At 61.3% G+C, this 227,003-nt stretch carries 220 protein-coding genes, 1 tRNA gene, 1 other RNA gene, 1 pseudogene and 2 riboswitches (1 of these 225 running past the window's edge); of the genes and pseudogenes, 102 read left to right on the top strand and 121 right to left on the bottom strand.

Features of this window, described 5'->3' with window-relative positions; genetic code table 11:
• Positions 1–102, bottom strand: partial view of a 16S rRNA (uracil(1498)-N(3))-methyltransferase gene (locus FGE21_RS03345; protein ID WP_139661635.1) — the start only. The gene continues 630 nt to the left of window position 1, outside the view; 102 of the gene's 732 nt are visible here — the first part of the coding sequence; its start codon is at positions 100–102; its stop codon lies off the left edge, out of view.
• Between the two features lie 12 nt (positions 103–114).
• Here FGE21_RS03345 and ubiA point away from each other — a divergent pair, with 12 nt between their 5' ends.
• The 3 genes from ubiA (at position 115) to FGE21_RS03330 (ending at position 3,464) form a co-directional block, all read left to right on the top strand.
• On the top strand, positions 115–1,077 hold the full coding sequence (gene ubiA / locus FGE21_RS03340; protein ID WP_139661633.1) for a 4-hydroxybenzoate octaprenyltransferase: 963 nt from the start codon (positions 115–117) through the stop codon (positions 1,075–1,077).
• An 81-nt stretch (positions 1,078–1,158) separates the two neighbouring features.
• Positions 1,159–3,144, top strand: a complete 1,986-nt coding sequence (locus tag FGE21_RS03335; protein ID WP_139661631.1) for an OmpA family protein — start codon at positions 1,159–1,161, stop codon at positions 3,142–3,144.
• Positions 3,144–3,464 (top strand): hypothetical protein, encoded by a 321-nt coding sequence (locus FGE21_RS03330; RefSeq protein ID WP_139661629.1) that lies wholly within the window; start codon positions 3,144–3,146, stop codon positions 3,462–3,464. Before FGE21_RS03335 ends, FGE21_RS03330 begins: the two co-directional genes overlap by 1 nt.
• Before the next feature lie 417 nt (positions 3,465–3,881).
• On the opposite strand, the gene FGE21_RS03325 is transcribed toward FGE21_RS03330, so the two are convergent.
• From FGE21_RS03325 to hemE, 11 genes are all read right to left on the bottom strand, one after another.
• The gene (locus FGE21_RS03325) at positions 3,882–4,328 is read right to left on the bottom strand and encodes a molybdenum cofactor biosynthesis protein MoaE (RefSeq protein WP_139661627.1); all 447 of its coding nucleotides are present in this window, start codon (positions 4,326–4,328) and stop codon (positions 3,882–3,884) included.
• Positions 4,329–4,331: 3 nt separating this feature from the next.
• Positions 4,332–4,577 (bottom strand): molybdopterin converting factor subunit 1, encoded by a 246-nt coding sequence (gene moaD, locus FGE21_RS03320; protein WP_139661625.1) that lies wholly within the window; start codon positions 4,575–4,577, stop codon positions 4,332–4,334.
• Positions 4,577–5,248: a CDP-diacylglycerol--glycerol-3-phosphate 3-phosphatidyltransferase gene (gene pgsA, locus FGE21_RS03315; RefSeq protein WP_139661624.1), complete on the bottom strand. Its 672-nt coding sequence runs from the start codon at positions 5,246–5,248 to the stop codon at positions 4,577–4,579. The genes moaD and pgsA overlap by 1 nt, the downstream gene beginning before the upstream one ends.
• A gap of 300 nt (positions 5,249–5,548) precedes the next feature.
• The gene (uvrC, locus tag FGE21_RS03310; protein ID WP_255731326.1) at positions 5,549–7,438 is read right to left on the bottom strand and encodes an excinuclease ABC subunit UvrC; all 1,890 of its coding nucleotides are present in this window, start codon (positions 7,436–7,438) and stop codon (positions 5,549–5,551) included.
• A gap of 333 nt (positions 7,439–7,771) precedes the next feature.
• Positions 7,772–8,548: an SDR family oxidoreductase gene (locus FGE21_RS03305; protein ID WP_139661620.1), complete on the bottom strand. Its 777-nt coding sequence runs from the start codon at positions 8,546–8,548 to the stop codon at positions 7,772–7,774.
• A gap of 39 nt (positions 8,549–8,587) precedes the next feature.
• On the bottom strand, positions 8,588–9,532 hold the full coding sequence (locus FGE21_RS03300; RefSeq protein WP_139661619.1) for a calcium/sodium antiporter: 945 nt from the start codon (positions 9,530–9,532) through the stop codon (positions 8,588–8,590).
• Between the two features lie 171 nt (positions 9,533–9,703).
• Positions 9,704–10,501, bottom strand: coding sequence for a S49 family peptidase (locus FGE21_RS03295; RefSeq protein WP_139661617.1), 798 nt, complete (start codon positions 10,499–10,501; stop codon positions 9,704–9,706).
• A 401-nt stretch (positions 10,502–10,902) separates the two neighbouring features.
• Complete coding sequence (locus tag FGE21_RS03290; protein ID WP_139661615.1) at positions 10,903–11,664, bottom strand: ABC transporter permease; 762 nt, start codon at positions 11,662–11,664, stop codon at positions 10,903–10,905.
• Positions 11,661–12,590, bottom strand: a complete 930-nt coding sequence (locus FGE21_RS03285; protein ID WP_139661614.1) for an ABC transporter ATP-binding protein — start codon at positions 12,588–12,590, stop codon at positions 11,661–11,663. The genes FGE21_RS03290 and FGE21_RS03285 overlap by 4 nt, the downstream gene beginning before the upstream one ends.
• Before the next feature lie 147 nt (positions 12,591–12,737).
• Positions 12,738–13,277, bottom strand: coding sequence for a CoxG family protein (locus FGE21_RS03280; protein WP_139661612.1), 540 nt, complete (start codon positions 13,275–13,277; stop codon positions 12,738–12,740).
• A 320-nt stretch (positions 13,278–13,597) separates the two neighbouring features.
• Positions 13,598–14,641 (bottom strand): uroporphyrinogen decarboxylase, encoded by a 1,044-nt coding sequence (gene hemE, locus FGE21_RS03275; RefSeq protein ID WP_139661610.1) that lies wholly within the window; start codon positions 14,639–14,641, stop codon positions 13,598–13,600.
• Positions 14,642–14,762: 121 nt separating this feature from the next.
• Between hemE and hemC the strand changes: the two genes are divergently transcribed.
• A complete protein-coding gene (hemC, locus tag FGE21_RS03270; RefSeq protein WP_139661609.1) occupies positions 14,763–15,719 on the top strand; it encodes a hydroxymethylbilane synthase in 957 nt (318 codons plus the stop codon).
• A gap of 259 nt (positions 15,720–15,978) precedes the next feature.
• On the opposite strand, the gene FGE21_RS03265 is transcribed toward hemC, so the two are convergent.
• The 5 genes from FGE21_RS03265 to clpS form a co-directional block, all read right to left on the bottom strand.
• Positions 15,979–16,884 (bottom strand): GH25 family lysozyme, encoded by a 906-nt coding sequence (locus FGE21_RS03265; protein WP_139661607.1) that lies wholly within the window; start codon positions 16,882–16,884, stop codon positions 15,979–15,981.
• A 251-nt stretch (positions 16,885–17,135) separates the two neighbouring features.
• Entirely contained in the window at positions 17,136–18,038 is a 903-nt protein-coding gene (gene hemF / locus FGE21_RS03260; protein WP_139661605.1) for an oxygen-dependent coproporphyrinogen oxidase, read from the bottom strand.
• A 61-nt stretch (positions 18,039–18,099) separates the two neighbouring features.
• Positions 18,100–18,903, bottom strand: a complete 804-nt coding sequence (locus FGE21_RS03255; RefSeq protein ID WP_139661604.1) for an SDR family NAD(P)-dependent oxidoreductase — start codon at positions 18,901–18,903, stop codon at positions 18,100–18,102.
• A gap of 180 nt (positions 18,904–19,083) precedes the next feature.
• Positions 19,084–20,070 carry a class I SAM-dependent methyltransferase gene (locus tag FGE21_RS03250; protein WP_139661602.1) on the bottom strand — a complete coding sequence of 329 codons (987 nt, stop codon included), beginning with the start codon at positions 20,068–20,070 and terminating at the stop codon, positions 19,084–19,086.
• Between the two features lie 39 nt (positions 20,071–20,109).
• Positions 20,110–20,451 (bottom strand): ATP-dependent Clp protease adapter ClpS, encoded by a 342-nt coding sequence (gene clpS / locus FGE21_RS03245; protein ID WP_176695351.1) that lies wholly within the window; start codon positions 20,449–20,451, stop codon positions 20,110–20,112.
• A gap of 90 nt (positions 20,452–20,541) precedes the next feature.
• Here clpS and FGE21_RS03240 point away from each other — a divergent pair, with 90 nt between their 5' ends.
• On the top strand, positions 20,542–21,255 hold the full coding sequence (locus tag FGE21_RS03240) for an HAD family hydrolase (protein WP_139661600.1): 714 nt from the start codon (positions 20,542–20,544) through the stop codon (positions 21,253–21,255).
• A gap of 419 nt (positions 21,256–21,674) precedes the next feature.
• A complete protein-coding gene (locus FGE21_RS03235) occupies positions 21,675–23,330 on the top strand; it encodes a serine hydrolase (RefSeq protein WP_370285444.1) in 1,656 nt (551 codons plus the stop codon).
• 283 nt (positions 23,331–23,613) lie between these two features.
• Here FGE21_RS03235 and ccoS read toward each other — a convergent pair whose 3' ends face one another.
• From ccoS to ccoN, 9 genes are all read right to left on the bottom strand, one after another.
• Complete coding sequence (gene ccoS, locus FGE21_RS03230) at positions 23,614–23,772, bottom strand: cbb3-type cytochrome oxidase assembly protein CcoS (protein WP_139662055.1); 159 nt, start codon at positions 23,770–23,772, stop codon at positions 23,614–23,616.
• A gap of 23 nt (positions 23,773–23,795) precedes the next feature.
• Positions 23,796–25,979 (bottom strand): heavy metal translocating P-type ATPase, encoded by a 2,184-nt coding sequence (locus FGE21_RS03225; RefSeq protein WP_139661597.1) that lies wholly within the window; start codon positions 25,977–25,979, stop codon positions 23,796–23,798.
• Positions 25,980–26,013: 34 nt separating this feature from the next.
• Positions 26,014–26,496, bottom strand: a complete 483-nt coding sequence (locus FGE21_RS03220; protein WP_139661595.1) for a FixH family protein — start codon at positions 26,494–26,496, stop codon at positions 26,014–26,016.
• 3 nt (positions 26,497–26,499) lie between these two features.
• The gene (gene ccoG / locus FGE21_RS03215) at positions 26,500–27,930 is read right to left on the bottom strand and encodes a cytochrome c oxidase accessory protein CcoG (protein ID WP_139661594.1); all 1,431 of its coding nucleotides are present in this window, start codon (positions 27,928–27,930) and stop codon (positions 26,500–26,502) included.
• Positions 27,931–28,078: 148 nt separating this feature from the next.
• Positions 28,079–28,963 carry a LysR family transcriptional regulator gene (locus tag FGE21_RS03210; RefSeq protein WP_139661592.1) on the bottom strand — a complete coding sequence of 295 codons (885 nt, stop codon included), beginning with the start codon at positions 28,961–28,963 and terminating at the stop codon, positions 28,079–28,081.
• 567 nt (positions 28,964–29,530) lie between these two features.
• Positions 29,531–30,415: a cytochrome-c oxidase, cbb3-type subunit III gene (gene ccoP / locus FGE21_RS03200; RefSeq protein ID WP_139662054.1), complete on the bottom strand. Its 885-nt coding sequence runs from the start codon at positions 30,413–30,415 to the stop codon at positions 29,531–29,533.
• Positions 30,416–30,426: 11 nt separating this feature from the next.
• Positions 30,427–30,624, bottom strand: a complete 198-nt coding sequence (locus tag FGE21_RS03195) for a cbb3-type cytochrome c oxidase subunit 3 (RefSeq protein ID WP_139661588.1) — start codon at positions 30,622–30,624, stop codon at positions 30,427–30,429.
• Positions 30,625–30,639: 15 nt separating this feature from the next.
• Positions 30,640–31,368, bottom strand: a complete 729-nt coding sequence (ccoO, locus tag FGE21_RS03190) for a cytochrome-c oxidase, cbb3-type subunit II (protein ID WP_139661587.1) — start codon at positions 31,366–31,368, stop codon at positions 30,640–30,642.
• Between the two features lie 14 nt (positions 31,369–31,382).
• Positions 31,383–32,987, bottom strand: coding sequence for a cytochrome-c oxidase, cbb3-type subunit I (gene ccoN / locus FGE21_RS03185; protein WP_139661585.1), 1,605 nt, complete (start codon positions 32,985–32,987; stop codon positions 31,383–31,385).
• A gap of 210 nt (positions 32,988–33,197) precedes the next feature.
• Here ccoN and FGE21_RS03180 point away from each other — a divergent pair, with 210 nt between their 5' ends.
• Complete coding sequence (locus FGE21_RS03180; protein ID WP_139661584.1) at positions 33,198–34,037, top strand: universal stress protein; 840 nt, start codon at positions 33,198–33,200, stop codon at positions 34,035–34,037.
• A gap of 214 nt (positions 34,038–34,251) precedes the next feature.
• Here FGE21_RS03180 and fnrL read toward each other — a convergent pair whose 3' ends face one another.
• Positions 34,252–34,995: a transcriptional regulator FnrL gene (gene fnrL / locus FGE21_RS03175; protein ID WP_139661582.1), complete on the bottom strand. Its 744-nt coding sequence runs from the start codon at positions 34,993–34,995 to the stop codon at positions 34,252–34,254.
• A 60-nt stretch (positions 34,996–35,055) separates the two neighbouring features.
• Between fnrL and hemN the strand changes: the two genes are divergently transcribed.
• Entirely contained in the window at positions 35,056–36,411 is a 1,356-nt protein-coding gene (hemN, locus tag FGE21_RS03170) for an oxygen-independent coproporphyrinogen III oxidase (RefSeq protein ID WP_139661581.1), read from the top strand.
• A gap of 327 nt (positions 36,412–36,738) precedes the next feature.
• Here the strand turns inward: hemN and FGE21_RS03165 are convergent, their stop codons facing one another.
• The 5 genes from FGE21_RS03165 to FGE21_RS03145 all read right to left on the bottom strand — a co-directional run bounded on the left by FGE21_RS03165 (position 36,739) and on the right by FGE21_RS03145 (position 43,333).
• A complete protein-coding gene (locus FGE21_RS03165) occupies positions 36,739–38,325 on the bottom strand; it encodes an ABC transporter ATP-binding protein (RefSeq protein WP_139661579.1) in 1,587 nt (528 codons plus the stop codon).
• On the bottom strand, positions 38,322–39,428 hold the full coding sequence (locus tag FGE21_RS03160; protein ID WP_139661577.1) for an ABC transporter permease: 1,107 nt from the start codon (positions 39,426–39,428) through the stop codon (positions 38,322–38,324). The genes FGE21_RS03165 and FGE21_RS03160 overlap by 4 nt, the downstream gene beginning before the upstream one ends.
• A gap of 3 nt (positions 39,429–39,431) precedes the next feature.
• Positions 39,432–40,520 carry a microcin C ABC transporter permease YejB gene (locus FGE21_RS03155; protein ID WP_139661575.1) on the bottom strand — a complete coding sequence of 363 codons (1,089 nt, stop codon included), beginning with the start codon at positions 40,518–40,520 and terminating at the stop codon, positions 39,432–39,434.
• A gap of 7 nt (positions 40,521–40,527) precedes the next feature.
• Complete coding sequence (locus FGE21_RS03150) at positions 40,528–42,477, bottom strand: extracellular solute-binding protein (protein ID WP_139661574.1); 1,950 nt, start codon at positions 42,475–42,477, stop codon at positions 40,528–40,530.
• A 355-nt stretch (positions 42,478–42,832) separates the two neighbouring features.
• Positions 42,833–43,333: a cytochrome c family protein gene (locus FGE21_RS03145; protein WP_139661572.1), complete on the bottom strand. Its 501-nt coding sequence runs from the start codon at positions 43,331–43,333 to the stop codon at positions 42,833–42,835.
• A 120-nt stretch (positions 43,334–43,453) separates the two neighbouring features.
• On the opposite strand from FGE21_RS03145, the gene FGE21_RS03140 reads away from it, so the two are divergent.
• Positions 43,454–44,284 carry a prephenate dehydratase gene (locus FGE21_RS03140; protein ID WP_139661570.1) on the top strand — a complete coding sequence of 277 codons (831 nt, stop codon included), beginning with the start codon at positions 43,454–43,456 and terminating at the stop codon, positions 44,282–44,284.
• 198 nt (positions 44,285–44,482) lie between these two features.
• Here FGE21_RS03140 and FGE21_RS03135 read toward each other — a convergent pair whose 3' ends face one another.
• Positions 44,483–44,950, bottom strand: coding sequence for an SRPBCC family protein (locus FGE21_RS03135; protein ID WP_139661569.1), 468 nt, complete (start codon positions 44,948–44,950; stop codon positions 44,483–44,485).
• A 73-nt stretch (positions 44,951–45,023) separates the two neighbouring features.
• The gene (gene nudC, locus FGE21_RS03130; RefSeq protein WP_139661567.1) at positions 45,024–46,016 is read right to left on the bottom strand and encodes an NAD(+) diphosphatase; all 993 of its coding nucleotides are present in this window, start codon (positions 46,014–46,016) and stop codon (positions 45,024–45,026) included.
• Positions 46,017–46,401: 385 nt separating this feature from the next.
• Here nudC and FGE21_RS03125 point away from each other — a divergent pair, with 385 nt between their 5' ends.
• The 3 genes from FGE21_RS03125 (at position 46,402) to FGE21_RS20290 (ending at position 49,707) form a co-directional block, all read left to right on the top strand.
• Positions 46,402–48,300 carry a 5'-nucleotidase C-terminal domain-containing protein gene (locus FGE21_RS03125; protein WP_139661565.1) on the top strand — a complete coding sequence of 633 codons (1,899 nt, stop codon included), beginning with the start codon at positions 46,402–46,404 and terminating at the stop codon, positions 48,298–48,300.
• Positions 48,301–48,455: 155 nt separating this feature from the next.
• Positions 48,456–48,554: signal recognition particle sRNA small type (gene ffs, locus FGE21_RS03120), an RNA gene on the top strand.
• Positions 48,555–48,776: 222 nt separating this feature from the next.
• A riboswitch (cobalamin riboswitch) is annotated at positions 48,777–49,018 on the top strand.
• Between the two features lie 128 nt (positions 49,019–49,146).
• Positions 49,147–49,707, top strand: a complete 561-nt coding sequence (locus FGE21_RS20290) for a hypothetical protein (protein ID WP_255731316.1) — start codon at positions 49,147–49,149, stop codon at positions 49,705–49,707.
• A 70-nt stretch (positions 49,708–49,777) separates the two neighbouring features.
• Here the strand turns inward: FGE21_RS20290 and FGE21_RS03110 are convergent, their stop codons facing one another.
• Positions 49,778–50,365, bottom strand: a complete 588-nt coding sequence (locus FGE21_RS03110; RefSeq protein WP_139661564.1) for a protein-tyrosine phosphatase family protein — start codon at positions 50,363–50,365, stop codon at positions 49,778–49,780.
• Between the two features lie 246 nt (positions 50,366–50,611).
• Between FGE21_RS03110 and FGE21_RS03105 the strand changes: the two genes are divergently transcribed.
• The 3 genes from FGE21_RS03105 (at position 50,612) to recR (ending at position 53,919) form a co-directional block, all read left to right on the top strand.
• Entirely contained in the window at positions 50,612–52,492 is a 1,881-nt protein-coding gene (locus FGE21_RS03105) for a DNA polymerase III subunit gamma/tau (RefSeq protein ID WP_139661562.1), read from the top strand.
• Positions 52,493–52,686: 194 nt separating this feature from the next.
• A complete protein-coding gene (locus tag FGE21_RS03100) occupies positions 52,687–53,031 on the top strand; it encodes a YbaB/EbfC family nucleoid-associated protein (RefSeq protein WP_139661560.1) in 345 nt (114 codons plus the stop codon).
• Positions 53,032–53,319: 288 nt separating this feature from the next.
• Positions 53,320–53,919: a recombination mediator RecR gene (recR, locus tag FGE21_RS03095; RefSeq protein ID WP_139661558.1), complete on the top strand. Its 600-nt coding sequence runs from the start codon at positions 53,320–53,322 to the stop codon at positions 53,917–53,919.
• Between the two features lie 364 nt (positions 53,920–54,283).
• Here the strand turns inward: recR and ltaE are convergent, their stop codons facing one another.
• Positions 54,284–55,339 (bottom strand): low-specificity L-threonine aldolase, encoded by a 1,056-nt coding sequence (gene ltaE / locus FGE21_RS03090; RefSeq protein ID WP_139661556.1) that lies wholly within the window; start codon positions 55,337–55,339, stop codon positions 54,284–54,286.
• A gap of 248 nt (positions 55,340–55,587) precedes the next feature.
• Here ltaE and FGE21_RS03085 point away from each other — a divergent pair, with 248 nt between their 5' ends.
• From FGE21_RS03085 to FGE21_RS03065, 5 genes are all read left to right on the top strand, one after another.
• Positions 55,588–56,610, top strand: a complete 1,023-nt coding sequence (locus FGE21_RS03085) for an SDR family NAD(P)-dependent oxidoreductase (protein WP_139661554.1) — start codon at positions 55,588–55,590, stop codon at positions 56,608–56,610.
• Positions 56,611–56,819: 209 nt separating this feature from the next.
• On the top strand, positions 56,820–58,256 hold the full coding sequence (locus FGE21_RS03080; protein ID WP_139661553.1) for a mannose-1-phosphate guanylyltransferase/mannose-6-phosphate isomerase: 1,437 nt from the start codon (positions 56,820–56,822) through the stop codon (positions 58,254–58,256).
• 2 nt (positions 58,257–58,258) lie between these two features.
• Positions 58,259–59,047 carry a nucleotide sugar dehydrogenase gene (locus FGE21_RS03075; protein ID WP_139661551.1) on the top strand — a complete coding sequence of 263 codons (789 nt, stop codon included), beginning with the start codon at positions 58,259–58,261 and terminating at the stop codon, positions 59,045–59,047.
• A 334-nt stretch (positions 59,048–59,381) separates the two neighbouring features.
• Positions 59,382–60,779, top strand: coding sequence for an aspartate aminotransferase family protein (locus FGE21_RS03070; RefSeq protein WP_139661550.1), 1,398 nt, complete (start codon positions 59,382–59,384; stop codon positions 60,777–60,779).
• Between the two features lie 227 nt (positions 60,780–61,006).
• Positions 61,007–61,591, top strand: a complete 585-nt coding sequence (locus tag FGE21_RS03065) for a GNAT family N-acetyltransferase (protein WP_139661548.1) — start codon at positions 61,007–61,009, stop codon at positions 61,589–61,591.
• Positions 61,592–61,766: 175 nt separating this feature from the next.
• Here FGE21_RS03065 and FGE21_RS03060 read toward each other — a convergent pair whose 3' ends face one another.
• Both FGE21_RS03060 and FGE21_RS03055 read right to left on the bottom strand, forming a co-directional pair.
• The gene (locus tag FGE21_RS03060) at positions 61,767–62,813 is read right to left on the bottom strand and encodes a permease (RefSeq protein WP_139661546.1); all 1,047 of its coding nucleotides are present in this window, start codon (positions 62,811–62,813) and stop codon (positions 61,767–61,769) included.
• Positions 62,806–63,129 carry a helix-turn-helix transcriptional regulator gene (locus tag FGE21_RS03055; protein ID WP_139661545.1) on the bottom strand — a complete coding sequence of 108 codons (324 nt, stop codon included), beginning with the start codon at positions 63,127–63,129 and terminating at the stop codon, positions 62,806–62,808. Before FGE21_RS03055 ends, FGE21_RS03060 begins: the two co-directional genes overlap by 8 nt.
• 191 nt (positions 63,130–63,320) lie before the next feature.
• Here FGE21_RS03055 and FGE21_RS03050 point away from each other — a divergent pair, with 191 nt between their 5' ends.
• The 8 genes from FGE21_RS03050 to FGE21_RS03015 all read left to right on the top strand — a co-directional run bounded on the left by FGE21_RS03050 (position 63,321) and on the right by FGE21_RS03015 (position 74,657).
• The gene (locus tag FGE21_RS03050; protein WP_139661543.1) at positions 63,321–64,787 is read left to right on the top strand and encodes a PLP-dependent aminotransferase family protein; all 1,467 of its coding nucleotides are present in this window, start codon (positions 63,321–63,323) and stop codon (positions 64,785–64,787) included.
• A gap of 309 nt (positions 64,788–65,096) precedes the next feature.
• Positions 65,097–66,875, top strand: a complete 1,779-nt coding sequence (xsc, locus tag FGE21_RS03045) for a sulfoacetaldehyde acetyltransferase (RefSeq protein WP_139661542.1) — start codon at positions 65,097–65,099, stop codon at positions 66,873–66,875.
• Positions 66,872–67,648, top strand: a complete 777-nt coding sequence (locus tag FGE21_RS03040) for a sulfite exporter TauE/SafE family protein (protein WP_255731312.1) — start codon at positions 66,872–66,874, stop codon at positions 67,646–67,648. Before xsc ends, FGE21_RS03040 begins: the two co-directional genes overlap by 4 nt.
• A complete protein-coding gene (locus tag FGE21_RS03035; RefSeq protein ID WP_255731311.1) occupies positions 67,645–68,805 on the top strand; it encodes an acetate/propionate family kinase in 1,161 nt (386 codons plus the stop codon). The genes FGE21_RS03040 and FGE21_RS03035 overlap by 4 nt, the downstream gene beginning before the upstream one ends.
• Before the next feature lie 181 nt (positions 68,806–68,986).
• Complete coding sequence (locus tag FGE21_RS03030) at positions 68,987–70,060, top strand: YeiH family protein (protein ID WP_255731310.1); 1,074 nt, start codon at positions 68,987–68,989, stop codon at positions 70,058–70,060.
• A gap of 25 nt (positions 70,061–70,085) precedes the next feature.
• Complete coding sequence (locus FGE21_RS03025; RefSeq protein ID WP_139661538.1) at positions 70,086–72,908, top strand: molybdopterin oxidoreductase family protein; 2,823 nt, start codon at positions 70,086–70,088, stop codon at positions 72,906–72,908.
• A gap of 82 nt (positions 72,909–72,990) precedes the next feature.
• Positions 72,991–73,767 carry a 4Fe-4S dicluster domain-containing protein gene (locus FGE21_RS03020; RefSeq protein WP_139661536.1) on the top strand — a complete coding sequence of 259 codons (777 nt, stop codon included), beginning with the start codon at positions 72,991–72,993 and terminating at the stop codon, positions 73,765–73,767.
• Positions 73,767–74,657 (top strand): DmsC/YnfH family molybdoenzyme membrane anchor subunit, encoded by an 891-nt coding sequence (locus FGE21_RS03015; protein WP_139661535.1) that lies wholly within the window; start codon positions 73,767–73,769, stop codon positions 74,655–74,657. The genes FGE21_RS03020 and FGE21_RS03015 overlap by 1 nt, the downstream gene beginning before the upstream one ends.
• Positions 74,658–74,808: 151 nt before the next feature.
• On the opposite strand, the gene dapA is transcribed toward FGE21_RS03015, so the two are convergent.
• Entirely contained in the window at positions 74,809–75,681 is an 873-nt protein-coding gene (gene dapA / locus FGE21_RS03010; protein WP_139661533.1) for a 4-hydroxy-tetrahydrodipicolinate synthase, read from the bottom strand.
• Between the two features lie 138 nt (positions 75,682–75,819).
• Here dapA and FGE21_RS03005 point away from each other — a divergent pair, with 138 nt between their 5' ends.
• A complete protein-coding gene (locus FGE21_RS03005; RefSeq protein WP_139661531.1) occupies positions 75,820–77,796 on the top strand; it encodes a lytic transglycosylase domain-containing protein in 1,977 nt (658 codons plus the stop codon).
• On the opposite strand, the gene FGE21_RS03000 is transcribed toward FGE21_RS03005, so the two are convergent.
• Complete coding sequence (locus FGE21_RS03000) at positions 77,752–78,627, bottom strand: DMT family transporter (RefSeq protein ID WP_255731309.1); 876 nt, start codon at positions 78,625–78,627, stop codon at positions 77,752–77,754. The genes FGE21_RS03005 and FGE21_RS03000 overlap by 45 nt on opposite strands.
• Positions 78,628–78,642: 15 nt before the next feature.
• Positions 78,643–79,311 carry a tRNA (5-methylaminomethyl-2-thiouridine)(34)-methyltransferase MnmD gene (mnmD, locus tag FGE21_RS02995; protein WP_139661528.1) on the bottom strand — a complete coding sequence of 223 codons (669 nt, stop codon included), beginning with the start codon at positions 79,309–79,311 and terminating at the stop codon, positions 78,643–78,645.
• 59 nt (positions 79,312–79,370) lie between these two features.
• On the opposite strand from mnmD, the gene FGE21_RS02990 reads away from it, so the two are divergent.
• Positions 79,371–80,411 carry an FAD-binding oxidoreductase gene (locus tag FGE21_RS02990; RefSeq protein ID WP_139661527.1) on the top strand — a complete coding sequence of 347 codons (1,041 nt, stop codon included), beginning with the start codon at positions 79,371–79,373 and terminating at the stop codon, positions 80,409–80,411.
• 202 nt (positions 80,412–80,613) lie between these two features.
• Here FGE21_RS02990 and FGE21_RS02985 read toward each other — a convergent pair whose 3' ends face one another.
• The 3 genes and pseudogenes from FGE21_RS02985 to FGE21_RS02975 form a co-directional block, all read right to left on the bottom strand.
• Positions 80,614–81,279 (bottom strand): OmpA family protein, encoded by a 666-nt coding sequence (locus FGE21_RS02985; protein WP_139661525.1) that lies wholly within the window; start codon positions 81,277–81,279, stop codon positions 80,614–80,616.
• 210 nt (positions 81,280–81,489) lie between these two features.
• Positions 81,490–82,152 (bottom strand): annotated as a pseudogene (locus FGE21_RS02980) (helix-turn-helix transcriptional regulator); the annotation flags it as partial.
• 364 nt (positions 82,153–82,516) lie between these two features.
• Positions 82,517–83,368 carry a bifunctional helix-turn-helix domain-containing protein/methylated-DNA--[protein]-cysteine S-methyltransferase gene (locus FGE21_RS02975; protein WP_139661522.1) on the bottom strand — a complete coding sequence of 284 codons (852 nt, stop codon included), beginning with the start codon at positions 83,366–83,368 and terminating at the stop codon, positions 82,517–82,519.
• A gap of 297 nt (positions 83,369–83,665) precedes the next feature.
• On the opposite strand from FGE21_RS02975, the gene nth reads away from it, so the two are divergent.
• Both nth and FGE21_RS02965 read left to right on the top strand, forming a co-directional pair.
• Complete coding sequence (gene nth / locus FGE21_RS02970; protein WP_139661521.1) at positions 83,666–84,310, top strand: endonuclease III; 645 nt, start codon at positions 83,666–83,668, stop codon at positions 84,308–84,310.
• Positions 84,307–85,305, top strand: coding sequence for an adenosine kinase (locus FGE21_RS02965; RefSeq protein WP_139661519.1), 999 nt, complete (start codon positions 84,307–84,309; stop codon positions 85,303–85,305). The genes nth and FGE21_RS02965 overlap by 4 nt, the downstream gene beginning before the upstream one ends.
• A 91-nt stretch (positions 85,306–85,396) precedes the next feature.
• Here the strand turns inward: FGE21_RS02965 and FGE21_RS02960 are convergent, their stop codons facing one another.
• Together FGE21_RS02960 and FGE21_RS02955 are read right to left on the bottom strand one after the other, a co-directional pair.
• The gene (locus tag FGE21_RS02960; protein WP_255731308.1) at positions 85,397–85,906 is read right to left on the bottom strand and encodes a hypothetical protein; all 510 of its coding nucleotides are present in this window, start codon (positions 85,904–85,906) and stop codon (positions 85,397–85,399) included.
• A gap of 16 nt (positions 85,907–85,922) precedes the next feature.
• Positions 85,923–86,405, bottom strand: a complete 483-nt coding sequence (locus FGE21_RS02955) for an RNA pyrophosphohydrolase (RefSeq protein WP_139662047.1) — start codon at positions 86,403–86,405, stop codon at positions 85,923–85,925.
• Positions 86,406–86,572: 167 nt separating this feature from the next.
• Between FGE21_RS02955 and FGE21_RS02950 the strand changes: the two genes are divergently transcribed.
• Both FGE21_RS02950 and FGE21_RS02945 read left to right on the top strand, forming a co-directional pair.
• On the top strand, positions 86,573–88,600 hold the full coding sequence (locus FGE21_RS02950; RefSeq protein WP_139661518.1) for an NADPH-dependent 2,4-dienoyl-CoA reductase: 2,028 nt from the start codon (positions 86,573–86,575) through the stop codon (positions 88,598–88,600).
• A 174-nt stretch (positions 88,601–88,774) separates the two neighbouring features.
• A complete protein-coding gene (locus FGE21_RS02945) occupies positions 88,775–89,335 on the top strand; it encodes a type 1 glutamine amidotransferase domain-containing protein (protein ID WP_139661516.1) in 561 nt (186 codons plus the stop codon).
• A gap of 285 nt (positions 89,336–89,620) precedes the next feature.
• Here FGE21_RS02945 and FGE21_RS02940 read toward each other — a convergent pair whose 3' ends face one another.
• Both FGE21_RS02940 and FGE21_RS02935 read right to left on the bottom strand, forming a co-directional pair.
• Positions 89,621–89,968: an antibiotic biosynthesis monooxygenase gene (locus FGE21_RS02940; RefSeq protein WP_139661514.1), complete on the bottom strand. Its 348-nt coding sequence runs from the start codon at positions 89,966–89,968 to the stop codon at positions 89,621–89,623.
• The gene (locus FGE21_RS02935) at positions 89,965–90,315 is read right to left on the bottom strand and encodes an NIPSNAP family protein (RefSeq protein WP_139661512.1); all 351 of its coding nucleotides are present in this window, start codon (positions 90,313–90,315) and stop codon (positions 89,965–89,967) included. Before FGE21_RS02935 ends, FGE21_RS02940 begins: the two co-directional genes overlap by 4 nt.
• A gap of 15 nt (positions 90,316–90,330) precedes the next feature.
• Between FGE21_RS02935 and FGE21_RS20000 the strand changes: the two genes are divergently transcribed.
• Both FGE21_RS20000 and FGE21_RS02930 read left to right on the top strand, forming a co-directional pair.
• A complete protein-coding gene (locus FGE21_RS20000) occupies positions 90,331–90,474 on the top strand; it encodes a hypothetical protein (protein ID WP_176695350.1) in 144 nt (47 codons plus the stop codon).
• Between the two features lie 63 nt (positions 90,475–90,537).
• On the top strand, positions 90,538–91,443 hold the full coding sequence (locus FGE21_RS02930; RefSeq protein ID WP_139661510.1) for a LysR family transcriptional regulator: 906 nt from the start codon (positions 90,538–90,540) through the stop codon (positions 91,441–91,443).
• Between the two features lie 111 nt (positions 91,444–91,554).
• On the opposite strand, the gene FGE21_RS02925 is transcribed toward FGE21_RS02930, so the two are convergent.
• Genes FGE21_RS02925 through FGE21_RS02910 form a run of 4 tightly spaced genes read right to left on the bottom strand, consistent with a single transcriptional unit; the run spans position 91,555 to position 94,678 of the window.
• Positions 91,555–92,613 (bottom strand): OmpA family protein, encoded by a 1,059-nt coding sequence (locus tag FGE21_RS02925; protein WP_139661508.1) that lies wholly within the window; start codon positions 92,611–92,613, stop codon positions 91,555–91,557.
• Complete coding sequence (locus FGE21_RS02920) at positions 92,610–93,182, bottom strand: peroxidase-related enzyme (RefSeq protein WP_139661506.1); 573 nt, start codon at positions 93,180–93,182, stop codon at positions 92,610–92,612. The genes FGE21_RS02925 and FGE21_RS02920 overlap by 4 nt, the downstream gene beginning before the upstream one ends.
• A 33-nt stretch (positions 93,183–93,215) precedes the next feature.
• Complete coding sequence (locus FGE21_RS02915) at positions 93,216–93,938, bottom strand: GNAT family N-acetyltransferase (RefSeq protein ID WP_139662046.1); 723 nt, start codon at positions 93,936–93,938, stop codon at positions 93,216–93,218.
• 17 nt (positions 93,939–93,955) lie between these two features.
• Positions 93,956–94,678 (bottom strand): molybdopterin-binding protein, encoded by a 723-nt coding sequence (locus FGE21_RS02910; protein ID WP_139661504.1) that lies wholly within the window; start codon positions 94,676–94,678, stop codon positions 93,956–93,958.
• 153 nt (positions 94,679–94,831) lie between these two features.
• Here FGE21_RS02910 and sfsA point away from each other — a divergent pair, with 153 nt between their 5' ends.
• Together sfsA and map are read left to right on the top strand one after the other, a co-directional pair.
• Positions 94,832–95,533 (top strand): DNA/RNA nuclease SfsA, encoded by a 702-nt coding sequence (gene sfsA / locus FGE21_RS02905; protein ID WP_139662044.1) that lies wholly within the window; start codon positions 94,832–94,834, stop codon positions 95,531–95,533.
• 89 nt (positions 95,534–95,622) lie between these two features.
• Positions 95,623–96,441 (top strand): type I methionyl aminopeptidase, encoded by an 819-nt coding sequence (gene map / locus FGE21_RS02900; protein WP_139661502.1) that lies wholly within the window; start codon positions 95,623–95,625, stop codon positions 96,439–96,441.
• A 93-nt stretch (positions 96,442–96,534) separates the two neighbouring features.
• Here map and FGE21_RS02895 read toward each other — a convergent pair whose 3' ends face one another.
• From FGE21_RS02895 to FGE21_RS02885, 3 genes are all read right to left on the bottom strand, one after another.
• Entirely contained in the window at positions 96,535–97,200 is a 666-nt protein-coding gene (locus FGE21_RS02895) for an HAD family phosphatase (RefSeq protein ID WP_139661501.1), read from the bottom strand.
• 62 nt (positions 97,201–97,262) lie between these two features.
• A complete protein-coding gene (gene rsmD, locus FGE21_RS02890) occupies positions 97,263–97,844 on the bottom strand; it encodes a 16S rRNA (guanine(966)-N(2))-methyltransferase RsmD (RefSeq protein ID WP_139661499.1) in 582 nt (193 codons plus the stop codon).
• Positions 97,841–99,052, bottom strand: coding sequence for an NAD(P)/FAD-dependent oxidoreductase (locus tag FGE21_RS02885; protein ID WP_139661497.1), 1,212 nt, complete (start codon positions 99,050–99,052; stop codon positions 97,841–97,843). Before FGE21_RS02885 ends, rsmD begins: the two co-directional genes overlap by 4 nt.
• A 124-nt stretch (positions 99,053–99,176) precedes the next feature.
• Between FGE21_RS02885 and FGE21_RS02880 the strand changes: the two genes are divergently transcribed.
• Both FGE21_RS02880 and FGE21_RS02875 read left to right on the top strand, forming a co-directional pair.
• On the top strand, positions 99,177–99,662 hold the full coding sequence (locus tag FGE21_RS02880; RefSeq protein WP_139661496.1) for a peroxiredoxin: 486 nt from the start codon (positions 99,177–99,179) through the stop codon (positions 99,660–99,662).
• Between the two features lie 52 nt (positions 99,663–99,714).
• A complete protein-coding gene (locus tag FGE21_RS02875) occupies positions 99,715–100,584 on the top strand; it encodes a CHAD domain-containing protein (protein ID WP_139661494.1) in 870 nt (289 codons plus the stop codon).
• A 125-nt stretch (positions 100,585–100,709) separates the two neighbouring features.
• Here the strand turns inward: FGE21_RS02875 and FGE21_RS02870 are convergent, their stop codons facing one another.
• From FGE21_RS02870 to FGE21_RS02845, 6 genes are all read right to left on the bottom strand, one after another.
• The gene (locus FGE21_RS02870; protein WP_139661492.1) at positions 100,710–101,003 is read right to left on the bottom strand and encodes a 4a-hydroxytetrahydrobiopterin dehydratase; all 294 of its coding nucleotides are present in this window, start codon (positions 101,001–101,003) and stop codon (positions 100,710–100,712) included.
• The gene (locus FGE21_RS02865) at positions 101,000–102,187 is read right to left on the bottom strand and encodes a GNAT family N-acetyltransferase (RefSeq protein ID WP_139661490.1); all 1,188 of its coding nucleotides are present in this window, start codon (positions 102,185–102,187) and stop codon (positions 101,000–101,002) included. Before FGE21_RS02865 ends, FGE21_RS02870 begins: the two co-directional genes overlap by 4 nt.
• A gap of 50 nt (positions 102,188–102,237) precedes the next feature.
• On the bottom strand, positions 102,238–103,017 hold the full coding sequence (locus tag FGE21_RS02860; protein ID WP_139661488.1) for a glycerophosphodiester phosphodiesterase family protein: 780 nt from the start codon (positions 103,015–103,017) through the stop codon (positions 102,238–102,240).
• Between the two features lie 6 nt (positions 103,018–103,023).
• Positions 103,024–103,485: a RidA family protein gene (locus FGE21_RS02855; protein WP_139661487.1), complete on the bottom strand. Its 462-nt coding sequence runs from the start codon at positions 103,483–103,485 to the stop codon at positions 103,024–103,026.
• Between the two features lie 110 nt (positions 103,486–103,595).
• A complete protein-coding gene (locus FGE21_RS02850) occupies positions 103,596–104,864 on the bottom strand; it encodes an HlyD family type I secretion periplasmic adaptor subunit (protein ID WP_370285442.1) in 1,269 nt (422 codons plus the stop codon).
• Between the two features lie 53 nt (positions 104,865–104,917).
• The gene (locus FGE21_RS02845) at positions 104,918–106,735 is read right to left on the bottom strand and encodes a type I secretion system permease/ATPase (protein WP_139661483.1); all 1,818 of its coding nucleotides are present in this window, start codon (positions 106,733–106,735) and stop codon (positions 104,918–104,920) included.
• Positions 106,736–106,933: 198 nt separating this feature from the next.
• On the opposite strand from FGE21_RS02845, the gene FGE21_RS02840 reads away from it, so the two are divergent.
• A complete protein-coding gene (locus FGE21_RS02840) occupies positions 106,934–107,695 on the top strand; it encodes a VacJ family lipoprotein (protein ID WP_139662042.1) in 762 nt (253 codons plus the stop codon).
• 2 nt (positions 107,696–107,697) lie between these two features.
• A complete protein-coding gene (locus FGE21_RS02835) occupies positions 107,698–108,288 on the top strand; it encodes a phospholipid-binding protein MlaC (RefSeq protein WP_139661481.1) in 591 nt (196 codons plus the stop codon).
• Between the two features lie 130 nt (positions 108,289–108,418).
• On the opposite strand, the gene smpB is transcribed toward FGE21_RS02835, so the two are convergent.
• From smpB to FGE21_RS02820, 3 genes are all read right to left on the bottom strand, one after another.
• Positions 108,419–108,895, bottom strand: coding sequence for an SsrA-binding protein SmpB (smpB, locus tag FGE21_RS02830; RefSeq protein ID WP_139661480.1), 477 nt, complete (start codon positions 108,893–108,895; stop codon positions 108,419–108,421).
• 95 nt (positions 108,896–108,990) lie between these two features.
• The gene (locus FGE21_RS02825) at positions 108,991–109,851 is read right to left on the bottom strand and encodes a DMT family transporter (protein WP_139661478.1); all 861 of its coding nucleotides are present in this window, start codon (positions 109,849–109,851) and stop codon (positions 108,991–108,993) included.
• Positions 109,852–109,866: 15 nt separating this feature from the next.
• Entirely contained in the window at positions 109,867–110,415 is a 549-nt protein-coding gene (locus FGE21_RS02820) for a helix-turn-helix domain-containing protein (protein WP_139661476.1), read from the bottom strand.
• A gap of 151 nt (positions 110,416–110,566) precedes the next feature.
• Between FGE21_RS02820 and FGE21_RS02815 the strand changes: the two genes are divergently transcribed.
• Both FGE21_RS02815 and ilvD read left to right on the top strand, forming a co-directional pair.
• Complete coding sequence (locus FGE21_RS02815) at positions 110,567–111,730, top strand: benzoate/H(+) symporter BenE family transporter (RefSeq protein ID WP_139661474.1); 1,164 nt, start codon at positions 110,567–110,569, stop codon at positions 111,728–111,730.
• Between the two features lie 124 nt (positions 111,731–111,854).
• The gene (gene ilvD, locus FGE21_RS02810; RefSeq protein WP_139661472.1) at positions 111,855–113,699 is read left to right on the top strand and encodes a dihydroxy-acid dehydratase; all 1,845 of its coding nucleotides are present in this window, start codon (positions 111,855–111,857) and stop codon (positions 113,697–113,699) included.
• 190 nt (positions 113,700–113,889) lie between these two features.
• On the opposite strand, the gene FGE21_RS02805 is transcribed toward ilvD, so the two are convergent.
• Complete coding sequence (locus FGE21_RS02805; RefSeq protein ID WP_139661471.1) at positions 113,890–114,708, bottom strand: sulfotransferase family protein; 819 nt, start codon at positions 114,706–114,708, stop codon at positions 113,890–113,892.
• A 137-nt stretch (positions 114,709–114,845) separates the two neighbouring features.
• Between FGE21_RS02805 and FGE21_RS02800 the strand changes: the two genes are divergently transcribed.
• The gene (locus tag FGE21_RS02800) at positions 114,846–116,423 is read left to right on the top strand and encodes a DUF5928 domain-containing protein (protein WP_139661469.1); all 1,578 of its coding nucleotides are present in this window, start codon (positions 114,846–114,848) and stop codon (positions 116,421–116,423) included.
• Positions 116,424–116,488: 65 nt separating this feature from the next.
• Here the strand turns inward: FGE21_RS02800 and FGE21_RS02795 are convergent, their stop codons facing one another.
• From FGE21_RS02795 to FGE21_RS02785, 3 genes are all read right to left on the bottom strand, one after another.
• The gene (locus FGE21_RS02795; protein WP_139662041.1) at positions 116,489–117,130 is read right to left on the bottom strand and encodes a DUF1523 family protein; all 642 of its coding nucleotides are present in this window, start codon (positions 117,128–117,130) and stop codon (positions 116,489–116,491) included.
• A gap of 166 nt (positions 117,131–117,296) precedes the next feature.
• Positions 117,297–118,505 (bottom strand): aminopeptidase P family protein, encoded by a 1,209-nt coding sequence (locus tag FGE21_RS02790; protein WP_139661468.1) that lies wholly within the window; start codon positions 118,503–118,505, stop codon positions 117,297–117,299.
• A 184-nt stretch (positions 118,506–118,689) separates the two neighbouring features.
• Positions 118,690–119,475, bottom strand: a complete 786-nt coding sequence (locus tag FGE21_RS02785; protein WP_139661466.1) for an alpha/beta hydrolase — start codon at positions 119,473–119,475, stop codon at positions 118,690–118,692.
• 103 nt (positions 119,476–119,578) lie between these two features.
• On the opposite strand from FGE21_RS02785, the gene FGE21_RS02780 reads away from it, so the two are divergent.
• From FGE21_RS02780 to FGE21_RS02770, 3 genes are all read left to right on the top strand, one after another.
• Positions 119,579–121,051 (top strand): NAD-dependent succinate-semialdehyde dehydrogenase, encoded by a 1,473-nt coding sequence (locus tag FGE21_RS02780; RefSeq protein WP_139661465.1) that lies wholly within the window; start codon positions 119,579–119,581, stop codon positions 121,049–121,051.
• A gap of 142 nt (positions 121,052–121,193) precedes the next feature.
• Complete coding sequence (locus FGE21_RS02775) at positions 121,194–123,365, top strand: esterase-like activity of phytase family protein (protein WP_139661463.1); 2,172 nt, start codon at positions 121,194–121,196, stop codon at positions 123,363–123,365.
• Between the two features lie 343 nt (positions 123,366–123,708).
• A riboswitch (FMN riboswitch) is annotated at positions 123,709–123,844 on the top strand.
• 91 nt (positions 123,845–123,935) lie between these two features.
• Positions 123,936–124,829 carry a DMT family transporter gene (locus FGE21_RS02770; RefSeq protein ID WP_139661462.1) on the top strand — a complete coding sequence of 298 codons (894 nt, stop codon included), beginning with the start codon at positions 123,936–123,938 and terminating at the stop codon, positions 124,827–124,829.
• On the opposite strand, the gene FGE21_RS02765 is transcribed toward FGE21_RS02770, so the two are convergent.
• From FGE21_RS02765 to FGE21_RS02740, 6 genes are all read right to left on the bottom strand, one after another.
• On the bottom strand, positions 124,809–125,420 hold the full coding sequence (locus FGE21_RS02765; RefSeq protein ID WP_139661460.1) for a TetR/AcrR family transcriptional regulator: 612 nt from the start codon (positions 125,418–125,420) through the stop codon (positions 124,809–124,811). The genes FGE21_RS02770 and FGE21_RS02765 overlap by 21 nt on opposite strands.
• Before the next feature lie 147 nt (positions 125,421–125,567).
• The gene (locus FGE21_RS02760) at positions 125,568–126,035 is read right to left on the bottom strand and encodes an Hsp20 family protein (RefSeq protein ID WP_139661459.1); all 468 of its coding nucleotides are present in this window, start codon (positions 126,033–126,035) and stop codon (positions 125,568–125,570) included.
• Positions 126,036–126,178: 143 nt separating this feature from the next.
• Complete coding sequence (locus FGE21_RS02755) at positions 126,179–126,985, bottom strand: serine protease (protein ID WP_255731302.1); 807 nt, start codon at positions 126,983–126,985, stop codon at positions 126,179–126,181.
• 122 nt (positions 126,986–127,107) lie between these two features.
• Complete coding sequence (gene glcF, locus FGE21_RS02750) at positions 127,108–128,427, bottom strand: glycolate oxidase subunit GlcF (protein WP_139661457.1); 1,320 nt, start codon at positions 128,425–128,427, stop codon at positions 127,108–127,110.
• Positions 128,428–128,431: 4 nt separating this feature from the next.
• Positions 128,432–129,526 (bottom strand): FAD-binding protein, encoded by a 1,095-nt coding sequence (locus FGE21_RS02745; protein ID WP_139662038.1) that lies wholly within the window; start codon positions 129,524–129,526, stop codon positions 128,432–128,434.
• 50 nt (positions 129,527–129,576) lie between these two features.
• Positions 129,577–131,025, bottom strand: coding sequence for an FAD-linked oxidase C-terminal domain-containing protein (locus FGE21_RS02740; RefSeq protein ID WP_139661455.1), 1,449 nt, complete (start codon positions 131,023–131,025; stop codon positions 129,577–129,579).
• Between the two features lie 81 nt (positions 131,026–131,106).
• Here FGE21_RS02740 and FGE21_RS02735 point away from each other — a divergent pair, with 81 nt between their 5' ends.
• A complete protein-coding gene (locus tag FGE21_RS02735) occupies positions 131,107–131,829 on the top strand; it encodes a DUF599 domain-containing protein (protein ID WP_139661454.1) in 723 nt (240 codons plus the stop codon).
• Positions 131,830–131,978: 149 nt separating this feature from the next.
• Here the strand turns inward: FGE21_RS02735 and rlmH are convergent, their stop codons facing one another.
• The 3 genes from rlmH to FGE21_RS02720 all read right to left on the bottom strand — a co-directional run bounded on the left by rlmH (position 131,979) and on the right by FGE21_RS02720 (position 134,431).
• On the bottom strand, positions 131,979–132,449 hold the full coding sequence (gene rlmH, locus FGE21_RS02730) for a 23S rRNA (pseudouridine(1915)-N(3))-methyltransferase RlmH (protein ID WP_139661452.1): 471 nt from the start codon (positions 132,447–132,449) through the stop codon (positions 131,979–131,981).
• A gap of 109 nt (positions 132,450–132,558) precedes the next feature.
• Positions 132,559–132,921 (bottom strand): ribosome silencing factor, encoded by a 363-nt coding sequence (gene rsfS / locus FGE21_RS02725; RefSeq protein WP_139661450.1) that lies wholly within the window; start codon positions 132,919–132,921, stop codon positions 132,559–132,561.
• Positions 132,922–133,051: 130 nt separating this feature from the next.
• A complete protein-coding gene (locus FGE21_RS02720) occupies positions 133,052–134,431 on the bottom strand; it encodes a mechanosensitive ion channel family protein (RefSeq protein WP_139661449.1) in 1,380 nt (459 codons plus the stop codon).
• A 282-nt stretch (positions 134,432–134,713) separates the two neighbouring features.
• Here FGE21_RS02720 and leuC point away from each other — a divergent pair, with 282 nt between their 5' ends.
• The 11 genes from leuC to FGE21_RS02660 all read left to right on the top strand — a co-directional run bounded on the left by leuC (position 134,714) and on the right by FGE21_RS02660 (position 144,913).
• Positions 134,714–136,120 (top strand): 3-isopropylmalate dehydratase large subunit, encoded by a 1,407-nt coding sequence (gene leuC / locus FGE21_RS02710; protein WP_139661447.1) that lies wholly within the window; start codon positions 134,714–134,716, stop codon positions 136,118–136,120.
• Between the two features lie 12 nt (positions 136,121–136,132).
• Positions 136,133–136,738, top strand: coding sequence for a 3-isopropylmalate dehydratase small subunit (gene leuD / locus FGE21_RS02705; RefSeq protein WP_139661445.1), 606 nt, complete (start codon positions 136,133–136,135; stop codon positions 136,736–136,738).
• 393 nt (positions 136,739–137,131) lie between these two features.
• A complete protein-coding gene (locus FGE21_RS02700; RefSeq protein ID WP_139661443.1) occupies positions 137,132–137,962 on the top strand; it encodes a hypothetical protein in 831 nt (276 codons plus the stop codon).
• On the top strand, positions 137,959–138,996 hold the full coding sequence (locus FGE21_RS02695) for an endonuclease/exonuclease/phosphatase family protein (RefSeq protein ID WP_139661442.1): 1,038 nt from the start codon (positions 137,959–137,961) through the stop codon (positions 138,994–138,996). The genes FGE21_RS02700 and FGE21_RS02695 overlap by 4 nt, the downstream gene beginning before the upstream one ends.
• 94 nt (positions 138,997–139,090) lie before the next feature.
• The gene (gene leuB / locus FGE21_RS02690; RefSeq protein ID WP_139661440.1) at positions 139,091–140,194 is read left to right on the top strand and encodes a 3-isopropylmalate dehydrogenase; all 1,104 of its coding nucleotides are present in this window, start codon (positions 139,091–139,093) and stop codon (positions 140,192–140,194) included.
• Between the two features lie 184 nt (positions 140,195–140,378).
• Positions 140,379–141,335 carry a DMT family transporter gene (locus FGE21_RS02685; RefSeq protein WP_139661439.1) on the top strand — a complete coding sequence of 319 codons (957 nt, stop codon included), beginning with the start codon at positions 140,379–140,381 and terminating at the stop codon, positions 141,333–141,335.
• A gap of 44 nt (positions 141,336–141,379) precedes the next feature.
• A tRNA-Pro gene (locus FGE21_RS02680) sits at positions 141,380–141,456 on the top strand.
• 213 nt (positions 141,457–141,669) lie between these two features.
• Complete coding sequence (locus FGE21_RS02675; protein WP_255731289.1) at positions 141,670–142,377, top strand: ABC transporter permease; 708 nt, start codon at positions 141,670–141,672, stop codon at positions 142,375–142,377.
• Positions 142,370–143,128 (top strand): ATP-binding cassette domain-containing protein, encoded by a 759-nt coding sequence (locus FGE21_RS02670; RefSeq protein WP_139661435.1) that lies wholly within the window; start codon positions 142,370–142,372, stop codon positions 143,126–143,128. The genes FGE21_RS02675 and FGE21_RS02670 overlap by 8 nt, the downstream gene beginning before the upstream one ends.
• A 24-nt stretch (positions 143,129–143,152) precedes the next feature.
• A complete protein-coding gene (locus FGE21_RS02665; RefSeq protein WP_139661433.1) occupies positions 143,153–143,974 on the top strand; it encodes a substrate-binding domain-containing protein in 822 nt (273 codons plus the stop codon).
• A gap of 48 nt (positions 143,975–144,022) precedes the next feature.
• Entirely contained in the window at positions 144,023–144,913 is an 891-nt protein-coding gene (locus FGE21_RS02660; protein ID WP_139661432.1) for a helix-turn-helix transcriptional regulator, read from the top strand.
• A gap of 52 nt (positions 144,914–144,965) precedes the next feature.
• Here FGE21_RS02660 and FGE21_RS02655 read toward each other — a convergent pair whose 3' ends face one another.
• From FGE21_RS02655 to FGE21_RS02640, 4 genes are all read right to left on the bottom strand, one after another.
• Entirely contained in the window at positions 144,966–145,778 is an 813-nt protein-coding gene (locus FGE21_RS02655; RefSeq protein ID WP_139661430.1) for an ABC transporter permease, read from the bottom strand.
• Positions 145,771–146,538, bottom strand: coding sequence for an ABC transporter ATP-binding protein (locus tag FGE21_RS02650; protein ID WP_139661429.1), 768 nt, complete (start codon positions 146,536–146,538; stop codon positions 145,771–145,773). Before FGE21_RS02650 ends, FGE21_RS02655 begins: the two co-directional genes overlap by 8 nt.
• Before the next feature lie 65 nt (positions 146,539–146,603).
• On the bottom strand, positions 146,604–147,620 hold the full coding sequence (locus FGE21_RS02645; protein WP_139661427.1) for an ABC transporter substrate-binding protein: 1,017 nt from the start codon (positions 147,618–147,620) through the stop codon (positions 146,604–146,606).
• Positions 147,621–147,653: 33 nt separating this feature from the next.
• Positions 147,654–148,319, bottom strand: a complete 666-nt coding sequence (locus FGE21_RS02640; protein WP_139661425.1) for an FCD domain-containing protein — start codon at positions 148,317–148,319, stop codon at positions 147,654–147,656.
• Positions 148,320–148,592: 273 nt separating this feature from the next.
• Here FGE21_RS02640 and FGE21_RS02635 point away from each other — a divergent pair, with 273 nt between their 5' ends.
• The 11 genes from FGE21_RS02635 to FGE21_RS02585 all read left to right on the top strand — a co-directional run bounded on the left by FGE21_RS02635 (position 148,593) and on the right by FGE21_RS02585 (position 158,813).
• Positions 148,593–150,692: a TonB-dependent siderophore receptor gene (locus FGE21_RS02635; RefSeq protein WP_139661424.1), complete on the top strand. Its 2,100-nt coding sequence runs from the start codon at positions 148,593–148,595 to the stop codon at positions 150,690–150,692.
• Between the two features lie 77 nt (positions 150,693–150,769).
• Positions 150,770–151,774: an ABC transporter substrate-binding protein gene (locus FGE21_RS02630; protein ID WP_139661423.1), complete on the top strand. Its 1,005-nt coding sequence runs from the start codon at positions 150,770–150,772 to the stop codon at positions 151,772–151,774.
• A complete protein-coding gene (locus tag FGE21_RS02625; protein WP_139661421.1) occupies positions 151,764–152,792 on the top strand; it encodes an iron ABC transporter permease in 1,029 nt (342 codons plus the stop codon). Before FGE21_RS02630 ends, FGE21_RS02625 begins: the two co-directional genes overlap by 11 nt.
• Complete coding sequence (locus FGE21_RS02620) at positions 152,789–153,823, top strand: iron chelate uptake ABC transporter family permease subunit (RefSeq protein ID WP_139661420.1); 1,035 nt, start codon at positions 152,789–152,791, stop codon at positions 153,821–153,823. Before FGE21_RS02625 ends, FGE21_RS02620 begins: the two co-directional genes overlap by 4 nt.
• Positions 153,824–153,825: 2 nt before the next feature.
• Positions 153,826–154,608: an ABC transporter ATP-binding protein gene (locus FGE21_RS02615; protein WP_139661418.1), complete on the top strand. Its 783-nt coding sequence runs from the start codon at positions 153,826–153,828 to the stop codon at positions 154,606–154,608.
• Between the two features lie 22 nt (positions 154,609–154,630).
• Positions 154,631–155,704: a siderophore-interacting protein gene (locus FGE21_RS02610; protein WP_139661416.1), complete on the top strand. Its 1,074-nt coding sequence runs from the start codon at positions 154,631–154,633 to the stop codon at positions 155,702–155,704.
• A gap of 177 nt (positions 155,705–155,881) precedes the next feature.
• Positions 155,882–156,847: a MotA/TolQ/ExbB proton channel family protein gene (locus tag FGE21_RS02605; RefSeq protein ID WP_139661414.1), complete on the top strand. Its 966-nt coding sequence runs from the start codon at positions 155,882–155,884 to the stop codon at positions 156,845–156,847.
• Positions 156,848–156,853: 6 nt separating this feature from the next.
• Complete coding sequence (locus tag FGE21_RS02600) at positions 156,854–157,231, top strand: biopolymer transporter ExbD (protein WP_139661413.1); 378 nt, start codon at positions 156,854–156,856, stop codon at positions 157,229–157,231.
• Between the two features lie 6 nt (positions 157,232–157,237).
• Entirely contained in the window at positions 157,238–157,621 is a 384-nt protein-coding gene (locus FGE21_RS02595; protein WP_139661411.1) for a biopolymer transporter ExbD, read from the top strand.
• Entirely contained in the window at positions 157,618–158,421 is an 804-nt protein-coding gene (locus FGE21_RS02590) for an energy transducer TonB (RefSeq protein ID WP_139661410.1), read from the top strand. The genes FGE21_RS02595 and FGE21_RS02590 overlap by 4 nt, the downstream gene beginning before the upstream one ends.
• 230 nt (positions 158,422–158,651) lie before the next feature.
• A complete protein-coding gene (locus FGE21_RS02585; protein ID WP_139661408.1) occupies positions 158,652–158,813 on the top strand; it encodes a DUF1328 domain-containing protein in 162 nt (53 codons plus the stop codon).
• A 398-nt stretch (positions 158,814–159,211) separates the two neighbouring features.
• On the opposite strand, the gene FGE21_RS02580 is transcribed toward FGE21_RS02585, so the two are convergent.
• Positions 159,212–160,033, bottom strand: a complete 822-nt coding sequence (locus FGE21_RS02580) for a response regulator (RefSeq protein WP_139661406.1) — start codon at positions 160,031–160,033, stop codon at positions 159,212–159,214.
• On the opposite strand from FGE21_RS02580, the gene FGE21_RS20580 reads away from it, so the two are divergent.
• From FGE21_RS20580 to FGE21_RS02565, 3 genes are read left to right on the top strand one after another with little or no spacing between them, the layout of a single operon-like run.
• Positions 159,987–160,334, top strand: a complete 348-nt coding sequence (locus FGE21_RS20580) for a NepR family anti-sigma factor (protein WP_370285384.1) — start codon at positions 159,987–159,989, stop codon at positions 160,332–160,334. The genes FGE21_RS02580 and FGE21_RS20580 overlap by 47 nt on opposite strands.
• Positions 160,331–160,888, top strand: coding sequence for an RNA polymerase sigma factor (locus FGE21_RS02570; protein ID WP_139661404.1), 558 nt, complete (start codon positions 160,331–160,333; stop codon positions 160,886–160,888). Before FGE21_RS20580 ends, FGE21_RS02570 begins: the two co-directional genes overlap by 4 nt.
• A 41-nt stretch (positions 160,889–160,929) precedes the next feature.
• Positions 160,930–162,747, top strand: a complete 1,818-nt coding sequence (locus FGE21_RS02565; protein ID WP_139661403.1) for a sensor histidine kinase — start codon at positions 160,930–160,932, stop codon at positions 162,745–162,747.
• Between the two features lie 263 nt (positions 162,748–163,010).
• On the opposite strand, the gene FGE21_RS02560 is transcribed toward FGE21_RS02565, so the two are convergent.
• Positions 163,011–163,598 carry an exopolysaccharide biosynthesis protein gene (locus tag FGE21_RS02560; RefSeq protein ID WP_139661401.1) on the bottom strand — a complete coding sequence of 196 codons (588 nt, stop codon included), beginning with the start codon at positions 163,596–163,598 and terminating at the stop codon, positions 163,011–163,013.
• A 200-nt stretch (positions 163,599–163,798) separates the two neighbouring features.
• Between FGE21_RS02560 and FGE21_RS02555 the strand changes: the two genes are divergently transcribed.
• Positions 163,799–164,296 carry a hypothetical protein gene (locus tag FGE21_RS02555; RefSeq protein ID WP_139661400.1) on the top strand — a complete coding sequence of 166 codons (498 nt, stop codon included), beginning with the start codon at positions 163,799–163,801 and terminating at the stop codon, positions 164,294–164,296.
• 2 nt (positions 164,297–164,298) lie between these two features.
• Positions 164,299–164,436, top strand: a complete 138-nt coding sequence (locus tag FGE21_RS02550) for an entericidin (protein WP_139661398.1) — start codon at positions 164,299–164,301, stop codon at positions 164,434–164,436.
• A gap of 68 nt (positions 164,437–164,504) precedes the next feature.
• Here the strand turns inward: FGE21_RS02550 and FGE21_RS02545 are convergent, their stop codons facing one another.
• From FGE21_RS02545 to FGE21_RS02520, 6 genes are all read right to left on the bottom strand, one after another.
• Entirely contained in the window at positions 164,505–165,542 is a 1,038-nt protein-coding gene (locus FGE21_RS02545) for an AbrB family transcriptional regulator (RefSeq protein WP_139661397.1), read from the bottom strand.
• Entirely contained in the window at positions 165,529–166,296 is a 768-nt protein-coding gene (locus tag FGE21_RS02540) for a citryl-CoA lyase (RefSeq protein ID WP_139661395.1), read from the bottom strand. Before FGE21_RS02540 ends, FGE21_RS02545 begins: the two co-directional genes overlap by 14 nt.
• Positions 166,293–167,480: a CaiB/BaiF CoA-transferase family protein gene (locus FGE21_RS02535; protein WP_139661394.1), complete on the bottom strand. Its 1,188-nt coding sequence runs from the start codon at positions 167,478–167,480 to the stop codon at positions 166,293–166,295. Before FGE21_RS02535 ends, FGE21_RS02540 begins: the two co-directional genes overlap by 4 nt.
• Positions 167,470–168,990, bottom strand: a complete 1,521-nt coding sequence (locus FGE21_RS02530; RefSeq protein WP_139661392.1) for a tripartite tricarboxylate transporter permease — start codon at positions 168,988–168,990, stop codon at positions 167,470–167,472. The genes FGE21_RS02535 and FGE21_RS02530 overlap by 11 nt, the downstream gene beginning before the upstream one ends.
• Positions 168,991–169,002: 12 nt before the next feature.
• Positions 169,003–169,488 (bottom strand): tripartite tricarboxylate transporter TctB family protein, encoded by a 486-nt coding sequence (locus FGE21_RS02525; protein WP_139661390.1) that lies wholly within the window; start codon positions 169,486–169,488, stop codon positions 169,003–169,005.
• 81 nt (positions 169,489–169,569) lie between these two features.
• Positions 169,570–170,556 carry a tripartite tricarboxylate transporter substrate binding protein gene (locus FGE21_RS02520; protein ID WP_139661389.1) on the bottom strand — a complete coding sequence of 329 codons (987 nt, stop codon included), beginning with the start codon at positions 170,554–170,556 and terminating at the stop codon, positions 169,570–169,572.
• Positions 170,557–170,658: 102 nt separating this feature from the next.
• On the opposite strand from FGE21_RS02520, the gene FGE21_RS02515 reads away from it, so the two are divergent.
• Genes FGE21_RS02515 through FGE21_RS02505 form a run of 3 tightly spaced genes read left to right on the top strand, consistent with a single transcriptional unit; the run spans position 170,659 to position 173,707 of the window.
• Positions 170,659–171,324 carry a response regulator transcription factor gene (locus FGE21_RS02515; RefSeq protein WP_139661387.1) on the top strand — a complete coding sequence of 222 codons (666 nt, stop codon included), beginning with the start codon at positions 170,659–170,661 and terminating at the stop codon, positions 171,322–171,324.
• On the top strand, positions 171,321–172,706 hold the full coding sequence (locus FGE21_RS02510; RefSeq protein WP_139661386.1) for a sensor histidine kinase: 1,386 nt from the start codon (positions 171,321–171,323) through the stop codon (positions 172,704–172,706). Before FGE21_RS02515 ends, FGE21_RS02510 begins: the two co-directional genes overlap by 4 nt.
• A complete protein-coding gene (locus FGE21_RS02505; protein ID WP_139661384.1) occupies positions 172,676–173,707 on the top strand; it encodes an ABC transporter substrate-binding protein in 1,032 nt (343 codons plus the stop codon). The genes FGE21_RS02510 and FGE21_RS02505 overlap by 31 nt, the downstream gene beginning before the upstream one ends.
• A 41-nt stretch (positions 173,708–173,748) precedes the next feature.
• Here the strand turns inward: FGE21_RS02505 and FGE21_RS02500 are convergent, their stop codons facing one another.
• The 5 genes from FGE21_RS02500 to FGE21_RS02480 form a co-directional block, all read right to left on the bottom strand.
• Entirely contained in the window at positions 173,749–174,489 is a 741-nt protein-coding gene (locus FGE21_RS02500; protein ID WP_139661382.1) for a proteasome-type protease, read from the bottom strand.
• A 34-nt stretch (positions 174,490–174,523) separates the two neighbouring features.
• Positions 174,524–175,342, bottom strand: a complete 819-nt coding sequence (locus FGE21_RS02495; protein WP_139661380.1) for a transglutaminase family protein — start codon at positions 175,340–175,342, stop codon at positions 174,524–174,526.
• Positions 175,335–176,276, bottom strand: a complete 942-nt coding sequence (locus FGE21_RS02490; RefSeq protein WP_139661379.1) for an alpha-E domain-containing protein — start codon at positions 176,274–176,276, stop codon at positions 175,335–175,337. Before FGE21_RS02490 ends, FGE21_RS02495 begins: the two co-directional genes overlap by 8 nt.
• Positions 176,277–176,280: 4 nt before the next feature.
• Positions 176,281–177,708: a circularly permuted type 2 ATP-grasp protein gene (locus tag FGE21_RS02485; protein WP_255731262.1), complete on the bottom strand. Its 1,428-nt coding sequence runs from the start codon at positions 177,706–177,708 to the stop codon at positions 176,281–176,283.
• A gap of 260 nt (positions 177,709–177,968) precedes the next feature.
• On the bottom strand, positions 177,969–178,814 hold the full coding sequence (locus FGE21_RS02480; protein ID WP_139661377.1) for a flagellin: 846 nt from the start codon (positions 178,812–178,814) through the stop codon (positions 177,969–177,971).
• Between the two features lie 576 nt (positions 178,815–179,390).
• Between FGE21_RS02480 and FGE21_RS02475 the strand changes: the two genes are divergently transcribed.
• Complete coding sequence (locus FGE21_RS02475; protein WP_255731260.1) at positions 179,391–180,386, top strand: cytochrome-c peroxidase; 996 nt, start codon at positions 179,391–179,393, stop codon at positions 180,384–180,386.
• A gap of 9 nt (positions 180,387–180,395) precedes the next feature.
• Positions 180,396–182,498, top strand: coding sequence for a bifunctional diguanylate cyclase/phosphodiesterase (locus FGE21_RS02470; RefSeq protein WP_139661375.1), 2,103 nt, complete (start codon positions 180,396–180,398; stop codon positions 182,496–182,498).
• 197 nt (positions 182,499–182,695) lie between these two features.
• On the opposite strand, the gene FGE21_RS02465 is transcribed toward FGE21_RS02470, so the two are convergent.
• On the bottom strand, positions 182,696–184,741 hold the full coding sequence (locus tag FGE21_RS02465) for an NADH:flavin oxidoreductase (protein ID WP_139661373.1): 2,046 nt from the start codon (positions 184,739–184,741) through the stop codon (positions 182,696–182,698).
• Between the two features lie 92 nt (positions 184,742–184,833).
• On the opposite strand from FGE21_RS02465, the gene FGE21_RS02460 reads away from it, so the two are divergent.
• Complete coding sequence (locus FGE21_RS02460) at positions 184,834–185,460, top strand: TetR/AcrR family transcriptional regulator (protein WP_139661371.1); 627 nt, start codon at positions 184,834–184,836, stop codon at positions 185,458–185,460.
• Here FGE21_RS02460 and FGE21_RS02455 read toward each other — a convergent pair.
• The 7 genes from FGE21_RS02455 to FGE21_RS02425 all read right to left on the bottom strand — a co-directional run bounded on the left by FGE21_RS02455 (position 185,457) and on the right by FGE21_RS02425 (position 193,134).
• Positions 185,457–186,248, bottom strand: coding sequence for a pyrroline-5-carboxylate reductase (locus FGE21_RS02455; RefSeq protein ID WP_139661370.1), 792 nt, complete (start codon positions 186,246–186,248; stop codon positions 185,457–185,459). The genes FGE21_RS02460 and FGE21_RS02455 overlap by 4 nt on opposite strands.
• 202 nt (positions 186,249–186,450) lie before the next feature.
• On the bottom strand, positions 186,451–188,703 hold the full coding sequence (locus FGE21_RS02450) for a xanthine dehydrogenase family protein molybdopterin-binding subunit (RefSeq protein ID WP_139661368.1): 2,253 nt from the start codon (positions 188,701–188,703) through the stop codon (positions 186,451–186,453).
• Positions 188,700–189,164, bottom strand: a complete 465-nt coding sequence (locus FGE21_RS02445) for a (2Fe-2S)-binding protein (protein ID WP_139661367.1) — start codon at positions 189,162–189,164, stop codon at positions 188,700–188,702. The genes FGE21_RS02450 and FGE21_RS02445 overlap by 4 nt, the downstream gene beginning before the upstream one ends.
• A 152-nt stretch (positions 189,165–189,316) precedes the next feature.
• Positions 189,317–190,465, bottom strand: a complete 1,149-nt coding sequence (nagA, locus tag FGE21_RS02440; RefSeq protein WP_139661365.1) for an N-acetylglucosamine-6-phosphate deacetylase — start codon at positions 190,463–190,465, stop codon at positions 189,317–189,319.
• Positions 190,462–191,490, bottom strand: coding sequence for an SIS domain-containing protein (locus FGE21_RS02435; protein ID WP_139661364.1), 1,029 nt, complete (start codon positions 191,488–191,490; stop codon positions 190,462–190,464). The genes nagA and FGE21_RS02435 overlap by 4 nt, the downstream gene beginning before the upstream one ends.
• 13 nt (positions 191,491–191,503) lie before the next feature.
• Positions 191,504–192,259, bottom strand: coding sequence for a GntR family transcriptional regulator (locus FGE21_RS02430; protein WP_139661362.1), 756 nt, complete (start codon positions 192,257–192,259; stop codon positions 191,504–191,506).
• Positions 192,256–193,134 carry a BadF/BadG/BcrA/BcrD ATPase family protein gene (locus FGE21_RS02425; protein ID WP_139661360.1) on the bottom strand — a complete coding sequence of 293 codons (879 nt, stop codon included), beginning with the start codon at positions 193,132–193,134 and terminating at the stop codon, positions 192,256–192,258. Before FGE21_RS02425 ends, FGE21_RS02430 begins: the two co-directional genes overlap by 4 nt.
• A 180-nt stretch (positions 193,135–193,314) precedes the next feature.
• Between FGE21_RS02425 and FGE21_RS02420 the strand changes: the two genes are divergently transcribed.
• From FGE21_RS02420 to FGE21_RS02380, 9 genes are all read left to right on the top strand, one after another.
• Positions 193,315–194,205, top strand: coding sequence for an N-acetylmuramic acid 6-phosphate etherase (locus FGE21_RS02420; RefSeq protein ID WP_139661359.1), 891 nt, complete (start codon positions 193,315–193,317; stop codon positions 194,203–194,205).
• A gap of 33 nt (positions 194,206–194,238) precedes the next feature.
• A complete protein-coding gene (locus FGE21_RS02415) occupies positions 194,239–195,492 on the top strand; it encodes an ABC transporter substrate-binding protein (RefSeq protein WP_139661357.1) in 1,254 nt (417 codons plus the stop codon).
• Between the two features lie 83 nt (positions 195,493–195,575).
• On the top strand, positions 195,576–196,490 hold the full coding sequence (locus FGE21_RS02410) for a carbohydrate ABC transporter permease (RefSeq protein WP_139661355.1): 915 nt from the start codon (positions 195,576–195,578) through the stop codon (positions 196,488–196,490).
• 12 nt (positions 196,491–196,502) lie between these two features.
• A complete protein-coding gene (locus tag FGE21_RS02405) occupies positions 196,503–197,342 on the top strand; it encodes a carbohydrate ABC transporter permease (protein ID WP_139661354.1) in 840 nt (279 codons plus the stop codon).
• Positions 197,339–198,373 carry a Gfo/Idh/MocA family protein gene (locus FGE21_RS02400; RefSeq protein WP_139661352.1) on the top strand — a complete coding sequence of 345 codons (1,035 nt, stop codon included), beginning with the start codon at positions 197,339–197,341 and terminating at the stop codon, positions 198,371–198,373. The genes FGE21_RS02405 and FGE21_RS02400 overlap by 4 nt, the downstream gene beginning before the upstream one ends.
• Positions 198,370–199,365: an ABC transporter ATP-binding protein gene (locus FGE21_RS02395; protein WP_139661350.1), complete on the top strand. Its 996-nt coding sequence runs from the start codon at positions 198,370–198,372 to the stop codon at positions 199,363–199,365. Before FGE21_RS02400 ends, FGE21_RS02395 begins: the two co-directional genes overlap by 4 nt.
• A 237-nt stretch (positions 199,366–199,602) precedes the next feature.
• Positions 199,603–200,232, top strand: a complete 630-nt coding sequence (betI, locus tag FGE21_RS02390; protein WP_139661348.1) for a transcriptional regulator BetI — start codon at positions 199,603–199,605, stop codon at positions 200,230–200,232.
• A 181-nt stretch (positions 200,233–200,413) separates the two neighbouring features.
• The gene (locus tag FGE21_RS02385; RefSeq protein WP_139661347.1) at positions 200,414–201,136 is read left to right on the top strand and encodes an ABC transporter ATP-binding protein; all 723 of its coding nucleotides are present in this window, start codon (positions 200,414–200,416) and stop codon (positions 201,134–201,136) included.
• Entirely contained in the window at positions 201,133–201,927 is a 795-nt protein-coding gene (locus FGE21_RS02380; protein WP_139661345.1) for an ABC transporter permease, read from the top strand. The genes FGE21_RS02385 and FGE21_RS02380 overlap by 4 nt, the downstream gene beginning before the upstream one ends.
• A gap of 20 nt (positions 201,928–201,947) precedes the next feature.
• On the opposite strand, the gene FGE21_RS02375 is transcribed toward FGE21_RS02380, so the two are convergent.
• Positions 201,948–202,151, bottom strand: coding sequence for a hypothetical protein (locus FGE21_RS02375; protein WP_139661344.1), 204 nt, complete (start codon positions 202,149–202,151; stop codon positions 201,948–201,950).
• Positions 202,152–202,523: 372 nt separating this feature from the next.
• On the opposite strand from FGE21_RS02375, the gene FGE21_RS02370 reads away from it, so the two are divergent.
• From FGE21_RS02370 to FGE21_RS02330, 9 genes are all read left to right on the top strand, one after another.
• Positions 202,524–204,155 (top strand): HAMP domain-containing sensor histidine kinase, encoded by a 1,632-nt coding sequence (locus tag FGE21_RS02370; protein ID WP_139661342.1) that lies wholly within the window; start codon positions 202,524–202,526, stop codon positions 204,153–204,155.
• Positions 204,134–204,832 (top strand): response regulator transcription factor, encoded by a 699-nt coding sequence (locus FGE21_RS02365; RefSeq protein WP_139661340.1) that lies wholly within the window; start codon positions 204,134–204,136, stop codon positions 204,830–204,832. The genes FGE21_RS02370 and FGE21_RS02365 overlap by 22 nt, the downstream gene beginning before the upstream one ends.
• Positions 204,833–205,138: 306 nt before the next feature.
• Positions 205,139–206,113 (top strand): MoxR family ATPase, encoded by a 975-nt coding sequence (locus FGE21_RS02360; protein ID WP_139661338.1) that lies wholly within the window; start codon positions 205,139–205,141, stop codon positions 206,111–206,113.
• A complete protein-coding gene (locus FGE21_RS02355) occupies positions 206,110–207,069 on the top strand; it encodes a DUF58 domain-containing protein (protein ID WP_139661337.1) in 960 nt (319 codons plus the stop codon). The genes FGE21_RS02360 and FGE21_RS02355 overlap by 4 nt, the downstream gene beginning before the upstream one ends.
• Complete coding sequence (locus tag FGE21_RS02350) at positions 207,062–207,439, top strand: hypothetical protein (RefSeq protein WP_139661335.1); 378 nt, start codon at positions 207,062–207,064, stop codon at positions 207,437–207,439. Before FGE21_RS02355 ends, FGE21_RS02350 begins: the two co-directional genes overlap by 8 nt.
• Entirely contained in the window at positions 207,432–208,400 is a 969-nt protein-coding gene (locus FGE21_RS02345; RefSeq protein ID WP_139661334.1) for a VWA domain-containing protein, read from the top strand. The genes FGE21_RS02350 and FGE21_RS02345 overlap by 8 nt, the downstream gene beginning before the upstream one ends.
• Entirely contained in the window at positions 208,400–209,299 is a 900-nt protein-coding gene (locus FGE21_RS02340) for a VWA domain-containing protein (RefSeq protein ID WP_139661332.1), read from the top strand. The genes FGE21_RS02345 and FGE21_RS02340 overlap by 1 nt, the downstream gene beginning before the upstream one ends.
• Positions 209,296–209,970 carry a tetratricopeptide repeat protein gene (locus tag FGE21_RS02335; protein WP_139661330.1) on the top strand — a complete coding sequence of 225 codons (675 nt, stop codon included), beginning with the start codon at positions 209,296–209,298 and terminating at the stop codon, positions 209,968–209,970. The genes FGE21_RS02340 and FGE21_RS02335 overlap by 4 nt, the downstream gene beginning before the upstream one ends.
• Positions 209,967–211,163: a hypothetical protein gene (locus tag FGE21_RS02330; protein WP_255731256.1), complete on the top strand. Its 1,197-nt coding sequence runs from the start codon at positions 209,967–209,969 to the stop codon at positions 211,161–211,163. The genes FGE21_RS02335 and FGE21_RS02330 overlap by 4 nt, the downstream gene beginning before the upstream one ends.
• 130 nt (positions 211,164–211,293) lie before the next feature.
• Here the strand turns inward: FGE21_RS02330 and pqqE are convergent, their stop codons facing one another.
• From pqqE to FGE21_RS02270, 12 genes are all read right to left on the bottom strand, one after another.
• Positions 211,294–212,397 (bottom strand): pyrroloquinoline quinone biosynthesis protein PqqE, encoded by a 1,104-nt coding sequence (pqqE, locus tag FGE21_RS02325; RefSeq protein ID WP_139661329.1) that lies wholly within the window; start codon positions 212,395–212,397, stop codon positions 211,294–211,296.
• Positions 212,394–212,669 (bottom strand): pyrroloquinoline quinone biosynthesis peptide chaperone PqqD, encoded by a 276-nt coding sequence (gene pqqD, locus FGE21_RS02320; RefSeq protein ID WP_139661326.1) that lies wholly within the window; start codon positions 212,667–212,669, stop codon positions 212,394–212,396. Before pqqD ends, pqqE begins: the two co-directional genes overlap by 4 nt.
• Positions 212,669–213,421, bottom strand: coding sequence for a pyrroloquinoline-quinone synthase PqqC (gene pqqC, locus FGE21_RS02315; RefSeq protein WP_139661324.1), 753 nt, complete (start codon positions 213,419–213,421; stop codon positions 212,669–212,671). Before pqqC ends, pqqD begins: the two co-directional genes overlap by 1 nt.
• A complete protein-coding gene (gene pqqB, locus FGE21_RS02310; protein ID WP_139661323.1) occupies positions 213,418–214,314 on the bottom strand; it encodes a pyrroloquinoline quinone biosynthesis protein PqqB in 897 nt (298 codons plus the stop codon). The genes pqqC and pqqB overlap by 4 nt, the downstream gene beginning before the upstream one ends.
• Positions 214,315–214,361: 47 nt before the next feature.
• A complete protein-coding gene (pqqA, locus tag FGE21_RS02305) occupies positions 214,362–214,457 on the bottom strand; it encodes a pyrroloquinoline quinone precursor peptide PqqA (protein WP_139661321.1) in 96 nt (31 codons plus the stop codon).
• A gap of 264 nt (positions 214,458–214,721) precedes the next feature.
• The gene (locus tag FGE21_RS02300; protein ID WP_139661319.1) at positions 214,722–215,315 is read right to left on the bottom strand and encodes an ABC transporter ATP-binding protein; all 594 of its coding nucleotides are present in this window, start codon (positions 215,313–215,315) and stop codon (positions 214,722–214,724) included.
• A complete protein-coding gene (locus tag FGE21_RS02295; RefSeq protein ID WP_139662028.1) occupies positions 215,312–216,061 on the bottom strand; it encodes an ABC transporter permease in 750 nt (249 codons plus the stop codon). The genes FGE21_RS02300 and FGE21_RS02295 overlap by 4 nt, the downstream gene beginning before the upstream one ends.
• A gap of 18 nt (positions 216,062–216,079) precedes the next feature.
• On the bottom strand, positions 216,080–217,039 hold the full coding sequence (locus tag FGE21_RS02290) for an ABC transporter substrate-binding protein (RefSeq protein WP_255731253.1): 960 nt from the start codon (positions 217,037–217,039) through the stop codon (positions 216,080–216,082).
• A 28-nt stretch (positions 217,040–217,067) separates the two neighbouring features.
• Positions 217,068–217,316 (bottom strand): PepSY domain-containing protein, encoded by a 249-nt coding sequence (locus FGE21_RS02285; RefSeq protein WP_139661316.1) that lies wholly within the window; start codon positions 217,314–217,316, stop codon positions 217,068–217,070.
• A 24-nt stretch (positions 217,317–217,340) separates the two neighbouring features.
• Positions 217,341–217,787, bottom strand: a complete 447-nt coding sequence (locus tag FGE21_RS02280; RefSeq protein ID WP_176695349.1) for a hypothetical protein — start codon at positions 217,785–217,787, stop codon at positions 217,341–217,343.
• A 3-nt stretch (positions 217,788–217,790) separates the two neighbouring features.
• Complete coding sequence (locus FGE21_RS02275) at positions 217,791–218,792, bottom strand: YVTN family beta-propeller repeat protein (RefSeq protein ID WP_139661314.1); 1,002 nt, start codon at positions 218,790–218,792, stop codon at positions 217,791–217,793.
• A 10-nt stretch (positions 218,793–218,802) separates the two neighbouring features.
• Complete coding sequence (locus tag FGE21_RS02270; RefSeq protein ID WP_370285376.1) at positions 218,803–219,990, bottom strand: ABC transporter substrate-binding protein; 1,188 nt, start codon at positions 219,988–219,990, stop codon at positions 218,803–218,805.
• 254 nt (positions 219,991–220,244) lie between these two features.
• Between FGE21_RS02270 and FGE21_RS02265 the strand changes: the two genes are divergently transcribed.
• Both FGE21_RS02265 and FGE21_RS02260 read left to right on the top strand, forming a co-directional pair.
• The gene (locus FGE21_RS02265) at positions 220,245–220,790 is read left to right on the top strand and encodes an SRPBCC family protein (protein WP_139661311.1); all 546 of its coding nucleotides are present in this window, start codon (positions 220,245–220,247) and stop codon (positions 220,788–220,790) included.
• Positions 220,791–220,792: 2 nt separating this feature from the next.
• The gene (locus FGE21_RS02260) at positions 220,793–221,719 is read left to right on the top strand and encodes a YncE family protein (RefSeq protein ID WP_139661309.1); all 927 of its coding nucleotides are present in this window, start codon (positions 220,793–220,795) and stop codon (positions 221,717–221,719) included.
• Positions 221,720–221,722: 3 nt separating this feature from the next.
• On the opposite strand, the gene FGE21_RS02255 is transcribed toward FGE21_RS02260, so the two are convergent.
• The 6 genes from FGE21_RS02255 to fghA form a co-directional block, all read right to left on the bottom strand.
• Positions 221,723–222,283: a PQQ-dependent catabolism-associated CXXCW motif protein gene (locus FGE21_RS02255; RefSeq protein WP_139661308.1), complete on the bottom strand. Its 561-nt coding sequence runs from the start codon at positions 222,281–222,283 to the stop codon at positions 221,723–221,725.
• On the bottom strand, positions 222,280–223,080 hold the full coding sequence (locus FGE21_RS02250) for a substrate-binding domain-containing protein (RefSeq protein ID WP_218062768.1): 801 nt from the start codon (positions 223,078–223,080) through the stop codon (positions 222,280–222,282). The genes FGE21_RS02255 and FGE21_RS02250 overlap by 4 nt, the downstream gene beginning before the upstream one ends.
• A gap of 52 nt (positions 223,081–223,132) precedes the next feature.
• Entirely contained in the window at positions 223,133–223,663 is a 531-nt protein-coding gene (locus FGE21_RS02245; protein WP_139661304.1) for a c-type cytochrome, methanol metabolism-related, read from the bottom strand.
• 75 nt (positions 223,664–223,738) lie between these two features.
• A complete protein-coding gene (locus tag FGE21_RS02240) occupies positions 223,739–225,541 on the bottom strand; it encodes a methanol/ethanol family PQQ-dependent dehydrogenase (protein WP_139661303.1) in 1,803 nt (600 codons plus the stop codon).
• A 120-nt stretch (positions 225,542–225,661) separates the two neighbouring features.
• Positions 225,662–226,054: a cytochrome c family protein gene (locus FGE21_RS02235; protein WP_139661301.1), complete on the bottom strand. Its 393-nt coding sequence runs from the start codon at positions 226,052–226,054 to the stop codon at positions 225,662–225,664.
• 102 nt (positions 226,055–226,156) lie between these two features.
• Positions 226,157–226,993, bottom strand: coding sequence for an S-formylglutathione hydrolase (gene fghA, locus FGE21_RS02230; RefSeq protein ID WP_218062767.1), 837 nt, complete (start codon positions 226,991–226,993; stop codon positions 226,157–226,159).
• Between the last annotated feature and the right edge of the window lie 10 nt (positions 226,994–227,003).

The following is a 227,003-nucleotide window of genomic DNA, read 5'->3' as shown; positions in this document are numbered from 1 at the left end:
CCGCATCACCCCGAACAGGTAATGCGCCTGATCCCGGTCCAGAGGAACCGATTGCCCTGCCCCCAAGGGGTGATCTACATACAGTCTGACTTTAGCACTCATGGGGTCCTACATATGCAAGGCCAGTCGCCAACACCAGACGGACGTGTCGCAGATGCTGTGAAAGGCAATTGGGTGGACACCCATGCGCCCGAGGCCCTGCGCCCCTACATGCGTCTGAGCCGGGCGGACCGCCCGATCGGCACCTGGCTCTTGCTGCTGCCGTGCTGGTGGGGACTGGCGCTGGCAATGCTGGCCGACCAGAGCCCGCGCTGGGGCGATCTGTGGATCTTCACAGGCTGCGCCCTCGGAGCCTGGCTGATGCGGGGGGCGGGCTGTACCTGGAACGACATCACCGATCGCCACATCGATGGCAGCGTCGAGCGTACCCGCTCGCGCCCGATCCCCTCCGGCCAGGCAACGGTGCGGGGTGCTGCCCTATGGATGGGGCTGCAGGCACTGCTGGCCTTCGGGATCTTGCTGACCTTCAATCAGGCCGCGATTGCGATGGGCATCCTATCGCTGTTTCCGGTCGCAATCTATCCCTTTGCCAAGCGGTTCACCTGGTGGCCGCAGGTGTTCCTCGGGCTGGCCTTCAACTGGGGCGCGATGCTGGCCTGGGTTGCGCACAGCGGGCGTCTGGACTGGCCTGCGGTGGCGCTCTACAGCGCCGGCATGGCGTGGACGCTGTTTTATGACACCATCTATGCCCATCAGGACGCCGAAGATGACGCTCTGATCGGAGTGAAATCCACCGCGCGCCTGTTCGGGGACCGCTCGCCGGTCTGGCTGCGGCGGTTCATCGTGGCCACCGTCAGCCTGATGGCGCTGGCCATCATCCTCGCGGTGCAGCCCGCAGGCTCGGTCCTGGCGCTGGCCTTGTCGCTGGTCGCGCCCTGGGCGATGGGGTGGCATATGACCTGGCAGCTGCGCTCCTTTGACCCCAACAACAGCGAACGGCTGCTGGCGCTGTTTCATCTCAATCGAGACACCGGCTTGATTCCGCTCATTTTCCTTGTGCTGGCCCTGTTTGCATGATCGCGCAGCCCGACGTGATTGATCCATCGCCCCTGCCCTTGTAAGACAGAGGCCAATCGAACTGCCGGAACTTACTGCCACATGCGTCTTTCCTCGCTTATGATCCCCCCCCTGACCTTTGCCGCAGCGGCAGGTCTCAGTCTGGTGGTGGCGGGGTTTGCAGCGACGGCCCTGGAAGACAACACCGAGATCGTCGTGCGGCGGACGCTGGACAGCGCCGGGTTCACCTGGGCCGAAGTGGTGGCAGACGGCCTGCGGGTCGAACTCTCGGGCGAGGCCCCGGACGAGGCCAGACGCTTTGCCGCGATTTCCCGTATCGGCGCGGTGGTGGATGCGTCGCGGATCATCGATCAGATGGAAATCAGCCCGTCAGAAGGCATCGCGCCGCCGCGTTTTTCGACAGAGATTCTGCGCAACGATGCCGGGATTTCGATCATTGGCCTCATTCCGACCGCAAGCAACCACGCGGCATTGATGCGCAGGCTGAGCGAGATAAAACGCAACCCGCAGGTCACCGACTTTATCGAAACAGCCGACTACCCGCTGCCCCGTGGCTGGACCGATGCCATGGCCTATGCGCTCAAGGCGCTGGCCCTGCTGCCGCGTACCAAGATTTCAGTAGAAGCGGGCGCCGTCAGCATCACCGCGATTTCCGACAGTGCCGAGGCCAAGGAAAAACTCGAAAACGACCTGACCCGCATGGCCCCGCCTTCGGTTCATGTGACGCTCGATATCGCCGCACCACGGCCGGTGATCTCGCCCTTCACGCTGCGCTATGTCCTGGATGAAGAGGGCGGCCATTTCGATGCCTGCTCGGCCGAGAGCGACGAGAGCCGCACCCGCATCCTGACGGCCGCGCGGCTGGCTGCCCTGCGTTCTGAAAGCGAATGCACCATCGGCCTGGGCGTGCCATCCGCCAATTGGTCGCGCGCGGTCGAGGTCGGTCTGGCGGCATTGACGGAACTGGGGGCGGGTTCGATCACCTATTCCAACGGCGATGTGACGCTGGTCGCCGCCGAGGGGACCGCCAGTCCGGTGTTCGACCGAATCGTCGGCGAGCTGGAAAACGCCCTGCCGCAGGTCTTCGTCCTGCATGCGGTGCTCCCCGAGCCCGAAACACAGGCCAGCGACAGCGCCCCTGAATTTTCCGCCACCCTCAGCCCCGAGGGACAGGTGCAACTGCGGGGCCGGCTGAGCGACGATGCCCAGCGTCGCACCGTCGACAGCTACGCCCGGGCCCGGTTTGGCTCCGATGCGGTCTATGTGGCCACCCGCAACGTACCGGATCTGCCCGGCGTCTGGCCGATCCGGGTGCTCGCCGCGCTGGATGCGCTGGCCCAGCTGGAGCGCGGCGCGGTGACCGTCACCCCTGATCTGGTGAGCGTGCGCGGTATGAGCCACGTGGAAAACGCCAGCGCCGAAGTGGCCCGGATGCTCTCGGACAAACTGGGCGAGGCCGAGGACTACGAATTGGACCTCACCTATGAGGCCCCCCCGGAACCTGAGGACCAGCTGATGGCACCGGCGCTTTGCGAGGCGGAGCTGGCCGCCATTCAGCGTGCCGAGAAGATCGCCTTTGAACCCGGCTCTGCGACCGTGGCTGCCGACAGCGCGCGGGTGATCGACAAAATTGCCAGGCTGCTTGATCAATGTGGCGAAATCCCCCTCGAAATCCAGGGGCACACCGACAGTCAGGGACGGGAAGAGATGAACCTCAACCTCAGTCAGGCCAGGGCCCAATCCGTGCTGAACGCGCTCAGGGCGCGCCGACTTCTGACCGGGAGCTTCGTTGCCAAGGGCTATGGCGAAGTCACCCCCATCGCCAGCAATGACACCGAAGAGGGCCGCGAGGCCAACCGCCGCATCGAATTCCGTCTCATTGAGGCCGACGCGCCTGCGGACGAGGGTCCACAGGACGAGGCCGGCGCTGACAGCGCCCCGCAAGCCGAGACCACAGAGACCACCGATACAGAGACCACCGATACCGGGGGCGACACCGGGGGCGACACGCCTCAGACCACCGACGATGCCACCACCCCAGAGCCCCCCGAGGAGACCGACGGATAATGAGCAGAACAGAGTTCATCCTCACCACAGCCATCATCCTGTTTGCGGCATTTGCGATGGGATGGTTTGCGAATTGGCTGGTGCACCGCTTCACCCGCGTGCGCCAAAGCGACGTGGCTGATCTGGACCGCATGAGCCAGGAACTGCATGAGGCAGAAGAAACCCGGGATCAGGCGATCACCTATCTGCAACAGCGCGAAGCAGAGCTGACCAATCAGCTCAGCCAGACCGAAGCCGAGCTGCGCGCTGCCATGGACGGCTTGCGTGAGGCGCGTCAGGAGGCCGAGGAACTCCGCTCGCAGCTACACGGCGCCGGTTGAGGGACCGTCAGGGGATGGCGCGCCGGATCATGCCGCCGCCTTCGCCCCCCTTCGCCCCGGTATGATCGCCCCAGATCGCCCCAGTCTGATCGCCCTGGACACTGACTGATCGCCCCGGTTTGATTTCTCCTGATCGCGCCTCTGATCTTTTGATCCATCTGATGTGAAACAGTCATATGAGCGAGGCTCCGGTCCAGGATGGTCGCGCCGCCCGGGCAGGCCACCCTCGCCGTGCCGACAGGCACGGCGCCCGGCCCAATGGGAAGACGCGCCGCGAGGCGCCGATGACGGGCGGGAGCCCCCCCGGCCACCAGAGAAGCCCTGCACCAATAGACGGGCCCCTTGCAGCGTCAGATCCTTGCCACAGCGGACGCAGGCTTTCGGATGACAGGCCAAGGAACGTGGGACAAGCGGGCGTTACCAGCGCGTCAACGCATCCTCATCGGCCTCTTTTGCCGCAACCCAATCAGCTGCGCCATCCGCAAGGATCTCCTTCTTCCAGAACGGTGCGCGGGATTTCAGGTAGTCCATCAGGTACTCTGCCGCCTCAAAAGCCGCCACGCGATGCTGCGCCGCCGTGGCCACCATCATGATCTGATCGCCAGGCTGCAATCGTCCGTATCTGTGGATCACCAGCGCATCCGTCAGCTCCCAGCGCGCAACCGCCTCGGTAGCGATCTTCTGCAACGCCTTTTCGGTCATCCCCGGATAATGCTCGATCTCCATCACCGTCATCGCACCGGCATCCGCCTCCCGCACCACACCGGTGAAGGTCACGACCGCCCCCGCCGCCCCGGCGTCCCGGGCAAACCCGTTCGCTTCTTCGCCGAAATCAAACGGCGCCTGCTGCACCCTCACACGCATCGCTCAGCCTCCGGTCATCGGCGGGAAAAAGGCCACCTCGCGCACGCCCGACAGCGGCGCGTCAAACTCCGCAAGCTCCTGATCCAGCGCCACCCGCAGGGCCGACAGGTCGCCAAAGGCCGCAGCATAGCGTTCATCGCGCGCCATCAGCTCTTCGATCAACTCAGCCACTGTGACCGCAGTGGTCTCGACCCGCTCTTTCGGCAGACCAATGCGTTCGCGCACCCAGGCGAAATACAGCACATCCATCAGCGGGTCTCCTTCAGATAGGGCATGGCCTTTTTGATATAGTCAACGCCGGTAATCAATGTCAGCGCCGCCGCAATCCACAGCAACCACAACCCGATACGCCCGGACCAGACCATACCTTCGAAGTAAAACCGCAGGCCCTGGGTGTCCGCAACCGCACCGGAAAGTACATCCTGCACCATGTCGCGATCCATGCCAAAGCCCCCCATACCGAGATGGTGTTCAAAGATACCCTGCGAAAACAGGGTCGCGATCGCAATCATCTGGGCCGTGGTCTTCCATTTCGCCAATTTCGTCACTTTCAGCGTGCCGGCCGTATCCCCCAGGAATTCGCGCAGTCCCGAGACGAAAACCTCCCGAAACAAGATCACCGTCGCAGGCAGCACCAGCCAGGCGGTCCAATGGGAGGTCGCATACCCCACAAGGATCATCAGGGCGATCACCACCATCGCCTTGTCCGCGATCGGGTCGAGCATTGCGCCGATCTTGGTTTCCTGTTTCCAGCTGCGCGCCAGATAACCATCAACCCAATCAGTCAGCGCCGCCCCGACAAAGAGCACAAGCGCAAACCAATCCGCATAGGGGCGAGAGAAAAAGAGAAACATGACCGCAAGTGCGGGCGCGGCGAGCAACCTCAGCAAGGTGAGGATATTGGGTAAATTCCAGATCATGGCCGCACCTTATCCGCCCCTGTCAGGAGTGGGAAGCGGCCCCGTGACGAAATATATCCGCCCCTGCAGCCCGGCCCCGGTTTTGTGTGGTTCTCCGCCGAGCCGCCCGTTTCAGGAGGGGCAGGCCAGGTGCCTTCAGGCCAGAGATGTTCAGGCAGGATATTTTCAGGCGGGATAATTTCAGGCCCGGAAATTCAGGCCCAGGAATTCAAGCCAAGTCTTTCACAGACCCAAACACGCAGCCCCCACTCTGGCCTCACGCAGCCCTCTCTCTGGCCTCACTCTGGCCTCACCCTGCCCTCAGCGCTCCTGGAAATAGTTGTAGATGGTTTCGGCCAACGCGTCCGAGATGCCCTCCACCGCGGTGAGATCAGACAGGTTCGCACGGCTCACCGCCTTGGCACTGCCGAAATGGGTCAGCAGCGCCTTCTTGCGGGTCGCACCCACGCCCGCAATATCGTCGAGCGGATTGGCGGCCATGGACTTCGCCCGTTTGGCGCGATGCGTGCCAATGGCAAACCGGTGCGCCTCGTCCCGCATCCGTTGGATGAAATACAGCACCGGATCATTGCGCTGCAGGGCAAAGGCCGACTCTCCGGGTCGATAGAATTCCTCCTTGCCGTGGTCACGGTCCACCCCTTTGGCGACCCCGACCATGGGGACGTCCTGAACACCGTGCTCCTGCATGATTTCGGCCACCGCCGAAACCTGACCCGCCCCTCCGTCAATCAGCAGCAAGTCCGGCCACATCCCCTTGTCCCGATCCGGATCCTCCTTCAGCAGGCGCGAAAAGCGACGATTGAGCACCTCTTTCATCATGCCGAAATCGTCACCGGGCACCAGATCCTCGCCCTTGATATTGAACTTGCGATAGGCGTTCTTCATGAACCCCTCCGGTCCCGCGACGATCATCGCGCCGACCGCATTGGTGCCCTGAATATGCGAGTTGTCATAGACTTCGATCCGCCCCGGCGGCCCCTCAAGACCAAAGGCATCCGCCAGTCCACGCAGCAATTTCGCCTGGGTGGCGCTCTCTGCCATCTTCCGGGCGAGACTTTCGCGGGCGTTGCGCACCGCCGAGGCCACCAGCTCTGCCTTCTCGCCCCGCTGCGGCACCAGCAGCTCCACCTTGCGGTTTGCCTTGTCGCTCAGCGCCTCCGCCATCAGATCCGAATTGTCGATATCATCCGACAGGATCAACTGACGCGGCACATCCTTGTTGTCGTAGAACTGGCCGATAAAGGCCTCCATGACCTCGGCCGCCGACATGTCCTCGGAGACACGCGGGTAGAAATCCTGATTGCCCCAGTTCTGATTGGCGCGGATGAAGAACACCTGCACACAAGCCTGACCGCTGTCCATATGCAAGCCGATCACGTCCGCCTCGGCGACGCCGCGCGGGTTGATCCCCTGCGCCGACTGCACCTGCGTCAATGCCTTGATCCGGTCGCGCAGCGCAGCAGCGCGTTCAAACTCCATCGCTTCGGAGGCCGCCATCATCTGCGCGCCCAGCTCCTCCTGGATCTTGGTGGAGCGTCCGGACAGGAACCGCTCGGCATCATGCACGCTTTCGGCATATCCCTCGCGCGAAATCAGACCGACGCAGGGGCCGGAACAGCGCTTGATCTGATACTGCAGGCAAGGACGTGTCCGGGTCTCAAACATCGAGTCGGAGCAGTTGCGCAGCAAGAACGCCTTTTGCAGCTGGTTGAGCGTCCGGTTCACCGCGCCTGCACTGGCAAAGGGACCAAAATAGCTGCCCTTCTCCTTGCGCGCGCCACGGTGTTTCTTGATCTGCGGAAACGCGTGGCTTTTGCCGACCAGAATATTGGGAAAGCTTTTGTCATCGCGCAGCAGCACATTGTACTTGGGCTTCAGCTGCTTGATCAGATTTTGCTCCAGCAGCAGCGCCTCGGTCTCGGTGCGCGTGGTCAGGAACATCATCGACGCCGTCTGCGAGATCATCTTCTCGATCCGGGGGCTGTGACCGGGGCGCGCGTAGTTCGACACCCGCGCCCGCAGATTTCGCGCCTTGCCCACGTAGAGCACACGGCTTTCACAATCCAGCATCCGATAGACCCCGGGCGAGGTCTCAAGCGTTTTCAGATAGTCCTGAATGACGCCGTATCCCGTTGGGGGCGGCGCCGCAGAGGAGCCACTGTCGGGCGATTCTGAGCTGGGATTGATCATAGACACTGACATATGATTCTGCGGCCCCCGCTGCAATCTTCGGCAGGAGATTTCAAGCTGTGATACATCCACCATTCCTGTGGATAAGCCGGCTGATAACTTTGGGCTTTCGACGTTTTTCCCTTTAGATTTGGAGGCTTCGCTGAAATGATTAATATTTAGGCAACGCACCAAGGCGCTGATTTAATTTGTTATTTTCCAGCAAAATCTCAAATGCTTGAAACTATTGATGTTTTTGTGACGTTAAAGTAAACGAATCGTGACGGGTGCATAAGTCGCAGCGTCACGTCAGAAATTGCCCTTTGACGCCAGCGGGATTCCGATATTCCGTCTCTATTCCGATCCTTCGGTATCCGGGGTCTGCCACGCCAGATGCTGGCCCCCGTCAACGCAAAGCAACTGACCGGTGACCGCCGGGGCGCTGACCAGATAGCGCAGGGCTGCGGCGATATCAGACAGATCGGCGCCACGTCGCAAAATCGTGGCGTCGCGTTGGGCTGCGAAGTCTTCTGCCGACTGGCGTGGCCCCTGCAGGGTCGGCCCTGGCCCGATGGCATTGACCCGGATCCTCGGCGCCAGGCTCTGGGCCGCCGTCTGCGTCAGCGTCCAAAGCGCGGATTTCGCCAGAGTGTAGCTCATGAACTGGGGCGTCAGTTTGCGCACGCGCTGATCGATCATATTGATCGCCACCGCCGCCGCCAGCGGCTCTCCCGCGGCAGAGCGCAACTCAGGCAGATCCTGCGCAGCCAGCGCCTGCAGCAACAGGAAAGGCGCCCGCAGATTGCTCTGCATGTGCCGGTCCCAACTGTCGCGGGTCGCCGTTTCCAGATCGTCCGGCTCAAAAATGGAGGCATTGTTCACCAGACAGGTGACCTTCCCGCCCAGCCGTTCGGCGGCAAGCGGCAACAGCCCCTCGGATTGGCGGTCGTCGAGCAGATCCGCCTGCACCAGCACCGCGCGCCGCCCCTGCGCCTCGACCGCGCGGGCGGTCTCTGCCGCGTCCAGATCAGAGCTCGCATAGTGGATCGCAACATCATAGCCGTCTTCGGCCAGCGCCACCGCCATCGCACGCCCAAGACGTTTCCCGGCCCCGGTCACCAATGCCCGCATATCTTGTCTCCTGCGTTTCTATGCCTGTGTCACAAAAACCTAGAGCAGCATCCCCACATAGACCACATAAAGTAGGGTCAGGATCACGCCCCAGATCCGATTGATGTCCTGGCGCAAAAACACAAACGGGATAATCAGAAGCGACGCGCCCAGCATCACCCACAAATCAAAGCGCAGGAACTCCGGATCGACGGAAATCGGCCCGATAAAGGTGGTCAGACCGATAATTGCCAGCAGGTTGAACATGTTCGATCCGATGACATTGCCCAGCGCCACATCGGCCTGCCGACGCATCGCCGCCATCAGCGTGGTCGAGAGTTCCGGCAGCGACGTGCCGATGGCCACAAGCGTCAGGCCGATCACCGTTTCGCTCAGCCCATAGAGCCGCGCGATGATGGTCGCGTTCTCCACCAGCAATTCCGCCCCCAGCGGCAGCCCCACCAGACCCAGCACCAGATAGATGCCGATCCGCCAGAACGGCATGTCGGGATCGGCTTCGTCGATCTCTTCCAGCTCCGCCTCTTCACCCGCAGCCCGGTGGGCCCGGGCCTCTCGAAAGGCGGTCATCAGCACAGCCGCAAGCGCCAGCAGCAGGATCAGACCGGAGATCCAGGTGAAGGTCCCGAACGCTGCCAGCGCGATGAACAGAACCGTGGCCCCGATCATGAAGAGGTAGTTCTTGCGGGTGTCGCATTCACTGGTGTGCAGCGTGCGCAGAATGGCCGGAATACCCAGAACCAGCAGAATATTGGCGGTATTCGACCCGACCACATTGCCCATCGCAATGCCGTCAGCGTTTTCCATCACCGCCTGTATGGCAATCAGCAACTCCGGCGCCGAGGTCCCGAAGGCGACGATGGTCAGGCTGACAATCAGGGCCGGAATGCCGATCCGCAAAGACAGGTTCACCGCGCCACGCACCAACGCATCGCCCGCGAGCAGCAGGATCACCAAACCAAGGGCCGAAAAGAGCCATGGCATCATGTCTTGGGACCTCCTCGTCCACAGGCACAGGGTCCCTTGCCGATCCTGAACCGATTGCAGGACGGGCAGCGGGCCGATTTCAGTTTCTTTTGGCCCGGGAACCGCAGGCGACCGACCATGGCCAGGACAGCCATGGCCAGCAGGAACAGGGAGACAATTTTCAAGATCACGTCAAAGGCCAAAACGCGCGAAATGCGCACGTTCCTCGACGGCCGCCAGAGCGTCCTCGGCCACGGAGAGGCCAAAGCGGCTGAGAAACGGCTTCTTGAGACCATAGCGGCGCAGGCGCATCTTCTTGCCGTAGCGGTCCGTCAGCACCGGCTTCAGATGGCCGATACCATCGATCAACCCCAGCGCCTCGGCGCGCCGGGCCAGCCAGACTTCGCCCGTGAACAACCCGTCCTCATCCGAGAGCTTGCTGCCGCGGCGATCGGTAACATGGTCGATGAAATTGGCGTGGATATCGTTCAGCAGCACCTTGAGCCGGGCGACATCCTCTTCATTTTCAGGCCGGAAGGGATCGAGCATGCTCTTGCTCTGACCCGCCGTATGCACACGCCGCTCCAGGCCCTGACGGGCGAGGAAGACATGCGCCCCGAACCCGGCAGAGATCACCCCGATCGAGCCCACAACAGAGCTGGCATCCGCAAATATTTCATCCGCAGCGGCCGCCAGCCAATACCCGCCAGAGGCTGCAACATCCTCGACGAATGCGATGACGGGGACGTTGTTTTCTTCCGATAGCCGCCGGATCCGCGCGCCGATCAGCGCGCTTTGCACCGGGCTGCCCCCGGGAGAGTTGATTTCCAGCGCCACGGCTGCGGGCTTGCCCTTCTTGAAGGCACGTTCCAGCACCGGGGCCAAAGCGGCGTCATTCAGGCTGCCTCGTCCGGACATGCCGATGGCACCGAACAGACGCACAACCGCCACAGTGGGTGGCCGTTTCAAAAAGGGGATGCGAACACTCATTGCGCCGATGTAGAATGCCGCTCTGCCGGAAACAAGGTGCAGGTCCGGAGGAATTCTCCTGTGGTTACGTTTCGCCGCGTGTCACGGGTAAAAATGCAACGTATCCAATCCTCCGGAGGGGGCGAGCGCGGCGCCATGCGCGTTACATTCACACATCCTGAACACCGTTTTCCATGCTGGCCTCAACACTGGCCACAACACAGGCCACAACACCGGCAGGCACACCGCCTGCTGCAGGCGAAGGCGGCGATATCAAACCCAGGTTCGATTGGTGGCCGCCTCAGTGGCGACCGGACGCAACCGCGCCGCGCCCCCTCAGGGGCGCGGCGCCTGGCCCAACCGGGCAGTCTCAGGCTCGGCCTGTGACGGAACGGGCGGGAGCGCCCCCCCCCCTTCCCCATTCAGGCCCGCAACCGCCACCCTGTCCGGAAGATCCAACCGATCGCCGCCAGACACAGGCTGGTAAAGAACGCAATCGCCAGAAGGCTGAGCCCCACCGGAACGTCGGCCGTCCCAAAGAAGGACCACCGGAACCCCGAGATCAGATAGACAACCGGGTTGAACAGGGTGATCGTCTGCCAGACAGGCGGCAGCATCGAGATCGAATAGAACGATCCGCCCAGAAAAATCAGCGGCGTCACGATCAACAGCGGCACCAGCTGCAATTGTTCGAAATTCTTCGCCCAGATCCCGATGATAAAGCCCAGAAGCGAGAAACTGACGCAGGTCAGAACCAGAAACAGAACCATGGCCAACGGGTGCTGGATGGTCAGATCGACAAACAGATGCGCCGTGACCAGAATAACCACACCGATGAACATCGCTTTGGTGGCCGCCGCCCCCACATAGCCCAGCACGATCTCGAGAAAGTTCACCGGCGCCGACAGCAATTCATACATCGTGCCGATGAATTTCGGGAAATAGATCCCGAAAGACGCGTTGGAGATCCCTTGCGTGATGACGCTCAGCATGATCAGGCCCGGCACGATAAAGGCCCCGTAAGACACCCCTTCGACCTGGTCGATCCGGCTGCCGATAGCTGCACCGAAGACCACGAAATAAAGCGAGGTCGACAAGACCGGCGAAATGAAGCTCTGCGCCAGGGTGCGGAAAAACCGAGCCATTTCAAAACGATATATCGACGCGACTGCGATCCAGTTCATGCGGCTTCTCCTGATACTAGATCCACAAATATGTCCTCAAGGCTCGATTGCCGCGTGACCACATCCGCCAGCACCAGCCCCGCCGCCGCGACGTCGTTCAAAAGCGTGGTGATCCCGGTCCGCTCCGCCTTGACGTCATAGGTATAGATCAGCGACCGCCCCCCCTCACCCAGACGCAGATCGTGCATCTTCAGGGCATCGGGCACGGCTGTGACCGGTTCGGTCAGCAACACCTCAAGCTCCTTCTTGCCCATCCGGGCCATCAGGTCGGACTTTTCCTCAACCAGCAGGATTTCACCCCGCGCGATTACACCGACCCGGTCCGCCATCGCTTCGGCCTCCTCGATGTAATGCGTGGTGAGAATGATGGTGACCCCGCTTTCGCGGAGCTCCCGGACCACCTCCCACATATCCTTGCGCAGCTCCACATCGACGCCGGCGCTCGGCTCGTCCAGAAACAGAACGCGAGGCTCGTGGCTCAGCGCCTTGGCAATCAGCACCCGGCGCTTCATACCGCCGGACAACTCCTTGATCTGATTGTCCCGCTTGTCCCAAAGCGAGAGTTTTTTCAGGATATCTTCCAGCAAGGCGTCATTCCTCGGCTTGCCGAACAGCCCGCGCGAAAAACGCACCGTATTCAACACGGTTTCAAACGGCTCGAGGTTGATTTCCTGCGGCACCAGACCAATCATCGAACGCGCCGCGCGAAAGTCGGTCTTGATGCAATGCCCCCCCACGGTCACAGAGCCGGAGGTCGCAGTGGTGATCCCGCAGACGGTCGAGATCAACGTTGTCTTGCCCGCGCCATTGGGGCCAAGCAGCGCCAGGATTTCACCCTCTGCAATGTCAAGGGACACGCCTTTCAGCGCTTCGAACCCGTCGGCATAGGATTTTCGTAAATCAGAGATGGACAGAATGGTGCTCATGAGGCCTCCGGTTCTTGTCGTTGCAGGTGAACCGGATGGCCCACGGCGGCAATAGAAGTAACGCTCTCGTGACGGATCGGCTACCCCGCGTGGCCGCGCAAGCGCCTGTGCACCGGCGCAGCCTTGCATTTCGCAAGAATGCGCCCTTCAGGCGCCGCCGGTGATCTTTTTCAACCAGCTTTTCTTCTCGCCCGCTCCGGCATCGCCCTCGGCGGCCACGGCGTCGTCTGATCCGGTCTCTTCTGCTCCGCCCCCCAGGGTCTCCTGCAGGTTGGTAAAGAACTGATCTGCCATTTTCTTGGCAAACCCGTCGATGATGCGGCTGCCCAGCTGCGCCAGCTTGCCACCGACCTTGGCATCGACGTCATAGCCCAGAACCGTGCCGGTCCCGCTCGGCGTCAAGGTCACCACGGCGCTGCCTTTGGCAAAACCCGCAGCCCCGCCCTTGCCTTCGCCCGAGATGGTCAGTTTCTGGTTTTCGATCAGATCAGACAGGGTGACCTTGCCGGTAAACGTCGCTTTGACCGGGCCGACCTTCTGCGTCACTTTCGCCTCAAAGCCCTCTTCCGGCGATCCCGAAACCTCCTGCGCGCCCGGCACACAGGCTTTCAGCACCTCCGGGTTCAGAAGGGCCGCATAAACGGTTGCGGGATCAGCCGCGATTTCCTTCTGGTCACTCATCTGCATGGTGTCTCTCCCTCTCCTGCGTTGCTGTGTCCCAGATCTAGCGGTTCCACGCGGCGCTGCCAACGGTCGCTGCCAACGGTCGCTGCGAAGCTCGCGTCACATCCCGGGGCGAGACCGTGGCCTGCCCCCGGATGCAGGCAATGTCAGGCCCGGACCAACGCACCACCGCCCGCCCGGTTCCGACAGCCTCAACCGGCCGGGCTCCTGAGCTGCTTCACAGAGCTTCGCAAAACCGAAGGCCAGCTTTTACCGGGCGCGCGCCCCACACACCAGCCCCCCTACAAAACTGTGCGAGGGCCATCGGCCCTCGCTCCGCTGGATTACGCCGATGCGCCCTCACGCACGGTATCGATCATCAATTGGACATTGTCCGGATCGCCATCCGGCGTGATCCCGTGACCCAGGTTGAATATATGCGGCCCCCCGGAGAAGGCTTTCACGATGCGGCGCGTATCCGACACAAGCGCCTCCCCCCCGGTCACCATATGCCGAGAGGCAAGGTTGCCCTGAACGCAGCCGTCAATTTGCACATTTGCCGCCGCCCATTCCGGATCCACGGAATTGTCCAGCGCCACGCAATCGACGCCGGTGGCCTGATGAAAGCCGATATATTTCTCGCCTGCCTCCCGCGGGAAACCGATGACCGGGATGCCGGGATGCCGGGCCTTCAGCGCCGCCGTAATCTCGCGCGCAGGCGCCAGCGCATATTTGTCGAATGCCGCGCCTTTCAGGGACCCCGCCCAGCTGTCGAAGATCTTGACCACTTCGGCACCGGCCTCGATCTGGGCGCACAGATATTCGATGGTCGCCTCTGTAATCCGGGCCAGCAGCGCCTCAAATACCGCAGTATTCTGCGTCATCAGCGCATGCGCCGGGGCCTGATCCGGAGTGCCCCGTCCCGCGATCATATAGGTCGCGACGGTCCAGGGTGCCCCGGCAAATCCGATCAGCGTCGTCTCGCGTGGCAGCGCCCCGGACAGGATACGCAGGGTTTCATAGATCGGGTTGAGCGTTTCGTGGATGTCGCTGACCGGTTTCAGCCGGGCAAAATCCGCATCCCCCGTGATCGTCGACAGGCGCGGACCTTCGCCGGTGACGAACCACAGATCCGCCCCCAGCGCCTGGGGGACAAGCAGGATATCCGCAAACAGGATCGCGGCATCAAAGCCAAAGCGCCGGATCGGCTGCAACGTCACTTCGGCGGCCAGCTCCGGATTGTAGCACAGGCTCAGGAAATCACCCGCCTCTGCCCGTGTGGCACGGTACTCCGGCAGGTATCGCCCCGCCTGACGCATCATCCAGATCGGTGGCACATCCAGCGTTTCGCCCGCCAGCGCCCGCAGGATCGTCTTCTGTTGGCCCATGCTCTGCCCCTTTTGTTTCGTTCCCCCTGAGGTCTAGCCTCAGCGGCAAATTGTCAAGGCTTGCCCCCGCAGGCACCCTAGTGCTTGCCACGGCATAATGTCGCGATTAAGCCTCTGCCTCATGACCCTGACCCTGCCCTCTCCCGCTTCACCCCTCAAAATCGGCACCCGTGGTTCGCCACTGGCCCTGGCTCAGGCCTACGAGACCCGAGACAGGCTGGCGCAGGCCTTCGATCTGGACCCCACGGCCTTTGACATCGTGGTGATCAAGACCACCGGTGACAACCGCGCGATGATTGAGGCCGACCGCCCGCTGAAGGAGATCGGCAACAAAGGCCTGTTCACCAAAGAAATCGAAGAGGCGCTGAGCTCTGGTGGTATCGACATCGCCGTGCATTCGATGAAGGACATGCCGACCGTGCAGCCGGATGGGCTGGTGCTCGACTGCTACCTCCCGCGCGAGGATGTGCGTGACGCCTTTGTTGCGCCCGCGCATCGCTCCATTGGAGATCTGGCAGAGGGGGCGATTATCGGCACCTCGTCCCTGCGCCGCCGGGCACAGCTTCTGAACGCACGCCCCGACCTGCAGGTGGTGGAGTTCCGGGGCAACGTGCAGACCCGGCTACAAAAGCTGCGCGACGGTGTGGCCACGGCGACCTTCCTGGCGATGGCGGGCCTGCGCCGACTGAATATGGCCGAGGAGGTCCCCGCAATCCCGATCGAGGCCGATGACATGCTGCCCGCGGTCGCACAGGGCGCCATCGGCATCGAGCGCCGCAGCGACGATCCGGTCGTGGCCACCCTGCTCGAAGCGATCCACCACGCACAAACCGGCCTGCGCCTTGCTGCCGAGCGCGCGTTTCTGGCCGCCTTGGACGGATCCTGCGAAACTCCGATCGCCGCCCTGGCAGAGCTGTCGGGGGGCACACTCCATCTGCGTGGTGAAATCCTGCGCCCCGACGGCTCCGAAAAACTGTCTGCTCGCCAGAGCTGCCCGGTCGAGGAGGGCGCCGAACTCGGTCGCCACATGGGCGAAGACCTGCGGGCGCGGGCGGGCAAAGGGTTCTTCACAGTCTGAGGTCCGAAGCCCGCGCATCCCCCGTTGAGAAAAATGTGAGAGGGGACTGAAGGCGGATCATTGCACCTGACAGAGCAAGCCCTCCCGCCCCTTTCGGGCTGAGCCATAGGCTCCCCCAAAAGCGTTGGGCCGGGCAGGCCGCGCCGAAGGCCGCGGCCTGCCGCTGGGCGATCCGCCCAGCGGAGCGCAATCCCTCTCCCCTGCCCCTCTCAAAGCTCCGTGCCTTGAAAAACTCAGGCCAGTGGATCTGCTACAGACGTCAGTTCGTGGTTTGCGTTTCAGGCGGCGCAGACTCGCCCGGCAGATATTTGCGATAGCCCAGCCACTGCAGCCAGTTTTCCGCAGTGCCCGCGAATGCGTTCAGGTCCACATCCCCCTCGACGCCCGGCACCGATCCCGTGCCGGTGTATTGCCAAAACTTCCAATGCGCGCCGGGATAGACCTGCTCCGGGTGTCCGGCCACGGATCGCAGCCAGAAATCGACGCCCTTCAGCTGCCCGATGCCAGTGTCGCGGTAAAAATCCACCGTCGTGTAAAGAACCGGTCGGCGGCCGTAATGCGCGGTGATCAGCTTCAGGAACCGCTCCGCCTCGCGGCGGGCCTGAGCGCCAGAGGGGCGGCGCTTGCAACTGGGGGACGCGTGATTCCACTCAATGTCCAAAACCGGCGGCAGGGTGCCCGCCTCGCGGGGGACATTGCGGATATACCACCGCGCCTGATCTTCTGGTGTGCGACAGAAATAGTAGAAATGATACGCCCCGCGCCGCAGCCCCGCCCGCCGCGCCGCGCGCCAGTTCGCGCGGAACTCCGGATCGATGAAATCACCGCCCTCGGTCGCTTTGATCCACGCAAAGGACACCCCGGAGGCGCGGACCTGCGGCCAGTCGATACGCCCCTGATAGCGCGCGACGTCGATGCCGTGGATCGGATAGACCCAAGGCGTCGTCCCCTCCCACCCATGCGGGTCATTGTCGCCGAATCGCGGATAGGTGGAGAGCGCTTCATAGGCCCGCGCAAAGGCCGGATCGATCGCCCGCTGCGTCGGGGCGTCCAGTGGCGGCGGCGGCACTGGCGCGCGTGTTTTACTGCTGCAGGCCGCCAGAACGGCCAGCGCCGCCGCCCCAAGAGCCAATGCCGCTCTTTTGAAAACACGACCTGTTGTCATCTCATCTCCGCCCCGGACCGCTCTGCCCTATAGAGCCCGAGAGCCAGCGATCCATCAACAGGCAAAGCAGCAGCGCCCCCCTGCCCCGCCCAGGATCGGCAGGAGCATGCCGTTGCACCCCGTCACACAGCCCCGCATCACACTGCCCCGCATCACACTCAGCGCGGCATCAAACTCCGCCCGGCATCGCACTCACCCGGGCAGCACTCCGCCCTGCACCACTCGGCCCCGCATCACATCCATCCCGGCCCTCACACCCATTTTGCCAGAGGCGGCAGGCTCATCAGGACTGCATTGGCATCGTGCCCTGTTTCCAGGCCAAACTTGGTCCCGCGATCATAGACCAGATTATACTCTGCATAGAGGCCACGGTGGATCAGCTGCGCATCCCTGTCCGCAGGGCCACAGCTCTGCCTGCGCCGGGTTTCGACCAATGGCACGAACGCGGGCAGGAACGCCCGGCCGATGTCCTGGATCAAAGCAAAATCCTGCGCCCAGTCGCCGCTGTTGTGGTCATCCAGAAAAATGCCGCCCACACCCCGGGCGCGACCCCGGTGGGGGATATAGAAATACTCGTCCGCCCAGGCCTTCAGCCGTGGATAGAGATCCCCCCCATGTGGGTCCAGATGATCCTTCTGCACCTGGTGAAAATGGGCGGTGTCCTCGGCATATTCGATGCAGGGATTGAGATCGGAACCACCACCAAACCACCAGCCATGCGGGGTCCAGAACATCCGCGTGTTCATATGGACCGCAGGCACATGCGGGTTGCGCATATGGGCAACCAGGGAAATCCCCGACGCCCAGAACCGCGGGTCCCCGGACATGCCCGGAAAGCCCTTGCGCGCCGCCATGGCCGCTTGCGCACGCTCTCCCAACTGACCGTAGACTTCGGATATGTTGACGCCGACTTTCTCGAACACGCGGCCATCGCGCATCACGCTCATCAGCCCGCCGCCCGCGTCCGAGCCATCCTCGGACGACCGGCGGGTTTCGGACACCTCGAAACGCCCGGCGTCCATTTCGGCAAAGGGGCCCTCCGCATGACTGTCCTCCAGCCCCTCAAAGGCGGCGACAATCTGATCGCGAAGGCTTCGGAACCAGGCGGCGGCGCGTGCCTTTTCCTCTTGCATATCCTCGGTCTGTTCGCTCATCGCAGGCTCCTGTCGTGCTCCTGTGCGGACTGCCGGGTCAAACCACCGTCCGTGGCGTGCATCAATGCACCGGTGCCGCGACGGGATCAAGCAGGGTCCGGCCGCCGTCCAGCGTCAGCACCTGGCCGGTCATGAACCCAGACGCATCGGAGGCCAGATACTGTGCCGTTTCGGTCAGCTCGGTCGGCGGCGCAATCCGGTTCAGCGGTGTATGGGCCTCAATATCCTCCCGCATGGAGCGGTTGTCCTTCAGCGTCGCCTGCATCGACGCACTCATCACGGAGCCAAATGCGATGGAGTTCACCCGGATGCGATGCGGCGCCAGCGACACCGCGAGGGACCGCGTCATCTGGTCGAGCGCCGCCGAAGCCACCGAATAGGCCATCAGGTCTGGGTGAGTGCGACGCGCCGCGATCGACGACAGGTTGATGATGGCCCCGTTGGAGTTCTCGTCGCCGCGCTCCTCGCCCTGCCGGATCATCCGCTTTGCCACATGCTGCGACAGGCGCAATGTGGACATCAGGTTCTGACGCAGCAGAAACTCCACGCTTTCGTCGTCCGGGTTGATCGGATCGCTGGGCACCACCTTGCGCGCCCCGTTCACCAGAATATCGATCCGGTCAAAGGCATCGATGGTTGCGGACAGCAGGTTGGCAATCGTCAGACGTTCGCGCAGATCGCCGGCGAAATGGCGGATATTGCTGTCCTCCACATCATTGCCAAGCTCCTGCAACAGGGCCGACTCATCCTGATCCACGAACATGACCTGAGCACCCTGTTTGGCGAACCGGCGACCGATGGCCAGGCCAATACCGTTGGAGGCCCCGGTCACAATGGCCGTCTTGCCGGAGATGGAAAAGCTCATGAGAAGATCCTTGATTGCATCACGACAGTCGGCCTGTCCTCAGATTGGACAATGACCCAGACCATGGCCCGGATCGCGCCAGTTCCCCAGCCCAGTCCCCAATCCAGTCTCCCAGTCCAGTTCCCGGCGACGATAGCCGGAAGCGGCAGGGAATTGAACAGAGATTTCGGGCTTTGGGTGTCAACGGCCCCGGCGAGGGCGGCTCGCATGTAGAATTTTAAAGCGGTTGTCCCCGCCCGCCTCCTCCACGGCGACAAAGGCCTCTGCCAGCGACGTCTCGTAGGGCAGGTGCCGGTTGGCCACCATCCAAAGCTGTCCCGACGGTTTCAACAGCCGGGCCGCATTGGCGATAAACGCCTGTCCCAGCGCAGGCTCTGCCGCCCGGCCGCTGTGAAACGGTGGGTTCATCACCACCGTATCAAGGCTCGCCTTGCTGCCCCAGCTGCGCGCGTCCGCCCAATGGAATTCGGCGCGCGGGTCACCGACATTGCGTTGCGCGCATGTCAGCGCATCGTGATCCGCTTCGACCAGATGCAGTTCGCTCACCCCGGCGCGGGTCAGGATCTGCGCCGACAGATAGCCCCAACCGGCCCCGAGATCCGCAACCGTGCTGCCCAGCTTTGCAGGCAGGCTCGCGGCAAGCTGCTCTGACGCGGGATCGATGCCATCGGCAGAAAACACTCCTGGCGCGGTCACGAACTCCGCCGCGACCGATTGCGGCTCCGCCAGCCAGTCCGACAGGTCCAGACCGCCGTCGATGCAAAACGCCTTGCCATGCGCCTTGGACACCGCGGCCGTCGGCACCGTGCGCGCCTTCAGCTCCTTCAACAGCGAATCGATGCCATCCGTCTTGGCACCATCGACCAGCACGGGCCCGTCGGTGATGGCCACGGCCTGCGCCAGCAGATGCCGGGCAAGGCGCTTGGCGCGCGGAATGAAGACGACCGACGCCTCAAAACGCGCTCCGGTCCCGGCCTCTGGCACACAGGAATAGCCGCGCGCGGCCCAGACATCGTGATCGGGTTTCATCGGCTGGATAATCTCCACCTGCCCGAGGGGCAAAGCCGAGAGATCATGCCCCTCGCGCGGGAAAAACACTGCGATTCGCCCGGTTTCGGGAATGGCGAAATCGCCCGATTGAACCGCAAGGCTCAGGCGTTGGGACATCTGACGGGACCTTTCAGAGGGGCTGATCCGCAGGCGCGATCAGTCGTCTTTTTCCATGGTGCACTGCAGCGGATGCTGGTGGCGACGGGCGTAATCCATCACCTGGGCGACTTTGGTCTCGGCAACCTCATGGCTGAACACACCCACAACGGCGAGACCCTTTTTATGCACTGTGAGCATGATTTCAAAGGCTTGCGCATGGGTCAGCCCAAAGAACCGCTCCAATACGATCACCACGAACTCCATCGGCGTGTAGTCATCGTTCAGCAACATCACCTTGTACCGCGGTGGCCGTTGCGTCCGCGAGCGGGTTTTGGTCAGCAGACCAAGATCGCTCTCGTCATCCGAGTTGTCCGACATCATCACGGGGTGCTTCAGCATGGGAGTTTAATGGTCCAGTCGTGCATATGCATTTCTCACCGGCTTATATAGGGGAAGACCGCCTGAGGAAAAGAGAGTGAGCGCAGGAAAATGTCACGCATTCTGACAACCATCGGTTTTGATGCCGATGATACGCTTTGGCACAACGAACGGTTCTTTCGGGTGACCCAGGACCGGTTCGCCGAACTGCTGATGGACCATACCCCCGACCACATCGGGCCCGACGCGCTGGATCGCAAGCTGCTGGACGCGGAAAAACGCAACCTCGGCGCCTATGGCTACGGGGTGAAGGGCTTCACCCTGTCGATGATCGAGACCGCGATTGAGGTCACCGAAGGGCGGGTCCCCGCCTCTGTCATCCAGGAGCTGCTTGAAGCGGGGCAGATGATGTTGTCCTTTCCCATCGAATTGCTGCCCCATGCCCGAGCCGCGGTCGAAGCGGTGGCGTCAGAGTATACCGTGGTGCTGATCACCAAGGGCGACCTGCTCGATCAGGAGCGCAAGCTGGCACAATCGGGCCTCGGCGACCTGTTTGATGCGGTAGAGGTGGTCTCGGAAAAGACGCCGCAGGTCTATCTTGATATCTTCAACCGCCATGGCGCAGGTGCCGAACGGTCCTTGATGGCGGGCAATTCGATGCGATCGGATGTGGTGCCGGTGGTCGAGGCCGGTGGCCACGGGGTCTATGTCCCGCATGGCATGATATGGGAGGTCGAACACGCAGAACCACCGCAGCACAGCCCCCGCTATCATGAGATCGACGACCTCAGCGGGCTGGCCGAACTGGTTGAGCGCATCGGCTGAGATCCGCCGCGACTGGCGGCTATGTTAACCCTTTGTTCACTCCTGTGTCATGAAGGCCGCAGAAATTCGGGCCATTGTCGGCCCCGCCGCCAGAGACCCGGGCCATCGTGCAAGAAAAATTGGCGTCTCCGGACGACGCCCAACCGCAGCATGTAGAGGGGATCGCGGCGACCTGACACTACATGTCGAAAGCGCCGGGACGTTAACACCGCACGCCCGCAAGTTGTTCCATCACAACCGGTTTATTCGCCATACGGGCTATGTTACCCTGCCGTCAGCAGACAAAACGTCAGTCGGAAAACCGGCGACACGAGGCAGACATGGCAGTATTTTCTCAGGTCGATGACGGTCGTCCCTCGTCCTTTCGGGCGGGCTTCGGCGGTAATAAGAATTGTGGCATTTTTGGCAGGCTGGCACGTATGTGTCTGCGCGCAGGTCAGGTTCTGACCCTCGCCGCAGGCCTCTCGGCCGGGCAGGCCGGCGCCCTTCGGGCCGCGCCATATGCCGCCATGGTGATGGATGCGCGCACCGGCAAGGTGCTGCATGCCAGCAACGCCGATACCCGGCTGCATCCCGCGTCGCTCACCAAGATGATGACCCTCTACATTGCCTTCGAGGCGGTCCGGAACGGTGAAATCACCCTTGACACCAAGGTCAAGATTTCGCGCAACGCCGAGGCCGAGCCGCCCTCCGAACTGGGGTTGCGCGCCGGTCAGACCATTGCCCTGCGCTATCTGATTCGCGCCGCTGCAGTGAAATCCGCCAATGACGCCGCCACCGCCATCGGTGAAGCGATCTCGGGGTCGGAAGCGGCATTCGCCCGCCGGATGAACCGCACGGCCAAAGCGTTGGGAATGACCCGGACCACCTTCAAGAACGCAAATGGCCTGACCGCCGAAGGGCATTTGTCGACCGCGCGGGACATGACGCTGCTGGGGCGGCATATCCTCTATGACTATCCGGAATATTATAACCTCTTCTCCCGCACCTCGACCGACGCGGGCATGAAGGTGGTGTACAACACCAACCGGCGTTTGCTGGCCGCCTACAAAGGGGCGGACGGGATCAAGACAGGCTACACCCGCGCCGCCGGTTTCAACCTTGTCTCCTCGGCCAAACGGGGCGACGAGCGGATCATTGCAACCGTCTTTGGCGGCAAGTCCACGCCCTCGCGCAATGCCAAGATCGCAGAGCTTCTGGACCTCGGTTTCCGCCGCGCGCCGTCCTATGCGAAGCTGCAAAAACCGAGCCTGCCCCCCTATCTCGGCAATGGTGGGCTGCAAGTCGCCGAGGGAGACAGCAACGGCGTCGCAGGCCGGACCATCCGCGTCAGCGGTGTGGTGTCCGCAACCCCGCGCCCCCGCAGCCGCCCCGTGATCGCGCCCGCACCGGACATCGATCCCGCCGTTCTGGTGGCCGCAGCATCGGTTCCCGATGCGGCAACGACAGAGGTGGAGACGGCCCGGGTGGACGAGGCCGAAACCGAGGTCCAACTGGCCTCTCTGGACACCGACGCGCTGCAATCAGGCATCAACAGTGCCATCCTCGAAGTCACCGAGGTCTCTGAAGTTTCCGTGCCGCAGCCCCGGTCGCGTCCGGACATCACAGCCCGGACCGACGCCGAATCGGCAGGCGCGGCGCCCGCAGAGGACCCCGCCAGCAGGCTGAAAGCCGAGATCCGCACCGCTGTCGCCAAATCCGTCACCGCGCCGGCCACACCCACCCAACGCCGGTACACCGGACCCCGCCCCCAGGCCCGGCCCGCATCTTTTGAAACCCGGACCGCCTCGCTGGCCGAAGAACCGGTCGTTGTGACCCGCATCTCCACCTCTGGTGGCCGCTATTGGGGCGTCAACGTGGGCCGCTACACGACGCGGTTCCAGGCCGAAAAGATCCTGTTGCGGACGGCACTATCAGAAATGGAAACGCTGGACGGAAGCCTCCGCAAGGTGGTGCAGAGCCCGCGCGGTTTTGATGCCAATTTCCTCGGGATGACACGCGAGGGGGCGGAACGGGCCTGCAGCCGCTTGAAATCGCGCAATGTCACCTGCGAGACCCTCGGCCCCCCGTCCTGATCTCCTGTCCTGATCTCCTGTCCTGATCTTCGGTCCTGATCTCCTGTCCTGATCCGTTTGCGACCGGCAAGGGGGGAGGCTCCCGCCGGTTGAGGCCGCATAGTATATGCAGCCCCTCCCGTTGGGCCCGGCGCCGCTGACGCGGCGCGGTCGCCCGCGGGGCAGGCGGAGTGCGCCCCACAAACGACAGTGGCATCAGACCGGCAAGGACGACGGCTGGCCGCCCGTGACAGGCGGCCTCAGCCCCGGGCGGCCTCAACCCGGGTGTCAGCGCGCCCCATGTTCAGGGTTTGGGATGGTCGTCCCACTCATCACTCAGGATACGCCGCGCATCGCCCTCGGGGTCGTCATACTGATCGGTGCGCACGGTATATATGAACCCGATCAACCCGGCCCCACCCAGGATCAGCGAAATCGGGATGAGATAGGACAATACGGTCATCATGTGATCCTTTGTGCCCCCGCTCAGCGCAGCCGCAGCGCGTTGAGCGAGACCGTGATAGATGAGGCCGACATGGCCAGGGCTGCAATCAACGGCGTCGCCAGCCCCGCGACCGCCAATGGCACCGCGACGATATTATATACCGTAGCAATACGAAAGTTCTCGCGGATGCGGCGGGTGGCGCGCTCCGCCACGCGGCAGGCGTCGGCGATGGGGGACAGATCCTGTCCAAGCAGCACGATATCAGACGCCACACGCGCCGCATCCAGCGCGGATGCCGGCGAAATCGACACATGCGCGCCCGCAAGCGCCGCCGTATCGTTGAGCCCGTCACCGACCATCAGCACTTTGTGGCCCGCAAGGGTCAGAGCCGCCACCCGATCGGCCTTTTGCTCGGGCAGGGCCTCGGCAACCCACTGTGTGATCTGCAGCCGCGCCGCCAGATCGGCAACCGCCGCCGGGGTGTCGCCAGAGATCAGCAGCACCGTCTTGCCGGCGCCGCGCAGGTCCCGGATGGCCTGTTCCGCACCCGGACGCAGGGCATCGGCAAAGCGGATCGCCACGGCGGCCCCCTCCCCGCAATCGAGCCAGGTTGCGGTCTCGGCCAGATCGCCATCGCCGCCCGCCCAAGCGGCCCGGCCGAGGCGCAGCCTGCGCCCATCCATGGAGGCTTCGGTTCCGTAGCCGGGGATTTCACGCAGCTCTCCGAGCGCTGCAGGTGCAACACCGGTGGCGCGGATGGCACGGGTCAGCGACCGGGACAGGGGATGCGCCGAGCCCTCTGCCAGCGCCAGGGCGATCGCCTGCTGGGCGGGCGTGAGATCGCCGACGTTCACCACCTCGGGCGTGCCTGCCGTCAGCGTGCCGGTCTTGTCGAAGACCACCGTGTCCACCTCGGCCAGACGCTCCAGCGCGGTGGCATGTTTGACCAGCAAACCCGCGCGAAACAACCGCCCCGAGGCCGCCGTCGTGACCGCAGGCACCGCCAGCCCCAACGCACAGGGGCAGGTGATGATCAGGACCGCCGCCGCGATATTCAGCGCGACCCGCGCGTCGAATGTGAACAGATACCACCCCGCAAAGGCCAGAGCAGAGAGGATATGCACCCCCGGCGCATAGAGCTTTGCGGCGCTGTCGGCGAGCGATGTATAGCGCGACCGGCCGGACTCGGCGATGGCCACCAGATCCGCCATCCGGTGCAGCGACGTCTCCCGCCCGACGGCAGAGGCCCGCAGGGTGAGAGGCCCGGTCAGATTGACCTCGCCCGCAGACACCTGGTCACCGGGTTCAGCCAGAACCGGCAGGGTCTCTCCGGTCAGCAGCGAACGGTCCAGTTCCGACCGCCCGGTCACGATTTCCCCATCGACCGGCATACGCCCCCCGGGGCGCACCCGGATCAGATCCCCCACACAGAGATCCGCAACCGGGACCTCTGCCTCCTGTCCCTGCGCATCCAGCCGCCAGGCCCGGGGCACCTCCAGCGCCGCCAGCTCCTCTGCAGCGGAGCGGGCCGCCGCGCGGGTCCGGTGATCCAGATAGCGCCCCGCCAGCAGGAAGAAGGTCAACGTGAGCGCCGCGTCGAAATAGGCGTGTTCGCCCGACAGGGAGGTCTCCCACAGGGAGGTCACCAACGCCAATACCAGCGCCAGCACGATCGGCACATCCATATTCAGACGCCGCGCCCGCACCGCACCCCAAGCACTGCGAAAGAACGGCTGCCCCGCATATAGGATCGCCGGAAAGCTGATCGCCGCCGAAATCCAGTGGAACATGTCCCGCGTGGCATCCGTCGCACCAGACCAGACCGAGACCGAGAGCAGCATCACATTCATCGAGGCAAAGCCCGCAACCGCCAGCCGCAAGAGCAGCTCGCGCCCCGCCCGGTCGGTTTCGGTTGCAGCAAGGGCCGCGAGGTCCAGCTCATGGGCCTCAAAGCCCAACCCCTCGCAGACCGAGACCAGCTCTGCCGCGCGGATGTCGGGATCGGCCTCTACAAGGACCCGTTTCTGCGTCAGGTTCACCCGCGCCGCGCGCACCCCCGGCACCGCGCCAAGTCCGCGTTCGACGGTGGAAATACAGGCCTGACAGTGGATGGTCGGCAGGGAGATCGCCAACCGTGCCTCGGTCGGGGCGATCTCGGTCACGGCGGAGGGGCCGGCGCTGCAGCCGGGACAGACAGCGGTATGCGGGTGCAGAGCAGCGGTCATGGCACCCGCCGCCTCATGTTGGCAGCCACACCCGTCATTTCGGTCGTTTCACATGCAGGATCACACGTTGGCGAAACTCGGTGCCATCGTCGGCCTGCGCGACCATCCGGATATTCCAGTTGCCCGGCGCCAAGTCTGCAGGCGCAACATAGCCTGCGCCGTCAAAGATGAAATCGGGCCGCTGGTCGTCCTGAACATGGGTGGCCCGCCCCAGGGTTGCCGACAGCGATGCGACCTCCACCGGCGCGCCCGTGCGGTCGGAGATCTCCAGGCGCACGATATCCCCCTCGGCCGAAGCATAGACCGACCAGCCCAGCGCCTCTTGCGCGGCGCGCCGGATGTCGAACTCCTGGCTGGCAACGTAGGAATTGCGCACCTCCAGCCCGGGAAAGGTGCTGACGGCCTTGACCGCCATGGTCACATTCACCGCGATGATGATGCCGAATGCCCCGACACAGATCGCCAGCATATGCCTGCCGGTGAATTCGCGGGGCGCTTTTGTGGTCTCGCTGGTCATGGATCAGTTTCCCCGTCCGTTAAAAGTGGTGTCGCGGTAGGCGCGTTCGCCCGAGCGGGTGTCCTGCACCCAGATCCGCAGCGCGCTGTTTTGGGCCTGGGCCGGGACGCTGTCCGCCGGGGCCGTAATATACAGCCGCTGCAAAATCGTGGAATCGGCCGGCACGGTGACGGTCGCCTCCGCTTCGCCCTCCAGCGCGACCTGAAGCGCGGGATCGCCCACAACCGACAGGGCGAACAGGCGCTCCTCGCCGTGTTTGTTGAGCAGGCGGACGTCATAGGTGTTGCGGATGGTGCCGTCCGACAGGGTCACATAGGTTGGATTGCGCACCGGCGCGACGGTCATGTTAATATCGGCCCGGATGAACAAGGCGAACACCAGCCCCAGGCCAACCCCGCCCCAGAGCAGGGTGTAGAATATCGTGCGCGGCCGCAGCACATGGGTCCAGACCGGCCGCGGCGGCTTGCCCGCCCGTTCCCCGGCCTCATCCGACAGCGCCATATAGTCGATCAGCCCCCGCGGCTTGCCGATCTTGTCCATGATATCGTCGCAGGCATCGATACACAGGGCGCAGGTGATACACTCCATCTGCTGCCCCTCCCGGATGTCGATGCCCATCGGGCAGACGTTGACGCAGGCCATGCAATCGATGCAATCGCCATGGGTTTCTGCCTCGGCTGCTTTGCGGTGTTTGCCGCGCGGCTCGCCCCGCCAGTCACGATAGCCCACGGTCAGGGTGTCCTCATCCATCATCGCGGCCTGGATGCGGGGCCAGGGACAGGCATAGATACAGATCTGCTCGCGCGCGATGCCCCCAAAGAAAAAGGTGGTGAACGTCAGGATCGCCAGCGTGATATAGGCCGCCGGATGAGCGGTGCCGGTCATCAACCCCTGCAACAGCGTCGGCGCATCGGCAAAATAGAACACCCAAGCCCCCCCGGTGGCAAGACCGATGAGCAGCCAGGAGATCCATTTCGTGATCCGCAACCGAACCTTGCGCAGATCCCATTTCTTCTGCCGGTGCAGCCGCAGGCGCGCATTCCTGTCGCCCTCGATCCAGCGCTCCACCAGAATGAACAGGTCGGTCCAGACCGTTTGCGGACAGGCATAGCCACACCAGACCCGCCCCAGCGCCGAGGTGAAAAGGAACAACCCAAGCCCGGCCATCACCAGCAGACCCGCCACGAAATAGAATTCATGCGGCCAGATCTCGATCCAGAAGAAATAAAAACGCCGCCCGGCGAGATCCAGCAGAACGGCCTGATCCGGCAATTCCGGCCCACGGTCCCAGCGGATCCATGGCAGCAGGTAGTAAATACCCAGCGTCACCGCCATGATCCCCCATTTCAGAGTGCGGAACTTTCCCGAAACGCGACGGGGGAAAATAGGCTCCCTGGCGGAATAGAGGCTGGGGGCTTGGCTCGAATCGCTCAACGGTTTCGCTCCGGTCCTGTGGCAGGTCTGACTGTGTTCTCGCAGAGGCCGGGTCTCGCCACATTGACGTGGATCAAAAACGCATCCCACATGTGCATTTTGCCGCACCCGCGTTTTACACTCTGAACGCCGCGCGCTGTATCGCCGGTCACACCCCGGCGGTCGTCGCCCCCTCCCGCCGCAGCCAGCTGACGAAATGCCGCGCGCCAGAGCGCAGAACGCCCGGCCGGTGCACGATATGATAGCCCCGCCCCTGCTCCTCGCAGAACAGCTCGGTCAGTCGGCCCGCCACCAAGTCCGGCACGACGAATTTGCGCACGGTAACCGCCACCCCCTGCCCGCCCCGCAGAGCGTCCATCAGCAGGTTGCCGGGCAGGGTCACCCGGCCAGCCTTGAGGTCCTCCTCAACCCCGCGCGACCGGAGCCAGACCGAAGCCTCATTGGTGCCGATCTCCTCAAGCCAGGGCAGATCCAGAAGATCCTCGGGCCGGCCGACCTGGCGCCCGTCCAGCAGCCCCGGCGCCGCCACCACCACCATGGGCGAGGGCAACAGCATTTCGGACACGAGTCCCGGCCAGTTGCCCTGACCGTAGCGCAGCGCCACATCTATGCCGCCGGGGGTCAACGGCATCACTTCGCCGGTCGGATCGATGACCAGATCCACCTCCGGGCAGGCCTGCCGAAAACCCGCCAGCCGCGGCATCAGCCAATGGGTGGCAAACATCGGCGTGCAGGTCACATGGAGGGGCTGGCCCGCACCACGCGTCGACAGATCCTGAACCGCCATCCGGATCGCACCGAAGCCAAGGGTCAGAGCCTGAGACAGGTGTTCTCCTTCCGCTGTGAGCTTCAGCGCCCGGCCTGAGCGGTCCAGCAACGCCACGCCCATATGCGATTCCAGTGCCCTCAGCTGCTGGCTGATTGCCGCGTGACTGACATTCAAAAGCGTGCCCGCCTGTTGCAGGGTTCCGGTCTCCGCAAACACCGCAAACGCCCGCAGCGCCGCGAGGGAGGGCATGTCTCTCCAGCTCATATGTAAGCCTCACTTACAGAATGGATTTCTTCCTGACTCGCATAAATGAGGCATTGTCGCAAGGATAGTGACAGATCCAACGTGTGGATCGCCAATGTCGGAGAGACCTCATGTTAGTAGATATTTACGCACGGACCTTCTTGAACGCGACCCTGCACCACGATCTGCCACAGCGCCCGCTGCCCGAGGCCTACCGGCCCCCGCGCGCGCCACGGACGGGCCCCGGCCTGCTGCGCCGGGTTTGGAACAAAATTGCCGGGCGGCAACCAAAGACCTTCCCGACCGACACGGCCAGCACAGCGGCGTCCCCCCTCGGACGCGACGCACCCTGCCACTGAAGGAGGTATTTCGCTTCGGGCAAAGCCCGAAGCGACCGGCGCGGCGCGGGCCCTCCGGGCCCGCGCCGCGCCACCCCCAACTCCAAACGGCCTTCACCGCAGGTGGAGGACAGTGCGGAGGCGGGAGCGCCCCCCGATTTTGCGGCATGCCTGTTGCATAGGTCCCGGTCCCCAAACTGAAAAGGCCGCCCCACGTGGAGCGGCCTTCTTTTTCGTTTGGGTCCCGGGATTATTCGCCGCCGCCCAATTGGTGGACATAGGCGCTCACGGCACGGATTTCTGCCTCGCTCAGGCGCGTGTTCCAATTGGGCATCACCCCGTAGCGGGCGTTCCACACGGTTTCATAGAGGCTGTCATAGTCGCCCCCATAGAGCCAGATCGCATCCTTCAGGTTCGGCGCGCCCTGGTAGATGTCACCCGATGCATCCTCGCCATGGCAGGCGGCACAATTATCGGCAAAGACGGCAGCGCCCGCCGCGACCTGCCCGGCGTCCTGCGGTGCACCAGAAAGCGACATGACGTAGTTCACAACCTGCGCGACCTCTGCCTTTTCCAGCAAATCATCCCGGCCAAAGGCAGGCATCTCGGAATAGCGCGCATCGTCACTCTCTTCGTTGCGAATTCCGTAGGACACCGTGGTATGGATCTCCTCCATGCTGCCCCCCCAGAGCCAATCGTCATCCAGCAGGTTCGGATAGCCCTTGGCCCCCGCCGCGCCGGAACCATGGCATTGGGCGCACCAGGTGCGAAACACCGCCGCGCCGGACGACACCGCATAGCCTGCAAGATCCGGATGATCCGGGATCGCCGCCAGCTCCAGCTGCTCCAGTTGCGCATTGACCGGCGCATTGGCGGTCTCAACCGCCGCGATCTCGGCCGCGACCTTGGCCCGCGACGACCACCCGATCACCCCCGAGGTCGCCTGGCTGACCAGCGGCCAGGCCGGATAGGCGATCGAATAGGCCACCGCCCAGACGATGCAGGCGTAGAACATCCACAGCCACCAGCGGGGCAGCGGGTTGTCGAATTCCTGTATGCCATCCCATTCATGGCCGGTTGTGTTCGGGTCGCCCTCCTGAAGCTGAGAGCGGGCGGGCGTGGCCCGGTCATTCATAGTTGGGTCGCTCATTTTTGGGCCTCCGATGGGCTGGCCGGATCCGTGGCGGGCTTGTCGGCATTTCGGAAGGGAATATTGGCGGTATCCTCATAGGTCCGGCTCGATCCGGGCCGAAAGGCCCAGATCACAACGCCCGTGAAAAAGACAAAGAGAAACAGCAGCATCCAACTGTCAGCGAACTGACGCAGCAGGGAATAGGTATCCATGTATCTGTCCTCTCTCTAGCGGCTTGCGTCTGGCGTGAAGGTCGAGAAATCGACCAGCGTGCCCAGCATCTGCAGATAGGCAATCAGCGCATCCATCTCCGACACCCAGGGCTGGCCGTCAAAATTGCGCACGTTCACAGCCTCGCCATAACGCTCCAGCAGCCCGTCATAGTCGCTGTCGGGATCGGCCTGAGCCCGGAAATCACGCTGCGCCTCTGCAATCATCTCGTCGCTGTAGGGCACGCCGACGATCGCATTGGTGGCCAGCAGATCGCCAATGTGTTCGCCGTCAAGCCGGGTCCGTTCGAGAAAGTCATACTTCGGCATCACCGATTCCGGCACCACCGCCTGCGGGTCGCGCAGGTGATCCAGATGCCACTCATCGGAATAGCGCCCGCCGACACGGGCCAGATCCGGCCCGGTCCGCTTTGACCCCCATTGGAACGGGTGATCATACATCGACTCGGCCGCCAGCGAGTAGTGGCCGTAGCGCTCCACCTCATCGCGCATCGGGCGGATCATCTGGCTGTGGCAGACATAGCAGCCTTCGCGGATGTAGATGTCGCGCCCGGCCAGCTCGAGGGGGGTGTAGGGACGCATGCCCTCCACCTCCTCGATGGTGTTTTCCAGATAGAACAGCGGTGTGATCTGCACCAGCCCACCGATGGTGACAACCAGAAACGAACAGATCAGCAGCAGCGTGGCGTTGGTTTCCAGGATTTTGTGCTTGTCGAGAATTGCCATCTCTCCGGCCCTCCTTATTCAGCCGGGACCGCGACGGACAGGCTGGCCTCTTTGGCCGGCGCCCGACGAACGGTCATCCACAGGTTGTAGCACATGATCAGTGACCCGCTGAGGTACATGACCCCGCCCAGACCCCGCATCACATACATCGGAAGCTTGGCCGCCACGGTGTCCGCAAAGGACCACACGAGGAAACCATTGGCGTCCACTTCCCGCCACATCAGGCCCTCCATGATGCCGGTCACCCACATCGAGGCCGCGTAGAGCACGATGCCGATGGTGGCGAGCCAGAAGTGCCAGCTGACAAGGCTCAGCGAGTAGAGGCCTGCGCGTTTCCACAGCACCGGTGTCAGATAATAGAGACAGCCGAAGGTGATCATGCCGTTCCAGCCGAGCGCCCCGGAGTGCACATGGCCGATGGTCCAGTCGGTGTAATGCGACAGCGAGTTCACCGCCCGGATCGACATCATCGGACCTTCAAAGGTCGACATGCCGTAGAATCCGACCGAGATCACCAGCATCCGCAGGACCGGGTCGGTGCGCAGCTTGTCCCAGGCGCCCGAGAGCGTCATCAGCCCGTTGATCATGCCGCCCCAGCTGGGCATCCACAAAACGATCGAGAACACCATGCCCAGCGTCGAGGCCCAGTCCGGCAGTGCGGTATAGTGCAAATGGTGCGGTCCCGCCCAGATATAGAGGAAAATCAGCGCCCAGAAGTGGATGATCGACAATTTGTAGCTATAGACCGGACGCTCTGCCTGCTTCGGAATGAAGTAGTACATCATCCCGAGGAAGCCCGCCGTCAGGAAGAATCCCACCGCATTATGGCCATACCACCACTGCACCATGGCGTCCTGCACGCCGGGCCAGATGATCACCGATTTCGATCCCCAGATCGACACCGGGATGGTCAGGTTATTGACCACATGCAGCATTGCGACGGTCACGATGAAGGCCAGGTAGAACCAGTTCGCCACATAGATATGCGGCTCCTTGCGTTTGATGATGGTGCCGAGGAATACCGCGAGATAGGCGACCCAGACGACGGTCAGCCAGAGGTCGATGTACCATTCCGGCTCGGCGTATTCCTTGGATTGGGTGCCGCCAAGCAGATAGCCGGTGGCCGCCAGCACGATGAACAGCTGATAGCCCCAAAACACGAACCACGCCAGATTCCCACCCCAGAGCCGCGCCGCCGAGGTCCGCTGCACCACGTAGAAGGAGGTAGCGATCAGCGCGTTGCCGCCAAAGGCAAATATCACCGCCGAGGTGTGCAGGGGACGCAGGCGGCCGAAATTGGCGTAGCCTTCGGACCAGTCGAAATTCAGCACCGGAAAGGCAAGTTGAAACGCGATGAAGGTTCCGACCAGAAACCCCGCAACGCCCCAAAAGGAGGTGGCGATCACCCCGGCCCTCACCACGCTGTCGAAATAGTCCCCCGTCGCGACGGGAAGCCGCGGTTCATCCGTGTTGCGCAGCGTGTGGAGAAACAGACCGGCCGCGACCAACATCAGGATCACCGCATGCGTCTGGTAGGCCAGATCCCTGGCGTAGCCGGCCGCGATCATGAAGAAGACCGTCAAGACGCCAAGCCCTATCAGCTTGAGATAATTAGACATTTAATGCCCCTTTGAATGGTTCATCCGAATCGTTGTGGCGCATGGGCCTGTGTCGGACGTGATTTTCCATGTCCCAAGATGCCAGTCGGGGCGGCTGTGCACATTGATCTGCATCAAGATAGGCGAACCGGGGTTATGTCATGACTTCTTGCGACACACGCCGCGCCGTGCGGTGTTTTGACAGTCCCCGCCTGCAGAAAGGGCAAGATCATGACCTACAAAACTCTTCTCACCGTTCGCGCCACTCCGGAGGGAGGCAGCACGGCGCTGGCCCAGGCCGAGGCGCTGGTGCGGCGTCATGACGGTCACCTTGATGTGCTCTGCCTCGGCGTCGACCGTACCCAGGTCGGTTACTATGATGCCAGCGCCACGGCGATCGCGATCACCTCGATGCTAGATCGCGCCCGGGCCGAGATGCAGGAGGTCGAAGCCGACACAGAGACCCGGCTGCGCGCCAGCGGCGTGCCCTTCGCGGTCGCGACGGCCTTGGCACCACTGGGCGATCTGACGCGGGTGATCTCGCATCATGCACGGTTCTGCGATCTGGTGATCTCCGATTTGCCCTACGGCAAGGATCAGGGGCCCGAGGCGGAGATCATTGTCGAAGCAGCGCTGTTCGCAGCCCGCACCCCGGTGCTTGCGCTACCCGAAGGGCAGCTGTTGCCGGAGCGTTTGAAAACCGTATTGGTCGCCTGGGATGAGAGCATAGAGGCGCTGACCGCCGTACGCAAAGCGCTGCCCCTGCTGCAATCCGCAGATCTGGTTCGGATTGCAGTCATTGACCCGCCGCAGCATGGGATCGAACGATCCGACCCCGGTGGCATGCTCTGCCAGATGCTGGCGCGTCATGGGGTCGCTTGCGAGGTGGATGTGCTCAGCAAGACCCTGCCGCGCGTCTCAGACGTGCTGCGCCGCCATGCGCTGGACAGCGGCGCAGAGTTGATCGTGATGGGCGCCTATGGTCATTCGCGCCTGCGCGAATCCATCCTTGGCGGCACCACCCGCAACATGTTGGAACACAGCACCCTGCCGGTGCTGATGGCGCATTGAACAGGGGCAGGATGGCCATCGGCTGTCCGTCAGGAGGCCGCAGATACATTGATCGGGTGGAGCTCCCGCGCCCCCGGGTTGCCTGACCTTCGGTCAGCCCACACCTGAGCGGCTTGGGCTTGGCAGCCTGCCCCTTCCGGGGCAGGCTGCGCGCCGCATGGCCCCTGGCCATGCGGCGCCCCCTTCTACCGACTGATGCCTCAACAGAAGGACCTCAGCCCACCAGCCCACCGTCGCTGTCGTCGCCGGCCTCTTCGATGAGACGGCGCATATCCGGGACAATGACGTGCCGCTTGCCCTCCAGTATGATCACGCCCGCCTTCTTCAGGGCCGAGATCTGCCTGCTCACCGTTTCCAGCGTCAGCCCGAGATAGTCCGCCATCGCCTCACGGGTGAGTTTGAGATCGAAACTGAGCGCCCCGCCGATCCGCTCATCCGCCCCGAGTGAGACATCGCGCCGTGCCAGTATCAACAACAGGCTTGCGATTTTCTCGCGTGCGGTCTTGCGCCCCAGAACCAGCATCCACTCGCGCGCCGCATCCAGCTCGTCCAGCGTCATCTCAAGCAGCCGGTGCGCGATATGCGGGGTCCGCGCCATGAGCTCCTCGAACGGTTTCTTGCGAAAACAGCACATCACCACATCCGTGGTCGCCACCACATTATAGGCGGCCCCGGATCGTCCCGGACGGCCGACAAAATCGCTGGGCAGCAACAAACCGACCATCTGCGTCCGCCCGTCTTCCATCGTCTGGGTCAGCGTCGCGATCCCCGAGACGACAGAACCGACAAAGTTCATCTGATCGCCGGACCAGATCACCGGCTGCCCTGCCTGAAAGCTGCGGTAATATTTGATGACGTTCAGCGCTTCGAGCTCATCCGCCTCGCACCGGGCACAGACCGCGCGGTGGCGAATTGGACAATCGGAACACTGAAGCGACTGTAACTGGGCAACGGGCATACGCACCTCGGGTTGATCTGTGTCAAGGATGACACCGAATTATCGCCCTACCCTATCCGGATGATTGAAGATTCTCAATTGGCGCGACTTGGACTTTTCGACGCAAAAGTCCCGCGCTACACAAGCTACCCCACCGCCCCCCACTTCACTCCGGAGCTGGGGCAGGATCAGTTTATCAACTGGATCAGCGCCATTGCCCCCGGAACGGAGATCTCCCTCTACCTGCATGTTCCGTTCTGCCGGAGGCTGTGCTGGTTCTGCGCCTGCCGCACCCAGGGCACGCAATCCAGCGCGCCCGTCCAGGCCTATCTGCAGGTCCTGAAGCAGGAAATCGCTCTGCTGGCACGCCACCTGCCGGCGGGCGTCCGTCTGTCCCGGCTGCATTGGGGCGGCGGCACGCCGACGCTGCTGACCTCTGAGATGATGACCGAACTGGCCGAGGCGATCTTTGCCGTTGCTCCGATGGCTCCGGACGGCGAGTTTTCGGTGGAAATCGACCCGAATGAGATTGACGCGCCCCGCCTCGACGCGCTGGCCGCAGCCGGGCTGACCCGGGCCTCCATCGGCGTTCAGGATTTTGACCCCGGCATCCAGGAGACGATCGGCCGCATCCAGCCCTTCGAACTCACCCGCGACGCAGTGGAGATGATCCGCGACCGCGGCATCAGGAGCCTCAATGCGGATATCCTCTTTGGTCTTCCCGATCAGACGCGGGCGCGGATGACCGAGAGCGTACAGAAACTCCTGTCCCTGTCTCCGGACCGGGTCGCGCTCTATGGCTATGCCCATGTCCCCTGGATGGCGCGTCGGCAGAGCATGATCCCCTCGGAGGCGCTTCCGAGCCCACCGGACCGGCTCCGCCTCTTTGACACCGCCAGGCGCCTGTTTCTGTGGGATGGCTATGAGGAGATCGGGATTGATCATTTCGCGGCCTCCCATGATGGCCTCGCCACCGCCGCGCGGACCGGTGCCCTGCGGCGCAATTTCCAGGGCTATACCGATGATCAGGCCGATGTGCTGATCGGTCTCGGGGCCTCGTCGATTTCGCGGTTCCCCGAAGGTTATGCCCAGAATGCCCCCTCCACCTCGGCCTATACCAAAGCCGTGCGCGCGGGGCAGTTCTCCACCACGCGCGGTCACGTCTTTGACGGTGAGGACCGCCTGCGCGGCCGCATGATCGAAGCCCTGATGTGCGACTTCGCCATCTCGTCGGATGAGATCCTGTCGCATCACGCAATCGATGCGGACCGCCTGAATGCGCTGTTTCGCGGCGTGGATGAGGCCTTTCCCGCAATGGTGGAGGTTGGCAAGGAAGGCCTCTCTCTGCGCGCCGAAGCCCGCCCCCTGACGCGTATGATCGCCCGCCATTTTGACACCTATGACCTCAGCAAAGCAGGTCACAGCTCGGCGATCTGACCCGCGCCGCGCAAGCGGCGCCCGGCCCAACGGGCGAAGTGGCATTTCAATGCCTCTGAGACGGGCGGGAGCCCCCCCTCTGCACCGGACGCGCCGCAAGAAACCCGATGGGCTGCGGCCCATGACGCATGTGTGAAACACCCTGTCAAAGTACCTGTCAAATACCCTGCTACATACGGCCTGATGCCGCGGCCTGCCGAAAGGTCAATACAGCTGACCCATTGTTTCGCACACGAAACAATGGGTCAGGCTCCCTGATACTTTTTCTGGGCGTTGCCACATCCGCGAACGCATAGATCTATGATTTCATGACCAAAGCCTGAAGGCTCACCCAGCTGTCACAGCCGACAGCAGGCTTTGCGTATAGGCCTGTTTCGGCGCCGCGAAAATCTCGTCCGCCGGGCCGCGTTCCACGACATCGCCGGCTTTCATCACCATGATTTCATGCGACATGGCCCGCACCACATTGAGGTCGTGACTGATAAACAGATAGGCAAGCCCGTAGCGCGCCTGCAGATCGCGCAGAAGATCCACGATCTGCACCTGAACCGTCATATCCAACGCCGAGGTCGGCTCGTCCAGCACCACCAGCTTCGGCCGCAAGACCATGGCCCTTGCGATGGCAATCCGCTGCCGCTGGCCGCCGGAAAACTCATGCGGGTAGCGGTCCATGGCGGCAGGATCGAGCCCAACCTCCTCCATCACTTCGACGACCAGATCCCGGGGTTTCCGATGCTGATCGATGTCGTGAATGGCGAGCCCTTCGGCAATGATCTGCTGGCAGGTCATCCGCGGGCTGAGCGAGCCGAAGGGATCCTGAAACACGATCTGCATATCCTTGCGCAGATGCCGCAGCTCCCGCGTGGACCCTTGCCGCAGATCACGCCCCTGAAACCGCACCTCGCCCTCTGATGCGATCAGGCGCATGATCGCCAGCGCCATCGTGGTCTTTCCAGATCCCGACTCGCCCACGATGCCGAGGGTCTCGCCCGCGCGGACCGAGAGCGACATCGGGTTCACCGCCTTCACATGGCCGACGGTGCGTTTCAGCAAGCCGCGCTGGATCGGAAACCAGACCTTGAGATCGCGGGTGGAGACCAGCTCGGCCGCATCCGGCGGAATAGGCGCCGGACGCCCCGAAGGTTCTGCCGCCAGCAGTTTTTGCGTGTAGGGGTGCTGCGGGTTGGCAAAGAGCTCGGCCGTCGGGCCTTCCTCGACGATTTCCCCCGATTTCATCACGCAGACCCTGTCGGCGATCCGCCGCACGATCGACAGATCATGGGTGATGAACAAAAGTCCCATTCCCTCGCTGGCCTTCAGCTCGGCCAGAAGGTCGAGGATCTGCGCCTGGATCGTCACATCAAGCGCCGTGGTCGGTTCATCGGCAATCAGGACATCGGGTTTATTGGCCAGCGCCATGGCGATCATCACCCGCTGGCGCTGGCCACCGGAGAGCTGGTGCGGATAGGCGCCGAGGCGGCTTTCGGCGTCCCGGATCCCGACCTTGTGCAACAGATCGAGAATGCGGCGCCTGGCGGCATCACCGGTCACCCCCTGATGCAGGGCCAACGCCTCTCCCAGTTGTTTTTCAATCGAATGCAGCGGATTGAGCGAGGTCATCGGCTCCTGGAAGATGAAGGAGATATCGTTGCCACGCACCCCGCGCAGGGTCCGTTCATCGGCGCCGATCATTTCCTGCCCGTCATAGGTGACGGAGCCCTCGACGATGGCGCTGTCCCCCAAAAGCTGCACCGTGGACAGGGCAGACACCGATTTGCCGGAGCCCGATTCCCCGACCAGCGCGACCGTCTCGCCGCGGGCAACCGAAAAGGACACGCCCCGGACTGCCTCGGTGATCCGACCGTCCTGGCGAAAGGAGACGCGCAGATCTTTGACCTGAAGGATGGCAGTCATGAAAAGGTCTTTCTCGGATCAAACGCATCCCGCACGCCTTCAAAGATGAAGACCAGCAGCGAGAGCATGATGGCAAAGGTGAAAAACGCGGTGAAGGCGAGCCAGGGCGCCTGCAGGTTCTGCTTGGCCTGCAGGGTCATCTCGCCCAGCGAGGGGGCCGAGGACGGCAGGCCAAAGCCGAGGAAATCCAGCCCCGCCAGCGTGCCGATGGTGCCGGTGACGATGAAAGGCAGCATGGTCAGCGTCGCGACCATCGCATTCGGCAGCATGTGGCGGAACATGATGGTCATGTTGCCGACCCCCAGCGCCCGCGCCGCGCGCACGTATTCCAGATTGCGGGCGCGCAGGAATTCGGCCCGCACGACGCCCACCAGCGAGGTCCAGCTGAACAGCACCATGAGAAACACCAGCAGCCAGAACCCCCGCCCGAGGATCGCAAACATGATGATGATCACATAGAGCGTCGGCGTCGCGGACCAGATTTCAATCACCCGCTGGAAAATCAGATCCAGCCAGCCGCCAAAGAACCCCTGTATGGCCCCGGCAAAGATGCCGATCAGCGTCGAGATCCCGGTGACGATCAATGTGAAGACAATCGACAGGCGGAACCCGTAGATCACCCGCGCCAGCACATCGCGTTTGGTATCATCGGTGCCCAGCCAGTTCTGGCCATTGGGCGGCAGGGGTGCCGCGCCGGGACGGTCCACCGGAGTGTCGAAGCTATAGGGGATCGGCGGCCAGAGCGCCCAGCCCTTGTGGAAGTCCTCTGCCTGATAGGAGCCCGCGTCGATCTCGGCCAGAATGCCGTCGGGATCGTCGAAACAGTCAAGGGCGCCGCCCGATGCGATCAGGCATTTGACCTCCGGGTCGCGATAGACGGCCTCGGTCTGGAAGTCGCCGCCGAAATCGGTCTCGGGGTAGAAGGTCCAGATCGGGGTGAAATAGTCGCCCCGGTAGTTGATCAGGATCGGTTTGTCATTGGCCAGCACATCGGCCATCAGCGACAGGCCGAACAGCACCACGAAAATCCGCAGCGACCAGAGCGCCCGGCGGTTCTTGCGAAAGTTGTTCCAGCGCCTCTGGTTGAGGGGGGACAGTGCCATTGCTCAGCCCTCTCTCTTTTCAAAGTCGATGCGCGGATCGACCAGCACATACATGATGTCCGACAGGATCCCCACCACAAGCCCCATCAGGCCAAAGATGAAGAGCGTGCCAAAGACGATGGGATAGTCCCGCGCCACGGCGGCCTCGAACCCCAGTCGGCCCAGCCCGTCGAGCGAAAAGATCGTCTCGATGATCAGCGAGCCGGAGAAAAAGATCGAGATGAACACCCCGGGAAAGCCCGCGATCACGATCAGCATCGCATTGCGGAACACATGGCCATAGAGAACCCGGTTTTCGGTCAGCCCCTTGGCGCGCGCGGTCATCACATATTGTTTCTTGATCTCGTCGAGAAAGGAGTTCTTCGTCAGCAGGGTCAGCGTCGCGAAGGCCGAGATCGTCGAGGCCACGATCGGCAGGGTGATATGCCAGAAATAATCGCCGATCTTGCCCAGCAGGCTGAGCTGGTCCCAATTCTCGGAGGTCAGGCCGCGCAGCGGAAAGATCTGCCAGTAGGACCCGCCCGCCAGCAGTACCAGCAACAGAATCGCGAACAGGAAGCCGGGAATGGCATAGGCGGCGATGATCACCGCACTGGTCCAGCTGTCGAACCGGCTGCCATCGCGCAGCGCCTTTTTCACACCGAGCGGGATCGAGATCATATAGGCGATCAGCGTCGACCACAGCCCCAGCGAGATCGAGACCGGCATCTTCTCCAGCACCAGATCTATCACACTGATATTGCGGAAATAACTCTCGCCGAAATCCAGTTGCACATAGTTCAGCATCATATTGAGAAAGCGCTGCAACGGCGGTTTGTCAAAGCCGAACTCGCGCTCCAGCTCCTCGATGAACTCGGGCGGCAGGCCCCGGGCCCCGGCGTATTGGCTCTCGGCCTGGCCTGCGGTTTCCGCGCCCGCATCATTGGTGGCCCCCGAAAAGCCGCTGAAGACGTCGCCGCCCCCCTCCAGCCGGGCGATCATCTGCTCGACCGGCCCGCCGGGGACAAATTGCACCAGCGCGAAGTTCACCACCATGATGCCGATCAGCGTCGGGATCACCAGCAGCAGGCGGCGCAGAATGTAGTTCAGCATCAGCCGATCACCTCAGCGCGCCGGCATCGCGCAGCGCTTTGGCCTTTTCCTCGTTGGACCACCAGAAATCGAGATAGCCAAGCGCGTAGGGCGGGATCGTCTCCGGATGTTCGTACTGGTCATAATAGGCCACCCAATGGTCCGGATTGTACCACAGCGGGATCATGGCAAATTCGAACCGCAACGCCCGGTCAAGCGCCTTCAGACTGGCCTCTTCCTCCTCGCGGGTCTGGGCCTGCAGAGAGATGTCGATGATGCTGTCCACCAATGGTGAGGCGAGACCTGCGGGATTGAACAGGGAAAACTCCGCCGCCTCGGAGCCGTAGTATTGCGCCAGACCGGTGCCGGTGCCGAGGAAGGCCGCATAGCTGTCGACCACCATATCATAGTCCCGCGCGCGCTGGCGGCTGGTGTATTGCGCGGTATCGACCACGTCGAATTTGACCGCAACGCCCAGACTGTCGAGATTGGCCACGTAGTTCTCCATCACCGAGCGGGTGGTCGGAGACGAGGAGGAGGAGAACAGGAATTCAAGCTCGAAGGCTTCGCCATCCGGCCCCACCCGCTTGCCATCATCGCCCACCGGATATCCGGCCTCGTCCAGAAGCTTGGCGGCCATGCGCGCGTTGCGGCGATCAAACAGGCGGGCGGCGTCGGAGGCGGGCGGCACGTGGACTTCCTCGGTCAGCATCTCCGGCGGCACCAGATCGCCGAGGCCCTTCAGCAGCTCCAGCTCCGCCCCTTCGGGGAGACCGACAGCCATCAGCGGTGTGTCCTGCGTATAGGAGGAGCGGCGCTGGAACAGACCGTAGAGGAGGCTCTCATTCGACCATTCGAAGTTGAACGCCAGCGCCAGAGCCTCACGGACACGCGAATCTCCGAGTTTCGCCGAGCCGAGATTGAAGATGATTCCCGTAGGCGTCGGCGGAGACCCATCGGTCAGCTCTTCGCGTTTGATGTAGCCATTGGCGACCTTGGGAAAGTCGTATCCGGTCGCCCATTTCTTGCTGTCGCCCTCGGCGCGGAAGGTATATTCGCCCGCCTTGAACGCCTCGAAGGCGGCGGTGTCATCGGCAAAGATCTCCAGCCGGATGGTATCGAAATTGTTGCGCCCGGCGTTGATCGCGAGATCCTTGCCCCAATAGTCCGGGTTGCGTTTCAGCACGATACGGCGCGACAGGTCGATTTCGTCGATGACATAGGGGCCGGAGCCTGTCGGCCCTTCGATCCAGGTCTCATTCAGCTTCTGGCCGGTTTCGTCGAACCATTTCTTCGACCAGACGGTCACCCCGCCCACCTGTTCGATCATGCTGCGCCGCGACAGACCTTCGGCAAAGTAGAATTTGATCGTCAGATCGTCGATCACCTCGACCTTTGGGATCCGCTTGCGCACCGCCTCGGCATAGGATTTGAGCCCCTGATCAAGCAGCAGATTGTGACTGAAGGCGACATCATGCGCCGTCACCGGCGAGCCGTCTGAAAACCGCGCTTCGGGCCGCATATGGAAGATCACCCAGCTTTTGTCCTCCGGGTATTCGACGCTTTCGCAGAGCAGGCAGTAGGCCTGACCATAGACATCTGCCGGCACGCTGGCGGAAGGCGCTTCGCCCAGCAGGCTCTCGTAGGGGTAGACGGAAAACAGATGCGCCCGGCCCTTGCCCGAATAGGGATTCATGCTGTCGAGCGTCCCGACAAAGGCGATGGAGATCTCGCCGCCCTTGGGCGCGTCCGGATTGACGTAGTCGAAATGCGGAAAATCCGCCGGATAGGCGAGATCGCCGTAAAAAGAATAGCCGTGGCTCCGGATCGTTTCCTCTTCGGCGCCGCGCGCGGCCCAGGTGCTGGCCATCAGCGCCGCGACCGACACCAGACCGGCGCCGAAAGCCGCGCGGATCCACGAGAGGTCCCGCGGGGATACAACTGCCTTTGCCCTTGCATGCATACGTCTGTCGGTCATCTGCTGTATCCCCTAACTTATGCGGCGCCGGCCGGAGGGCGCCTTTTCGTATTGTATATCAAGGTAAATGTCGGACCGCTTGAGTTTCAAGCCGAGATTTCGCACTCGCGATGAATTGGCGGTGAAATGAAAGTCAAAGTTCACCGGTTTCACTCTGCAACGGGCACGACAGGCTCCGGGTACGACAGGCGACGGGCCCGCTGACCGCCGCCCCCTGAGGACACAAAAAAGGCCGCAGCATCCGCCACGGCCGTTTTCACATTGCACCGGTATGAGCCTGGTACGGGCCAGAGTTCACAGGCCAGAGTTCGCTGGCCCGAGTTCGCTGGCCAGAGCTCTATGGCCCGAGATCCGGTCAGTTGCCGAGGCTGTCCAGATAGGCGATCAGGTCGACCCGGTCGCCGATCTTCTTCAGCCCGGCAAAGGACATGCTGGTGCCCGGCGCATAGGCAGAAGGTTTCGTCAGGAAATCGTTCAGATGCTCGGGAGTCCAGACATCGCTCAGGCCGCCCAGGGCGCTCGAGTAGCCAAAGCCCGCAACACCGCCCTGCTCGCGGCCAACAACACCATCGAGGTGGGGGCCGGTGGCATCGGTGCCGTCGATCTTGTGGCAGGCGGAGCATTTGCGGAAGACTTTGGCGCCCTTTTCGACATCGGCCTCTGCCATCAGCGTTGCAAAGTCGACTTCGGGCTCGTCGCTTGCTCCACCCGCATCCGCAACTTCGATGACGTAAGACGCCTCGCCGTGTGCATCAACATGGTAGAGTTCCTCTGCAACCCATTTGCCCAGAAGGAACACAAGAAACGCGCCGCAGAAGCCTGCAGTCGCCTTGGTGAGAGTCATCGTGTCAAACATGATAGCGAGTCCATTTCAGCTGTCTCGTTGGCTGTCTAAGGCTTCCCCTTACAACTGGCAAGGTATAGACACCGCGACTAAACGACCAATTCCCCAAGTTTTTGCAAAGATGACGCAGACATGAGACAGAAAATCGCGATCCAGGGCGAGTTGGGCTCCTACAGCCACGAAGCTTGCCGCAACAAACGGCCCGAAATGGAGGTGCTGCCCTGTCGCGGATTTGAGGACGCGATCAGCGCCGTGCGCTCCGGAGAAGCGGAACTGGCGATGCTGCCGGTGGAGAACACCACCTACGGGCGCGTCGCCGATATTCACCGCCTGCTGCCCCATTCCGGGCTGAAGATCATCGACGAGGCATTCGTTCGGGTGCATATCAACCTGCTTGGTGTTCCGGGCGCGACCCTGGACGAGGTCCGCGAGGCGCATTCTCATCTGGTGCTGCTGCCGCAATGTTCGAAATTCCTGCAGGATCATGACATTCGCGGCCGGATCAGCCCCGACAATGCCCGGGCCGCCCGCGAAGTGGCCGAACTTGGCGACCCATCCCAGGCCGCCCTTGCCTCGGAGCTGGCCGGCGAAATCTACGGGCTGAACGTTCTGGCCCGCCACATCGAGGACCAGGGCAACAACACCACCCGGTTCCTGATCATGTCACGCGATGCCGACGACAGCCGCCGCGGCGAAAACGGCATGATTACCAGCTTTGTGTTTGAGGTCCGCAACATTCCCGCCGCGCTCTACAAGGCCATGGGGGGCTTTGCGACCAATGGCGTCAACATGACCAAGCTGGAGAGCTATATGGTCGGCGGCTCCTTCACCGCGACCCAGTTTTATGCCGATATCGACGGCCACCCGGAGGATGCAAACGTGAAGCGTGCGATGGACGAGCTGGCCTATTTCACCACCAATGTGGAGATTCTCGGCACCTACCCGGCGGACCGCAAGCGGTGAGGGCGGCCCGGATGACCCGCGACTGGTGACTGGTCAGTGGTGACTGGTGGCAGTCCTCGGGCAGGCGCTCGGACAGGCCCCGGGCCAGGACTGATGACAGTACGGGAAACGGCAACGGGGGCAGGACCGGCGACACAGGACCGGCGACACAGGCCCCGCGCCATAGGACTGGCGAGCCGTTCCCGGGCAGTGACGTCATCAGGCGGTGAGATCCCGCCCCTCTGCCGCCATCCGGGCAAATTCGGCAACCCGCTGGCTGAATTTGCGGTTCAGCTTGTTGCGCGCCAGTTTCAGAGATTGCACCAGCAGGCGGGCGGCCAGGGTCTTGGGCGACAGTTCGATCCGGACAGTCATACGCGTCCGCCGTGGTGACAGCGCCAGCAGGTCAACCTTCATCTCGCCGGTCATGCCGTTGCCGGACGCGACCAGAGTGATCGAGGTCGGCGCGTCGCACTCCGCAACGGAGAGCTGCATCTCGCGCTTGGTGCCACGGAATTCAAACCCCACGTCCCAGGCCAGCTCGCTGATGGCCTCGGCGGAGCCGCTCTTGCGTTGCACCTCGATCCCGCGCCGCAGCGCAGACCGTTCGAAGGTCTCAAAATCCGTGACCGCCGCGAACATCGTCTCGATCGGGCTATCGATGTCTTCCCTGGTTTCGAAATGCATGATTGGCCTGCTCCGTTTCCGGTCGCCCGCGCGCGTTCGGACGACCTCTGATTTCCACTATAGCCTATGGCGGTTACCCGAGTGTATCCGCAACCCAGTTTTCCAGCAGAAAACCGGCAATTGCACCTTTTCGCGGCGGTTGAACCTTTGGGTGCTGACCGGCAAAGACATCCATGACCTCCTGACGGCTGAGCCAGAAGGCCTCCTCGATTTCGGCGGGGTCGATCCTGATCTCATCGTTCAGGGCCTGCCCGTGGCAGCCGAGCATCAGCGACATCGGAAAGGCCCAGGGCTGACTGGCGAGATAGGCAACAGGGCCGACCCTGATGCCTGCCTCCTCCAAAACCTCCCGCCGCACGGCCGCTTCCATGGTCTCTCCCGGTTCGACAAAGCCTGCGAGCAGCGAATACATCCCATCCGGCCAGCCGGGAGACCGCCCCAGGAGCACCCTGTCGCCCCGGGTGATCAACATGATCACGACCGGATCCGTGCGCGGGAAATGGGCGCCGGAACAGCTGTCGCAGCGGCGTTGCCAGCCTGCCTGCTCGATCCGGCTCGGGTCTCCGCAGCGGGCGCAGAACCGGTGACTGTCATGCCAGCTGAGCATTGCCTTGGCGGTGGTCGCCAGTTCCGCCTCACGCGGGGTGAGCAGGGTCATGACCCGGCGCAGCTCGGAAAACACGCATGCATCGGGCAGATCCGGGTGGCGCTGTTCGCTGGGATCGAGAAAGGTGTTCAGCGTCGACAGATCCGTATCTTCCGGGTCCCAATCGCTGATGTCGACGGCAAAATATCCGGCGCCTGTCTCGGTGCAGCCCAGGAACAGGGCCTGATCCCGTTGGCCCGCCACCAGATTATGGGTGGCGGCCACCGGTGCCAGACCTTCGGCAGAACCGGCCGCCTCCGGTCGCAGGCAGAGCGGCTTGCCGCGCCAGAACAGCAGCACCAGAGCCGCCCGTTCCCCCTCCGCATGCCAAAGCGCGTCCAGAGCATCGGGATCGGTGCGCAGATGCGCCGCACGATCCAGACCGCTGCCGCCAAATGTGACCTGCTCTGCCCGTTTCATCGCTGTCGTCCCTTCATTCCTGCCCGCGCGCCGCTGTCATGGCCGCGCCCCTGTCTTGCCCGCGCCTGTCTTGCCCGCACCCCTGTCATGCACCTGTGGCCGACACGCCGTTGCCTCGTGCATTTCCGACCCAGGATCCGTCCGGTCGCGGGGGCGCGCTCCACAGGCGATGCCGTATTCCAGAGGCTGACTCAAGCATAAATGCCACAATTCGCAATTTCTGAAAAAAACCTGAAAGAGGGGGTTCCGCCACCGCCGCAAGCCTGCTCTTCTCCTTGTTAACCAATTGGACGCGCCGAAAGTTCTGTCTCTGCGAAGCAGACTTCCGCGCCACCCAACGACCAGAATGGCATAAGATGACGGGACCAGTTTTGGTGCAGCAGCGATGAAGCGCGCCAGCAACGGAAAGACGAGAAAGGCAGGCCGTTTGCGGCTGCTGGCCACCTCGGATGTGCACAGCAATCTGCTCAGCCATGATTATTACGCGGATGCCCCCAACCCCGGGTTCGGCCTGAGCCGCACCGGCAGCCTGATCGCGCAGGCACGGGCGGAGATCGAAGCAGAGGCAGGGATATCGCTGCTGCTGGACAATGGCGACTGGCTGCAGGGCACACCCCTGGCAGAGGCTGAAACCCGGGTACAGGGCAATGCGCCGCCTGCTGTTCAGGCCTTTGAGCTGCTGGGCTATGACGCGGTGGGGCTGGGCAATCACGAATTCAACTTTGGTCTGAATGTCCTGACGCAGGCGCTGATGGCATTGCCCTGCCCTGCGATCTGTTCCAACCTGCGCACGGTCGGGACGACGCCCGATCTCCCGGTGCGTCGCCAGCTTGTGTTGTCGCGTCGGCTGCCCGGATCCGGCGCGGATACGCCCCCGGTCCGCATCGGCCTGTTCTCGGTCCTGCCGCCCCAGACCATGATGTGGGACGCAGACCACCTGCAGGGGCGGGTCGAAATCGGCGATATGGTCGACTGCGCCCGCGACTGTGTCGCCAGCCTGCGCGCCGCCGGAGCCGATGTGATCGTTGCGCTGGCCCATACCGGGCTGGGCGCGGCCAAGCCCACTGCGTTGATGGAAAACGCCCTGCGACCGATCACGGCCCTGCCGGGCGTCGATGCGGCAGTCGGGGGCCATACGCATCTGCTTTTGCCCACAGAGGACGGGCCGGACGAAGACCTTGGCATTCCGGTCGTGATGCCCGGATCCGGCGGCTCGCACCTAGGGGTGATCGATCTGTCGCTGGAGCTGCGCGAGGGGCGCTGGACCATCGTCGATGCCGGTTGCGGCTTGCGGGCTGTCAGCATCCGCACCCCCGGGGGCGTGGTGCCGCTGGTCCCTGAAGCCCCCGCATTGGTCGGCGGGCTGGCCGCGGCCCATGTGCGCACCCGGACGGTGATGGCGGAACCGGTCGGACAAGTGCCCGCGCCGCAGCATTCCTATTTCACCTTCTTTGGACAGGACCGGGCATTGGCGCTCAATGCCGCCGCCCAGGCCGCAGCGGTCCGCCCCGCCCTCGCCGTATCCGACAGGGCCAATCTGCCGCTTCTGTCGGCCGTGGCGCCGGCCAAATTCGGCGGCCGCGCGGGGCCGCGCAACTATACCGATGTGCCGGCAGGCGTCCTGTCCCGCCGCCATGTGGCCGACCTCTACAGCTATCCCAACGAGCTGCGGTGCATCGTCATTGACGATGCGGGATTGCGCGACTGGCTGGAAATGTCGGCCGGGTTCTTCAATCACCTCAGCCCCGCCCCCAACAGCCCAGTCCCCGACAGCCCTGCCGCCCTGCTGGCCAATCCGGAGCGCGCGGGACATAACTTTGATGTCATCTTCGGGCTGGAGTATGAGATTGACCCTACGGTGCCAGCGGTTTTTGATGCCGAGGGCCAGAGGACCACCCCCGAACCACATGAAACAGAAGGCCGGATCCGCAACCTGCGCTGGCAGGGCGAACCGATCCGGCCGGGGCAGCAGTTCGCCGTCGCGTTCAACAGCTACCGCAGCAGCGGAGGCGGCAATTTCCGCATGTTGAGCAATGCGCCGCTGGTGCCGATTCCGCCGCAAATGGTCCGCGAGGCGATCGCCGCCTATGTCAGCGGCAACCTTCCGCGGGACCCTTTGGCCGCGCAGCCCTATCCCTGGCGCTTCAGCCCCGATCTGGGGGTCGAGGCAATCGCGCTGACCGGCCCCGGCGCCCGCGCTTTTCTGCACGATCTGCCCGAGGCCATCGGTGCCAGCGCCGAAGTGACCGAAAACGGCTTTCTGTCGCTGCGCCTTTCGCTGTGATCGGCCCCTTTGAACGGCCTGCCCCTTTGATCGACCCGTCGCTTTGATCGTCTTGCCCGTCTGATCAAACAGGCCACGTCATGACCGGCACACAGCGAAGGCAAAACAGCAGCACAGCGGTTGTCATTTTTATATCACTTCCCTATATCGGGATTCGAGGGGTTGGCGCGGGCAAGTGCCTCGCCAACCTGGTCAGGTCCGGAAGGAAGCAGCCACAACGAGTCCCACTTGGGTCGATGTCCAGCCTCTCACTTCATCAAAGCCCCGCCTCTGGCGGGGTTTTGTGTTTCCGCCCCCCTCCCCACCTCAATCCCCACCTCAATCCCCACGTCACACCCCACATCAAACCCTGCGTCAAACCCAGCGGCATGCGGATCAGACCCGATCCCCTGTTGCACGGCCGGGGGCCTCTGCGCTGATCCATTGCGAGACCGAGCGGGAAGCAAAGATCCCGTTGACGACTCAAGCACCGGCCAGCTACCCATGTAGACGATGGTTCCCAAACCCCAAGATGTGGTGGTGCGGGATGAAAAGGGAACATGGTGCGGCTCTGGAATATGCCCTCAGAGCCAAGTCCATGACTGCCCCCGCAACTGTAAGCGGCGAGCAACCCGGTATGACCACTGGCCATAGATGTGCCCTCGGGGCGCAGGGCCGGGAAGGACCGGCACGCAGCGACCCGCAAGTCAGGAGACCTGCCATCGACGTTGAAACCTGAACTCGGGCGGGGCGCCCTGGTGGGGGACCGATGGTTGCGCGTGGCCTGTGAACTGCACCACCCAGCCCCTCGGGATCTCTGTCCGTGCAATGCCGTCCGCCTGCTGCATCACCTGCGCGGAGGGCGCGATGACCGAAGACATCACATCAACCCACGACTTTGTGGCCACCACCTGCCTGCATCTGGGGCGCCCCTGCCCTGCCGCCGAGCGCATGCTGCGCGCCCTTGCAGGGGCGCTGGACAAGGCGCGGACCGTGACCCGGGAGGATTTTGAGATCACCGGAGAGAGTCGGCTTGACGGCTGCGAGAAGGCCTGCCCGGCGCGTTTTGCAGCGCGTCACGACCGTATTCGGGTGTATTGCGATGTGGCGGCGACCACGGATATGGCCGCATTGGACCGGTTTGCCGACGCCATGCTGGCGCCCGAAGCGCCCGGAGCGCCCGGAGCCCCGTCAGGTCCCAAGTCCGGTCCCGAATCCGGTGCATTGCCCGGCGCCTTGCCTCTTGCCCTGCCCGACGCCCCGTCCAGAACCATGTCAGGTGCCCCGTCCTGTGGCCGGTCAAGTCCCCTGGCCAGCACCGGATTCGGGAGCATCTCCATGGCCGTAGCCTCTGCTGCGGAGCTGCCCCGCGCATTTGGCGAGGCCCGCCCGCTGGCGCCTGCCGCGATCCCCCTCCTGCGTCAGTAGCGGGAAACCGGAGCGGGGGACACAGGCGCTGTCGGGCCTCTGCGGGTCGGGCCTCTGCGGGTCGGGGGGCCTAGACGGTCGGAGGCACTGGCGAGACCTGCAGCGCGGCGCGGCAGGCCCAGTCCATCTGTTCGTCCGTTTCCACGGCGCAGGACCGGACCTGGCGCAGGCGGATCAGCGCCGCATCCGGGTCTTCGCCAGCCTCGATCATGAGCCGCAGGGTCGCCATGCCCGAGCGGCCGCAGCCGCCGCGACAATGGACCAGCACCCGCCCGCCGCCGGACAGAGCCTGCCGGGCAAGAAGACTGACCTGGCTCCACTGCGCCTCTGTTTCCTCATCAGGGATCTGGAAGTCTTCGACCGGCAGATGGAACCATCGGCTCCCCAGGCCCTGAATGTCGGAACCGAGCGTTTCGACGCCCATGATCACATGCTCGACCCGGGTGGTCAGAGTGATCACGATCGACGGGCGCCACTCCCGGATCAGGCGCAGATCTTCCTTGTAGTCCCCGCCTGCGCCCGGTGCCGGGCTGAGCGCGAGGATCCCCTCACCGACGGACAAGGCATGCAGCGTCAAGGGCCGTGGCCGGGCCTTCGCCTTGCGTTGAACATGGCGCGGGGCGGCGCTTGATGACTGCAGGTCGGACACACTTACCATTTAATTCCCCCAAAACGCGCGGCGCGTTGAAGCCGCGTTACAACGCCTGTAACCATAGCCTCCGCATGCCCGCAGCGGGTAGTCTTTTTTGACCGGCATCGTAAATGCTTTGTCGGGACGCAGAATATGGAAGAGCGGTGGACGAGAAGCGTCCTGAGCCGTAGTTTGCACAAAACCCAGATCATCGCACGCGAATCCCGGGCCGCTGCCCTGTTGCTGTGCCCCAAGTTCATCCGAAAGGCCCTCATGAGCGAGCAAAGCCCCGAGACATCCAGCGGCCAATATCAGGTGCTGGCGCGCAAATACCGGCCCGAGACCTTTGCCGATCTGGTCGGTCAGGACGCCATGGTGCGCACGCTGAAGAACGCATTTGCCGCCGACCGGATCGCGCAGGCCTTTATCATGACCGGCATTCGCGGCACCGGCAAGACGACAACCGCGCGGATCATCGCCAAGGGCATGAACTGTATCGGGCCCGACGGTGCCGGTGGCCCCACGACCGAGCCCTGCGGTCAATGCGAGCATTGCCTGTCCATCATGGAGGGCCGCCACGTTGACGTGATGGAGATGGACGCGGCCTCGCGCACCGGGGTCGGGGACATCCGCGAGATCATCGACAGCGTGGCCTATCGTGCGGCCTCGGCGCGTTACAAGATCTATATCATCGACGAAGTCCACATGCTCTCCACTTCGGCGTTCAACGCCTTGCTGAAGACGCTGGAAGAGCCGCCGGCGCATGTGAAGTTCATCTTTGCCACCACCGAGATCCGCAAAGTGCCGGTGACAGTCCTGTCCCGCTGCCAGCGCTTTGACCTGCGCCGGATTGAACCGGAGGTGATGATCAAGCTGCTCCGCAAGATTGCCAGTGCCGAGGCGGCCGAGATCGCCGAAGACGCGCTGGCGCTGATCACCCGTGCGGCGGAAGGCTCGGCCCGGGATGCGACCTCCCTGCTGGATCAGGCGATTTCCCATGGCGCCGGCGAGACCACGGCCGAGCAGGTCCGGGCGATGCTGGGGCTGGCCGACCGCGGCCGGGTTCTCGACCTGATGGACATGATCCTGCGCGGCGATGCAGCGGCGGCCCTGACGGAGCTGTCGGCGCAATATGCGGAAGGCGCCGATCCGATGGCGGTGCTGCGCGACCTTGCCGAGATCACCCATTGGGTGTCGGTTGTCAAAATCACGCCGGATGCGGCAGAGGACCCGACCATCAGCCCGGACGAACGGTCGCGTGGCCAGGATATGGCAGGCCGGTTGCCCATGCGGGTTCTGACGCGCATGTGGCAGATGCTGCTGAAAGCGCTGGAGGAAGTCGCCGCCGCCCCCAATGCGATGATGGCGGCAGAGATGGCGATCATACGTCTGACCCATGTGGCCGATCTGCCCTCGCCCGAAGAGCTGCTGCGCAAATTGCAGGATACGCCCCCGCCTCCTCATCCGGGCGGGACCGGTGGTCCCGGTCACCCCGGTGGCGGAATGCCCATGCACGGCATGGCAGCGCCTGCGGCGGGCCGAGGAGCGCCTGCGGCGGGCGGGGGGGGCGGGGCTCCGGCTTACGCCTCCGCCCCGCCGCAGGGCGCCCCCCAGGGTGGCCCCAACACCGGACCGAGCATGTCGGCAGGATCCGTCAACGCCACCAACGCCACGGGCGGCGGTCAGGCTGCCGCATTGGCTCCGCGTCCGGACAGCGCTCTGGCGCGGTTTCCCAGCTTTGAACATGTGATCGAGCTGATCCGCAAGCACCGCGACGTGAAACTGCTGGTCGAGGTGGAGGGCGGCGTTCGTCTGGTCTCCTACCAGCCGGGGCGGATCGATTTCACCCCTTCGGCGCAGGCCTCGAAGGATCTGGCGGCCCGACTGGGAACCGCGCTGCAGAACTGGACCGGCAGCCGTTGGGTGGTCTCGATCTCCCCCGATGGCGACGCGCCGACCATTGCCGAGGTCCGCGATGCTGCCGCAAACGCGCTGCGGGAGACAGCCTCGGCCCATCCGCTGGTGCAGGCCGTGCTTGCCAATTTCCCAAAAGCGAAGATCACCCGCATTCGCACACCAGAGGAAATGGAAGCCGAGGTACAGGCCGAAGCCCTGCCCGAAGTCGAGGACGAATGGGACCCGTTCGAAGAATAGCGCCATGCCCTGCCGACAGGCTGCGCCGCGTATGAGGGGCGCGCGGGCGGCAGCCTCCCGGCCCGGGCAGGCACGCGCCCTGCGCATCTGAGCGTTCAGAAGGCCTGCGGAGACAAGAATAGGGCTTTGCCCTTGCCTGTGACCGGTGCCGCACGTATCTATCACAGCAAACCTGACATCAGGAGTGATAGGATATGTTCAAAGGTCTTGGTGGCCTCGGCGATATGGCCGGGATGATGAAGAAAGCCCAGGAAATGCAATCGAAGATGGGTGAGATGCAGGAAGAGCTGCATAATATCCTGGTTGTGGGCGAGGCGGGTGCCGGTCTGGTCAAGGCAACGGCATCGGCGAAAGGCGATCTGAAGTCGCTCGACATCGATCCGTCCATTTTCAACGGCGAGGACAAGGAAGTCGTCGAGGATCTGATCCTGGCCGCCGTCAAGGATGCGCAGGCCAAGGCCGCAGAGCGTGCCCAGGATGAGATGACCCGGCTGACCGAAGGTCTGGGCCTGCCCAAGGATATGAAGCTGCCGTTCTGAGGCTGCGCCGTGGCCGGTTTGGGTCACGTTGGGTCCTGGATCCAGAGATTGGACAGGAGATCGGACGAGGGCAGATTGGACAAGGGGCGGCCTGCGGGTCGCCTTTTTCACGCGGGTCGTCTGCGCGCCGGGATCGTGGAGGCCCGAACGGCAGGGCTGAGCGCGCGGGAGCGACATGTTGCAACCGGCCGCGACCAGGCTTGAACAGGTCCGGCGTGAACAGGTTGGGCGCGAATAGGTTGCGCTTGAATAGATCCAGCGCGAATAGAAACGGAGCAGGATGAACAGATGGCAGAGCATGACGTGAGCGAGATAGAAACACTGATTGCGCTGATGGCGAAGATGCCGGGGCTTGGGCCGCGTTCGGCCCGGCGCGCGGTGCTGCATCTGATCCGCAAACGTGCATTGGTTCTGACCCCTCTGGCGGATGCCATGAGCCGGGTGGCCGAGACAGCGCGGGAATGCCTGAACTGCGGCAACGTTGGCACCAGCGAGATTTGCACCCTCTGTGCGGATCCGGCCCGCGAGAACGGCGAACTCTGTGTTGTTGAGGACGTGGCCGATCTCTGGGCGATGGAGCGCGCGGCCGTCTTCAAGGGACGGTATCACGTTCTGGGCGGGACGCTTTCGGCGCTGGATGCCATAGGGCCGGAAGATCTGCGCATTCCGAGATTGGTTGATCGTGTGGCGACCGAGGGCGTGAACGAGGTTATTTTGGCGCTCAATGCCACCATCGACGGGCAGACGACCGCCCATTACATTGCCGATCAGCTGACAGGCCGGGTGAAATTGACCTCACTTGCGCAGGGCGTGCCGATCGGGGGGGAATTGGACTATCTCGACGATGGCACGATCTCTGCGGCTCTGCGGGCGCGCAAGGAAGTCTGATCGGGGCACCGTCACCCATCTACACCGTCATACATCCAGACCGGCAACCTCACATCCGGCGTTATCGGTCTCGTCGTCGACATTTGCGCCGCCATCGAAGGTAGCCTCCAAAGGTGGCCACCGGTGCCCGCGCCGGGGGGCTCCCGCGCGGCTTGCGATCCTGGCGGATCTTATCCCCTTGGGCCCGGCTGCGCACCCATAGGGTGCGCAGCGCGCCGCGCCTTCAGGCGCGGCGCCACCCCCAACTCCGGGCCGGGGCAGCTCTGCTGTCACGGAAAGGAGGCGGGAGCCCCACCTGCGCTGTGGTGCGGCTGTGGTGCGGGGGCGCAATCCCAGGCACCGAGGGGCATGGCCCCCATCAATGTCAAACCGAGGCGTAGTGCTTTGCGATCCCGGCAAGCGTTGCCGACAGACCCTCCTCTGTCACATCCTTGTGGAGCACGAACCGGATTGCGCCGCTGCCACCTGCAGAGATCACCACACCCTCCTGCGCCAGAGCCTGCCCAAGTGCTGCGTTCTCTCGGCCCTCGGGGGTGAAGAACACCATATTGGTGTTCTGTTCCACCGCCCCCGCGCCCAGGTCGCGCAAGCCCTCGGCCAGGGCTTCGGCGCGCCGGTGATCCTCGGACAAGCGCCCCACATTGTGATCCAGCGCGTAGAGGCCCGCAGCCGCCAGCACGCCTGCCTGCCGCATGCCGCCACCGACCATCTTGCGCCAGCGCCGCGCCCGCGCAATCAGATCGTCCGGGCCGACCAGCACCGAGCCCACCGGCGCGCCAAGCCCCTTCGAGAGACAGATCGAAACCGTATCAAAGCACCCCGCGACCTCCGCCAGATCGCAGCCAAGCGCCGCAACGGCATTGAAAACACGCGCCCCGTCCAGATGGGTGCTCAGCCCCGCCGACCGCGCAGCGGCAGTGCAGGCCTCCAGACGCGCCAGCGACACGGGCTTGCCGTTGTGTGTATTCTCCAGAGACAGCAGCCGCGATACCGGGTGATGCGAATCGTCATCCTTGATGGCCGCGGTCACGTCCTCTGCCGACAGGCCTCCGTCCGCTGCAACGGCCAAGGGATCCATCACGATTCCCCCCAGCGCCGAGGCGCCGCCTGCCTCGTATTTGTAGACGTGATACTCCCGCCCGGTGATGACTTCCTCGCCCCGCCCGCAGTGGGCCAGCATCCCCACGAAATTGCTCTGCGTGCCCGATGGCAGGAACAAACCTGCGTCCTTGCCCGCCCGCTCCGCGAGGCTCTGTTCCAGACGGCGGAGAGTGGGATCTTCGCCGTAGACGTCATCGCCCACCTCCGCAGCAGCCATCGCCGCGCGCATGGCCGCATCGGGGCGTGTCACGGTGTCGCTGCGCAGATCACAGATCACATCTGCAACATTGGCGCCGGGGGTCTTTGCGTACTGGCTCATCTTCGTCTCCTTGCGGGCAACTCCTCCGCCCATCGGTGGCTTTGGCGGATGCGGCATACTGAAACCACCAGACCGATGAGCGCAATGGAGAGCTTCGTAACGGGTACAATCCCGCCCTCCCCTCACAGCCTGTGCCCGGAGAGGAGGCACCCCCTATTTGTCGGAATTCTGCCCGTCACGGGGTTGACTTTACGGCCTGAGGTGACACCAAGACGCACTCTCGCCGCGCAAGACAACTGGAGATTGCGATGCCCACTGCCCTCGTGACCGGATCCGCAGGTTTCATCGGATTTCACTGCTGCCAGAGACTGCTGCAGGACGGCTATGACGTCGTTGGCCTGGACGCGATGACTGATTACTACGATGTCGCGCTGAAGGAAGCCCGGCACGACATGCTGGCGGAGCACGACACTTTCCGCGCGGTGATCGGAGCGGTCGAGACCCCGGATCTGATGATGTCCCTCATGGCAGAGACCCGCCCCGACGTGGTCATCCATCTCGCCGCTCAGGCCGGTGTTCGCTACTCGATTGATAACCCGCGCAGCTATCTGGAAAGCAATCTGATCGGCACCTTCGAGGTGCTGGAGGCGGCCCGCGCATATCCGCCAAGGCACATGCTCCTGGCCTCGACCAGCTCGGCCTATGGGTCAAATACCGACATGCCCTATCGTGAAACGCAAAAGGCCGATCACCAGATGTCGTTCTACGCCGCCACCAAGAAGGCAACCGAGAATATGGCGCATTCCTATGCCCATCTCTATGATCTGCCGGTCACGATGTTTCGGTTCTTCACTGTTTACGGGCCCTGGGGGCGCCCCGACATGGCGTTGTTCAAATTCGCCCGCGCAATCCTCGCGGATGAACCGATCGAGATCTACAACCACGGCGAGATGAAACGCGACTTCACCTATATTGATGACCTGGTGACGGCAATTCGCCTTCTGATCGACGCCGTGCCCCCCCGCCCGGGCGCGGGTGCCGCCGTCGCCGAAGGTGATAGCCTGTCGCCTGTTGCCCCGTGGCGCGTGGTGAATATCGGAAATGCAAACTCCGTGCAGCTGATGGATTATATTGCCGCCCTGGAAACGGCCCTTGGTTGCCAGGCGCAAAAGACCTACCTGCCGATGCAGGCCGGGGATGTGCCCGCCACCTGCGCCGACACAGCGCTATTGACGCGACTGACCGGCTTCGCGCCGAACACGAGCGTCAGGGAAGGCGTTGCACGTTTTGTTGAATGGTATCGCCCCTATGCCACCCGCAATCAGGGCTGATCGGCAGAAATCGGCAGGACCGTTGCAAGTCCTCCGTTTCCAAATTGGCTGGGAGCCGGTAGGTTCGCAAGGTGCAAACAGGCATTCCAATCCGAAAAGGCCGACCGGACACAATATGTTAGCACCATTTTAGCGCCACTCGGATATGGAAGACACGGGCCGCGAATTTGCGGAAATATGCGCCAGGCCCAAACGCAGGAGTATTACGCATGACCTCAATTACGCCGGTGATTTTATGCGGTGGCTCAGGCACGCGGTTGTGGCCTCTGTCGCGCAAAAGCTACCCCAAACAGTTCGTGCCGCTGATGGGCGAGGAGACGCTGTTTCAGGCCTCTGCCAAACGTCTGTCGGGCGCGGGAGAGGGCTTTGACTTCGCGGCCCCGATGGTGCTGACCAATTCCGACTTCCGCTTCATCGTGACCGAACAGCTGCAGGGCGCAGGGATCGACCCGGGCGCCATCGTGATCGAACCGGAGGGGCGCAATACCGCGCCGGCGGTGCTCGCCGCCGCGCTCAGGGCCGGGGCCGAGGACCCGGAAGCGGTGCTTCTGGTGGCGCCCTCCGATCACGTGGTGCCGGATGTGGCAGCCTTTCATGCGGCAGTGGCACAGGGGCTTGAGGCGGTGCAGCGCGGCCAGCTTGTGACCTTCGGCATCACCCCGACCCATGCCGAGACCGCCTATGGCTACCTGGAGCTGGCGACCCTGCCAGACGCCGGTGGCGCCCCGGTGGCGCTGAAGCAATTCGTGGAGAAACCCGATGCCGCCCGCGCGGCCGAGATGCTGGCGGCGGGCAATTTCAAATGGAACGCGGGCATCTTCCTCTTTGCGGCCAAGGATATGATCGCGGCCTTCAAAGCCCATGCGCCCGAGCTGATCGCGCCGGTCGAGGCCGCGCTGGCAGAGGCGAAGGTCGATCTTGGCTTCCTGCGACTGGCACCGGAGCCTTGGGGCCAGGTCGAAGATATCTCCATCGACTATGCGGTGATGGAGCGGGCAGGGAACCTCTCGGTGGTGCCCTTTGATGCGGCCTGGTCCGATCTGGGCGGCTGGGATGCGGTCTGGCGCGAGTCGGGGCCGGATGAGGCCGGCGTGGTCGCCCATGGCGGCGCCACCGCGATCGACTGCCGCGACACGCTGCTGCGGTCGGACAGCGAGAACCTCGAGGTGGTCGGTATCGGGCTTGACGGCATCATGGCGGTGGCGATGAACGATGCGGTGCTGATCGCGGACAAATCCCGCGCCCAGGACGTCAAGCTGGCGGTCGAGGCGCTGAAGGAAAAAGGCGCCGCGCAGGCCACGGCCTTTCCCAAGGATCACCGGCCCTGGGGCTGGTTCGAGAGCCTCGTGGTGGGCAGCCGCTTTCAGGTCAAGCGGATCATGGTGCATCCGGGGGCGGCGCTGTCCTTGCAGAGCCATTTCCACCGTTCCGAACATTGGATCGTGGTCGAGGGCACCGCGCGTGTGACCGTGGATGACGAGGTGAAGCTGGTGACCGAGAACCAGTCGGTCTATCTGCCGCTGGGCTGTGTCCACCGGATGAAAAACCCCGGCAAGGTGCCGATGGTGCTGATCGAAGTGCAGACCGGGGCCTATGTGGGCGAAGATGACATCGTGCGCTACGAAGACGTCTATGCAAGGACCTGACCATGAAAATCGCAGTAGCCGGCCTTGGGTATGTGGGGCTCTCCAATGCTGCCCTTCTGGCGCAGCACAATGATGTTGTCGCAACCGATATCGCCGAAGAGCGGGTGGCCATGGTCAATGCGGGCCAGTGCCCGATCGTGGATCCCGATCTGGAAGATTTCCTGGCCAACCGCCCTCTCCGCCTGAGCGCGACCACGGATAGTGCTGCTGCTTTTGCCGGGGCCGACTTTGTGATCGTCGCCACCCCGACCAATTACGATACGAAGACCAATTACTTTGATACCTCCAGTGTCGAGGCGGTGGTGGGTTCCGTAAAGGCGGTGAACCCGCGTGCCACCATTGTGATCAAGTCGACGATCCCTGTCGGCTTTGTCAGCGATCTGCGTTCCCGGCTGGACACGGATCAGGTGATCTTCAGCCCGGAATTCCTGCGCGAGGGCCGCGCGCTTTATGACAACCTGCATCCCAGCCGGATCATCGTCGGCGAGCGCTCCGAACGGGCGCGCATCTTTGCCGATCTGCTGCTGCAGGGCACCGAGAAAAAGGACGTGGAGGTCCTTTTTACCCATCCCGACGAGGCGGAGGCGATCAAGCTCTTTGCCAATACCTATCTCGCGATGCGGGTGGCGTTTTTCAACGAGCTCGACAGCTACGCCATGGCCGACGGCATGGACACGCGCCAGATCACCGAGGGTCTCAGCCTCGATCTGATCGTGGCCAACCGGATGATGGATGAGCCGGCGGATGTGGCCGACAAGGTCTTCACCCGCAACCTGTTCGGCGCCGACTGACGGGACAAACCTCATGCAGTGCCCTCCCCCCACCAGACCTGCCTCTTTTCCGGGCACCCCACCCCCCTGCCTGTTCAACGCCCCCCCCGAAATCCAACGCCGCAGAGCACGCGGGCTGTTGACGCCAGCTTCCTGCGGCGCCTTCGCAGGGACGCGATGAACAGGTGTTTTGCGGTGCGATCCTGCGCTCCGCCGCAGGATTGGCCTCAAATTCCGGACGGATCTGGACCTATCTCACAAGCGTAAATTGTCATTTGCTCGGATATGACAGAGTCTGCCCGCCATCCGGCGGCGACCGGGGTTTCACACATCAAGCAAGAAGAAAGGACATGTCATGCACGGCACGTTCACCGACAACGACCTCAGCCATGTGATTTCCGCCGATAAAGCGCATGTCTGGCACCACCTTGTGCAGCACAAGCCCTTTGAAACCTCCGATCCGCGCATCATCGTCGAAGGCAAGGGCATGCGGGTCTGGGACCAGAACGGCAAGGAGTGGCTGGATGCGGTTTCCGGCGCTGTCTGGACGGTCAACGTCGGCTATGGCCGCGAGAGCATCGCCAAGGCGGTCTATGATCAATCCCTGAAGATGTGCTATTTCGCCCAGGCCGCAGGCTCGGTTCCAGCTGCGCTCTTTGCTGAGAAGCTGATCGAAAAGATGCCCGGCATGTCGCGCGTCTACTATTGCAACTCCGGTTCCGAGGCCAATGAAAAGGCGTTTAAACTGGTGCGCCAGATTGCGCATAAGAAATACGGCGGCAAGAAAACCAAGATCCTCTATCGCGACCGGGATTACCACGGCTCCACCCTTGCGGCGATGTCCGCTGGCGGTCAGGAAGAGCGCAATATGCAATATGGCCCCTTCGCGCCTGATTTCGTGAAGGTTCCCCATTGCATGGAATACCGCAAACATGAGCTGGGTCTGGAGCATCTGTCCGGCGAAGCCTTCGGCATTGCCGCGGCAAATCAGATCGAAGAGGTGATCCTGCGCGAAGGCCCCGAGACCGTGGGTGCCCTCTGCCTGGAGCCGGTGACGGCGGGCGGCGGTGTCATCGAGGCGCCCGAAGGCTACTGGCCGCGCGTGCAGGAGATCTGCAAGCAATATGACATCCTGTTGCATATCGACGAGGTGGTCTGTGGCCTTGGCCGCACCGGGACATGGTTCGGCTACCAGCATTACGGCATCAAACCGGATTTCGTGACCATGGCCAAGGGTGTGGCGTCGGGCTATGCGGCCATTGCCTGCATGGTCGCCACCGAAGAGGTCTTTGACATGTTCAAGGATGACCCGTCGGACAAGCTGAACTACTTCCGCGACATCTCCACCTTTGGCGGCTGTACGGCGGGCCCTGCGGCGGCGCTGGAAAACATGCGCATCATAGAAGATGAAAACCTGCTGGAAAACTGTACCGCCATGGGCGCCCGGATGATGGCGAACCTCGCGGCGCTGAAAGACAAGCATGCGGTGATCGGCGATGTGCGGGGCAAGGGCCTGTTCATCGGGGCCGAACTGGTCAGCGATCGCGATAGCAAGGAGCCGGTGGACGAGGCTCTGGCGCAGAAAGTCGTCGCCGAGGCAGGCAATCACGGTGTCATCATCGGGGTCACCAACCGGTCGGTGCCGGGCCGCAACAACACCTTGTGCTTCAGCCCCGCGCTGATCGCCACGGCGGATGACATCGACAAGATCACAGATGCTGTCGACAAGGCGCTGACAACCGTCTTCGGCTGACACCCGCGCCAGGACCCACAGTCGCCGCAGCATTGCCTGCGGCGATTGCATCTGTAGCAATGCTGCTGCAACGGGCCTGACCCAGGAGTCGCAGCCCTGTCGTGCGTCCCTCTGCGAGAAGAGGCCCGACAGGATTGGTTTGGTTTTTTTCTCCCAGATTGGCTCTTTTGACAGATCCGATAGTCCCTCATTGAGGCAGCTCAACGAGATCCCGAAAGGCCTTTTTCATGTGGATGACCCCAACCGAATTACATGGCGACCGCGTGACGCTGGCGCCTCTCTCTCACGATCATTGTGCTGATCTGACCGAGGCTGCGGCCGACGGGGAGCTGCATCGCCTGTGGTACACGACCGTTCCGACACCCGAAACCGTCGCGCAGGAAATCACCCGCCGACTGGCCCTGCAAGACGAGGGCAGCATGGTGGCCTTTGCAATCCTGGACGCAGGGGCGCGCGCCGTGGGGATGACCACCTATATGAATATCGACCAGAGCAATCATCGCGTTGAAATCGGCTCTACCTGGTATCGACAGTCGGTTCAGCGCACCGGCCTCAATACCGCAGCGAAGCAGCTTCTGCTCGCACATGCGTTTGATGAAAAAGACGCCATCGCCGTGGAATTCCGCACTCATGTGCTCAATCGACAAAGCCGGATGGCAATCGAGCGCCTCGGGGCAAAGCTGGACGGTATTCTGCGCGCCCATATGCGGATGCCAAACGGTACGATCCGCGACACAGCGGTATATTCAATCACCGCCGCCGAATGGCCGATGGTGCGCGCCAATCTGGAGTTCCTGCAAGCCCGCCCCTGATCTGAGCCTCCCCGGCGCGCGGTGGCCGTCGTCCCCCGGCCCGGCCTCGCACGGGGGTGTTGCAGGTAGGGTGATGGACGCTTCGGAACGGAAAGGCCTCTGCACCCGGTGACGCGTGCAGAGGCAGCAAAGCAGACCCTTCAGGCAGGTCGGCGCAGATCCGGGGAGGCGCGGATCACAGCATCTGGAACACCACCCCCGACAGGATCGCACCGGAAACGCCGAGCGCCAGATAGGTGGCGAAGACCCTCGGTTTGACCAGCGACCAGACGGCGGCCATGGCGGGAATTGAGCTGACCGCTCCGGCGATCATGAAGGCCAGCGCAGCCCCGGCGCTCATGCCCTGGGTCATCAGACCCGCAAGCAGGGGCGGCGCAACATAGGAATTCAGATAGGCGGGCATGCCAACCACGGCCGCGATGGCGATCGGCACGATGCCGTCTCCGCCGACCAAGGCGGCAATCCATTCCGGCCTGACATAATGCACCAGTAGCGATTCCAGCACATAGGCGAAGGCGAGCCATTTCAGCAGGAACAGACCGTTGGTGAGAAACTCCCTGCGGAATGTCGCCCGGCGGTCCTCTTCCTGCCAGAACCGCCAGTTCGGACGCTCGTCCGTTTTGGACGGTCCACAGCCGCAACAACTTTTGACCGGCGCCTTGCGCAGGGGCTGGGCAAACAGTCCGCCACTGCGCAGGGCTTTGATCACGAACCCGCCGAAGAGGCCCAGCGATACCGCGCTCACGGCTTTGGCGATGGCAAAAGGCCAGCCCAGTGCCGCTGCGGTGATCAGCAAAGTCGGCGGATCAATCAGCGGTGAGGACAGCCAGAACGCCATGACCGCCGACAGTGGCGCACCAAGCGCCAGAAGGCCCGCGATGAACGGAATGACCTCGCAGGAACAAAAAGGTGCCAGCCCGCCCAGCAGAGCCGCGAAAAAGATCATCCGCACCTCCCGGCCGACAAAGGCGCGGGCGACCATGGCCTCTGCTCCGGTGGCCTTGAGAAAGGCGAGAAGGGTCACCGCGAAGAGGATGTATTTCGATGTGGACGCCAGGGCGCGCGCGGTAAAGGCCACGACAGACCGGAAATTGTCCGGATCGATCAAGGCCACCGCCGCGAGGATCAGCAGGCCGATGATCCATGGGCTTTGCAGCCAGTCCAGGGCCACCCGCAAGGCCCCCGGCATCCGGGAACGGGGAGAATGAGAGAGATCAGCCATCGTTGGCAACTTTCGGTTTGAGCCCGCGGTCTGCGTCCTGACAGCATTCGCTGAGGATAAAACCTGCGAGACGTTCGAGATGCTTGAAACTGGCACGGCAGACAATGCTGCGGCCGACCTTTTCCTGTGAGACCACCTCGGCCGCGGACAGGAATTTCAGATGATGCGCCAATGTTGACGCGGCAATTCCGCTGCGTTCGCGGATTTCACCGACCGTGAGACCGCTTTCGCCCGCCCGCACCAAAATCCGCAGCACGTCAAGCCGCGCCTCGGACCCCATGGCGGCAAAGCCCTGTGCAGCAAGGGATGGGTTCATGTTTCGCCTCCACAATGATTCGATATAACTAGTTATATAGTTATTACTGAGGTCAAACAAGCACCAAGAACAGCACGGCAGACCTCAGCCCCGACGTGCTGTTTTATTGGATTTTACAGGTACTTAAAAAATATAGCGCCGAGCACCCGGTCCAGATTGCCTTTGGGATAAGTCCAGAATACGCTCGCCTCATGGCCATTTCCGTTGAAACCTTCTTTCTCAATCCTGAAGCGCAGGGCACTCTGCAGGCGCAAATCCAGGAGATGATCGCCGGCGGCATTCTGTCGGGCCGCTTTCGGGCCGAGGAGAAATTGCCCTCTTCGCGCAAACTGGCCGCTCACCTCGGTGTCAGCCGTATCACGGTCACCCTCGCCTATACGGAACTGGTCGCAAACGACTACCTTGCCGCCCGTGGCAGATCCGGCTTTTTCGTGTCGGGCACGGCACCGGTGCCGCCGTCCTTTTCGCCAACGGAAAAGGGCGAGGAAACGATCGACTGGGGCCGCACCATCACAAGGACCTTCACCGGAGGAGATACGCCCCGCAAACCGCAGGACTGGCGCAGCTATCGGTATCCGTTCATCTACGGACAGGCCGATGCCACCCTGTTTGACCACGCAAACTGGCGTCTCTGTGCCCTGCGGGCACTGGGTCAGAAGGATTTCGCGGCCATGACCGGCGACTACTTCGATCAGGATGATCCGCTTTTGATCGAATACATAGCCCGGCACACCCTGCCCCGGCGCGGCATCATCGCCCGGCCAGAGGAAATCCTCATCACGCTGGGCGCACAGAATGCGCTTTGGATCGTGGTGCAGCTTTTGTTGCAACAAGGCCGCAAAGCCGCCATCGAGGACCCGACCTATTACACACTGCGCGACCAGCTGGGGCACACCGGCTGTGCGGTGGATGTGATCGGGGTGGACAGCGACGGCCTGCCACCGGACCAGATTGCGGATGACACCGATGTGATCTTCACCACCCCCAGCCATCAGAGCCCGACGACCGCCACCATGCCAATGCCCCGTCGCAAGGCTCTGCTGGCGCGCGCGCATGAAATCGGCGCTCTGGTGGTCGAGGATGATTACGAGTTCGAGATGTCCTTTCGCGCGCCACCCTCTCCGGCGCTGAAATCCATCGATAGCGAAGGTCGGGTGATCTATCTCGGCAGTTTCTCGAAATCTCTGTTTCCAGGTCTGCGGCTGGGCTATCTGGTCGGCTCGGAGCCGTTTATCCGCCAGGCGCGGGCCCTGCGCGCAAATGTGCTGCGCCACCCGCCCGGCCATATTCAGCGGACGGTGGCATATTTCCTGTCCCTTGGGCACTATGATGCGCAGATCCGGCGCATGGCACGGGTCCTTCAGGAACGGCGGGGGGTGCTGGAGGAGGCTATCTCGGCACAGGGGCTCTCGCCTGCCAACAGCAACCTCTATGGCGGCTCATCCCTTTGGATGAAAGCGCCAGAGCATGTGGATATGGGCGCGGTCGGCACCGCCTTGCGCAGCCAGGGCGTCCTGATCGAGCCAGGCGCGCCCTTCTTCGCCGCCGAGACCCGGCGACACGATTTTTACCGGCTCGGATATTCCTCCATCGCCAGCGAGCGCATCCCGCAAGGGGTCGCACATGTGGCCAACGCCATTCGGGCCGCGCGCCCGTGAAACCGGATCCGATGTCAGCGGTGGCGCTCCCGCCCCCTCGCCGGACATCATAGATGCCCCCTCGGGGTTGGGCGTGGCGCCGCGCAAAGCGCGGCGCCACGCCCAACTGGCGACCGGGTTTCGTCAGAAACACGGGGCGACGGGCGGGAGCGCTCCCCTCCCCCGACGCGCACAGCACCTGACCGGGGCTCACTGGTCCTACCGGGCGAGCAAACTGGCCCTAACGTTGCGCCGGGCCGCCGCCTAAACCGAAACAAAGACGATCAGAAGCCGCCGGCATTCTCCGCGACTTCAAACGGGAGCCCCCACATGCGCATGACCACCGAAGAAGCCTTTGTCAAAACCCTGCAAATGCACGGAATCGAACATGCCTTTGGCATCATCGGATCCGCCATGATGCCCATCTCCGACCTCTTCCCCAGGGCGGGCATCACCTTCTGGGACTGTGCGCATGAGGGCTCTGCCGGCATGATGGCCGACGGCTACACCCGCGCGACAGGCAAGATGTCGATGATGATTGCCCAGAACGGCCCCGGCATCACTAATTTCGTGACCGCCGTGAAAACCGCCTATTGGAACCACACACCGCTGCTGCTGGTGACGCCTCAGGCCGCCAACAAGACCATTGGCCAGGGTGGGTTCCAGGAAGTCGAGCAGATGAAGCTGTTCGAAGACATGGTGGCCTATCAGGAAGAGGTCCGCGACCCATCCCGGGTCTGTGAAGTGCTGAACCGAGTCATCATGCAGGCAAAACGCGCCTCCGCCCCGGCGCAGATCAACATCCCGCGCGACATGTGGACCCAGATCATCGATGTCGCATTGCCCGCCATCGTGGACTTTGAACGCCCCGCAGGCGGCGAGGGCGCTGTCACCCAGGCGGCCGATCTCCTGTCGAACGCCCAAAACCCCGTCATCCTGAACGGTGCCGGTGTGGTGTTGTCAAAGGGCGGCATCAGCGCCTCCATGGCGCTGGCGGAACGGCTGGATGCGCCGGTCTGTGTCGGCTACCAGCACAATGACGCCTTTCCCGGCTCGCACCCGCTGTTTGCAGGTCCCCTCGGCTACAACGGATCCAAGGCGGGCATGGACCTGATCCGCGACGCCGATGTGGTGCTGTGCCTGGGCACAAGGCTCAACCCGTTCTCCACCCTGCCCGGCTACGGAATGGAATACTGGCCCGCGGACGCCAAGATCATTCAGGTTGACATCAACCCCGACCGCATCGGCCTGACCAAGACCGTTTCTGTCGGTATCGTCGGCGACGCGGCCAAAGTGGCAAAGGGCATCCTCGAACAGCTGTCCGACAGCGCGGGCGACGCCGGGCGCGACGCCCGCAAGGCCAAAATCGCCGAGACCAAATCCCGCTGGGCGCAGCAGCTGGCCTCCATGGATCACGAAGATGACGATCCGGGCACCAGCTGGAACCAACGCGCGCGCGATGACAAGCCGGACTGGATGAGCCCCCGCATGGCCTGGCGCGCGATTCAGGCGGCGCTGCCGAAGGAGGCGATCATCTCCTCCGACATCGGCAACAACTGCGCCATCGGCAATGCCTATCCCTCGTTTGAGGCGGGCCGCAAATATCTGGCGCCCGGCCTGTTTGGTCCCTGCGGATACGGCCTGCCCGCGATCATGGGCGCCAAGATCGGCTGCCCGGATACCCCCGTGGTGGGCTTTGCAGGCGACGGCGCGTTTGGCATCGCCGTGAACGAGCTGACAGCGATCGGCCGTTCGGAATGGCCCGCGATCACGCAGGTGGTGTTCCGCAACTATCAATGGGGCGCAGAAAAGCGGAACTCGACGCTCTGGTTTGACGACAATTTCGTCGGCACCGAGCTGGACCAGCAGGTCTCCTATGCAGGCATCGCCAACGCCTGTGGTCTCAAGGGGGTCGTTGCCCGTACCATGGACGAGCTGACGGCGGCGCTGCATCAGGCCATTGAGGACCAGAAGAACGGCACCACCACCCTGATTGAGGCGTTGATCAATCAGGAGCTGGGCGAACCCTTCCGCCGCGACGCAATGAAAAAGCCCGTCGAGGTCGCAGGAATTTCCGCAGATGACATGCGGCCGCAAGAGGGCGCATGACCCCAATGGCACCAAACCTGACTTTTGGTGCATTGCCGTTTGACCTGTCGGCAGGCCAGGGTGGCTTCCTAGCCCTCGCGCTTTTGGGCGCGGCGGCCATTCGCGGCTATTCCGGGTTTGGCTTCTCGGCCATCTTTATCGTACTGGCCGCACTGACGACAAACCCGGTGCCGCTCATTCCGGTCGTGTTTACCTGCGAAATCGCAATGACCGCGTTTCAGGCCCGCGGGATCAGGGCTCATGTCGACTGGCGGCGTGCGGGGGCACTGCTGGTGGGGGCGGCCCTGTCCACCCTGCCCGCCGTCGCTATGATGGCACGGCTCGATCCGGTTCAGGCCCGGCTGGTGGTCTCGGTGCTGATCCTGGGGCTCAGCCTGTTTCTCCTCAGCGGCTGGCAAATCGAGCGCCCGATGGGAGCCGCAGGACATGCGGGAGTTGGGCTGCTGTCGGGGACGGCAAATGCCGCCGGTGTCGGCGGTTTGCCGACAGCCGCATTTCTGGCGGCGCAGGGCATGTCCCCCGCAAGCTTCCGTGCGACAATGGTTGTCTTTCTCACCGGCATCGACCTGATGGCGCTTCCCGCCATGTCCCGTCACGGGTTGGTGACGGGCGAAACCGTGATGGCAGCCTGCCTGGCCTTTCCGATCCTTGCACTTGGCGTATGGCTGGGCAGCCGTGGCTTTGCCCGCTCCGCGCCGACCGGGTTCCGGCGCAAGGTCGTGACCTTGCTGGCGACGCTGGCCGGTCTCAATATACTCAAGGTCCTGATGTGAGCGCCGGTCGCGATACATTGGTGCTGAACACCGGGTCATCATCGGTCAAATTCGCCGTATTCGACGCGCAGCTCCACCCCCGCCTCAGCGGTGTTGCCGAGGGTATCGGCAGCGGCGGGGCGCTGCGGGTCGGCGCCAGCAGCGAGAGCCTCGACCTGCCGGACCATGAACAGGCGCTTGCAGCTGTCCTGTCCCGACTGGCCGACCAGGGATCCGGACCGGATCAGCTTGTGGCGGTGGCGCATCGGGTGGTGCATGGTGGGACGGAGCTGACGGCCCCCACCGCCCTGACCGCGACGGTCCGCGCCAAGATCGAGGCCTGCGTGCCGCTGGCGCCGCTCCACAATCCCCACGCCCTGTCGGCCATTGACGCACTGGCGCAACTCGCGCCCGACCTGCCGCAATATGCGAGCTTCGACACAGCGTTTCATGCGGATGCGCCGGAGGTGGCCCGCCGCTATGCGCTGCCGCCCGAAGCCGAGGCGCTGGGTCTGCGCCGCTACGGCTTTCACGGGCTGTCCTATGCCGCCCTGTGCCGTCGCTTGCCGGATATTTCACAACGGCCTCTGCCCGACCGGCTGTTGGCCTTCCATCTGGGCAATGGCGCGTCGATCTGCGCGATCCGGGAGGGCCGGTCCGTTGCCACCACCATGGGCTATTCGCCGCTTGAGGGGCTGACCATGGGCACCCGTGTCGGCAGTCTCGATGCCAATGCGGCGCTTCGGCTGGTGGAAGAACTGGGGCTTTCGCGCAGCAAGACCCTTTTGAACAGCCACTCCGGCCTTGCGGGCCTCTCCGGCGGGATTTCCGACATGCGCAGGCTTGAGCAGACGGACACCCCCGAGACACAGTTTGCCATCGATCATTTCTGCTACTGGGCCATCCGCCATGGCCACAGCCTGATCGGCGCCCTCGGCGGGCTGGATGCGATCGCATTCACCGGCGGCATCGGCGAGCATTCCCGCTTGGTGCGGGCGCGCATCCTCAATGGCTTTGACTGGTTGGGAGCAACACCGGATGCAGCGCGCAACGCGGAAAACGCGCCCCGCATCACCCGGGATACGGCCGCTGTCCCGGCCTGGATCGTGGCGGCAGAAGAAGAACGTCAGATCGCGATGGATACCCATGCGCTGATCGCCACAGCGGCGGGAGGGTAGAAAACGAATGTTCTGTTCTTTCCAAAAAATGCAGAACATACTCTCCGCCTGCGCCGTATAAATAGCAAATTGTTTCACCTTGCGGGAATTGGGAGAATTGATACACAAATGATGCACGTATTTCCTGCCACCATTTGCGGGTCCTCTCCGGCCCCGTAGACACCAGCCAAAGGCCCGCCCGTTGACCGACAGCACAATGAACGCCCGCCTGTTCAACCGACTGACTGCCCGCCTGACTGCCCGCCTGACCGGGAAGGCGACCCTGCTGCGCGCCCGGAGCCGGGACTTGTTCCCCGGCATCGCGGTTTCTGTCATCGTGGCGGTGACGGCACAGTTTCTTGCGGAACACTATGCGACCCCCGCCATGCTGCTGGCGCTGCTTCTTGGCATCGCGGTCAGCTTTCTCGGCGAAGAGGGGCGCACGGTGACCGGGGTTGCATTCTCCGCCCGTGCGCTGCTGCGACTGGGCGTGGCGCTCCTCGGGGTGCGGGTCTCGATGATGGTGCTGGCCGGCCTGGGGCTGCCGCTGATCCTGCTGACCGTCGGAGGGGTGGTGGCGACCATCGCATTCGGCCTCCTGGTGGCGCGGCTGTTTGGTCACAAGTGGCGATTTGCCCTGCTGACGGCTGGTTCGGTCGCGATTTGCGGTGCTTCGGCGGCAATGGCCATCGGGGCCATATTGCCCCGCGACGAGAAATCCGAGGAACGGTTGATTTTCACCGTCATGGGGGTCACCGTTTTGTCGACCATTGCCATGATCGCCTATCCCATTCTCGCCCGGTTCATGGAGTTCGACCACATTCAGGCGGGCGTGTTTCTCGGCGGCACCATTCATGACGTTGCGCAGGTTGTGGGAGCTGGTTTTTCGATCTCGGAGGAGACCGGCGATACCGCAACGCTGGTGAAGCTGATCCGTGTCTCGATGCTGGCCCCGGTTGTGCTTGTGGCGTCATTGGTGATCCGCGCCCGGATCAAGGCCCCGACCGGCGGCAAACAACCGCCGCTCCTGCCGGGCTTTGTGATCGCTTTCATCGGGCTCGCGGCGCTCAACTCCTTTGGCCTGATACCACAGAGCCTCGGCAGCTTTCTCAGCACCTGCTCACGCTGGTTGTTGCTGGTCGCCATTGCCGCCGTCGGCATGAAAAGCAACCTGAAGCAGGTGCTGTCTGTCGGCGGCGCCGCGATCGCCCTGATTGTGATCGAAACACTGTTCATCGCCGGTGTCATTCTCGCGGGGATTTCACTGTTGACCTGACACGCAACGAAAAAAGGGAGGCCAGATGACATTCCAGCAACCCGAGGTGGATACCTCGCCGCCGGTCTCTGACGAGATCCGCAAGACCACCTGCTACATGTGTGCCTGCCGCTGCGGCATCAACGTGCATATGAAGGACGGCAAAGTCGCCTATATCGAAGGCAACCGCGATCATCCGGTCAACAAGGGCGTGCTCTGCGCCAAAGGGTCGGCCGGGATCATGCAGCACAACGCCCCGTCCCGCCTGCGGGCACCGCTGAAGCGGGTCGGCCCCCGCGGGTCGGGCGAATTCGAGGAAATCTCCTGGGACGAAGCGCTGGACATCGCCCAGGGCTGGCTGGAGCCGCTGCGCAAGGATCACCCGGAAAAGCTGGCGTTCTTTACCGGGCGGGATCAGTCGCAATCCTTCACCAGCTTTTGGGCGCAGAATTTCGGCACCTGCAACTACGCGGCGCATGGCGGGTTCTGCTCGGTCAACATGGCCACGGCGGGGATCTACACCATGGGCGGCGCCTTCTGGGAATTCGGCCAGCCGGATTGGGACCATACCAAACTCTTCCTGCTGTTCGGCGTCGCCGAAGACCACGACAGCAATCCGATCAAGATGGGCATCGGCAAGATCAAGGCCCGCGGCGCGCGTGTGATTGGCGTCAACCCGATCCGCACCGGCTATAACGCGGTGGCGGATGACTGGGTCGGCATCACCCCAGGTACAGACGGGTTGTTCATCCTGTCGCTGGTGCATGTGTTGATGAAGGCGGGCAAGATCGATCTCGATTATCTCAGCCGCTACACCAATGCGCCGGTGCTGGTAAACCAGGACAAGAACAGCCCCGATTATGGCCTGTTCCTGCGCGATGACCATGGCGCGCCGCTGGTGATCAACCGCAAAACCGGCAAGCTGGCCCCCTTTGACATGTACGGCCTGCGCCCCGATCTGAACGGGACGCTGCAGATGGGCGAGATCACCCATGTTTCCGTCTTCCGGCTGATGGCCGAAAAATACCTCGCGGAGGACTACGCCCCCGAAACGGTGGCCGAACGCTGCGGCATCCCCGCGCCCCGCATCCGCGCCATTGCCGCCGAGATCGCCCGCGTCGCCTTTGACGAAGCCTTCGAGCTGGCCTGCGAATGGACCGATTTTCGCGGCGAAACCCATCAGACCATGCAGGGGCGCCCGGTGTCGATGCATGCCATGCGCGGTGTGTCCGCCCACGCCAACGGATTTCAGACCTGCCGCGCCCTGCACGTGCTGCAAATTCTTCTCGGCACCGTCGAGGTCCCCGGCGGGTTTCGCTTCAAACCGCCCTACCCAAAGCCCGCAACCGCGCATCCGCCCCCCCATTGCCGCGTCACCCCCGGCAAACCCCTCGACGGGCCGCACCTCGGCTTTGTTCAGGGTCCCGAACATCTGGCGCTCCTCAACGACGGCAGCCCCGCCCGCATCGACAAGGCCTTCACCTGGGAAAACCCCATGAGCAGCCACGGGCTGATGCATATGGTGATTTCAAATGCCCATGCGGGCGATCCCTACAAGATTGATACCCTGTTCCTGTACATGGCGAATATGGCCTGGAATTCATCCATGAATACCACCGGCGTGATGGAGATGCTGACGGATACCGACGCCTCCGGCGACTATGTGATCCCGCATATCATCTACTCTGACGCCTACAGCTCCGAGATGGTCGCCTATGCGGATCTGATCCTGCCGGATACCACCTACCTGGAGCGCCACGACTGTATCTCGCTGCTTGACCGCCCGATCTGCGAGGCCGATGGCGCCGCCGATGCGATCCGCTGGCCGGTTGTCGCCCCGGACCGCGATGTCCGGGGGTTCCAGACCGTGCTGATCCAGCTCGCAAACCGTCTCGCGCTGCCCGGCTTCACCCATGAGGACGGCTCGGCCAGGTATCGGGACTACGCGGACTATATCGTCACCCATGAGCGCAAGCCCGGGATCGGCCCGCTGGCAGGGTTCCGGGGCGATGGCGCGCAAACCGGGCGGGGCGCCCCGAACCCCGATCAGTTGGACAAATACATCGAAAACGGTGGCTTCTTCCTGACCCACATCCCCGAAGAGGCCCGCTATTTCAAACCCTGGAACATGGCCTATCAGGACTGGGCCGTGAACCTTGGCCTGTTTGACACGCCACAGCCCTATCTGTTCCAGCTCTACGTGGAACCGATGCGCAAATTCCAGCTCGCCGCCGAAGGCCGCGGTGAGCGCCAGCCCCCCGATCACCTGCGGCAACAGATCAAGAACAGCATGCATCCCCTGCCCGTCTGGTACGACACCCCACAGCATGGCAACAGAGGCTTCACCGTCAATGCCCTCACACAGCGGCCGATGGCAATGTATCACAGCTGGGGCAGCCAGAACGCCTGGCTACGCCAATTGCACGGTCACAACCCGCTCTATGTGCCCACAAAACTGATGCGCGAAACCGATCTCCGCGATGGCGACTGGGTGCGCGTCACATCCCCCCACGGCGAAATCACCGTCCCGGTCATGGAAATGGCAGGGCTCAATGAAAACACCGTCTGGACCTGGAACGCCATTGGCAAGCGCAAGGGCACTTGGGCGCTTGCCGACACTGCGCCGGAGGCGACCCGCGGCTTTCTGCTCAATCACCTCATCCACGAACTGCTCCCGCCAAAGGGCGACGGTCTGCGGTGGGCCAATTCCGACCCCATCACCGGACAGGCCGCCTGGTTCGATCTGAAGGTGCGGATCGAAAAAACGGCCCCACCCCAAGACAAACCACAAAGCGAGCCCGATTTCCCACCGGTCAAATCTCCCCTACCGCCGCCGCCGCGAGATCTCGCCTGGAAGGTCGGCTCATGAGGTTTCATCTTTTCTCAAATACCTCGGGGTCCGGGGCAGCGCCCCGGCACCAGCCGTTGCCCCCAAGCGCAGGAGCATCCCGATGACCGAACTTCCCGCCGCCACACAGCGCAGCATGGGCCTGGTGATTGACCTCGATACCTGCGTCGGCTGCCAGGCCTGCGTGATCTCCTGCAAGGGGTGGAATACGGAAAACTACGGCGCCCCCCTGTCAGATCAGGACGCATACGGCGCAGCACCCTCCGGCAGTTTTCTCAATCGGGTCCATTCCTACGAGGTGCAGCCGGAGCAGGGCCAGGCCCAGCTGATCCACTTTCCAAAGTCCTGCCTTCATTGCGAAGACGCGCCCTGCGTCACGGTCTGCCCCACCGGCGCCAGCTACAAACGGGTGGAGGACGGTATTGTGCTGGTCAATGAGAGCGACTGCATCGGTTGCGGGCTATGTGCCTGGTCCTGCCCCTATGGCGCGCGTGAATTGGATCTGGCGGCAGGCGTGATGAAAAAATGCACTCTTTGCGTCGACCGGATCTACAACGAGAACCTCCCCGAAGAGGACCGCATCCCCACCTGCGTGCGCAGCTGCCCCTCGGGCGCCCGACATTTCGGTGATCTCGGCGATCCGGACTCGGAGGTCTCAGCGCTGGTCGCCGACCGTGGCGGCATGGATCTGATGCCAGAGATGGGGACCAGGCCCGTGAACAAATATCTGCCGCCCCGCCCGAAGGACAGGCTCGCAGGAAACAACCCGCAGGACATAGACCTCCTCGCGCCGCTGCTGTCGCCGGTGGCCACGGATGCCGCCGGATTTCTCGGGTGGCTCGACCGCGCGCTGGACAAACTGCCAGGGGGGGAGCGCTGATGCATCCTGCGCCGTCTGTCATTGTCTTCACCACCCTGTCGGGACTCGGTTTTGGCCTCCTGTTCTTTCTCGGCCTCGGCATGCCCGCCGCCCGCGGCATGGTCGCCTTTGTGTTCTATGCCATCGCATTCGGTCTGGCCGTCGGGGGGCTTCTGGCCTCGACCCTTCACCTCGGCCGCCCCGAGCGCGCATGGAAGGCGTTTTCACAATGGCGCAGCAGCTGGCTCTCGCGTGAGGGATGCTGCGCCGTGGCCGCGCTGCTGACCATGGCGGTGCATGCCATCAGTGCAATCTTTTTCGACCATCCGCTGGCGCTAGTCGGGATTGCCGGCGCGGTGCTCAGTGTCGGGACCGTTTTCACCACCTCGATGATCTATACGCAACTGAAGACGGTGCCACGCTGGAACATGTTCCCCCTGACGCCTGCGTTGTTCCTCACCCTGTCGCTGGCCGGAGGCGCGCTACTCGCGGGGCAGGACGGTCAGGCCATCTGGCTTCTGATCCTCGCGGGGGGCACTCTTCTGGCCTATTGGTATCAGGGCGATTCCGCCTTCAGCGACTCCGGAACCACATTGGCGACGGCCACGGGGCTCGGCGGGCGGGGTGAGGTCCGCGCCTTCGAGCCACCCCATACGGGCAGCAACTACCTGCTCCGGGAAATGGTGCATCAGGTGGGGCGAAAACATTCCAGACGGCTGCGGTGGATTGGCTTCACGCTCGCCATCATCGTGCCGTTGCTCTGCCTGCTGATACCGGTCACGGGGCTGGCGTTGAAGCACAGTCTCGCGGCGGTGGCGGTACTGGCTCATATGGTGGGGGTTGCCTGTACCCGCTGGCTGTTCTTTGCCGAAGCGGAACATGTTGTCGGCTTGTACTACGGCAAGCGCTAGGCGGGCAAAGCTAGGTAGCCGACGCATTTGAGGGGGCTGGCGCACTGGCCGACCACCGGAGTGGCGCCCGGAGGCCCGGCGTGCGGACCGCAAAAAGCCCCGCGCAGAACTGGCGGGGCCCTTGGTCCGGTTCGGGATGCTCAGCCCGGTGTCAGAGCAGGCCCGCGTGCCCCATGGCCGCATCGATTCTGGCCTTGGTCGCATCCTCAAGCCCTGTCAGCGGCGACCGGACCTCTTCGGAACACAGCCCCAGTCTGGACAATGCGTATTTCGCTCCTACCAGACCCGGCTCGATAAAGATCGCTTCGTGCAGGGGCATCAGACGGTCCTGATAGTCCAGCGCGGTCTTGTAATCCCCGGCAAGGGTTGCAGCCTGAAACGCCGCGCAGAGCTTCGGTGCGACGTTGGCAGTGACCGAGATACAGCCCACACCGCCATGAGCGTTGAAGCCCAGCGCGGTCGCATCTTCGCCAGACAGCTGCACGAAATCGGACCCGCAGGACGCCCGCTGCTGGCTCACCCGTTCCAGTTTGCCGGTGGCATCCTTCACGCCGATGATCCGTGGCAGCTTTGCCAGCTCGCCCATGGTCGCGGGCAACATGTCCACGACCGACCGCGGCGGGATATTGTAGATGATGATCGGAATGTCAGCGCAGTCATGCACTGCGGTGAAATGGACCACCATGCCGCGCTGGGTTGGCCGGTTGTAGTAGGGCGTCACAACCAGGGCCGCGTCGGCACCGACCTTCTCGGCGAATTCGACAAAGCGAATCGCCTCGACAGTATTGTTGGATCCGGCCCCCGCGATCACCGGCACACGACCCGCAGCGGTTTCGACCACGACCGCGATGACGCGCTCGTGCTCGTCATGGGTCAAGGTCGGGCTCTCGCCGGTGGTTCCGACCGGAACCAGACCCGTGGACCCTTCGGCAATGTGCCATTCAACCAAGTGTTTGAGCGTATCCAGATCCAACTCACCATTGCGAAACGGGGTGACGAGGGCTGGCATAGAGCCTTTGAACATGGGAACGCTCCAGTTAAGTGATTTCGTACAGGCAATTCCTTGCCCGGACAGGCACGATGCCAGGGATTTGAGTTGCACCCGGTTCATCACGCACTATCGTCACAGGCTGTATCCCCGGATGACTGGAAAATGCAAGAGATGACACGCAGACTTGCCTGCTTCGTGCTGATTTTCACGACCTTGTGGAACGCGCCCGTATTGGCGCGAGGTCTCGTCACAGCCCTGCCCCTGATGCGCGATTCGCTCTGGGCCGAAGCCTTGATCGAGGCGGGGGACGAAGGCTCCATCGCAAGGGATGTGATCGAATGGCACCGTCTGCGCGCCGCCGAAGGACGTCCGCAGGATATCATGGCCTTTCTCGAGCGCCGCGCCGACTGGCCGGGAATGGATTACCTGCGCCGCCAATCCGAAGAAATCATCGCGACCGCAGGCGACGCCACCGTTCTGGCATTTTACCGGGGTGCAGGCGCACCCCAGCCCCCCCAGACCCCAGAGGGCGCATTGAGCCTCGGCGACGCCCTGATCCGCAGCGGCCGCAGGGACGAAGGACAGGCCGAAATCCTGCGCGCATGGCAGAGCATGGCGATGCCTGCGGACACACAGGTTGCCTATCTGGCCCGTCACGGCACCCTGCTGGCCGCCCATCATGAGACCCGCCTGTCCCGCCTCTTGTGGGATGGCCACAAGGTCTCCGGTCGCCGGATGCTGGATCTGGTGAGCGAGGGCGCGCGCAAGCTCGCCGAGGCGCGCATCGCATTGCAGGAGCAGGCAAATGGGGTCGATGCGGCGATTGCTGCGGTGCCTGCCGGGCTCAGGGGTGACGCCGGGCTGGCCTATGACCGGTTTGCCTGGCGCGATGCGAAACGGCGGCAGGACGATGCCATCGCGATGATGCTGGAGCGCTCCACCTCGGCGGCGGCGCTGGGGGTGCCAGAAAAATGGCTGCGGCGGCGGGCGGATTTTGCCCGTCAGCTGATGCGGGACAATGACAATACACGGGCCTACAGGCTTGCGGCCAACCACTTTGCCACTGCGGATGCCGGCTATGGCTATGCCGACAATGAATGGATCGCGGGCTATGTTGCGCTGCGCAAGCTTGAGAACGCGGAACTCGCCGTCTATCACTTCACCCGGTTTCTGGCAGCGGTCAAAAGCCCGATTTCGGTCGGGCGGGCTGGCTATTGGCTCGGTCGCGCCTATGCCCGGCTGGGGGAGGTCGACAAGGCCCATGCCGCCTATCGTCTTGGGGCAAAGTACCAAAGCTCCTACTATGGCCTGCTGTCTGCGCAGGCGCTTGGGCGCGGTCTGGACCCGGTGCTCGCGGCCCCGGACACGCCGGACTGGCGGGGGGCTCGGTTTCTCGGCTCGTCCGTCTACATGGCCGGGATGGAGTTGCTGAAGGCGGGCGAAATCCCGCTGGCAGAGCGGTTCCTGACCCATCTGGCCGAAAGCCTGTCCCCCGATGATGCCCTGAGGCTCGGTCAGATGGCCGTCGATATGGAGCAGCCGCATCTGGCGGTGATGATCTCCAAACGCGCGGCGCAGGATGGGCTGGAACTTGCGGGCGCGTATTATCCGCTGCATCCGGTGGCGGCGCTTGATTTGCCCATGGCACCGGAGATGACCCTGGCCATTGCCCGTCGCGAAAGCGAATTCGATCCGGTGGTTGTCAGCCATGCAGGCGCCCGGGGCCTGATGCAGGTCATGCCCGCCACAGCAGAGCTGGTGGCCCGGGAACTTGGTATTCTGGACGACCACAAGATGTCCCGGCTGACGTCAGAGTGGCGCTACAACGCGCGGCTTGGCGCGCAATATCTCGCCTCGCTGGCAGGCGCGTTCAATGGCAATGTGGTGCTGATGGCCGCAGGCTACAATGCAGGCCCCCACCGTCCCATCGCGTGGATGGAGCGCTATGGCGATCCGCGCGACGCATCGGTGGATGTGGTCGACTGGGTAGAGCATATCCCCTTCAACGAGACCCGGAACTATGTGATGCGCGTCACCGAAAGCCTGCCGGTTTATCGCGCCCGGCTGGGCCAGCCCGCCCTGCCGGTGCCATTCACACGGGAACTATCGGGCCGCACGCTTGATGTTTTCGCGCCAAAAGGTGAATAGCCCGGCCGCAACCACCAGCCCGGCGCCGATCACGACATTGGTCCGCATGCTTTCGCCAAACACCGTGAGCCCGATCATCGCAGCCCAGGGCAGTTGCATATAGGCAAAAGGCTGCACTGCGCTGGCTTCGGCCATCTCGTAGCATTTGATCAGCAACCAATGCCCCAGTGCGCCGGTCACACAGAGCATCGCCATCCAGCCCCAATCCGGCGCCGTCATCGGCTCCCAGTACCAAAGCCCCAGCGGCGTGATGAAGATCATGCCGTAGACGCCGGTATAGAAAAAGCTGGTCGCGGTCGTGTCCCGCCGCGCCACATAGCGTGTCAGCAATCCGTAGAGCGCAAACATCAGCGCCGATACCAGCGGAATGAGCGCGGCGAGCTGGAACACGCCGGACCCCGGCTGCAGGATGATCAGCACACCGAGAAAACCGACGCCGATCGCCGACCAACGGCGCCAGCCGACCTGCTCGCCGAGAATGGGACCGGACAGCGCCGCGATCAGCAGCGGATAGCAGACAAAAACCGCGTGGCTTTCCACCAGTCCGAGCACCGTGAAGGCAAGCACCATGACGCAGATCTCGGCCACCAGCACGAAGGCGCGAAAGATCTGCACCGCCTTCTGGCTGGTCCGGGCGGCCAGACGGAGGCTGCCGGTCTGCTGCAATGCCACCGAGATCACAAAGGCCGCGAAGAACCAGTAGCGGATCATGATCACCATGAAAATGTTGTACTCACTGGCCAGATGCCGCGAGATCCCGTCCTGGAACGCAAACACGATGGTCGCCCCGATCATCAGCAGGATCCCCATTCTGGTGTCGTCTTTTGCCATCACCTGATCCATGCCTCAGCCTTTCACTGCCCGCGTCATATGTCTTTTCCGGCCAAAGCCCGGCGCTCTGTCCACGTCAAACCCGGCCTCCTGCAGCCCCCGGCGGACAAATCCGGCCGCCGTATAGGTCGCAGCCGTGCCACCGCTACGCGTGTGATCCGCCACCGCCTGCAACAGATCCTGCTGCCACAGCTCCGGGTTCTTGGCGGGCGAGAACCCGTCCAGAAACCAGGCATCGGCCTGCCCTGTCCACTCCGGCACCGACACCCGGGCGTCGGCGACGACCACCTCGGCGCGCAGCGTGCCGAGGTCACACAGACCGCCGCCCGTCCACTGGCTCAGGAACCGCTCTGCCCAGGGCATGATCTGCGGAAAGGCCTGCAAGGCGCGAGCCATATCGTCCACGGCCATCGGATAGGCCTCAAAGCTGGTGAAATGCAACGCGCCCTTCTGGCCGCTCTGCTCCCAGGCCCGCCAGGCCGCAAGCATGTTGAGGCCGGTTCCAAAACCCAGCTCTGCGATGTGAAACCCAGCCGCATAGCGCGCTGGCAGATCGTTCCCGGCAAGGAACACATGTTCGGTCTCCAGAAGACCGTTCTGAAGCGAGAAATAGGGATCGTCGAACTGGTCGGAGACCGGCAACATGCCGTCCCGCCAACTCAGCCGGGCCTGCTGGTCTGCCATGGTAATTTCCTCTAGAGAGACGTCCGGAGACAGGGCGAACCTGACGAAAGGGCATGGAAATGGCAACTCCCGAAATCACGGTGCGCGGCGCGGGTATCTTTGGCCTCTCGATCGCCTGGGCCTGTCACCGGCGCGGTGCCCCTGTCCAGATCGTGGACCCTCACGGCCCCGGCGCGGGATCAAGCGGCGGCATCGTCGGCGCATTGGCCCCGCATGTGCCGGAGAACTGGAACCCGAAAAAGGCCTTTCAGCTGGACAGCCTGCTGATGGCAGAGCGCTTTTGGGCCGAGGTCGAGGCCACGGGCGGGGTTTCGCCCGGCTATGGCCGGTTGGGGCGACTGCAGCCGATTGCGGATGACCGTGGCCTGCAATTGGCAGTGCAGCGTTGCGACAGCGCGGCAGACCTCTGGCAGGGCCGCGCCATCTGGGAGGTCCGCCCGGCGGCGGAGTTCGGGGAATGGCACCCGCCCAGCGCCACCGGGATGGTCATCCACGATACGCTGTCGGCCCGCATCCACCCTCGCCAGGCCTGCGCGGCACTGGTCGCGGCCCTGAGGGCGGGCGGCGTCGAGGTGGTTCCTGACGCGCCCGATCTCGGGCTGGTGATGCATGCGACCGGCTATCAGGGGCTTCTGGAGATGAATGCGGAGGCCACCCGGAGTGTCGGAAATGGCGTCAAGGGCCAGGCCGCCTTGTTGCAGTTCGACGCAGGCCAGGTGCCGCAGCTCTATGCCGACGGGCTGCATATTATTCCGCATGCGGACGGAACGCTTGCCATCGGCTCCACCAGCGAGCGGGACTTCACCCATCCGGCCGACACCGACTCACAGCTGGAGGAGGTTATCGCCCGCGCCCGCCGCGCGGTGCCGCAGCTCGAGGGCGCCGCGATCCTGAGCCGCTGGGCCGGGGTTCGCCCGCGCGCCCGGACCCGTGCCCCGATGCTGGGCGAATGGCCGGGACGGCGTGGTCATTTCATTGCCAATGGCGGCTTCAAGATCGGCTTTGGCATGGCCCCCAGGATCGCCGATGTCATGGCTGATTTGCTGCTGGAGGGGCGCGACGCAATTCCGGCCGGTTTCCGAGTGTCCGACAATCTCTGACGCGGTCACCGCCTGCGGCGTTCTCGCCCCCATGGCAGGGTGATACCGATGCCAGTGCGACCCCCATGCAAGTGGGAAATGCCGGGGCGCAGCCGGAGAGCCGGCAGGCACCATGCAAAAGGCCGCGCAGGTAGCGCGACCCTTCAGAATAATACGGCAGAAAATATGGGCGGACAATACGGGCCTTGCCGGCCCAAGCCCGTTAGCTGGCCTGCGGGATAATGACGATCTCGACACGCCGGTTGCGCGCCTTGCCCTCGACGGTCAGGTTGCTGGCCACAGGGGCGTCTTCGCCGCGGCCAATGATGCGCATGCGCCCGTAGGATACCCCACCCGCCGCCATCTCGTCCGCGACCGCGTTGGCGCGGCGTTCGGACAGCGAATAGTTGTAGGATGCGGCACCGTCGCTGTCGGTATGGCCGATCACCTGTACGACACTGCCCGGATAGCGCTGCAGGCTGCCCGCCACCTTGCGCAGATCACTGCGAACCACCGATGAGATCGACGCGCTGTCCGTGGCAAAGGTGAGATCATTCGGGAGCGACACGATCAGACGGTCACCGGTGTTCACGATGGAAATTGAACCGTTGTCGAGGCTCTGCCGCAATTCGGCTTCCTGTTTGTCCAGCTCGCGGCCGATCAGACCACCGGCCAGGGCGCCCAGCGCTGCGGAGCCGATGACGGTGTCGACCTTGTCGTCATCCGAGGTCGCAGCACCAATACCCGCACCGATCAGGCCACCGATGATGGCCCCGTTCTGCGAGCGGTTCGTACCACCGGGCGCGCCATAAGACGCCGGATCATTACAGGCGCTCAGCGCGACGGCTGCGGTCAGAACACCAACAACGGGGAGTTTCGCAAAAGACATTCAGTCTACCTTTTCTCTCTCAATCCTGTCTCTCGGCATCTTTCGGTATCAGGGGTGACCCACCTCGAACAAACGCGGAGACGTTACGTATAGATATTGTGCCACATCGCGGCTGCAACAAGCGACAAGAGATGCGGTTCGGCGGATTGCCGCGCACGCTCTGCCGCTGCTTTGCGGGGTGGCCCATGTTTGGTGAACGAATAACTCGGCTTCTTGTTCCTGCCAAAGTTTGCGCAGCAGAGACGCCTCTGCCGTAAACTGGTCGTCAAGCAGATCCGCCGCCATCATTCTGTCGGTTCTGAAATGGCGAAACCCGGCGCGCAGCTCGCACCAGGCGGCCAGCAGCGTACAATCCACATGATATATCAGCGCCAGTGGCCGCAGCACGCGGTCGCTCTGCTCGCCGCCCTCATTGACGTAGGACAGGCGCAGTTTCTGGGCACTGCGCACCGCCTGCCGCAACAGCGCAACGGACACGCAGCCACAGTCGGGATTGTCCTGCGGTGCCCCATAGGGCGCGACCTGCAGCCATTCGGCGCTCTTGTGGACATCACAGATCTTGCGCCCCACCCGGGCTGCCGCCTGCTGCAACGCGCCATCACCGGTGCGGATCAGCATGGCGAGCCCCACATGCAAGGCCTCGATCTCTTCCTCGTCGAAGTTCAGCGGCGGCAGATCATAGCCCTTGCGCAATATATACCCAACCCCGGCCTCGCCCTCGACCGGGGTGCGCATCGCCTGCAAGGCCACGATATCGCGGTAGACCGTGCGCCTGGAGACCTCCAGCTGCGCGGCAAGATCCTCGGCACGCAGCGGCGCATTGGCTGCGCGCAGGATCTGGATCAATTCAAACAGCCGGTCGCTGCGGGACATGGGCGCCTCCGGAGAAGTATGCGGCCAGCATATGATCAAAGACGCGGGCCAGGAAATGACAACCTGCTGCCATTCTAGCACAGCCCACTGACAACAGGCTGTCAGCAGTGATCTGGTTCCTTGGGGGCGACGATAGCAGCCAGAAGGAGACGCCCGATGCTGTCCTACGATTGGATCACCCTTATCACGCTCGGCCATGATCGATGGGATACCCAGAGCCGCCGCGCCCGCAGCTCCTACGAGATTGAACAGGAAGAGGCCCGGTTGGAGCTGGAGGACCAGCTGGCGTCCAGACGCCGGACCCGCCGCCGCGCATTCATTGCAACCCTCCGCAGGCTGCTGCCGCGCCTGCTACCCCGTCTGATCACGCGCCCGCTTCGCATGCGGCCTCCGCGCGGGCGGCCTCGAACGCGAGCATGGCGCGTTTGACCGGAAGCCCCCAGTGGTAGCCACCGATCGCCCCGCCCTTGCGCAACACCCGATGGCAGGGAATGAGCCAGCTGAGGGGGTTCTTTCCCACTGCGGTGCCGACCGCGCGCACCGCAGTGGGCACCTCGGCGGCGGCGGCAATTTCGCCGTAGGTGGCGGCCGTCCCTTCGGGAATGCTGAGCAGCGCCTCCCAGACCTTTATCTGCAGCGGCGCGCCAATCAGATGCAGCGCGGTCTCTCCCCTGCGCAGGAAAGCAGCCTCAGCCTGGGATCGCAGCGCGGCACGATCCTCGACAAAAGTCGCCTTGGGCCAACGGGCGCACATATCGGCGAGCGCAGCCCCGGTGCCGACTTCGGCGGCAAACGCCAGTCCGCACAGCCCCTTGTCCGTCCCCATGACCAGGGCCGCACCAAAGGGGCTGTCGAACCATCCCCAACGCACCGTCAACCCGGCCCCCCTGCGCGCATATTCGCCCGGGCTCATCGCCTCCCACCGCACGAACAGATCATGCAGCCGGCCGGACCCCGACAGGCCCACCGCATGCGCCGTATCAAGCAGCGGCACATCCGCCCGCAGCAGGGATTTGGCATGACCGAGCCGCAGATATTGCTGATAGCGTTTCGGCGACACGCCGACCCAGGAAGAGAACACGCGCTGAAAATGCGCAGGGCTCATCTCCATCCGGGCCGACAAGGCATCGAGCGTGAGATCCGCGCCGCCCTCGTCGATGACTTCGATCGCCCGGCGGATCACCCCGTAGTGGTAGGCCTGTTCATCTCGCGGCATGGTCACGCCCCCCCTGTGTTCCGGTCCGGCGGAAGCCTCTCTTCTCGCCTGATGAGACAATAGCGGTGGCAATCCGACCACGCGACCCGAATCCTGCGATTTCAAAACAGAACGGGGCTCTGGCGACAGGACTGGCCCGGCCCATCAGGCGACGGGGCTTCGGACCAGCAGGGACCGGATGAACGGGAACTGGGAGGTTGCGCAAGCGCGGCATATGCAGCGCACAGGCAGAGGCCCGACAAATGTTGCGCGTTTTTGATTTGCACCATCCATGTCCAGCAGGCAATACAGCCCTCGATGGCCAAGCAACTCGATTATCATACCCTCCGCGAGATCTTTACGCGGTTTCAGGACGCCGAGGCAGAACCCAAGGGTGAGCTCGATCACGTCAATGTCTACACGTTACTTGTCGCCGTCGCCCTGTCGGCGCAGGCAACAGACGCGGGCGTGAACCGGGCAACCAAAACCCTGTTCACGATTGCCGATACACCGCAAAAGATGCTCGACCTCGGTGAAGAAAAGGTCATCGAACATATCAAGACCATCGGCCTTTATCGCAACAAGGCCAAGAACGTCATCAAGCTCTCGCGCATTCTGGTCGATCAGTATGGCGGCGAAGTTCCCTGTTCACGGGCCGCTCTCGAGAGCCTGCCGGGTGTCGGCCGCAAAACTGCCAACGTCGTCCTGAACATGTGGTGGCGCCATCCGGCACAGGCAGTAGACACCCATATCTTTCGCGTGGGCAACCGATCCGGCATTGCTCCGGGCAAGGATGTGGACGCCGTAGAGCGGGCCATCGAAGACAATATCCCCGTCGACTTTCAACTCCACGCCCACCATTGGCTGATCCTGCACGGCCGCTATCACTGCAAGGCGCGCAAACCTCTTTGCCCCACTTGCATCATCCGAGACCTTTGTCAGTTTGAGGACAAAACCATATGACCAAGACGTATCAACTCGTGGGCATCGGCAATGCCGTTGTCGATGTGATCGCACAGTGCGACGACAGTTTCCTCGACCATATGGGGATCGAAAAAGGTATCATGCAGCTGGTGGAACGCGAGCGCAGTGAGGTGCTTTTTGCCGCCATGAAAGAACGCGTGCAAACGCCCGGCGGGTCGGTCGCGAATACGATCGCAGGTGCCGGCGCTCTGGGGCTCAGGTCCGCGTTTATCGGGCGTGTGCATGACGATGCGATTGGCCGGTTTTACGCCAAGACTATGCAGGACGAAGGCGTCGATTTCGTCAATGCCCCGGTGGCAGAGGGTGAGTTGCCGACTTCCCGCACGATGATCTTCGTCTCGCCCGATGGTGAGCGTTCGATGAACACCTATCTGGGAATTTCCTCCGAACTCAGCTCGGAGGACGTGCCGGCCACGGTTGCCGAGCGGTCGCAAATCATGTTCCTTGAGGGCTACCTGTTTGACAAGGACAAGGGCAAGACCGCCTTTATGGAGGCTGCGCGTGATTGTACCAGAGGGGGCGGCAAGGCCGGTATCGCGATTTCCGATCCGTTCTGCGTCGAGCGGCACCGGGACGACTTTCTGCGTCTGATCGAACATGATCTGGATTTCGTGCTGGGCAACGAAGACGAAATCCGCTCGCTGTTTGAAACCGATGATCTGGAAGAGGCGCTGGCGAAAACGGCGGCCATTTGTCCTCTGGTGGTCTGCACCCGCTCGGGCGATGGCGTCACCGTGGTCAGCGAGGCAGGCCGGATCGACGTTCCGGTGACAAAGGTGGTCCCGGTGGATGCCACAGGAGCGGGCGATCAATTCGCGGCGGGGTTCCTCTATGGTCTTGCCACATCACGGGATCTCGAAACCTGCGCGCGTATGGGCAATGCCTGCGCCGCAGAAGTCATCAGCCATATCGGGCCGCGCCCGCAGACGGATATGCGCGCAGTGCTGCGCAGCGCGGGCCTGTTGGACGGTTGAGCCCGAAATCGGGAGCTTCCGGATCAGGGCGGAAGCTCTCTTCCCGCCCGGCACGCCCCCCGGACCGGAGCGCGGATCCGAATATCAGATGTCATTCACTCGCAGGGCGCGGGGCGATTGCGCCGTCCATATCATCCGGAAGCTCGGAAGGACACGACCGCCCCCGGTGACATTGCAGAACAATATCGCCCGCAGAGCCGTCCTCGGCGTCAAAGAAAAATCCGCCACAGGGCTCCAGAATGGCGCGGACCCGGCCTTCCTGATTGCGGGCAAAGAACAGATACCGATTGCCGGATTGCAGCGTCCCGCACCAGGGCCCCAGGCAATGGGCGACCAGCGTGATCTCTCCTTCGACGGGGTGATCGAACATCCGCTCCCCGAGCAAAAGCCCGGTGACCTGTGCCGGTATCTCTGTGGGGACCTCTGTCGCCTCCGGAGCCGCCTCCGAATAGTGAGGTAAAAGCCCCTCATCGAAAGTCACCTGACCCTCGATGATCACAAAGGGGTCTTCGCTGTTTGCAATGATCCCGTAGACATCTCCGGGCCCCATCGGCAGGCAACTCAGCGCCTGCGCCTGCGCCGCGCAGGCAACGCCCGTCACCGCGGCCAGCAGCAGCCTAGAGATAGGCTTTGAATTCCTCCACCACACGGGCATAGACCTCTCGTTTGAAGGGAACGACTTTTTCCACCAGTTGCTCCACCGGTTGCCAGCACCAGGCAGAAAACTCCGGGTCCTCGGTTTCGATGTTGATCTGCGCATCGGTGCCGAGAAACCGAAGCAAATACCATTTCTGCTCCTGGCCGCGGTATTTGCCTCCCCAGAAATGCGGAACAACATCCTGGGGCAGATCGTAGGGCAGCCAACCGTCGCTCTCGGCGATAATCGCAACCATATCGGCGCTGACGCCGGTTTCTTCTTCCAGTTCGCGCAGGGCGGCAAGCCGGGGATCCTCGTCCCGGTCGATCCCTCCCTGCGGCATCTGCCAGGCATCCTTGTGACGGTCCTTGCGCTGGCCGACCCAGACATCACCGGCCGCATTCAGCAACATCACACCGACATTGGGACGATACGGCAGCCGGGCGATCTGCTCTGCGCTCAGGGATCCTGCATTGTCCTTGCTCATTGTAGCGCTCCGCACTCTCTGTTCGTTGCCTCCCTTAGAGCCTGTGCCGCCGGGGCACGCAAGAGGGTGACGCCGCGTTGACAGGTGACAAACGGTGGATGACGCGCAATCCTCCGCCCCAAAAGACATGCAGGGAGAGTCTCATGACCGCGTACCCACATCTATTGGCCCCGCTTGATCTGGGTTTCACCACATTGAAGAACCGGGTTCTGATGGGGTCCATGCATACCGGTTTGGAGGAAACCCGCGATTGGCATCGGGTGGCGGAATTCTATGCCGCCCGCGCGCGCGGCGGGGTTGCGTTGATGGTCACCGGCGGCATCGGACCGAACCTCGAAGGCTCCGTGCTGCCGGGCGCCGCAATGATGACCAGCGAACAGGACGTGGAGAACCATTCCGTTGTCACCCGCGCCGTCCATGCGGCAGGGGGCAAGATCGCGATGCAGATCCTGCATGCGGGCCGATATGCCTATGGTCCGAAATGCGTCGCCCCCTCGCCGGTGAAATCGCCGATCTCGCCCTTTGCGCCGACCGAACTGGACGAGGCAGGGATCGAAAAGCAGATCTCGGATATTGTCAACGCGGCCCGTCTGGCCCGGAGCGCAGGCTATGACGGGGTCGAAATCATGGGCTCCGAGGGGTATTTCCTCAACCAGTTTCTGGTCACCCACACCAACAAGCGTACCGACCGTTGGGGCGGATCCTATGAAAACCGCATGCGCCTGCCCATCGAGGTTGTCCGCAGGGTGCGGGCGGAGGTCGGTCCCGATTTCATCCTGATCTATCGCCTGTCGATGATCGACCTGGTCCCGAACGGATCCACATTTGACGAGGTCGTGCAGCTCGCCAAGGCGGTCGAGGCGGCTGGTGCGACGATCCTCAATACCGGTATCGGCTGGCACGAGGCGCGCATTCCCACCATCGCGACCTCGGTTCCGCGCGCGGCCTTCGCCTGGGTGACGCAAAAGCTGATGGGGCAGGTGTCCATCCCGCTCATCGCCTCCAATCGCATCAATACGCCCGAGGTCGCCGAGGATGTCCTGGCAACCGGCTGCGCCGATATGGTCTCGATGGCGCGTCCCATGCTGGCGGACGCGGATTTCGTTGCCAAGGCCGAGGCAGGTCGCGGTGCGGAAATTGCGCCCTGCATCGCCTGCAACCAGGCCTGTCTCGATCACACCTTTGGCGGCAAGCTGACCTCCTGTCTGGTGAACCCGCGCGCCTGCCATGAAACCGAGCTGGTGCTGACCCCGGTCGAGGTGGTCAAAACGGTGGCTGTGGTCGGCGCCGGTCCTGCCGGGCTCTCGACCGCGCTGGCGGCCGCACACCGCGGCCACAGGGTCACGCTCTTTGACGCCGCCCGGGAGATCGGCGGCCAGCTCAATATGGCAAAGCAGGTGCCCGGCAAGGAAGAGTTCCACGGTCTGGTCGATTGGTATCGCACCATGGTGGATAAGGCAGGCATTACCCTGAACCTCGGGCGCCGCGTGGGGGTCGAGGATCTGTCCGGCTTTGACGAGATCGTCGTTGCCACCGGGGTCCTGCCGCGCGATCCGGAGATCGAAGGACAGAACCACCCGTCGGTCGTCTCCTATATCGATGTGTTGCGGGGCAAGGTTCCTGTCGGCCACACCGTCGCCGTCATCGGTGCAGGCGGCATTGGTTTCGACGTGTCGGAATACCTGCTGCACACCGGAGAAAGCCCCTCTGAAAACCTGCCGCTGTGGATGCGGGAGTGGGGGGTCTGCGATCCGGGCAAGCATCGCGCCGGCCTGGCCCCCGATGGCCCGCACCCCGAGGCCCCTGCCCGCCGGGTCACCCTTCTGCAGCGCAAGGCTGAACGTCACGGCAAGCGGCTGGGGAAGACGACCGGATGGATCCACCGCGCCACACTCAAGATGAAGGAGGTCAGTTTTGTCGGTGGCGTCAACTACGAACGCATCGATGACGCGGGCCTGCATGTGAGCTTTGGCGCGGCGCGGGAAAACCCGACAGTCATTGCGGCTGACACTATCGTTTTATGCGCCGGACAGGTGAGCGAGCGCAGCCTGGCAGACGCTCTGGCCGCAGCGGGCAGGCCTGCGCATGTGATCGGTGGGGCGGATGTGGCCGCCGAACTGGATGCCAAACGGGCCATCAACCAGGGCACCCGGCTGGCCGCGTCCTTCTGATCCGACGGGTGAGGGGTCCGGGTGGCAGGCTCGGCGCCCGGACAGCCGCTGCCAGCCCCGATCCTGTTCGGAACAATCCGGGCAGCTGTACGTTCCTGTATCGAACCGGCCCTTACACAGGGCCAATTTCACACTGGGCCAATCGAGCCACGAACGACAGGAAAGGGCACAAATATGCCGACTATTGGTAACGCGAAAATCCTCATTATTTCCACCCACGGTTTTGAGCAGTCCGAACTGGAGGTCCCCCGTGACCAGCTTCGTGAAGCCGGCGCGACAGTGCATGTTGCAACGTTGCACGGCAAATCCATCCGCGGCTGGGACAACAACAATTGGGGCGGCGAGGTCGAAGCCGACCTGAAAGTCGCTGACGTGAATACCGCTGAGTATGATGCGTTGGTGATCCCGGGTGGGCAGATCAATCCGGACCTCCTGCGGGTGGAGCGTGATGTGATTTCCCGGGTCAAGGAATTCCACAATCAGGGCAAGGTGATCGCCGCTGTCTGCCACGCCCCTTGGGTTCTTGTTGAGGCGGGTATCGTCGAGGGCCGCGAGGTAACCTCCTACCATTCGGTAAAGACCGACATGATCAATGCAGGCGGCAAGTGGACCGACGCTGCGGTGGTGGCGGATGCCGGGATTGTCACCAGCCGACAGCCCGATGACCTGGACGCATTTGTCGCCAAGATCATCGAAGAAATCGAAGAAGGCGCACACGAGCGCAAAGCGGCCTGATCTGCTGCTTGTTGGCCAGGGTTCTTCCTAGATCTCCCGGATTTTTCCGACCGGGTGAGGAAGAAAGGGGGTCCTCCCGCCTCCGCAGGTGCCCCGGCCAAGGCCGGAGCCCCTTGGCTGAGTTGGGCCTGGCGCCGCTGACGCGGCGCCAGGCCCTGCCGTGACCGTCACCGCAGATAGCCAGCGATCTTGACGGCCGCACTCTATATTGAAGGCGCCCTGCAGCCGCGACCTTGCTTCTCGTCCCTCATCACCTGCTGAACACCGCCGGAGGTTCACACCTCCTCAGCCACCGTGCAGCATTCGGCTGTCTGACGGGGCCTGATCCCGCTCGGACATCCCGTAGTCCCGACTGACACTGGCCACCCTCAGGCGGTAGTCCGCGAAATACCCATCGCGGCCCTTTGACTGGGCGGCGCGGTGTTTCTCCAGCCGCCTCCAACGTTGCACCGCTGCCTCATCCGTCCAGAACGAAAGCGACAGCAGCTTGCCCGGTTGGGTCAGGCTCTGAAACCGCTCGACCGAGATGAACCCCTCCATGCCCTCGAACAACGGCCTCAGGCTGGCTGCATGGTCGAGGTATTGCTGCTGCATCCCCTCTGCCGGTTCGACTTCGAATATCACTGCAATCACGAAAGATCTCCTTGCGGGCTGTGCGGCGCTGCGGTCGCATGCGGGCTCGACGCCAGTGTGAGCCATGTTCTGTCCTCACGCAAAATGAACTTCTCCCGTTGCGCAAATTCATAGTTTTCACGTCCCAGCGGATCGCAGGCAAGCCGGGCGCGGTAGCGTTCATAGGCGGCAAGGGACGGGGTGGAATAGATCCCGTAGGCCAGGGAGGCGGAGCCTTCATGCGGGGCGAAGTATCCGATCAGATCCGCACCGCAGCGCGGAATCGCCTGACCCCAGTTTTGCGCATACTGTCGAAAGGCGCCGTGTTTGGTCGGGTCGATCTGGTAGCGAATGATGCAGGTCAGCATATGGCAGGTCCTTTGATGTTTGTCGCCTTTGCTGATACCGCAGCATCGCCGCGCGAGGGTTCGCTCCTCGCCGAAGTATTCAAATCGTTTCGTTTCCACATTCCGAACGATCCGGCGAAAACCCTGCAATTATCCCAAGCCCGCCCCGTTGTTGCCTGATTTCCGGCGCAGAACTCTCCCAGCAAGACCCCGTAAAAGACCCCGTGCAACAAGGAACGTGAAATGGACCGACTGGCCGAAATGGAAGCCTTTGCCAATGTGGTGGATCAGGGTGGTTTCACTGATGCCGCCAAGAAAATGGGCCTGTCCAAATCGGCTGTCTCCAAACATGTCTCAAGCCTCGAGGCGCGGCTCGGGGCGCGGCTACTGAACCGGACCACACGCCGGGTATCGCCGACGGAAATCGGCTTGGCCTATTACGACCGGGCGCGCCGGGTGCTGAATGACGCGGGCGAAGCCGATGCGCTTGTCACATCGATGCAGACCGCGCCGTCGGGTCTGTTGCGGATCTCGGTTGCGACCGATTTTGGCGTCAACCACCTATCGCCGGTATTGTCCGATTTCCTGCGCGACTTTCCTGACATCACGGTCAACATGGTGCTGAACAACAGGTTTGTGGAGCTGATCTCCGAGGGGTTTGACATGGCGGTGCGCATCGGAGAGCTGGAAGACAGCTCGCTGCGGGCGCGCAAGCTGACCGAGACCACCAAACGGATGATCGCCGCCCCGTCCTATCTGGAGCAATATGGCAGGCCCTCAAAGATTGACGATCTGAATGCCCACAAGCTGCTGCATTACTCCAATCAATCCAGCGGCAACGTGTGGAAGATGACCGCCCCCTCCGGAGAGAAACGTCAGGTGCGTTCGACCGGCTGGCTGTCGGTCAATGACGGGCAATCGCTGCTGAATGCCGCAATTTCCGGGCTCGGGATCGCCTATCTGCCGAGCTATCTCTATGCCGAAGCCATGGCAGAGGGGCTGGTGGAAGATGTGATGCCGTCTCTTCCGGTGGAATCGCTCGGGGTCTACGCGGTCTATCCGCCCGGGCGCTTCACACAGCCCAAAGTGCGCGCATTCATCGACTTTCTCGTGCACGCCTTTGCCGAAAAGGGCATGGAGACCTGGTAGCATCAGGCTTCCGCCATCTTGCATATCCGAAGCCCATAGCCCCTGCCCCTCGTCGCCATGCGGGGGCACTTGCGTCTTCAGCGATCGCCCGAAGGGTACCGGCAGCGGGCGTCAGGGCGTCACCAGGACCACCTCGACCCGGCGGTTTATTTCGCGGCCAGGCGCGGTGGTGTTCGGCGCGAGGGGCGCCATATATCCCGCGCCCGCGACTTCGATCCGGTCGGCGTCTATGTCGTAGCCAGAAACCAGTCGTTCCCGGACACTGGCCGCGCGCCGCCGCGACAGGTCGATATTGGCATCCAGCCCGCCGACCGTGTCGGTGTGGCCGACCAGCAGCACGCTGGCAGATGCATTCTCCTGCAGGAAGGCGGCCAGTTGGCGAAGGGTGTCAAACGGCCCCTCCCCCATGGCGGTTGACCCCGATGCGAATTCGAGATCCAGAAGCGGCGCGTGTCCCTGAAGAAGCAGAAGATCCGCCACGGCACCGGTCGATAAAACGCCGGCCTTCTTGATGGCATCCGCCAGAAAGCTGCTGACATCGCCAGCCTCGCCCGCACCGGCCGCCGCGGTCTCTGCCCCGGGTTGTTCGGCATCGGGCTGATCCGGCGACGCAGGGGGGCGCAGGGGGGCGTCCGGATCGTGCCGCTCCAGAACCTGCACATAGACCGACCCGCCGATTCTGGACACCAACACCGAAACAGCAGCGCCGGATTCCGGGTTTCGGGCCGAGAGGAACTCGAAATCCGACAGGTGCACCGCCATATCGGGGGCGGGAATCACCTCGATGCCAAATCGAAAAGCAAAACCGCCGCAGGCGCGCGCGGTGCAGGCGTAGGTCTCCTCGAACCCCTGCCCCTCCAATGCGGAGCGGATGGGAGCCAGAACCTGCAATGTGCTCCATGTTCCGTTCACCCGCCAACTGCGCCGATAGATCCGGCCTTCCAACGCGTCGCTCGGGACTCGGTCACCCTCCACCGGTCCCGTCGGCAGGAGCAGGGTCGCAAGCGGCGTTTCCTGGTCGCGCAGCAGCTCCTCTCCGGCAGGCAATGGCACATCGACCGGAGCGGCCTGGGTCATGGATGACACCGACAGACCAAGACACAGCGCCGCCAGGACAGCGCGCGCTCCGTTTGCCCCCCCGCGCGTTGCCCCCCCGCGCGCAAGCCTCATCGGAATTGTCCGTGGTACTCGGGATTGGGCACCATCGCCGTCGCACTGGCCACCCGGTTTGTCATGTTGAAGAACCCGGCAACATTGGCGATGTCCCAGATGTCACGGTCCTCAAAACCGACGGCGCGCAGACCGGCCCGATCCGCATCGTCGATCTCTGCGCTGGCGCGGGTCATCTTGGCGGCGAAATCAAGCATTGCCCGTTGGCGATCCTCCAGCGGGGCGACGCGGTAGTTCATCACCAGCATCTCGCCCAGCTGCGGGTTGCCGGACAGCTGGCGCACTGCGGCACCATGGGCCACAAGGCAATAGAAACATTTGTTGATCGACGACACCACCACCGCGATCATCTCGCGATCGAGTTTTGACAGGTTGCTTTGTCCCAGCATCAGATCATTGTACATCGCCGTAAAGGCGTTCAGCTTGTCGATGTTGAACGCATAGGCCCGCAGCACATTCGGCACCATTCCCAACTTGTCCTGGCAGATATCGAAATACGTCTGCGTTTCCGGCGGCAGCGGATCCACCATCGGCAGATCGAGCGCCGTCGGCTCCTGTGGTGTCGTCATGCTCTGCGCCCTCCCAAGGCGGGCTGACATCTGTCAGCGTTTGATACGATAGTGGTAGCCGCCCGCAGGGGTCATGCCCAGCCGGGCGTAGAGGGCATTTGCCCCTGTATTGGCCCGCGTGCACAGCACGACGAGCTCGCGCGCGCCTTCTGCCGCGGCCCAGCGCGCCGCCTGCCGCATGATCCAGACGCCCATGCCCTTGCGGCGCTGATGCGGCAGGATCTCCAGCGCGTGCAGCATGGCAACACCATTGTGGATCGCCACATAGGCGGTGCCTGCGGGCTTGTCGTCCCAACGCCCCAGAAGGCTGGTCTTCGCAACATCCGACCGCTCCATGATCGCGAGACGCTCCGGGCCTATTCCGCCAGTCTCCCAGATCTCGCGCTGGATGGCGAGCGGGGGCCAGATGCAAAAGGTGGTGACGCGCGGGATCTCCACATCGGTCAGCAGCGCAGGCGGGCAGGTCCAGAGCACGACGGGATCCATCACCTCATATCCCAGCCGGTCCAGCTGCGCATCAAGGTCACGCTCTCCATCGCGTATCATGAACAAACGCGGCTGTTTCAGCGCCGCCATCGCCGTCTCTGCCTCTGATACCTGCGCATCCGAGAGATCCCCCTCGGCGGTGGCCGCGGACACCCGGCTGCCACCGCCGCCACCGACGCGCAATGTGACCGGGCCCAGACGGTCCTTGCGCAGGCAGGGCCATGTGGCCTCGACCACCTCATAGTATTTGGGATCTGTCACGGCGGGCATCGCCTCAATCCGGGCGGTCACAGTTCAAGGTCCCGCGCCAATGCGGTGACGGCGGCGTCCACCTCGGCCCCGTTGGTGCCGCGCACCACCACATTGGCACCGAAGGCGCCATTGACCTGAAACGGGTAGCAACCAATGGAGAGATGCGGGTGTTTGTCAGCCAGCGCCGCCAATGTCGCCGCAATCTCGCCCTCGCCGCGATCCACCCGCAACGTTTGGCTCAGCAGGGGCGCGCCGCCCACCACCGTGGCCAGAACGCTGGCGACCATCGCCTGAAAGACCGAAGGCACCCCGGCCATCACATGCACGTTCTGCAACGTGAAACCAGGCGCGGAGGACACCGGATTCTCAATCAATGTGGCGCCATCCGGAATGCGGGCCATGCGCAGCCGCGCCGCGTTCAGCTCCGTACCGGTTTTTTGATAATGCGCCGCGAGAATGGCACGGGCATCATCGCGCACATCAATGCCCACGCCAAAGGCCTGCGCGATACAATCGGCGGTGATGTCATCATGGGTCGGCCCGATCCCGCCGGAGGTAAAGACATGATCATGCCCCTGTGACAGAGCCGTCACTGCGGCAATGATTGCCGCAGGATCATCGCTGACCACCCGCACTTCCCGCAGGTCGACGCCGTGTTTGGCCAGTTCGCCCGCGAGATAGTACATATTGGCGTCGCGGGTACGTCCCGAGAGGATCTCGTCCCCGATCACAAGCATGGCGGCGGTTGGATTGGACATGGCGCGACTCCTGTGGATATTCGATTTTGACCGGAGGATAGACGTCCGGGCCGCCGGTGCAAGCACTCAGGGGGCCTGGATCCTGCACAATCCGGTCAGGATTTCAGCGGCGGGACTTTGACAGATCCGGCAATCTGGCGCATCACCGCTGTCATGAATTTTTCCACTCCCCTGATCCCCGCCACCCTGATCAAACGCTACAAACGCTTTCTGGCCGATTGTCGGTTGGGGGACGGTCGGGAGGTCACGGCCCATTGTGCCAATCCCGGGTCCATGATGGGGATGGCAGAGCCGGGCTTGCGGGTTTGGCTGGAGCCCAATGACGATCCGAAGAAAAAGCTGAACTTCGGCTGGCGGTTGATCGAACAGGGCAACGGGCATTTCATCGGGGTTGATACCTCGGTGCCGAACCGCGCGTTGAAAGCAGCCCTCACGGCCCGCCAGATCCCCGAGCTCGCGGCCTATACCTCCGTGCGGTCAGAGGTGAAATACGGCCAGAACAGCCGCATCGACTTTTTGCTGACAGGTCCGGACCTGCCCGATTGTTACGTCGAAGTGAAGAGCGTGACACTGTCGCGCCAGACCGGCCTGGCCGAATTTCCCGACAGCGTCACCGCCCGCGGCACCAAACACCTGCGGGAACTGGCCGGGATGGCAGGGGCCGGTCACCGCGCGGTGATGCTCTATCTGGTGCAACGGACCGATTGTGACCGGTTCGCGCTGGCCGCCGATATCGACCCGGCCTATGCTGCGGAATTCGAGGCCGCACAGGCCGCAGGCGTCGAACGGTTGATTTATTCTACATCAATCACCCCATGCGATATTGAAATCAGCAGCAGAATTGCCTGCGATTGACTGGCAAAACGCTGCTGCCTCTGGTCCTCTGGGCCAAGAGCGCTTAGATAAGCGCCAAAATGACACGACTTTTGCCGGAGCATGCCCTGATGAGATCCAAGAACGGCCGCACCACCAAGGATGGTATCCGCATCTATGAGCAGGCCGATTTTGCCGGGATGCACGCGGCCGGTGCTTTGGCTGCGCAGATCCTGGACGATATCGCCGCCCATGTTTTTGTCGGCCAGACCACCGGAGAGATCGACAGGCTGATTACCGCCATGGTCGAGGAGGCGGGTGCGACCTCGGCGACCATCGGCTACAAAGGCTACCAGCATGCCAGCTGCATCTCCATCAACCACGTGGTCTGCCATGGCATTCCCGGGGAGAAAAAGCTGAAAGACGGCGATATCCTGAATATCGATGTTACCGTCATTGTCGACGGCTGGTTTGGCGACACCAGTCGCATGTATGTCGCTGGGAAATTACCGCGCAAGGCGGAGCGGCTGATCCAGATCACCCATGATGCCCTGATGAAGGGTATCGAGGTGGTGAAGCCCGGCAACACCTTTGGCGATATCGGCCACGCCATTCAAAGCTATGCCGAGGCACAGCGCGTCAGCGTGGTGCGCGACTTTTGCGGGCATGGTCTGGGTCAGGTGTTTCACGCGCCCCCGAATGTATTGCACTATGGCCGACCGGGCACCGGCCCGACGCTGGAAGAAGGCATGTTCTTCACCATCGAGCCGATGCTGAACCTCGGCCGACCCGAAACCAAGGTGCTGGCCGACGACTGGACCGCCGTGACTCGTGACAAATCACTGTCCGCCCAGTTCGAGCATTCGGTCGGTGTGACGGCCGACGGCGTGGAGATTTTCACCCTGTCGCCGGGCGGTCTCTTTCATCCCACATACAACACAGAGTCCTGAGAACCAGACCGGCGGCGGCTCTCCGTTCGAGCAGCCGCGCAGGGCTGACCGCAGCCCCGACAGTTCGGTCTAGCCAAGGAAAACCGCGTCAGATCAGGGCGCTAGGCCGAGGCGCCTCGGCAGGTCTGCCATGTCGTGAAAGACTTCGGCGGCCTCGGCGGCCAGCAGCGCCCCATCATCATGCGCCGCATAGCCGAAACACTGCATGCCCGCCCGCGACGCGCCACGCGCCCCTGTGGCGCTGTCTTCGATCACCACGCAATCACGCGCCTGCACATCGAAATGCGCTGCGGCCGCCAGGAAAAGTCCGGGGTCGGGCTTGGCCACCCGAAGGGTGTGCGCCGAAAACATCGCCCCGGGATGAAAGCGGTCCCACAGGCCGTGCGGGCCGAGCGTGATCCGCATTTTCTCTTCGCTGCCGTTCGAAACGACGCAGCACGGCAGCCCCTCCTGATCGAGCCGGGCGATCACATCCGCCACGCCCGGGATCAGTGGCACCCCTTCGCGCAAGCTGCTATAGGCCTCGGCGTAGACCTCGTCGATCCAGGTCTGTGGCAGTGTCGCGCCCAGATCACGCGCCTTCGCCGCCACCTCCGGCATCGCCAGCCCGGCAAAAAGCCGCAGGCTGTCCGCCGCTGACAGGGCCAGTCCATGAGAGGTGAGGTTTTTGGCCACGACCGCATTGAACACCCGTTCGCTGTCAACCAGAACGCCGTCGCAATCAAAGATGACCAAGGCGGGTATCGGGTAGGTCTTCATCTGTGATCTCCGGTTCGGGGAATATGCCACAGGCCGGACAGTCGCCGCAGCAGGCCTGCAGGTCAATCCTGGGGCAACGGCGCCTGCGCATCATCTTCGGCCCAGAGCAGCGTGATATGGGTGTCGCCATATTTGCGGCTGTCCTGCAGAGTGAACCCCGAAGGGGGCTCCATCGGACTGCTCTCCTCCCAGACCACAAGCGCGCCCGGTGAAATCCAGCCCCCCGCGCGGATCACGTCCAGCGCCGCCTGTCCCAGGGATTTGCCATAGGGCGGATCGAGAAAGACCAAATCAAAAGGCGCTCCCGCTGCGGCACCCAGTTTCAGGGCCGAGCGCCGCAGGAGCTGACATTGCTGCTGCGCCCGGCAGAGGTCGATGTTTTTGGCGATCAACTGCTGGGCGACGCGGCCATCATCGACAAAACAGACCTCGGCCGCGCCGCGCGACAGGGCCTCCAGCCCCAGCGCGCCGGTGCCTGCAAACAGATCGAGGACTCGGACCCCCTCAAAATCTATCTGATGGGTCAGCACGTTGAACAAGCTCTCGCGGACCCGGTCAGTGGTGGGGCGCAGATGCGCGCCCGCGTCGCCCTTGCCGACAGCAGCGAGCGCACGTCCCCGAAACTCTCCGGCAATGATCCTCACGCTTTGAGCAACGGTTTCAGATCCGCCTCCGGATTGGCAACGACAGTTTTATCCGCCGTTTTTCCGGCCTCGATCAGGCGCTTGGCCACCATATAGGCGCGCGGGTCATTCATCGCATCCACCGCGACCAACTGCTCACCGATATAGTACCAGAAGGACGTGGCCGCGCCCTCGCCCCGGCGGGTGACCACAGTGTCATAGCCTGAATTCAGCCCCGCAATCTGTAGTTTCACGTCATATTGGTCGGACCAGAACCACGGAGTAGCCACATAGGTTTTGGCAGCCCCCAACATGTTCTGCGCCACGATTTCGGCCTGATCGATCGCGTTGGGGACGCTTTCCAGACGGATGCGCTGGCCCTTGTAGGGGAATGACGCACAATCGCCGGCCGCCCAGATCAGCGGATCGGAGGTACGGCCCAGCTCATCCGTCCGAATGCCATTGTCGATTGCGAGACCCGCGGCCTCTGCCAAATCACAGGCCGGGGTAATTCCGACACCGACCACCACAAAATCCACCTCCAGCGTGCTGCCATCGCTCAGCACCGCGCGCTGCACCCGGCCTGCGTCGCCTTGCAGATGATCAAGGCCGACCCCTTCGCGGATATCGACGCCGTTGTCGCTGTGCAGCGCCCGGAAGTAGGCCGATGTCTCGGGCGCGGCAACCCGCTGCAGGATCCGGTCGGACATCTCCACCAGGGTGACGGCAACCCCACGTTTGGCGCAGACGGCGGCGGCCTCGAGCCCGATATAGCCGCCCCCCACGATCAGGGCGCGCGCCCCTTGGCGCACCTCCGGGGCCATCTCGTCAACGTCCCTCAGATCGCGGACCACGTGAACCCCCTTCAGGTCGCCGCCGACCGAGGCCGGAAGATGGCGCGGCTTGGATCCGGTGGTGAGCGCGAGCTGATCATAGGCGATCACCTCGTCCCCGATGATGATGTCCTGTCGCTGCGGATCGATGGCATCAACCCTGGTGCCCAGGCGCAAGGTAATGTTGTGCTCGGCATAAAAACTCTCCGGGCGCAGGAACAGGCGCTCCAGCTGCATCTCCCCCAGCAGATACGCCTTGGAGAGCGGCGGGCGCTGATAGGGCAGCGCGTCCTCTGCGCCGATCAGGGTGATGTCGCCCTCAAATCCGCTGTTTCGCAGCTTTGCCACCAGGGATGCCCCTGCCTGACCTGCGCCGATCACCGCGATATGAGTCATGTGCCCTCTTGTCTCCAGATACAGTTCTTCTAACCTCTGGACTGGACCCTACATGCAGGGCCCGTTGCGACGCAATTGCCCAAACCTGTCGCAACGCCATTCGAAAACCAAAAAGGACTGCGTGATGATTTCCGTAGGAGACAAGCTGCCCGCCGCCACCCTGATCCGCATGGGAGAAAACGGCCCCGAGCCGGTCGAGATTGCGGAGCTCGCCAAGGGGCGCAAGCTGGCGATCTTTGCCGTGCCCGGTGCCTATACGCCCACCTGCCATTCCGCGCATGTTCCGAGTTTCATCCGCACCAAGGATCAGTTTGCCGCAAAAGGCGTGGATGAGATTCTCTGCATCGCCGGCAATGACCCGTTCGTCATGGGGGCCTGGGGCGATGCGACCGGCGCAACCGAGGCGGGAATCGCCATGCTGGCCGACCCGGAGTGCACGTTTACCGATGCGATCGGCATGCGGTTCGATGCGCCCCCTGCCGGCCTGATCGGCCGATCCAAGCGTTATGCGATGATTGTCGAGGATGGTGAGGTAAAAATCCTGCACCTCGAAGAAAGTCCGGGGACTTGTGAAGTGTCTGCTGGCGAAGGTTTGCTGGATGCGCTGTAATCAGGCAACGCAACGGATCCGCTGGAACGGCTAAACCTTTGAACGAAGACGTATGACTGACGCGCTCAATCCTGTGAAACACCCCGCCGCCATTCTGGCGGAGGTGATGGACGAAATCGAATCGGCCCGTGCCTTTGTGGCGCGGGACAATGCTTTCGACAGTGCGCAGCAGATGCGCGTTGCGCTTCGCCGATTGCGCAGCGCGCTCACCCTGTTTCGCCCCTTGCTGCCAGCAGATCACAACAAGGCGCTGCTCGAAGATGCCCGGTGGCTGAGCGCCGAGGTCACCCGGCTGCGTGATCTTTATCTGTTGTGGCAGGATACGCTCACCCCGGCCCGGGTGGCGCTGCCGGACAACGCAGCGCTGCAGGCGCTGGAGGAAAAGGTTTTGGCCCGGATCGACAGCGAGCGTGAGGCGCTGAGAGATCAGCTCGGCAGCGCGCGCGTGAATGAGTTGATTGACCGCGGCCGTGATCTGACGGAGCAGGCGTTCTGGCGCCCCGCAGCCCAAAGCCGCGACAAGCTGGAAACCCTGTGTCACGAGACATTGGACCTCCGGTTGAGCCAGGCTCTGAAACATGGCGAGACGCTCAAGCGGTTGGACAATCAGGCGCGCGACAGCTTCCGCAAAAGCCTGCGCAAACTGCGGGCAACGGCGGAGTTCACGCAGCTGATGTTTGCGTCAAAAAAGACCAAGGCCTTTCTCAAGCAGTTGAAAAAACTGTTGGAATCGATGATGGCTGCGCGCGATGCGAGTGCCGTGCGGGAACGGCTGGAGGATCTGATGCGGGACATGGAAGAGGGCTCTGCCGAACGTCACATCGCGCAGGAGCTGATCAAGGCAAAAGAGGCAGGCGTCGGGCTTGATCACAAACGCCTGCAGAAACTGTGGCGCGCGACGGTCGCCTTGCCGCCCTATTGATCAGTCACGAACTGCCTGTCGCCCGCCTCTGCCCGCCTGTCTTCTGACAGCGACAGCGGCTGCACTACCCCTGCCCCCCCCTGTGCCCTGCCTGATCAGGCCAGACTGTCTCAGGCCAGACTTTCTCAGGCCAGACTGTCCATTTTTCGCGCCAGTTTGGCATCCAGCGCACTCAGCCCCCCCACATCATGGGTGGTCAGCACCACGGTCACGCGGCTGTAGACATTGCTCCATTCCGGGTGGTGGTTCCATTTCTCCGCCCAGATCGCAGCTCTGGTCATAAACCCCATAGCCTCGACAAAATCCGCAAACCTGTATGTCTTGCGGATCGCATCCCGCTCCGCGTCCATTTCCCATCCCGTCGCAAACAGCGGCTGCAGCAATGGTCCGCGCGTCTCGGTCGAGAGTTTTTCGCTCATTCCTGTTCCTCCACATGTGTTTTTCTGAATGGTCCATAGCTGGTCAGGACCTCGATCTCCTCGTCCACAGTGGCGCGCTCCGCCTTGAGATACTGCTCAATTGCGGCCCGAAACCCCGGATCCGCGATCCAATGCAGACTGTGGGTTTCCGTCGGCAGATAGCCGCGCGCCAGCTTGTGCTCCCCCTGCGCCCCGGCCTCGACCCGGTCCAGGCCCATTTCAATGGCCAGATCGATGGCCTGATAGTAGCACAACTCGAAATGCAGGCAGGGATGATGTTCGATACAGCCCCAGTAGCGACCAAAAAGCGCCGAAGCGCCGATGAAGTTCAATGCCCCCGCCACCGGAACGCCGTCCCGCTCCGCAAGAACCAAAGCGACGTCATCGGCCATGGTCTCATGCACGATGTCAAAGAACTGCCGCGTCAGATAGGGCGTGCCCCACTTGCGGCTGCCGGTATCCTGATAGAACTGCCAGAACGCGTCCCAATGCTCGGGCTTCAGGTCAGCCCCGGTGTAGGTCTCGATCTGCCCGCCAAACGCCTGTGCCTGGCGGCGCTCCTTACGCAGGGTCTTGCGCTTGCGCGAGGACAGGGCCGCGAGAAAGTCGTCAAAGCGACCATAGCCGTCGTTCAGCCAATGGAACTGCTGGGTTCTGCGCGGCAAAAGCCCGAGGTCGCTGCCGATCTGCGCTTCCTTCGCCGTGCAGAACGTCACATGCAAGGAGGACAGGAGATTGTCTGCCGCGATCTGAACCGCCCCTTGCACCAGAGCCGAGGTCCCGATCTCCTCATAGCCCGGACGGGTCAGGAACCGCCGCCCGCCGGCCGGGGTGAAGGGAACCGCCAGTTGCAGTTTGGGATAATAGCGCCCGCCGGCCTGCTCGTATGCATGAGCCCAGTTGTGATCGAAGATATATTCGCCCTGACTGTGGCCCTTTGCATAAAGCGGCGCGCAGGCAACCAGCTGATCGTCAAGGTAGCAGGTCAGGTATTGCGGCTGCCAGCCGGTGCCAGGCCCGACCGAACCACTCTCTTCCAGCGCACTCAGAAACCGATGCGTGGTGAAGGGGTCTTCGGGGCGGCCGCCCTCGCCCGTTTCGGGACAGGCGCAGGCATCCCACGCTGCCTCATCAATCTGAGAAAGTGCACTGAGCACCTGGATTTCTATCTGTGCCTGATCCATTCTGCCTCTCTGCGCCCCCCCCCCCTATTTGGGCGCGCGCCGCGCCCGACTCAAGCCGGAAGCGGCGAAAGGTAGCCCTCGAAGGTGACGTTGTCTGCGCCCTGGCGCACAGTTGCCTCTTCGTCAGGCGATCTGATCGTCCAGCTCAGGACCGGAACCCCGGCGGCCCGCAGCTCCCGCACCCGGTCCCGCAGCACATCGCTGGCCTGATGGCTGATGAAACAGGCCCGCACACGGTCGAAATCCGGGATCTCGCGCAGCTCATTGCAGCGCTCGGCGGAAAGCGAGGTCCAGACCGCGGGATCAAAGGAACTGGTGGTCAGCCCCCGCGGCAGATCCGGGGCGAGACGCGCGACCTCGGCCATGCTGTGCGGGTTGAAGGACATCAGCGCCACCGGCCCCTCATAGCCGCGAAGGTCGGCCACGGCCGCCGCTTCCAGCGGGCCAACGCCGCCGGGCCCCATGGCGCCGTCCTGATCCTTGATCTCCACCAGCAGCGGCACCTGACCGGCCACGATGTCCAGCACCTCTGCGAAGGTCGGGATACCTTCGCCGTCGCTCTTGTTCAGCACGACGGAGCCGAGGTCCGCAGCGCTGCGGGAGCGGGTCGGCCCCGTCTGCCGCGTCAGCCGGTCTAGGGTATCATCGTGAAAGACCATCGCCCGCCCGTCGGCCGAGAGCTGAAGATCGATTTCAATGCCATAGCCCGCATCGATCGCCGCCCGGATGGCGGCGCGACTGTTCTCAGGACAGGCATCGTGTTGTCCATGCAGCGCCCGATGCGTGATCGGACGCGACAGGAACTCCGGTGGCAGAGATGGACGTGGCATATCGGATCAGCTCTCGATCTGGAACACGCCGTCGATTTCAACCGCAACACCAAGCGGCAGCGAGGGAGAGCTGACGGCGGAGCGCGCATGCCGTCCCGCGTCTCCCAAGACCTCGACCAACAGATCCGACGCGCCGTTCACCACCTGGGGCTGCTGGGTGAAATCGGCAGTGGAATTCACGAACGCGCCCAGCTTGACCACACGTTTCAACCGGGTCAGATCGCCCCCACAGGCGGCCTTGACCTGAGCCAGCAACGACAATGCGCAGCGCTTGGCGGCGGCCTGTCCTGCGGCCACATCGAGGTCGTCACCCAATGTTCCGGTGATCAACCCATCCTCGGTCGCCGAGATCTGGCCAGAGACATAGACCATGTCGCCGCTCACCACATAAGGAACGTAATTCGCCGCCGGAGCCGGGGCGTCAGGCAGGGTCAGGCCGAGGGATTTCAGTTTCGCATCAACACTCATGGTCGGGCTCCTTTGTCAGTTTTCATCCGTCTTTGTGGCGGACGCTACAGGGGAAGCCCGCGCACGGAAAGAGGCAATTCCACCCTCTTTCCGCCCGGTGATGCACAGCGTCAGGTCTCGCGGAAGGCCTTGACGAAATAGTCGGCGAGCGGTTTCACGAGATATGCCAAGGGGGACCGGTCAGCGGTGCGGATATAGCTTTCCACCGGCATGCCGGGGATCAGCACCGTCCCGGCCGGCAACCGCTCCATTTCGCCCGGGTCCAGCTTGATCTCTGCTCTGTAGTAGGACTGGCCACTGGCCTCATCCTGAAAGGCGTCGGCGGAAAACAGGGTGACGGAGCCGAACAGTTCCGGTGTCTGGCGCTGGTCCAGTGCGGGCAGGCGGATGGACACCGCCTGGCCGACGTGAATTTGGTCGATATCCGTCGGCGCGACACGGGCCGCGATCACCAGCGGGCGGTCCTGTGGCACCAGGAACAACACGGGATCCGCGGGCCGGATCACAGACCGCGGCGTGCGCACGGTCATGCCGTAGACGATACCCGACACCGGCGCCGTGATCTCCAGACGATCCAGGCGGTCCAGCAGCGAGCGCCGGGTCTCCATCAGTTCCAGCTCCTGATAGCGCAGGTCCCGCAGCCGGGTGATTGCCTCTTCGCGCCGCTGGGTCCCCAGTTTCAGCGTTTCGATTTCCAATTCCGTGATCCGGCCCCGGGCCTGCGCTTCGCTGGCGATCAGCTCCCCCAGTGTGCCCTGCAGATTGGCCCGGGTGCGGCGCAGATTCAGCACCACGGAGGCCTGCGCCAGACCACGGTCCAGCAGCGACTGTTGGTTGCTCAGCTCCTGATCAATCAACAGAAGTTGTTCGCGGGTAGCCGCCTGTTGGGCGAGCACGCCAATAATCTGGTCTTCGATCTGTGCCGCGCGCTTTTCCAGTTGCTCAACTTCGCGCTGCACGGATGCGCGGCGCGCGCGGAACAGGCGTTCCTGCCCCTGCACCAGATCGTCGACCTCCGCGCGATCTTTGGCCAACTCCCTCAGATGGGGGTCGAATTCGATGGCGGCGGCCTCGTCCCGCTCGGCCTCAAGACGGCCACGACGGGCCATCATCTCAAAGAGCTGGCCTTCGGTGATTGTCAGTTCAGAGCGCAGATCCGCCTCATCCAGCCGCAGCAGGGTCTGGCCTTTCTCGACCAGATCGCCTTCGTCAACCAGAATATCTGCAACCACGCCGCCATCGATATGCTGAACCACCTGACGGTTGCGGTCTACTTCGATCTGACCGGATGCCACAACCGCCCCGGCAATGGAGGAGAACACGGACCAGGTACCAAAACCACCCAACAACACAAGGATACCAAGGGCGCCCGCAAGCATCGCCCCGCGGACCGACCACGCGGGATGTGGCGTTGGGGATGCGCTTGGGGGGATCATGGGTTTGGGCCTTTTCTGCCGATACTACCGATTGTTCCGGTGAACTTCTGGCCGTTCCCGGGCTGAACTGGCGGATCCGTCCGGGGCGCGCCCGGCTGTGGCGCAGGTTGGCGGATGTCGCGATGATTGCTGACCATTTTTCGCAGCACCTCATCCTTGGGTCCGAAGGCCGCCTGAGTGCCTTGATCGATCACCAGCAGCTTGTCGCATTCCTGAATGGCGGCCGGCCGGTGCGCCATGATGAGAACGGATTTCCCCGCAGCCTTCAGTCCTTTGATCGCATTGTTGAGCGCCACCGAGCCGTCATTGTCGAGATTGGAGTTCGGCTCATCCAAAATCACGATCACCGGGTCCCCATAAAGAGCCCGGGCCAGACCGATCCGCTGCATCTGCCCGCCGGACAGACGGCCGCCGCTTGATCTCACCTCCGTGTCATAGCCATCCGGCAACCGGACGATCATCTCATGCGCGGCCGCCTTTTTCGCGGCGTCAACCACCTGAGCCGCATCGGGTTCGGCGGCAAGCCGGGCGATGTTCTCGGCGATGGTGCCATCAAAAAGCTGCACCCGCTGCGGCAGATAGCCGATGTGAGTGCCCAGAACCGATGGATCATATTGCGACAGAGCAGCACCATCGAGCCGCACGGTCCCCGCCGCTGGGCGCCAGGCACCGGTGAGGACACGGGCCAATGTGGATTTCCCGGACCCAGACGGGCCGATCACGCCGATCGCCTCGCCCGGCTCAACCCGGAACGTGAGATTGCGTACAAGAGGTCTGCTCTCGCCCGGAGCGGTGGCCGCCACAGACTCGACATCGAGAATCGCACGCGGCACCGGCAGACCCGTACGCAGCGCCTCCGGCGGGGTCTTGCCCAACAGCTGTTCAAGGTTCAGCCAGCCTTTGCGGGCGCGCTGCACCAGCGGCCACTGACCAAGCCCCATCTCTATCGGAGCCAGCGCACGCCCCATCAGGATGGAGCCTGCGATCATTGCGCCGGGGCTGACCTTGCCTTGCAGCGTCAGATAGGCACCAAGTCCAAGCATCGCGGATTGCAAAAACAGGCGCAGCGTCTTGGTGAGGGTGCCGAACGACCCGGTCACATCCGTCGCCGCCACCGTGTCGGTCAGCGCCTTGTCCCTGGACTGATGCCAGCGCCGGAACGCCGAGTCGCGCATGCCCATGGCCTGAATCATCTCGGCCTCGTTGCGGATTTCCTCGGATTGCAGCATGGCCTGATGGCTGCTCACCATTGCCGCCTTGCCCGGCGCCGCACTCAGAACCTGATTGAGAACCGCAATCGAAATCAGCACGGTTCCGCCACCCACCGCCAACAGACCGAGCCAAGGGTGAAACAGGGCGATGCCCATCAAGAAGACCGGCGTCCACGGCAGATCATAGGCTGCCAGCACAACCGGCGAGGCGATCAGCTTCTGCACGCTTTCCAAATCGCTGAGACCGGTCTGCGCTTCGGCATCCCGGGATACGGCGGCCCTGCGGACCATGGCATCAAACACCCTTTGATCAAGATCTGCCTGAAATCTGGCCGCCACTCTGCGCATGATACGCCCGCGCACGGCATCCAGCAGCCCCATCATCCCGTAGAGAAACAGTACCAGCAGAGACAGCGCCACCAGCGTCGCCTCAGAGCGGCTGCCCAGCACGCGGTCATAGACCTGCATCATGTAGAGCGGCCCGGTGAGCATCAGCAGATTTACAAATGCACTGAATAAAGCGACCCCCCAGTAAAGGCCGCGACTGCGCCGCCGCGCGGACAAAAGCTCGTCCCGACCAGCATTTTCAAAAGATTTTTTCATACCTACCTAGTAGATCTTGCCCTGGACCCCCTTATATGGTCACGAATTCGTTTTAAAAGAGTGACGGGTATCTGTTCCAAATCTGCCACACAGCGGCGGTTTGCCGGGTACTGGTCTGGGATCACGGCCAGAGGTTGTTAAGTGACACGTAGTTTAGGAACGGCCCATGAGCGCCGCGAGAAACCGGAAATAGTGGGCATGATTGAAGTGTTGAAAAAACCCGTACTCATTGTGGCGCTCTCGACGACAGTTTTGACGTCGGCCTGTGCCACACAGGATCCCGTCGCCCGCGCCAACGGCGAGATCTTCGACCCCTACGAGACCACAAACCGGTCCATCCACCAGTTCAACAAAGGTCTGGACCGCTATGCCTTCCGCCCCGCCTCCAAGGGCTATGTGACGATTGTGCCCCCGGATATGGTGACCGCTTTTGGCAATTTCGCTGAAAACCTCTCCAAGCCGGGCGATGCGGTGAACTACCTGCTGCAGGGAAATATCAAGGGCGCTGGCCAGGCACTTGGCCGCTTTGTCGTGAATACGATTTTCGGCATCGGCGGTCTGGGTGATCCTGCCACGGATTTCAAGATGGCGCCGGCACGCACCGATTTTGGCGAGACCCTGCACATCTGGGGCGCTGGCGAGGGGGCCTATGTCGAGCTTCCGGGCTTTGGCCCCTCCACGACACGGGACGCCGTTGGCATATTTGTCGATTTTTTCACCAACCCGCTCAGCCAGCTTGAGAACAATCCCGCCGAAGATCTGGATATTCCCGCCAAGATCGTGGATCAGCTCGGGAATCGTGGCACATACTCCGACACCATCGACTCGATTCTCTACGAGAGCGCGGACAGCTATGCCCAAAGCCGCCAGATCTATCTGCAAAACCGCCGCTTCGGTCTGGGTCAGGAAGACGCCAGCGCCGAAATCGATCCGTTCGAACTAGATACCGGAGGGTTCTAACCATGCATCGCCGTACATTTCTGGCCACCCTGAGCGCCCTTGGCACCACCGCGGTTGCGGGACCTGCCCTGGCTCTGAACGAGAGTTCGGCCTCAGACCTGATCAACCGCCTGGTCGTTGACATCAACGGCGTCATCGCCTCGGGCAAATCCGAAGGGGCGATGTATCGCGAGTTCGAGCGCATTTTCCAGCGCTACAGTGACACGTCCTATATCGCAGCCTATGCGATGGGTGTGGATGCACGCCGCGCCAGCAATGGCCAGAAACGCGCATTTTCGGATGCCTTCCAAGGCTATATTGCCCGCAAATATGGCAGTCGTTTTCGCGAATTCATTGGCGGCCGCCTCGAAGTATCCAGCGTCAAGAAGGTCAAAAAGTGGTACGAGGTCTCCTGCATAGCCTATTTGCGCGGCCAGTCTCCGTTCGAAGTGACCTTCCATGTGTCCGACCGTTCCGGCCAGGATCTCTTTTTCAATATGTTCATCGAGGGTGTGAACCTTCTGTTGACCGAACGCACTGAAATCGGGGCCATGATCGACGGCCATGGCGGCGACATTGACAAGATGATCGCGGATCTCAAGAAACTCAGCTGATTGCCGCGCCCCCTGGGGCCCGGCGTCGAGTTTCTGATCTAGACACATCTCAAAAGGCTCCGCGAGGGGCCTTTTTGCATGCTATCGACTGGAACCTGTGACTGGAGCGCGCGACTGGGCCCCCAAAGGGTCAGCTATGGTCCTTCAACAGGCGTTGTTTCTGGCGTGACCAATCCCGCTTGGCCTGCGCCTCGCGCTTGTCGTGGTTCTTCTTGCCCTTGGCGATACCGATCTTGAGTTTCGCCCGGCCCCGGTGGTTGAAGTAGAGCACCAGCGGCACCAGCGTCATGCCCTTGCGCTGCGTCGCGTTCCACAGGTCGGCCAGCTCCTTGCGCGACACCAGCAACTTGCGGCGGCGACGTTCCTCATGCTTGAACATCTTGGCCTGCTCATAGGGTGCAATGTAGGAATTCACCAACCACAGTTCGCCGTTGTCCACAGTCGCGTAGGATTCCGCTATATTGGATCCCCCGGCCCGCAGGGATTTGACCTCGGACCCCTCAAGCATGATGCCGCACTCGAGATCCCGTTCGATCGCGTAGTCAAATCGCGCGCGGCGATTCTCGGCAATAACTTTGTAATTCGGGTCTGTCTTTGCTTGGGCCATGGGGCGCAGATGTAAGGCGGCAAGCGGTCCTGCGCAAGATCACCTGACACCGAAAGCCTGCGGATTCTGCGGTCTATGCAATGGCGGAGGTTGCCTCACTCGGGTTTGCGGCTGCGGATCAGGGTGAATATGCCGCTTCCCACCACCACAAGCGATCCAAGCAGGGTCATCAGGTCAGGTTGCTCGCCAAAGACCAGAATGCCCAGCGCCATCGCGAACACCAACCGGGTGTATCGGAACGGCGCCACGACCGAGATCTCCCCCAGCCGCATTGCGCCCGTCAGGGCCATATAGGCCAGAACCCCGACCGCGACGGCGGCCCCCAGTGCCATGGCCTGGGCCGCCGTGGGCCAGACTGCGCCGCCCGTCCAGCACAACGCGATGATGCCCGCAACCGTCAGCATCGCGAAACCGAACACCCCCAGTTGCGCGTTGGTCATCGTCCTGGGCGCCGCCCGGGTTGCCAGATCACGGCCCGCGAATCCGAGCATGCCAGCGACAGCCAGGAGAGAGGTCGCCTCAAAGCCGCTCATGCCCGGCCGCAGGATCATGAGAACCCCGACGAAGCCGATCCCGATGGCAAGCCAACGCCGCCACCCCACCCGGGCGCCGAAGAACACGACCGCCCCCGCTGTCACGACCAGCGGCGTTGCCTGCAGGATGGCCGAGGCCAGCGACAGGGGCGCCAACACGATGGCAAGGGTGAAGAAGAGCCGCCCGGAGACCTCTGCCACAGCGCGCCAGATCAGCGGGCGCGTGCAGAACCCCGGGTGCCAGAGAGAGCTGCCTTGCGCACGCGCCATTGCCCCGAATATCGCCATGCCACCGAGGCCGAAGAGGATCAGGACCTGCCCGGTGGGCATCGCCTCTGCGACCGTCTTGATGATCATGTCCTCAACCGCAAACGCGGCCATCGCGAGCCCCATCAGGAGGCTCCCTCGCAAAGTATCAGTCATGAAATGCTTCGTCTTTCAATTGCTCTGCAGGGCCAGCGGCGCCGGATAATGCAGGGTGTTGTAAAAAGCCGCGCCCTCGGAACCGGCGCGGTATCCGTGAGGTTGATCCGCCCGAAACCGGACGCCTGATCCAGGTGACAGGCTCTGCCACTCATCCACTGTTCTGAGTTCCAGAACCCCACGATGCACCAGAATTTCCTCGATCACGCCCTGATCATGGGCCCGGCTGTCGTGGCTCTGCCCCGCATCGAGGCCTACCAGAAACGTCTCGCTGCGAAATGTGGGATCGAACGGAAACACCGGGGTCACGGAAAGGCTGCCCGGAAATTCGATCGTTCCGCCACGGCCCGCATCCGGACAGGCGCCCTCGATCAACGCGGTCAGGGGAAGGTGAAACCCGCGCGTGATCTTCCACAGGGTCGCGATGGTCGGGCTGGACTCGCCCCGCTCGATCTGGCCCAGCATTGCCTTGCTGACGCCGGTCAGCTCCGCCGCAGAGCTCAGGCTCAGGCCAGCAGCCTTGCGGAGCTGGCGAAGGTTGGCCCCAATCAGGTCTTCTCGCATGCGCCGATCCTCCGTTCGCTCACTCTGCGGCCGGGCGAAACGATCTCGTCGCAACATTTCCCTTGCCGTTTGTGCGCTATAACGCTCAATTGTGATCTGAGCGCTATAGCGCACAAACACAGTACGTCCCCCCTTGCTGAAAGGCCAGCCCATGTTACGCGCCCTCAAAGCTTCGCATCTGACCGCCGGGCTGATCGTCGTATTGGTGGGCTATACCAGTTCCGTCGCCATTATCTTTCAGGCCATTGCCGCCGTCGATGCGACACAGGAACAAGCGGCAAGCTGGATGATGGCACTCGGCTTGGGCATGGGGCTCACCACGCTGGTGCTGTCCCTTGGCAGCCGGATGCCGGTGCTGACGGCCTGGTCGACTCCCGGCGCCGCGCTTCTGGCCACGGGGCTTGACGGGGTTGCCTTGCCGGACGCCATCGGTGCCTTTCTGTTCTGCGGTGCCCTCCTTGCCCTGACCGGGGCGTCCGGATGGTTCGAACGCCTGGCCCGATTGATCCCGGACCATCTGGCCAATGCGTTGCTGGCAGGGGTATTGTTCCCCTTCGGCCTCGCCGCCTTTCAGGCCCTCGCCAGCGACACTGCCCTCGTCGGAGCCATGGCCCTCAGCTATCTCCTCGGCAGGCTGATGATGCCGCGCTATACGATCCCCGTGACGTTGCTCGTCGGGGTTTCGATCACGGCCCTGTCCGGACAATTCGCCAGTCCCGACGCGCTGGATATCTCGGTCACCGCTCCGGTCTTTGTCATGCCCAGCTTCAACTGGTCGGTGCTGCTGGGCATCGGCCTGCCGCTTTATGTGGTGACCATGTGTTCGCAGAACATCCCCGGCGTGGTGACATTGCGCGCCGCCGGCTACAGGCCGCCGGTCTCATTCGCCCTGATTGTCACTGGCCTTGCGTCCGTACTGCTGGCGCCCTTTGGCGGCTATTGTTTCAACCTCGCCGCGATCACCGCCGCGATCTGTGCGGGGCCGGAAGCCGATGAAGACCTTCGGACCCGATATCTTGCCGCGGTGATTGCCGGGCTGATCTACTGCCTCGTGGGGCTAGGTGGCGCAGCGGTCATCGGAGTGTTCTTGCTGGCCCCGCCTGCCTTGGTCGCCGCGATTGCGGGGCTCGCGCTTTTGGGCACCATCGCCACCAGCCTGTCCCGCGCTCTGGCGGCTGACGACACCCGCGAATCCGGCCTCGTGACCTTCATGATCGCGCTGTCCGGGGTTGGGTTCTGGGGAATTGGCGCGCCCTTTTGGGCCCTGATCATCGGATATGCCGTGTTTTACGTGATGGCCCGCAAGGCCGCCTGAACCTGCGTGCGGTTGCACCTCTGCGGGAATCGGACCATATCGTTCTATACGAACCGAAAGCGCCCCCGACATGTTGCCTTTGTTGCGCGAATAGTGTCCCTGTGGGCAAAAAGGGAACGACGATATGCCGATGTACCGATCAAGAACCTCCACCCACGGGCGCAACATGGCCGGTGCACGCGGCCTCTGGCGCGCAACCGGTATGACCGACAGCGATTTCGGCAAGCCGATCATCGCCATCGTCAATTCTTTCACGCAATTCGTACCAGGTCACGTCCACCTGAAGGATCTGGGCCAGATGGTCGCCCGCGAGGTCGAGGCAGCAGGCGGTGTCGCCAAGGAATTCAACACCATAGCGGTGGATGACGGCATCGCGATGGGTCACGATGGCATGCTCTATTCCCTGCCCTCGCGCGAAGTCATCGCCGACAGCGTAGAATATATGGTCAATGCCCATTGCGCCGACGCCATGGTCTGTATCTCGAATTGCGACAAGATCACGCCCGGCATGATGATGGCTGCCATGCGCCTCAACATTCCCGTGATTTTCGTGTCCGGCGGCCCGATGGAGGCCGGCAAGATTGATATCGCGGAGCTGGACGCCAAGAAGATCGATCTGGTCGACGCCATGGTTGCCGCCGCCAGCGAGACGCTGACCGACGCTCAGGTGCAGCATATCGAGGAAAACGCATGCCCGACCTGCGGCTCCTGCTCAGGTATGTTCACCGCGAATTCGATGAACTGCCTCGCCGAAGCCCTGGGACTGGCGCTGCCCGGAAACGGCTCGACCCTGGCCACCCACGCAGACAGGAAGAACCTGTTTCTTGAAGCCGGTCGCAAGATCGTAGAGATCACCAAACGTCATTATGCCGATGAAGAAAAAGGGCTGCTGCCCCGGGACATCGCCTCTTTTGAGGCCTTCGAGAACGCGATGAGCCTCGACATCGCCATGGGGGGGTCCACCAACACCGTTCTGCACCTGCTTGCCATTGCGCATGAAGGCAAGGTTGATTTCAGCATGCAGGACATCGACCGCCTGAGCCGCAAGGTGCCGTGTCTGTGCAAAGTCGCGCCCAATACCGAAAACGTCCATATGGAAGACGTGCATCGTGCCGGTGGGATCTTTTCCATTCTCGGCGAACTCTATCGGGCGGGCCTGCTGCATGGCGACACCGGAACCGTGCACAGCCGCACGATGGCCGAGGCGATTGCCAAATGGGACATCACCATTGCCAATAATCCAGAGGCAGAGTCTTTGTTCAAGGCCGCACCCGGCGGTGTCCGCACCACACAGGCCTTCAGCCAGTCCAATCGGTTCAAGGATCTGGACACCGACCGCAAGGGCGGCGTGATCCGGTCGAAAGAGCACGCCTTCAGCCAGGACGGTGGTCTTGCCGTGTTGTTCGGCAATATCGCGCAGGAAGGGTGTATCGTGAAGACCGCGGGCGTTGATGCGTCGATCCTGCAATTCACCGGCTCGGCCTATGTCTGCGAAAGCCAGGATCAGGCGGTGAACGATATTCTGACCGGCAAGGTCAGCGCAGGCGACGTGGTGGTGATCCGCTATGAAGGCCCGCGTGGCGGGCCGGGTATGCAGGAAATGCTCTACCCGACCTCCTACCTGAAATCCAAAGGGCTCGGCAAAGACTGCGCCCTGCTCACCGATGGGCGCTTCTCCGGCGGCACGTCGGGCCTGTCGATCGGCCATGTCTCGCCCGAGGCGGCCGAAGGCGGCACCATCGGATTGGTCGAACAGGGCGACAGGATCGAGATCGATATTCCCAATCGTACAATCCACCTGGCGGTGCCGGACGAGGTGCTCGCAACCCGTCGCGCGGCCCAGGACGCGCAGGGATGGAAACCGGTCGCCCCGCGCAAGCGCAAGGTCTCCACTGCGCTCAAGGCCTATGCCATGCTGGCAACATCCGCGGCCAAGGGAGCTGTGCGGCAACTGCCCGAAGACGAATAACGCAGACGAATAGCTCAGGCCGCTCGCCCGGCCTGACGCCCCCGCAAGGAAATCTCTCGGCGTGGAATTGGCGCGAGAGCGTTCCTCAGGCGGCCCCTGCACCGGGCGCAGCCCGGTGCCACGCCCAACCGGACAAGATCACCTTGGATGATCGCCGTGCGGGCGGGAGCGCCCCCCTCCCCGACGTCCCTCACTCCCCAAGCTTGGCATGTACTTCATCGAGGTCGATTTCGCCGGTTGGCATCTTGTTTGCGGGATTTTCAGGATCGTATTTGAAAACCTCGAAATCGCGTTTGTACAATTCGTAGACCAGGTGCATTGACAGGTCGTCAAAATACTCCTCGACCGGATGAGCCCGTTTGGGGCCGTGGCCTTCGCTCTCGTTGAAACGCGGAATCGTCGCGAGATCGACCGCATAGGGCGTTTCAATCGCATCGAGCACCTCCTGCATCCCGTCGTTGAACGCCTCGGTCCAGATAACCTTGTCATAGCGGCCTCCGTTCGTGATGAAGGTCGAGACATGCCCGGAGGTCGCGGACCAGTGAATATCCGGATCCATCGGACGCCGAAACCGCACGGTGTCACGGGCGAACAACAAGAACCGGCGAAAGCTCTTGATCTGGTCAAACTCCTGCGCCCCATCGTCGCCACCGACATCAATGCCGTATTCATAGGTCAACCGGGGCACCAAATTCCCGCGATAGCGACGGCCATTTCGCTGAATGCCGCAGATCTTGTCAAAGAAAGAGCTGAGGATCCGCGTGTAGGGATTGCGCACACAGGTGAACGCATAGGACCCGTGTCGCTGCACATTTGCCTCGATCAGCGGCTTGCTCTCGTCCTGCGCCCATTTGTGCAACCCTTCCCTGGAATCGTGAATGTCACCCTCGAAGAACCGGCCGTGATCTGAATAGAACATGATCTGGCCGATGGTGGAGCAGGCGCATTTCGGCACCACACGGTAGACCACGCTTTGGCTCTCTGTCATCCAGGTGCCCGGAAATCCCATCAATTCATGTCCCCTACTCGACTCTTTTGCCCAGTTTGCCCGCTCTGACAGCAAATGCAAAACAATCTGGTTTATTCAGGTGCCGTTCCCCAGTATCAAGGAAACAATCCGAAAAAACAGGGAATTGCGTCCCGGACATGGCAAAGATCGCCTACATATTGCTCTGCCATAAAGATCCCGACGCGATCATCGAGCAAGCCACGCGTCTTACGGCAACCGGCGACTGCATGGCAATCCATTTCGATGCACGTGCCAGAAGTGATGACTATCGCGCCATCCGCGCGGCCCTGGCCGGAAATCCCAATGTCACTTTTGCCAAACAGAGGGTGAAATGTGGCTGGGGCGAATGGTCTCTGGTGCGTGCCACGCTCAACACCTTGCAGACTGCCGTCGTGGATTTTCCGCGCGCCACCCATTTCTACATGCTGTCCGGCAGTTGCATGGCTATCAAGACCGCAGAATACGCCCGCAGCTTTCTCGACCAGCAAGACAAGGATTTCATCGAGAGTTTCGACTATTTCGAAAGCGACTGGATCAAGACCGGCATGAAAGAGGACCGGCTGATCTACCGCCACTATTTCAACGAGCGCACACAGAAGCGCCGGTTTTATTTCTCCTATCACTTGCAGAAGAAACTGGGCTTGGTACGCGCGATCCCCGCCGATATTCAAATCCAGATCGGCAGCCAATGGTGGTGCCTGCGCCGAAATACGGCAGAGGCAATCCTCGAGATGGCGCGCAGGCGTGGCGATATCATGAGGTTTTTTTCCAGCACCTGGATTCCGGATGAAACCTTTTTCCAGACGCTGGTCCGCCATTTGGTCCCCGAAGATCAGATCGAATGCCGCACCCTGACGTTCCTGATGTTCAGCGACTACGGCATGCCGGTCACATTCTACAATGACCACTACGACCTGCTGCTCAGTCAGGATTTTCTGTTCGCCCGCAAGATCAGTCCCGACGCCAAAGACCTGAAGTCTCGGCTCGGGCGGCTATATGCGGCGCGGGATGTGGACTTCAAGATCTCCAACGAGGGGCGCAACCTGTTCAAATTCCTGTCTGAGCGCGGCCGGACCGGCAAACGCTTTGCGCCCCGGTTCTGGGAAACCGAAAGCAGCCTCGGCCGCGAACGCGAGCTGCTGATTGTCACCAGCAAGAAATGGCACGTGGCAAAAAGACTGCTGCAGCAGATCCGCAAACATACCGATATTCCCGCAATCGAATACCTGTTCAACGAAGAGGCTACTCCGCTGCCGGATCTTGGTGGCATCCAACAGACATTGGAAAAGCGCACACGCCACCGGCGCGCATTGACCCGCATGTTGTTTGAATACTACGGGACGAACCGGTTGATCGTCTGTATGGATCCCGCCGCCCTTGATTTGATGCATGATTTCTTTTCTGATCGGTCGCATACGCGGATTTTGCGGATCGATTGCAGCTTTTCAGACGACTATCTGATTGGTCACGCACTGCGGGTGGGGCTTGCAGGCGAACAGACACCCTCGGCAACATTGGAGCGGCTGCTCCCCACCATCCGCAATGACATCAATAGCGAAGTGGACCAGATCCGCGATGCGGGCTTCGACCGCCACTGGGTGGTGCAGGAACAGGCCCCGGTCGAAGAGAACGCCGAGGCGATTTCAGCCTTTCTCGACGTGGCTCCCGACGTCGCCCTCAAGATTGCGCGGGCGCGTCACCTGTTTTCCGACTGACACAGGTTCCGACCAAGGCATCCGGCGCGGGACACCTGAATATATCGGCTGATGTCGAGCGCCTCCTAGCGGGGCGTACGGCGAAACCAGCGCCGCACCCCACGTGTGCGATCCTCTATCGCATCACCTGCGGCATAAAACCCGTCTTCGACGTCCTCCATCAGCGGATCGATCCGGTTCCGTTTGAACCGCCGCAGACGTACAAATATCGCCCAGAAGAGTGCGGCCAGCAGGGACAGGATCGTGATGCTGACCCAATTCACCGGTTTGTCGTCGGGACCGGACGCCGGGGAGATCGAGACGGCATTGGGGAACGCCGAGAGAAACTCGCTGCGCCAGCCATAGTGCCTGATGCGGACCCACTCGGGGTTTTCTTTCTTCGAAATCGCATCATTGGCCTCGGTAAAGAGATTGGCAGTGTCGAACTTGAAATACGGCGGCCACCCCCAGCCGGTGTCTTCGTTGCGATAGACGATCACCTTGCCATTGGGCCGGACTGCCTGAATGAACTGCACGTCGCGATTTTCAAGGCTCGCACTTTGTGTATCGGGACTGGACCAGAAAATCCGGGTCCAATCGCCGAGATCCCGGCGCTCGCCAAAGGTATCCACGATGCGCACCACATCGTTTTGCGGCAAGGTATAGTGCAGGAATCCCCCGACAAAGAGGCCAAAGATCAGAATGAAAAACCACTTCACATAGGCCATGATGCCCCCTTCACACTCCTGCATGCTCTGCACCTGTCGACAGACCCGCGCCCCTGAAACAGGGAAATGGGCCAGGACTGCACAACGAACGCCATAAATGGTACCGGCACGCTTTGGATGCAGGTCCCAGGCGTGCCGGTCAAGGCCTCGTTTTTGGCAAGCCCGCTTAGCCGACCACGTTGAACGCCGGCCCATAGGGGTAACCGGTGATGTTTTCGCAGCCCTCTTCCGTAATGATCAGGATGTCATGCTCGCGGTAGCCGCCCGCTCCGGGTTGCCCTTCGGCAATGGTCAGCATCGGCTCCATCGAGATCACCATTCCGGGTTCCAATGCGGTGTCGATATCCTCGCGCAGCTCCAGCCCGGCCTCCCGGCCGTAGTAATGCGACAAGACCCCGAACGAGTGCCCATAGCCAAACGTCCGATATTGCAGAAGATCGCGACCCTCGAGAAAGGCGTTGATCCCATGCGTAATCTCAGAGCAGGTGCGCCCGGGTTTCAACAGGGACATTCCGTACTCATGGGCCGCCACATTGGCCTCCCAGATGTTCCGACTGGCGGCATCGACCTCGCCCACGAACAAGGTACGTTCCAGCGCCGTATAGTAGCCGGAAATCATCGGAAACGTATTGAGTGACAGGATATCGCCGCGCTCCAGCTGCCGTGCGGTCACCGGGTTGTGGGCGCCGTCGGTGTTGATCCCGGACTGAAACCAGACCCAGGTATCGCGGTATTCCGCATCGGGAAAGCGCCTGGCGATCTCCTGCTCCATCGCGTCCCGTCCGGCCATGGCGATATCGATTTCGCGCAGGCCGGGTTTGATGGCGTCGCGAATGGCATAGCCGCCGACATCGGCCACAGCGGCACCGGCGCGGATCAGCTCCAGCTCGGCTGGCGATTTATGCATCCTTTGGCGCATCGTCGCCTCGTAGAGGTCCACCATCCGCGACGGCGCAAGCGCGGCCTCCAGCTTGCCCTTCTGCAGCAAGGTCAGGTGATCGCTCTCAAACCCCACGGCGACACCCGTGCCCGTCACCGATTCAATTGCGCGCCAGTAGTTGTCCCGCTGCCAGTCGGTATAGGTGATATTGTCGCAAAAGGATCGCCGCCAGGGCTGCCCCGCATCAATACCCGCGCTGATGGTCACCGCTTTGTCAGGCGTCACCACCAACCCGTAGGGGCGCCCGAAGGCGCAGTAGGTGAAGCCGCTATAATACGAGATATTGTGCATTGAGGTGAAAACGGCGGCCTCCACCCCGAGGTCGGACAGAATGCGGCGCAGCTGTGCAAGGCGCGCTTCGTATTCCGATACGGCAAATTGAAGAGGCGCTTTTTCGCCATTGTGGAAACGATAGAATTCAGGACGAGCGGTCATGCTGGACCCTCCTTTTTCAGAAGAAGTTCCCGGCGTTCAGGATCGTGATTTGGCAAAAGAGCGCCCGTCTGCCGAGCAGCAGTGCCGGAAGGCGACGCCATCGCCGCGCTCTGCCCGGTATCATGCGCGAGAGGCCGATCGAGGGCAAGGCATCACAGCCTGCCCTCCCCTTAATTCAAAGAGGCTAGCCTGTTATTACAGCAACCAGATCGCTCCCCGGATCGGCAAGCGCCTCAATCACGTTGAAATGGTGTTTTTCAAGGGCAATGACATGATCCGCCCCCCAGGCCTCGACCAGCCAGATCGCCTGATCGAGAAAGGCAGGTCGCTCCGCTCCGCCGACCCAGACGGTGACATTGGCACCATAGCGGTTTTTGGTCTCGGTCGGGCTTTCCGCCTCAGCCTGTTCGGCGTCCAGTTTCAACTCCCGGTTCATCGACGTCCGCAACAGAGGGCGCAGGTCTGACAACGGCGAAATCGGTACGACCGTCCGGATGCGTTCGCCGACCTCTGGCGGCAACACGGCGGTGTCGAGCATACGCGCCACCAGATGACCGCCCGCCGAATGTCCGGCCAGCGCAATCGGCCCGTCTATTTCCTTGGCGATAACCTGCACCGCCTGTGCAATCTGCCCGGTGATCTCGGCAATGCTGACCTGAGGGCACAGGTCGTATGACGGCATTGCCACCGCCCATCCCTGCGCCAGGGCGCCGACAGCTAGGTGTGACCAGCTCGATTTGTCAAACTTCAGCCAATAGCCGCCGTGCACAAACACAAAGAGCCCTTTGGCGGGGGTTTCGGGCAGGAACAAATCAAACTTATGGCGCTCTCCCTCTCCGTAGGGGAGATCAAGGCGCGCGCGCGCGTGCAGGGAATTGCGGAAATCGCGGGCAGAGGCAGCCCATCGCGGAGGATAGTCCGCAGCCCCTTCTATATAGGCTCCGTTTGCATAGGCGTCGTCGAGTTCCATGCCGCTCCCTTAAACCGTTAAGCTTCTGGACTTACTGCTGTCACTGGACAACATTACCCCCAACTGCTTTGGATTTGCGAGACTCGAATTTGCGGAGGATACGATGCTCGATGCAACAACTGATCTGAAATCGCTTTTGAAGGATCCATCCCTTCTGGAAGCACGCGCCTACATCAACGGAGCCTTTGTAGATGGCGAAGGCACCTTTGAGGTGACCAACCCCGCCCGCGGCGATGTGATCGCACATGTCGCCGACATCAGCCGCATGCAGGCCCGCGACGCCATCTCGGCGGCAAATACGGCGCAAAAAGACTGGGCCAGATGGACCGGAAAGGAACGCGCCGCCGCCCTGCGGAAGTGGTTCGATCTGATGATGGAAAATCAGGAGGATCTGGCAATCATCCTAACCGCCGAAATGGGCAAACCGCTGACCGAGTCACGCGGAGAGATCGCCTATGGGGCATCCTTCATCGAGTTCTTTGCGGAAGAAGCCAAGCGCGTGTACGGCGAAACGATCCCCGGCCACCAACGGGACACGCGCATCACGGTGCTGAAACAGCCGATTGGCGTCGCCGCATCCATCACACCGTGGAATTTCCCAAATGCCATGATCACGCGCAAGGCAGGCCCGGCCCTGGCGGCGGGCTGCGCGTTTGTGGCCCGCCCGGCGACAGAAACCCCACTCTCCGCCACCGCACTGGCGGTGCTCGCGGATCGTGCCGGCCTGCCTGCGGGCGTTTTCAACGTCATCCCGGCGTCCGACGCGTCCGGAATAGGCAAGGAATTCTGCGAGAACCCGATCGTTCGCAAACTGACCTTCACGGGATCGACCAATGTGGGTCGCATTCTGCTGCGGCAAGCGGCGGATCAGGTGATGAAATGCTCGATGGAGCTGGGCGGCAACGCCCCCTTCATCGTATTTGACGACGCCGATCTGGATGCCGCTGTTGCGGGGGCGATCATGTGCAAGTTCCGCAACAACGGTCAGACCTGTGTTTGCGCCAACCGGATCTATGTTCAGGCCGGTGTCTATGATGCATTCGCTGAAAAATTGAAGGCCGCGCTGGAGAAAATGACCGTCGGCGACGGGTTGAAAGGCGATGTGCATTTCGGCCCGCTGATCAGCCAGAACGCCGTCGAAAAGGTCGTGTCTCATATCGCGGATGCGACGGATAAAGGTGCGGAGGTCATTCTGGGCGGCTCACCCTCCGAACTGGGCGGCACGTTCTTCCAGCCCACGATCCTGACTGGCGCGACGCGCGACATGACCTTCGCTCAAGAGGAAACATTCGGCCCGCTGGCACCGCTCTTTAAATTCGAGAGCGAGGATGAGGTGATCGAGATGGCCAATGATACCATCTTTGGCCTTGCATCCTATTTCTACGCCAAGGATCTGAGCCGCGTATACAAGGTGGCCGAAGCGCTGGAATACGGGATCGTGGGGATCAACACCGGACTCATTTCAACCGAGGTCGCACCGTTCGGCGGTGTGAAGCAATCCGGTCTGGGCCGTGAAGGCAGCCATCATGGCATCGAGGACTATCTCGAAATGAAGTACCTCTGCATGTCCGTCTGAGGCGTTCCAATCTGGTAGCGGGGCCTACCCGCTGCCGGACGAAATGGCACAGGCATCATCAAAACTACATGAAGACGTCACACATTCTTTGCGGGACATGGGCAAGGCCAAGGCATTGGAACCAACCCAACAGGAGCCCCCGATGTCCCTGCGCCTTGTGTGCCTGACATCTGTCCTCGCGCTGACCGCCGGTCTTGCGCAGGCAGAGAAATCTTTTAACCGCATAGCATCCTTTTCCGTTATCAATAACATGGCAGACGGAGAGGACACAAATCGCGAATCCTCGCCTGAAATCATCGACGTCACCGCCGATGGGATGACGCTTGTCTATACCGATAGCCCGCTTGGCGCGTTGGGTATGATCGACATCACCGATCCGGCGAACCCGCAGCCCAAGGGCAATATCGCACTGCCGGGCGAGCCGACGTCGGTCGCAGTCATCGGCTCCATTGCCTATGTCGGCGTCAACACCTCGCAAAGCTACACCGCCCCATCCGGCCGGCTGATGGCCTTTGACACCACCACCGGTGTGGAAGTGGCGTCCTGCGATATTGGCGGCCAGCCGGATTCGCTTGCGAAATCCAAAGACGGGGCATTTCTGTCGATCGCGATAGAGAATGAGCGCGACGAGGACCTGAACGATGGCGAAATTCCACAGTTGCCGGCCGGGAATTTGGTGTTGGTCAACACCACAGCCGGGGGCGTTGATTGCGCGAGCCTGAAGATGGTCGATCTGACCGGCCTTGCAGAGGTGGCCCCGACCGATCCGGAACCGGAATATGTATCGGTAAACGGCCTCGGCGAAACCATCGTGACCTTGCAGGAAAACAACCATCTGGTTGTGGTCTCCCGCTCTGGCGAAGTGCTCAACCATTTCTCCGCGGGCTCTGTCGATCTGGACGGCATTGATGCCACCGACGAACGCGGCGCCTTGATCTTTGACGAGAGCCAGAACGGCCGTCGACGTGAGCCGGACGCGGTCACCTGGATTGACGATACCCATTTCGCGACCGCCAACGAAGGCGATTACAAGGGCGGCTCGCGCGGCTGGACCATCTTCAACAAGGACGGCACAATCGTCTATGACAGCGGCGTCGATTTTGAACACGCCATCATCCAGATCGGCCACTACCCGGACAAACGATCCGACGCCAAAGGGGTAGAACCCGAGAGCGTCACCTTCGGGGAATTTGACGGCACACCCTATGTCTTTGTCGGGGCAGAGCGCGCCTCCGTTGTCGGTGTCTATGACGTGACCGATCCGGCGAACCCGGTTTTGACCCAACTGCTGCCGTCGGGCACCGGCCCCGAAGGTTATGTGACGATTGCGGAGCGCGGTCTTCTGGTCTCCGCCAATGAAAAGGACCTGATCGAAGATGGTGGCGCCCGCGCGCATGTGATGGTGTTTGAGCAGCAGGACCGGGCCGCAGTTTACCCCCATCTGACCTCCGCGGGCGCGGGAGAGTTGATCGGCTGGGGCGCGATTTCTGGCATGGTCGCCGACGCAGATGGTATGATCTATGCGGTCAATGACAGCTTTTACGGGTTCCAGCCGTCGATCTTCAAGATTGATCCCGCGCAAACGCCCGCGCGGATCGTCGATGTGACCCGGATCCATCGTGCAAATGGTGACGCGGCCCAGAAGCTCGATCTGGAAGGCATCACGCTGGATGGCAAAGGTGGCTTCTACGTGGCGTCCGAAGGGCGGACCGAACGCGCGATCCCGCATGCGATCTACCATGTGAGCAAAGACGGTCTGATCCAGACCAACAAGGGCGAGATCACCATTCCTGCGGAGCTGATGGCGGTTGAAAAACGCTTTGGCTTTGAAGGTATCACAAAGATCGGCGACACCCTTTGGATGGCTGTCCAGCGTGAATGGAAAGATGATCCGAAAAACCACGTGAAGCTGGTCTCATACAATATCGAGACCAAGGAATGGGGCGCTGTGCACTACCCCAAGGCGGAACCAGACACCGGTTGGGTCGGCCTTTCCGAGATCGTGGCCCACGGCGATCACGTCTACATCGTGGAGCGTGACAATCAGCACGACGACCGCGCGGTCACAAAGAAAATCTACCGTGTGCCGCTGTCCGAAATGGTACCTGCGGCTCTGGGCGGTGAATTGCCCTTGGTCACCAAAGAAGAGGTGCGCGACCTGCTGCCGGATCTCAAATCCACCGGCGGTTATGTGCTCGACAAGGTTGAAGGTCTGGCGATTTTTGAAGACGGCACTGCCTGGGTGTCGACCGACAACGACGGCGTGGATGACAGCTCTGGCGAAACCATGTTCTGGTCCTTCAAGGTCGAGTGATTTCCGACCGAACCACATCGGGAAAAGGGCCCCACCGGGGCCCTTTTTTTCGCCTCGTGCCGCGCGGGGTATGCGGTGTTCGCGGGACCGCCGTAGCGGGGGAAGATATGCCCCCCTCCGCAGGCAATGCCTGCCCGCGTCCTTGCCTGCCTGCGGTATATGGAGATCAGGGGAACAGGGGAAAGCTCACGCCATCTGGCTCTGACCCAAATCGACCTACGGCTGCGACGCGGGCGAAATCACCGGCCACGGCCAAATCAACACCCAGGCCTCTGAGCGCGAAATTCGGGCTTTCCTTTGCGCTCAACCTTGCCTACCGTCGCAATGCCCTGCTCCTGCGGGGCGCTATTCTCAGGGCAGGGTGAAATTCCCTACCGGTGGTCACAGCCCACGAGCGGCCTTTGCCCCTGTCAAAGGTGTCAGCAGACCCGGCGTAATTCCGGGGCCGACGGTCATAGTCCGGATGAAAGAGAATGGAGAGTCCCTTGCCACCGCCCGTCTGGGGCGGCATGTGCGGGCCTGTTCGTTTGCCTTGGGTCACATGCGTGCTCAAGAAAGGACAAAACGCAGATGACTCACCCCCTTTCGACTCCACTTCACGCGGCTTGCCTGATGGTGATCGCAGGCGCTTGCTTCGCAGTGGTCAACGCGATCCTTCAGGCGGTCACGATGATGCATGGTGCCGCCGCCCCCACAATCACCTTCTGGCAGTATTTGATCGCGCTGCTGTTCTACATCCCATGGATCTGGCGCAACCGGTCGGCGGTGCTGTCCACGCGCCAGTTCGGGGCACATGTGCTGCGCGTTGCACTCGCGGTCGGAGGCGTTCAGCTCTGGACTCTCGGGCTTGCCCATGTGCCGATCTGGCAAGCGATCGCCCTCATTCTGCTGTCCCCTTTCTTCGTCACCATCGGTGCCGCGCTGATCCTTCGGGAACAGGTCTCCGGACATCGCTGGGCGGCGGTAGTGCTGGGTATTCTGGGCGGTATGATCATTCTTGCCCCCTGGTCGGACCGGTTTCAGGTCGCTGCTCTTTTGCCGGTCGCCGCCGCTGCTCTCTGGGCCGCCAGTTCGGTTGTCACCAAGCGGCTGACGGATCGTGACAGCACCGAAACGGTGACGATCTACCTCCTCCTGCTCCTGAGCCCCGCCAACGCAGTTCTCGCCGTCGGCACCGGCTTTGCCGTGCCGATGGGTACCCTATGGCTGGTGATCGGCGCAGGGCTGCTGACGGCGCTGGCGCAACATAGTCTGGTGCGCGCCTACACGCTCGCGGATGCCGCGTTCCTGCAGCCGTTCGACCATCTGAAGCTGGTATTCAACGTCGGCCTTGGTGTGCTGGTTTTTGGTTTCATGCCAGACGGAAATATGTGGCTCGGCACCGCGATGATCCTCATTGCCAGCGCCTATTTGCTGAACCGCGAGGCCCGACGCCGCCCGGCCTCAATCACGCAGAGTGCGTGATACCAGATCGGCGAAGACGTCGGAAAACTGGTCGCATGCGCCCTGATAGGTCGTGCGGCCAAACATCCGTTGCAATGTGCCCTGCGCGGTGAAATGCAAGGTCGCCGCGCCCAGCAGCTGCACCACGACCGCCAGCGCCCCCTGCACGCCGGCCTCTTGCCATTTCTCAGTGGCCTGAACGGTAGCCACCAGACTTTCGAGCACAGTCTCCAGCGAGGAACCTGCCCGCTCCTGTGGCTTCAGCGCCTGATCCGTCAACTCGCGGTACAGCAATTGGGCAGAGGTGGCATCATCGAACAGATGCGAAAAAAGAGCGGCAAAGAAAGCCTCCACCTGATCTTCGGGCGGGCGCCCTTCTTCCATTGCATCAAACAGGATCTGCAGGATCTCGCGCGCGGTTTGCTCGACCGCCAGTGCATATAGCCTGTCCTTGCTGCCAAAGTGATGCAGCAACGCCTGTTTTGTCAGGCCGAGGTCCTGGGAAATCGCCGCAATCGAGGCTCCGGCATAGCCATGCGCCGCAAAAAGCCTGCGCGCACTGCGGATCAATTGCCTCCGTGTGGTGCCATGCTGCGACGCTGATTCACTCATACGCTCATTAGGACAGAGGCCGCCCTGCCGCACAACCTACCAAATGGTAAGGACAGCGCAAAAACGCAAATAGAACGCCCCCGGCCGGACGACCGGGGGCGCATGGACCGGGAGCGTTTGGGCTACGTCACCCTTTCACCCAAGAGGTCAGTTTACGGGGCTTGCCGAGATTTCCTTCGGCTTGGAATTGACGGCTGAGGCAATCTCGATCCGGCGCGGCTTCAGCGCTTCGGGGACCTCGCGCACCAGGTCGATATGGAGCATACCGTCGGCATGGCTTGCGCCATCGACCCGCACATGATCCGCCAGAGTGAAGCGGCGCTCAAACGCACGGGTTGCGATACCGCGATGCAGGTAGGTGCGCCCGGCATCCTCCTCTGCCTTGCGGGCCGAGACGATCAACGCGTGTTCCTTGACCTCGACATGCAATTCGTCTTCGGCAAAACCGGCAACGGCGATCGAGATCCGATAGGCGTCATCGGCGGTCTTTTCGATATTATACGGAGGGTAGCTGGGTTGCTGGATATCCGAGCTCATAACTCGGTCCATCAGGTCGGCAATCTGGTCGAAGCCGACAGTTGCACGGTGGAGCGGGGCAAAATCAAATGTACGCATGGTTCATCCTCATCTTTGAGCGATAACTTGCTGACATGCCCTCCCTTCTCGGGACGGGCGGTTCACGACCGGAGCCCAAGTCTTGGCACCCCGGTCACCCTCTCAGATAGGCAAGCGGACACCGGTTTCAAGAGGCCGACGGGTCAGCGGGAAATGAATTTCGCCCCCATATTGTCCCGGCGCGGTTCCCCGACCTGAACACGGCTGACACCCTGCGGCAAGCGGCTGCCGAGATGGGTCGCCGTCAGTTGCGCTTCCAGTAGTGCGAGTTCCCCGGCCAGAGACGCACCGAGAGAGACCGCCTTGCCGTCCACCCGGGCCTTGGCGGACACCACGGAGACAATGCGCGGCCGATCCCCGTCGAAAGAGAAAACCGGCGCCCCGGACGCGCCGAAGTCAACATCGCAGGACATGATCAGCACACCGTCCTGACGCGCCATGACCGCGCAGACCTCCTGTAGCGACGGCGCCTCGGAGCGGTCATGCGCATAGGACACAACCCCCACGCGAGCGCCGCGCCGGGGGCGCGCGTCGGTTTCAAAAGGGGTCACCGTCGTGTTGCGGATCGGGCGTTGCAACTGCAACAGCGCGATATCATTGCGCACCCGTGCGGCCGACAATGTCCCGTCATACACATAGGACGGATGGACAACAGCGCGTGTCACTGCGCGATAGGCGGATGCGCGACCGTTGCGAAATCCGGCAAGAAACTCGATCGTCGTCGGATCAATCTGCTGCAGCGTCTCCCGGTCAAAGAGGCAATGCGCGGCGGTCAGCACCAGATCAGGCGCAATAAGGGCACCGGTGCAAAACCCTTCGCCCTCCCGGTCCAGCCGACCCACGGCTTCCCACTCGCGACCGGCATCGGTGGTTTCCAGACTTTGCAAGCGGCTGTCGTCCGCCGCCAGCCCCCCGGAGGAAGCAAAAGAAAGCGCAAATACAATAATCATTCGCAACAAGGGCAAAACCGGTACGCTCCACATGTCCAACATGCAGGCCAACCCGCATTCCGGAGATCATTTGACACGCCAGTCCGACTCGCGCATCCCAATGTGATGCCGTCTGATGGGCTCTAGCGCAAGATCGGAACCGCAGGGATCGCCCGGTCCACGGTGAGCGCAGGCGGTTTGGGTCCGCCCGTTGCCCAGTCCAACAGCTCAACCGTGTGCACGATCGGCACCGAGCTGGCCGAGCCGATCTGCATCATGCAGCCAATATTGCCGGCCGCGATGATGTCTGGTGATTTCGCCTCCAGTGTCCGGACCTTGCGGTCCCTGAGCTGCGCGGAAATTTCAGGTTGCAGCAGATTGTAGGTCCCTGCGGACCCACAACACAGGTGACTGTCGGCGGGCTCCACCACATTGAACCCGACCCGTTTCAAAAGCGTCTTGGGATGGGTCTTGATCTGTTGCCCATGCTGCAATGAACAGGCCGCGTGATAGGCGACGGTCAGGTCCTGTGCGGCGCCCTCCGGCAGCTCCAGTTGCATCAGGAGTTCCGACACATCCATTGCCAGGCCCGACACCGTAGCCGCGTCCTCGGCCAGGGCCTCATTGCGAAACATATGGCCGTAGTCCTTGACGGTGGTCCCGCAGCCAGATGTGTTGATGACTATCGCGTCCAATCCCTTGCCACGCTTTTCTGCCATCCAGGCGGAGATATTGCGGGCGGCAGAGCCATGGCTTTCCTCCGTTCGGCCCATGTGGTGCGTCAAGGCACCGCAACACCCGGCACCTTCGGCCACGACAATCTCGCAGCCCAACCGGCGCAAGAGCCGGATTGTGGCATCGTTGATATCCGTGTTCAGCGCTTTTTGCGCGCAGCCCGTCATCAGCGCCACCCGTTTTCGCGGTGGCCCGTCGGCCGCAAAGCTCTGCGGGTCATCGTTGCGACTGACCGGCGGGATGTCCTTTGGCGCCATGTCCAGCATCGCGCGCAGACGGGCGTCCGGCAGGAACGACCTGAACGGGCGCGCGATTTTCGCCCCCAGCAAGGCCAGGCGGAACCGGTTTGGATATGGCAGGATCCGCGACAACAGCCAGCGCAGGACCCGATCCATCACGGGGCGTTTATAATGCTGGTCGATATAGGCGCGCGCATGATCGACCAAATGCATGTAATGCACCCCCGACGGGCAGGTAGTCATACAGGCAAGGCAGGACAGACAGCGGTCCACGTGCTTTACCGTTTTCTCATCCGGCACCCGTTCATTTTCCAACATATCCTTGATCAGATAGATACGTCCTCTGGGACTATCCAGCTCGTCCCCCAGAACCTGATAGGTCGGACAGGTGGCAGTGCAAAATCCGCAATGCACACAGGTCCGCAGGATGTCATTGGCACGTTGCGTTCCAGGGTCCCGAAGCTGCTGTTCCGTGAATGTCGTTTGCATCTGCTTATCCCATCAGTCCGGGGTTGAGGACGCCTCTCGGGTCAAACTGCGCCCGCAACCCGGCAGAAAGCGCGGCCAGAGGAGCGGGTTCCGGGTGATGGCGGGAGACAGTATTCGTATTTGATGTTGCCCGGACGAGCGTCGCATGTCCGGGAACCGTCATTTTGGCACGCACGTCGTCTCCTTCGGGCATCAGAGCCCAGACCAGCCCTCCCCCCCAATCACAAAGGGTGCGTGTTGCAGCAAGTGCCGGGATCAGGTGGACCGCATCCGTTGGCTTGACCGAAATCCGCCAGACATCCCCTGGGCGCCCGGCAAAGTCACGGACATCCCGAATGTCGCGCCAGAGCGAAGCGCTGTCAGTCAACTCTTCGACCTCCCCAAAGACGCGGAGCCGTTTGTCCAGCTCTCTGGCACGATATGCCACCGACGCCGCAAATCCCTCGAGCCTGACATAGGCCGTCTGAGCCTGCGGATCATAGGCCGCACCAGTCACATCGAAGGGCGAGCCAAGCGCAGCGGACAGGGCCCGTACACCGGATGCCAGATCGATGTTACGCACCGCCAGTGTCGTCATCGTCTCAGCAAGGGGCAACACTTTCAGCGCCACTTCGCTCAACACCCCCAGCGTGCCATGCGCGCCTGCCATCAGCTTTACCAGATCATAGCCGGTGACGTTCTTCATGACCCGACCGCCATTGCGCAGAACCTGCCCGCGTCCGTCCACAAACCTCACCCCCAGCAAAAAGTCCCGCGCCGCCCCAACCTGGATGCGACGCGGACCCGAGACATTGGCCGCAAACACGCCCCCCATGGTCGGCTCGCCTGCAGTGCCCAACACCACACGGTGATCCATCGGCTCAAAGGCCAATTGCTGGTTCTCCCCCCGCAACAGAGTCTTGACCTCCGCGACCGGCGTCCCAGCCTTCACAACCAGCGTCAGGGAGCCCGGCTCATAGAGCGTCACCCCCGCAATACCGCGCGTGCTGAGAACGGTCCCGGAACCACTGCAGCCGCGCGTGTCACCGCCCTGGATCCACAAAGGTCCCGATGCCCCGGCGATGCATTCGGCCAGATCGGCCTCGCTCTGAGGTGTCATCATTTTCATCTTTTCATAAATACCTTGGGGGTTCGGGGGCAACGCCCCCGTTATTGCGCGGCCAGGGACGGGCCGCGGCGCGTGTCCGTCGTCGACAAGGGAAAAACCTTGGCGGGGTTCAGCAACCATTTGGGGTCAAACACATCTTTCACCCGCAATTGGGCCTCGATGTCGTCGGCAGCATATTGATGCAACATCAGATCCCGCTTCTCGATACCAACCCCGTGCTCGCCGGTCAGACAGCCACCGACCTCCACACAGAGCTTCAGGATCTCGGCGCCGAAGGCTTCGCAGGTTTCGAGATCTCCCTCCTTGTTGGCATCAAAAAGGATCAGCGGATGCATATTGCCGTCGCCGGCATGGAACACATTGGCGACCTTGAGACCGAACTCTCCGCTCAACGCCTCAATACGGCGCAGAACCTGCGGCAGAGCCGAAACCGGAATGGTTCCGTCCAGGCACATGTAGTCATTTATCTGCCCCATCGCACCAAAGGCCGACTTCCGGCCCAACCAGATCCGGGCGGCCTCCTCTGCATCGCCGGCCTCGCGCAGCTCCACCGGGTTGTGGCGGCGCGCTATGGCCGTGATCAGCCCCAGTTGATAGGCAATTTCCTCTTGGCTGCCTTCGACTTCGACAATCAACAACGCTTCGCACATCGGATAGCCCGCCCTGGCAAAGGCCTCACAAGCCTCGATACAGGGCCGGTCCATGAACTCGATCGCGACCGGCAAAATGCCCGCCTTGATGATGTCCGAGACACAGGCCCCCGCGACCTCATTGCTGTCAAATCCGATCAGAACGGGGCGCGCGCCTTCCGGTTTGCGCAGAATACGGAGCGTGGCCTCAGTGACCACCCCGAGTTGCCCCTCGCTGCCGCAAATAACCCCAAGGAGATCAAGCCCCCCCGCATCCAGATGAGCGCCGCCGACCTCAATCACGGTGCCATCCATCAGCACCATGGTCACGCCCAACAGGTTATTGGTGGTCACACCGTATTTCAGACAATGGGCGCCGCCGGAATTCATCGCGATATTGCCGGCAATCGCACAGGCAAGCTGCGACGAGGGGTCCGGCGCATAGAAGAAATCCTCTTCTTCGACGGCGCCAGAGACAGAAAGATTGGTCCGCCCGGTCTGCACCCGGATAATGCGGTTTTCGTAATCCGTCTCCAGAACCTCGGTCATGCGGGCGACGCCCAGGATCACGCAGTCCGCCGTCGGCAATGCACCGCCCGCCAGAGACGTGCCGGCGCCTCGGGGCACCACCGGGACACCGGCCTGGTGGCAAATCCTCAGGACCGCAGCCACCTCCTGCGTGCTGCGCGGCAATACCGCCAACATCGGCGGGCATTTATATGCGGTCAGTGCGTCGCATTCGTAGGCGCGGGTCTCGACCTCGTCCGATATGATCGCATCGTCGGGCAAGACGCGCTGCAGTTGCGCGATCAACTCGGCCTTCCGGGCCAGGATGGCGGCATTTGGGGACGGCATCTCCATGCGGGCTCTCCTCTTTGGTAAAATAATATTACCAATTTATACCCTCTGGCAAGGGCGAACTGACTGGGATAGGGTCAATTCATGATTTGGATCGACCGGCTCAACCTCTTTTCTACGTGGGATTTCATCGCTCTGACCTGCTTTGGGCTAGGCTGGATCTGGATCGGCTGGCGGATCGAAAACCCCAGCCCGAAACGCCCTTCGGTGTCCTTTCTGATGGCCAACTTTCGGCGCGAATGGATGCAGGAGATGGTCAGCCGCAATCCGAGGATCTTCGATTCGCAAGTGATTGCCTCGCTGCGTCAGGCCACGGCATTCTTTGCATCGGCGACCATGCTGGCGCTTGGGGCAGGGCTGGCGCTGGTCGGCAACACCGATCAATTGGCCGGGGTCGCGCAGGATCTGGCGCTGGAAAAGACCCCCGTCTTCGTGTGGGAGATCAAGATCCTTCTGGTGCTGGCCTTCCTCACCAATGCCTTTCTCGGCTTTGTCTGGTCGCACCGCCTGTTTGGCTACTGCTCGGTTTTGATGGCGGCGGTCCCGAACGAGCCCAGCGATCCCCGCGCCTATCCACGCGCGCGACAGGCGGCGGAAATCAACATCACCGCGGCCCGCAGCTTCAACCGGGGGCTCCGGGCGACCTACTTCTCGCTTGCGGGCCTGGCCTGGCTGGCTGGTCCGTTCGCATTGATCACGGCGACGATCATAACGCTGGGAGTTTTATTTCGCCGGGAGTTCATCTCCAAGTCGCGCCGGATCCTGATGCAATCCGAAGCGGACACCACCACTCCCACAAAGCTGTGACCCGGCCGTCACGCGGTTCTGAAGCGATGTGCCCGACGGGATCACACAGGTGCCAGGTCCCCTGCAATGTCACCGGATCAGCGCCACAGGATCAGCGTCACCGGATCAGCGTCGCAGGCGATCGTCTGCGCCCTGCCACAGCGAGGGTGTCAGACCCTGTGATAGGGGCTACCGGACAGGATCGTGGCTGCGCGGTAGACCTGTTCGGCCAACATGACCCGAACAAGCATATGTGGCCAGACCATTTTGCCAAAGGACAGGGAGAAATCTGCCTCGCGCCGCAATGAGGGATCAATCCCGTCAGCTCCGCCGACAATGAATGCCACATCCTGTCGCCCGGTATCGCGCCACCCGGCGAGCCGCTCGGAGAAGTCCGGCGAGGAGAGCAGCTTGCCGCGTTCGTCCAGCGTGCAGATCACCGCCCCTTTGGGCAAGGCCTTGCGCAACAATTCCGCCTCGGCCGCCATTCCGGCGCCTTTCTTGTCCTCAACTTCGACGATGCGCGCAGGACCAAGCCCCAGCGCCCGGCCAGTGCGCTCAAAGCGCTGCACGTAATCGTCGATCAGCGTTTTCTCCGGCCCCGCCCGCAGGCGTCCGACCGCGCAGATATGAACGCGCATGCTATTGGTCCTGATTATCGGATGCAGAAAGCGGCAGGTGACGCAGGGCACAAAGTGGAGCCGGGTCAGGCTGTGCCCGACCCCAATGTCCCACCCTTCAAGAAGCCGATCAGCTGGCGGCTGCGCCTGCGGGCAACCACATCTTTTCAATCTGGTAGAATTCGCGCACTTCCGGGCGGAACAGATGCACGATGACATCGCCAGTATCGATCAGAACCCAGTCACCTGTATCCTTGCCTTCAACTTTGCACGAAATGCCGAACTCGTGTTTCAGCTTCTCGGTCAGTTTCTCGGACATGGCGGCAACCTGACGGGTCGACCGGCCCGTTGCCACGACCATATAGTCACCAATAGACGTTTTGCCGCGCAGATCGATCTGCGTGACGTCTTCGGCCTTGTCATCATCGAGAGAGGTAAGAATGCGCTCCAACAGGTCTTCACTGGTGAAGGGCTGATGTGCAGAAGCGGCCATCACGGCTGCTCCGGTGGGGGCGGCAGCTGCCGCCTGAAGTTGGGGTGCCAGGACATTGTCCTCCTTGCTGCGCGCCGCCGGTCCCCCGGCGCTGGGGTCCCCTCCAATGTAGCAAGCCCGGGCCGCCTTTTCAATCAAGCTTCGCTGCAGACCCGCCCTGCGCCTGTGATGGGGCTTCGGTGGCCGCCTGCACGGGGATCGCGTCGTTGAGCAGCCGGAATTCGCGCTGTGGGAAGGGTATCGAGATGCCCTCGGCCTTGAAGGCATCCCAGAGTGCGAGAAAGACATTGCCACGGATATTCGTCAAACCGCCGGTCGGGTCACTGATCCAGAAGCGCAGCACATAGTCCACGCTGCTGTCGCCAAAGCCGACGACATGGCATACCGCCCGCATGTCGTCCTTTTCCAGCACCCTGTCCACGGTCATGGCGGCGGCAATGGCAATCTTGCGTACTTTATGCGGATCGTCGTCGTAGCTGGTGCCAAACTTCAGATCGAGACGCACGTAGCGGTTGGAGTGCGACCAGTTCACAACCTGCGAGGTGATCAGATCCTCGTTCGGGATCAGATATTCCCTGCCATCCCGGGTCACAACCGATACGTAGCGCGCGCCCAGGGCATTGATCCAGCCAAAGGTCTCGCCCAGTGAAATCACATCGCCCGGCTTGATCGAGCGATCCATCAGAATAATGATGCCCGAAACAAGGTTGGAGACCACTTTCTGCAGCCCGAACCCGATGCCGACGCCGATCGCACCGGACAGAACCGCCAGACCGGTCAGGTCAAACCCGATAGAGCGGATGACGATGGTGAAGGCCACCCCGTAGAGGACAACCTGCACAGCCTTGCCTGCCAGAACCTGCATGGAAGGCGACAGGTCTTCGTTCCGGCGCAAGCCCCGCTCGGCCAGACCGGACGCCGCGCGCGCGAAAGCCAGCATGGCAGTCGCGAGCACCACCGCTTTCAGCAGAACCAGAAGAGACAGATGCAGATTTCCGAAATCGATGGCAACAGAATCAAGGATGGCCGCGGCGTCATCGACCCAGTTGAAGACCGCAAGCGTCACATATCCCCACAACAGCCAGGTGGCGAGTTTGCGCAGACTCGGGTTGGCAATGAACCGAGAAATCAGCGCAATTGCGAGCCAGGCGAACGCCAGTTTTGCAGCCGCTCCGATCAGATAGCTCCGCGAGGGCCAGGTCACCTCCTGCATCACGAGGTAGACCCCCCAGGACATCAGCGTGAAGTAGATGAGCGTCAATCGCCGCAGGACCTGAACCAGGATCCGAAGCCGCCACTTTGGCCAGCCCTCTCGGGTGCGGGCCCAGTTATCCCATTGCTTGTATGTGACGAAACGCAGAGCGACGGCAGCCATGATCAGGCCAAGCACGATCAACACCTGGTACTGGCGCCATCCCGGAGTGATCAGCATATCCCAATAACGTGCGACGACGGCTATGATGGACTGCACAGCCCCGAACACGGTGTCCGACAGAACATTCTGCTCCATTGCGATCCTCCTGAAGGCCCAGCATTCCTGCCAATGATGCCGGATGCAAGGGAAACCCGGTCGGCGGATGGGGGCGCGGCAGAACGAATCTTGATTGTCGGCCTGCGCACATATATGCCACAGAGCATGACTCACGTATTGGCTCAGACGATTGCCATCCAGGACCGCGCGCGACTGCGTGAGCGGTTTTTTGGTGCCGCCCGCACGGTTCTTGCGCGCCTATAACGCCCGCAGCCAGACCAGTTACGCTAGCTCATTTACCCACAATACGGGAGAGGACCGATGTCCCCCAAAACGCTTTATGATAAAATCTGGGATGCACATGTCGCGCATGAGGCGGAAGACGGCACCTGCCTGCTGTATATCGACCGCCATCTTGTGCATGAGGTGACCAGCCCGCAGGCCTTTGAAGGCTTGCGCATGGCCGGTCGCAAGGTGCACGCCCCCGACAAGACAATCGCCGTGCCGGATCACAATGTTCCGACCACAGCAGGGCGCGACAACCCCGACCAGATGCCCGAAGACAGCCGCATCCAGGTCGCAGCGCTGGACACCAACGCGCGCGAGTTCGGCGTCCATTACTACCCGGTGAACGACATCCGTCAGGGCATCGTGCATATTGTCGGCCCCGAACAGGGCTGGACCCTTCCCGGCATGACCGTGGTCTGCGGGGACAGCCACACCGCCACGCATGGCGCATTTGGCGCGCTGGCGCATGGCATCGGCACATCCGAGGTCGAGCATGTTCTGGCCACGCAGACGCTGATCCAGAAGAAATCGAAGAACATGAAGGTCGAGATCACCGGCAAGCTGAGCCCCGGTGTCACGGCAAAGGACATCGTCCTGACCATCATCGGCGAAACCGGCACCGGCGGCGGCACCGGCTACGTCATCGAATATTGCGGAGAAGCCATTCGGGGCCTGTCGATGGAAGGCCGCATGACCATCTGCAACATGGCGATCGAGGGCGGCGCCCGCGCCGGGCTTATCGCGCCGGACGAAACCACCTATGCCTATGTCAAAGGCCGCCCGCATGCGCCCAAAGGCGCCCAGTGGGAGGCCGCCGTCAACTGGTGGAGCACTCTCTACTCCGATGACGACGCTCATTTCGACAAGGTACTGACGATCCGGGGTGAGGATATTGCGCCGACGGTGACCTGGGGGACATCTCCCGAGGATGCCCTGCCGATCACAGCCAATGTCCCCTCCCCCGATGACTTCAGCGGCGGCAAGGTAGACGCGGCAAAACGGGCGCTGGATTACATGGGCCTCACCCCCGGCATGAAGCTGACCGATATCGAGATCGATACCGTGTTTATCGGCTCCTGCACCAATGGCCGGATTGAGGACCTGCGGGCGGCAGCCGAAGTGCTCAAGGGCAAACGGGTCAAGGATGGCATGCGCGCCATGGTTGTTCCCGGATCCGGCCTCGTGCGGGCGCAGGCCGAAGAGGAAGGGCTTGCCGAGATCTTCACCGAGGCCGGTTTTGAGTGGCGCCTGGCGGGGTGCTCCATGTGCCTGGCCATGAACCCGGATCAGCTGAGCGAAGGTGAGCGCTGCGCCTCGACCTCGAACCGGAACTTTGAGGGGCGCCAAGGCTACAAAGGCCGCACCCATCTCGTGTCGCCAGCCATGGCCGCGGCTGCGGCCGTCACCGGCAAGCTGACCGACATCCGTGATTTTCACTAGGGAGCCCGCGCTATGAAAAAGTTCGAGACCTTTACCGGCATCGCGGCGCCCATGCCGCTCGTGAATATCGACACCGATATGATCATCCCCAAGCAATTCCTGAAAACCATCAAGCGGTCAGGCCTCGGCGTGCATGCCTTTGACGAGATGCGCTATGATCGTCAGGGGGTTGAAAACCCTGATTTCGTTCTGAACAAGCCCGCCTACCGCGACACCTCCATCCTCGTGGCAGGTGATAATTTCGGCTGTGGCTCCTCACGCGAACACGCCCCTTGGGCGCTGGCGGATTTCGGGATCAAGGTGGTGGTGTCCACCTCTTTTGCCGACATCTTCTTCAACAACTGCTTCAAGAACGGCATGCTGCCGATCGTTTTGCCACAAGAGCAAGTCGACCTGCTGATGGCAGATTCAGAGCGGGGCGAAAATGCCCGGATGACCGTTGATCTGGAGGCACAGGAAATCACCACCTCTGATGGCGACGTGATCAAGTTCGATGTCGATCCGTTCCGCAAACACTGCCTTCTGAACGGACTCGACGATATTGGTCTGACCTTGGAAAAGGCCGACGCGATCCAGGCGTTTGAAGCCGGGGCGGCGCAGGCGCGCCCCTGGGTCTGACGGTTTTCCATTCTTCCTACCATTGACCCCAAAAGGGCTGTCCCGTTGTGGGCAGCCCTTGTTTTTTCAGACGTACATCGCGTCGCGCCACAGTTTGGTCCAATTGCCCAATAAACGAACGACGGACTCGGCATCGCAAGCCCCGATTGCCCGCTGCGCACTCCAGACCTGATAAGTTGATGTTTTATCAGCCGAACGTTGATGCATCAGCGCACCACTTCGGCCCAGCTCATTCAAATTTGAGATATTTCCTTAACCCGATACTTGAGAAAAGGCGCGACGGCGTGCAGGATTGGGGCAAAAATGAGGCAGAGCAGTCTGGTAGATTCCAGGGTGCTTCATACCGGGTCATCCCACAAAAATCGGGAGGCCCCAGGGTGAAGGGAACGAACAGTGCTTGCACGCATGACAAGCGCGGCAATCCGGGGACTATTGGTGGCATTGCTGATCGTGCTGCCATCTCTGCTCCTCCCGGCCGCGGCAACGCAATCTCCGGAAGTTGTGGCTCTGACGGGCCTGCTGGCCGGCGGGTTGATATTTGCCGAGTATTTCTCTCACTTCCCAAGCTTTCTCGAATTTCGCAATGCCCCCCCGCTGAACAGAAGCCGGTTCATTTTTGTCGCGCTGTGCATGATCCTGCTGAGCTTGCTGGCAGGGCATCCGTTTGATCCGACCGGTTTGACCGCACTCGTCAACAAGTTGGCGTTCTCCGTCGGTCATGCGCTTGATTTCCCCTATTCTCCTGTCCAACTGGCAAGGTTGATGATGCCTGCCCATGTGCCTCAATACACCGTTGACCTGGTGCAGGCGGCGGCTGGATTGGCCTATTTGATTTCTCTGATTTCGATTGGCTTCTTTGCCTGCCTGATCCGGTTCCGCAACTGGCCGCTGTCCAACGGAGCGTTCAACGTCTGGGTGAACCTGCCGCTGTTCGACCCCACCACCGGCGGCGATGTGGTCACGCGGCTGCAACGGGACGCCAAAATGCATATTATTGGCGGCGTGCTGATGCCCTTCGTGCTGCCCGCGCTGGTGCAAATGACGTCCAGCATCTTTGACCCCGCGCTATTGGGCAGCCCGCAACTCATGATCTGGTGCATCACAGGCTGGTCGATGGTTCCGGCCAGCATGATCATACGCGGCATGGCGCGTCTGCGGGTCGCCGACCTGATTGAGCAGAAACGGCGCTCCTTCGCCCACGACAAGGACCTGCAGGCAGTATGAGACACCGGGCAGCCCTCCTGCTGCTCTGCTTTGCGATCTGGACAGATGCGGCGCGCGCCGATGTCATTCGGGTCGCCACCTTCAATACCGAGGCGAGCCGCAAAGGCCCCGGGCTGTTGCTGCGGGATCTGAGAAAAGGGCAGGATCCACAGCTTGCCGCCATTATCGCCACAATCGTTGCGGGCAACGCCGATATTCTTGCGGTGCAGAGTCTGGATTGGGACCGGGAGCTGAGCGCCTTGGGCGCCCTGCGGGACCAGCTTTCCGATGCTGGCCTGACATATCCCTACGGCTTCGCTCTGCGCCCCAATGCCGGGGTGCCGTCCGGCCTTGACCTTGATGGGGACGGGCGCCTGGGAGAACCTGAGGACGCTTGGGGCTGGGGCCGCTTTACGGGCCAGGCCGGCATTGCCTTGCTGTCAAAATATCCGATTCATCAGGAGCGGGCTCTCGACCTGACCAATCTACGGTGGAAGGATATCCCGGATCACCGGATGCCGCTGACTGACGACGGGAGCCCGTTTCCCTCTGCCGATGTTGCAACGGAACTTCGCCTGTCCTCCACCAACCATTGGGCGGTTCCGGTCGCGCTGCCCGACAGCCCGCCGCTATGGGTGCTCAGCTTTCATGCGGCCCCTCCGGTGTTTGATGGTCCCGAAGATCGCAACGGCCGGCGCAATGCCGATGAAATCCAACTCTGGCTTCATCTTCTGGACGGTTCACTGGACGGTTCACTGGGCGTCGGCCCGGCAAGCACAATCGCTGCGCCTTTCGTGATACTGGGGGACGCCAACAATGATCCCGACCGCGGCGAGGGGCACAAGGACGCGCTGCACAGCCTGTTGTCGGACCCAAGGCTTCAGGATCCGATTGCGGCGGATGCGGAGGGACCCCATACCGTGGTCTGGGAACGCACCGGCCCGATGCGGGTCGACTATGTGCTGCCCTCTGCCGGTCTCGATATTGTGGCCTCGGGCATCCTGCGCAGCAAAGGCAGTCGTCACGGGCTGGTTTGGGTTGATTTCCGCCAATAATCCAGCGTCAGGTGTAGTATAATTGCGCAGCTATTGTTGACCCGGCGACATCGGCCCGCTACCCCCTTTGCCAATACGTCAAAGGAGTATTTGCATGTCAAACCCATCGATTCTGATCCTGCCTGGTGACGGCATCGGCCCAGAGGTCATGGCCGAGGTCAAGAAAGTCATTTCCTGGTTCGGCGCCAAGCGCGACATTCAGTTCGATGTGAACGAAGATCTGGTGGGCGGTGCGGCCTATGACGCCCACGGCACGCCGCTCCATGACGACACCATGGCAAAGGCGCAGGAGGTCGACGCCGTGCTGCTTGGCGCCGTCGGTGGCCCGAAATATGATGCGCTCGACTTTTCCGTCAAACCGGAGCGCGGCCTGCTTCGTCTGCGCAAGGAGATGGACCTGTTCTCGAACCTGCGCCCGGCCCAGTGTTTTGACGCGCTCGCGGATTTCTCCTCGCTGAAAAAGGACGTCGTCGCGGGCCTCGACATCATGATCGTGCGCGAACTGACCTCTGGCATTTATTTCGGCGAACCGCGCGGGATATTCGAGGAAGGCAACGAGCGCGTCGGCATCAATACCCAGCGATACACCGAGAGCGAGATCGACCGCGTGGCGAGATCAGCCTTTGAGCTGGCGATGCGTCGCGGCAAGAAACTCTGCTCGATGGAAAAAGCCAACGTGATGGAAAGCGGTATCCTGTGGCGCGAAGTGGTGACCGAAGTCGCCAAAGACTACCCCGAGGTCGAGCTTTCGCACATGTATGCGGATGCAGGCGCGATGCAGCTCTGTCGCTGGCCCAAGCAATTCGACGTTATTGTGACCGATAACCTGTTTGGCGACCTGCTCTCCGATGCGGCAGCGATGCTGACCGGCAGCCTTGGCATGCTGCCCTCTGCGTCACTGGGTGCACCGATGGCAAACGGCCGTCCGAAAGCGCTGTATGAGCCCGTGCATGGTTCCGCTCCGGACATCGCCGGGCAAGGCAAAGCCAACCCGATTGCCTGTGTCCTCTCATTCGCAATGGCCCTGCGCTACAGCTTTGATCTGGGCGCCGAAGCCGACCGCGTCGAAGCAGCGGTTGAGGCCGTTCTCGCCAACGGGGCACGCACGGCCGATCTGCTGGGAGAGGATGGCGTGACGCCGGTCTCCACCGCGGAAATGGGCGATGCAATTCTGGCAGCACTCGACGCCAGCCTCTGACGTCCGGCCGAATCCAAACAATTTGAGCACCCTCAGGGCCGGAAATTCTCCGGCCCTTGTCTTTTTCAGAGGCAAAAAAATTTCCTTTGGTGCGGCACTCCCCCTTGCAACAGCCCACCTCGCAGCGTTAGCGCTATAGATACGGCCGCCGTGCCGCCCCTTTTTCAGCCACTCCGGTGACAGAATGAACATCAAAGCTGCTATATTGGCCCTGATTGCCTATGCGATTTTCTCAACCCATGACGTGGTGGTGAAATTCGTGAGCGCCGAAGTCTCTGCGTTTCAGATCGTCTTCTTCTCCAGCCTGTTGTCCTTTCCGCTTCTGACGATGCTGATGGTGCGCGACGCGACGCCTGGCACCCTGCGCCCCAAGCACCCGATCTGGACCGCGTTGCGATCGCTCTCTATGTCTGTGGTGCCGGCAGCTGCTTTCTATGCCTTCTCTGTCCTGCCGCTGGCGCAGACCTACGCCCTGCTGTTCGCGACGCCGTTGCTGATCACCATCCTGTCGATCCCCGTTCTGGGCGAGCGCGTAGGCCTGCCCCGGATAGGAGCCGTTCTGGTCGGTTTTGCCGGCGTCATGGTGGTATTGCGCCCCGGTGAAACCGAACTCGGCCTCGGCCATGCGGCTGCGCTCCTGGCGGCCTTCGGCAGTGCCTTTCAATCCGTCATCCTGCGGAAGCTCAGCTCTGTCGAGCGCCGGGTTGTCCTGATGTTGTTTCCGATGCTCACGACTGTTGTGGTCATGGGGCTTGCACTTCCCTTCGTCTATGTCCCGATGTCCGGCGCAGAGCTGAGCGGGCTCGCGATCATCGCAGTGTTCGGCTTCTGCGCGACTTTGCTTCTGGTGAATGCCTATTCGATCGGCGAAGCGGCCATCGTCGCGCCGATGCAATATTCGCAGATCATCTGGGCCACGATATTCGGCCTCATCCTGTTTGACGAAAAGGTCGATCTCCTGACTTTGGTGGGTGCCGGGATCATCATCGCAAGCGGCGTCTTCATAGTCTTGCGAGAGGCCCGTGGAGGCCAATCCAACAACACGCCGGTGTTGCGCACCCGCGGCCGTGCAGTGACCAGCGGGGGCCTCAATGTCTCGCTCTTTCTAAAACGCAACGCGGCGGAAGATCGGTCGGAATAGGGCTTGCCAAATACAGAGCTGAGCGGTAATTCACGCGCCACGGTCGGAGCGTAGCTCAGCCTGGTAGAGCACTGTCTTCGGGAGGCAGGGGCCGGAGGTTCGAATCCTCTCGCTCCGACCAATAAAACAAGGCGCCTTCGGGCGCCTATTTTTATGCTCGTACCCTGGCCACTGCAGGACGGACAGATCGTCCGTTCGCCGTAAATTTTGCAGTTACCAGAGGTTCAATTTGTCCTCACATGCGGAATATTCAAGAAGCATCTGCCATTTCTCTTGATGCCGACAGGGTTTCTTCCGTAGCCTGTGCATGGAAAATTCGCAAAGGTCGGAAATTTTGCAGAGCATCGCAGACGCATTCACACTGGCGCTACAGCTCGTGTTGTCAGGAAACGCGGACCTGTTTGAGATCGTGGCGCTCTCCTTGCGCGTCAGCCTGACGGCGACGTTTCTGGCCTGCCTCTGCGGCCTGCCCCTGGGCGCTTTCATGGCCATCAGCCGCTTTCCGGGACGCGGGATACTCCTTGTACTCATGAACGCGCTGATGGGACTTCCGCCTGTTGTCGTCGGCTTGCTCGTCTATCTGCACCTGTCCAGATCGGGGCCGCTTGGGTTCCTGGGGCTGCTTTACACGCCGACGGCGATGATCATTGCCCAGACCATCCTCATCGCTCCGATCATTGCTGCCCTGTCAAGGCAGGTTCTGGAAGACCTGCACATGGAATATGCAGAGCAGTTCCGCTCTCTTTGCCTCAACCAGTGGCAAACCGTGACTGCCCTGCTGTGGGACGCCCGCTATTCCCTGCTGACCGTTGGCCTAGCCGGATTTGGCCGCGCCGTTGCAGAGGTCGGCGCGGTCATAATCGTCGGCGGCAATATCGATCACCTGACTCGCGTGATGACCACAGCCATCGCTCTGGAAACATCCAAAGGCGATCTTGCGCTCGCATTGGCGCTTGGTCTGCTGCTGCTGACCATTGCACTTGGCGTCAATGCCGCAGTGCAGAGCCTGCGCATGAGCGCCCGGAGACAAGCCTATGTCTAGCCTCGGCACCATCGCGTTCACCCCAAATGCCATCCCGCAAGCAGCCGCCCCCAACCTGATGCCGCTGCGTGTGCGCGACCTCGGGCTGAGCTTTGAGGGAGAAGCGGTTCTGAGCGGGGTCAATCTGGATCTTGGCCCACATGGGTGCACCGCGATCATGGGGCCGAATGGCGCCGGAAAAAGCCTGCTGCTGAAGCTTTTGCATGGGTTGATTTCGCCAACCACAGGCGAGATCAACTGGGGCGGCCAAACCGCCGCCGCAGCAATGGCACGACAGGCCCTCGTGTTCCAGAAGCCAGTCCTGTTGCGCCGGTCCGTGGCCGCGAATATTGACTTTGTCCTGCGCGCAAAGGGTCGCCCCCGCTCCCTTTGCAATGCATTGCTTGATCATGTTGGCCTCGCCCAAAAGGCACGCCAGCCCGCACGGTTGCTGTCTGGCGGCGAGGCACAGCGCCTTGCACTGGCCCGGGCGCTGGCAACAGAGCCCGATGTCCTGTTTCTGGACGAGGCCACCGCCAGTCTGGATCCGGCCTCCATCCTGTCCATCGAGACCATCGTGCGGGATGCCTGTGCCCGAGGCGTCCGGGTGATCTGCGTGACGCACGACATCGGACAGGCCCGACGGCTGGCGGATGATGTCGTCTTCCTGCAGGGCGGACGCATCGCAGAACACAGCGCCGCCCGTGATTTCTTTTCTGCCCCACAGACCACAGCCGCCCGGGATTATCTGAACGGCAGACTTGTTCTTTAGCCAAAAAACTCAAGGGAGCCCCACATGAAACTGAGCCAATCCCTCTGTGCGTCCATTGCTGCACTGGCACTTGCAGGCAGCGTCGCTGCTGCGGATCAATCCATTATCGTCCAATCGACCACATCGACTGCGAACTCCGGCCTCTACGATTATCTTCTGCCGCTGTTTCAGGACAAGACGGACATTCAGGTCAACGTGGTCGCAGTCGGCACCGGGCAGGCCATCAAGAACGCACAGAATTGCGACGGGGACGTCTTGCTGGTTCATGCCAAAGCGTCTGAACTCGATTTCGTGGAAGCCGGCTACGGGACCGCGCGAACAGATTTGATGTACAATGATTTTGTCATTGTCGGCCCGGAAGCGGACCCCGCAGCGGTGGGCGGCACGACGGATGCGCAGGCCGCATTCGCCAAGATTGCCGCCAGCGGCGCATTGTTCGCATCACGCGGCGATGAGTCCGGCACCCACAAGAAGGAAAAATCACTCTGGGCAGAGAGCGGTGTCGACCCGTCGGCGGCCTCTGGTCAGTGGTATCGCGAAACCGGCTCCGGAATGGGGGCGACCTTGAATGCGGGCATTGGCATGGGAGCCTATGTGATGACGGACCGCGCCACATGGATCAGCTTTGGCAACAAGCAGGATTATAAAATTCAGGTTGAAGGCGATGATGATCTGTTCAACCAATATGGCGTGATCCCGGTGAACCCGGCGAAATGCCCGTCGGTGCATGTGGATGCGGCGAAGAAATTCACCGACTGGCTGATCTCCGACGAGGGTCAGAGTGCGATTGCTGCCTTTGAAGTCGGCAATCAGCAACTGTTCTTTCCCAACGCGCCAAAGAACTGATACAGTCTGCGGGGCGACGACCCAAAGTCGCCCCAACCAGACTGCGACATGACCGACCTGAATTTTCCTGACCACGAGTTTCTGACCGTTCGCGAGCTGGCGGAGCTGCTACGCCTGAAAGAACGCAAGATCTATGATCTCGCAGCCTCTGGCGAGGTGCCCTGTTCGCGTGCGACGGGAAAGCTTCTGTTCCCCGCTGGTGAAATTCGCGCCTGGCTGAACAGGGCCAAATCCGGAGGCGCGACCACCACGATCACAGATCGCCCGCAGATCCTTCTCGGAAGCCACGATCCGCTGCTTGATTGGGCGATCCGACAGTCGCGCTCCGGGCTCGCCACATATTTTGACGGCTCGATGGACGGGCTGGAGCGTTTCACCAAAGGCGAGGGCATCGCGACCGGGCTGCATCTCCATGACGGCAGGCTTGGAACCTGGAATATCACTGCGGTGCAACGCATGGCCGCGAGCCAGAATGCCGTGCTCATCCAGTTTGCAAGCCGCCAGCGGGGGCTGGTCTACCGCGAGGGCGTCGGAGAACTGTCACGCCTTCAGGACCTGACAGCGCTTCGTCTCGTTCCAAGACAGCCGGGATCAGGTACGGATCGCCTGCTCCGGGATCTCGCGGCGGATGCAGAGGTGGATCTCGACGCGATCCCGACAACCGACGTGGCGCGCTCCGAGGATGAGGCCGTCGAACACGTCCGCCGGGGTGCCGCCGATGTGACCTTTGGCCTCGAATCCGTCGCACAGGGCTATGGCCTGCGCTTTACGCCCATCGTCAAAGAAGAATTTGCCTTGCTGGTGGACCGGAAAGCCTGGTTCGAGGCCGGTTTCCAGACCTTCCTGTCCTACTGCCAGACCGATGCCTTTGCGAAACGGGCGGCCAGCCTTGGTGGCTATGACGTCAGCAGCTTCGGGACTGTTGCCTGGAACGCCTGAGCGGGCTGAGCCCTGAACCACTGCCCCATCCCTGCTGATCCCTACCGATTGGTCAGGATCGCCAGGCCAGCACCCGCCGTTCGATCATGCCAATGGCCGCGGACGTGAGAACGCCCAACAGGGACAAGATCACTACTCCGGCAAACAACCGCTCCAGATCATACAGCGAGCCCGCCTCCAGGATATAGGCACCGATCCCGTATTGCGCGCCCAGCATTTCTGCGGCGACAAGGAGAATGATCGCGATCGCAAGGCTGATACGCAGCCCGGACAGGATCCCCGGCATCGCCCCCGGAAGCACGATCTTGCGCACGATGGAAAACCACGACAGGCCAAAGCTCTGCCCCATGCGGATCAGAGAGCGATCCACATTGTCGACCGCGCCATAGGTGGCCACCACAGTGGGCGTGAAGGTCCCGAATGCAATCAGCGCGTATTTTGACCCCTCGTCGATCCCGAACCAGATCACGAACAACGGCAGCAGGGCGATCTTGGGGATGGGGAAAATAGCCGCAACCAACGGCACCAATCCGGCGCGGATCAGCGAAAACAGCCCGATCAAAACGCCGACACCCACGCCGACACCAGCCCCCAAAGAGGCTCCGACGGCCAGCCGGGTCAACGAGGGCACGATATGTTTCACGAACATGCCGGACTGCCACAACTCGACCAGAGTGGCCAGGACATCCGAGGGTTTCGGCAACGTCAGCGGCGTGATCACCCCTGATTGCGTGCCCCACTCCAGAAGGGCGATCAGCGCGACAAAGGCCGCGCCCCCAACCCAGCGATGACGCCGCGGGGCAAAGCCACCTCCCCGAAACCGGACTTCCAGCGGTTGGCGACGCGGCAGGGATGTATCAGACATTCAGCAACTCCTCATCGGCGGCCCGGGCTTCGTCCCGCATGAGGGTCCAGAGATGTTTCTGAACCTTCTCAAGATCCGGATCCGCATACTCTCTGGCGGCCAGCGGCTTTTCGATTTCGACGATTTCCCGGATCTGGCCGGGACGGCGGGACAGCACCACGATCTTGTGCCCCAGCCGTACGGCTTCGGCGAGGTTGTGGGTGACGTAGACGGCTGTGAAGGGCTGCCGGTCCCACAGCGCAATGAGGTCATCCATCAGCAATTCCCGGGTCTGACTGTCGAGCGCAGAGAGTGGTTCATCCATCAACATGACCGCAGGCTTCACGGCCAAGGCGCGGGCAATCGCGACCCGTTGCTTCATCCCGCCCGAAAGCTGTTTCGGCAATGCACCGGCAAAGTCGGTCAACTTGGTCCGGGCCAGAACGTCGCCGATGATGTGATCCGCCCGGGCGCCCCGAATGCCGTGATCTTCCAACACCAGGGAAATGTTGCCGTGAACGCTGCGCCACGGCAACAAGGCGAAATCCTGAAACACGTAGGTCAGCGGGTTCAGACAGCCCTCGGGCGGCGATCCCAGTTGCAGGACCCGACCGGATTGAGGGCGCTCCAGCCCGCCGAGAAACCGCAGCAACGTCGACTTCCCACACCCCGAAGGGCCGACCAGACAGACGATCTGCCCCGATCCCACCTCCAGGGAGATGTCGCGCAATACCTCGGTCTCGCCATAGGAATGGCTGATCGCGTCCAGTCGAATGTCCATGAATTCCGTCCCGTGTCAGGGGCGGGCCGACGCCCGCACCCTTAGTTCCGTAATTGATTTGCCCGTCAGGCGCCGATCACCTCGACGTAGCTGGTGTCGAGGAAGGTCTCGAGCGTAATACCGGCATCGACCAACCCCTCGTCCTGCATCCAGGTCAGCTGATCCGTCACCGAGGCGACATTGATGGCCGCATCCTTGTTGATCCGCATGGAGCCATTGATGATCGAGGGCGCGGCCTTTTCACGCGGGCGGTCAGTGTAGACGTATTTGTGGATCAGATCGACCATCTCGTCGATGGCGGCATCGCCATTTTCGGTGTCGACCATGGTTGCGTTGTAGTCGGCGACCCCCATGCCGAAGCCCTTGAGGAAGCTTTCGGTCAGGCCCCGTTCATCACTTGCATTGCGCGACGACGTAAACACGGTGGTGACCTGATAGTTCGGCAGATAGTCCGCGACATTGCCGATGATATGAACTGCCCCCGAACCTGCGAGGGGTTTGGCGATATGGGGCACAATGGACCACGCATCGATCTGGCCGGACTTGAGCGCGCCAATGACGGCACCCACTTTTTGCAGCGGGATGAACTGCGGCTTGCCACCTTCAGCCCCGGCGATCTTTGACCCCATGTAGTGGAAAGAGGAGCCCGCCGTCGTCATGCCGTAGCGCTTGCCGTCCAGCGCCGCGGGCGAGGTCAAACCAGCCTTGAAGGCCGCGTCGGATGCGAGGATTTTCTGGCCGTCGATACCGGGCTCCTCCGAGAGTGCACCGCCGATGACCTTGACCGCCCCCTTCTGAGCGAGGCTCAAAAGCCCACCGGAGAGTGCCGTGACCCCAAAGTCCACGTCCCCCGAGGCAATGGCAACGGCCATGGGTTGCGCCGCCTGAAAGAACTTCAGCTCGACGTCGAGGCCAGCCTCTTTGAAATAGCCGCGCTCCAACGCAATGAAGCTCCCCGAATGGCTGGTGAGGCTCAGGGCACCGACCACCGGTTTCTTGCCCGAGGCGATGGCCGGAGCCGCAAGGCCCGAAGCGGCTGCCGCCCCCATAAGTGCGAGCGTTTGTCGTCTGTTGAATGTCACCGTGTTCTCCTCCCAGTGATAATTATCTGCGTCTCAACCGCGCAAGTCCGCGCGGGTATCCTCCTCCAGAAGCACAAGCGCTGCCGGCACGTCCCTGTCGATGAGTGCCGCGACCAGTGCGGTATGCCGACGGCCACGGGCGTCAAAGTCAACGCGCCCCTCCCGCAGGCGGGCCAGACGGAAGCGACGGGACTGATTGTAAAATCTGCCGGTCATTTCAATCAGGCGCGGTGATCCGCAGGCAGATACCAGCGTCAGCGTATAGGCTCGGCACGCCTCGTCCCACTCCAGTGCAGAAGCATCATCGGGGTCGCGCTGCACCACAGTTTCGCAACGCTTCATTTGATGATGGGCGGCAATCACGGCCGCTTCCCACTCCACGCTACCATGTTCGATCGCAAGGGACAGAGCCAGTTTTTCAACCTCCAGCCGCACAAACAGGATATCGGCGAGATCCTGTTCAGTTGCCGATGTCACCCGAAATCCCCGCTGACTGGTGGCCTCCACCATACCTTCAGAGACCAGCATGCGAAGGCTTTCCCGCATGGAATGGTTTGAGCCGCCATAGCGTTTTCTGAGGTCATCGATTTTCAGCTTTTCGTCCGGACACAGCGCACCAAAGGAGATGTCGCGCCGGATGGCAGACGCCAGCATGGCAACCACGGTATCATCCTCAGGGGCACGGCGAGAGAACAGCATTTCATTCCATGTTTGCAAAAATGTTGGATGTTTAGGCCCCGAGTTGCGCATACTGTCAACCCAAATTTCTTCCCCGCCGACGTGAATCCCGGCAACGAGAGCCAGCCCTCCCGCCTTCTCAGGCCAGCCGCCCGGGCGCTTCGCGCGCTGCAGCAACGCCGCGTCTTCCGCAAATGTTTAATACTTGACTCTTTTATATGGGTTTTATAGCGGCAAACTTACCAAGCATTTTCGCCAGGTAGCAGAACAAGAAAAAATAAGCGGAAGTGGGACATGGGACTTCGGACAACAACTGTATCAATCTGTGCTTTGATCGCGGCGCTCCCTGCAGCGGCAGAAGTCATAGAACTCCAGCCAATCTACGTTGAAAGCGATGAAACCACCGCTTTCTTTGGGGAGAGCGTCGCGCTCGGTTCGGGCTCTGTCGCCAAGACCGGAGATACGATTGCGAATACGCCGCGTGCCGTTCACATCGTCACCGCGCAACAGATCGCGGAACGCGGTGCGGCCAGCGTCGAGCAGGCGCTACAATACGCCTCTGGCATCGTGGCCGGGCAATGGGGCCTGGACAACCGTTCGGATTGGTCATTGGTGCGTGGGTTTGCCCCGTCTACCCTGCATGACGGTCTGAATGCCCGATACGGGTTCTACAACGACACCAAACCGGAACCCTTCCTGCTGAACAGCGTCGAAGTGATGAAAGGGCCGGCCTCGGGGCTCTACGGCAGCGGCTCGGTCGGGGGCGTGGTCAACACGACCTCGAAAACGGCAGCGCAGGACAGCGAAAACCTTTTGCAGCTCTCCGTCGGGTCCAACCAACGCGGTCAGATCGCAGCCGACGTCAGCGGTGAGCTGAATGAGACGGGAACCCTGCGCTACCGCCTGGTTGGCCTGTTGCGCAACGCCGAGACCCCTGTCGATTTTTCGCAGGACGATGCCTTGGCCTTTGCCCCCTCCATCACCTGGCGGCCGAACGATGATACCGAGCTGACCCTGCTTGCCAATTTCCAGAAGAACGACGGCAGCCCGTTGATCCAGTTCGCATCGCTCTACGGCACGCTCGAACCGGCCACCGGCTTTGGCAACGGGACTTTCTTTGACGACAGCCTCTTTGTGGGCGAGCCGGGATTTGACAAATTCAACAGCGAGCAACGCGGCCTGACCGCGATGCTCAGCCATCGCTTCAACAGCACCTGGTCGGTGAACGCCAGCGCCCGCTACCTTGAGGGTGAGGCGGAATATCAACACGCATGGTGGGCGTTCGACAACTTCGCCAACGGCCGCTACAACGCAGACGGCACCATCAACCGCTCCTTCTATCGCGCCGAGAACGAAATGAAGAGCGCCGCGATCGACGGCCACGCCACCGCCAACTACGCCCTTGGCGGGATTGAAATGCGCAGCCTCATCGGGGCAAGTTATTCTCGCGGATATTACGACAGCGACTTCGCATACGGAGCTCAGATCGCGCCCATCGACCCGTTCAACCCGACCTATACGGGCTACAATGACATCACGGTCGCCGACAGCGATGGCACGTCTATTACCGAAATGGGCCTCTATCTGCAGAACCGCGCCACGGTGAATGATCGCCTCTACGTCGATTTCGGTCTGCGCTACGGCAGGATCGAATCCGGCGCCAGCAACGGTAGCTTCAGCCCCGCCACAAATGCGGCCAAGGACAGCGAATGGACCGGCAATGCGGCGGTTATGTACAAGTTCGACAATGGCGTTTCCCCCTATATCAGCTATGCGGAGAGCTTCCGGCAGGACGTGGTTGGTGCGGATGTCAACGGTGTGCCGTTCACTCCGACGAAAGGCACACAGTACGAGATTGGCGTGAAATATCAGCCGGCTGGCACGGACACGCTATTCACAGCGTCGGTGTTTGATCTCACGAAATCGAGAATGACCGTTGCGGATCCCGCGAACCCGGGCTTCTCGATCCAGACCGGAGAAGCCAAGTCCAAGGGACTGGAACTGGAACTGTTCCACCGGGTCGGCGACGCAAGCTTTGATGCCGCCTACACATATCTGGACACCGAAAGTTCCAGCGGCGCGCAGATCGCGCAGGTGCCCGAGAACGCCGCATCGCTCTGGTTCAACTATGAACCCCGTCAGGGCAACCTGCAGGGCTGGAAATTCGGCGCGGGCATTCGCTACACCGGCACCAGCTGGGACGGAAGTGATAGCCAGAAGACGCCGTCCTACACCCTCTACGATGCCGCAGTCACCTATTCCCGTGACAACTGGCAAGTGGCTCTGAACGTCCAGAACCTGCTGGATGAGTTCTATGTCACCACCTGCCAGTCCGGCGCCTGCTATATGGGCGAGGGCCGCAATGTGGCGCTCACGCTGACGTCGAAGTTCTGATCGACCTCAGGTTCCCCAGACTGCAACCGTTTGGGGCGCCTCCCCCTCTTCTCTCCATATCTCACAAAGATCCTTTGATGCGTCACCTGTTCATACTGATGTGCCTCTGCGCCGTCTCGCTGCTGCCCAACAGGGGTATTGCGCAGGCGTTTCCAGTCGAGATCGAACATATTTTTGGCGTCACCAGGATCGAAACAGAGCCGACCCGCGTGGTATCCCTCAGCTTCATCGGCCATGACTTTCTGCTGTCGCTTGGGGTGGTGCCCTATGCACTGCGCAAATGGTATGGCGCCTTTCCGTATGGGGTCTGGCCATGGGCACAGGAGGCTTTGGGCGACGGCACCCCCATCGTGATGCAAGGCGAAATCGACATCGAAGCCATTGCGGCAATGGACCCTGATTTGATCGTTGGCCAATGGTCCGGGATGTCGGCGCGCGAATACGCCCTGCTTTCAGAAATAGCACCAACCGTCGCGACCGCTCCCGGCAGCGGCGACTACGGCATGACATGGCAGCAGATGCTGCTGCGCCTTGGCCAGGCCACCGGACGCAGCGAACGGGCCGAGGAGATCGTTGCCGGTCTGGAACAGCGTTTCGCCGAGCTTCGTCAAAACCACCCCAGCTGGCAGGGGGCGACCGGGCTGATGGTCTGGGCCGGGACCATCGGTGCCTATACGCAGCACGACATTCGCGGTAAATTCCTTGCCGAACTCGGTTTTGTGCCGACAGAACCGGTGCTTGCCTACCGGGGGCTCAACCAATCCTACTACATCGTGCCAGAGGAAGACCTGGCGCCGATCGACGCGGACGTTTTGCTCTGGCTCGACGGGGGCGGATCGGTGGCGCGTCTGAACCGTTTGCCGCTCCGCCGCTTCATGCGGGCCTATCTCGAAGGGCGAGAGATATATTCCGGCCTGATGCTGACCTCAGCACTGTCCCACTCCAGCCCGCTCAGCATCGAATACGCCCTCGACACGCTTGTGCCCCTTCTCGAACAGGCGATGGATGGGGACCCCGCCACCGAAGTGACCTCATCCAGAGAGGCCGGGCTCCTGGCCCGAGGCGTGACCGATGGCCACTGAGACCGGCACAATGGCGCCCCCTCGGGCGCAGTTTCACCGTTTGTTTTGGCTGGGGCTGGGTGTCCTTGCAGTTGGCTTGACCGCTGTGGTCGCCCTGCGCCTTGGGGTACGGTCGCTGTCATGGGAGCAGGTGTGGCAAGCCCTCGTCGCTTTTGACCCCGACTCTCCCGATCATATTGTCGTGCGCCAGATCCGTGTGCCCCGCATAGCGGCAACCCTTCTGTGCGGAGGTTGCCTCGGCGTTGCTGGCGCATTGATGCAGGCGCTCACACGCAACCCACTCGCGGATCCGGGGCTTCTGGGGGTAAATGCGGGGGCTGCGCTCGGGGTTGTGCTGTGTACATTTGTGCTGCGCATAACCGATCCGGCGCAATTCTTCTGGAGCGCCCTCTCTGGTGCCGCCCTGGCGGCAGTGCTGGTGTTCATTCTCGGGGGCAATGCGCCGTCACGCACCGGGCGACTGATCCTTGCAGGCGCCGCCGTGAGCGCTTTGTTTTTCGCGCTGATCCGGGGCTTGCTGCTGGTCAGCCGGTCCTCGCTGGAAGTGTACCGCGTTTGGGTGCTTGGGGGATTTGACAATGTCACCTCCGACATGGTCACCGCGCTGCTTCCTTTCATTGCCATCGGGCTGTTCCTCGCATTTGCCGCAGGATTTGGCCTCAACGCATTGCAATTGGGCGAAGACACCGCCCAGGGGTTGGGCGTCCGCGTCGGGCTTTTACAGTTGCTGACAGGGTGCGCGATCGTTGTTCTATGTGCCGCGACCGTGTCCATGGCAGGCCCCATTGCGTTTGTGGGACTGATTGTTCCGCATCTGGCCCGTGCGACAGCGCCCCCGGATATGCGCTGGCTGGCGCTCTTCAGCGGCGTGTATGGCGCCACGATGCTGGGTGTCGCAGACATAGTTGCCCGGTCGGCTGTCTTTAGCGGTAACATGCAGGCGGGCGTGATGTCCGCAATCCTGGGCGGCCCGGTCTTGATCTGGCTGGTCCGCAGCAAAGGAGTGCGCAAGCTATGACTTTCCCTCTCCGTCTGGGGTCCTTTTCCATGCCGGTCTCAAGGCGCAATCTAACCACCGGTATCGGCCTCGCCCTTCTGGTGATTGCCGCCGGACTCGGTGCCTTGCAATTGGGGAGTTTCCCGGTCGGGGCCGCCGATTTAGGGACTGCATTGCTGGGCGAGATGGACACTATCACGCGGATGATCCTGCTTGATCACCGCCTGCCGCGCATATTGGTTGCGATCGGTGCCGGGGCCGCTCTGGGTCTGTCAGGTGCCATGTTCCAATCGATGCTCCGCAACCCGATGGCCTCGCCCGATGTGATCGGGTTCAACGCGGGTGCAAGTTGTGGCGCCGTGCTGGCCATCCTGATCTTCGGCTCTGCCCGGCTGGTTTTGCCCTGGGCATTGCTCGGCGGCTTGCTGACTGCGGCGCTGGTACTCGCGCTTGCCTGGGACTCTCGGCGGGAGAACGCGCTGGATCCCTACCGCCTGATCCTGGTCGGTATCGGTGCAAGCCTGACCCTGAGCGCGACCAGCGATTTGTTGCTGAGCATGACAGATGAACGACGCGCCGCTGACATGGCACAATGGCTGACCGGATCGCTCAATGCCCGCAGCCTGAATGATGCGGCTCTGATTTGGGGCGGCCTTGCGGTGCTGACGCCGCTCATCCTCTGGCTTCAGTTCCCACTGAACCGACTTGTCCTGCCTGATGACATCGTGCGCGGGTTCGGCTTTCGCCTTCCCCTTCTGCGGCTGCTCATTACCTGCACCGGGGTATTGCTGGCCGCCCTCGCCGTGAGTGTTGCAGGCCCCCTTCCCTTTGTTGCCTTTGTTGCGGGTCCGGTGGCTCGCCGCATCCTGGGAACCGGCGCCCCCGTACTCGCGGCAGCGGCGCTGGTCGGCGCTCTCGTCACGCTGGGAGCCGACACAGCGGCCCGGCTTATTCCCATCGTGCAGCTGCCTGCCGGCGTGTTCACCGCCGTGATCGGCGCACCGGTCCTGATGTGGCTGCTCGTCGCACAGTTTCGCAAAGGAGCCCTCTGAACATGGCTGACCACTCCCGTATCAGCGCCCGTGATCTGAGCGTCACCTTCGCGCGGACGACCGTGCTGAACAGCCTCTCGGTTGCGATCCCCGATGGCGCGGTCACGGCCATCGTCGGCCCCAATGCCTGCGGCAAGTCCACCTTGCTTCGCAGCCTCGCGCGGCTGCAAAAGGCCAGCCACGGCCAGGTCATTCTCGACGGCAAGAGTATCGCTGACCAGAACAGCAAATCGGTGGCCCGCAGGCTGGCCATTCTGGGCCAGTCGCCGATTGCACCAGAAGGCCTGAGCGTGCGGGATCTCGTTCTGCGGGGACGCACCCCCCACCAATCCGCGTGGCGCCAGCATTCGGCCGAAGATGCCGCAGCCGTTGCGAGCGCTCTGTCTGCGACCGGGATGGAGGGATTGGAAAATCGTTTGCTCGACACCCTCTCGGGCGGGCAGCGCCAGCGGGCGTGGATTGCGATGGCATTGGCACAGGATACTCAGATCCTATTGCTGGATGAACCCACCACATATCTCGACCTGCCGCATCAGATCGAGCTGCTGGACCTTGTGCGCAGGCTCAACCGCGAGACCGGGCGCACGGTTGCCATGGTCCTGCACGATATCAATCTCGCCGCCCGCTACTGCGATCACGTCATCGCCCTGCGCGGCGGCGACATCCACAGTGAAGGCCCGCCGCAGCAGGTCATCACCCACGCCATGATGAATGAAGTATTCGATTTGCCCTGCACCATTATAGCCGACCCCAACCACGGCACCCCGCACATCATTCCAAGCTGAAACAAGCTGAAGAGGCCTGATCATGTCCATGCAAGACCGTTTTTCCTTCGACACTCAGTCCCGGCTGCCGGGCCTGCCATTTGCCACGGTCCGGACGACGATCCTGTCCATGGCCAAAGAGCACGACCTGCCGCTGATCACCAACACTGATCAGGAAATTCAGATCGAAACTGCCTATGGCAACTACAGCTTTGTACGTCAGGGCGCCGACAGTTCTGTTCTGGTCGGATCGACCCGGGCTGACTGGCTCTATGTTCTCAAGGAAAGTCTCAGCGACACAATCGCGCATCTCTCTCCTGATACCGCGAGCAAAATATTGTGGTCGGATGCCGGGGACAGTGCGGGATGCCTGCCGCCGAATTTTCAGTTCATCACGGTTCAAGACGTCAGCCAGCTTCCGGGCGGTTTTCTGCGCGTTGTATGCCAGGCCGAGGATCTGGCCCATTTCACCACCGACGCCATTCATTTCCGACTGGCGCTGCCCGCTCCTGACCTCGCCTATCCCGAATGGCCGTATCAGTCGGAGACCGGCGCAACCGTCTGGCCAAAGGGAGCAGCGTCGCTGCACCGTCCTGTGTATACCGTGCGCGACCTGAACGCGGAATCCGGGCGCCTGGTGTTTGACATTTTCGAACATGACGGCGGTCGGGCCACGGAATGGGCCCGCAGCGTGACCCCCGGCAGCCGCGTCGGCCTGACCGGCCCTGGCGGCGGCGGCATTCCGCAGACAGAATCCATCACGATCTATTCCGACGAAACCGGGTTCCCTGCGGTCGCCAGAATCCTTGCGGCATTGCCCCCGACAGCCCGTGGACGCGCGGTGCTGGAGCATACATGCCCCGACAGCAAGAGCTACCCGCTGCCGGACCATGCGGGGATCGAAGTCATCCACCACCCGGCGGACTCAGGGCAGGATCTCGGAGATGTGGCAATCGCAGAGATGGCTGCGTTTGCGGATCACATGATCTGGTTTGCGTCCGAAAAAAGTGCAACGCAGAAACTCCGGGCGCAAATCAAAGCCTGCGGCATCAACTCCAAAGACCACTACATCGCAGCCTACTGGACTCGCCCGGCGAGTTCCGGCACACAGGCTTAACTTGACAAAAATACTATGCTAAATTAAGCGCCAGATCCGGAGGTCACCGCCTCCTGTAGCCAATCGCGGCCTCTCCCTATCCCAGGTGTGTCGTGTAGCCAAGCCTATCTGCCAGCGTCCCAATTCCTGTCACTCGCCGTGCAGACCAGAGCCACTTGCCGCGACCCGGAGCCCGATATGAAAACGCCCCTTCTTTTGACGACATTCCTCCTGCTGCCAGTGCTTGCCCAAGCCCAGACAACAGCCCCCGACAGCGGCCTGTCCCCCGTTCCCAGCCTCGCGACAGAGCTCGTGGCGCCCACCGCGCCCGAACAGCCACAAGTCCCTGATACGCCACTGGAAACAGACCTCGAGGTGACTGTGCCGGCCACCGCGGCGACCACCGCAGAGGAGACGGCCGTGTCACCCGCCCCCTCGGCTTCGGTCCCGGACGTCACCGCAGCGGCGGAGCCTGTTGCAGTCGAGATCACCCCGGAAAACATGCAGGATCGCGCGCTGGACGCCCTGGAGACCGCAAAAACATTCCTGCGCAATGGTGGTCCGTCAATCTGGGCGATCGCGGCCTTGTCCGTCATCACCCTGGCGCTGATCCTGTGGAAAATCTGGCGCTTGGCCTTGATTGGCGCCTGGTCGCGCGGCAAGGCCCGCAAAGCGGTCGCCGCCTACGAAGCCGGGGACGCAGATCGCGCCGTTGCGCTCGTGGCCGGACGTCGCGGCGTGCGCTCAAAGGTCGTCTACGCGGCGCTTTCTGCATTGCGCTCCCTGCCCGATCACCACGCCCGTGAAGAGACGGCCCGAGTTGCCAAACGCGAGCTGGGATCGGCCCGCAGCGGCCTGGGGGCGCTTGAGTTGATTTCGACCATCGCACCACTTCTCGGTTTGCTGGGCACAGTGCTTGGCATGATCGCAGCCTTCCAGGCCCTGCAGACAGCCGGCTCCAAAGCAGATCCCTCCATGCTCGCGGGCGGCATCTGGGAGGCGCTCTTGACCACTGCGGCGGGTATGGCGGTCGCCATCCCGGCCTCTGCCGCGCTGACCTGGTTCGAAGCGGTGATCGACCGTATCCGGCGGGATGTGGAGGACAGTGCGACCCGGCTGTTCGTCAGCGAAGCGCCGCAGAATATCCGTCTTGCGGCGGAATGATCGGCAATGTTGCTCGACACTCCCTCCCGACCTCCGCGCAAGCCGAGCCTGACACCGATGATCGATGTCGTCTTTCTGTTGTTGGTCTTCTTTATGCTGGCCTCCCGGTTTGGCGTCGACTCGGCGCTGCCCCTGCCTTTGGCGGCGGGCGGAGGCGACTATAGCGGTCCGCCACGGCTCATCGATGTGGCTCCGGAACAGATATACCTGAACGGCCGTCCCGTGCCCCAAGCCGCTTTGGGCGCTGAGCTGTCGCCTCTGATCGAGACCAAAGCCGATGTCCTGATCCTGCGGGGCAAAGACGGTGCGACCCTGCAGCGGATTGTAACCCTGACAGAAATGCTGAAATCCGAGGGCTATACCTCGGTGGTATTGGTGGAGTGATCGGCGATGGACCTGACAGATGCCCCCCGCCGCCCGCGCGCAGAATCAATCGTTCCAATGATCAATGTTGTCTTCCTTCTGTTGATCTTTTTCCTGATGACCTCCCGGCTTGCGCAACCGGATCCGTTCGAGATCACGCCCCCGACGGCGGATCTTGATGCGCCTGTCGAAGCCGAAGCGACACTCTATGTCGACAAGACCGGTCGGCTGTCATTTGACGGGGTTGAGGGCGACGCGGCGCTTGCCCGCCTGGCGCAGGTTTCAGCCTCGGATGCTGTCCTGCAACTGCGGGCCGACAGCGCCCTGGAGGCGGCGAAGGCCGCGGCCTTGTTGAAGGACCTCTCGGCTGCAGGATTTGCCCGGGTCGAATTGGTGGTGAGCCCGAAATGAAGCGCTGGTTCGAAGCCACCATATTCTGTGCACTTGCGGTCGCGGCCCATGTCGCCATGTTCACGAGCCTGCCGGAAGAGGGCAGCGAGGCCGGCGGCGTCGGTGGCGAATACATCATGTCTCTTGCGGGGGCTGCGCCGACCGTCCGGGAAATGGTGAAGCGGTGGGAGCAGCCCCCCGAAACGCCGCCAATCGAGCAGGATGTTCTGGAAACACCCGATACCGAAGCACCACCGCCGGAGCTTCCTCAGCTCGATGCCACACCGGCACCGCGTGCAGAGGTTCGTCTGTCAATGGCGCCGCCACAGGATGTTGTGCAGCCTGTGATCGATACTGAGACCGCGCCGCCACCGCCCCCCGAACCAGAGCCAGAGCCAGAGCCAGAGCCAGAAGAGGTTCCCGCTACCGCTCAGAAAGCCAAGGTGGCATCTGCCGGACGAGCGGAACAACGCGCGGCAGGATCTGGCGGAAGTTCGCAAGCAGGAATATCCGGAACCTCCAGCACGTCGACAGCGTCCAAAGGCCAGCAGGCAAAACTACAGGCCGTCTGGGGCGCAAAGATCCGCTCCCGCATAGAGCGCCGCAAGCGCCCGACACGGGAAAAAGGTTCCGTTACCGTCAGCCTCTCCGTGAACCGGCAGGGTCAATTGGTGAGCTATGGCGTGGTGCGGTCGTCCGGTGTGCCGACCATAGATCAGGCCGCCTTGCGCGCGATTTCCAGCGCCAAACGGTTTCCCAAAGCCCCCGATGGCCTGCCTGGGTCAAAATTCCAATTTGCGATCTCCATCAACTTCAATTGAGGTTCGCATCGGCGATGCAATGATCGACCGACGACGGTTTGATCTCAAACCGCCGCCTACATCTAGCGCGGGCAACCCAGATCAACGCTTGGCCTACAACCAAAAACGCACTGGGTTGCCTGCCAGGATTGGAAACCCGAACGTCGGTGTGGAACAAATCCAGCCGCCAGCCGTTGCCTACCCGAAGCCTGCAACACGCAGGATGTTTTAATCGGTAAAGGAGACATGCCATGCTGAGTTGGGCACTGACATTTCTGGTAATCGCTTTGATCGCAGCCGTCTTTGGCTTTGGTGGTATCGCCAGCGCCTCTGCCGGGATCGCTCAAATCCTCTTTGTCATCTTTTTGGTGCTGTTCGTGGCCGCATTGGTGTTCCGCGCGGTTCGGCGGTAACAGGCGCTCCTGCAAACACGTGGCCCATTTAATGAGGAGGCGACCTGACACCCGTACCGGGCGTCACACCTTAAAATGCCTCGCTTGAAACAGACGAGGGCGAGACATTGCAGCGATTGACGGCGGGCTGCGCGATGCACGTGCAGAAACCCCGCGCCGGTCTGGTCCCGGTGGCCTCGCCTCGCCAAGCGCGGCATCTCATGAAATAGCGGCTTGGATGCTGCGGGCTTTAACTGCCTCGTAAGACCGCCTGCATCCATGAAGAAGCCCTGCAGACCGATGGTGTGCAGGGCTTCTTAATCAGAGTTCACAGATTGATCATAGTCCACAGGGCCATAGCGAGACCGTCGGCAAGATCTGCGGTCTGCCCCGGACGCGTCCGGGACAAGGACGCTCCTTCAACTGGTCAGCGTATCTGTGGATGCAAAGAACATCGCCTGGCTGATTGCCGAAATAACCTGATCGGGCACATAGGGTTTTGCGATCATGAAAGCCGGCTCATGTCGCTCGCCGGTCAACAGGCGCTCCGGGAAGGCCGTAATAAAGATAACCGGAACATCGCCGATTGTTTCCAGCAGATCAGCCACAGCATCGATCCCGCTGGAATTATCAGCCAATTGAATATCCGCCAGAATGAGGTCCGGTTTGTCCTCGGTCCCCAACGTCACAGCGGCGGAGCGCGTCCGCGCGATCCCCGTGACTTCGTGGCCCATCATGGTGCAGATGCCCTCAAGATCCATCGCGATGATAGCTTCATCCTCGATGATCATGATCTTGCCGGTGACCGCCTGCTGCATCTCATCGCGGGCAAGTTGGATCAGACGCGCCGCTTCTTCGGCTTCGATGCTCATGATTTGCGAGATCTCGCTGACGGTGAACGACTCCACGGTATTCAGCAAAAGCGCTTCGCGGGTGTTCGGCGTCAATGCGGCAAGGTGCTGCAAGGCACGCGCACGCGGGCCGTCGTCATATTCGGCGACGGGTTGTCCGGAGCTGCCCCAAAGGCTGTGGAAGACTTTGAAAAGGGCGACTTTCCCTCCGAGATCGCGCGCTTCGAAACAAGTTGGATCCGTGAGGATCGCCTCAAGCGTTGAGGCGGCATATGTATCTCCGGACTGCTGGGCACCGGTCAAGGCCCGCGCGTAACGGCGCAGGTAAGGCAGATGAGGAGCGATGAGGTCCGACAGAGTCAGGGCTTGTCCTGTGGTGGGGGTCGACAATTTTTTTCTCCTGTCACCAATATTCCATGGAACAAACGTGCGCCAATCGCGTTTGTTCCATGATACACAAAATAAGTTGCGGGCGACAGTACCGACGTTGCAGGAGAAGCGAATGCCACACCGGCCACAAAAACAGTCATGGGATAGCCTCATCGACGAAAACCTGAAGAAGGTTTTCGAAGAGGATGCAAACGCAGAATTGCCGCCGCACCTTATGGACCTTCTCGATCGCCTTGACAAAATCCAGGTCACCGATGGCGCTGATGGTTCCGCCCTCCGCCGCCCGGAGGCCGAGGGATGAACAGACAGGACGCCAAGGCTGAATTGATCAGTCATATGAAGGTGCTCCGGGCCTTCGCCATGAGTCTGACCCGCAATGACGCTGCTGCCGACGATCTGGTGCAGGACACTGTCCTGAAAGCCTGGACCAACCTGGAAAAGTTTCAGGAAGGCACCAACATGCGGGCCTGGCTGTTTACAATCCTGCGCAACACCTTCTACTCCAACCGCCGCAAAGCCGTGCGCGAAGTCGAGGATTCCACCGGTTCCATAACCGAGAGCATTTCCGTGAAGCCTGCACATGACGGTCGCCTGCAACTGGCCGAATTTCGCGCGGCGTTGAACCTGCTGCCCGCAGAACAACGAGAAGTGCTGACCCTGATTGGTGTTCTGCAATACTCCTACGAAGAGGCCGCCGAGGTGTGCGGCGTCAAGGTCGGCACCATCAAAAGCCGTCTCAATCGCGGACGCGAAGCGCTGGCCCTCAAGATGCAGATCAATGCCCATGACCGAATGGAGCTGACAGACGCGGCCACCCATGCCGTGGTTTCAGCGAGCGGTGGGACCGCTGCGTGAACTGGATGACTTTCCGGACGCGCGCATCCAAGCAGGACCCCATGCACACAGAACCATCGCATTTTTCGTCACCCCAAAGTGACGGTTCCGAATCCGACGTGTCCAGACGCTTCGCCTGGACGCGCAACCTGTCCGTTCGACTTGCCATATTGCTCTCTGGGGCCCTCGTTCCGCTTGGTCTTATTGCCGTGGATCAGACTGTGCGGCTGCAAAACGAAGTGACCGCATCGAACAATCTGAGCCTGCAGGCTTTGACAGCTGAATTCGCGCAGGAAGAGCGCGAGGTCATCAAATCCGCTTTCACAGCGGCCGAGACGCTGGCGCTGACCTTGCCGGAGCTGACCGACGATCTGGAGCGGTGCAAGTCATTGATGGCCAATTTTGTCGATGCCATGTCCGAGCGGTATAGTTTTGCGGGCTTTTTGCCCACTGATGGCGTCATGGACTGTGCCTCTGCGAATTTGACCATCGACTATTCGGAGAATCCGGACTTTGCCTCGTGGATGCGAAGCCCAAAACGCCAGGTTCGGGTGAATCCGGTCGGGCCGGTCGCAGGCGATGCTGTCCTCATTCTATCCGAGCCTGTCTTTGATCGCGACGACACCTTTATCGGCAATCAGATCATCCACGCACCGCACGACAAGATCGACCAGAACTTCCAGGTCAAGCTGGGGGACCGTCCCATCGACCTGGTCACCATCAGCGCCGAGGGCGACATCCTGAGCGCCTCAGGCGCGCGCGAAACGGCGCGGGAACGTCTGCCCGCGACCATCAGCCTGAAGGAGCTTATCGAACTCAACCCGCGCCGGATCGAAACAGAAAACGCCGCGGGACAGAGACGGTTGTTTTCAATCGTTCCGGTTCTCAGCAGCGGATTCTACGTCATCGGCAGTTGGGATCCGGAAAGCAGACATGCACCGTCAGCGCCCGGCGCGCTCAACCAGCTTTTGCTGACACCGGCGTTGTTTCCGATCCTGATGTGGCTGGTCAGCCTGGTCCTGATCTACGTCGCGTTGGATCGTCAGGTTGTTCGATATCTTCGGGCCATCAGCCTGCAGATGCGCCAGTTCGCCCAGTCACGCACGCTGCCGGCAACGACCGCAGGCTCCTACATGCCAAAAGAGCTGGAGGTGATCGAAGATCAATTCAAACAGATGGCCGAAAAGCTGCTTTTGGATGAGGCAACCCTGTTTGATGCGATGCATGACAAGGACGTGTTGCTGAAGGAGCTGCATCACCGAGTGAAGAACAACCTGCAACTGATTTCGTCGATCATCAGCATGCAGATTCGGCGCACCCGAAACGAGGTGACCGCAGCCGCGCTGAAGACCGTGAACCGCAGGGTCACGAGTGTGGCCACAGTCCATCAGACGCTCTATCAGGCTTCCGAACTGGGGCGTGTGCAGGCGAATGACCTGTTGCGCGATGTGGTTCGCCCCCTGACGGACCTTGCCCCGACCACTGCGCCGGTGCCGCAGATCGATATGGAACTCGACCCGATCGTTCTTTATCCGGACCAAGCAGTGCCTCTTGCCCTGCTCGCGGTCGAGGCGGCGACCAATGCGCTGAAATATCTCGGCGTTGACAAAATGGGCCGGCGCTGGGTCCGCGTGTCCCTGAAAGTTCTTGATGATGAGAAGGTTACGCTGACCATTGCCAACTCCACATCTGACACCATTGCGCCGGAGGACGAAGGCACCGGATTGGGAAGTCAGTTGATCCGTGGGTTTGCCCGGCAATTGGAGGGGAACCCGATCTTTGATGAGACCGACGACAGCTATTCTGTCAGTCTCACGTTTGACGTCATGCCGTTCGAGCCCGAAAATCACGACAGATCCGGCGTTGAGGACACGCTTTAGGCGACACATTTCCTATCCACCGGTGACGCCCGGCCTGGCGTATACATGCGTTTGGGCCGGGTGCGTCGCACTCGGCCCTTTCCCACCGCGAAGGGCGCCCTCCTATATATCAAGGAACGATTTCGGGCTGAGCCCGATGATCTCTGCGGCAATAGCCTGCGACGCTGCAGACGTTGAAGACATGCTCGGCGGCAACGTCGGCGTGGCCGCTGTTATCCCGATCCGCTACGAGATCACACCACTGGGACCGGCTGGCGACGTCCCTACCAAAAATGGAACGCAACCCCACCTACGCCGAGGACAAGAAAGCTCACGGTTACAAGCGCGATCAATCCGTCTCCGGTCAACATCGACACGGCAAGCAATGCAACCACAGCGCCGAGAATAGAGGAGGTGAAGGGCAAGACTTCAAGAAACGGCATGACGAGGCCGCAAAGCATGCAAATCGCCTGGATAAGTCGGACAAACGGCGGCGACAGGAGGGGCTGAAACCGTTTTTTGAAAAGACGGTCCATCCAAGAGGCCACGCGACGCAGCGCCTGAGTCGCCTTGTGGGCGGCGCTCGCTGACACTGCCCGGCGGGACAGGAAGTCCGGCAGCCAAAGGTTTTCGCGTCCCATCAGCATTTGCCCGGACACAAGCGCAATCATCATACCACAGGCCGAGGAAAACAGGGGCACGCCGCTCAATGGGGAAACAACGGCAAGAGAGGGTGCAACGAGAACCGCCGCGATTGATTTCAGACCCAACTCCTCCGTCAGTTCGGAGACATGCAGATAGTCCTTTTCTCCGTCCAGCAGCTCTTCTGTTTTGTCGAGTACGTCTTCGACGGCGTGCGTTGAATGTGCCATGGGATCCGTTTTCTTGCAAAGTTCGGTCTGACCATCAAACGCGCCGGTTGGCTCATTGTTCCGCCCCCGTCAGGCCTGTGGCGCGCCGCGACGTGCGGTCGGTGTATTTTTTGTTGTCAAATCAGGAACCTTTCGGCGTCTCGGCCGTTCTCTGGTCAGATCCCAAGAGGATATTGCAAAGACAAGCAAGGAACCGAACGATGACTCATCTGATCCGAACCACCGCCCTCGTTTTATCCATGGCGACCGCCGCCGGCGCTTCGATTCTGGTCCAGGACATTGAGGTCGAGGCAGATATCAGCGCCCTTGAGAATTCAAAGGCTGTTGCCGTCTGGGGCGAACTCGAGAGCGATTTGAAAACCGCACTCGCGGCGCAACTTGTGAACCAGATCGCGGAGCCAGACGCCAAGGACGCCGCTGACATTGACATCGAAATCGACACCTTGTCCCTCGCCTCCGGGTTCGAGGCCGAGCTGGGCATCGCGGATTCCGTCCTGAAGGGTGATGTCTCCGTGGACTTGCCGGGCAGCAAGGACGACCAACGCTACACGCTGACCGTGACGGCAGATCAGGCCAATGTCTATTTCCCCGAGGGAACCGATGCGTCCTCTCTCACCGTGACGAGCGATGTGTTTTATTCTGCAATGATTGACGCTTTTGCAGGCCACGTCGCCGACAAGATCAAAACAGGGAAGTAAACATGCGTATTTTCAGCCTCATGATAGCCGCAGTCGTTGTGTTGTCTGCCTGCGAAACCACCGAAGGCCTGGGTCGAGATGTCGCCGCCCTAGGCGCGGGAATTGAACAGGAAGCTCAGGACGTTCAAAACGGCGAATAGAGATCCGCAGCCGCCGATATGGCGTCAAAGAGCCCCGACAGCCTCATCGTTGTCGGGGCTCTTTGCGGTCATAGGCCGCTGCCCCGTCTGGCCGCGTGCAACATCCATGGGATGAGACCGGTGAGGATCAGCAGTCTCATCACGTGATGGGCTGCCACGAAGGCCGGATCAAGGCCCAGGGTGACTGCGATCGCTGCCATCGCTTCGACGCCGCCGGGCGCAAAGGCGACGATCAACAAGGCCGGCGAAAGCCCCAGAAATTGCATGCAGAGCGCAATGGTCAGCAGCGTGATCACCACATTTGCAGCGGTGACCCAGAGGCCCGCCACGAAATCCAGCCTCAATCCGGCAAGGCTCTGCCCCACGAAGCGGGATCCGATCAACGTCCCCATCACGAGGAATGCCAGATAGGTCGCAGCCTCGGGCGGGCGCCCCGGCGTGATCGAGAACACGTGGCCGAGCGCACTGCACAGAATTCCTGCCAGCAGGTAGGCTGCGGGCACATTGAGGCGCACAAACACGGCTCCGACAAGAACTGTCACTGCGACCAGCAACAGAAGCGCCCATGGCATCAATGGGTGCTGCGCAACGATGATCTCGCCACTCGCCCCAAAGACCGTGGCCACGAGCACCGGCACGCAGAGAGTGAGGAACAGCACCCGGACGCTTTGCACCACTGCGATACGCGAGGTTTGGCCGTTGTCACTGATCGACAACGCCAGCACATAGCTGAGGTGACCAGGTGCCGCCGCCAACACGGAGTCCTGTGAGTTGAACCCCATCCATCGCCGCAAGCCAAATCGTGAAATTTGCAGCGAAACAAACAGGCTCAGAGACAGAATGGCGATTGTGATGGGCCACCTCAAGGCGGTCTGCAGCATCTCGGAGGTCACGCTGCTGCCGATATTGATGCCCAGCAAAACAAAGGCCGTTGTCCGGAGCCACGCAGGTACAAGCGCCGGCAATCCGGCGATAGCGGCCACAGAAATTGCGGCCGCTGCCCCTGTCAAAGGAGCGGCTGGAAATCCGATCAGTTCAAAAATGACTGTCCCCAGCAGCGCCACGCAGATCGTGACGATCAGGCGAAACCCGTCAGTTGCCGTCATATGTCCATCTGTAATGTGGGGGAGTCGGCCCTTTGTTCCGCCCACCCTGTTGTTGTTGCTCCCACGCATGGGCGAGAATACCAACCGAACGCGACAAACAGAAAAGCCCGCGCGCAAGGGGTGGTGCAAAGCCAAGTTCCGCATAGATCACAGCCGTCGCGCCATCGATATTCATCGGCACCGGCTGCCCCTTTTCCAGCGTGATCTGTGCTTCGATTGCTTCACCAATATCCGCAAATCTGCCAGAGACGGCACCTTTCGCCGCAGCGTCACGAACCAGCTCCATCAATCTGGGCGCGCGGGGATCAGTGGGTTTGTGAAACCGGTGACCAAATCCGGGAATGATCTTGCCGTGCTCGGCCCGCCACTTGTCCAGAGACTGGGGCAGATCAGCAGGAGACTCTGCGACAAGATAGTATAGCTCGACCGCCTGCTGACCGGCGCCGCCATGGACATCACCCAGCATGTTGACCGCACTGGCCATCGCATTGTTGAGCGGCAAACCACAGGTCACCGCCATTCGCGCGGCCGCGATGGACGGCGCCTGTGGACCATGATCCACCGCAGAGACCAGCGCCGCTTCGAACAGCTGGGCCTGATCCGGTGTGGGTCGGTCGCCCCGCACCATCAGCCAGATCATCTCGGCAAACCCAACCGTTCCGATCAAGTCCTGGATGGGCGATCCGCGCAGTTCAATCCTCCCCGGCTCCATGTCAATAATCGACGTGCGCCACCAGTCGCTGACATCACTCATATCACGTGCTCCTGCCTCAGGGTTGCGATCTCTTGCGCAGACAGGCCAAGGTCACTCCAGATCCGGTCGTTATCGGCGCCAAGCGCGGGTGGTGCCGTCTCGGGAACGGGCCGCACAGTGCCAAATCGCAACGGCGAGCCGGTCAGCGGCAGAACACCGTCGGCGGTTTCAACCTCGGCCACGAGACCCCGGTTCCTGACCTGCGGTTCGCGCAGGATTTGCGGCACGCTCAGGACAGGTCCGCTCGGCACCCCAAGTGCGTTGAGTTCTTCAACCCATTCCGCCGCCGGGCGCTGACGCAAGACGCTCTCCAGTTCCGCCCGCAGCATATGACGGTTGCGCTTGCGATCTTCACGCGTGGCATAGTCGGGATGCGCCAGAAGATCAGCCCGACCGAGATGATGCGCCATGGACTGCCACTGCGCGTCCCGGTTGGCTGCAACGTTGATTGGTCCGTCGGCACAGGCGAAGGTGCCCGACGGTGCCGAGGTCGTATTCTCATTGCCATGCGCACCGGGCTCCTGCCCGGCGATCAGATGGTTCGACACCACCCAACCCATGCTGGAAATCACCGCTTCGGTCATGGAGATATCCAGAAAGCCGCCCCGCTCCGGATCATTCAGCGCCGTCGCAATCGCAAAGGCCGCTGTCATGCCGCCCAGCGTATCGGCCAGCGGATAGCCCGCGCGAAGCGGCGCGCTGCTGTCATCACCCGTCACCGACATCACACCGCTCACCCCCTGCACAATCTGGTCGTAGGCCGGATTGTCCTTCCAGGGCCCGTCCTGACCAAAGCCACTGATGGCGCAATAGATCAGGTCTGGGTTCTCGGAGCTGAGGGCATCATACCCCAGGCCGAGACGGGTCATGACGCCAGGGCGAAAGTTCTCAACCAACACGTCGGATGTGCGGACAAGGCGCCGTAGCAGCGCCTTGCCTTGTTCGGTCTTCATATTGAGCGTGACCGATTTCTTTTGCGCGTTCTGAGCCAGAAAACTGACCCCCATGAGGGCCGCATTCCGCTCCGGATCGGCACCGAGCTGGCGCGCCAGATCACCGGTTCCCGGGCGCTCGACCTTGATGACCTCTGCGCCCAACAAAGCCAGCTGGTAACAGCAATACGGCCCGGCGAGCACATTTGTCAGATCCAGTACCCGGATACCGGAGAGCGGCTTAGTCCCCATCGGCCACCCCGGCTGCGCGGGCACGGGCACGCCTTGCGCGGTAACTCGGCACCACCACCAGCAAGATGGCCAGAACCAACAGACCCAGTGTCATCGGGCGATCCAGGATGAATGCGGCGCCGTCATAGATCTGCATGGATCGTGAAAAGTTATCCTCAAGCATACGACCCAGAATAAAGCCGATCAGCAAAGGTGCCAGAGGGTAATCAGCGAACCGCAAAACCGTCGCACATACGCCAAAGCCCACGAGGATCAACAACTCCGTCGCATTGTTCTGTCCGATATAGGACCCCATCAGGGTGAAGAACAAAATGAATGGGATCAGATAGGTGCGCGGGACCGACAACACTTTGGCGATGTAGGGGATCAGCGGCAGGTTCAGAACGAGCAGAACAAGATTGCCGATATACATCGAGATGATGACCGCCCAGAAGATATGGGGGCTGTCGATCATCAGGCGGGGGCCCGGTGTCACGTTCAGCGCGATCAGAGCACCCAACAGTATGGCCGTGGTTCCGGACCCGGGGATCCCAAGTGTCAGCAACGGCACAAAGGAGCCGGTACAGGCGGCGTTGTTCGCGGTTTCCGGCGCGGCCAGACCCTTGATGGAGCCTTTGCCGAATTCCTTCTGCTCTTCTTCCGAGGCGATATTGCGTTCAACTGCGTACCCGAGAAAAGAGGCAATCGTCGCCCCAGCCCCGGGCAGAACGCCAATGAAAAACCCCTGGATTGACTGGCGCCCGATCACAGGAGCAATCTTGCGGGCCTCGTCGCGGGTGATGCGCAGGCCGGTGATCTTGCCACCGTCCTGGCCTGATTGCGCCGACCGGGCGGGATTCATCACCAGAAAGATCGCTTCCGGCAGAGCAAACATTGCCATTGCCAGGGTGATGAAACTGAACCCCGACTGCAGATCCATCAGCCCCATGGTAAAGCGCGGCATGTTGAACAACGCGCCCTCGCCGACTGTGGCCATCATCAGCCCCAGAAGCGTCATCATCACCGCTTTTGCCACGTTTCCTGTGCCCGCGAATGCGGCAATCGCCGAAAGCCCCACAACCATCAGCGCAAAATATTCTGCCGAATGAAAGAGCAACGCAACCGTCGACAACATCGGGGCGAATATCATCAGAAGCACCGCCCCGATGGTCCCCCCCATAAACGACGAGATCGCCGCGATGGTCAGCGCTTTGCCCGCTTTGCCCGCACGCGCCATCGGATAGCCATCGAAGCTGGTGGCGACCGTCCCGGCCACTCCGGGCGCGTTGAGCAGTATCGATGACGTGGAGCCCCCGAAGATCGCGCCATAATAGACGCCGGCCAGCAGGATCAGCGCGGCAGACGGATCGCCCAGAGTAATCGCAACCGGGATCATGATCGCAATAATCGACATCGGACCGAGCCCCGGCAGCATACCGATGAATGTCCCGATCAAACATCCTCCGATCACCATGAGGATATTTGTAATCGAAAAGGCCGTGGATAGACCGATCGTCAAACCTTCTAGCATCGTACTCTCCGTTTATCCGAGAAAGAAAGGCAGCGGCCGCAGAAAGATGCCCAACACCCCTTCGACCAGATACCAGACAACACCTGTCGCCAGCGCTGCCACGGGAAAGAGCACCCAGAGCTTTCGCTCGCCCAGGATCATGCCCCCAAGTGTCAGGAAACCGGCTGTGGACAGCAAAAAGCCGGCCGGGCGCAAGAGCAGCGCATAGGCCACCATCAACCCAAGGAGGCACGCCGCCTGCCCGATCTTGTAATCACCCAGGCGCCGGTAATCGATGTCCGGCGTCGCGGCCTCGCCACTGGGTTTTTCCAAACCGAGCACAATCACCAGCGATGTGAAAATTGCCATCACCGCCAGCACTTTTGGAAAAGTACTGGGCCAGATCGGATTGCGCTGCATGAAGGGGGGCAGAAGCTGGTCCATCGTGAAATAGGCCGCATAGCCGTAGGCCAAAGCGATACCGAGAATGATCAGCGCGATCCAACGGTCAAGCGCCATGATCGCCTCCTGTTTTTAAAATGCATTCGGGAAAAGGTCCGGCACCAATGGGGGCGCCGGACCAGAGATGAAAGCGCCGCCTCAGAGGAAGCCGAGCTTTTTCATCAGATCGCCAATGGCTTTTTCCTGGTTTTCGAGGAACACACGGAAATCATCGCCGGAGTTGTGAATGTTGACCCAGCCATTGCGGGCCCGCACTTCTTCCCACTCAGGCGTGTCATACATTTTGGCAATCGCATCCTGATAGGCTGTCAGCTTCTCTTCGCTGAGGCCCGGAGCCGCAAAGAAACCGCGCCAGTTCACGAATGTAGTGTCGAGCCCCTGCTCGGTCATGGTCGGCGCCGTGTCATAGGCAGGCACCCGATCATCCGAGGTGACGCCCAGGATCTTCACCTCACCGGCATCTGCAAGCGCGATGGCTTCGGAGAAACCGGTCGACAGGGCCTTGATCTCACCAGACAGCAAGGCGGCCATTGCCTTGCCACCCGCATCATATGGGATGTATTTCAGCTCGGTCGGATCCTCGCCTGCCGCTTCCATGACCATGGCCGCCACCAGGTGATCCATGCCGCCCGGGACCGAGCCGCCGCCCACGGCGGTGCCACGGGGATCTGCACGATAGGCCGCGAGGAATTCCTCCATGGAGTTGATCGGGCTGTCTTTGGATACAACCAGCGCCGCGTAGTCACCAATCGTGCCGGCCACGAGGGTCAGGTCACGGAAGCTCTGCGGGAATACGCCGGTCAGGGACCGGATCACGATGGGCGTGGAATTCACCATCAGCGTATCTTCAAGGCTGTCCGCGTTCTCGATCAGGTAGCCAATCGCCTTGCCGCCACCGCCGCCGGACATGTTTTCATAGGACGCCGTACCAACCAGGCCCGCTTTGCTCAGGGCCTCTCCGGTGCCCCGGGCCGTACCGTCCCAACCGCCACCAGCGCCGCCGGGGATGAGGAAGTGCATCTTCTCAAGAACCTGATGGCCGCCCGCCAGAGCCGGACCAGCGATTGTCAGAGTCGCCGCCGCAGCAGCAAGCAGGGTCCTGCGACCCATTGCAAAAAGTGTCATAATGTTCCTCCCATTTGACAAACGCACGTCTGCGCGCTCATGACTCGGGATATTTCGCGCCAAGCTGACACAAACCTGACACGGAGCTGAAGATTCGCCCCCATGCGGTATTTACTCGTCGAAGATAACGACCAGCTCGCAACCGCCGTCGTGGATCGGCTCAGTCTGGATGGGCATGTGGTGGATCGCGCAGGCAACCTTGGCACCGCCGAGGACTTTATCGCGACCACCGAATACGATCTCATTTTGCTGGACATCATGCTTCCCGACGGGGACGGTCGGCACTTCCTGCAGTCGCATCGCGCTGCACGACGCGACACGCCCATCATCGTCCTGACCGCTCGGTCAGAGGTGTCGGACAGGGTGGGTGTGCTGGATCTTGGCGCCGACGACTACATTGTCAAACCCTTCGATTTTTCGGAACTGGAGGCCCGGTGCCGTGCAGTCTTGCGTCGGCAGAGCGGTGGAGCAAGTAACCAGCAGAGTTTCGGGGATGTGGTGTTCGATCCACTTGCCTGCACCTTGACTGTGAACGGCCGCGAAATCCGTCTGCGCAACCGCGAACTACGCTTGCTGGAGATCTTCATCTGCGCCCCGGAGCAAGTGTTCTCGAAATCCAAACTCGTCGACCGGCTATTTTCATATGATGTGGACGCATCGGAAAACGCGATCGAGGTCTATGTTGGCCGCCTGCGCAAACACCTCGAAGGAGCGGCCGTGCAGATCGTGACGGTGCGCGGCCTTGGCTACCGGTTGAGCCAGTCATGAGCGGATCCATTCGCCTGCGCGGATCAATCCAGCGCCGCCTGATCGTACAACTGCTGACAGGCGCTGCGTTGCTTGCGACGCTGATGTTCCTTGTGGTCCAGTCCTATGCGCGTGATCTCGCCGGACAAAGCCAGGACGAGATCCTGGCGGCCTCGGTGACTGCCATCCTGGATTCCGCTGCGGTCCGCAATGGCGATCTGACCGTGGACATTCCGTATTTCGCTTTCTCCATGCTGGGCAATATCAGCGAGGACAGGGTCTTTTACACCATCACGCGCAACGGAGAATTCCTGACCGGCTACCCCGACCTGCCAAAACCAATGGCCGCCACGGATACCGCGCCGCGCTTCAGAACCGACAGCTATGACGGCGAGAGCATTCGCATGGTGACCGCAACCCGGCGGATGTCGATCAACGGGCAGCCGGATTTCATCGAGGTGACCGTAGCCCAGACCCGATACGGCCTGCGACAGCAATTGGCAGGGATCTCCCGCACGGTGGCCGGGTTTGGCCTTGGCTTCTTTGTCATCGCCGCCCTGTTTGGCATTCTCGCGGCACAATCCGCGATTCAGCCGCTGCGGCAACTGGCGGGATCCGTTTCCCGCCGTGGCCTCTCGGATCTGCGACCGGTGTCCGCGCCGGTCCCTGCGGAGATGGAGGTGCTGGTGGGGGCTTTGAACGGCTTCATGAGTCGGCTCAAAGCCTCCCTCGCCCGGTCAGAGGATCTGATCGCAGAAGCCGCTCACAGAGTCCGCACCCCATTGACCACCGTGCGCACCCAGGCGGAAATCACGCTGCGGCGCGTCGACAAACCACAGAACCGCCAAGCCGTGCGCGAGATGATCCGTGCGATTGACGAAAGCAGCCGCGCCGCGGGACAACTTCTGGATCACGCGATGGTCTCCTTTCGGTCCGATCACCTGGAGGTCGAAGATGTCGAGATATGCCGCCTGACCCGGGATGCTGTATCCCGCGTCGTGCCGATGGCGGATTTGCGCGATATTGAACTCGACGTCACGATCCCTGAGGCCGCGATATGCGTCAAAGGGGATGCAATCCTGCTGCAGAGCGCGCTCTTGAACCTCTTGGACAACGCGATCAAATATTCACCTCCAGACAGCCGGGTCTATGTGACAGTGCGTGTTGTCGAAACCGGCGTCGAGATCACTGTCCAGGATAATGGCGAGGGCTTTCCCAAAGCCGACATGGGACGACTGACGCGCCGTTTCGTGCGCGGCAGCAACACTGAGACGGTTGTGGGATCCGGCCTTGGCCTGACCATCGTGAACGAAGTTGCTCGTGCCCATGGCGGTCAGCTGCTTCTGACCAACTCCAGCGAGAAAGGTGGCGCATGCGCAAGTTTGTACTTTCCCTTGGCCTGAGCCTTCTTTGCTGGCAGTGGGCCGCACTACCGCTACAGGCCTTTGAAATCGAAGATCATATCAGCGTCGGTCCAGCAGATGCCCGCCAGGTTCTGAGAGTGATTTCCAATGGCGACGCAGAGTTTTTTGAACCCACAATACGCGACTTTCTGTCATCGCGACCGGACGTGAGGGTGGACTACACGGTTGCCAGCTCTTCCGAGCTGATGGTGGCTATGGGGCGCGAGGGGCACAATGTGGATCTGGCGATATCCAGTGCCACGGACCTGCAGACCAAACTGGTGAACGACGGGCTATCGCGCAAGTACGTCTCTTCGGTCACAGCGCAACTGCCCGAATGGGCGCGCTGGCGCGACAACCTGTTTGCCTTCACGCAGGAACCCGCCGCGATTGTCCTGTCCCGCAGTGCTTTGGCCGGGTTGCCGATTCCAAAAAGCAGGCAGGAATTGATCGGCCTGATGCGCGAACACCCGGACCGTTTTGAAGGCAAGGTCGGGACCTATGATCTGCAGACTTCCGGGCTCGGTTATCTGTTTGCAACACAGGATGCACGCACGTCCGAGACCTACTGGCGTCTGAGCGAGGTCATGGGGTCCTTTGGCGTCAAACTCTATTGCTGCTCCAGCCAGATGATCGACGACGTGTCCTCAGGCGAGCTGGCCTTGGCGTATAACGTTCTCGGCAGCTACGCCCGCGCCAAGGGAAACCCGGACGAGGTCATCGTCATGCTGCCACAGGACTATACGATCATCATGATGAGGACCGCATTCATTCCCAAAACCAGCGAGGCGCCGGAGCTTGCAGGGCTGTTCATCGATCACTTGATCGCCCGAGGTTGGGAAGCCGCCCCCGGCGCGGTCTCCGTCTCGGAGGAAGACGCATGGACCGGCGAGGCACAGGCTCTCAGGCGCATCCGTATGGGCCCGGGGTTGCTGGTGTATCTTGACCGGCTGAAAAAAGCCGCGTTCCTCTCGGAGTGGAGCAGCGCCATCCTTCAGTGATCCCGCGATCCCGCCATCCCGGACCGCAACCCTGGCCCGCTTCATTCAGGCGGCAACACGAACTCCGGCAGTTTGCCGAAGGCGTCGCGCAAGGCGATCCCCCATCCGGAGGACACGCTTTCATAATAGGGGTCATCCGGGGCGATGCGGAATACGCGTCCGTTCTTCAGACTGCCCGCCTCATATATATGGACGTCCAATGGCAGGCTGACAGAGAGGTTGGCTTTGATGGTTGAATCGAACGACACCAGCAACAACTTCACCGCGTCCTCAAAGCTCATGTCCGGGTCGTATGCCCGCACCAGGATCGGGCGACCGTATTTGGTTTCGCCAATCTGAAAATAGGGAGTGTCGAAACTCGCCTCTATATAGTTACCTTCGGGGTAGATCAGAAACAGACAAGGCGCGCCGTCGCCAATCTGGCCACCCAGGATGATCGTGGCATTGAACGCGGCATCGGCGCGCTGACCGACCTCGGCGTGAGTGGAAATCACATCCTTCAGAAGATTGCCCACCATGGTCGCGACCTGAAACATGGATGGCGCTTCCAGAATACTGGGGTTGCGCTCGCTGGGTTCCTTGCTGCGCTCTTCGAGCAGGCTGATCACAGACTGAGTGGTGGCAAGGTTTCCGGCCGTCATCAATGTGATAGAGCGTTCGCCCGGAACTTCCCAGGTGAACATTTTTCGGAACGTCGAGATATTGTCGACACCGGAATTCGTCCGGGTGTCCGACATGAAAACAAGTCCCCTCTTGAGCATGAGGCCCACGCAATAGGTCATAACTGCCCCTCCTTTTTCAGAGCCTTCAAGCAGTCTATTGCTGAACCTGCAAGGAAACTGTTAGCGCTTCGGCACCATCACCCTGCCGAATGCCGACAATCGGCGCTGCATCGCCGTAATCACGCCCGACCGCGACACGCACATATCGGCCATCCGGGCAGATTCCATTGGACACATCGAACCCGACCCATCCCAGCGTTTCCAGATGGATCTCGCACCAGGCATGGCTGGCATCCTGACCCGTCTGCCCGTCCATCAGAAGATACCCGCTGATGTAGCGCGCCGGATAGTCCAAATGCCGAGCGACCGCGATCATGACATGCGCATGATCCTGACACACGCCGTGCCCGGCAGTCAGCGCTATCTCTGCTGTCGTATCCGGGTTGGTCTGGCCTATCTCATATTGCACGGAAGCGCCGATATCGGCCGCCAGACGGTGCATGCGCGCCAGATCATCCATGCCATCGGTGTCCTGACGAAGCTGTGCTGCCAGATGACGGACATTGTTTCCCGCAGCGGTAAGCGGTGTGGCTGTCTTATAGAGCCATAACGGAGCAAAGCCTGAATGCTGTCCGACCACCCCGTGACGGTCCTCAACATCCACGACACCTTCGCTGACGATTTCCACATGGGTCGCTCCCCTGTCGACCTTGACCAATTCCGTGTGGTTCATCAACGGGTCATCATATGCCAGTTGCTTGCACCCTCCGGTCACGGTGGACGACCATTCGACGACAGACTGCCCGTGCCCGGAGCGAGGGGTCAGGCGCAACTTCTGCAACGCGTAGTGGACCGGATTTTCGTAACTATACGTCGTGATATGACGAATAGAGAGCCTTGTAACATCAACCATAGAACCGAAAGTCCTTCTCGATGTGATTTGCAAGACGAACCGTTTCCTGAACAAATTCGCCCAGGAACTCATGCAGGCCATTTTGGAAGATTGTTTCGATCGACTTATCTTGCACCCGGTCCGCGATGCATTCGGCGACAACATGGCTTTCGTGCCGTATCCCGTAGTCCCTTTCGAGGTGCTTCAGGTACTGCGCAACTTTGGTCGAACAAAACGCCAGGGAGCGTGGCATGCGTTCGTCCAGAATAAGAAACTCTGCAATCCTCTGTGGCGACGCGGAACCCGCGTGTAGCCACGAAAAGGATCGCTCAGCAGACACAGACCGAAGGATCACCTCCCATTGGACATTGTCCATGCTGCTGCCAACAAAAGCCGCCGAGGGCAGCAGAACATAGTATTTTACATCGAGGATACGGGCGGTGCTGTCGGATCTCTCTATGAATGTCCCCAGCCGGGCAAATGAGAAAATATCGTTGCGCAACATTGTTCCATGCAAGGCCCCCCGCACCACGGATGCCCGATTCCGGATCAATGCGAGCGTCTCATGCAAGTTCCGTTCGCTCACAGGGCGTGACAGTGCTCCCTTGAGAACCATCCAGCATTCATTCGTGGCTTCCCAGACTTCGCGCGACAAAGCCGTTCGTACTTGCCGGGCATTTGATCGCGCCGAGTCAACCGACGCCATGACGCTCGACGGGTTGCCCATGTCCCGCAACAAGAAGTTGATCACGTTCTGGGCAGTATATTCGTCATGCTTAGCATCGAAGGCCACGGCCTGACCGGCTGTGCGCACAATGGATTCCCATTCATTGGTACTGCCATCGGATCGGGTGAGCGCGATATGCCACCCGGCCTCAAGCAATCTGGCATTGTTCTCAGCCCGCTCGAGATAGCGAAACATCCAGAACAGGCCGCCTGCAGTTCGTCCTAGCACGTCGTCAATCTCCCAGAACCCAAGTGTCTTTGGTCCCACCGCCCTGTGACGAATTCACCACCAGCGATCCCTTTTTGAGAGCCACCCGGGTCAGGCCGCCAGGGGTAATATCAATCCGGTTCGGCGAGACCAGAACAAAAGGCCGAAGATCGACATGGCGCGGTGCAAGTCCGGATTTCGCAAGGATCGGAACCGTCGACAGAGATAAAGTCGGTTGGGCAATATAATTCTCAGGCCTGGCGCGCAGCTTGGCTTCGAAGGCGGACAGTTCCTTCTTACTGGCAGCAGGCCCGACGAGCATTCCATACCCGCCGGAGCCGTGAACCTCCTTCACGACCAGGTCAGCGAGGTTGTCCAAAACATACTTCAACGCGTCAGGTTCGGAGCAACGCCAGGTTGGGACATTCTTCAAGATCGCCCGCTCGCCCGTGTAGAACTCGATAATATCAGGCATATACGAATAAAGCGCCTTGTCATCTGCGATCCCGGTCCCGGGTGCATTGGCAATCGTGATGTTGCCCGCACGGTAGACGTCCATAATGCCCGGAACGCCCAGCAAACTGTCCGGATTGAAGGTCAGCGGATCGAGATATGCATCGTCCACTCGACGATAGAGCACATCAATCGGCTTGTACCCTTGCGTCGTGCGCATTGCGACATAGCCGTCTTCTATCCTGAGGTCCTGGCTTTCAACGAGGTCGGCGCCCATCTGATCTGCAATGAAGGCATGTTCAAAATAGGCCGAGTTATGAATGCCCGGCGTCAGCACTGCGACCACGGGCTCGCTGCTCCGCGTTCCGGCAGGCAGGCTGGCGGACAGCGATCGACGCAACAACTGTGGGTAGGGGGAAACCGGGCGAACCTTCATCTGCGCAAAGAGTTCAGGAAACATCTGCAGCATGGTTTCACGGTTTTCGAGCATATATGACACGCCCGACGGGGTCCGCACGTTGTCTTCGAGGACGAAAAAGTCGTCCTCCCCGGTGCGCACGAGATCGACACCTGCGATATGGGTATAAACTCCACCCGCAGGATTGACGCCAATCATTTCAGGCGTGAACGCCGCGTTTCCCGCGATCAACTCGCACGGAATTCGGCCGGCACGCAGGATTTCCTGCCGGTGGTAGATATCGTGCAGAAACGCATTGATTGCCCTTACACGCTGCTCAATGCCGCGCTCCAGTTTGCTCCACTCTTTTGCTGAAATAATACGCGGCACGATGTCAAAAGGAATCAGCCGTTCGTCCGCATCTTCCTGCCCGTACACATTGAATGTTATGCCAATTCGCCTGAAGAAAGCTTCAGCTTCCTGCGACTTGCGCCTCAGGCGCTTGATGTCATCCTGACTAAACCACTCGTGATAGACCTTGTAGGGATCACGCACGGAATCAGGGGCACTCAGCATTTCGTCGAAAAACGATAGATTTTTCATGCGCTCAGCGTGCAACATCCTCTCGGATTTACAAAGCTGCAGCTGTCATCGATCAGCATTTTGTCCGCCCTCAGATGCAAGTGGCCCTCAAACGCTTATTGTTCTGCACAAATTTTAATCGTTCCCGGTGTTTTCTACGGTGGGCTCAGCATTTTGACCAGAGGTCACACACGCTCAACAGGTGGCAAAAGACCGCGTGGCACAGGAAAAAGGGGCGCAAAGAGCGCCCCTTTCCCGAAATGATCAAACGGGGCCGACCGTTAGTTGAACAACTGGAGAAGTGCCTGCGGTGCTTCATTCGCGATGCCGAGGGACTGGACTGCCAATTCCTGCTGGGTCTGAAGGGCGCTCAGACGTGCGGAAGACTCTTCCATGTTGGTATCGGTCATCGTAGAGACACCTAGGGTCATTGAATCGACCAAACTGGCAACGAACATCGCCTGGTCATCAATCCGTGCAGAGGCCGCCCCCAGCGCAGCCGCTCCGGAAATCGCGGTTTGCAGGAAGGTTTCAATCTCTGCCAAGGCAGACGCTGCAGAGTCCGTATCGGAGATACTGGTCAAGTCGGCTGCCAGATCCAAACTAGAATCGAACCCCTGCGCGGAAATGGTGATATCGGTCGACGTCACTGTGCCACCAGCGCCGACACGATCGAGCGAGGCCAATACGCCCATTTCAGTTGCAGTGCCATCGATGGTCGAGGTCAGCAGGTTAGCGCCGTTGAATTGGGCCGCCGAGATGATGGATTCGATCTGATCGACTTTTGAATCGATGTCGGTTTGAATTTTGTCATGATCCACGTTCTCCGCCTGTGCGGAAACGATCAGTTCCTTGATCTCCACCAGTTTTTCAACAATTTGTTCTGCGCCGGCAGATGCAACAGCAACGGTTGCGTCACCCATTGCCAAACCATCTTCGATGGCCTCGAAGCTGGCGATATCCGATTCCATAGTTTTGGAAATCGCCCACACAGCGGCATTGTCTTTGGCTGTTTCGATTTCCTTACCAGTCGAAATCGCGTTCTGGGTGTCGGTGAGGTTTTGGTTTACAGACTGAAGTGTCTGCAATGCGACCATAGCACCATTGTTTGTCAAAATGCTGGACATAGCATGAGTTCCTTTGAGCAAGGAGCACTTTGGCCCCGGTCTATTTCCTTGCCCCGTTATGGGGTGTCTCTCTCGTCTTTCTGAACGTGTGGAGCACTTCGGCCGCCACAACCAACTCAATAAGATGCACGCCAACTCTTGCCGTCAGGATGCTAAAGAAGAGCTAAAATGCGGAGGCATATATCTAAAATGTGAGTCAAATTGCGCCCGAAGCCCTTCGCGATGGCCTCTGCAGACAGGGTCTTGAGCCCTATGCAGCGCTGCAGTGCTCACTTTTACTAAACTGCAGCTACAACTGGCAAAGCGCTGCCCGTAAACGAAAACTGCAGGTCGCACCTTACAGAGACATCTCAAGGGGCTGAACGACGCCAACCGCTGGCAGGGCGGTCGCAGCCGCGGCGGGCAAACCCTGTACAATTTTGCCGACCCGCACCCGAAACAAATTGCTCCAAAACTTTACTTCACTTTTCAACGAAGTGGACGCACGCGCACCGCCGGAATAAACTGTTTTTTCACGCGCCCTGCGCAGTGTCGTGCGACTGTAACCCGGCCGGACACCGAAATGGGAATGTGGGCGTGCGATTTTTGAAACCTATGCTGGTGAGCGTTTTCTGCGTTGTGCTTCTGTCTGCGGCAACCCGGCACGAGGAATTGCAGCGCGCCTTTGCCCGACCGGCCCGGATCGCCTTTCCCGAAGACGAACCCTATTCTCCGCAAAAAGCGGCGCTAGGAAAGATGCTGTTCTTTGATGCACGACTGTCCGGTGAACAGAACCGCAGTTGCGCAACCTGTCACAACCCATCCTTTGGCTGGGAAACACCCGTTCCTCGGGCTCTTGGCGCACTGCAGCGTCCGGTGGCGCGACACACACCAACAATTGAGAACCTTGCGGAGTCGGAACATTTCTTCTGGGACGGTCGCGTCCGGCGGCTGGAAGAACAGGCCATGGAGCCGGTGAGCCACCCGCAGGAAATGGGCTATAGTATGAACCGGGTTGTTCGGCGACTGTCGGCGATTTACAGCTACCGTCGCAATTTTGAGATCGCGTTCCCGGGTGAGGGACTGAACCGACATACGATTCTCGTAGCACTGGCAACCTATCAAAGAACATTACGTTCCGGCTGGTCCCCATTCGACGATTGGGTCGAAGGCGACGAAGACGCGATATCCGAACCGGCCAAACGAGGCTTTGACGTATTCACTGGCGTCGGCATGTGCAGCACCTGCCACACGGGCTGGGCCTTCACGGATCACGACTTTCACCGGGTCGGCGTCGCAAGCAAAGATCGCGGGCGTGGCTTGATAGATCCGGAAATGGCCTACCGTTTCAAGACGCCGGGGCTCAGGAATATTGCGTTGCGCGCACCCTATATGCATGACGGCAGCCTGACATCGCTCCGTGAAATTGTGGAACATTATCGCCGTGGAGGCACCCCCTCTGAGGGGCAGCCGAGTGATCTGCCGCCCCTGACGGCCATAACCGATCAGGATGTCAACGATCTGATTGCTTTTCTTGAAACCCTGACCGCCTATGAACCGCATGTTTCGGCTCCGGCGTTGCCGGTCGACTGAGGGACACGCATGTCGATCAAACGCCGCATACTTGGACCGATTGTATTTCTGATTTTGATTGGGATCATTGGCGCATCATGGATATCGCTCGCCGCAATTCGCACCCAGAATGAGATCCAGGACGCCGACAGCGCCACCCTGCGGACCCTTCAGGCAACGGAACGCGCGCAGAGAATTACAGCAGAGATCGAAGCACAGCTTGAGCGGTTCTTGAATTTCAACACGGTCATCCCGCCGGCAGAAATAGAAAGGCGCCACCAGCATTTTGTTTCGACCTTCAAAAGCGTCTGGGAAGAGGTCGCGGCCGCAGACGGGTCCCGCCGGCAAAGAGAAATGGCCGCCGCTATACTGCGCCACTTTGACGCCTGGGATCGGGAGGCATCCATTGCTCTTGGCCTCATCCCCGATACGCATGTTCCCTCCCGCAGCCGCCTTGATCAACTGTCGCAACGGATTGAATTGGCGCTCGTGGCGCTGGATCAGGAGGTCCGCCTCAGCGCGGCGACTTCGAATCAAAACGCCCGCGAAAAATATGTGCGTCACGTCGCATTTATCTTTATTTCGATGGTCGCCATCTTTGTGGTGTCGGGCTCGGCTTTTCTCGGCTTCAGCAGCCATTTAGTGGTATCGCTGACCCGGCTCGCCCAGGCCATGGAACGCATACGGGACGGAGACTATGACGCGCCCGTCCGGGACCTGGGCCGCCGCGATGAGGTCGGACAAATCGCACGCGGGGTCGCAGCCTTTTCCAAGACACTGCGCGACCTGTCTGCCGCGAAGTCCAGAATTGAGCACTTGGCGCTTCATGATCAACTCACGAATCTCCCCAACCGGCGCGCCCTGCAAGAGCACCTGAGCCACTGCCTCTCAGAACGCAAAAGCCCTGAGCACCGCGCGGCAGTTCTCCATGTGGATCTGGACAGGTTCAAGCAGATCAACGATCTGCTTGGCCATGCCGCAGGCGATGAGGTGCTGCGCCATGTGGCGCGCGCGATGACCTCGCAGATCACAGACGCAGACATGACTGCCCGTGTCGGCGGAGACGAATTCGTCATAGTCCTTCGGGATACAAAAGATGAGTCACAGGTGGAAGATCTGGCGCTGCGGGTCATCGACGCGGTCACCCAACCGATCGAAATCTGGGGAGAATTCGTCAATGTCGGCGCCAGCATCGGCATTGCCTTTGTGGGGGACACAGATGACGATCCCGCCCGCATTCTGTCCAATGCCGATATCGCACTCTATGTGGCCAAAAGCGAGGGGCGCGGACGTGCCTCATTTTATAACGACGCCACCCGCGCACGTTTTGAGGGAAACATGGCGCTTCTGAAGGATCTGCAAACGGGGTTGGAAAATGGCGAGATCATACCGTTCTTCCAGCCACAGGTAGATGGGCGAACCGGCAAAGTTCTGGGTTTCGAAGCTCTGGCGAGGTGGCAGCACCCGGAACGCGGCATGTTGGATCCGTCGGTCTTTATTACACTGGCATTTGAGCACGGGCTCGGCGACCGGTTGACGACAACGATAGTCTCACATGCCATTGCGGCCCTGGTAGACTGGCGCGCCCGAGGATTGCCCGCGCCCAGCATCAGCGTCAACTTCTCCGCCAAACAGTTGCGGGACGGCGGGCTGGTGGAGTTCCTCGATGATGCATTGTTCGAAGCCGCGCTGCAGCCCAAGGACATCAACATCGAAGTTCTGGAAAGCGTGCTCTTTGGTGATGGGGTGGATCCGGCCCTCAATACCATCGCTCAGCTTCAGGCGCGGGGCTACAAGATTGAGCTGGACGATTTCGGCACCGGGCATGCCTCCATATCCAACCTGCGGCGTTTCAAGGTCGACGGCGTCAAGATCGACCGCGACTTTGTATCCGGCGTCGATCAGGACGAGGAACAGGAGATGATTCTTCGAACCATCGTGGACCTCTGCCGCAACCTGGGAATTGAATGCCTTGCAGAAGGGGTTGAGACCGAGCAGGAAATGGAAAAACTGCTTCTGCTCGGCTGCAACAATTTCCAAGGCTATGGTATCGCCCGTCCGATGCCACAGGAGGCGGTGCCGATTTGGCTCGAGGGCCGCATCGATGCAGATTACGCTCTGGCTCGCGGGTAACAAACGGCCTGCAACGCCATAGCAGGCGCCCATCGTCGAATTTCAATATAGTTTTGCGGTGCACCGTTTTCGGAACCGGAATTTTTCATAGCCAGATCCCGCAGCTGAACAAGCCTTTCTGGTCTCAGGTGCGGCATCTGGGCCTGAAGGGGCCCGGCACGGGGCTGAGACTTTCACTGCGAAGGGCGCTGCAGCTGTCATAGATCTTTCACAAGGCGCAAGGCGTCATAGATGGCAGCGTGAATATTGCGCGCTGAAACGGCATCACCGATCCGGAACAACTGGAAGCCACCGCTGGTATTGCGCACGACGGACTGACGGTGCCCCGCAATCAATGCATCGTGATCCACCTGCCCTGCGTTCACACTGTGGGGCTTCAGATCATGATAGAGATCATCGTTGGGCAAGGTGCCGTAGTTCACGACGATCTGATCATAGCTCTGCTCTGATGTATGATCGCTATAGTCCGTCCCGATGGTGGCGACGAGTTCATTGCCGCGCCGCGCAACCTCCAGCAGGCGGCGGGTGACCGTGAAAGTGACGTCCTTGTCCTGCAATTCCCGCATGTACGGCACCAGGTTCATCGCCATGATATCGGGAGCAAAGGTGCGGTCAGGTGTCATGATTTCAACATGCCCCCCGGCCTTTGCGGCAATTTCCGCCGCCTGCAGCGCAGGATGGTCGCCGCTTTCGTCGTAGATCAACACACGTAGCGCGGGCTTTACATCGCCGGCAATCAAATCCCAGGCAGAGACCACATGCTGCGCGTCATGCCCGCTTTCAAACAATTCAATATTCGGCAGCCCGCCGGTGGCAACGATCACCACATCCGGGGCTTCAGCCAGTATGTCTTCTGCCTCGGCCCAGGTATTGAATTCAAATCGCACATCGCGGGCCGCACATTGGGCCATCCGCCAATCAATGATAGAGATCATCTCGCGGCGCCGAGGCGTCTGGGCTGCAAGGCGCACCTGCCCGCCGGGATCGGACTGCGCCTCGAAGACAGTGACGTCGTGACCACGCTCGGCGGCAACACGCGCGGCCTCCAACCCTCCGGGCCCGGCGCCGACGACCACGACCTTGCGCCGAGACTGTGCCTCCGGAATGTCATGCGGCATCGACAGCTCGCGGCCCGTAGCTGCGTTGTGAATACAAAGCGCATCGCCTGCCTGATAGATCCGGTCGAGACAATAGGTGGCGCCAACGCAGGGGCGGATATCATCCTCGCGCCCTTCGATAATTTTGCGCACGACGTGGGGGTCCGCCATATGAGCACGCGTCATCCCCACCATATCCAGAAGCCCGGCCTGGATTGCATGACGGGCGGTCGCCACATCGGGAATGCGGGCGGCATGAAAGACCGGCAAATGGGTTTCTTGTTTCACCAGACCCGCAAAATCAAGATGCGGAGCCGCCTTCATCCCCTGAACCGGGATCACGTCGGTCATTGCAGGGTCTGTGTGAATTCGGCCCCGTATCACATTCAGGAAATCAACCTGCCCGCTGTCGCTCAGAATACGGGAAATCTTCAGCCCTTCCTCGGCGGTGATACCGCCTTTCTGCACCTCATCTGCGGTAAAGCGCATACCGACGATAAAATCGTCACCCACGCGTTTGCGGATGGCCGTCAGCACATCGAGCGGAAAGCGAAGTCGGTTTTCCAGCGTGTCGGCCCCGTAGGGACCGCTCAGGTCGTTGGTCAGTGGAGACCAAAACTGATCGATCAGGTGCCCATAGGCCTGCAATTCGATCCCATCCATTCCCCCCGCCTGCATTCTCTCAGCAGCGTCGGCAAAGTCGGAGATGATCCGCTCTATATCCCAATCCTCGGCCAGTTTGGGGAAAGCCCTGTGCGCGGGTTCGCGGTGTTTCGAAGAGGACACCGACGGCAGCCAGTTGCCCTTGTTCCAGGTCGTCCTTCGACCCAGATGAGTCAGTTGGATCATGACCGCACAGTCATGCTCGTGACAGCCGTCCGTCAGATTGCGGATCCAGGGAACGACCTCGTCCTTGTAGGCGAGAATGTTGTTGAAAACGGGGGGGCTGTCTTTTGAAACCGATGCAGATCCCGCCGTCATTGCCAGTGCCACCCCGGCCCGGGCCCGCTCCGCATGATACGCGCGATAGCGGTCCTTCGGCATTCCGTCCTCAGGGTATGCAGGTTCATGACTGGTGGTCATGATCCGGTTCCTCAGTGTGAGGTGTTTCAGCGTGAAAGGTTGCAACAAGGGGTCGCGGGACATGGCGCTGCCTTCTCAATACAAATTCTTGACACAAGTGTTAAGTCAGCCTGCATGCGACTTGACACCTGTGTCAACAACTTTAAACTCCAGCCATGCTCCAATCGCCCAACACCCGCACCCGAGGCTCTCGCCAACTCTGGCTTGATGCAGCACTCAACCTTCTGGCGACAAGTGGCATCGATGCGGTGAAAATCATGCCTTTGGCCAAGTCCGTGGGGCAAACCCGCACTGGGTTTTATTGGTATTTCAAAGACCTGAGCGCCCTGCACGACGCGATGATCGAAACCTGGGAAACCCGCAACACAGGCCAGATACAAGCAAGATGCGAAGCCCCGGCCGGGACGATCAATCAGGCGCTCTTTAATCTGATGGACTGCTGGCTTTCCCCGGAGCTGTTCGATACGCGGCTGGATCTGGCAATCCGAAATTGGGCGCGCAACGATCCCAGGCTCGCCGCGCGTCTGCATGATGCGGATGCGGCGCGGATCACTGCAGTGCGGGACATGTTCTTGCGATATGGCTACAGCCCTGAACAGGCGGACGTGCGAAGCCTCACGGTGATTTACACTCAGATTGGCTATATTTCGCTGCAAGTCGAGGAGAACCCGGCGGCACGGCTCGCGCGTGTGCCGCATTACGTCGAAATGTTTTCCAGTCGCCCCCCGGCACCGGAAGAAATTGCGGCCTTCAGGGGTCGGCACCCCGTCCGACCGGGCTAGCTCATCCCACGACAACGGGCGACGGTCGCATCCAGTCCTTCCGCGATCAGGTTGCGCAGGTCGGATCCCCGCAGGACTTTCAAACCGGCCGCAGTTGTACCTGCGTAGTCAATCATCCCCTGCACGTGATCGGCAGGGGTCGCCTCGCCGCTGGCCATCATCTGCCCTGCCCCGAGAAAGAGCTGTCGCACGCTTCGGTCCGCCACCTCGGAATCGATTCCATGCGCCACTGCGTATTGGGTCATGCTCTCGGCAAAAAAGGCCACGAAACCCGGCACCGGCCCCGTCATTGCGGTAAAGATATCGAGATGCGCCTCATCCCGGATTTGGTCTGTTGTCCCGCAGGCCCCGAACAGGCTGCCGACAAAATCTCGGTCGCCAGCAGTCACGCCATCGGTCGCCACCCAAGGGGAATACGCAACACCTGTCGCGGCTGCCGGGCTGCACATGGCACGAACGATCCGTGTTGCGCCGGTCAGCGCGGCAATGCGCTCCGCCGTCACGCCGGCCATGACCGAAATCACCAGTTTGCCGCCCAGCGACACGCCAAGGTCCTCCGCGGCGGCGGGCGGAACGCACAGCAGAACCACGTCACAGGCCATCGCAAGGCGCTGGTTGTCAGCCGTCACATTCAGCTCCGGATATGTGTCAAACCCATCCAGCTGACCGCTGCGACAAGAGACCCAGATCTGTGAGGGCGGCAAAAGTCGCGATTGCAGGGTGGCCTGCAAAATCGCACGGCCAAGCATGCCAGCTCCGCCGATGATCCCCAAGGTTTGGCCTGTCATCTCACCCTCTATTCCCCGATCTTCTGCACCGCCTTGCAGGCCCCGCAGAGTGTCGCCATTTTGCACGCCACGCTCAGCCTTTCGACCGACCGTGCGATATTTGCAATTTGCCCTCTATCCGCCAGCGCGGCGAGACCTACCCCCCCCCCCCAGACTGCGGTCCAGTCAGGGAATGGGCTTGCGTGCATTGGAAAGCACGTCTTCAAACAAAATCAATATGTTTGTGCAGGGGAAGTTCTCGAATGCGCTGACCGGTCGCGGCAAAGATCGCATTGGCCAAGGCAGGTGCCGCAGGTGGCACCGCCGGCTCTCCGATCCCGCGGATTGCCGATCCATTGGAGAGTGCCCTGACAATGATTTCAGGTGCCTGATACAGACGCATGCCGGTGAAATCATAGAAATTGCTTTGATCAGGCATATGATCGTCATAGGTCAGCTCGCAATTCATGGCATGGCCCAAGCCCCAGATCACCCCGCCAAAGACCTGCGCTTCCAGATTGGTCGGGTCGAGCACCTCGCCCACATCCACCGCCACATAGACCTTCTCGATACGGATGCCGTCCTCCGTCTGCACCACGTCGACCACCTGGGCACAGGGTACGCCAAAAGACATGCAGAACCCGACCCCGCGCCCACGCCCGCCTGTGTGCAATTCACCATTCCAACCGGACATTTCGCCCACGGCCTCCAGCACCTTGCGAGAGGGGTCGTGCATACAAAGACGCATGCGCTCCGCGAGCGGATCAGCTCCGGCGGCATGGATCAACTCGTCAAGAAAACAGTCGTGATAAAATCCGTTTCCCGAGGCCCCCACTGATCGCCAGGACGAGACAGGGACCATGGCCGGCGCGCGATAGCCTGTGACCCGGTAGTTTGGGATTGCAAATGGTTGATCCCAGGCCCCAGTGGTGATGGTGGCGTCGGGTCCCGGCAAGTTCCGGCCGCTCAGCCGTTCGAGCCATTCCGGCGCCATGGCGGATTGGCTGACCGACAGGTCGAACCCGATGACCTTGCCGTCGGCGACCGCGCCGCGCGCCCGCGCGACGGACGCAGGTCGGGGGTAGTCATGAGTCATGTCTTCTTCGCGGCTCCACGTCAGCTTCAAGTGGCGCCCGGGCACAGCCATGGCCAGTTCCACTGCCTGCTCGACATGCGTCATTTCCAATCGGTGGCCAAAACTTCCGCCCATGGGCAGGACATGCACCTTGACGTTCGCCGCCTTCACGCCCGCAATACGGGCTGCCCGGTCGCGCACGAATACCGGAATTTGGGTGCCGGTCCAGATCTCGACCGCGTCTGCCTGAACCCGAACCACAGCATTCATCGGCTCCATCGGCGCATGCGCAAGATAGGGAACGCGGTAGTCTGCAGTGATGACAGTGCCGTCCGACAGGGCACGGTCAACATTGCCGTCGTCCCGCTGCCTGTGGTCAAAGAAGTCCGGCGCATTCAGGGCGGCCTCCAGCTCGTGAAACAACCCATCCGACGTGGCGGGATAGGCCGGTGCCTTCCAACTGATGTCCAGAGCATCCGCAGCCTGAAACGCGCGCCAGGTATTGTCGGCAATCACACCAACCCCCTGTGACATCGGGATAATTCTGTGCAAGCCCCGCATGTTTTCGGCCCGCGCGGTATCCAATCGAGCAAGACCCGCGCCGATCGCAGGATTGGCCCGCACCGTGGCGTGAAGCATGTCGTCAAATTCCAGGTCTATGCCGTAGACCTCGGTGCCCGTGCATTTGCGCGCCATATCCAGCCGGGGCAAGGCCGCCGTGCCAAGGTACTTCCATTCGGAGGACGGGCGCGGGGAGACATCCGCAACCGGCGCGATCTGCGCCGCCTCTGCGGCAAGGTCGGTATAGGCAATCCGCCCGCCGGCAGGCAGCAGGACGAAACCATCTGCGGTCTTCAAGTTGCTCCGCGCAATCCCTGTTCGCCGGGCCGCCGCCTCCTTCAGAGTTTCACGCGCAATTGCACCCGCTGTCCGCAACCGGTCGAACCCATCCGGGATCGTCGACGAGCCGCCGGTGACCTGGACAGAGAATAGCTTGGCCGGAACCGCCGAAAGGCTACGCAAACTCTCTGCGACAAAGCTGTCATCATAGGCAGGGTACGGAACCCCCTCGGCAAGGATCGTCGCGTTATGATACGCAGGCCCCGGCAGTCCGGGGGACAACCTGGCCGTCGCAGGATCAATATCCAGTTCTTCCGCAATGAGGTAGGCCTGGATGGAATATGCGCCCTGCCCCATATCGGCACGTGGCGTGATCAATGTGATCCCGTCTGCATCGATTTTCACAAAAGGAGTGAGCGCCGCCTCTCCCTCGGCAAGGCCCTCCAGCAGCGGGTTCGGGATTGGCTTTTTGGCAAGATAGACCCCGAATGCCACGCCCCCCGCAACGGCTGTGGAGCCCACGAGAAACGTCCGGCGGGTCAGTTTGCCAACGCGGGTCATGGCTTTGTCTCGCTCAGGGTCCGGGCGGCGGCGTGGATGGCAGCGCGGATACGGGGGTAGGTGCCGCATCGACACAGATTGCCGGACATCACCTCGTCAATCTCGGCATCGGATGGATGCGGGATCATCTCCAGAAGGCTGGCGGCCTGCATGATTTGACCAGATTGGCAGTAACCGCATTGCGCGACCTGATGCGTGATCCACGCGTCCTGCAAGGCGTGCAGCCTCTCCGGAGTGCCCAGGCCCTCGATGGTCAGGACCTCGCCCTCGAGATCCCCGACTGGCAATTGACAGGATCGCACGGCAACCCCGTCCACATGCACCGTGCAGGCGCCACATTGGGCAACGCCACAGCCATACTTGGGGCCCTTGATGTCCAATTCATCCCGCAGCACCCAAAGCAAAGGCATCTCGGGCTCCACGTTGATTTCGTGGAGGATTCCATTGACGGTCAGCTTCATTGTCCACTCCGTGGCGGCCAGTCAGACCCATCCTATCCGGTGCGTCCCCCGGAGACATTCACAGAGTGCGCCATTTTCAGAAACCTTGCGTCACCCTGCCGGGTCGGCAACCGGGCGACCGGGCGCCCCTTCAGCCTGCGGCCAGAAACGTATCAGCGGCCGTCAACAACCGGCACCGCCGAAGTCAGGTCGGGCGCGATGCGGATCATATCCGAAAGAGCATATCCCGGCGTGCTGAGGTCAACCGTGAGGCCGATCAACCCTGCAGGAACAGCGGTCGCCGCCGCCAGCGCATCCGCCAGGTCAACACCACAGCGCTGCGTCAAAACCGCAAGAGCGGTTGTCAGCTCCAGATCGGCCCCGGCCAATGTCCCATCCGCCAGGCACAACCGACCGTCCCGGCGCGTGATCGGCCGACCTTCGAGTTCGAACTCTGTCTTGTCTGTACCGGCAACCGCCATCGCGTCGCTGACAAGGAAGAGGCGCCCCTCCCCCCGCCGCTTCGCCACCCAGGCGGCCCGCAGGCTGGCCGGATGAACATGAATTCCGTCTGCGATGACGCCCGCAGACATCTCCGGCGTCTCCAGAACTGCGCCAACAAGACCCGGCATACGGTTGCCAAGCTGGCTCATGGCGTTGAACAGATGGGTGGCACAGCGCGCCCCGGCCTTGACGTAGGAGATGCAGGTCTCGAAAGACGCATCCGTATGACCCAGCGACACCAAGACACCGGCGGCCACCAAACGGCTCACCTGCTCGGCCGAGACATTTTCCGGAGCGACCGTCACTTTCAACGTGGCCAACCGCCCGGCGGCGCGGCATATCCGCTCCAGATCCGCAGCATCCATCGGCCGGATCAAGGACGCATCATGCGCGCCTTTGCGCGCGACTGACAAATGCGGACCTTCCAGATGCAGGCCGCCAAACCCGCGCACCCCCGCCTCGGTCGCGGCAATGCCCGCAGCCAGAGCGGCAGCCGTTTTTTCCGCGGTATCCGTTATCAGCGTTGGCAGAACCGTCGTCGTCCCCATCCGGCGATGCGCCTCGACGATCCGGATGATCGCTGCGGCAGAGGGCGCATCGTTGAGCATGACACCGCCACCGCCATTGACCTGCAGATCCACATAGCCGGGCGACAGGATATCCCCCTTGAGATCAATATGCTCGCCACCTTCGTCGCGGTCCGCTGACGGCACCAGGGCGACAAGCCGTCCCTCCCGAAACTGCGCCGCGTATCCTTCTCTCAGACGGAGCCCGTCAAAGATGGGGCCGCCCGAGTAGGTAGAGAGTGCCTGAGTCATATGGTTTCCGTCACCTTGTTCAGATGCCGTGGCGCATCCGGGTTCACGCCGCGCCGCACGGCAACAGCTTCGACCATTCCATAGAACGAAACGATGCTCGCGATGGGATCAGTGATCCAATGATCCGTCCGCACATGCGGCAGAACCTCCACGCCCTCGGCGCGCTGCGTTGTGGCGAAAACACGCGCCCCTTTTGCCGCCAATGCCTGCGAAATCTCTGCGACGCTGGCCTCGGCGGCATCGGCTGCTGCAAACGCGATGACTGGAAATTCGCGACCGACGATGGACACCGGCCCATGAAGAACTTCTGCTGCCGAGTAACTTTCAGCATGGATCTGGCAGGTTTCCTTGAGCTTCAACGCGGCCTCGTTGGAAATTGCCCAGCTCGGACCGCGCCCCAATGTATAGAGGGACTGCCCGTCGATCGCCTCTATTGCGGCGCTCCAATCACAGTCCTTCGCTTTGGCCAAATGCTTGGGCAGGGTGCGAATTGCATTCAGGAGCTCTGCGTCCTGCTTGACCTCCGCCATCAGCCACAGCCCAGCCACCAGCGAGGTCACAAAGGTCTTGGTCGCAGCAACGCTCAGCTCCGGGCCGGCATGAATTGGCAGGATGGCTTCTGACGCGTCGGCCAGTGGCGACATCGCGTCATTGGTGATCGCCACCGTATACGCGCCACCGGCGGCAAAGGCAGAGGTCAGCTGCACAATGTCGGGGCTTTTTCCGGATTGAGACACCGAGAGGCTCAGGGCGCCCTTGCACCGAAGATCGACACCATAGATCGACTTCACGGAGGGGCCCACCGATGCCATAGGGAGCCCCAGCAACAACTCGCTGGCGTATTTCAGATAGGTGCAGGCATGGTCGGAGGACCCGCGCGCCACCGACAACAGATAGCTCGGTGCGAGGTCCCGTATATGCGCGGCGGTCGAGGTGACAGCGCCAGATCCCTTGATCAACAGATTCTCGACCGCGTCTGGAATTTCATCGATTTCGCACCGCATCTGTGTCCGGAAATCGCTCATGGATATTGACCCTTCAATTGGACAGCCGCAGTTCTGCGACAAAGTCGTATGCATCGCCTCGATAAATGGATCGCGTCAGCTCTGCGACACGACCATCGGCCAGATATGACAGGCGCTGAATACGCAATCCGGCCGTCCCTTCCGCAACATTGAGCAGCCCAGCTTCGGTTTCTTTCAGATTGATCGCAGAGATCTTTTGCACGGCCCGAACCGGACGATGGCCAATACGGTCCAGAGTGGCATATAGGGATGTCGTTACCTCAAGCGGGTTTGGAAGAACCGAGAGAGCCAGCGCCGCGCGTTCCAATGCCATCGGCTGGCCGCCCGCCGCACGCAGGCGGTATATTCTGGCGACCGACTCGCCTGCTCCGAGGTCAAGGACATCAATCTCCTCTTCGCTCGCGAGAAAGATCCCGCGCTCCAGCCAGGTCGATGTCGTTTCCAACCCGCGTTGCTGCATGTCTTCGGTGAAAGACGTCAGATGCGACAAGGATTGCTCGACACGGGCCGGATTGTCACACACGAAAGTGCCCGAGCCCTGACGCTGTTCAATAGCGCCTTGCTGAACCAGCTCCTGCATCGCCTTGCGAACCGTCACGCGGGACAGGTCGGTAATGTCTGCAATTTCGCGCTCGGGTGGCAATGAGCTGTTGGGGGGCAAAACACCGGTCCGTATCGCCTGCTCCAGCCGACGGCGCAGCTGAACGTAGCGTGGCCCACTGCCCTGATCAAACCATTTGACCGGCTGCAGGAACTCCGCAATGCTCATTCGCCACCTTCCCGCGCGAAATCCCACGCAAGTGCAATCGCACCGTCAAGCGGCGTCCCCATAGGTACGGCGCAGGCGTCCTGCATTGCCACCGGCAAATACGGCCGGAACTGAGGCGCGATCCCGCCAGTCAGACAGAGGCGCACGCCCGGCTGCCACCCAAGTTTTTGCAGAGTATCGGAAATCCCCTGTGCTGCGGCGCTCAGGACTTCGACGGCCAGCAGATCGCCATCGGCCGCCAGACGGGTCACCTCGGGCGCGAGGCCGCCAAAATCTGCAGGCCGGGCCGAGGCCGCAAAAGCCACGATCCCCGAGGCGCCTCCAAACCGGCTGAGGAGGAGCTGGCCCAATCCGGAGCGCGGACGTAGCCCATCCACCTCCTCAAGCGCACATGACAAGGCCCGCCGCCCCACCCACTGAGCAGATGCCGGATCTCCCAGCACAGCGCCCCATCCTCCTACGAATTGCGCACATCCTGAGATCTGCCCTGCAAAGAATGACCCCGTGCCACAATGCGCGACAAATCCATCGCCCTCACCGAGCGCACCGCGCAATGCGGTGGGACGGTCGTCCGTGATCCGCGCCCGCCGAAATGGGAGAAAAGCCTCGAACCGGCCTGCGATCGCATCTCCCGTCACCCCCGCAATCCCAATGTAGGTCGGGCAGGCGACCAAATCCGAAATAGCGCGCCCCGTCCGGGCCGATAACTGAGCGAGGCCGTTGCGCACCTCAAGGACCGCCCCGTCGAGATCGGTGGAGATGTTTGCAGGTCCCGCCTCTACTGCGATGACGGACACCCCATCAGAAAGGGCCAGGCGGCAGCGGGTACCGCCACCATCAAGCGCAAGAACAGAGGTCTTCAATGAATTCTCCATATCGATACCATTACAATACCAACAGACCCCAGGGAAGACTAATTAAAAACCATATGCGCAAAAAATGCCGAACTCTCAGCTGCCACAAACATGAAATGGGATGAAATCAATACAGCAGGATGAAATGGTAGACAAAAGGTATCAAATGGGTATCGTCAAGATCAACATGGAGAGAATCACGTGTCCACCGCTGCCACGGAACAATCGCACGACAATGCCAGAGATCTGGAGACCCGCGCCCTGAGTGACGTGGCCCGTATTCTCGCGCAATCGCAGCAGGCCGCAGCACAGACACCCCTGCTCGCCATCGATGCCATTTGCAGCGGCGCCCTGGCAATGGCACGGGCGATCCGAACGGGCGGTACGCTGCACTATGTGGCTGCGGGCTCCTCCGGTCTCATGGCCGCTGCTGACGCGCTGGAATTGGGGGGCACGTTCTCAATTCCAGCCGCGCAACTGCGGATCCACATGGCGGGCGGCTTGCCAACCGGCGTGGAAATGCCCGGCGATACGGAAGATGACATCTCTGGCCTGGCGAGCGCCTTGTCCGGTGCCGCCGACAGGGACGTTTTCATCGGTGTGTCAGCCAGCGGCAGCACGCCCTATACCGTCGAAGCGATCAAACTTGCCAAACAACGCGGGGGGACAGTGATCGGGATCGCAAACAATGCGGGCTCTGAGCTGCTGAACCTCAGCCATCACGCGATACACCTGCACACCGCCCCAGAAGTCGTATCCGGCTCTACCCGCATGGGAGCAGCCACGGCCCAAAAAATTGCCCTGAACATGCTGTCCACCCTCATGGCGATCGAACTGGGTCATGTTCACGACGGAATGATGGTCAACCTGCGCGCTGACAACACAAAACTGCGCGGTCGGGCCCAAAATATCGTCGTGAAAGCCGCAAACGTCACCGAAGGCGCGGCCGCCACGGCAATAGAGACGGCGGCCGGAAACACCAAATGCGCGATCCTGATTGCCGCCGGCGCAAGAGACCTCGCTGACGCCGAGCAACGCCTACAGACGACCAAGGGCAAGCTGCGACCGGCGCTGCAAACCCTCAAGAAATAAATAAAAAAATCATTCCAATAGGAGGAAGACCCCATGAGAAGAAAATCTATGTTGGCGGCACTGGCCAGTACGGCACTGGTCGCAACCTCAGCCCTCGCAGAAGACGTCACGCTGACGGTTGAAAGCTGGCGCAATGACGACCTGACCCTTTGGCAGGAGAAGATCATTCCGGCGTTTGAAGCCGCCCACCCTGGCATCAAGGTCAAGTTCACGCCCAGCGCGCCGACCGAATATAATGCAGTGCTGAACTCCAAACTCGATGCGGGTTCTGCGGGCGACCTGATCACCTGCCGGCCTTTCGACGCGTCGCTGGCACTGTTCGACGCGGGCCATCTCGCGGATCTGGACGACATGGAGGCGATGGGCAACTTTTCAGATGTCGCCAAATCCGCATGGCAGACCGACGACGGCTCGGCCAGCTTCTGTGTCCCGATGGCCTCAGTCATCCACGGGTTCATCTACAACAAAGACGCATTCGAAGAGCTGGGTCTGGAGGTTCCGACGACCGAAGATGAATTCTTCGCCGCGCTGGAGACGATCAAGGAAGACGGCACCTACATCCCGATGGCCATGGGCACCAATGACCAGTGGGAAGCGGCAACCATGGGATACAACAACATCGGTCCGAACTACTGGAAAGGCGAAGAAGGCCGCAAAGCGCTGATCGCGGGCGAGCAGAAACTGACCGATGAGCAGTGGGTGGCCCCGTTTGAAACTCTTGCCAAATGGGCGGATTATCTCGGCGACGGATTTGAAGCCCAGACCTACCCGGACAGCCAGAACATCTTCACCCTCGGTCGCGCTGCGATCTATCCGGCCGGCAGCTGGGAGATCTCGGGCTTCAACGCGCAGGCTGATTTCGAAATGGGAGCGTTCAAACCGCCGGTCAAGGCAGCGGGCGATACCTGCTACATCTCTGATCACACAGATATCGGCATTGGTATGAATGCATCGACCGAACATCCCGAAGCCGCCAAGGCCTTCCTCAGCTGGGTGGCCTCTCCGGAGTTTGCCAGCATCTTCGGCAACGCCCTGCCGGGCTTTTTCCCGCTGTCAAACGCACCGGTCGAGATGAGTGACCCGCTTGCCAAAGAGTTTGTGAGCTGGCGTGGCGAGTGCGAAAGCACCATCCGCTCCACCTATCAGATTCTGTCGCGCGGCACTCCGAACCTGGAGAATGAAACATGGGGCGCATCCGCCGCTGCAATCAAGGGCACTGACACCCCCGAGGCGCTTGCCGAGAAACTGCAGTCCGGTCTGGCGAATTGGTACGCACCGCAGCAGTAGAGCGCAGAGGCGACCCAATTCATTGTTGAGAAACGACCGGACGCGTGTCCCCCACGCGTCCGGATCCTGTACCGGAGTTCTCCATGCAACTGCCCCGCCTTCGCTGGCATATCGCCGTCTTCCTGGCGCCTGCTGTGCTCATCTATTCCACGGTTATGATCTTTCCGCTTTTCAATACGCTTCGCCTTGCCCTTTATGCCGAGGTCGATCAGGGGCGCGTGTTTGTCGGGTTTGAAAATTTCCGCACCTTGTTTTTTGATCCGATCTGGTCGGAACAGTTCTGGAATGCACTTGGCAACAACTTCTGGTTCTTCCTGATCCATATGCTGGTGCAAAACCCGATTGGAATTGCACTCGCGGCACTTCTGAGCCACCCGCGGCTGCGGTTTGCTGCCCTTTATCGCTCTGCCATCTTCATACCAACCGTGCTCAGCTTCGTGATTGTGGGTTTCGCATGGAAATTGATCCTGTCACCGATCTGGGGCATCGCGCCATCATTGCTGGACGCCGTCGGTTTGAAATCGCTCTTTGCGCCCTGGCTCGGAAAAGAAGAATACGCCCTGACCACGCTGGCGATGATCTCTGTGTGGCAGTTCGTGGGCATCCCGATGATGCTGATCTACGCAGCCCTCCTGTCGATCCCCGAGGACATTCTCGAAGCGGGAGAAATCGACGGTGTGACGGGCCTCGCCGCTTTCTGGAAGATAAAACTCCCGCTGATCCTGCCATCGATAGGCATTATCTCCATTCTGACCTTTGTCGGGAATTTCAACGCGTTTGATCTGATTTACGCCGCCCAGGGCGCGCTGGCGGGGCCTGATTTCTCGACCGACATATTGGGCACCTTCATGTACCGCACCTTCTTTGGCTTTCAGCTGCAACTTGGCGATCCGCATATGGGCTCGGCGATTGCAGGGGCCATGTTCGCGATCATCCTCGTCGGCGTCTGTCTTTATCTTTTTGGCATCCAGACCCGGATGCGCCGCTATCAGCTCTGACGGAGGCACGAGATGAATACAGCACGCTCAAACCCCATCAATGCAGCGCTGATGCATGGCGCGCTGATCCTCTACACGTTGATCGCGCTGTTCCCGGTTTTTGTCATCCTGATCAACAGCTTCAAAAGCCGAAAGAAGATCTTTCGGGAACCGCTGGCGCTGCCGGACGCCGAGAGCTTCTCACTCGTTGGATACCAGACCGTGATGAAGCAGGGCGATTTCATTCTCTACTTTCAGAACTCATTCATTGTGACTGTCGGATCGCTGACCTTGATCCTGCTGTTTGGCGCAATGGCTGCCTTTGCCCTCAGTGAGTATCGGTTTCGCGGCAATATGCTGATGGGGCTATACCTTGCGCTTGGCATCATGATCCCGATCCGTATCGGCACCGTGGCGATCCTGGAAATGATGGTCGCGACCGGCCTTGTGAATACGCTCTGGGCGCTCATTCTTGTCTACACGGCGCAAGGCCTGCCGCTGGCCGTTTTCATCCTCAGTGAGTTCATGCGCCAAGTAAGCGACGACCTGAAAAACGCAGGCCGCATCGATGGCCTTAGCGAATATGCGATATTTTTCAAATTGGTGCTGCCGCTGGTCCGCCCCGCCATGGCGACGGTCGCGGTGTTCAACATGATCCCGATCTGGAATGATCTATGGTTCCCGTTGATCCTCGCCCCTGCGGAGGAAACCAAAACCCTGACGCTGGGAAGCCAGGTCTTCATCGGCCAGTTCGTGACCGATTGGAACGCGGTTCTGTCTGCGCTGTCGATGGCGATCCTGCCTGTCTTGGTGCTGTATGTGATTTTCTCGCGCCAACTGATCCGTGGAATAACGTCGGGAGCCGTCAAATGATCCGTGTATTGATCGCAGGGTTGGGGAACATGGGGCTGAGCCATGCGCTGGCCCATCACAAAACTCGGGACGCCGAAATCGTCGCTCTTGTGAACCGCTCCGGCACGGTGGATCACCCTGATTTGGCTCAATATCCGGTGTTTACCGACTTCCATACTGCCTTGGCGAACACGCGGCCTGACCTGGTGGTGATTGCAACCTATTCCGACAGTCACGCGCAATACGCGATAGACGCGATGACGGCTGGCGCGCATGTCTTCGTCGAAAAACCTCTGGCCACCACAGTGGAAGATGCGTGCCGGGTCACGGCTTGCGCCAGAGCAACAGGCCGGAAATTGGTCGTCGGCTACATCCTGCGCCATCACCCGTCATGGATGCGATTGATTTCAGAAGCTCAGGCACTCGGCGGGCCCTACGTGTTTCGCATGAACCTCAATCAACAGAGCAGCGGCCCGGAGTGGGAAACCCACAAGGCACTGATGCAGACGACCTCGCCAATTGTCGATTGCGGCGTTCACTACGTTGATGTGTGGTGCCAGATCACTGACGCAAAGCCGGTGCTGGTCCATGGAATCGGCATCCGACTATCAGATGAAATCGCGGCAGATATGTATAATTACGGCCAATTTCAGGTGACCTTCGATGATGGATCAGTGGGATGGTATGAGGCCGGCTGGGGGCCCATGATGTCTGAGACCGCTTTTTTCGTCAAAGACGTGATCTCTCCCCATGGCTCCGTATCCATCACCGAAGACGCCAAATCCGCGTCCTCCGATGTGGACGGTCACACCCGGGTCGGCGGTCTGTTGGTGCACCGGCCCGAAGGCGACCGGCTCATAGATCTACCGGATGAGCCCGGCCATCAGGATCTATGTGATGCAGAGCAGGCCTACGTCCTGCGCGCAATTTCCCACGATATTGACCTGTCCCGCCATGCAAGAGACGCCGTCCAATCCCTGGCGATTTGCCTGGCCGCGGATCAAAGCATCCGCCTCGGGTCCCCGGTCAAGTTAGAGGAGGTTTTGCCATGACAGCGCTGACCCTGAGCAATGTGAGTAAATCCTTCGGGACGGTGGAGGTGTTGAAAAATATCAACATCGACGTCGAAGAAGGAGAGTTCGTCGTCTTTGTCGGCCCCTCCGGATGTGGGAAGTCCACCCTATTGCGCACGATTGCAGGTCTTGATGATGTCAGCTCTGGCGAGGTGCTTATTGACAACAAAAAGGTGAACCGGACGCCCCCCTCCAAACGCGGGATCGCCATGGTTTTTCAAAGCTATGCCCTCTATCCTCATCTGAACGTCCGCAACAACATGACTCTGGCGCTCAAGCAGGCGAAGGAAAGCAAGGATGTGATTGAACAGCGTCTGGCGGAAGCCAGCCGAATGCTCAGCCTTGAGGACTATCTGGACCGCTACCCTTCCGAATTGTCCGGCGGGCAACGCCAGCGGGTCGCGATCGGGCGCGCGATCGTGCGCCACCCAAAGCTGTTCCTTTTCGACGAACCTCTTTCCAATCTCGATGCGGCGCTCCGTATGAACACCCGTCTGGAGATCGCCAATCTCCACCAGACGTTGGGTGCGACCATGATTTATGTGACGCATGATCAAACCGAGGCCATGACCCTTGCGGATAAAATCGTCGTCCTGCGCGATGGGCGCGTTGAGCAGGTCGGCAGCCCGATGGAGCTCTACAACAATCCCGCCAATCAGTTTGTCGCCGGGTTCCTCGGCTCACCGGGGATGAATTTTCTGCCTGCAACACTGCTGCAAGACGGCAATCCCAATACCTTGGGCGTTCGTCCGGAGGATCTGTTTTTCGACGACAATGGTCCGCTTGAAATTACAACGCAACATGTCGAACATCTGGGCGGTGACACCAACGTGATTGGAACATGCCAAGGCCAGCCGATAACCCTGCGCCTGTTCGGCCAGCAGGCCGCTACCGTCGGAGCGGTCGCGCGGGTCTCAATAGCGCAAGACCGGTCGTATTTCTTCAGTCCCGACGGCAGCCGGATCCGCTGACACGAAACCTCTGCCGGTGGCATAGGGGCACTGAAAAATATGACCGGCCCTGATGTCTGCTCCGCACAGGCCGAAGAACCGGCATCAGAACCGCTGGCTGAAAAGGCCAATACCCTTCCCCATCCGCAAAAGGGACGGCAGGGGGCAATGCGAATGCGCCGACCTCAAGTCGGATATTCAGTTGACCTCCCATCAACGGCTTGCCATTTCAAGAGAGACGGAAATGTGAGGTGCATCTTGCCAAAACTAGGGATGGAAGCCAAACGCCGGGCAGCGCTGGTGTCCGCGGCCATAGACGAGATCGGCGAAACGCGCTCCATTGAAGTGACCGTCGCCAGAATAGCGCGCCGCGCCGGCATGAGTAGCGGCCTGGCGCATCACTATTTTGGCAGCAAGGAGCAGATGCTGATTGCCGCAATGCGCCATATTATGGCCGATTTTTCAGCGAATGTCCGGGATGGCCAACGAAAAGCGACCGATCCCAGAACGCGCCTCGAAGCCATTCTACGCGCGAATTTCGCACCCCACGTCTTTCACCCTAGAAAAACATCCGCTTGGCTGAGCTTTTACTCTCTCTCCCAGCACCAACCCGATGCCGGGCGTCTCATGCGGCTCTATCAGCGGAGATTGCGCAGTAACCTTCTCTTTGACCTGCGCAAATTGTCTCCACGCGCTGAGAGCATTGCCGACACATTGGCTGCATTGATTGATGGCGTATATCTGCGGGCAGCCTTGTCCCATGGCGCGCATAGCGAGGCCGCGTTCGCGACTGTCGCTTTTGCATTGGAGACGATGCTGAACCGCTATCCGACCGGAGAACGCGCCGCCACGACCGGCTGCGTTGCACAGCCGCCAGACGCATTCTGAGAAATGAATGCGTGAGTCAGGATTTCAGGGTTAAAGTGCCGCGCGAACCACAGGCGGTAACTCGCTGTACCCTCCTGCGCTTCAGACCGGCTGAGACCCGCATGCAACTCCTCCGCTGGGATCACATTGACCGGTTCCCTCGGGCAAATTTGCTTTGTAGGCTTTGTCAGGGAGAATTTTGATGATCAATGGTTTGAAGGCGCGCAATCTGTCATTTCAATACGGCGCCAAAACGGCGCTCAATAACGTCTCCTTTGAAGTATCCAAAGGTCAGTTCTGCGCTTTGCTGGGCCCGAATGGCGCCGGAAAGTCTACTCTTGTTTCCCTTTTGACACGTCTGCTGGTCGCGCCGGGTGACGGTGAAATCCACCTCATCGGTCACAGCCTCGAACATAGCCCCCGCAACGCACTGGCCGCATTGGGAGTTGTCTATCAACAGCCGACATTGGACATGGACCTCACGGTACGCCAAAACCTCGCCTATTTCGGCGCGCTACATGGATTGTCGCGCAAGGATATCCGCATCCGCAGCGAGGCCGCGTTGGATCGCCTTGGCATGCTGGAGCGCGCAGGGGAACGCATACGAAACCTGAATGGTGGCCACCGACGCAGGACTGAACTCGCACGCGCACTGCTCCATGATCCCAAGGTTTTGCTGCTGGACGAACCCACCGTTGGTCTGGATGCAGCAGCCCGGGCGGCGATCACCGATCATGTGCACGATTTGGCAGATCAGGGCATGAGTGTATTGTGGACCACCCATTTGACCGATGAAGTGCGCGACAGCGATCATCTTCTGGTGTTGCATCAGGGTCAAATTCTGGAAGACGGATATGCCGGTGAAATCCGAGGCGACTTGCCGTTGCAGGAGTGGTTTCTTCTGCGGACAGGAGATCGCTCATGATCATATGGTTCAGGGCGCTCCGGGCAATTGTCGGACGGGATTTTCTGCGTTTTGTGCATCAGCGAGAGCGTTTCCTGGCCGCGCTGGTGCGGCCGTTGGTGTGGCTTTTGGTCTTTGCAGCAGGATTTCGCGCAGCCCTGGGCATATCAATCACGCCGCCCTATCAGACCTATATCACCTACGAGACCTATATCGTGCCGGGTCTGTGCGGCATGATCTTGTTGTTCAATGGAATGCAAAGTTCCCTAAGTCTCGTCTATGATCGCGAGATCGGCACAATGCGCCTGTTGCTCACCAGCCCGTTACCGCGCTGGTGGTTGCTGTTGTGCCGTCTGATCGGTTCAACGATCGTTTCCGTCCTGCAGGTCTATACGTTTCTGGTTATTGCAGGGGTGTTTGGCATCACAATGCCACCGCTGGGATACGTGGCTGTACTCCCCGGCCTGATGATGGCCGGACTGATGCTCAGCGCGCTTGGGCTGGTACTCTCAAGCTTCATCAAACAGCTGGAGAATTTCGCCGGCGTGATGAATTTCGTCATCTTCCCGATGTTCTTTCTCTCTTCTGCGCTCTATCCGCTTTGGAAAATGGCCGAAAGTTCGGACCTGCTGCGCGACATCTGCGCCCTTAATCCCTTTACCCATGCGGTAGAGATGATCCGCTACCTGCTTTACCTCGACTTCAGCTGGCCGGCCCTGATCTGGGTCGTCGCATCAACCGCTGTATTCCTCGGCATGGCAATATGGGGCTATGATCCCGCACGCGGTCTCATGAAGCGAAAAACCGGCTGAGCAGCCCGGAACGGAGCGTCTCAAGCTTCCTGTTCAATTCCGTTCACCGTCCGGCAGCGCCAACTTTTGATTTCATGTCGTGGATGGGTATTGACCCATTTTGCCAACTCAGGTTGGGCGCCCAAAAGGCACATCTGTGGTGACACATCCACAAAGACCATGCTCCGCTCGGAGCAGGCGGTGGGCTGGCCGGAAAGGCAAACAACGAAGAGGAGTTCAATCATAAAACATGGCTTTCACTGGTTACGACTTTAGTATGAGAGTCCGCAGCGGCCATGTCTTATTATCTTTGGGTCAGAGCAAGCCACTTTTGGTCTTCCCGCCCAAATTGCGAGCGAAATGGTTAAGATTTTCCGCTTTCTTTGCGTCAATAAAACGCAAGCTTTGACAGGAAACACCCAGGGCGTGTGCGGTCCAAAATCCGCTCCCTGAAAACGTGTCAACATAGCCTTTGGTCTCACTCCGGCTTTGCGACCCGCCGGTCTAGGCTGTTCGCACCCGGTTCTTAAATTCGGTCCACACCTTTGATCGCAGCGAATATCCTTAACCCCCCGCACCGCCTGAGCGCCCTACGGTGGCGACCTCTGTCATTGCGGATGCGTCTTGGCCTCGGGGCGGCGGCTCTGAGCGCCGGGGCCATTGTGGCCGCATTGGTTCTGTATTTCGGCATGTCCGACGTGGCCAAGCGTCTGGAAACCGCGTTGGCGTCCGAGCAGCGTATGACACGCTATTCCGCATTATCGACGCAGATCTCAACCTTTTTGGTGATTGCCACCGAGAGCGTGCAGACAGGTCTGTCACCAGGCGAACGTATGGCGCGCATCCAGCCGACAGCCGACCGGATTGAACAGGTCTTTGTGTTCCTGCGGTCAGATCTGGAAAAAGCGGTCGAGAGCGCCCGCAGCATTGGCGTTGATCAGCAATCACGATTTGGCACCCAATCGCTGGGGCTTGCCCGCATGGAGGCCCTGCTGCACCGAACACTGGTCGGTCTGGCTGATCCGGATGGAGATGCCCCGCGGCTCAGGGCGCATCTGGACAGTTTCGCAGGCAGCTTTGATCCACTTCTGAATCAAGCTGTGAACACAGAAAGATTGTTCCGCAACAATGCGCTGCAGGGGATTGAAGCGCTGCGCCACCGCCTGGCAGTGACAGCCGCATTGATTGCAGCGCTTTCCGTTCTTGGTGTATTGTTCTTCTATATTGCCCTGGTCCGACCTCAGTTTTCCCGCCTGGAAAAACTGCACGCGGCAGCCCAAAAGATAGGTTCTGAAGACTTTTCCCTGTCGCTTCCGGTCACCCGACTAGACGAGATCGGGCGATTGTACTCCGCCACGAACCGTATGGCGCAGGCTCTGGCACGGCGCCAGGAGCGCGTCGAGACCGAATGGTCCAAGCTGAACTCAGTGATTGACAGGCGCACGCAGGAATTGCGCGCCGCCAACCAGCGCCTGGAAGAAATCGATGAGAACCGGCGGCGCTTTTTTGCGGATGTCAGTCATGAACTGCGTACGCCGCTGACGGTCATTCTGATGGAAGCACAGATTGGCAAGCAGGGGAACGGGCCGGATGCCCAGGCCTTTGCAACCATTGAAAACCGCGCCGCCCGGCTAAACCGCCGTATCGACGATTTGCTCAGGGTGGCCAAATCGGAAAACGGTCAACTTGCCTTTGACCCTCGCCCGGTAGAGCTGAGCGAAATCATTAAGGCGACCTTGCAGGAAATCCGGGCCGAGGTCGAAAGTGCCGGCATGACGCTGGACACCGACCCGCCACCTGATGTGCGGCTGACGTGTGACCCAAACTGGATCCGTCAGGTGATCGTGGGCGTGATCCGAAACGCAATCCGGCATGCTCGGTCTGGCATACACATGCGCCTGAGCTGCACGGTTTCCGCTTCCGGTGTTGCGATTTCTCTGCGGGACAATGGCCCCGGAATACCCAAGGACGATCAGGAAAAGATCTTTGACCGCTTCAGTCAGAGCGCCGGTCACAAAGCGCAGGGCTTTGGTGTCGGGCTTGCCCTAGCGGCTTGGGTGATCGGGGCACATGGCGGCCGCATTCACGCGATGAGCCCCATCCCCGCCGCGCGCGCATTGGGTAAAAATCCGGGCTGTGACATCACGCTGCAGTTGCCGCTATCACCGGTTCCGGATCTCCACGCTCCAAATGTCAAAGAGCCCAATTTCAAAGAGGAGGACCCGACATGTCTGACAGATGCCTGTTGATTGTCGACGACGACCCGGAAATCGCCTCTGCGCTCGCGCGCGGCCTTGCCCTGCATGGCTATGAAACCGTAACTGAGAACCGGGCCGATCTGGCGCGGGCTCATTTCCGGAACCAACGTTTTTCCGGTGCGATTGTCGATGTGATGCTGGGAAATGACAACGGCCTTGATCTGGTGCGTGAGGCGCGCAGCAACGGCGTGACCCTGCCGATCCTCGTGCTATCGGCCCTTGCAGACGTGGAACATCGCGCCAAAGGGTTGGAAGCCGGAGCGGACGACTACGTTGTCAAACCCTTTTCCTTTGACGAACTGGTTGCGCGTTTGCGTGTCCAGGAACGACGCGCTCCTGTCGCACGCCCCGATCCTGCCCTGATGTGCGACGAGACCCGCAGCCTGCGCCATGCGCAAGGTGAACTCGTTTTGACAGAGCGCGAATATGAGCTGCTTTCTCTCCTGGCAGAACGCCCCGACACGCCCCATTCCCGCAATATGATCTTTGATGCACTCTGGGCGAAAGAAGGCGCAGGAAACGAAAATGTCGTCGATGTCTACATCGGATACCTTCGGAAAAAACTCGCCCCACTCAATTTTGGTTTCGAAATCAAGACGGTTCGCCACAAAGGGTTTTGTCTGAGCGGGCTTGCCCCGCGCCGTCCACCCTCGGCACTTAGGAATTAAGACTGGCAGGCGGTGTCGGAATTCGACAGTCTGACAGCAAGAGACCTTCTCCGCAGACACCTCCAGACAGCAGTCTGCGGAAAGTGCTTTGGACAAATTGCAATACCCTCATGTCTTTGCAGGGATCCACGCAGGCCATCCTCTCTCAATTTTGGCTGGTGTGGGTCCCGTCCTCCGTTTCCGGTTTGGAACGTTGCGCAGCATCGCATCTGCACTCCAAGGTCAACCGAGACTTTGGACGGTATTCTTTCAGGCGCAGCCCTTCCCTAAACTGAACCGCAGCTGCAGCCCCGAACGGAGCCCGTCATGCCCACCACCCTACAACAAGCGCCTCAGACGGTTCACGCTCTTGCGGCTCAGCTCGCAGAAGGGTTGATCGGTCACGAACGGCTGATAGAACGGTTGCTGATTGCGCTTCTGGCTGGTGGCCATGTGCTGATCGAGGGCGCTCCCGGGCTCGCGAAAACGCGCGCAGTGAAACATCTGGCGGCGGCCATCGAAGGCAGCTTTGCCCGCGTCCAGTGCACCCCGGATCTGATGCCCAGCGACGTCACCGGAACACCGGTATTCCGGCCGAAAGAGGGCCTGTTCGAATTCGTGGCCGGCCCGATCTTTCACAACATCGTATTGATGGATGAGATCAACCGAGCGCCCCCCAAAGTTCAATCTGTGATGCTGGAGGCCATGGCCGAAGGACAGGTCACCGTCGCCAATGTAACGCGGCGCCTGCCCTCTCCCTTCATCGTGGTCGCGACCCAGAACCCGATCGAACACGAAGGCACATTTCCACTTCCGGAGGCCCAGCTGGATCGTTTTCTGTTGCATGTGGCGTTGGAGCTTCCGGATGCGAAAACCGAACGCAAGATCCTTGACCTCGTTGAAGCCGAAACAAGGGAGCCGGAACCAAACCAGAGACCGATGGTCATGGCGACGCTGCAGGACGCCCGTCAGGCCGCCATGCGCACCCATCTTGCCCCGGAACTGCGCGACTACATCGTGCGGCTGGTCACCGCCACGCGTCGTGATGCCCCGGAGAGCTACAGCGATCTCACGTCTGATATCGAACACCCGGTGTCTCCGCGTGGGTCATTGGCATTGGCAAGTGCTGCGAAAGCGCGGGCGTTTCTGCATGGTCGCGATCATGCCCTGCCCGAGGACGTGATGGACCTCGCGCCGGACGCTCTGGCCCACAGGTTGGTGTTGAGTTGGCGGGCTGTCGCGGATGGACGCAAATCCAGAGAACTCATCGCGGATCTTCTTGCCAGGGTGGAGCCATTGTGAATGACGCTCTCCAAGCCTCAGGTGTGGCACTAGAGCCTGACCATCTGATCGCGCTGCGTCCTTTGGCGTTACTGGCCGCGACCGAACCCGCGCTGTCCCCCTTGCCGGGCGGTTGGGCCACCCGGCGCAAAGGGCGGGGACAGGAGATTGCGGACCTGCGCGATTATCAACCCGGCGATGATATGCGTCACATCGATCCGAGCGCCACAGCCCGAAGCGGCCGCCTGCACGTGCGCCAGTTTCAGGAGGAGCGAGATCGCGTTGCTCTGCTTGTTGCCGATTTCCGACATCCAATGCTGTGGGGGATCTCCCGCGCGTTTCTCTCGGTCGTCGCCGCGGAGGCGCTCGTTCTGATCGGCTGGCGCATTGCGGAAGACGGGGGGCGAGTTGGACTGCTCGCGCTGACGGATGCTGAGGCGGTTGCAGTTGCGCCCAGACCCCGTGCGCGCGGGATGCTTGGCGTGATCGGTGGCCTCTGCCGCGCTCATGCGGGTGCTGTGCGGCGCCGGATCCAGGTGGCACAGGCCAACGCGACCCATCAACCTCTGCCTGGTCTGGATCAGTCTCTGGCCCGTATCGAGCGCATTTGCCCACCGGGGGCGGATGTCTTTCTCGCCTCAAGCTTTGATAGCCCCGGACAGGATCTGGCCCACCAGCTCGGAGACCTGGCACGACGACGGGCCTTGCGCCTGATGGAAATAGAAGAGAGCCTCAATCTGCCCACAGGGCGCTACCCCATCCAGACCGACAACGGCCATTGGGCGCAGGTGCAAGTGCGGTCTTCACATCACATGAAACGTGATTTCGCCGCTGCAAATGCCCTGAGTGATCTTCGAGGCCACAGCAGCATCACCCTGAGAGCCTCCGCCGCCCCATCGGATTTGGCCTATGACATCGCCACGGGGTGGACGATGACCCAGCAACCTTCATCTGCGGCGGGGCGGAGACATGGCTAGCGCGCTCAGCAGGGATGCCTTGCTGGCTGGGCTACATGATATTCACCTGCCGGAGGTGTCCGCCACACAGTCCAGTATCAATCTTTGGTCAGACACCTGTGCTGCTGCCGGCCTGGCGCTCTTCGTTGCTTTGGCTATCGCTTCGCTCCTCCGCGCAGTCAGCAAACCGAAGCCGGAGCTCCAAGCCCTGTCCCTGACACAGCAAGTCGCGGCCCTGCTGACGCGGCCGGAAGACGAAGCGCGGCTGGAACTGGCCAAGCTATTGAAAACATATCACCCGGACCGTTTTGGCGCTCTGCGCATGGCACTCTACCGACCAAGCGACAAACCAGATCCGGCTTTCCTCGCTCAGGAGGTTCTGCGTGATTGAGCTTGCGGACCCAATGGCGCTGTGCCTCCTGCCGCTGCCGTTTCTTGCCGCTCGGTTGCTGCCCGCTCAGGATCGGCGGGGGCGCGCGCTGATTGTACCTGACCGCGTTGCTCACAGACTGCTTGCCCGCTCGACTGAACGCCGATCAATTTATCCATCCGGAGACCGGATCGCGCATCTCAGACCATGGTTGGTCTGGATCTTTCTGGTTCTGGCGCTCTCAGGGCCACAAGACTTGTCGCCGGTGCCCGCGCTGAAGGTGTCGGGCCGGGATCTGGCAGTGGTTCTCGATCTATCCGGCTCGATGGTTCGGGATGATTTCGTGTTGAACGACACGCCAGTCACGCGGCTGGAGGCTGTCCAGCAAATTGGTGCGGACTTCCTGCGCCGCCGTGGAGGGGACCGGGTCGCGCTCATCGTCTTTGGCTCCGAGGCCTACTATGCCGCGCCCTTTTCCTTTGACACGGAGGCCGTTGCCCAGCAGATCGAGGCAACAACGATCGGCATATCAGGGCGCGCGACCAATATATCCGACGGTCTGGGGCTGGCCTTGAAGCGTTTGGCAGACTCCGAGGCCGAAACGAGGGTCGTGGTGCTGCTGTCTGATGGCAAGAACAACGCCGGTGCGACCAACCCCGTTGCTGTGGCTGAATTGGCCGCGTCGCTCGGCGTGCGCATCCACACAATCGCCCTGGGTCCCAGAGACACGGAAGACGCCGGAAAAGAAGAGCGAGGTGTCGTCGATGCCGCCACATTGCGCGCCATAGCAGACGTGTCCGGGGGAGAGAGTTTCCGCGTGCGGACCAGTGCTGATCTGGCGGCCGTGACCCATTCGATTGATCAACTCGAGGCGACTGTCTCGGCCGGGCTTGCCGCCGAAGTCTATCGGCCCCTTTGGCTCTGGCCTGCCGCAATCTCATTCCTTCTGCTTCTGTGGCACCTGCGACAGGATATGGCGTGATGCAGGATTTTCCCTTTCTGATTTTACGGCCATACTGGCTTTTGGCGCTAGGTCCGATGGCGATATTTGGCTGGTGGCTGCTACGTCAGAAGGCTCGTCTGGGAGATTGGGACCGCGCGGTGTCACCGACGCTGATGCAGGCACTGACAGCGATGGGACAGGTTCAGGGCGTGACGCGGCGCTGGACACTTTGGACAGTCTTCTCCTCCGCCACCTTGCTGATACTGGCGCTGGCGGGACCGGCCGTCGAACGCCGGAATACGCCGGCCTTTCGCAACCTCGATGCCGTGGTCTTTGTGCTTGATGTCTCTGACAGCATGACCGGCCATCCCCAATGGCCCAATATGCAGACGTTGGGCCTTTTTGTGTTGCCGTCGCTGGGCAGCCGCCCCGGGGCATTGGTTCTTTATGCAGGAGACGCCTATGTCGCCGAAGACCTCACACATGATGTGATGCAATTGGGGCAGACCTTGTCTCTGATTCAATCCGGGATTTTGCCGGATACAGGATCAAGGCCGGAGCGAGGATTGCAGCTTGCCCTGAACATCCTGGAACAAACTCAGTCACTGACCGGCGATATCATCCTGCTGAGCGACGGTGCCGGGCTGTCGGAACAGACCTTGAAACTGGCCTCTGTCATCGAGGCTCGCGGTGCGCGGCTCTCACTGGCCTCATTCGGGACACCAGCACCGGCACAGGTGGCGCATGCGACGGCGGGAGGCGGGGAAATTTTCCGGATCGACTCGCCTGACGCTCTGGCCGGTTTTTTGCGCCAGAATACCCGTGCGTCATTTGAGCGGCAGGCATATCCCCTGCTGTATTCGCGGGATTTGGGACGCGGCCTACTGCTGATCGCCGCTTTGCTGTTGCTGCCGTTATTTCGCAGGCCACCGATATGAAGCGTCTCGGCATATGTGCGATTTTTTTGCTTGGTCTGTCTGTCCTGCTGGACGGGCTGTCGCCTCTGGGACGGATCGCACTGGCACTGGGGCGGCCAACCCTCGCCGTGGGGTTGTTTTCGGATCCGGCATGGCGCGGCGTGGCACAGTACCGGGCGGGACATATGGACGCTGCAATCGACAGCTTTGCCGAGAGTGCTCAGACCTACAACCTCGGGAACGCCTATGTACAGAAAGGTCAATATGCCGCCGCCCTGGAATCCTATGACCGTGCGATTGCCGACTGGATTCCCCATGCGCAGGAAAATTTCGACGCTGTTGCGGCCTTTTATGCCGGTCTGCAGGTCGATCCAGATGCGCTTGCGCTGTTTGAAAAGCGGCAAGGAGACACATCGACCGAAGCGGAGACCGGAAGAGGCAATGCCCGCGCGGCCGGAACCGGTGACGCGGTCACAAATACTAACACCATGCTGGGCCTTGCCGAAATGGAAAGCCACGGCAATCAAGGTGTTCGCCGCGTGTTTGACGATCTGTTCATGCGCGCTGACGACCGGTGGCTGGCGCAACTCCCTGATGTTCCCGGCTCCTATCTGAAAGCTCGCATTCTCGCCGAACACAAGCGGCGCAAAAAGCTTGGCCTCAGCCCACCTGTCGCGGAGGATCCGATGTGAAGTCACTACTGATTTTTCTTGTCCTATGGCTCAGCGGCGGTGCACAGGCGCTCGCCCAAACCCCAGAGGTCCTCCCCGATGAGCTGAAGCTGACGATCGTCCGCGATGATCCCGAGCAGATCCCCTTTGTGGGCGAAATGGTCATGATCACGATCCGGGGCACCTATCAACGACACATCACCCGCGAGCATTTGGTGCAACCCGACTTGCCCGGGTTCAACTGGAGCCAGCTTGGCCCCGACAGCTGGCGGGAGGACCGCGAAGACGGCCGTCACGTCAAGATCTTCGAACGCCGTATGGCGCTCTTCCCCACAGAGGCCGGGCGACAGACAATCGGCAGTTATACCCATAATCTGACCCTCACGGATGACAACGACGACTGGTTCGACCATCAGATCCGCTCGGCTCCTTTGTCTCTCGAAGTCGCGCCCATTCCCGATGAGGTCGCAGATGATTGGTGGTTGCCGGTTCTGCAGCTGCGGATCGCGGATGATTGGTCCAATGCCCCCGACCAGCTGGATCCCGGCGCGGGCGTTCTGCGGGTCCTGCGGATCGAGGCATTGGGCGCCACGCCAGAGATGATCCCGCCCATGCCAGAGCTGTCTTCCCCTTCGGCGATGATCTTTGCCCATCCCGAAAAACGTATGGTGGAGCGGACACCGGCAGGCCCTGTGACCTATGCCTATTGGCGGTGGACCATTCGCCCGACCAATGGCGTCTCAGCGATCCTGGAGCCTCTGGAAATTCCCTATTATGACACCACCAACAGACGGTTCATGACCGCGCGGATTACCCCGCAAAGAGTAGCCTTCAGCCAATCCGGTACAGCTGAAAAACCGCAGACTGAGGCGGTCACAAAGCGGGCCGAATTGCCCGGCATTCCCCTCTTTGCCATGGCCGCGACACTTTTTTTCGTCAGCCTTCTGGCGCTTTTGCGAGGCCGCCGCAGCTTTGGCCTGAAGCGGGCAGGCCTCGCGTGGATGTTCGATCCATTGGCGCGCAGGATGCGAAGCGGAGCACGACAGAACGATGCATCGCAAGTACGGCGCGCAGCGGTCGCTCTGATGCGACGCGACGGGGCGCAGGAAGGTCAAATTCAGGCATTGTCCGAGCTCGACCGCAGCCTGTTTTCACAGGGACACACGCGACCTGACCTGGGAAAATTCACACGCTCCATCCTTCGGGGCCAATAGCCGGTCGTCGCGCCCCCTCTGCGCCGTATCCAATCCCGGGCAACTGACGCAGGGCACCTCCATGATGCGAAACGTGAACTTCACCGATGCGCGCGACGTTCGTTCGGCGGCTTTCAACGCGGCACCCCGCTTAAACTGGGGCTTTGACCAACTGCCGGTAGGTCAATGTGTCGTCTGTGGACGCGGCAAAGTCCTCTGCTGCGGCCTGCAGGAATTTGTGGTGAGGGGACTTGATACACACAGGATCGGTTGCATTCGCATCTCCGGCAAGGGCCAGAGCCTGACACCGGCACCCGCCGAAATCGATCGTCTTGCGCTCGCAACTGACGCAGGGTTCAGCCATCCAATCCGTGCCCCGATAGGCGTTGAAGGCCGCACTTTCATACCAGATGTCGTCCAATGAGGCCCGGCGGACGGTCTCGAATTCGAGATGGGGAATACTCTCCGCTGCGTGACAGGGAAGCACCCGCCCTTCGGGGGTGATGTTCAGGCCGCTGGTTCCCCAGCCCCCCATACAGCGTTTGGGATAGTCTTCGTGGTAATCCGCCGGCACGTAATCGATGACCAGTTGCCCCTTCAACCGCAGTCGGGCCTCTGCGACCGTTCGCGTGGCGTCGCGGGCCTGTTCACGGCTGGGCATCAAGGCGGCACGGTTCTTCAGCGCCCAACCGTGGAATTGAACGGTGGCGACCTCGATCCGGCGCGCGCCCATTTCCAGCGCCATCTCCAGTGCGCGCGGCAATTGGTGCAGATTGCGCCGGTGCAGCACTGCATTGAGCGTCAACGGGAAACCGATCTCGCCGATCCATTGCGCGACCTGCATCTTGCGGGCAAAACCGCCGCGATAGCCGCCAATTTCATCCGCCATCTCGGCATTGGTGCCCTGGAGCGAAAGCTGAATGTGATCCAGTCCGGCCTCATCCAGCGCCTGCAACCGTTTCTGCGTCAACCCGATGCCCGACGTGATGAGATTGGTATAAAGCCCCGCCTGACGGGCTGCGGCCACCAACTCGACCAGATCCCGGCGAGAGGCGGGTTCTCCCCCAGACAGATGCAGTTGCAAAACGCCAAGCTTGGCCGCTTCGTCAAACACCCGCACCCAGGTATCCGTGTCCAGTTCCTGATCCTGCCGCGCCAGTTCAAGCGGGTTTGAACAATATGGGCAAGACAAGGGACAGCGGTGGGTCAACTCTGCCAACATCGCGATCGGAGGCTGGGGTCGTGGGGCCGTCATGACCTCAGATCCAGAAACCGCCGATTGCGCAACGCGCCCAGAAAACCAGCGCTATCCTCGGCAATCTGTTCCACCGGCGCGTTGTACTTCTTGGCCAGAGCGGCCGTAATTTGACCGAAACTGCGCGCGCCGTCGACTTCAGATAAAACCGCATGACCAATCTGATCCAACATGACCGCCCGTTCCGGTGCCAACAGCACCCAGGCCTGGCGGATCTTGTCATAATGCAGCCTGACACCGCGCGGCAGAGCGGGAATGTCGGCGGCTTCCATCAGGAGACCTTCTGGGCGCAAAGAAGACCCTCGTGCGGTTTCCATGCCCCCGGTGGAATGCGCCCCGGGGTCACATAGGCCGCCCAAAGCGCGTCCAACTGTGACCAGAGAACATCCGTTTTGAATATCAGTGCCTTGGCGGCAGCCTCCTGTTTTTCAGCCGTATCCGCATGATCCAGCACCCAGGCGAGACCAAAGGCGACATCCTTCGGCGCCTCTTTCAAACGGTTGCTGAAGTAGGACAGAGAGCTGGCATCCGCGAAGGAATAGTTCTTCAGCAGACCCTCTATCCGATTGGCGTGGATCTTGGGTGCAAAGAGCTCTGTCAGCGAGGCCGCCACCGCCTCAAGCAGGGTTTTCTCGCGCACGTAGCGAACATAGGCATCCACTGCAAAACGGGTGGCGGGCAGAACGCCCTCGCAGGAGGCCACATAATCCGGGTCTAGCCCGACCGCTTCGGCGAGACGAAGCCAGCGCCGTATGCCTCCTTCATTCCCATCCGAGCCATCGTGATCTTCGATGCGACTGCGCCAGGCGCGGCGCAGTGCCGGGCTCTCTACTCGGCTCATGAAAGCCGCATCCTTCATCGGGATCGAATGTTGATAGTAGTATCGGTTGATAACCCAGGCCCGCACCTGCTCCGAGTTGCAGCCACCGCCATGCAGCAGGTCATGAAAGGGATGCAGGTCGTGATAGCGCTCTGCCCCGATCTGACGCAGACGCGCCTCGAATTCCGTGCGGGTTGCAGTCATAGGGTGATCTCCATCCCATCTTGCCCAATGGTCCAGCCTGCCGCTTCGGCCTCGATTTTCTCGGCAGAGCCGGGCCGCAGAACGGGATTGGTGTTGTTCATGTGAACGTAGATTTTGCGCCCCACATCAAGACCATCAAACGCGGCCATAGACCCGTCGGCGCCGGACATCGACATATGCCCCATGCGTTTGCCGGTTTTGTGACCGAGACCCGCGACGACCATTTCGTCATCCCGCCAGAGCGTGCCATCAAAGAACAGAGCTGTGGCGCCCTGCAATCGTGCGCGCAAACCGTCAGTCAACTGTGCGCAGCCGGGAATATAGTAGACACGGCTTGCGCCCGCCGTCAGCTCCACGCCGACTGTCTGCTCTCCCATGAGATCGGTCTGGACCTCATCACCTTCCATGAACAACGGAACTTTGCCGGGCACTGCAAAAAGGGTCGCCGTGAGTCCGCAAGCCAGCTCAAACGAAGTATCGAGTGCGATTTGACACCGCTCAACAACCCCTTGGCGCAAAGCATCAAATATCGGGTTTTGCTGAAGGACCGAATGGATTTCAGAGGTCGCAAAAAGATCAAACCTCTGCATTTCCCGCAGCGTCAACAGTCCGGCGATATGGTCGATATCACCATTCGTCACCAAAACAGAGGAAATGGGCATATCGCGCAACCCGGTCGGGTGCAGCGCGGGCGCTGCCGCCAGTTGCGTCCGTATATCCGGCGAGGCGTTCAGCACAGCCCAATTATGGCCATCGGCAGAAACTGCCAGCGACGATTGTGTCTGTGCCGGAATATGCCCTGTGCGGGCCAGATTGCAGTTCTCGCAACCGCAATTCCACTGTGGCAACCCGCCACCGGCGGCGGCGCCAAGAACATGTGCGCGGATCGTCATCGCTCAAACCCGCGCATCAGTTGTTTCACTTCTTCACCACGCGCGGTTCAGAACAGCACGCCATGATCGTCCGCGTCGGGACCATACATGTTGATTTCCATGCCACATTCAATTTCGCGAATCTTTGGTTTATTCCAAGCCATGTTTGTCTCCTCCAACACTGGTGTAGGGATGCTGCCACAACGGACACTCTGACACGAAACTTAATTTCTAAGAGCTCCCCATGGAGGACTGTATTGGCGGGCGGAAACACAGGATCAATGAGGCAGCCAAGCTGCAGACAGGGACAGAAGTTTCCACCGGTCCGATGGGGGAACGACCAGGTTCGCATGCCACAAATCCACCGCGCCCCGGCGCAGGCAAGAGATGACATCGTACCACGGGCCTCTCTTCCGAAGGGCCGGTGGTCAGGCTTCGAGGGTCGCGGGGGTTCCAGACAACTCCAGCAAGCGATCGGCCAGAACATCCGCCTCCTGCCGTGCGTGCGTGACCATCAGCGTCGCGGGACGGGTCTCGGAGATCAGGTCACGTGTCAACCCCATCATGTCATCAACCCAAGCGGCATCGAGTGACGTGAACGGTTCATCCATAATCAGTAATTCGCACGGCACAACAAAAGCGCGCGCCAAAGCCAGACGGCGTTGCTGTCCGAGAGAGAGCTGCGTTGGAAAGGCCGAGGCCTTGCCGCCCAGGCCAACCCGCTCCAGCATCTGCCGGGCCCTTTCTCTGCTTACACCGGAATGCACCAGCCGAAGATTGTCGAGCGCATTTCGCCAGGGCAGCAGTGTCGGCTCTTGAAATATGTAGGAAATCGCCTCGGGGCGAATGATGTGCCCCACATACTCCGGGTCGAGGCCCGCGACGATCCGCAGCACGGTGCTTTTGCCAATCCCTGAAGGCCCCAAAAGGGCAACCGTTTCTCCGGCGGCAATCTCGAACCGGATATTGCGCAGGATCTCCTTGCCGTCAAAGCTCTTCGAGGTGATGCAGATGTGGATCATGCGCTGCGCCAGCGCTGGGAGTGCCGCTCCAGAGGTTGCAGCAAAAGCCACTCCACCAGAAGCATGATGCAGATGAAGCTGAGGGCATACACCAGGACCATCGCCACATCGAAGAGCTGGAAATACAGGTGGATCTGAAAGCCCACGCCCGACGAGCGCCCGAGGAACTCCACCACCAGGACGATTTTCCAGATCACGGCAATACCGGATCGCGCCGAGGCGGTGATGAAGGGGGCGAGCTGGGGCAGGATCACATGGCGCAAACGGCGGACAGGAGACATGCGATAGACCTGAGCCATTGCTGTCAGTTGCGGATCCAGTGCGCGGGCGCCCTCGCGGATCACGGTCGCAACGTTGGGGATTTTATTCAGCGTAACCGCTACAATAGCCGCAGTTTCGTTCAGGCCGATCCAAAGATAGCACAATACAATCAAAACCAGAGCCGGCAGGTTGAGAAAGATCACCAGCCACGGGTCCAACAACCGGTTCAGCCACCGCTGACGCCCCATCATCAGGCCCAGCGCCAGCCCCATTGACATGGCCAGGCAAAACGCCCAGAGAACCCGCCGCACCGTCGCACCAAGATGGAACAGTAGTTCGCCCGAGGCCAGTTCCTGTCGCAAAGGATCCAGCAGGAGCCATGGTTGTGGCAGGATTTGAGGATCGTCAGAAAAAGCCGCCGCCAGAATCCACACCCCGAAAAAACCGGCAATGGAGACCAGCGGCGTCAGGCGGGAGAGATCCAGCAAAGGCGTTTGCTCCGCTTACTTGACGTCTGCGAACAAGCCATCTGGTATCGAAGAGGCCTGCCCTACCAGTTCCTCACCACCCAGCTCATTCATCAGAGCCAACATTTTGTTTGCCCCATCAAGGTCGACCGGACCGCGCATGGGGATCCCCTTTATCCAGTCAGTCTTCAGCTCCGTGAACTGAGCCTCTGAATTTGCGTTCATCCGCGGCCGAATGGCTTCCCAGGCACTGTCAGAGTCTGCCAGCAGGGATTTGGCATCTTGGCTGGCCTCGTAAAAGGCCTGAGCAAGCCCCGGATGCTCTGCGAGAAAGCTCTCCTTCATCACATAGCCCAGAAGCGGTGTATCAGGGTTCAGCCCCAAGGCAGTCGCTGCGGTCTCGACAGAGATCACCTCCCGCATCCCCGAAGCTTTCATTTTGGCGAGAAAATGCCAAAAGTTGATGGCCCCCGCGAAGTCCCCGCTGAGCGCGGATTTATAGATCAGCGGAGGCGCTCCAAAGACCTGTTCGGTCACCGCCTTGAGATCCACGCCATGCTCTGCCTGAGCATAAGCGCGCAGGATCAGCCAGCTTTTGTCCAGCGGACCGCCGGCAATACCAACCTTCCCGCCCGCCAGATCCGGGAGTGTCTGCACCGAGGACTCCTCGGGCACGATGAGGCTCCCCACGGCTTTGGAATAGGGGATGAAAACATAGTCCTTCCCCGCTGCGCGCTGGCGCGCCACCCAGATCCAATCCGCCACCGCCATATCTGCGGCACCGCCCTCCAGCGCGATACGGGTCGCGCCGTTGTCAGCATAGGGCTGAACATCCAGCGCGAACCCGTGATCGGTGTCGAAACCATTCTCGGTGATGGTCGCAAGTTCCCAGTTCACCGTGCCAATTTTCAAAACGGCCGCGCGGATGACGGGCGCCTCGGCAAGCCCCTGCGTGGCATAAACCGCAAGTGCAAAGACCCATGCCGCTCGTTTCATTGTCGCCCCCCGCATTGACCCCAGGCGATTACTCTGCCCGGCGCCCGGTTTCGTTTAAATCAGCGTCCAACTCGATGTCGAACTGGTGCCCTCCTTTACAGATCACATCGTCCAGTTCATAGCCACCCTCTTCCATCTCGATGTCATCCGGGTCCATCTGGCATTCCATCTCCGCCAGTTTAGCTTCGATTTTGGCGACGACTTCAGGGTCGATCTCATCGGCGAAAGCCAGACCGGGTGCTGTGATGACGGCGGCCAATATAAAGAGTTTTCTCATGAAGGGGTCCTTTTTCATTCCAAGTTACTGAATGCTGATTGTGATTTTCTGAGAGTCTCCGCGAGCGCCGGGAATGCGTAATTCATGACTTCCCGGCTTGATCGCGATGAACGACAATTCGGCGACGCCGGCCTTGTCGAATTCGATCGAGTCAATCGCCATCGGGCGAATTTCGATCTTGTTGATGACAATCTCGTTCATCCAGATCGCGCGGAAGAAGTCGTTGCCCTCAACCGCCAGTTCGGCCGAGCCGTCAGCGGTGATCTCCAGCTTGTAGTAGGCCCCGGACTGCAAGACCACATCTTGGCCCAGGGGTTCACCGGAGGCGAGCGTCAATTTGATGGTTTCACCGCGATTGCATTTCGCCAGAAGGCCCGCAAATCCCAGATCGTCACAGAGCGGGGCGGCTATGGCAGGTGCGCCCAGCGCTGCCAGTCCGCATGCAGCCACTATGGATTTCAATAGGTTCATATCTTAACTTCCTCCGTTCCGCTGGGTGACAACGCCCCAGGGCTGTTCGCCCACCTGAATCGATTTGATTGCCTTTTCACCGGCCACGTCGATCACGGTGATGTCGTTTGAATTGCCATTGGTGGTGAGCAGGAATTTCTCGTCCGGTGTGAAATCCAGCTGCCAGACCCGCTGACCCACGATAATGTAGTCGATCACTTCCAAACTCTGTCCATCGACCACCGCGACCCTGTTGGCAGGCCCCAGTGCGACAAAAACGCGGCTGCCATCGGCGGTGACCTTGATCCCGACCGGTTGCAGCCATTCCGGCAGAACGCCGGGCACTTCGAACGTGAGTTTCTTGATCATCGTCGGGGTGCCGTCCGGGGCAATGTCCATAACGGAGACGGTACCGCCGATTTCCGAGCTGACATAGAGACGCGTCCCATCCGCGGTGTACTGAGCGTATCGGGGCCGCTGATCAACCAGCACGTTGTGCTTGATTTTATAGTCCTCGGTAGAGATGAAATGGGCCATGTTGGTGGTTTCGGACGTGTTCACCACCCATTTGGCGTCGGGGCTCATGCCCATGCCTTCGGGTTCCACGCCAACGGGCACCTCCGCCAAAACCCTGCGCGTTTCGGTGTCCGTTACCGTCACCAGGTTGTCGTCCTCATTGGCGATATAGAGACGGGTGCCGCTGGGTTCGAGAATGAACAGTTCCGGATCCGGGCCAGAGGGCAACGACGGGAGCTCCTCGTATGTTTCGGCGTCAAAAACCCGAACGAGATTGTCGTCGGAGGCGCAGACATAGACCTTGGTGCCATCGGGGCTCATGGTAATGCCACGCGGGCGGTTGCCACCAAAGAACTCGGTGATGACTTCCCATTTTTCGGTGTCGACAACGGTGATTGTATTGCCCCGTTCGTTCGAGACAAAGGCCTTGCCTGCCATCGCGGGCATTGGCCCAAGGGCCAGGCCTGCGGCCAGTGTCGCGGCAACAGCATGTGCAGATAAAACGCGCATTCCAAATTCCTCAGTCAAAAGCGGTGCAGTTGGATTCAGGTTCGTCGAGCCCAAGCGTGTCCTGGGGGGAGTTCTGATGTAAAAAACCGTCCTGCGGGCTGACGCTCACTGTGACGCGATCATCATAGAGCAGCACTTGCTGGCGCATCTGGCCGTTCCAGGGCCGAAACGAGACCCCTTGCCCCTTGAAACTGGCCAGCTCAAAATCCTCGGAAAGGAGATAGGCGCGGACACCTTCGGCCGACGCGGTCCCTGCCCGCGTGACGGCCTCGCCGACAGCGCGCAGGGCCATCCAGGTGTTGTAATCCGCATCGCGTATGTAGCGTCCTGCCAGCTTCTCAAAGCGCGATTGCAACTGTGTTGCGCCATAGGCCTCGTGGCCCCCGTGCATTTGCGCCGGACGCAGCCCAGCCGAGCCCATGACCGGCCTCGGTGTCCACAGATGATAGGGCAGGTAGGCCGCGAAATAGTCGGTCGCATCGGCGGCCATGACGACGTCATGCGCCTTGGTATCCTGCATGAAGACAGGCAGCTGCCGTTGCACAAGAACATGTCCGGAGTCGGTACGGCGCGCGCCACCCGTATCCTCAAACACCCGTTCCTCGACGATTTTCGCACCAAACTTCCGGGCCGCATGGTGATAGGCGTCGGCCAGTGCCCGATCTCCTGCGTTGGACCCCGCAACAAGAAGCCATCGGGGCCATTTTTTCCAAAGGGCAAACTGCGCCACCGCATCTGCCATCTGGCCGTAGCTCAGGGCAGTGTGGAGAAGATTGGCACGGCAGTCATCGCTGCGCAGGTCAGTGTCGGGGGCGGCCGCGTTGAACACCAGTGCGTCAGATTGCGCCGCCTGATCGGTCAGGCGCAGCAGATCGTCCCTATCGGCCAGCACCACAACAAGGCGGATACCCTGATCCAGAAGCTCGCGAAGCGCGGCCTCAGCATCTTCGGGTGTCGCTGCACGTGTCTCAGTCTTGTAGGTATGGCCCAAAAATGACCCTGTGGTGCTGTTGTCCTCATCCGCGAGACGGGCTCCGGCAAATCCGACGTCCTCAGGGATATAGTCAAACCGTGAGATTGGCAGTTGCGTTTGGTAGTCCACGCGCAAGACGGCCGTCCGGACATCAATGGCCTGGGCAAAGGTAGCTGAAAAAACCAGAACGATGGCCGCGCATAGCGGCGGGAAACGCAATTGCACTGGGACCTCCCTATCGCAGGCGCGCCTGCTACTCCCGTTGTGGCTGTATCGCTGCATGCTGCGCCGAAGCGCGGTTTGGCATACTCGGATCTTGCAATAAAATCAGCGTAACAGCCTCATTTCCCACATCGAATCTTATTTCTTAAGAATGGACAGCTGGCGCCCCCGTGCCGTTTTCTTGGACATATATACCGCGCGCGCGACAAGGTGCCGATGCGGTCATTGACGAAAACAAAAGCAATACGGGAGAAGAAATGAAACGTCGTTCCATCTTGATAGCCACTCTGGTCGCGGCCGCGCTTCCGGGGCTGGCGCTGGCACATGGCCCCACCCGACAGAAAGTCACATTGAGCACTGAGGTCGCCGCGGAGCCAGGCGAGGTCTGGGCGGTGATCGGAAACTTTCAGGACATGTCCTGGCATCCGGCGGCCTTTGCCACCACCGGCAAAGGTGGCAATGAAATCGATGCCACGCGGGTCATCACCTTGGGCAGCGCGGATGGGCCGACGATTTCCGAGGTTCTGTACAAATTCTCGGACGAGAAGATGAGCTACTCCTACCGGATCACCGAGGTTGAGGTCGACGTTCTGCCGGTCACGAATTATTCGTCCCATCTCACCGTCAAGCCCCGGGAGGGAGGCGGCGCGCTGGTTGAATGGCGCGGGGCATTTTATCGTGGCTATCCAAATAATGATCCTCCGGAGCATCTGAACGACGCAGCATCCATCGCCGCCGTGTCTGGCGTGTATCAGGCCGGGCTTGACGCGCTGGTCGAGCGTTTCGGAGCACCCGGGTCCTGAAAATGCTCCCTCGGCTTTTGGTCTCCGTGGCAGGGATTTTCGTTGCCACGGTTCTCGCGGCGGATGTGGCTTACGTCACCTGCCAGAATGGCAACGTTCTGAGCGTGATCGATCTGGAGACCGGGGATCAGCAACGCTGGCCTCTGCCGGGGCAGCCCGCCGGGATTGCCGTTTCCGGTAGTGGCATTTTCGTCGTGTCCCCGGAGACCAAAGAGGTGCGACGCCTCGACCCTCGGTCCGGAACAGAACTCGCGCGGGTGAGATTGAACGGCGGGCCCAATGGCGTCACCGTGGATCAGATGCGCCAAAGGGTTTTCGTGTCTGATTGGTATAACGCCCGGATTTGGGTGCTCCGAGCCGAAGATCTGTCGGTTATCGGAGAGTTGGAGACCGGTGCAGCGCCTGCCGGGCTTGCCCTGTCACCTGACGGGCGGTATCTGGCCTCGGCCGATCGCGATGCGGATCAGGTTTCCATTTTTGACGCCGAGACTTTCGCATTTGTAGCGCGGCACGCCGTTGGGACCCGCCCCTTCGGGCTGGCTTTTTCCCAAGACGGCCGCCTGTTTGTCGGAAATGTCGGGTCGGATGACATGAGCGTTCTGGAGCCACTCCAAGGGCTGCTGACGACTGTGGCTGTAGGCGCCCGCCCCTACGCGGTGACCTTTGCCGCAGACCGGGTATTTGTCAGCAACCAGTATGAGGATTCCGTCAGCGTGCTAAATCTCAATACGCTGGAAACAATTACAAAAATTGATGTGGGCGAGTATCCGGAGGGCTTGGACGTGACCCCCGACGGCGCCTCTGTTCTTGTTGCCAATTGGTTCGACAACACCGTAAGCCGCATCGATGTCAGCGCGTTGAAGGTCGTGGCGCAATGGGAAACCGGGGATGGCCCGAGGGCTTTTGGTGCCTTTATCCTCGCGGATTAGGGTCTATCGCGTGATCGGTTCGCCCGGCATCGGCGACAATACCTCTGTCCTGAGATCCATCGAGGCCCAGCCATCGGTCCCCCCCGGATACCAGTGGACTGCCGAATATCCCCAGCCAACGGCGCGTTTGGCGGCATTCCAGCTCATCCAGCATTCTGAGAGGCAAAAGAGAACCACGGGGCGTTCCACGCTTCCATCGGTAATCTGCGACAAGCCGTTGCGATAGTAGCTTTCGTAGGAGGGAGCCAGTTGCCCATACCCCACATTGGGCATCCAGATCGCACCGGGAATCGAATGACGTGGCTTTGGCCGCCAGACCGTCCCCTCCGGCAGGTTTTCGGGCTTTGGAGGACGGGGCAGGACATCGACAAAAACAGCAGATCCGGACTGCCACAGGGCATGAGCTTCGGCGTCAGAGATCACCGTTGCGCCCGCCAGCGTGTCCGGCACCGGAGCACGGTAGTGGTCGTGGCGATATCCTTCCGGTTCCGGCACCGGTTGGGCAGAGGTTGCCACAGGCAGTGCAAGTGCCGCGCAGAACAGCACTGCCAGGAGCCGGGTCACTCTTTTATCTCCAGCACCGCATCACCGAGATCAGACACCAGCGGCACCCCGGCCTCTGTCAATATCGCATTGATCTCTGCCTGATTGCGGCGGATCAGGGAGTTGAGCTTTCTCTGCCAGACCTTTTCGCCAAGTCTCACCCCCATCGTGATGCGGTAGAACAGACGCGGTGGCAGGGTTTCCTGCACCAAGGGCGTCACTGTCATCTCCGGGTAGTCGGATTTCACCAACGGCCCGCCCAAGGGTCCCCAGAGAATGGCCGCATCGATGTCGCCGGCCTTCAGATCATCGAGCATATCGATTGCCGGGCTCTCAATCCTGCGATCCACAAAGAGATTGTAGCCTTTGGCTTTGCCGATCAGCCCATTGCGCGCCATATGCGTTGCAGGGGGACTGCCTGCAATGACACCAATCCGCAGGCCTTGCAGACGGGGATCTGACAGGGCCGAAACTTCCGCCAGCTCCGATGTGGCCGGAACAATAAGGGCGTAGGCCGAGGTGAAATAGTGGTTGGTGTTCTGCACCAATTCATGTCCTTGCGCATAGGCCATGATCACATCGCATTTCTTGGCACGTAACGTCTGGCGCACGAAACCCGTTGCCTGCGGAAACCAGGTATATTCCACCGGCAGGTCCAGCTTTGATGCGATCAGCTTGGCCAGCTTGTTTTCCCAGCCCTCCTCGGCCTGAGTGGACATCGGATAATTGGCCGGATCCGCGCAGACTCGCAACGCGGTTCGGGAGACCAGATCAGAGGTCTGCGCGTGCAGCACCGAAACGCCAAAGGCGAGCAGCATGATGCTGCCCGCCAATACGCTGCGATAGAAGACGCGGCCCTGTCTCATCACTTTAGATTCCGAGACAGGCATTTTCATCCTCACGAATGATATCTGATTTCGCTTCCTTCTTGCCGGGGCGGCCGCGTGGCACGGCCTCCGCTCCGCGCGCCTTGAGGTAGACGTAAATATCATCCAGATAGCACATCACATTCGGGTTCGCCCCAAAGGCTGGCATGACGGAGTCCTGTCCTCCGGCGGTCACCACCTTGCGCCCGTTGGTGACAGTGTCGACAAAATCGTAGTAATCCATCCGGATCGCGGAATTCTTCAGGGCCGGGGCGTAGGTCGAGCCCTCGCCCTCCGGGCCGTGACAGACGTGGCATTCCGAGTGGTAGCGGCGAAAACCGGAATAGGTCAGCCAGTCTACCGCGCCTTCGTCATTGATATTGTAGGTCGGGACGTCATCGACTGTGAAATAGCGCCCGTCTTCGTTGTAATCAGCGTCGAGGTTTGCCGGGTCGAGCGTGAGTTCTTCTGCGTTGACACACAGCGGCAGAGCCAGTGCCATCAGGAGCGTAAGGGCGCGTCGGGTCGTGAACATCTTAGGATACCTGTTGCCTTGCAAGGTGACGGGCGCAAACCATTCCGCGCCCGCCATTGGTTTCATATGTCCGGATCAATCCGGCAGTTTGAATACGGTCAACTGACCACCAAGCGCGGTATAGTCGCTGAGGGCCGCATAGCCGCCCACGGCACCCAGACCATCATTGGGGTTGGTCAGACCTGCAGCCAGGCCGATACCCGCCCAACCACCGATCCCCGACAGGATCCCGATGTATTGCTTTCCATCGTGGGTATAGGTCATGACGTTGCCGATGATGCCCGAGGGCGTCTTGAAGCGGTAAAGTTCCTCACCGGTTTCGGCATGGATTGCCTTCAGATAGCCCTCAAGCGTTCCGTAGAAGACAACGTCACCAGCTGTCGCCAGGGCACCGGACCAAACAGAGAACTGCTCTGGAATGGACCACTTGATCTCGCCTTCGATATTGTCCCAGGCAATGAAGTTCCCCATTCCGCCATGGCTATCCGGTGCGGGATACATAGCCAGTGTCGCACCAACGTATGGTTGACCTGCCGTGTAGGACACACGGAAAGGTTCGTAGTCCATGCAGACATGGTTGGTGGGGATATACATCAGCTCGGTTTTCGGGCTGTAGGCCGCCGGCTGCTGATCCTTGGAGCCAAGCGCCGCCGGGCAGATGCCGGTGGAATTGACGTCCTCGCCATTCTGCTCCGTCGAGTATTCGGACACCACATAGGGGCGACCGTAGTTCTCGTTGGACGGATCCATCTCAACGCCGGTTGTCCAGTTCACCGCCGGATCATATTTTTCCGCAACGAGCAATTCGCCCGTGACGCGGTCCAGCGTGTAGCCCAGACCGTTCCGGTCAAAGTGGCTGAGCAGCTTGCGCGACTGCCCGTCAACTTCCTGCTCCGTGAGGATCATTTCGTTGATGCCGTCATAATCCCACTCGTCGTGCGGGGTCATTTGGTAGAACCACTTGGCCACGCCTGTATCGATGTCACGGGCCATTATGGTCATGGACCAGCGATTGTCGCCAGGCCGCTGTCCCGGATTCCAGGTCGAAGGGTTGCCGGTGCCATAGTACATCAGGTTTTCTTCGAGATCCGCAGAATACCAGCCCCAAGTGGTGCCGCCGCCGATCATCCACTGATCCCCTTCCCAGGTGTTGGTCCCGGAGTTCTCGCCGACAGGCTCACCGAGATGGGTGGTGTTTTCCGGATCAATCAGAATATCGCTGTCCGGCCCCATCGAATAGGCGCGCCACGCAAGTGTTCCATCAGCAATGTGATAGGCGGTCACAGAGCCACGCACACCGAACTCACCGCCGGAAATGCCGACAATCACTTTGTCTTTGACCGGCAGTACCGTGGCCGTATTGGTCTCGCCGACAGAGGGATCGCCATTGACGACTTCCCATTCGACCGCACCGGTTTTGGCATTCAGCGCCACAACCTTGGTGTCCGCCTGATGCAGGAAGATCTTGCCGTCCGCATAGGCCACACCGCGGTTGACCGTGTCACAGCACATGACCGGGATCACATCCGGATCCTGACGGGGTTCGTATTTCCAGATGATGCGGCCATCATCATTCAGGTCCAGCGCATAGACAATATTGGGGAATGGCGTATGCACATACATGATGTCGTCGATCACCAGGGGCGAGCCCTCGTGACCGCGCAATACACCGGTCGAGAATGTCCAGGCCACCTGCAGGTCATCGACGTTGTCAGCGTTGATCTGGTCCAGTGTGGAGTAGCGCTGGTTCTTGTAGTCTCCGGTTTGGATCGCCCATTGGCCCGGATCCGCCATTTGACTGATCAGATCATCATTGGCCAGAGCCATCGTCGCGGTTGCCACGGCAATCCCCGACGATAAAAGCAACAGTTTCCTCATGTCTTCCTCCCTTGAAGTGCGACAGTATCTGCCGCGGTTTGCACGGGTCTGTGGACCTGTGCTGTCGAGCCCGCACCGACCGTCCTCTCCTCCGGTCAAAACAGGCCTCGCTATCCGTGACTATTCGGCGAACGTCGCGAGATAGGCGATCACATTGGCCCGATCCGCTTCTTTGCGGAGGCCGGCAAAGGACATTTTCGTGCCCTTGGCATAATTACGTGGCTTTTCCAGAAAAGCGGCAAGTTCGTCTTCCGTCCAGGACGCACCCGAGGCCGCCATGTCCTTGAGCACGTCTGAATAATCAAACCCATCTGCCGCCGCCATGACACGCCCGACCACTCCATTGAGCGCCGGTCCGACCTTGTGTTCAGCCCCGTCACCCACCGCGTGGCAGGCTTTGCATTTCCGAAAGACCTTGGCTCCGAGTTCAGCGTCGCCTTCGGCCTGCGCCACCATTGGCGCAACCGCAGGGACAAGAGCCATACAGAATACGCCAACCTTCAACTTCAACATTAATCGTCCTTTCGTTTCACTTTCCAGATCCGATTTAAAAACACGTTCTGGTTGCTATTGAGATTCGCCAAAGGCGCGTCCGGCACAAAACCCGTATTTGGTTCAAATCAGCCTTTCAGCGTGCCAGGCGACATGGTCTCCGGCAAAGGAATTCACGAAGAAATAGGAATGGTCGTATTCCTCCTGCATGCGAAACACGGCCGGTTGGCGCCGTTTCGCAATTGCATCGGCAAGAGCTTCGGGCTTCAGCAGGTCCAGGAATTGATCATGCCCCCCTTGATCAATCAAAAGGTCGCCCTTCCACCCATACTCCTCCATCAAAACTGTACTGTCGTGTTCGCCCCAGGCCGCCTCGTCATCGCCAAGATAGGCGCTCAGCTGCTTGCGCCCCCAGTCGGATGCCGTGGGGTTGGCAATCGGAGCAAAGGCCGAAAGCGAGCCAAAGTGATCGGGATTGCGCAGGGCCATCGTAATCGCACCATGCCCCCCCATCGAATGCCCCGTGATGCCATGCTGTTGGGAAATCGGGAGATTATCCGTTATCAGCTGGCGCAGTTCGGTCAGGACATAGTCATACATCCGAAAATGCGGCTTCCAGGGATCGCGGGTGGCATTGACGTAAAAGCCTGCCCCTTGCCCGAGGTCATAGGCCTCATCATCGGCAACGCCCTGCCCCCGCGGCGAGGTATCGGGAAAGATCACTGCCAGTCCATGCTTTGCCGCATGTTCCTGCAGTCCGGCCTTTGTCATCGCGTTTTCATGCGTGCAAGTCAGCCCCGACAGATACCAGAGCGCGGGCACCTTCCGGCTCTTGGCCTGTGGCGGCAAATAAACTGCGAACACCATGTCGCAGGCGCAGCTTGACGAGGCATGTCTGTAAACAGACTGTGTGCCGCCAAACGATGTATTCCGCGACAGAAGCTCAAGGCCCATTGTCAAAACTCCACGA

Source organism: Phaeobacter sp. B1627 (assembly GCF_006265095.1).
Taxonomy (GTDB): domain Bacteria; phylum Pseudomonadota; class Alphaproteobacteria; order Rhodobacterales; family Rhodobacteraceae; genus Epibacterium.
Note: the sequence above shows the minus strand (reverse complement) of the source record. Positions and strands in the feature narration are given on the sequence as shown.

Excerpts from the sequence above, each read along its gene's own strand:
- ubiA (WP_139661633.1), top strand. The coding sequence starts at position 115 with ATGCAAGGCCAGTCGCCAACACCAGACGGACGTGTCGCAGATGCTGTG.
- FGE21_RS03335 (WP_139661631.1), top strand. The coding sequence starts at position 1,159 with ATGCGTCTTTCCTCGCTTATGATCCCCCCCCTGACCTTTGCCGCAGCG.
- FGE21_RS03330 (WP_139661629.1), top strand. The coding sequence starts at position 3,144 with ATGAGCAGAACAGAGTTCATCCTCACCACAGCCATCATCCTGTTTGCG.
- FGE21_RS03325 (WP_139661627.1), bottom strand. The coding sequence starts at position 4,328 with ATGCGTGTGAGGGTGCAGCAGGCGCCGTTTGATTTCGGCGAAGAAGCG.
- moaD (WP_139661625.1), bottom strand. The coding sequence starts at position 4,577 with ATGGATGTGCTGTATTTCGCCTGGGTGCGCGAACGCATTGGTCTGCCG.
- pgsA (WP_139661624.1), bottom strand. The coding sequence starts at position 5,248 with ATGATCTGGAATTTACCCAATATCCTCACCTTGCTGAGGTTGCTCGCC.
- uvrC (WP_255731326.1), bottom strand. The coding sequence starts at position 7,438 with ATGATCAATCCCAGCTCAGAATCGCCCGACAGTGGCTCCTCTGCGGCG.
- FGE21_RS03305 (WP_139661620.1), bottom strand. The coding sequence starts at position 8,548 with ATGCGGGCATTGGTGACCGGGGCCGGGAAACGTCTTGGGCGTGCGATG.
- FGE21_RS03300 (WP_139661619.1), bottom strand. The coding sequence starts at position 9,532 with ATGATGCCATGGCTCTTTTCGGCCCTTGGTTTGGTGATCCTGCTGCTC.
- FGE21_RS03295 (WP_139661617.1), bottom strand. The coding sequence starts at position 10,501 with ATGAGTGTTCGCATCCCCTTTTTGAAACGGCCACCCACTGTGGCGGTT.
- FGE21_RS03290 (WP_139661615.1), bottom strand. The coding sequence starts at position 11,664 with ATGAACTGGATCGCAGTCGCGTCGATATATCGTTTTGAAATGGCTCGG.
- FGE21_RS03285 (WP_139661614.1), bottom strand. The coding sequence starts at position 12,590 with ATGAGCACCATTCTGTCCATCTCTGATTTACGAAAATCCTATGCCGAC.
- FGE21_RS03280 (WP_139661612.1), bottom strand. The coding sequence starts at position 13,277 with ATGCAGATGAGTGACCAGAAGGAAATCGCGGCTGATCCCGCAACCGTT.
- hemE (WP_139661610.1), bottom strand. The coding sequence starts at position 14,641 with ATGGGCCAACAGAAGACGATCCTGCGGGCGCTGGCGGGCGAAACGCTG.
- hemC (WP_139661609.1), top strand. The coding sequence starts at position 14,763 with ATGACCCTGACCCTGCCCTCTCCCGCTTCACCCCTCAAAATCGGCACC.
- FGE21_RS03265 (WP_139661607.1), bottom strand. The coding sequence starts at position 16,884 with ATGACAACAGGTCGTGTTTTCAAAAGAGCGGCATTGGCTCTTGGGGCG.
- hemF (WP_139661605.1), bottom strand. The coding sequence starts at position 18,038 with ATGAGCGAACAGACCGAGGATATGCAAGAGGAAAAGGCACGCGCCGCC.
- FGE21_RS03255 (WP_139661604.1), bottom strand. The coding sequence starts at position 18,903 with ATGAGCTTTTCCATCTCCGGCAAGACGGCCATTGTGACCGGGGCCTCC.
- FGE21_RS03250 (WP_139661602.1), bottom strand. The coding sequence starts at position 20,070 with ATGTCCCAACGCCTGAGCCTTGCGGTTCAATCGGGCGATTTCGCCATT.
- clpS (WP_176695351.1), bottom strand. The coding sequence starts at position 20,451 with ATGCTGAAGCACCCCGTGATGATGTCGGACAACTCGGATGACGAGAGC.
- FGE21_RS03240 (WP_139661600.1), top strand. The coding sequence starts at position 20,542 with ATGTCACGCATTCTGACAACCATCGGTTTTGATGCCGATGATACGCTT.
- FGE21_RS03235 (WP_370285444.1), top strand. The coding sequence starts at position 21,675 with ATGTGTCTGCGCGCAGGTCAGGTTCTGACCCTCGCCGCAGGCCTCTCG.
- ccoS (WP_139662055.1), bottom strand. The coding sequence starts at position 23,772 with ATGACCGTATTGTCCTATCTCATCCCGATTTCGCTGATCCTGGGTGGG.
- FGE21_RS03225 (WP_139661597.1), bottom strand. The coding sequence starts at position 25,979 with ATGACCGCTGCTCTGCACCCGCATACCGCTGTCTGTCCCGGCTGCAGC.
- FGE21_RS03220 (WP_139661595.1), bottom strand. The coding sequence starts at position 26,496 with ATGACCAGCGAGACCACAAAAGCGCCCCGCGAATTCACCGGCAGGCAT.
- FGE21_RS03210 (WP_139661592.1), bottom strand. The coding sequence starts at position 28,963 with ATGAGCTGGAGAGACATGCCCTCCCTCGCGGCGCTGCGGGCGTTTGCG.
- ccoP (WP_139662054.1), bottom strand. The coding sequence starts at position 30,415 with ATGAATGACCGGGCCACGCCCGCCCGCTCTCAGCTTCAGGAGGGCGAC.
- FGE21_RS03195 (WP_139661588.1), bottom strand. The coding sequence starts at position 30,624 with ATGGATACCTATTCCCTGCTGCGTCAGTTCGCTGACAGTTGGATGCTG.
- ccoO (WP_139661587.1), bottom strand. The coding sequence starts at position 31,368 with ATGGCAATTCTCGACAAGCACAAAATCCTGGAAACCAACGCCACGCTG.
- ccoN (WP_139661585.1), bottom strand. The coding sequence starts at position 32,987 with ATGTCTAATTATCTCAAGCTGATAGGGCTTGGCGTCTTGACGGTCTTC.
- FGE21_RS03180 (WP_139661584.1), top strand. The coding sequence starts at position 33,198 with ATGACCTACAAAACTCTTCTCACCGTTCGCGCCACTCCGGAGGGAGGC.
- fnrL (WP_139661582.1), bottom strand. The coding sequence starts at position 34,995 with ATGCCCGTTGCCCAGTTACAGTCGCTTCAGTGTTCCGATTGTCCAATT.
- hemN (WP_139661581.1), top strand. The coding sequence starts at position 35,056 with ATGATTGAAGATTCTCAATTGGCGCGACTTGGACTTTTCGACGCAAAA.
- FGE21_RS03165 (WP_139661579.1), bottom strand. The coding sequence starts at position 38,325 with ATGACTGCCATCCTTCAGGTCAAAGATCTGCGCGTCTCCTTTCGCCAG.
- FGE21_RS03160 (WP_139661577.1), bottom strand. The coding sequence starts at position 39,428 with ATGGCACTGTCCCCCCTCAACCAGAGGCGCTGGAACAACTTTCGCAAG.
- FGE21_RS03155 (WP_139661575.1), bottom strand. The coding sequence starts at position 40,520 with ATGCTGAACTACATTCTGCGCCGCCTGCTGCTGGTGATCCCGACGCTG.
- FGE21_RS03150 (WP_139661574.1), bottom strand. The coding sequence starts at position 42,477 with ATGACCGACAGACGTATGCATGCAAGGGCAAAGGCAGTTGTATCCCCG.
- FGE21_RS03145 (WP_139661572.1), bottom strand. The coding sequence starts at position 43,333 with ATGTTTGACACGATGACTCTCACCAAGGCGACTGCAGGCTTCTGCGGC.
- FGE21_RS03140 (WP_139661570.1), top strand. The coding sequence starts at position 43,454 with ATGAGACAGAAAATCGCGATCCAGGGCGAGTTGGGCTCCTACAGCCAC.
- FGE21_RS03135 (WP_139661569.1), bottom strand. The coding sequence starts at position 44,950 with ATGCATTTCGAAACCAGGGAAGACATCGATAGCCCGATCGAGACGATG.
- nudC (WP_139661567.1), bottom strand. The coding sequence starts at position 46,016 with ATGAAACGGGCAGAGCAGGTCACATTTGGCGGCAGCGGTCTGGATCGT.
- FGE21_RS03125 (WP_139661565.1), top strand. The coding sequence starts at position 46,402 with ATGAAGCGCGCCAGCAACGGAAAGACGAGAAAGGCAGGCCGTTTGCGG.
- FGE21_RS20290 (WP_255731316.1), top strand. The coding sequence starts at position 49,147 with ATGACCGAAGACATCACATCAACCCACGACTTTGTGGCCACCACCTGC.
- FGE21_RS03110 (WP_139661564.1), bottom strand. The coding sequence starts at position 50,365 with ATGGTAAGTGTGTCCGACCTGCAGTCATCAAGCGCCGCCCCGCGCCAT.
- FGE21_RS03105 (WP_139661562.1), top strand. The coding sequence starts at position 50,612 with ATGAGCGAGCAAAGCCCCGAGACATCCAGCGGCCAATATCAGGTGCTG.
- FGE21_RS03100 (WP_139661560.1), top strand. The coding sequence starts at position 52,687 with ATGTTCAAAGGTCTTGGTGGCCTCGGCGATATGGCCGGGATGATGAAG.
- recR (WP_139661558.1), top strand. The coding sequence starts at position 53,320 with ATGGCAGAGCATGACGTGAGCGAGATAGAAACACTGATTGCGCTGATG.
- ltaE (WP_139661556.1), bottom strand. The coding sequence starts at position 55,339 with ATGAGCCAGTACGCAAAGACCCCCGGCGCCAATGTTGCAGATGTGATC.
- FGE21_RS03085 (WP_139661554.1), top strand. The coding sequence starts at position 55,588 with ATGCCCACTGCCCTCGTGACCGGATCCGCAGGTTTCATCGGATTTCAC.
- FGE21_RS03080 (WP_139661553.1), top strand. The coding sequence starts at position 56,820 with ATGACCTCAATTACGCCGGTGATTTTATGCGGTGGCTCAGGCACGCGG.
- FGE21_RS03075 (WP_139661551.1), top strand. The coding sequence starts at position 58,259 with ATGAAAATCGCAGTAGCCGGCCTTGGGTATGTGGGGCTCTCCAATGCT.
- FGE21_RS03070 (WP_139661550.1), top strand. The coding sequence starts at position 59,382 with ATGCACGGCACGTTCACCGACAACGACCTCAGCCATGTGATTTCCGCC.
- FGE21_RS03065 (WP_139661548.1), top strand. The coding sequence starts at position 61,007 with ATGTGGATGACCCCAACCGAATTACATGGCGACCGCGTGACGCTGGCG.
- FGE21_RS03060 (WP_139661546.1), bottom strand. The coding sequence starts at position 62,813 with ATGGCTGATCTCTCTCATTCTCCCCGTTCCCGGATGCCGGGGGCCTTG.
- FGE21_RS03055 (WP_139661545.1), bottom strand. The coding sequence starts at position 63,129 with ATGAACCCATCCCTTGCTGCACAGGGCTTTGCCGCCATGGGGTCCGAG.
- FGE21_RS03050 (WP_139661543.1), top strand. The coding sequence starts at position 63,321 with ATGGCCATTTCCGTTGAAACCTTCTTTCTCAATCCTGAAGCGCAGGGC.
- xsc (WP_139661542.1), top strand. The coding sequence starts at position 65,097 with ATGCGCATGACCACCGAAGAAGCCTTTGTCAAAACCCTGCAAATGCAC.
- FGE21_RS03040 (WP_255731312.1), top strand. The coding sequence starts at position 66,872 with ATGACCCCAATGGCACCAAACCTGACTTTTGGTGCATTGCCGTTTGAC.
- FGE21_RS03025 (WP_139661538.1), top strand. The coding sequence starts at position 70,086 with ATGACATTCCAGCAACCCGAGGTGGATACCTCGCCGCCGGTCTCTGAC.
- FGE21_RS03020 (WP_139661536.1), top strand. The coding sequence starts at position 72,991 with ATGACCGAACTTCCCGCCGCCACACAGCGCAGCATGGGCCTGGTGATT.
- FGE21_RS03015 (WP_139661535.1), top strand. The coding sequence starts at position 73,767 with ATGCATCCTGCGCCGTCTGTCATTGTCTTCACCACCCTGTCGGGACTC.
- dapA (WP_139661533.1), bottom strand. The coding sequence starts at position 75,681 with ATGTTCAAAGGCTCTATGCCAGCCCTCGTCACCCCGTTTCGCAATGGT.
- FGE21_RS03005 (WP_139661531.1), top strand. The coding sequence starts at position 75,820 with ATGACACGCAGACTTGCCTGCTTCGTGCTGATTTTCACGACCTTGTGG.
- FGE21_RS03000 (WP_255731309.1), bottom strand. The coding sequence starts at position 78,627 with ATGGCAAAAGACGACACCAGAATGGGGATCCTGCTGATGATCGGGGCG.
- mnmD (WP_139661528.1), bottom strand. The coding sequence starts at position 79,311 with ATGGCAGACCAGCAGGCCCGGCTGAGTTGGCGGGACGGCATGTTGCCG.
- FGE21_RS02990 (WP_139661527.1), top strand. The coding sequence starts at position 79,371 with ATGGCAACTCCCGAAATCACGGTGCGCGGCGCGGGTATCTTTGGCCTC.
- FGE21_RS02985 (WP_139661525.1), bottom strand. The coding sequence starts at position 81,279 with ATGTCTTTTGCGAAACTCCCCGTTGTTGGTGTTCTGACCGCAGCCGTC.
- FGE21_RS02975 (WP_139661522.1), bottom strand. The coding sequence starts at position 83,368 with ATGCCGCGAGATGAACAGGCCTACCACTACGGGGTGATCCGCCGGGCG.
- nth (WP_139661521.1), top strand. The coding sequence starts at position 83,666 with ATGGCCAAGCAACTCGATTATCATACCCTCCGCGAGATCTTTACGCGG.
- FGE21_RS02965 (WP_139661519.1), top strand. The coding sequence starts at position 84,307 with ATGACCAAGACGTATCAACTCGTGGGCATCGGCAATGCCGTTGTCGAT.
- FGE21_RS02950 (WP_139661518.1), top strand. The coding sequence starts at position 86,573 with ATGACCGCGTACCCACATCTATTGGCCCCGCTTGATCTGGGTTTCACC.
- FGE21_RS02945 (WP_139661516.1), top strand. The coding sequence starts at position 88,775 with ATGCCGACTATTGGTAACGCGAAAATCCTCATTATTTCCACCCACGGT.
- FGE21_RS02935 (WP_139661512.1), bottom strand. The coding sequence starts at position 90,315 with ATGCTGACCTGCATCATTCGCTACCAGATCGACCCGACCAAACACGGC.
- FGE21_RS20000 (WP_176695350.1), top strand. The coding sequence starts at position 90,331 with ATGTTTGTCGCCTTTGCTGATACCGCAGCATCGCCGCGCGAGGGTTCG.
- FGE21_RS02930 (WP_139661510.1), top strand. The coding sequence starts at position 90,538 with ATGGACCGACTGGCCGAAATGGAAGCCTTTGCCAATGTGGTGGATCAG.
- FGE21_RS02925 (WP_139661508.1), bottom strand. The coding sequence starts at position 92,613 with ATGAGGCTTGCGCGCGGGGGGGCAACGCGCGGGGGGGCAAACGGAGCG.
- FGE21_RS02920 (WP_139661506.1), bottom strand. The coding sequence starts at position 93,182 with ATGACGACACCACAGGAGCCGACGGCGCTCGATCTGCCGATGGTGGAT.
- FGE21_RS02915 (WP_139662046.1), bottom strand. The coding sequence starts at position 93,938 with ATGCCCGCCGTGACAGATCCCAAATACTATGAGGTGGTCGAGGCCACA.
- FGE21_RS02910 (WP_139661504.1), bottom strand. The coding sequence starts at position 94,678 with ATGTCCAATCCAACCGCCGCCATGCTTGTGATCGGGGACGAGATCCTC.
- sfsA (WP_139662044.1), top strand. The coding sequence starts at position 94,832 with ATGAATTTTTCCACTCCCCTGATCCCCGCCACCCTGATCAAACGCTAC.
- map (WP_139661502.1), top strand. The coding sequence starts at position 95,623 with ATGAGATCCAAGAACGGCCGCACCACCAAGGATGGTATCCGCATCTAT.
- FGE21_RS02895 (WP_139661501.1), bottom strand. The coding sequence starts at position 97,200 with ATGAAGACCTACCCGATACCCGCCTTGGTCATCTTTGATTGCGACGGC.
- FGE21_RS02885 (WP_139661497.1), bottom strand. The coding sequence starts at position 99,052 with ATGACTCATATCGCGGTGATCGGCGCAGGTCAGGCAGGGGCATCCCTG.
- FGE21_RS02880 (WP_139661496.1), top strand. The coding sequence starts at position 99,177 with ATGATTTCCGTAGGAGACAAGCTGCCCGCCGCCACCCTGATCCGCATG.
- FGE21_RS02875 (WP_139661494.1), top strand. The coding sequence starts at position 99,715 with ATGACTGACGCGCTCAATCCTGTGAAACACCCCGCCGCCATTCTGGCG.
- FGE21_RS02870 (WP_139661492.1), bottom strand. The coding sequence starts at position 101,003 with ATGAGCGAAAAACTCTCGACCGAGACGCGCGGACCATTGCTGCAGCCG.
- FGE21_RS02865 (WP_139661490.1), bottom strand. The coding sequence starts at position 102,187 with ATGGATCAGGCACAGATAGAAATCCAGGTGCTCAGTGCACTTTCTCAG.
- FGE21_RS02860 (WP_139661488.1), bottom strand. The coding sequence starts at position 103,017 with ATGCCACGTCCATCTCTGCCACCGGAGTTCCTGTCGCGTCCGATCACG.
- FGE21_RS02855 (WP_139661487.1), bottom strand. The coding sequence starts at position 103,485 with ATGAGTGTTGATGCGAAACTGAAATCCCTCGGCCTGACCCTGCCTGAC.
- FGE21_RS02850 (WP_370285442.1), bottom strand. The coding sequence starts at position 104,864 with ATGCTTGCGGGCGCCCTTGGTATCCTTGTGTTGTTGGGTGGTTTTGGT.
- FGE21_RS02845 (WP_139661483.1), bottom strand. The coding sequence starts at position 106,735 with ATGAAAAAATCTTTTGAAAATGCTGGTCGGGACGAGCTTTTGTCCGCG.
- FGE21_RS02840 (WP_139662042.1), top strand. The coding sequence starts at position 106,934 with ATGATTGAAGTGTTGAAAAAACCCGTACTCATTGTGGCGCTCTCGACG.
- FGE21_RS02835 (WP_139661481.1), top strand. The coding sequence starts at position 107,698 with ATGCATCGCCGTACATTTCTGGCCACCCTGAGCGCCCTTGGCACCACC.
- smpB (WP_139661480.1), bottom strand. The coding sequence starts at position 108,895 with ATGGCCCAAGCAAAGACAGACCCGAATTACAAAGTTATTGCCGAGAAT.
- FGE21_RS02825 (WP_139661478.1), bottom strand. The coding sequence starts at position 109,851 with ATGACTGATACTTTGCGAGGGAGCCTCCTGATGGGGCTCGCGATGGCC.
- FGE21_RS02820 (WP_139661476.1), bottom strand. The coding sequence starts at position 110,415 with ATGCGAGAAGACCTGATTGGGGCCAACCTTCGCCAGCTCCGCAAGGCT.
- FGE21_RS02815 (WP_139661474.1), top strand. The coding sequence starts at position 110,567 with ATGTTACGCGCCCTCAAAGCTTCGCATCTGACCGCCGGGCTGATCGTC.
- ilvD (WP_139661472.1), top strand. The coding sequence starts at position 111,855 with ATGCCGATGTACCGATCAAGAACCTCCACCCACGGGCGCAACATGGCC.
- FGE21_RS02805 (WP_139661471.1), bottom strand. The coding sequence starts at position 114,708 with ATGGGATTTCCGGGCACCTGGATGACAGAGAGCCAAAGCGTGGTCTAC.
- FGE21_RS02800 (WP_139661469.1), top strand. The coding sequence starts at position 114,846 with ATGGCAAAGATCGCCTACATATTGCTCTGCCATAAAGATCCCGACGCG.
- FGE21_RS02795 (WP_139662041.1), bottom strand. The coding sequence starts at position 117,130 with ATGGCCTATGTGAAGTGGTTTTTCATTCTGATCTTTGGCCTCTTTGTC.
- FGE21_RS02790 (WP_139661468.1), bottom strand. The coding sequence starts at position 118,505 with ATGACCGCTCGTCCTGAATTCTATCGTTTCCACAATGGCGAAAAAGCG.
- FGE21_RS02785 (WP_139661466.1), bottom strand. The coding sequence starts at position 119,475 with ATGGAACTCGACGACGCCTATGCAAACGGAGCCTATATAGAAGGGGCT.
- FGE21_RS02780 (WP_139661465.1), top strand. The coding sequence starts at position 119,579 with ATGCTCGATGCAACAACTGATCTGAAATCGCTTTTGAAGGATCCATCC.
- FGE21_RS02775 (WP_139661463.1), top strand. The coding sequence starts at position 121,194 with ATGTCCCTGCGCCTTGTGTGCCTGACATCTGTCCTCGCGCTGACCGCC.
- FGE21_RS02770 (WP_139661462.1), top strand. The coding sequence starts at position 123,936 with ATGACTCACCCCCTTTCGACTCCACTTCACGCGGCTTGCCTGATGGTG.
- FGE21_RS02765 (WP_139661460.1), bottom strand. The coding sequence starts at position 125,420 with ATGAGTGAATCAGCGTCGCAGCATGGCACCACACGGAGGCAATTGATC.
- FGE21_RS02760 (WP_139661459.1), bottom strand. The coding sequence starts at position 126,035 with ATGCGTACATTTGATTTTGCCCCGCTCCACCGTGCAACTGTCGGCTTC.
- FGE21_RS02755 (WP_255731302.1), bottom strand. The coding sequence starts at position 126,985 with ATGATTATTGTATTTGCGCTTTCTTTTGCTTCCTCCGGGGGGCTGGCG.
- glcF (WP_139661457.1), bottom strand. The coding sequence starts at position 128,427 with ATGCAAACGACATTCACGGAACAGCAGCTTCGGGACCCTGGAACGCAA.
- FGE21_RS02745 (WP_139662038.1), bottom strand. The coding sequence starts at position 129,526 with ATGACACCTCAGAGCGAGGCCGATCTGGCCGAATGCATCGCCGGGGCA.
- FGE21_RS02740 (WP_139661455.1), bottom strand. The coding sequence starts at position 131,025 with ATGGAGATGCCGTCCCCAAATGCCGCCATCCTGGCCCGGAAGGCCGAG.
- FGE21_RS02735 (WP_139661454.1), top strand. The coding sequence starts at position 131,107 with ATGATTTGGATCGACCGGCTCAACCTCTTTTCTACGTGGGATTTCATC.
- rlmH (WP_139661452.1), bottom strand. The coding sequence starts at position 132,449 with ATGCGCGTTCATATCTGCGCGGTCGGACGCCTGCGGGCGGGGCCGGAG.
- rsfS (WP_139661450.1), bottom strand. The coding sequence starts at position 132,921 with ATGGCCGCTTCTGCACATCAGCCCTTCACCAGTGAAGACCTGTTGGAG.
- FGE21_RS02720 (WP_139661449.1), bottom strand. The coding sequence starts at position 134,431 with ATGGAGCAGAATGTTCTGTCGGACACCGTGTTCGGGGCTGTGCAGTCC.
- leuC (WP_139661447.1), top strand. The coding sequence starts at position 134,714 with ATGTCCCCCAAAACGCTTTATGATAAAATCTGGGATGCACATGTCGCG.
- leuD (WP_139661445.1), top strand. The coding sequence starts at position 136,133 with ATGAAAAAGTTCGAGACCTTTACCGGCATCGCGGCGCCCATGCCGCTC.
- FGE21_RS02695 (WP_139661442.1), top strand. The coding sequence starts at position 137,959 with ATGAGACACCGGGCAGCCCTCCTGCTGCTCTGCTTTGCGATCTGGACA.
- leuB (WP_139661440.1), top strand. The coding sequence starts at position 139,091 with ATGTCAAACCCATCGATTCTGATCCTGCCTGGTGACGGCATCGGCCCA.
- FGE21_RS02685 (WP_139661439.1), top strand. The coding sequence starts at position 140,379 with ATGAACATCAAAGCTGCTATATTGGCCCTGATTGCCTATGCGATTTTC.
- FGE21_RS02670 (WP_139661435.1), top strand. The coding sequence starts at position 142,370 with ATGTCTAGCCTCGGCACCATCGCGTTCACCCCAAATGCCATCCCGCAA.
- FGE21_RS02665 (WP_139661433.1), top strand. The coding sequence starts at position 143,153 with ATGAAACTGAGCCAATCCCTCTGTGCGTCCATTGCTGCACTGGCACTT.
- FGE21_RS02660 (WP_139661432.1), top strand. The coding sequence starts at position 144,023 with ATGACCGACCTGAATTTTCCTGACCACGAGTTTCTGACCGTTCGCGAG.
- FGE21_RS02655 (WP_139661430.1), bottom strand. The coding sequence starts at position 145,778 with ATGTCTGATACATCCCTGCCGCGTCGCCAACCGCTGGAAGTCCGGTTT.
- FGE21_RS02650 (WP_139661429.1), bottom strand. The coding sequence starts at position 146,538 with ATGGACATTCGACTGGACGCGATCAGCCATTCCTATGGCGAGACCGAG.
- FGE21_RS02640 (WP_139661425.1), bottom strand. The coding sequence starts at position 148,319 with ATGCTGTTCTCTCGCCGTGCCCCTGAGGATGATACCGTGGTTGCCATG.
- FGE21_RS02635 (WP_139661424.1), top strand. The coding sequence starts at position 148,593 with ATGGGACTTCGGACAACAACTGTATCAATCTGTGCTTTGATCGCGGCG.
- FGE21_RS02630 (WP_139661423.1), top strand. The coding sequence starts at position 150,770 with ATGCGTCACCTGTTCATACTGATGTGCCTCTGCGCCGTCTCGCTGCTG.
- FGE21_RS02625 (WP_139661421.1), top strand. The coding sequence starts at position 151,764 with ATGGCCACTGAGACCGGCACAATGGCGCCCCCTCGGGCGCAGTTTCAC.
- FGE21_RS02620 (WP_139661420.1), top strand. The coding sequence starts at position 152,789 with ATGACTTTCCCTCTCCGTCTGGGGTCCTTTTCCATGCCGGTCTCAAGG.
- FGE21_RS02615 (WP_139661418.1), top strand. The coding sequence starts at position 153,826 with ATGGCTGACCACTCCCGTATCAGCGCCCGTGATCTGAGCGTCACCTTC.
- FGE21_RS02610 (WP_139661416.1), top strand. The coding sequence starts at position 154,631 with ATGTCCATGCAAGACCGTTTTTCCTTCGACACTCAGTCCCGGCTGCCG.
- FGE21_RS02605 (WP_139661414.1), top strand. The coding sequence starts at position 155,882 with ATGAAAACGCCCCTTCTTTTGACGACATTCCTCCTGCTGCCAGTGCTT.
- FGE21_RS02600 (WP_139661413.1), top strand. The coding sequence starts at position 156,854 with ATGTTGCTCGACACTCCCTCCCGACCTCCGCGCAAGCCGAGCCTGACA.
- FGE21_RS02595 (WP_139661411.1), top strand. The coding sequence starts at position 157,238 with ATGGACCTGACAGATGCCCCCCGCCGCCCGCGCGCAGAATCAATCGTT.
- FGE21_RS02590 (WP_139661410.1), top strand. The coding sequence starts at position 157,618 with ATGAAGCGCTGGTTCGAAGCCACCATATTCTGTGCACTTGCGGTCGCG.
- FGE21_RS02585 (WP_139661408.1), top strand. The coding sequence starts at position 158,652 with ATGCTGAGTTGGGCACTGACATTTCTGGTAATCGCTTTGATCGCAGCC.
- FGE21_RS20580 (WP_370285384.1), top strand. The coding sequence starts at position 159,987 with ATGAGGTCCGACAGAGTCAGGGCTTGTCCTGTGGTGGGGGTCGACAAT.
- FGE21_RS02570 (WP_139661404.1), top strand. The coding sequence starts at position 160,331 with ATGAACAGACAGGACGCCAAGGCTGAATTGATCAGTCATATGAAGGTG.
- FGE21_RS02565 (WP_139661403.1), top strand. The coding sequence starts at position 160,930 with ATGCACACAGAACCATCGCATTTTTCGTCACCCCAAAGTGACGGTTCC.
- FGE21_RS02560 (WP_139661401.1), bottom strand. The coding sequence starts at position 163,598 with ATGGCACATTCAACGCACGCCGTCGAAGACGTACTCGACAAAACAGAA.
- FGE21_RS02555 (WP_139661400.1), top strand. The coding sequence starts at position 163,799 with ATGACTCATCTGATCCGAACCACCGCCCTCGTTTTATCCATGGCGACC.
- FGE21_RS02550 (WP_139661398.1), top strand. The coding sequence starts at position 164,299 with ATGCGTATTTTCAGCCTCATGATAGCCGCAGTCGTTGTGTTGTCTGCC.
- FGE21_RS02545 (WP_139661397.1), bottom strand. The coding sequence starts at position 165,542 with ATGACGGCAACTGACGGGTTTCGCCTGATCGTCACGATCTGCGTGGCG.
- FGE21_RS02540 (WP_139661395.1), bottom strand. The coding sequence starts at position 166,296 with ATGAGTGATGTCAGCGACTGGTGGCGCACGTCGATTATTGACATGGAG.
- FGE21_RS02535 (WP_139661394.1), bottom strand. The coding sequence starts at position 167,480 with ATGGGGACTAAGCCGCTCTCCGGTATCCGGGTACTGGATCTGACAAAT.
- FGE21_RS02530 (WP_139661392.1), bottom strand. The coding sequence starts at position 168,990 with ATGCTAGAAGGTTTGACGATCGGTCTATCCACGGCCTTTTCGATTACA.
- FGE21_RS02525 (WP_139661390.1), bottom strand. The coding sequence starts at position 169,488 with ATGGCGCTTGACCGTTGGATCGCGCTGATCATTCTCGGTATCGCTTTG.
- FGE21_RS02520 (WP_139661389.1), bottom strand. The coding sequence starts at position 170,556 with ATGACACTTTTTGCAATGGGTCGCAGGACCCTGCTTGCTGCTGCGGCG.
- FGE21_RS02515 (WP_139661387.1), top strand. The coding sequence starts at position 170,659 with ATGCGGTATTTACTCGTCGAAGATAACGACCAGCTCGCAACCGCCGTC.
- FGE21_RS02510 (WP_139661386.1), top strand. The coding sequence starts at position 171,321 with ATGAGCGGATCCATTCGCCTGCGCGGATCAATCCAGCGCCGCCTGATC.
- FGE21_RS02505 (WP_139661384.1), top strand. The coding sequence starts at position 172,676 with ATGCGCAAGTTTGTACTTTCCCTTGGCCTGAGCCTTCTTTGCTGGCAG.
- FGE21_RS02500 (WP_139661382.1), bottom strand. The coding sequence starts at position 174,489 with ATGACCTATTGCGTGGGCCTCATGCTCAAGAGGGGACTTGTTTTCATG.
- FGE21_RS02495 (WP_139661380.1), bottom strand. The coding sequence starts at position 175,342 with ATGGTTGATGTTACAAGGCTCTCTATTCGTCATATCACGACGTATAGT.
- FGE21_RS02485 (WP_255731262.1), bottom strand. The coding sequence starts at position 177,708 with ATGAAAAATCTATCGTTTTTCGACGAAATGCTGAGTGCCCCTGATTCC.
- FGE21_RS02480 (WP_139661377.1), bottom strand. The coding sequence starts at position 178,814 with ATGTCCAGCATTTTGACAAACAATGGTGCTATGGTCGCATTGCAGACA.
- FGE21_RS02470 (WP_139661375.1), top strand. The coding sequence starts at position 180,396 with ATGTCGATCAAACGCCGCATACTTGGACCGATTGTATTTCTGATTTTG.
- FGE21_RS02465 (WP_139661373.1), bottom strand. The coding sequence starts at position 184,741 with ATGTCCCGCGACCCCTTGTTGCAACCTTTCACGCTGAAACACCTCACA.
- FGE21_RS02460 (WP_139661371.1), top strand. The coding sequence starts at position 184,834 with ATGCTCCAATCGCCCAACACCCGCACCCGAGGCTCTCGCCAACTCTGG.
- FGE21_RS02455 (WP_139661370.1), bottom strand. The coding sequence starts at position 186,248 with ATGACAGGCCAAACCTTGGGGATCATCGGCGGAGCTGGCATGCTTGGC.
- FGE21_RS02450 (WP_139661368.1), bottom strand. The coding sequence starts at position 188,703 with ATGACCCGCGTTGGCAAACTGACCCGCCGGACGTTTCTCGTGGGCTCC.
- FGE21_RS02445 (WP_139661367.1), bottom strand. The coding sequence starts at position 189,164 with ATGAAGCTGACCGTCAATGGAATCCTCCACGAAATCAACGTGGAGCCC.
- nagA (WP_139661365.1), bottom strand. The coding sequence starts at position 190,465 with ATGACTCAGGCACTCTCTACCTACTCGGGCGGCCCCATCTTTGACGGG.
- FGE21_RS02435 (WP_139661364.1), bottom strand. The coding sequence starts at position 191,490 with ATGAGCGATTTCCGGACACAGATGCGGTGCGAAATCGATGAAATTCCA.
- FGE21_RS02430 (WP_139661362.1), bottom strand. The coding sequence starts at position 192,259 with ATGAGCATTGCGGAGTTCCTGCAGCCGGTCAAATGGTTTGATCAGGGC.
- FGE21_RS02425 (WP_139661360.1), bottom strand. The coding sequence starts at position 193,134 with ATGGAGAATTCATTGAAGACCTCTGTTCTTGCGCTTGATGGTGGCGGT.
- FGE21_RS02415 (WP_139661357.1), top strand. The coding sequence starts at position 194,239 with ATGAGAAGAAAATCTATGTTGGCGGCACTGGCCAGTACGGCACTGGTC.
- FGE21_RS02410 (WP_139661355.1), top strand. The coding sequence starts at position 195,576 with ATGCAACTGCCCCGCCTTCGCTGGCATATCGCCGTCTTCCTGGCGCCT.
- FGE21_RS02405 (WP_139661354.1), top strand. The coding sequence starts at position 196,503 with ATGAATACAGCACGCTCAAACCCCATCAATGCAGCGCTGATGCATGGC.
- FGE21_RS02400 (WP_139661352.1), top strand. The coding sequence starts at position 197,339 with ATGATCCGTGTATTGATCGCAGGGTTGGGGAACATGGGGCTGAGCCAT.
- FGE21_RS02395 (WP_139661350.1), top strand. The coding sequence starts at position 198,370 with ATGACAGCGCTGACCCTGAGCAATGTGAGTAAATCCTTCGGGACGGTG.
- FGE21_RS02385 (WP_139661347.1), top strand. The coding sequence starts at position 200,414 with ATGATCAATGGTTTGAAGGCGCGCAATCTGTCATTTCAATACGGCGCC.
- FGE21_RS02380 (WP_139661345.1), top strand. The coding sequence starts at position 201,133 with ATGATCATATGGTTCAGGGCGCTCCGGGCAATTGTCGGACGGGATTTT.
- FGE21_RS02375 (WP_139661344.1), bottom strand. The coding sequence starts at position 202,151 with ATGATTGAACTCCTCTTCGTTGTTTGCCTTTCCGGCCAGCCCACCGCC.
- FGE21_RS02370 (WP_139661342.1), top strand. The coding sequence starts at position 202,524 with ATGCGTCTTGGCCTCGGGGCGGCGGCTCTGAGCGCCGGGGCCATTGTG.
- FGE21_RS02365 (WP_139661340.1), top strand. The coding sequence starts at position 204,134 with ATGTCTGACAGATGCCTGTTGATTGTCGACGACGACCCGGAAATCGCC.
- FGE21_RS02360 (WP_139661338.1), top strand. The coding sequence starts at position 205,139 with ATGCCCACCACCCTACAACAAGCGCCTCAGACGGTTCACGCTCTTGCG.
- FGE21_RS02350 (WP_139661335.1), top strand. The coding sequence starts at position 207,062 with ATGGCTAGCGCGCTCAGCAGGGATGCCTTGCTGGCTGGGCTACATGAT.
- FGE21_RS02340 (WP_139661332.1), top strand. The coding sequence starts at position 208,400 with ATGCAGGATTTTCCCTTTCTGATTTTACGGCCATACTGGCTTTTGGCG.
- FGE21_RS02335 (WP_139661330.1), top strand. The coding sequence starts at position 209,296 with ATGAAGCGTCTCGGCATATGTGCGATTTTTTTGCTTGGTCTGTCTGTC.
- pqqE (WP_139661329.1), bottom strand. The coding sequence starts at position 212,397 with ATGACGGCCCCACGACCCCAGCCTCCGATCGCGATGTTGGCAGAGTTG.
- pqqD (WP_139661326.1), bottom strand. The coding sequence starts at position 212,669 with ATGGAAGCCGCCGACATTCCCGCTCTGCCGCGCGGTGTCAGGCTGCAT.
- pqqC (WP_139661324.1), bottom strand. The coding sequence starts at position 213,421 with ATGACTGCAACCCGCACGGAATTCGAGGCGCGTCTGCGTCAGATCGGG.
- pqqB (WP_139661323.1), bottom strand. The coding sequence starts at position 214,314 with ATGACGATCCGCGCACATGTTCTTGGCGCCGCCGCCGGTGGCGGGTTG.
- pqqA (WP_139661321.1), bottom strand. The coding sequence starts at position 214,457 with ATGGCTTGGAATAAACCAAAGATTCGCGAAATTGAATGTGGCATGGAA.
- FGE21_RS02300 (WP_139661319.1), bottom strand. The coding sequence starts at position 215,315 with ATGATCCACATCTGCATCACCTCGAAGAGCTTTGACGGCAAGGAGATC.
- FGE21_RS02290 (WP_255731253.1), bottom strand. The coding sequence starts at position 217,039 with ATGAAACGAGCGGCATGGGTCTTTGCACTTGCGGTTTATGCCACGCAG.
- FGE21_RS02285 (WP_139661316.1), bottom strand. The coding sequence starts at position 217,316 with ATGAGAAAACTCTTTATATTGGCCGCCGTCATCACAGCACCCGGTCTG.
- FGE21_RS02280 (WP_176695349.1), bottom strand. The coding sequence starts at position 217,787 with ATGAACCTATTGAAATCCATAGTGGCTGCATGCGGACTGGCAGCGCTG.
- FGE21_RS02275 (WP_139661314.1), bottom strand. The coding sequence starts at position 218,792 with ATGCGCGTTTTATCTGCACATGCTGTTGCCGCGACACTGGCCGCAGGC.
- FGE21_RS02265 (WP_139661311.1), top strand. The coding sequence starts at position 220,245 with ATGAAACGTCGTTCCATCTTGATAGCCACTCTGGTCGCGGCCGCGCTT.
- FGE21_RS02260 (WP_139661309.1), top strand. The coding sequence starts at position 220,793 with ATGCTCCCTCGGCTTTTGGTCTCCGTGGCAGGGATTTTCGTTGCCACG.
- FGE21_RS02250 (WP_218062768.1), bottom strand. The coding sequence starts at position 223,080 with ATGCTGCTCGCCTTTGGCGTTTCGGTGCTGCACGCGCAGACCTCTGAT.
- FGE21_RS02245 (WP_139661304.1), bottom strand. The coding sequence starts at position 223,663 with ATGTTCACGACCCGACGCGCCCTTACGCTCCTGATGGCACTGGCTCTG.
- FGE21_RS02240 (WP_139661303.1), bottom strand. The coding sequence starts at position 225,541 with ATGAGGAAACTGTTGCTTTTATCGTCGGGGATTGCCGTGGCAACCGCG.
- FGE21_RS02235 (WP_139661301.1), bottom strand. The coding sequence starts at position 226,054 with ATGTTGAAGTTGAAGGTTGGCGTATTCTGTATGGCTCTTGTCCCTGCG.